This window comes from Sphingomonas psychrotolerans (assembly GCF_002796605.1).
GTDB classification, from domain to species: Bacteria; Pseudomonadota; Alphaproteobacteria; order Sphingomonadales; family Sphingomonadaceae; genus Sphingomonas; species Sphingomonas psychrotolerans.
In genome coordinates this window covers 1,491,899-1,714,768 of sequence record NZ_CP024923.1, presented here as the reverse complement: position 1 = coordinate 1,714,768, position 222,870 = coordinate 1,491,899, and the positions used below count along the sequence as shown (strand labels likewise).

239 protein-coding genes, 2 tRNA genes, 2 other RNA genes and 2 pseudogenes (2 of these 245 only partly in view) are annotated in these 222,870 nt (G+C 65.9%); 137 read left to right on the top strand and 108 right to left on the bottom strand.

Features of this window, described 5'->3' with window-relative positions:
* Positions 1–693, bottom strand: partial view of an LPS export ABC transporter permease LptF gene (gene lptF, locus CVN68_RS07810; RefSeq protein ID WP_199560233.1) — the 5' portion only. The gene continues 513 nt to the left of window position 1, outside the view; only the first 693 of its 1,206 coding nucleotides appear in the window; it begins with the start codon at positions 691–693; its stop codon lies off the left edge, out of view.
* A gap of 155 nt (positions 694–848) precedes the next feature.
* Here lptF and obgE point away from each other — a divergent pair, with 155 nt between their 5' ends.
* From obgE to CVN68_RS07785, 5 genes are all read left to right on the top strand, one after another.
* Positions 849–1,898 carry a GTPase ObgE gene (gene obgE, locus CVN68_RS07805; RefSeq protein ID WP_100281696.1) on the top strand — a complete coding sequence of 350 codons (1,050 nt, stop codon included), beginning with the start codon at positions 849–851 and terminating at the stop codon, positions 1,896–1,898.
* Positions 1,895–2,461, top strand: coding sequence for a hypothetical protein (locus tag CVN68_RS07800; protein WP_100281695.1), 567 nt, complete (start codon positions 1,895–1,897; stop codon positions 2,459–2,461). Before obgE ends, CVN68_RS07800 begins: the two co-directional genes overlap by 4 nt.
* Positions 2,462–2,541: 80 nt before the next feature.
* Positions 2,542–3,648: a glutamate 5-kinase gene (proB, locus tag CVN68_RS07795; protein WP_100281694.1), complete on the top strand. Its 1,107-nt coding sequence runs from the start codon at positions 2,542–2,544 to the stop codon at positions 3,646–3,648.
* A gap of 25 nt (positions 3,649–3,673) precedes the next feature.
* Entirely contained in the window at positions 3,674–4,579 is a 906-nt protein-coding gene (locus tag CVN68_RS07790; protein ID WP_100281693.1) for an NAD-dependent epimerase/dehydratase family protein, read from the top strand.
* Positions 4,580–4,623: 44 nt separating this feature from the next.
* Complete coding sequence (locus CVN68_RS07785) at positions 4,624–6,174, top strand: hypothetical protein (protein ID WP_100284279.1); 1,551 nt, start codon at positions 4,624–4,626, stop codon at positions 6,172–6,174.
* A gap of 22 nt (positions 6,175–6,196) precedes the next feature.
* Here the strand turns inward: CVN68_RS07785 and CVN68_RS07780 are convergent, their stop codons facing one another.
* The 4 genes from CVN68_RS07780 to CVN68_RS07765 all read right to left on the bottom strand — a co-directional run bounded on the left by CVN68_RS07780 (position 6,197) and on the right by CVN68_RS07765 (position 8,714).
* Positions 6,197–7,030: a hypothetical protein gene (locus tag CVN68_RS07780; RefSeq protein ID WP_100281692.1), complete on the bottom strand. Its 834-nt coding sequence runs from the start codon at positions 7,028–7,030 to the stop codon at positions 6,197–6,199.
* Between the two features lie 79 nt (positions 7,031–7,109).
* Positions 7,110–7,622: a hypothetical protein gene (locus tag CVN68_RS07775; RefSeq protein WP_100281691.1), complete on the bottom strand. Its 513-nt coding sequence runs from the start codon at positions 7,620–7,622 to the stop codon at positions 7,110–7,112.
* 105 nt (positions 7,623–7,727) lie between these two features.
* Positions 7,728–8,447 carry a DUF6683 family protein gene (locus tag CVN68_RS07770; RefSeq protein WP_158298785.1) on the bottom strand — a complete coding sequence of 240 codons (720 nt, stop codon included), beginning with the start codon at positions 8,445–8,447 and terminating at the stop codon, positions 7,728–7,730.
* A 30-nt stretch (positions 8,448–8,477) separates the two neighbouring features.
* Entirely contained in the window at positions 8,478–8,714 is a 237-nt protein-coding gene (locus CVN68_RS07765) for a hypothetical protein (RefSeq protein ID WP_158298784.1), read from the bottom strand.
* A gap of 258 nt (positions 8,715–8,972) precedes the next feature.
* Between CVN68_RS07765 and CVN68_RS07760 the strand changes: the two genes are divergently transcribed.
* From CVN68_RS07760 to CVN68_RS07750, 3 genes are all read left to right on the top strand, one after another.
* A complete protein-coding gene (locus CVN68_RS07760; protein ID WP_100281688.1) occupies positions 8,973–9,602 on the top strand; it encodes a hypothetical protein in 630 nt (209 codons plus the stop codon).
* 81 nt (positions 9,603–9,683) lie between these two features.
* Positions 9,684–10,418, top strand: a complete 735-nt coding sequence (locus CVN68_RS07755) for a DUF6683 family protein (protein ID WP_100281687.1) — start codon at positions 9,684–9,686, stop codon at positions 10,416–10,418.
* 141 nt (positions 10,419–10,559) lie between these two features.
* Complete coding sequence (locus CVN68_RS07750; protein WP_158298783.1) at positions 10,560–11,285, top strand: DUF6683 family protein; 726 nt, start codon at positions 10,560–10,562, stop codon at positions 11,283–11,285.
* Between the two features lie 328 nt (positions 11,286–11,613).
* Here the strand turns inward: CVN68_RS07750 and CVN68_RS07740 are convergent, their stop codons facing one another.
* From CVN68_RS07740 to CVN68_RS07710, 7 genes are read right to left on the bottom strand one after another with little or no spacing between them, the layout of a single operon-like run.
* Positions 11,614–11,952: a helix-turn-helix domain-containing protein gene (locus CVN68_RS07740; RefSeq protein WP_100281684.1), complete on the bottom strand. Its 339-nt coding sequence runs from the start codon at positions 11,950–11,952 to the stop codon at positions 11,614–11,616.
* A gap of 26 nt (positions 11,953–11,978) precedes the next feature.
* Positions 11,979–12,755: a type III secretion system export apparatus subunit SctT gene (gene sctT, locus CVN68_RS07735; protein WP_233503628.1), complete on the bottom strand. Its 777-nt coding sequence runs from the start codon at positions 12,753–12,755 to the stop codon at positions 11,979–11,981.
* Positions 12,752–13,021: a type III secretion system export apparatus subunit SctS gene (gene sctS / locus CVN68_RS07730; protein WP_100281683.1), complete on the bottom strand. Its 270-nt coding sequence runs from the start codon at positions 13,019–13,021 to the stop codon at positions 12,752–12,754. The genes sctT and sctS overlap by 4 nt, the downstream gene beginning before the upstream one ends.
* 9 nt (positions 13,022–13,030) lie before the next feature.
* A complete protein-coding gene (sctR, locus tag CVN68_RS07725; protein WP_100281682.1) occupies positions 13,031–13,693 on the bottom strand; it encodes a type III secretion system export apparatus subunit SctR in 663 nt (220 codons plus the stop codon).
* The gene (locus CVN68_RS07720; RefSeq protein ID WP_100281681.1) at positions 13,693–14,679 is read right to left on the bottom strand and encodes a FliM/FliN family flagellar motor switch protein; all 987 of its coding nucleotides are present in this window, start codon (positions 14,677–14,679) and stop codon (positions 13,693–13,695) included. The genes sctR and CVN68_RS07720 overlap by 1 nt, the downstream gene beginning before the upstream one ends.
* Positions 14,676–15,005, bottom strand: a complete 330-nt coding sequence (locus CVN68_RS07715) for a FliO/MopB family protein (RefSeq protein ID WP_100281680.1) — start codon at positions 15,003–15,005, stop codon at positions 14,676–14,678. Before CVN68_RS07715 ends, CVN68_RS07720 begins: the two co-directional genes overlap by 4 nt.
* Positions 15,006–15,018: 13 nt before the next feature.
* Positions 15,019–16,164 (bottom strand): EscU/YscU/HrcU family type III secretion system export apparatus switch protein, encoded by a 1,146-nt coding sequence (locus CVN68_RS07710; protein ID WP_100281679.1) that lies wholly within the window; start codon positions 16,162–16,164, stop codon positions 15,019–15,021.
* A gap of 485 nt (positions 16,165–16,649) precedes the next feature.
* Between CVN68_RS07710 and CVN68_RS07705 the strand changes: the two genes are divergently transcribed.
* Genes CVN68_RS07705 through CVN68_RS07650 form a run of 12 tightly spaced genes read left to right on the top strand, consistent with a single transcriptional unit; the run spans position 16,650 to position 27,378 of the window.
* Complete coding sequence (locus CVN68_RS07705; RefSeq protein WP_100281678.1) at positions 16,650–17,345, top strand: lytic transglycosylase domain-containing protein; 696 nt, start codon at positions 16,650–16,652, stop codon at positions 17,343–17,345.
* A gap of 7 nt (positions 17,346–17,352) precedes the next feature.
* Positions 17,353–19,341 (top strand): flagellar biosynthesis protein FlhA, encoded by a 1,989-nt coding sequence (locus CVN68_RS07700; protein ID WP_100281677.1) that lies wholly within the window; start codon positions 17,353–17,355, stop codon positions 19,339–19,341.
* A gap of 14 nt (positions 19,342–19,355) precedes the next feature.
* Entirely contained in the window at positions 19,356–21,200 is a 1,845-nt protein-coding gene (gene sctC, locus CVN68_RS07695; protein ID WP_100281676.1) for a type III secretion system outer membrane ring subunit SctC, read from the top strand.
* Positions 21,197–22,315 carry a SctD/MshK family protein gene (locus CVN68_RS07690; RefSeq protein WP_100281675.1) on the top strand — a complete coding sequence of 373 codons (1,119 nt, stop codon included), beginning with the start codon at positions 21,197–21,199 and terminating at the stop codon, positions 22,313–22,315. The genes sctC and CVN68_RS07690 overlap by 4 nt, the downstream gene beginning before the upstream one ends.
* A gap of 27 nt (positions 22,316–22,342) precedes the next feature.
* The gene (locus CVN68_RS07685) at positions 22,343–22,654 is read left to right on the top strand and encodes a hypothetical protein (RefSeq protein ID WP_100281674.1); all 312 of its coding nucleotides are present in this window, start codon (positions 22,343–22,345) and stop codon (positions 22,652–22,654) included.
* 11 nt (positions 22,655–22,665) lie between these two features.
* The gene (locus CVN68_RS07680; RefSeq protein WP_100281673.1) at positions 22,666–23,061 is read left to right on the top strand and encodes a hypothetical protein; all 396 of its coding nucleotides are present in this window, start codon (positions 22,666–22,668) and stop codon (positions 23,059–23,061) included.
* 36 nt (positions 23,062–23,097) lie between these two features.
* Complete coding sequence (gene sctJ / locus CVN68_RS07675; protein ID WP_100281672.1) at positions 23,098–23,847, top strand: type III secretion system inner membrane ring lipoprotein SctJ; 750 nt, start codon at positions 23,098–23,100, stop codon at positions 23,845–23,847.
* Entirely contained in the window at positions 23,844–24,362 is a 519-nt protein-coding gene (locus tag CVN68_RS07670) for a hypothetical protein (protein ID WP_100281671.1), read from the top strand. The genes sctJ and CVN68_RS07670 overlap by 4 nt, the downstream gene beginning before the upstream one ends.
* Positions 24,359–24,967, top strand: coding sequence for a FliH/SctL family protein (locus CVN68_RS07665; protein ID WP_100281670.1), 609 nt, complete (start codon positions 24,359–24,361; stop codon positions 24,965–24,967). Before CVN68_RS07670 ends, CVN68_RS07665 begins: the two co-directional genes overlap by 4 nt.
* Positions 24,960–26,285 carry a FliI/YscN family ATPase gene (locus CVN68_RS07660; protein WP_100281669.1) on the top strand — a complete coding sequence of 442 codons (1,326 nt, stop codon included), beginning with the start codon at positions 24,960–24,962 and terminating at the stop codon, positions 26,283–26,285. The genes CVN68_RS07665 and CVN68_RS07660 overlap by 8 nt, the downstream gene beginning before the upstream one ends.
* The gene (locus CVN68_RS07655; protein ID WP_100281668.1) at positions 26,285–26,743 is read left to right on the top strand and encodes a hypothetical protein; all 459 of its coding nucleotides are present in this window, start codon (positions 26,285–26,287) and stop codon (positions 26,741–26,743) included. The genes CVN68_RS07660 and CVN68_RS07655 overlap by 1 nt, the downstream gene beginning before the upstream one ends.
* Entirely contained in the window at positions 26,740–27,378 is a 639-nt protein-coding gene (locus CVN68_RS07650; RefSeq protein ID WP_100281667.1) for a hypothetical protein, read from the top strand. The genes CVN68_RS07655 and CVN68_RS07650 overlap by 4 nt, the downstream gene beginning before the upstream one ends.
* Before the next feature lie 32 nt (positions 27,379–27,410).
* Here CVN68_RS07650 and CVN68_RS07645 read toward each other — a convergent pair whose 3' ends face one another.
* The gene (locus CVN68_RS07645) at positions 27,411–28,295 is read right to left on the bottom strand and encodes an ankyrin repeat domain-containing protein (protein ID WP_100281666.1); all 885 of its coding nucleotides are present in this window, start codon (positions 28,293–28,295) and stop codon (positions 27,411–27,413) included.
* Positions 28,296–28,336: 41 nt separating this feature from the next.
* Positions 28,337–29,497: an alpha/beta hydrolase family protein gene (locus tag CVN68_RS07640; RefSeq protein WP_100281665.1), complete on the bottom strand. Its 1,161-nt coding sequence runs from the start codon at positions 29,495–29,497 to the stop codon at positions 28,337–28,339.
* Positions 29,498–29,565: 68 nt separating this feature from the next.
* Here CVN68_RS07640 and CVN68_RS07635 point away from each other — a divergent pair, with 68 nt between their 5' ends.
* Complete coding sequence (locus tag CVN68_RS07635) at positions 29,566–30,513, top strand: C2 family cysteine protease (RefSeq protein ID WP_100281664.1); 948 nt, start codon at positions 29,566–29,568, stop codon at positions 30,511–30,513.
* Between the two features lie 64 nt (positions 30,514–30,577).
* The gene (locus CVN68_RS07630; RefSeq protein WP_100281663.1) at positions 30,578–30,985 is read left to right on the top strand and encodes a hypothetical protein; all 408 of its coding nucleotides are present in this window, start codon (positions 30,578–30,580) and stop codon (positions 30,983–30,985) included.
* Between the two features lie 6 nt (positions 30,986–30,991).
* Here CVN68_RS07630 and CVN68_RS07625 read toward each other — a convergent pair whose 3' ends face one another.
* From CVN68_RS07625 to CVN68_RS07615, 3 genes are read right to left on the bottom strand one after another with little or no spacing between them, the layout of a single operon-like run.
* Positions 30,992–31,252 carry a DUF5985 family protein gene (locus CVN68_RS07625; protein WP_100281662.1) on the bottom strand — a complete coding sequence of 87 codons (261 nt, stop codon included), beginning with the start codon at positions 31,250–31,252 and terminating at the stop codon, positions 30,992–30,994.
* Positions 31,249–31,524, bottom strand: a complete 276-nt coding sequence (locus CVN68_RS07620; RefSeq protein ID WP_100281661.1) for a DUF5985 family protein — start codon at positions 31,522–31,524, stop codon at positions 31,249–31,251. The genes CVN68_RS07625 and CVN68_RS07620 overlap by 4 nt, the downstream gene beginning before the upstream one ends.
* 1 nt (position 31,525) lies before the next feature.
* Entirely contained in the window at positions 31,526–31,897 is a 372-nt protein-coding gene (locus CVN68_RS07615; RefSeq protein WP_100281660.1) for a hypothetical protein, read from the bottom strand.
* Between the two features lie 199 nt (positions 31,898–32,096).
* On the opposite strand from CVN68_RS07615, the gene CVN68_RS07610 reads away from it, so the two are divergent.
* Together CVN68_RS07610 and CVN68_RS07605 are read left to right on the top strand one after the other, a co-directional pair.
* Positions 32,097–37,481: a HAMP domain-containing protein gene (locus CVN68_RS07610; protein WP_233503627.1), complete on the top strand. Its 5,385-nt coding sequence runs from the start codon at positions 32,097–32,099 to the stop codon at positions 37,479–37,481.
* Positions 37,482–37,488: 7 nt separating this feature from the next.
* Positions 37,489–39,549, top strand: coding sequence for a response regulator (locus CVN68_RS07605; RefSeq protein ID WP_100281658.1), 2,061 nt, complete (start codon positions 37,489–37,491; stop codon positions 39,547–39,549).
* A gap of 152 nt (positions 39,550–39,701) precedes the next feature.
* On the opposite strand, the gene nagA is transcribed toward CVN68_RS07605, so the two are convergent.
* The 3 genes from nagA to CVN68_RS07590 are packed head-to-tail and all read right to left on the bottom strand — an operon-like array spanning position 39,702 to position 42,638.
* Positions 39,702–40,859, bottom strand: coding sequence for an N-acetylglucosamine-6-phosphate deacetylase (nagA, locus tag CVN68_RS07600; protein WP_100281657.1), 1,158 nt, complete (start codon positions 40,857–40,859; stop codon positions 39,702–39,704).
* Positions 40,859–41,890, bottom strand: a complete 1,032-nt coding sequence (locus tag CVN68_RS07595) for an SIS domain-containing protein (RefSeq protein WP_100281656.1) — start codon at positions 41,888–41,890, stop codon at positions 40,859–40,861. The genes nagA and CVN68_RS07595 overlap by 1 nt, the downstream gene beginning before the upstream one ends.
* 4 nt (positions 41,891–41,894) lie before the next feature.
* The gene (locus CVN68_RS07590) at positions 41,895–42,638 is read right to left on the bottom strand and encodes a GntR family transcriptional regulator (protein WP_100284277.1); all 744 of its coding nucleotides are present in this window, start codon (positions 42,636–42,638) and stop codon (positions 41,895–41,897) included.
* 205 nt (positions 42,639–42,843) lie between these two features.
* Between CVN68_RS07590 and CVN68_RS07585 the strand changes: the two genes are divergently transcribed.
* The 4 genes from CVN68_RS07585 to nagE all read left to right on the top strand — a co-directional run bounded on the left by CVN68_RS07585 (position 42,844) and on the right by nagE (position 49,890).
* Positions 42,844–43,413, top strand: coding sequence for a TonB-dependent receptor plug domain-containing protein (locus CVN68_RS07585; RefSeq protein ID WP_100281655.1), 570 nt, complete (start codon positions 42,844–42,846; stop codon positions 43,411–43,413).
* A 122-nt stretch (positions 43,414–43,535) separates the two neighbouring features.
* Positions 43,536–45,677 carry a beta-N-acetylhexosaminidase gene (locus tag CVN68_RS07580; protein WP_233503626.1) on the top strand — a complete coding sequence of 714 codons (2,142 nt, stop codon included), beginning with the start codon at positions 43,536–43,538 and terminating at the stop codon, positions 45,675–45,677.
* An 8-nt stretch (positions 45,678–45,685) separates the two neighbouring features.
* The gene (ptsP, locus tag CVN68_RS07575; RefSeq protein WP_233503625.1) at positions 45,686–48,139 is read left to right on the top strand and encodes a phosphoenolpyruvate--protein phosphotransferase; all 2,454 of its coding nucleotides are present in this window, start codon (positions 45,686–45,688) and stop codon (positions 48,137–48,139) included.
* Positions 48,136–49,890, top strand: coding sequence for an N-acetylglucosamine-specific PTS transporter subunit IIBC (nagE, locus tag CVN68_RS07570; protein ID WP_100281652.1), 1,755 nt, complete (start codon positions 48,136–48,138; stop codon positions 49,888–49,890). Before ptsP ends, nagE begins: the two co-directional genes overlap by 4 nt.
* Here nagE and CVN68_RS07565 read toward each other — a convergent pair.
* Positions 49,883–50,140, bottom strand: a complete 258-nt coding sequence (locus tag CVN68_RS07565; RefSeq protein ID WP_100281651.1) for a hypothetical protein — start codon at positions 50,138–50,140, stop codon at positions 49,883–49,885. The two genes, nagE and CVN68_RS07565, sit on opposite strands and share 8 nt — an antisense overlap.
* Positions 50,141–50,357: 217 nt before the next feature.
* Here CVN68_RS07565 and CVN68_RS07560 point away from each other — a divergent pair, with 217 nt between their 5' ends.
* On the top strand, positions 50,358–51,056 hold the full coding sequence (locus tag CVN68_RS07560) for a FadR/GntR family transcriptional regulator (protein WP_233503624.1): 699 nt from the start codon (positions 50,358–50,360) through the stop codon (positions 51,054–51,056).
* An 8-nt stretch (positions 51,057–51,064) separates the two neighbouring features.
* Here CVN68_RS07560 and CVN68_RS07555 read toward each other — a convergent pair whose 3' ends face one another.
* From CVN68_RS07555 to CVN68_RS07530, 6 genes are all read right to left on the bottom strand, one after another.
* Positions 51,065–52,459, bottom strand: a complete 1,395-nt coding sequence (locus tag CVN68_RS07555; RefSeq protein ID WP_100281649.1) for an efflux transporter outer membrane subunit — start codon at positions 52,457–52,459, stop codon at positions 51,065–51,067.
* Between the two features lie 5 nt (positions 52,460–52,464).
* Positions 52,465–53,568 carry an ABC transporter permease gene (locus CVN68_RS07550; RefSeq protein WP_100281648.1) on the bottom strand — a complete coding sequence of 368 codons (1,104 nt, stop codon included), beginning with the start codon at positions 53,566–53,568 and terminating at the stop codon, positions 52,465–52,467.
* Positions 53,569–54,699, bottom strand: a complete 1,131-nt coding sequence (locus CVN68_RS07545; RefSeq protein ID WP_100281647.1) for an ABC transporter permease — start codon at positions 54,697–54,699, stop codon at positions 53,569–53,571.
* A gap of 130 nt (positions 54,700–54,829) precedes the next feature.
* Positions 54,830–56,551 carry an ATP-binding cassette domain-containing protein gene (locus CVN68_RS07540; RefSeq protein WP_233503623.1) on the bottom strand — a complete coding sequence of 574 codons (1,722 nt, stop codon included), beginning with the start codon at positions 56,549–56,551 and terminating at the stop codon, positions 54,830–54,832.
* Positions 56,552–56,599: 48 nt separating this feature from the next.
* Entirely contained in the window at positions 56,600–57,607 is a 1,008-nt protein-coding gene (locus CVN68_RS07535; protein ID WP_100281646.1) for an HlyD family efflux transporter periplasmic adaptor subunit, read from the bottom strand.
* On the bottom strand, positions 57,604–58,224 hold the full coding sequence (locus CVN68_RS07530) for a CerR family C-terminal domain-containing protein (RefSeq protein ID WP_158298782.1): 621 nt from the start codon (positions 58,222–58,224) through the stop codon (positions 57,604–57,606). The genes CVN68_RS07535 and CVN68_RS07530 overlap by 4 nt, the downstream gene beginning before the upstream one ends.
* 149 nt (positions 58,225–58,373) lie before the next feature.
* Here CVN68_RS07530 and CVN68_RS07525 point away from each other — a divergent pair, with 149 nt between their 5' ends.
* On the top strand, positions 58,374–58,985 hold the full coding sequence (locus tag CVN68_RS07525; RefSeq protein ID WP_100281644.1) for a TetR/AcrR family transcriptional regulator: 612 nt from the start codon (positions 58,374–58,376) through the stop codon (positions 58,983–58,985).
* A 54-nt stretch (positions 58,986–59,039) separates the two neighbouring features.
* Here the strand turns inward: CVN68_RS07525 and CVN68_RS07520 are convergent, their stop codons facing one another.
* The 3 genes from CVN68_RS07520 to CVN68_RS23110 all read right to left on the bottom strand — a co-directional run bounded on the left by CVN68_RS07520 (position 59,040) and on the right by CVN68_RS23110 (position 61,481).
* Positions 59,040–59,441, bottom strand: a complete 402-nt coding sequence (locus CVN68_RS07520; RefSeq protein ID WP_100281643.1) for a response regulator — start codon at positions 59,439–59,441, stop codon at positions 59,040–59,042.
* Positions 59,442–59,454: 13 nt separating this feature from the next.
* On the bottom strand, positions 59,455–61,053 hold the full coding sequence (locus tag CVN68_RS07515; RefSeq protein WP_158298781.1) for a sensor histidine kinase: 1,599 nt from the start codon (positions 61,051–61,053) through the stop codon (positions 59,455–59,457).
* Between the two features lie 251 nt (positions 61,054–61,304).
* Positions 61,305–61,481 (bottom strand): hypothetical protein, encoded by a 177-nt coding sequence (locus CVN68_RS23110; RefSeq protein ID WP_158298780.1) that lies wholly within the window; start codon positions 61,479–61,481, stop codon positions 61,305–61,307.
* Positions 61,482–61,647: 166 nt separating this feature from the next.
* On the opposite strand from CVN68_RS23110, the gene CVN68_RS07510 reads away from it, so the two are divergent.
* From CVN68_RS07510 to CVN68_RS07490, 5 genes are read left to right on the top strand one after another with little or no spacing between them, the layout of a single operon-like run.
* Positions 61,648–61,974, top strand: coding sequence for an ArsR/SmtB family transcription factor (locus CVN68_RS07510; RefSeq protein ID WP_100281641.1), 327 nt, complete (start codon positions 61,648–61,650; stop codon positions 61,972–61,974).
* Positions 61,971–62,402, top strand: a complete 432-nt coding sequence (locus CVN68_RS07505) for an SRPBCC family protein (protein ID WP_100281640.1) — start codon at positions 61,971–61,973, stop codon at positions 62,400–62,402. Before CVN68_RS07510 ends, CVN68_RS07505 begins: the two co-directional genes overlap by 4 nt.
* Before the next feature lie 29 nt (positions 62,403–62,431).
* Positions 62,432–62,647 carry a hypothetical protein gene (locus CVN68_RS07500; RefSeq protein ID WP_100281639.1) on the top strand — a complete coding sequence of 72 codons (216 nt, stop codon included), beginning with the start codon at positions 62,432–62,434 and terminating at the stop codon, positions 62,645–62,647.
* Positions 62,647–63,063 (top strand): DUF1801 domain-containing protein, encoded by a 417-nt coding sequence (locus tag CVN68_RS07495; protein ID WP_100281638.1) that lies wholly within the window; start codon positions 62,647–62,649, stop codon positions 63,061–63,063. Before CVN68_RS07500 ends, CVN68_RS07495 begins: the two co-directional genes overlap by 1 nt.
* Before the next feature lie 19 nt (positions 63,064–63,082).
* Positions 63,083–63,469: a DUF1801 domain-containing protein gene (locus CVN68_RS07490; RefSeq protein WP_100281637.1), complete on the top strand. Its 387-nt coding sequence runs from the start codon at positions 63,083–63,085 to the stop codon at positions 63,467–63,469.
* A gap of 34 nt (positions 63,470–63,503) precedes the next feature.
* Here the strand turns inward: CVN68_RS07490 and CVN68_RS07485 are convergent.
* Positions 63,504–64,333: pseudogene (locus CVN68_RS07485) on the bottom strand (alpha/beta fold hydrolase).
* A 221-nt stretch (positions 64,334–64,554) separates the two neighbouring features.
* Between CVN68_RS07485 and ccmC the strand changes: the two are divergent.
* From ccmC to CVN68_RS07450, 8 genes are all read left to right on the top strand, one after another.
* Positions 64,555–65,274 (top strand): heme ABC transporter permease CcmC, encoded by a 720-nt coding sequence (ccmC, locus tag CVN68_RS07480; RefSeq protein ID WP_199560287.1) that lies wholly within the window; start codon positions 64,555–64,557, stop codon positions 65,272–65,274.
* Positions 65,271–65,402 carry a heme exporter protein CcmD gene (locus CVN68_RS23105; protein ID WP_158298779.1) on the top strand — a complete coding sequence of 44 codons (132 nt, stop codon included), beginning with the start codon at positions 65,271–65,273 and terminating at the stop codon, positions 65,400–65,402. The genes ccmC and CVN68_RS23105 overlap by 4 nt, the downstream gene beginning before the upstream one ends.
* Positions 65,399–65,833: a cytochrome c maturation protein CcmE gene (gene ccmE, locus CVN68_RS07475; RefSeq protein WP_100281636.1), complete on the top strand. Its 435-nt coding sequence runs from the start codon at positions 65,399–65,401 to the stop codon at positions 65,831–65,833. The genes CVN68_RS23105 and ccmE overlap by 4 nt, the downstream gene beginning before the upstream one ends.
* 10 nt (positions 65,834–65,843) lie before the next feature.
* Positions 65,844–67,778, top strand: coding sequence for a heme lyase CcmF/NrfE family subunit (locus tag CVN68_RS07470; RefSeq protein ID WP_100281635.1), 1,935 nt, complete (start codon positions 65,844–65,846; stop codon positions 67,776–67,778).
* A complete protein-coding gene (locus CVN68_RS07465; RefSeq protein WP_100281634.1) occupies positions 67,775–68,299 on the top strand; it encodes a redoxin family protein in 525 nt (174 codons plus the stop codon). The genes CVN68_RS07470 and CVN68_RS07465 overlap by 4 nt, the downstream gene beginning before the upstream one ends.
* An 86-nt stretch (positions 68,300–68,385) precedes the next feature.
* A complete protein-coding gene (locus CVN68_RS07460; protein WP_100281633.1) occupies positions 68,386–68,781 on the top strand; it encodes a cytochrome c-type biogenesis protein in 396 nt (131 codons plus the stop codon).
* Entirely contained in the window at positions 68,778–69,422 is a 645-nt protein-coding gene (locus tag CVN68_RS07455) for a tetratricopeptide repeat protein (protein ID WP_233503622.1), read from the top strand. Before CVN68_RS07460 ends, CVN68_RS07455 begins: the two co-directional genes overlap by 4 nt.
* Positions 69,419–69,631: a hypothetical protein gene (locus CVN68_RS07450; protein WP_199560232.1), complete on the top strand. Its 213-nt coding sequence runs from the start codon at positions 69,419–69,421 to the stop codon at positions 69,629–69,631. Before CVN68_RS07455 ends, CVN68_RS07450 begins: the two co-directional genes overlap by 4 nt.
* A gap of 96 nt (positions 69,632–69,727) precedes the next feature.
* On the opposite strand, the gene ald is transcribed toward CVN68_RS07450, so the two are convergent.
* Positions 69,728–70,834, bottom strand: a complete 1,107-nt coding sequence (gene ald / locus CVN68_RS07445) for an alanine dehydrogenase (RefSeq protein WP_100281632.1) — start codon at positions 70,832–70,834, stop codon at positions 69,728–69,730.
* Between the two features lie 140 nt (positions 70,835–70,974).
* Between ald and CVN68_RS07440 the strand changes: the two genes are divergently transcribed.
* The 4 genes from CVN68_RS07440 (at position 70,975) to CVN68_RS07425 (ending at position 74,177) form a co-directional block, all read left to right on the top strand.
* Positions 70,975–71,442, top strand: a complete 468-nt coding sequence (locus tag CVN68_RS07440; RefSeq protein WP_100281631.1) for an Lrp/AsnC family transcriptional regulator — start codon at positions 70,975–70,977, stop codon at positions 71,440–71,442.
* A gap of 165 nt (positions 71,443–71,607) precedes the next feature.
* Positions 71,608–73,539 (top strand): potassium transporter Kup, encoded by a 1,932-nt coding sequence (locus CVN68_RS07435; protein WP_407695537.1) that lies wholly within the window; start codon positions 71,608–71,610, stop codon positions 73,537–73,539.
* Positions 73,536–74,045, top strand: a complete 510-nt coding sequence (locus CVN68_RS07430) for a 2'-5' RNA ligase family protein (RefSeq protein ID WP_100281629.1) — start codon at positions 73,536–73,538, stop codon at positions 74,043–74,045. Before CVN68_RS07435 ends, CVN68_RS07430 begins: the two co-directional genes overlap by 4 nt.
* A gap of 55 nt (positions 74,046–74,100) precedes the next feature.
* A tRNA-Met gene (locus CVN68_RS07425) sits at positions 74,101–74,177 on the top strand.
* Positions 74,178–74,245: 68 nt separating this feature from the next.
* On the opposite strand, the gene CVN68_RS07420 is transcribed toward CVN68_RS07425, so the two are convergent.
* Positions 74,246–75,775, bottom strand: coding sequence for a glycoside hydrolase family 55 protein (locus CVN68_RS07420; protein ID WP_233503621.1), 1,530 nt, complete (start codon positions 75,773–75,775; stop codon positions 74,246–74,248).
* Between the two features lie 215 nt (positions 75,776–75,990).
* On the opposite strand from CVN68_RS07420, the gene trxB reads away from it, so the two are divergent.
* Positions 75,991–76,962 carry a thioredoxin-disulfide reductase gene (gene trxB, locus CVN68_RS07415; protein WP_100281627.1) on the top strand — a complete coding sequence of 324 codons (972 nt, stop codon included), beginning with the start codon at positions 75,991–75,993 and terminating at the stop codon, positions 76,960–76,962.
* 11 nt (positions 76,963–76,973) lie between these two features.
* Here the strand turns inward: trxB and CVN68_RS07410 are convergent, their stop codons facing one another.
* Genes CVN68_RS07410 through CVN68_RS07400 form a run of 3 tightly spaced genes read right to left on the bottom strand, consistent with a single transcriptional unit; the run spans position 76,974 to position 78,621 of the window.
* Positions 76,974–77,762, bottom strand: coding sequence for a hydrolase 1, exosortase A system-associated (locus CVN68_RS07410; protein WP_100281626.1), 789 nt, complete (start codon positions 77,760–77,762; stop codon positions 76,974–76,976).
* Complete coding sequence (locus tag CVN68_RS07405; RefSeq protein WP_100281625.1) at positions 77,750–78,388, bottom strand: alpha/beta fold hydrolase; 639 nt, start codon at positions 78,386–78,388, stop codon at positions 77,750–77,752. Before CVN68_RS07405 ends, CVN68_RS07410 begins: the two co-directional genes overlap by 13 nt.
* Entirely contained in the window at positions 78,385–78,621 is a 237-nt protein-coding gene (locus CVN68_RS07400; RefSeq protein WP_407695536.1) for a phosphopantetheine-binding protein, read from the bottom strand. The genes CVN68_RS07405 and CVN68_RS07400 overlap by 4 nt, the downstream gene beginning before the upstream one ends.
* Before the next feature lie 110 nt (positions 78,622–78,731).
* Between CVN68_RS07400 and CVN68_RS07395 the strand changes: the two genes are divergently transcribed.
* The 14 genes and pseudogenes from CVN68_RS07395 (at position 78,732) to CVN68_RS07330 (ending at position 95,268) form a co-directional block, all read left to right on the top strand.
* Complete coding sequence (locus CVN68_RS07395) at positions 78,732–80,246, top strand: AMP-binding protein (protein ID WP_100281623.1); 1,515 nt, start codon at positions 78,732–78,734, stop codon at positions 80,244–80,246.
* Positions 80,243–81,442 carry a pyridoxal-dependent decarboxylase, exosortase A system-associated gene (locus CVN68_RS07390; protein ID WP_100281622.1) on the top strand — a complete coding sequence of 400 codons (1,200 nt, stop codon included), beginning with the start codon at positions 80,243–80,245 and terminating at the stop codon, positions 81,440–81,442. Before CVN68_RS07395 ends, CVN68_RS07390 begins: the two co-directional genes overlap by 4 nt.
* A gap of 100 nt (positions 81,443–81,542) precedes the next feature.
* Positions 81,543–82,184, top strand: a complete 642-nt coding sequence (locus tag CVN68_RS07385) for an XrtA/PEP-CTERM system exopolysaccharide export protein (protein WP_100281621.1) — start codon at positions 81,543–81,545, stop codon at positions 82,182–82,184.
* Positions 82,185–82,195: 11 nt separating this feature from the next.
* On the top strand, positions 82,196–83,707 hold the full coding sequence (locus tag CVN68_RS07380; RefSeq protein ID WP_100281620.1) for an XrtA system polysaccharide chain length determinant: 1,512 nt from the start codon (positions 82,196–82,198) through the stop codon (positions 83,705–83,707).
* Between the two features lies 1 nt (position 83,708).
* Complete coding sequence (locus CVN68_RS07375; RefSeq protein WP_100281619.1) at positions 83,709–84,704, top strand: AAA family ATPase; 996 nt, start codon at positions 83,709–83,711, stop codon at positions 84,702–84,704.
* Positions 84,701–86,302 carry a hypothetical protein gene (locus CVN68_RS07370; RefSeq protein ID WP_100281618.1) on the top strand — a complete coding sequence of 534 codons (1,602 nt, stop codon included), beginning with the start codon at positions 84,701–84,703 and terminating at the stop codon, positions 86,300–86,302. The genes CVN68_RS07375 and CVN68_RS07370 overlap by 4 nt, the downstream gene beginning before the upstream one ends.
* Positions 86,303–86,315: 13 nt before the next feature.
* Positions 86,316–87,467, top strand: coding sequence for an AAA family ATPase (locus CVN68_RS07365; protein WP_100281617.1), 1,152 nt, complete (start codon positions 86,316–86,318; stop codon positions 87,465–87,467).
* 4 nt (positions 87,468–87,471) lie between these two features.
* On the top strand, positions 87,472–88,314 hold the full coding sequence (locus CVN68_RS07360) for an XrtA system polysaccharide deacetylase (RefSeq protein ID WP_100281616.1): 843 nt from the start codon (positions 87,472–87,474) through the stop codon (positions 88,312–88,314).
* A complete protein-coding gene (locus CVN68_RS07355) occupies positions 88,311–89,375 on the top strand; it encodes a FemAB family XrtA/PEP-CTERM system-associated protein (protein ID WP_100281615.1) in 1,065 nt (354 codons plus the stop codon). Before CVN68_RS07360 ends, CVN68_RS07355 begins: the two co-directional genes overlap by 4 nt.
* Positions 89,375–90,574 (top strand): TIGR03087 family PEP-CTERM/XrtA system glycosyltransferase, encoded by a 1,200-nt coding sequence (locus CVN68_RS07350; RefSeq protein ID WP_100281614.1) that lies wholly within the window; start codon positions 89,375–89,377, stop codon positions 90,572–90,574. Before CVN68_RS07355 ends, CVN68_RS07350 begins: the two co-directional genes overlap by 1 nt.
* Entirely contained in the window at positions 90,571–92,106 is a 1,536-nt protein-coding gene (gene xrtA / locus CVN68_RS07345) for an exosortase A (RefSeq protein WP_100281613.1), read from the top strand. Before CVN68_RS07350 ends, xrtA begins: the two co-directional genes overlap by 4 nt.
* 3 nt (positions 92,107–92,109) lie before the next feature.
* Positions 92,110–94,001: pseudogene (locus tag CVN68_RS07340) on the top strand (XrtA/PEP-CTERM system amidotransferase).
* 40 nt (positions 94,002–94,041) lie between these two features.
* Positions 94,042–94,875, top strand: a complete 834-nt coding sequence (locus CVN68_RS07335) for a TIGR02587 family membrane protein (protein ID WP_100281612.1) — start codon at positions 94,042–94,044, stop codon at positions 94,873–94,875.
* Positions 94,876–94,884: 9 nt separating this feature from the next.
* Positions 94,885–95,268: a hypothetical protein gene (locus tag CVN68_RS07330; protein WP_100281611.1), complete on the top strand. Its 384-nt coding sequence runs from the start codon at positions 94,885–94,887 to the stop codon at positions 95,266–95,268.
* Positions 95,269–95,281: 13 nt separating this feature from the next.
* Here CVN68_RS07330 and CVN68_RS07325 read toward each other — a convergent pair whose 3' ends face one another.
* The 3 genes from CVN68_RS07325 to CVN68_RS07315 all read right to left on the bottom strand — a co-directional run bounded on the left by CVN68_RS07325 (position 95,282) and on the right by CVN68_RS07315 (position 97,513).
* Positions 95,282–95,710, bottom strand: coding sequence for an MAPEG family protein (locus CVN68_RS07325; RefSeq protein WP_100281610.1), 429 nt, complete (start codon positions 95,708–95,710; stop codon positions 95,282–95,284).
* A 37-nt stretch (positions 95,711–95,747) separates the two neighbouring features.
* Entirely contained in the window at positions 95,748–96,728 is a 981-nt protein-coding gene (locus CVN68_RS07320; protein ID WP_100281609.1) for an alpha/beta hydrolase, read from the bottom strand.
* A 380-nt stretch (positions 96,729–97,108) separates the two neighbouring features.
* Positions 97,109–97,513 carry a winged helix-turn-helix transcriptional regulator gene (locus tag CVN68_RS07315; protein WP_233503620.1) on the bottom strand — a complete coding sequence of 135 codons (405 nt, stop codon included), beginning with the start codon at positions 97,511–97,513 and terminating at the stop codon, positions 97,109–97,111.
* A gap of 104 nt (positions 97,514–97,617) precedes the next feature.
* Between CVN68_RS07315 and CVN68_RS07310 the strand changes: the two genes are divergently transcribed.
* A complete protein-coding gene (locus tag CVN68_RS07310; RefSeq protein ID WP_100281608.1) occupies positions 97,618–98,391 on the top strand; it encodes an SDR family oxidoreductase in 774 nt (257 codons plus the stop codon).
* Positions 98,392–98,571: 180 nt separating this feature from the next.
* Here the strand turns inward: CVN68_RS07310 and CVN68_RS07305 are convergent, their stop codons facing one another.
* Together CVN68_RS07305 and CVN68_RS07300 are read right to left on the bottom strand one after the other, a co-directional pair.
* Positions 98,572–99,651 carry a 1,9-bis(guanidino)-5-aza-nonane synthase gene (locus CVN68_RS07305; protein WP_100281607.1) on the bottom strand — a complete coding sequence of 360 codons (1,080 nt, stop codon included), beginning with the start codon at positions 99,649–99,651 and terminating at the stop codon, positions 98,572–98,574.
* Between the two features lie 172 nt (positions 99,652–99,823).
* Positions 99,824–101,047 carry a type III PLP-dependent enzyme gene (locus CVN68_RS07300; RefSeq protein ID WP_100281606.1) on the bottom strand — a complete coding sequence of 408 codons (1,224 nt, stop codon included), beginning with the start codon at positions 101,045–101,047 and terminating at the stop codon, positions 99,824–99,826.
* Positions 101,048–101,199: 152 nt separating this feature from the next.
* Here CVN68_RS07300 and CVN68_RS07295 point away from each other — a divergent pair, with 152 nt between their 5' ends.
* Genes CVN68_RS07295 through CVN68_RS23635 form a run of 3 tightly spaced genes read left to right on the top strand, consistent with a single transcriptional unit; the run spans position 101,200 to position 102,514 of the window.
* Positions 101,200–102,168 carry a threonine ammonia-lyase gene (locus CVN68_RS07295; RefSeq protein WP_100281605.1) on the top strand — a complete coding sequence of 323 codons (969 nt, stop codon included), beginning with the start codon at positions 101,200–101,202 and terminating at the stop codon, positions 102,166–102,168.
* A complete protein-coding gene (locus CVN68_RS07290) occupies positions 102,168–102,347 on the top strand; it encodes a hypothetical protein (RefSeq protein ID WP_100281604.1) in 180 nt (59 codons plus the stop codon). The genes CVN68_RS07295 and CVN68_RS07290 overlap by 1 nt, the downstream gene beginning before the upstream one ends.
* Positions 102,344–102,514: a hypothetical protein gene (locus CVN68_RS23635; RefSeq protein ID WP_199560231.1), complete on the top strand. Its 171-nt coding sequence runs from the start codon at positions 102,344–102,346 to the stop codon at positions 102,512–102,514. Before CVN68_RS07290 ends, CVN68_RS23635 begins: the two co-directional genes overlap by 4 nt.
* 134 nt (positions 102,515–102,648) lie before the next feature.
* On the opposite strand, the gene CVN68_RS07285 is transcribed toward CVN68_RS23635, so the two are convergent.
* Complete coding sequence (locus CVN68_RS07285; RefSeq protein ID WP_100281603.1) at positions 102,649–103,305, bottom strand: alpha/beta hydrolase; 657 nt, start codon at positions 103,303–103,305, stop codon at positions 102,649–102,651.
* A gap of 92 nt (positions 103,306–103,397) precedes the next feature.
* On the opposite strand from CVN68_RS07285, the gene CVN68_RS07280 reads away from it, so the two are divergent.
* The 10 genes from CVN68_RS07280 (at position 103,398) to CVN68_RS07235 (ending at position 109,883) form a co-directional block, all read left to right on the top strand.
* A complete protein-coding gene (locus CVN68_RS07280; RefSeq protein WP_100281602.1) occupies positions 103,398–104,474 on the top strand; it encodes a cysteine desulfurase family protein in 1,077 nt (358 codons plus the stop codon).
* Positions 104,471–105,562, top strand: a complete 1,092-nt coding sequence (locus CVN68_RS07275) for a cysteine desulfurase family protein (RefSeq protein WP_100281601.1) — start codon at positions 104,471–104,473, stop codon at positions 105,560–105,562. The genes CVN68_RS07280 and CVN68_RS07275 overlap by 4 nt, the downstream gene beginning before the upstream one ends.
* Positions 105,559–105,894, top strand: a complete 336-nt coding sequence (locus tag CVN68_RS07270) for a 2Fe-2S iron-sulfur cluster-binding protein (RefSeq protein WP_100281600.1) — start codon at positions 105,559–105,561, stop codon at positions 105,892–105,894. The genes CVN68_RS07275 and CVN68_RS07270 overlap by 4 nt, the downstream gene beginning before the upstream one ends.
* A gap of 45 nt (positions 105,895–105,939) precedes the next feature.
* The gene (locus tag CVN68_RS07265; protein WP_100281599.1) at positions 105,940–106,431 is read left to right on the top strand and encodes a low affinity iron permease family protein; all 492 of its coding nucleotides are present in this window, start codon (positions 105,940–105,942) and stop codon (positions 106,429–106,431) included.
* A gap of 4 nt (positions 106,432–106,435) precedes the next feature.
* Entirely contained in the window at positions 106,436–106,723 is a 288-nt protein-coding gene (locus CVN68_RS07260; protein ID WP_100281598.1) for a hypothetical protein, read from the top strand.
* A 69-nt stretch (positions 106,724–106,792) separates the two neighbouring features.
* Positions 106,793–106,890, top strand: an RNA gene (gene ffs / locus CVN68_RS07255) — signal recognition particle sRNA small type.
* Positions 106,891–106,939: 49 nt separating this feature from the next.
* Complete coding sequence (locus tag CVN68_RS07250) at positions 106,940–107,575, top strand: hypothetical protein (protein ID WP_100281597.1); 636 nt, start codon at positions 106,940–106,942, stop codon at positions 107,573–107,575.
* A gap of 8 nt (positions 107,576–107,583) precedes the next feature.
* Positions 107,584–109,206, top strand: coding sequence for a DNA polymerase III subunit gamma/tau (locus tag CVN68_RS07245; protein ID WP_100281596.1), 1,623 nt, complete (start codon positions 107,584–107,586; stop codon positions 109,204–109,206).
* Positions 109,203–109,526, top strand: a complete 324-nt coding sequence (locus tag CVN68_RS07240) for a YbaB/EbfC family nucleoid-associated protein (protein ID WP_100281595.1) — start codon at positions 109,203–109,205, stop codon at positions 109,524–109,526. Before CVN68_RS07245 ends, CVN68_RS07240 begins: the two co-directional genes overlap by 4 nt.
* A gap of 69 nt (positions 109,527–109,595) precedes the next feature.
* Complete coding sequence (locus CVN68_RS07235) at positions 109,596–109,883, top strand: hypothetical protein (protein ID WP_100281594.1); 288 nt, start codon at positions 109,596–109,598, stop codon at positions 109,881–109,883.
* Here the strand turns inward: CVN68_RS07235 and mtgA are convergent, their stop codons facing one another.
* The 3 genes from mtgA to CVN68_RS07220 are packed head-to-tail and all read right to left on the bottom strand — an operon-like array spanning position 109,884 to position 112,621.
* Entirely contained in the window at positions 109,884–110,663 is a 780-nt protein-coding gene (mtgA, locus tag CVN68_RS07230) for a monofunctional biosynthetic peptidoglycan transglycosylase (protein ID WP_100281593.1), read from the bottom strand.
* A 47-nt stretch (positions 110,664–110,710) separates the two neighbouring features.
* Positions 110,711–111,616 carry an RNA polymerase sigma factor RpoH gene (rpoH, locus tag CVN68_RS07225; protein WP_100281592.1) on the bottom strand — a complete coding sequence of 302 codons (906 nt, stop codon included), beginning with the start codon at positions 111,614–111,616 and terminating at the stop codon, positions 110,711–110,713.
* Positions 111,617–111,667: 51 nt separating this feature from the next.
* Positions 111,668–112,621 (bottom strand): RluA family pseudouridine synthase, encoded by a 954-nt coding sequence (locus tag CVN68_RS07220; RefSeq protein ID WP_100281591.1) that lies wholly within the window; start codon positions 112,619–112,621, stop codon positions 111,668–111,670.
* 100 nt (positions 112,622–112,721) lie between these two features.
* Here CVN68_RS07220 and CVN68_RS07215 point away from each other — a divergent pair, with 100 nt between their 5' ends.
* Complete coding sequence (locus tag CVN68_RS07215) at positions 112,722–113,051, top strand: M67 family metallopeptidase (RefSeq protein ID WP_324871461.1); 330 nt, start codon at positions 112,722–112,724, stop codon at positions 113,049–113,051.
* Between the two features lie 60 nt (positions 113,052–113,111).
* Here the strand turns inward: CVN68_RS07215 and CVN68_RS07210 are convergent, their stop codons facing one another.
* The gene (locus tag CVN68_RS07210; protein ID WP_100281589.1) at positions 113,112–115,961 is read right to left on the bottom strand and encodes a TonB-dependent receptor domain-containing protein; all 2,850 of its coding nucleotides are present in this window, start codon (positions 115,959–115,961) and stop codon (positions 113,112–113,114) included.
* A 229-nt stretch (positions 115,962–116,190) separates the two neighbouring features.
* Here CVN68_RS07210 and CVN68_RS23100 point away from each other — a divergent pair, with 229 nt between their 5' ends.
* The 12 genes from CVN68_RS23100 (at position 116,191) to CVN68_RS07155 (ending at position 124,823) form a co-directional block, all read left to right on the top strand.
* Positions 116,191–116,337, top strand: a complete 147-nt coding sequence (locus CVN68_RS23100) for a lmo0937 family membrane protein (RefSeq protein ID WP_158298777.1) — start codon at positions 116,191–116,193, stop codon at positions 116,335–116,337.
* A 75-nt stretch (positions 116,338–116,412) separates the two neighbouring features.
* Positions 116,413–117,057, top strand: coding sequence for a histidine phosphotransferase family protein (locus CVN68_RS07205; protein ID WP_100281588.1), 645 nt, complete (start codon positions 116,413–116,415; stop codon positions 117,055–117,057).
* 56 nt (positions 117,058–117,113) lie between these two features.
* Entirely contained in the window at positions 117,114–119,432 is a 2,319-nt protein-coding gene (locus CVN68_RS07200) for a chemotaxis protein CheA (protein WP_100281587.1), read from the top strand.
* Positions 119,429–119,857 carry a chemotaxis protein CheW gene (locus CVN68_RS07195; protein WP_100281586.1) on the top strand — a complete coding sequence of 143 codons (429 nt, stop codon included), beginning with the start codon at positions 119,429–119,431 and terminating at the stop codon, positions 119,855–119,857. Before CVN68_RS07200 ends, CVN68_RS07195 begins: the two co-directional genes overlap by 4 nt.
* Positions 119,858–119,936: 79 nt before the next feature.
* Positions 119,937–120,302 (top strand): response regulator, encoded by a 366-nt coding sequence (locus tag CVN68_RS07190; protein WP_100284271.1) that lies wholly within the window; start codon positions 119,937–119,939, stop codon positions 120,300–120,302.
* A 76-nt stretch (positions 120,303–120,378) separates the two neighbouring features.
* Complete coding sequence (locus tag CVN68_RS07185; protein WP_100281585.1) at positions 120,379–121,389, top strand: chemotaxis protein CheB; 1,011 nt, start codon at positions 120,379–120,381, stop codon at positions 121,387–121,389.
* Positions 121,389–122,252, top strand: coding sequence for a CheR family methyltransferase (locus tag CVN68_RS07180; protein WP_233503619.1), 864 nt, complete (start codon positions 121,389–121,391; stop codon positions 122,250–122,252). The genes CVN68_RS07185 and CVN68_RS07180 overlap by 1 nt, the downstream gene beginning before the upstream one ends.
* A gap of 46 nt (positions 122,253–122,298) precedes the next feature.
* Complete coding sequence (locus CVN68_RS07175; protein WP_100281583.1) at positions 122,299–123,000, top strand: N-acetylmuramoyl-L-alanine amidase; 702 nt, start codon at positions 122,299–122,301, stop codon at positions 122,998–123,000.
* A gap of 100 nt (positions 123,001–123,100) precedes the next feature.
* Positions 123,101–123,430 (top strand): hypothetical protein, encoded by a 330-nt coding sequence (locus CVN68_RS07170; RefSeq protein ID WP_158298776.1) that lies wholly within the window; start codon positions 123,101–123,103, stop codon positions 123,428–123,430.
* A gap of 38 nt (positions 123,431–123,468) precedes the next feature.
* An RNA gene (gene rnpB / locus CVN68_RS07165) (RNase P RNA component class A) lies at positions 123,469–123,851 on the top strand.
* A gap of 85 nt (positions 123,852–123,936) precedes the next feature.
* The gene (locus tag CVN68_RS07160) at positions 123,937–124,473 is read left to right on the top strand and encodes a J domain-containing protein (protein WP_100281581.1); all 537 of its coding nucleotides are present in this window, start codon (positions 123,937–123,939) and stop codon (positions 124,471–124,473) included.
* Positions 124,470–124,823 carry an NADH-quinone oxidoreductase subunit NuoE family protein gene (locus CVN68_RS07155; RefSeq protein WP_100284270.1) on the top strand — a complete coding sequence of 118 codons (354 nt, stop codon included), beginning with the start codon at positions 124,470–124,472 and terminating at the stop codon, positions 124,821–124,823. The genes CVN68_RS07160 and CVN68_RS07155 overlap by 4 nt, the downstream gene beginning before the upstream one ends.
* 26 nt (positions 124,824–124,849) lie before the next feature.
* On the opposite strand, the gene CVN68_RS07150 is transcribed toward CVN68_RS07155, so the two are convergent.
* The 9 genes from CVN68_RS07150 to pspA are packed head-to-tail and all read right to left on the bottom strand — an operon-like array spanning position 124,850 to position 127,999.
* Complete coding sequence (locus CVN68_RS07150; RefSeq protein WP_100281580.1) at positions 124,850–125,257, bottom strand: SufE family protein; 408 nt, start codon at positions 125,255–125,257, stop codon at positions 124,850–124,852.
* Between the two features lie 24 nt (positions 125,258–125,281).
* Positions 125,282–125,533 carry a hypothetical protein gene (locus CVN68_RS07145; protein WP_100281579.1) on the bottom strand — a complete coding sequence of 84 codons (252 nt, stop codon included), beginning with the start codon at positions 125,531–125,533 and terminating at the stop codon, positions 125,282–125,284.
* A 33-nt stretch (positions 125,534–125,566) separates the two neighbouring features.
* Positions 125,567–125,692: a hypothetical protein gene (locus CVN68_RS24170; protein ID WP_267893750.1), complete on the bottom strand. Its 126-nt coding sequence runs from the start codon at positions 125,690–125,692 to the stop codon at positions 125,567–125,569.
* 42 nt (positions 125,693–125,734) lie between these two features.
* Positions 125,735–126,001, bottom strand: coding sequence for a hypothetical protein (locus CVN68_RS07140; RefSeq protein WP_199560230.1), 267 nt, complete (start codon positions 125,999–126,001; stop codon positions 125,735–125,737).
* Positions 126,002–126,011: 10 nt separating this feature from the next.
* On the bottom strand, positions 126,012–126,323 hold the full coding sequence (locus CVN68_RS07135) for a hypothetical protein (protein WP_233503698.1): 312 nt from the start codon (positions 126,321–126,323) through the stop codon (positions 126,012–126,014).
* Positions 126,324–126,354: 31 nt separating this feature from the next.
* Positions 126,355–126,642: a hypothetical protein gene (locus tag CVN68_RS07130; protein ID WP_407695548.1), complete on the bottom strand. Its 288-nt coding sequence runs from the start codon at positions 126,640–126,642 to the stop codon at positions 126,355–126,357.
* 36 nt (positions 126,643–126,678) lie between these two features.
* Entirely contained in the window at positions 126,679–127,053 is a 375-nt protein-coding gene (gene pspC, locus CVN68_RS07125) for an envelope stress response membrane protein PspC (protein WP_100281576.1), read from the bottom strand.
* A 1-nt stretch (position 127,054) separates the two neighbouring features.
* Positions 127,055–127,327, bottom strand: a complete 273-nt coding sequence (gene pspB / locus CVN68_RS07120; RefSeq protein WP_100281575.1) for an envelope stress response membrane protein PspB — start codon at positions 127,325–127,327, stop codon at positions 127,055–127,057.
* Between the two features lie 3 nt (positions 127,328–127,330).
* Positions 127,331–127,999: a phage shock protein PspA gene (pspA, locus tag CVN68_RS07115; RefSeq protein ID WP_100281574.1), complete on the bottom strand. Its 669-nt coding sequence runs from the start codon at positions 127,997–127,999 to the stop codon at positions 127,331–127,333.
* 390 nt (positions 128,000–128,389) lie between these two features.
* Here pspA and pspF point away from each other — a divergent pair, with 390 nt between their 5' ends.
* The gene (gene pspF / locus CVN68_RS07110) at positions 128,390–129,424 is read left to right on the top strand and encodes a phage shock protein operon transcriptional activator (RefSeq protein WP_100281573.1); all 1,035 of its coding nucleotides are present in this window, start codon (positions 128,390–128,392) and stop codon (positions 129,422–129,424) included.
* A gap of 86 nt (positions 129,425–129,510) precedes the next feature.
* On the opposite strand, the gene CVN68_RS07105 is transcribed toward pspF, so the two are convergent.
* Positions 129,511–130,074 carry a urate hydroxylase PuuD gene (locus CVN68_RS07105; protein WP_100281572.1) on the bottom strand — a complete coding sequence of 188 codons (564 nt, stop codon included), beginning with the start codon at positions 130,072–130,074 and terminating at the stop codon, positions 129,511–129,513.
* A 185-nt stretch (positions 130,075–130,259) separates the two neighbouring features.
* Between CVN68_RS07105 and CVN68_RS07100 the strand changes: the two genes are divergently transcribed.
* Positions 130,260–130,880, top strand: coding sequence for a superoxide dismutase (locus tag CVN68_RS07100; RefSeq protein WP_100281571.1), 621 nt, complete (start codon positions 130,260–130,262; stop codon positions 130,878–130,880).
* Positions 130,881–130,931: 51 nt separating this feature from the next.
* Here the strand turns inward: CVN68_RS07100 and CVN68_RS07095 are convergent, their stop codons facing one another.
* The 4 genes from CVN68_RS07095 to mtaB form a co-directional block, all read right to left on the bottom strand.
* A complete protein-coding gene (locus CVN68_RS07095) occupies positions 130,932–131,525 on the bottom strand; it encodes a hypothetical protein (protein ID WP_100281570.1) in 594 nt (197 codons plus the stop codon).
* A 79-nt stretch (positions 131,526–131,604) separates the two neighbouring features.
* On the bottom strand, positions 131,605–132,222 hold the full coding sequence (ispZ, locus tag CVN68_RS07090; protein WP_100281569.1) for a septation protein IspZ: 618 nt from the start codon (positions 132,220–132,222) through the stop codon (positions 131,605–131,607).
* Entirely contained in the window at positions 132,215–133,153 is a 939-nt protein-coding gene (ftsY, locus tag CVN68_RS07085) for a signal recognition particle-docking protein FtsY (RefSeq protein ID WP_100281568.1), read from the bottom strand. The genes ispZ and ftsY overlap by 8 nt, the downstream gene beginning before the upstream one ends.
* Positions 133,150–134,343, bottom strand: a complete 1,194-nt coding sequence (gene mtaB / locus CVN68_RS07080; protein ID WP_407695535.1) for a tRNA (N(6)-L-threonylcarbamoyladenosine(37)-C(2))-methylthiotransferase MtaB — start codon at positions 134,341–134,343, stop codon at positions 133,150–133,152. The genes ftsY and mtaB overlap by 4 nt, the downstream gene beginning before the upstream one ends.
* 29 nt (positions 134,344–134,372) lie before the next feature.
* On the opposite strand from mtaB, the gene CVN68_RS07075 reads away from it, so the two are divergent.
* Positions 134,373–134,948, top strand: coding sequence for a DUF924 family protein (locus tag CVN68_RS07075; protein ID WP_100281566.1), 576 nt, complete (start codon positions 134,373–134,375; stop codon positions 134,946–134,948).
* A 73-nt stretch (positions 134,949–135,021) separates the two neighbouring features.
* On the opposite strand, the gene CVN68_RS07070 is transcribed toward CVN68_RS07075, so the two are convergent.
* Complete coding sequence (locus tag CVN68_RS07070) at positions 135,022–136,647, bottom strand: putative bifunctional diguanylate cyclase/phosphodiesterase (protein ID WP_100281565.1); 1,626 nt, start codon at positions 136,645–136,647, stop codon at positions 135,022–135,024.
* 268 nt (positions 136,648–136,915) lie between these two features.
* Here CVN68_RS07070 and ffh point away from each other — a divergent pair, with 268 nt between their 5' ends.
* From ffh to CVN68_RS07040, 7 genes are all read left to right on the top strand, one after another.
* Complete coding sequence (gene ffh, locus CVN68_RS07065) at positions 136,916–138,400, top strand: signal recognition particle protein (protein WP_100281564.1); 1,485 nt, start codon at positions 136,916–136,918, stop codon at positions 138,398–138,400.
* A gap of 101 nt (positions 138,401–138,501) precedes the next feature.
* Positions 138,502–139,098 (top strand): 30S ribosomal protein S16, encoded by a 597-nt coding sequence (gene rpsP, locus CVN68_RS07060; RefSeq protein ID WP_100281563.1) that lies wholly within the window; start codon positions 138,502–138,504, stop codon positions 139,096–139,098.
* Positions 139,099–139,155: 57 nt separating this feature from the next.
* On the top strand, positions 139,156–139,305 hold the full coding sequence (locus CVN68_RS23095; protein ID WP_158298775.1) for a hypothetical protein: 150 nt from the start codon (positions 139,156–139,158) through the stop codon (positions 139,303–139,305).
* 30 nt (positions 139,306–139,335) lie between these two features.
* Entirely contained in the window at positions 139,336–139,809 is a 474-nt protein-coding gene (gene rimM, locus CVN68_RS07055) for a ribosome maturation factor RimM (RefSeq protein ID WP_100281562.1), read from the top strand.
* The gene (locus CVN68_RS07050) at positions 139,806–140,528 is read left to right on the top strand and encodes a metallophosphoesterase family protein (RefSeq protein WP_100281561.1); all 723 of its coding nucleotides are present in this window, start codon (positions 139,806–139,808) and stop codon (positions 140,526–140,528) included. The genes rimM and CVN68_RS07050 overlap by 4 nt, the downstream gene beginning before the upstream one ends.
* Before the next feature lie 60 nt (positions 140,529–140,588).
* A complete protein-coding gene (locus CVN68_RS07045) occupies positions 140,589–141,167 on the top strand; it encodes a glycine-rich domain-containing protein (RefSeq protein WP_100281560.1) in 579 nt (192 codons plus the stop codon).
* Between the two features lie 5 nt (positions 141,168–141,172).
* Positions 141,173–142,000: a TIGR04222 domain-containing membrane protein gene (locus tag CVN68_RS07040; RefSeq protein ID WP_100281559.1), complete on the top strand. Its 828-nt coding sequence runs from the start codon at positions 141,173–141,175 to the stop codon at positions 141,998–142,000.
* On the opposite strand, the gene CVN68_RS07035 is transcribed toward CVN68_RS07040, so the two are convergent.
* Positions 142,001–142,903: an NAD(P)/FAD-dependent oxidoreductase gene (locus CVN68_RS07035; RefSeq protein WP_100281558.1), complete on the bottom strand. Its 903-nt coding sequence runs from the start codon at positions 142,901–142,903 to the stop codon at positions 142,001–142,003.
* A gap of 6 nt (positions 142,904–142,909) precedes the next feature.
* Complete coding sequence (locus CVN68_RS07030) at positions 142,910–143,491, bottom strand: bifunctional transcriptional activator/DNA repair enzyme AdaA (protein WP_100284268.1); 582 nt, start codon at positions 143,489–143,491, stop codon at positions 142,910–142,912.
* Between the two features lie 128 nt (positions 143,492–143,619).
* On the opposite strand from CVN68_RS07030, the gene CVN68_RS07025 reads away from it, so the two are divergent.
* The 3 genes from CVN68_RS07025 to rplS are packed head-to-tail and all read left to right on the top strand — an operon-like array spanning position 143,620 to position 145,187.
* Positions 143,620–144,024, top strand: a complete 405-nt coding sequence (locus tag CVN68_RS07025) for an SRPBCC family protein (protein WP_100281557.1) — start codon at positions 143,620–143,622, stop codon at positions 144,022–144,024.
* Between the two features lie 39 nt (positions 144,025–144,063).
* Positions 144,064–144,801 carry a tRNA (guanosine(37)-N1)-methyltransferase TrmD gene (gene trmD, locus CVN68_RS07020; RefSeq protein WP_100281556.1) on the top strand — a complete coding sequence of 246 codons (738 nt, stop codon included), beginning with the start codon at positions 144,064–144,066 and terminating at the stop codon, positions 144,799–144,801.
* Complete coding sequence (gene rplS / locus CVN68_RS07015) at positions 144,798–145,187, top strand: 50S ribosomal protein L19 (RefSeq protein ID WP_100281555.1); 390 nt, start codon at positions 144,798–144,800, stop codon at positions 145,185–145,187. Before trmD ends, rplS begins: the two co-directional genes overlap by 4 nt.
* Positions 145,188–145,468: 281 nt before the next feature.
* Here rplS and CVN68_RS23090 read toward each other — a convergent pair whose 3' ends face one another.
* The gene (locus CVN68_RS23090) at positions 145,469–145,648 is read right to left on the bottom strand and encodes a hypothetical protein (protein ID WP_158298774.1); all 180 of its coding nucleotides are present in this window, start codon (positions 145,646–145,648) and stop codon (positions 145,469–145,471) included.
* Positions 145,641–146,018, bottom strand: coding sequence for a VOC family protein (locus CVN68_RS07010; protein WP_100281554.1), 378 nt, complete (start codon positions 146,016–146,018; stop codon positions 145,641–145,643). The genes CVN68_RS23090 and CVN68_RS07010 overlap by 8 nt, the downstream gene beginning before the upstream one ends.
* Before the next feature lie 85 nt (positions 146,019–146,103).
* On the opposite strand from CVN68_RS07010, the gene soxR reads away from it, so the two are divergent.
* Positions 146,104–146,577 (top strand): redox-sensitive transcriptional activator SoxR, encoded by a 474-nt coding sequence (gene soxR / locus CVN68_RS07005; RefSeq protein WP_100281553.1) that lies wholly within the window; start codon positions 146,104–146,106, stop codon positions 146,575–146,577.
* A 78-nt stretch (positions 146,578–146,655) separates the two neighbouring features.
* Positions 146,656–148,887 (top strand): S9 family peptidase, encoded by a 2,232-nt coding sequence (locus CVN68_RS07000; RefSeq protein WP_100281552.1) that lies wholly within the window; start codon positions 146,656–146,658, stop codon positions 148,885–148,887.
* Positions 148,888–148,916: 29 nt separating this feature from the next.
* Here the strand turns inward: CVN68_RS07000 and CVN68_RS06995 are convergent, their stop codons facing one another.
* Both CVN68_RS06995 and CVN68_RS06990 read right to left on the bottom strand, forming a co-directional pair.
* Positions 148,917–149,162, bottom strand: a complete 246-nt coding sequence (locus CVN68_RS06995; protein WP_233503618.1) for a hypothetical protein — start codon at positions 149,160–149,162, stop codon at positions 148,917–148,919.
* Between the two features lie 148 nt (positions 149,163–149,310).
* Positions 149,311–149,387 (bottom strand) — tRNA-Arg (locus CVN68_RS06990).
* 60 nt (positions 149,388–149,447) lie between these two features.
* Between CVN68_RS06990 and CVN68_RS06985 the strand changes: the two genes are divergently transcribed.
* From CVN68_RS06985 to CVN68_RS06965, 5 genes are all read left to right on the top strand, one after another.
* Positions 149,448–150,194: a queuosine precursor transporter gene (locus tag CVN68_RS06985; RefSeq protein WP_158298773.1), complete on the top strand. Its 747-nt coding sequence runs from the start codon at positions 149,448–149,450 to the stop codon at positions 150,192–150,194.
* Positions 150,194–150,523, top strand: a complete 330-nt coding sequence (locus CVN68_RS06980) for a hypothetical protein (protein ID WP_100281550.1) — start codon at positions 150,194–150,196, stop codon at positions 150,521–150,523. The genes CVN68_RS06985 and CVN68_RS06980 overlap by 1 nt, the downstream gene beginning before the upstream one ends.
* Positions 150,524–150,597: 74 nt before the next feature.
* Positions 150,598–151,425 (top strand): alpha/beta hydrolase, encoded by an 828-nt coding sequence (locus tag CVN68_RS06975; RefSeq protein ID WP_100281549.1) that lies wholly within the window; start codon positions 150,598–150,600, stop codon positions 151,423–151,425.
* 586 nt (positions 151,426–152,011) lie between these two features.
* Positions 152,012–152,707, top strand: coding sequence for a helix-turn-helix domain-containing protein (locus CVN68_RS06970; RefSeq protein WP_100281548.1), 696 nt, complete (start codon positions 152,012–152,014; stop codon positions 152,705–152,707).
* An 81-nt stretch (positions 152,708–152,788) separates the two neighbouring features.
* On the top strand, positions 152,789–153,898 hold the full coding sequence (locus CVN68_RS06965) for a serine hydrolase domain-containing protein (protein WP_233503617.1): 1,110 nt from the start codon (positions 152,789–152,791) through the stop codon (positions 153,896–153,898).
* 188 nt (positions 153,899–154,086) lie between these two features.
* Here the strand turns inward: CVN68_RS06965 and purQ are convergent, their stop codons facing one another.
* The 7 genes from purQ to CVN68_RS06935 all read right to left on the bottom strand — a co-directional run bounded on the left by purQ (position 154,087) and on the right by CVN68_RS06935 (position 158,861).
* Complete coding sequence (purQ, locus tag CVN68_RS06960) at positions 154,087–154,752, bottom strand: phosphoribosylformylglycinamidine synthase subunit PurQ (RefSeq protein ID WP_100281546.1); 666 nt, start codon at positions 154,750–154,752, stop codon at positions 154,087–154,089.
* Complete coding sequence (purS, locus tag CVN68_RS06955) at positions 154,749–154,979, bottom strand: phosphoribosylformylglycinamidine synthase subunit PurS (RefSeq protein WP_100281545.1); 231 nt, start codon at positions 154,977–154,979, stop codon at positions 154,749–154,751. Before purS ends, purQ begins: the two co-directional genes overlap by 4 nt.
* A 197-nt stretch (positions 154,980–155,176) precedes the next feature.
* Positions 155,177–155,956 carry a phosphoribosylaminoimidazolesuccinocarboxamide synthase gene (gene purC, locus CVN68_RS06950; protein ID WP_100281544.1) on the bottom strand — a complete coding sequence of 260 codons (780 nt, stop codon included), beginning with the start codon at positions 155,954–155,956 and terminating at the stop codon, positions 155,177–155,179.
* A gap of 109 nt (positions 155,957–156,065) precedes the next feature.
* Entirely contained in the window at positions 156,066–157,052 is a 987-nt protein-coding gene (locus CVN68_RS06945; protein WP_100281543.1) for a DUF4349 domain-containing protein, read from the bottom strand.
* A 158-nt stretch (positions 157,053–157,210) separates the two neighbouring features.
* Positions 157,211–158,146: a DUF4349 domain-containing protein gene (locus CVN68_RS06940; protein ID WP_100281542.1), complete on the bottom strand. Its 936-nt coding sequence runs from the start codon at positions 158,144–158,146 to the stop codon at positions 157,211–157,213.
* A 122-nt stretch (positions 158,147–158,268) separates the two neighbouring features.
* Complete coding sequence (locus tag CVN68_RS23085; RefSeq protein ID WP_158298772.1) at positions 158,269–158,418, bottom strand: hypothetical protein; 150 nt, start codon at positions 158,416–158,418, stop codon at positions 158,269–158,271.
* A 128-nt stretch (positions 158,419–158,546) separates the two neighbouring features.
* A complete protein-coding gene (locus tag CVN68_RS06935; protein ID WP_100281541.1) occupies positions 158,547–158,861 on the bottom strand; it encodes a UrcA family protein in 315 nt (104 codons plus the stop codon).
* A 114-nt stretch (positions 158,862–158,975) separates the two neighbouring features.
* Here CVN68_RS06935 and CVN68_RS06930 point away from each other — a divergent pair, with 114 nt between their 5' ends.
* From CVN68_RS06930 to CVN68_RS06920, 3 genes are all read left to right on the top strand, one after another.
* The gene (locus CVN68_RS06930; RefSeq protein ID WP_100284266.1) at positions 158,976–159,905 is read left to right on the top strand and encodes a LysR substrate-binding domain-containing protein; all 930 of its coding nucleotides are present in this window, start codon (positions 158,976–158,978) and stop codon (positions 159,903–159,905) included.
* 66 nt (positions 159,906–159,971) lie between these two features.
* Complete coding sequence (gene parC / locus CVN68_RS06925) at positions 159,972–162,212, top strand: DNA topoisomerase IV subunit A (protein WP_100281540.1); 2,241 nt, start codon at positions 159,972–159,974, stop codon at positions 162,210–162,212.
* A gap of 157 nt (positions 162,213–162,369) precedes the next feature.
* A complete protein-coding gene (locus CVN68_RS06920; RefSeq protein ID WP_100284265.1) occupies positions 162,370–163,986 on the top strand; it encodes a putative bifunctional diguanylate cyclase/phosphodiesterase in 1,617 nt (538 codons plus the stop codon).
* Here the strand turns inward: CVN68_RS06920 and CVN68_RS06915 are convergent.
* The 4 genes from CVN68_RS06915 to CVN68_RS06900 are packed head-to-tail and all read right to left on the bottom strand — an operon-like array spanning position 163,956 to position 166,840.
* The gene (locus tag CVN68_RS06915) at positions 163,956–165,146 is read right to left on the bottom strand and encodes a CCA tRNA nucleotidyltransferase (RefSeq protein WP_100281539.1); all 1,191 of its coding nucleotides are present in this window, start codon (positions 165,144–165,146) and stop codon (positions 163,956–163,958) included. The two genes, CVN68_RS06920 and CVN68_RS06915, sit on opposite strands and share 31 nt — an antisense overlap.
* Positions 165,134–165,724 (bottom strand): CoA pyrophosphatase, encoded by a 591-nt coding sequence (locus CVN68_RS06910; RefSeq protein ID WP_100281538.1) that lies wholly within the window; start codon positions 165,722–165,724, stop codon positions 165,134–165,136. Before CVN68_RS06910 ends, CVN68_RS06915 begins: the two co-directional genes overlap by 13 nt.
* Positions 165,721–166,287, bottom strand: coding sequence for a DUF1285 domain-containing protein (locus tag CVN68_RS06905; protein WP_100281537.1), 567 nt, complete (start codon positions 166,285–166,287; stop codon positions 165,721–165,723). Before CVN68_RS06905 ends, CVN68_RS06910 begins: the two co-directional genes overlap by 4 nt.
* 31 nt (positions 166,288–166,318) lie before the next feature.
* Positions 166,319–166,840 (bottom strand): GNAT family N-acetyltransferase, encoded by a 522-nt coding sequence (locus CVN68_RS06900; protein ID WP_100281536.1) that lies wholly within the window; start codon positions 166,838–166,840, stop codon positions 166,319–166,321.
* Positions 166,841–166,993: 153 nt separating this feature from the next.
* Here CVN68_RS06900 and CVN68_RS06895 point away from each other — a divergent pair, with 153 nt between their 5' ends.
* Positions 166,994–167,365: a dihydroneopterin aldolase gene (locus CVN68_RS06895; RefSeq protein WP_100281535.1), complete on the top strand. Its 372-nt coding sequence runs from the start codon at positions 166,994–166,996 to the stop codon at positions 167,363–167,365.
* On the opposite strand, the gene CVN68_RS06890 is transcribed toward CVN68_RS06895, so the two are convergent.
* Positions 167,362–168,075 carry a hypothetical protein gene (locus tag CVN68_RS06890; protein WP_100281534.1) on the bottom strand — a complete coding sequence of 238 codons (714 nt, stop codon included), beginning with the start codon at positions 168,073–168,075 and terminating at the stop codon, positions 167,362–167,364. The two genes, CVN68_RS06895 and CVN68_RS06890, sit on opposite strands and share 4 nt — an antisense overlap.
* 346 nt (positions 168,076–168,421) lie before the next feature.
* Between CVN68_RS06890 and CVN68_RS06885 the strand changes: the two genes are divergently transcribed.
* The 5 genes from CVN68_RS06885 (at position 168,422) to CVN68_RS06865 (ending at position 171,506) form a co-directional block, all read left to right on the top strand.
* Positions 168,422–169,099, top strand: a complete 678-nt coding sequence (locus CVN68_RS06885; RefSeq protein ID WP_100281533.1) for an energy transducer TonB — start codon at positions 168,422–168,424, stop codon at positions 169,097–169,099.
* 77 nt (positions 169,100–169,176) lie between these two features.
* On the top strand, positions 169,177–169,962 hold the full coding sequence (locus CVN68_RS06880) for a MotA/TolQ/ExbB proton channel family protein (RefSeq protein ID WP_100281532.1): 786 nt from the start codon (positions 169,177–169,179) through the stop codon (positions 169,960–169,962).
* Positions 169,963–170,051: 89 nt separating this feature from the next.
* The gene (locus CVN68_RS06875; RefSeq protein ID WP_100281531.1) at positions 170,052–170,531 is read left to right on the top strand and encodes an ExbD/TolR family protein; all 480 of its coding nucleotides are present in this window, start codon (positions 170,052–170,054) and stop codon (positions 170,529–170,531) included.
* Between the two features lie 25 nt (positions 170,532–170,556).
* Positions 170,557–170,982, top strand: coding sequence for an ExbD/TolR family protein (locus CVN68_RS06870; RefSeq protein WP_100281530.1), 426 nt, complete (start codon positions 170,557–170,559; stop codon positions 170,980–170,982).
* A gap of 170 nt (positions 170,983–171,152) precedes the next feature.
* Positions 171,153–171,506 (top strand): tetratricopeptide repeat protein, encoded by a 354-nt coding sequence (locus tag CVN68_RS06865; RefSeq protein WP_100281529.1) that lies wholly within the window; start codon positions 171,153–171,155, stop codon positions 171,504–171,506.
* A gap of 204 nt (positions 171,507–171,710) precedes the next feature.
* Here CVN68_RS06865 and dcd read toward each other — a convergent pair whose 3' ends face one another.
* The 5 genes from dcd to CVN68_RS06840 all read right to left on the bottom strand — a co-directional run bounded on the left by dcd (position 171,711) and on the right by CVN68_RS06840 (position 176,027).
* Positions 171,711–172,262, bottom strand: a complete 552-nt coding sequence (dcd, locus tag CVN68_RS06860) for a dCTP deaminase (protein ID WP_100281528.1) — start codon at positions 172,260–172,262, stop codon at positions 171,711–171,713.
* A 59-nt stretch (positions 172,263–172,321) separates the two neighbouring features.
* Complete coding sequence (locus CVN68_RS06855) at positions 172,322–174,280, bottom strand: sialate O-acetylesterase (RefSeq protein WP_199560228.1); 1,959 nt, start codon at positions 174,278–174,280, stop codon at positions 172,322–172,324.
* Positions 174,281–174,337: 57 nt separating this feature from the next.
* Positions 174,338–174,778 (bottom strand): cytidine deaminase, encoded by a 441-nt coding sequence (gene cdd / locus CVN68_RS06850; RefSeq protein WP_100281527.1) that lies wholly within the window; start codon positions 174,776–174,778, stop codon positions 174,338–174,340.
* Positions 174,779–174,851: 73 nt separating this feature from the next.
* A complete protein-coding gene (locus tag CVN68_RS06845) occupies positions 174,852–175,517 on the bottom strand; it encodes a DUF6624 domain-containing protein (protein ID WP_100281526.1) in 666 nt (221 codons plus the stop codon).
* A 27-nt stretch (positions 175,518–175,544) separates the two neighbouring features.
* On the bottom strand, positions 175,545–176,027 hold the full coding sequence (locus CVN68_RS06840; protein WP_100281525.1) for a UPF0262 family protein: 483 nt from the start codon (positions 176,025–176,027) through the stop codon (positions 175,545–175,547).
* Positions 176,028–176,108: 81 nt separating this feature from the next.
* Between CVN68_RS06840 and CVN68_RS06835 the strand changes: the two genes are divergently transcribed.
* From CVN68_RS06835 to CVN68_RS06820, 4 genes are all read left to right on the top strand, one after another.
* Positions 176,109–177,605, top strand: a complete 1,497-nt coding sequence (locus tag CVN68_RS06835) for a replicative DNA helicase (RefSeq protein WP_100281524.1) — start codon at positions 176,109–176,111, stop codon at positions 177,603–177,605.
* A gap of 407 nt (positions 177,606–178,012) precedes the next feature.
* Entirely contained in the window at positions 178,013–180,514 is a 2,502-nt protein-coding gene (locus CVN68_RS06830) for a TonB-dependent receptor domain-containing protein (RefSeq protein WP_100281523.1), read from the top strand.
* A 97-nt stretch (positions 180,515–180,611) separates the two neighbouring features.
* The gene (locus CVN68_RS06825) at positions 180,612–181,889 is read left to right on the top strand and encodes an Hsp70 family protein (protein ID WP_233503616.1); all 1,278 of its coding nucleotides are present in this window, start codon (positions 180,612–180,614) and stop codon (positions 181,887–181,889) included.
* Between the two features lie 123 nt (positions 181,890–182,012).
* The gene (locus CVN68_RS06820; RefSeq protein WP_100281522.1) at positions 182,013–182,972 is read left to right on the top strand and encodes a DUF1521 domain-containing protein; all 960 of its coding nucleotides are present in this window, start codon (positions 182,013–182,015) and stop codon (positions 182,970–182,972) included.
* Positions 182,973–183,077: 105 nt separating this feature from the next.
* Here the strand turns inward: CVN68_RS06820 and CVN68_RS06815 are convergent, their stop codons facing one another.
* From CVN68_RS06815 to CVN68_RS06760, 12 genes are all read right to left on the bottom strand, one after another.
* A complete protein-coding gene (locus CVN68_RS06815; protein WP_100281521.1) occupies positions 183,078–183,857 on the bottom strand; it encodes a phosphoadenylyl-sulfate reductase in 780 nt (259 codons plus the stop codon).
* Complete coding sequence (locus tag CVN68_RS06810; protein WP_100281520.1) at positions 183,850–184,278, bottom strand: DUF934 domain-containing protein; 429 nt, start codon at positions 184,276–184,278, stop codon at positions 183,850–183,852. Before CVN68_RS06810 ends, CVN68_RS06815 begins: the two co-directional genes overlap by 8 nt.
* A gap of 126 nt (positions 184,279–184,404) precedes the next feature.
* On the bottom strand, positions 184,405–186,036 hold the full coding sequence (locus CVN68_RS06805) for a nitrite/sulfite reductase (RefSeq protein ID WP_100281519.1): 1,632 nt from the start codon (positions 186,034–186,036) through the stop codon (positions 184,405–184,407).
* A 1-nt stretch (position 186,037) separates the two neighbouring features.
* Complete coding sequence (locus CVN68_RS06800; RefSeq protein WP_100284262.1) at positions 186,038–186,334, bottom strand: DUF2849 domain-containing protein; 297 nt, start codon at positions 186,332–186,334, stop codon at positions 186,038–186,040.
* Positions 186,331–187,116, bottom strand: coding sequence for a uroporphyrinogen-III C-methyltransferase (gene cobA / locus CVN68_RS06795; protein ID WP_100281518.1), 786 nt, complete (start codon positions 187,114–187,116; stop codon positions 186,331–186,333). The genes CVN68_RS06800 and cobA overlap by 4 nt, the downstream gene beginning before the upstream one ends.
* 200 nt (positions 187,117–187,316) lie before the next feature.
* Positions 187,317–188,660 carry a glycoside hydrolase 5 family protein gene (locus tag CVN68_RS06790; protein ID WP_100281517.1) on the bottom strand — a complete coding sequence of 448 codons (1,344 nt, stop codon included), beginning with the start codon at positions 188,658–188,660 and terminating at the stop codon, positions 187,317–187,319.
* Between the two features lie 116 nt (positions 188,661–188,776).
* Positions 188,777–189,079, bottom strand: a complete 303-nt coding sequence (locus CVN68_RS06785; RefSeq protein ID WP_100281516.1) for a TFIIB-type zinc ribbon-containing protein — start codon at positions 189,077–189,079, stop codon at positions 188,777–188,779.
* Between the two features lie 4 nt (positions 189,080–189,083).
* On the bottom strand, positions 189,084–189,719 hold the full coding sequence (locus CVN68_RS06780; protein ID WP_100284261.1) for a Bax inhibitor-1/YccA family protein: 636 nt from the start codon (positions 189,717–189,719) through the stop codon (positions 189,084–189,086).
* A gap of 90 nt (positions 189,720–189,809) precedes the next feature.
* Complete coding sequence (locus tag CVN68_RS06775) at positions 189,810–190,016, bottom strand: YdcH family protein (protein WP_233503615.1); 207 nt, start codon at positions 190,014–190,016, stop codon at positions 189,810–189,812.
* 255 nt (positions 190,017–190,271) lie between these two features.
* Positions 190,272–190,451 carry a hypothetical protein gene (locus CVN68_RS06770; RefSeq protein ID WP_233503614.1) on the bottom strand — a complete coding sequence of 60 codons (180 nt, stop codon included), beginning with the start codon at positions 190,449–190,451 and terminating at the stop codon, positions 190,272–190,274.
* A 100-nt stretch (positions 190,452–190,551) separates the two neighbouring features.
* Complete coding sequence (gene astD / locus CVN68_RS06765; RefSeq protein ID WP_100281513.1) at positions 190,552–191,967, bottom strand: succinylglutamate-semialdehyde dehydrogenase; 1,416 nt, start codon at positions 191,965–191,967, stop codon at positions 190,552–190,554.
* Positions 191,968–192,034: 67 nt separating this feature from the next.
* Entirely contained in the window at positions 192,035–193,387 is a 1,353-nt protein-coding gene (locus CVN68_RS06760; RefSeq protein ID WP_100281512.1) for a protein adenylyltransferase SelO family protein, read from the bottom strand.
* An 18-nt stretch (positions 193,388–193,405) separates the two neighbouring features.
* On the opposite strand from CVN68_RS06760, the gene CVN68_RS06755 reads away from it, so the two are divergent.
* From CVN68_RS06755 to CVN68_RS06740, 4 genes are all read left to right on the top strand, one after another.
* The gene (locus CVN68_RS06755; protein ID WP_100281511.1) at positions 193,406–194,272 is read left to right on the top strand and encodes an alpha/beta fold hydrolase; all 867 of its coding nucleotides are present in this window, start codon (positions 193,406–193,408) and stop codon (positions 194,270–194,272) included.
* Between the two features lie 105 nt (positions 194,273–194,377).
* The gene (locus CVN68_RS06750; protein ID WP_100281510.1) at positions 194,378–195,511 is read left to right on the top strand and encodes a glycosyltransferase family 4 protein; all 1,134 of its coding nucleotides are present in this window, start codon (positions 194,378–194,380) and stop codon (positions 195,509–195,511) included.
* A gap of 65 nt (positions 195,512–195,576) precedes the next feature.
* Entirely contained in the window at positions 195,577–196,980 is a 1,404-nt protein-coding gene (locus CVN68_RS06745; RefSeq protein ID WP_100284260.1) for an NAD(P)H-dependent flavin oxidoreductase, read from the top strand.
* Positions 196,981–197,083: 103 nt separating this feature from the next.
* A complete protein-coding gene (locus CVN68_RS06740) occupies positions 197,084–197,779 on the top strand; it encodes a glutamine amidotransferase (protein ID WP_100281509.1) in 696 nt (231 codons plus the stop codon).
* A gap of 25 nt (positions 197,780–197,804) precedes the next feature.
* On the opposite strand, the gene CVN68_RS06735 is transcribed toward CVN68_RS06740, so the two are convergent.
* Entirely contained in the window at positions 197,805–198,803 is a 999-nt protein-coding gene (locus CVN68_RS06735) for a 2-hydroxyacid dehydrogenase (protein WP_100281508.1), read from the bottom strand.
* 93 nt (positions 198,804–198,896) lie between these two features.
* Here CVN68_RS06735 and CVN68_RS06730 point away from each other — a divergent pair, with 93 nt between their 5' ends.
* Positions 198,897–199,373: an SH3 domain-containing protein gene (locus CVN68_RS06730; protein ID WP_100281507.1), complete on the top strand. Its 477-nt coding sequence runs from the start codon at positions 198,897–198,899 to the stop codon at positions 199,371–199,373.
* Between the two features lie 17 nt (positions 199,374–199,390).
* Here the strand turns inward: CVN68_RS06730 and CVN68_RS06725 are convergent, their stop codons facing one another.
* Positions 199,391–199,975, bottom strand: a complete 585-nt coding sequence (locus tag CVN68_RS06725; RefSeq protein ID WP_158298771.1) for a hypothetical protein — start codon at positions 199,973–199,975, stop codon at positions 199,391–199,393.
* Complete coding sequence (locus CVN68_RS06720) at positions 199,972–201,159, bottom strand: acetyl-CoA C-acyltransferase (RefSeq protein WP_100281505.1); 1,188 nt, start codon at positions 201,157–201,159, stop codon at positions 199,972–199,974. Before CVN68_RS06720 ends, CVN68_RS06725 begins: the two co-directional genes overlap by 4 nt.
* Positions 201,160–201,245: 86 nt before the next feature.
* On the opposite strand from CVN68_RS06720, the gene CVN68_RS06715 reads away from it, so the two are divergent.
* The 10 genes from CVN68_RS06715 (at position 201,246) to CVN68_RS06670 (ending at position 215,602) form a co-directional block, all read left to right on the top strand.
* Positions 201,246–201,506, top strand: a complete 261-nt coding sequence (locus CVN68_RS06715) for a hypothetical protein (RefSeq protein ID WP_199560227.1) — start codon at positions 201,246–201,248, stop codon at positions 201,504–201,506.
* Positions 201,496–202,248, top strand: a complete 753-nt coding sequence (locus CVN68_RS06710) for a prepilin peptidase (RefSeq protein ID WP_199560226.1) — start codon at positions 201,496–201,498, stop codon at positions 202,246–202,248. The genes CVN68_RS06715 and CVN68_RS06710 overlap by 11 nt, the downstream gene beginning before the upstream one ends.
* A gap of 62 nt (positions 202,249–202,310) precedes the next feature.
* On the top strand, positions 202,311–203,717 hold the full coding sequence (locus CVN68_RS06705) for a coniferyl aldehyde dehydrogenase (protein ID WP_100281504.1): 1,407 nt from the start codon (positions 202,311–202,313) through the stop codon (positions 203,715–203,717).
* Between the two features lie 26 nt (positions 203,718–203,743).
* A complete protein-coding gene (locus tag CVN68_RS06700) occupies positions 203,744–204,124 on the top strand; it encodes a hypothetical protein (protein ID WP_100281503.1) in 381 nt (126 codons plus the stop codon).
* A gap of 220 nt (positions 204,125–204,344) precedes the next feature.
* Entirely contained in the window at positions 204,345–204,800 is a 456-nt protein-coding gene (locus tag CVN68_RS06695) for a MarR family winged helix-turn-helix transcriptional regulator (RefSeq protein ID WP_100281502.1), read from the top strand.
* A gap of 70 nt (positions 204,801–204,870) precedes the next feature.
* A complete protein-coding gene (locus CVN68_RS06690) occupies positions 204,871–206,928 on the top strand; it encodes a malate synthase G (protein WP_100281501.1) in 2,058 nt (685 codons plus the stop codon).
* 99 nt (positions 206,929–207,027) lie between these two features.
* The gene (locus CVN68_RS06685) at positions 207,028–209,175 is read left to right on the top strand and encodes an autotransporter assembly complex protein TamA (protein ID WP_233503613.1); all 2,148 of its coding nucleotides are present in this window, start codon (positions 207,028–207,030) and stop codon (positions 209,173–209,175) included.
* Positions 209,175–213,410: a translocation/assembly module TamB domain-containing protein gene (locus tag CVN68_RS06680; protein ID WP_100281500.1), complete on the top strand. Its 4,236-nt coding sequence runs from the start codon at positions 209,175–209,177 to the stop codon at positions 213,408–213,410. The genes CVN68_RS06685 and CVN68_RS06680 overlap by 1 nt, the downstream gene beginning before the upstream one ends.
* A gap of 142 nt (positions 213,411–213,552) precedes the next feature.
* A complete protein-coding gene (locus CVN68_RS06675) occupies positions 213,553–214,071 on the top strand; it encodes a hypothetical protein (protein WP_100281499.1) in 519 nt (172 codons plus the stop codon).
* Between the two features lie 67 nt (positions 214,072–214,138).
* A complete protein-coding gene (locus CVN68_RS06670) occupies positions 214,139–215,602 on the top strand; it encodes a flavin-containing monooxygenase (protein ID WP_100281498.1) in 1,464 nt (487 codons plus the stop codon).
* Here CVN68_RS06670 and CVN68_RS06665 read toward each other — a convergent pair.
* From CVN68_RS06665 to CVN68_RS06625, 9 genes are all read right to left on the bottom strand, one after another.
* Positions 215,599–216,816 (bottom strand): flavin monoamine oxidase family protein, encoded by a 1,218-nt coding sequence (locus CVN68_RS06665; protein ID WP_100281497.1) that lies wholly within the window; start codon positions 216,814–216,816, stop codon positions 215,599–215,601. The genes CVN68_RS06670 and CVN68_RS06665 overlap by 4 nt on opposite strands.
* A 16-nt stretch (positions 216,817–216,832) precedes the next feature.
* Positions 216,833–217,285: a MaoC family dehydratase gene (locus CVN68_RS06660; protein ID WP_100281496.1), complete on the bottom strand. Its 453-nt coding sequence runs from the start codon at positions 217,283–217,285 to the stop codon at positions 216,833–216,835.
* A complete protein-coding gene (locus CVN68_RS06655; protein WP_100281495.1) occupies positions 217,285–217,746 on the bottom strand; it encodes a GNAT family N-acetyltransferase in 462 nt (153 codons plus the stop codon). Before CVN68_RS06655 ends, CVN68_RS06660 begins: the two co-directional genes overlap by 1 nt.
* 82 nt (positions 217,747–217,828) lie before the next feature.
* Complete coding sequence (locus tag CVN68_RS06650; protein ID WP_100281494.1) at positions 217,829–219,775, bottom strand: acetyl-CoA carboxylase biotin carboxylase subunit; 1,947 nt, start codon at positions 219,773–219,775, stop codon at positions 217,829–217,831.
* A complete protein-coding gene (locus CVN68_RS06645) occupies positions 219,772–220,173 on the bottom strand; it encodes a hypothetical protein (protein ID WP_100281493.1) in 402 nt (133 codons plus the stop codon). Before CVN68_RS06645 ends, CVN68_RS06650 begins: the two co-directional genes overlap by 4 nt.
* Positions 220,170–220,493, bottom strand: a complete 324-nt coding sequence (locus tag CVN68_RS06640; protein ID WP_100281492.1) for a DUF3088 family protein — start codon at positions 220,491–220,493, stop codon at positions 220,170–220,172. The genes CVN68_RS06645 and CVN68_RS06640 overlap by 4 nt, the downstream gene beginning before the upstream one ends.
* The gene (locus CVN68_RS06635) at positions 220,490–220,870 is read right to left on the bottom strand and encodes a nuclear transport factor 2 family protein (RefSeq protein ID WP_233503612.1); all 381 of its coding nucleotides are present in this window, start codon (positions 220,868–220,870) and stop codon (positions 220,490–220,492) included. The genes CVN68_RS06640 and CVN68_RS06635 overlap by 4 nt, the downstream gene beginning before the upstream one ends.
* 141 nt (positions 220,871–221,011) lie before the next feature.
* Positions 221,012–221,785: a hypothetical protein gene (locus tag CVN68_RS06630; RefSeq protein WP_100281491.1), complete on the bottom strand. Its 774-nt coding sequence runs from the start codon at positions 221,783–221,785 to the stop codon at positions 221,012–221,014.
* A 46-nt stretch (positions 221,786–221,831) separates the two neighbouring features.
* Positions 221,832–222,870, bottom strand: the 3' portion of a protein-coding gene (locus CVN68_RS06625) for a carboxyl transferase domain-containing protein (protein ID WP_100281490.1). Its footprint extends 563 nt past the window's final position; 1,039 of the gene's 1,602 nt are visible here — the last part of the coding sequence; its start codon lies beyond the right edge, outside the window — the gene reads right to left on this strand; the stop codon is at positions 221,832–221,834.

The following is a 222,870-nucleotide window of genomic DNA, read 5'->3' as shown; positions in this document are numbered from 1 at the left end:
ATTGTGTGTGTCGAAGGTGAGCACGCGCGGGACCGGCGACCCCTGCGCGCTATGGACGAGCGTGCCCTTGGTCAGCCGGAAGATGATCGTGTTGGGATCGTCGGCGCGGAGGAACTGGCCCTTCTCGGCAGTGACCGCGACCGGGCCTTCCTTGGTCGTCATGCGCACGAAGATGCCCGAAAGGTCGCGGCCTTCATTGGCGCTGCTCTCGATCCGGAGCGTCATCTGGGTGCCGAAATTGGTGAATTCGCCAACCTTGATCGACGCGCCGAGTGCGCCCGAGCGCAGTTCGAAGCGGAGCTGTTCGTAATTGTAGCGCGCGCGCGGCTGGACATAGCCGACGATCACGAGGTTCAGGATCGCCAGTGCGATCGCATACATGAAGGGCACGTACAGCAGGCGCGTATAGCTGATCCCCACTGCGCGCAGCACGTCGAGCTCGGACGAGGTGGCGAGGCGGCGAAAAGCGAGCAGACAGCCGAGCATCAGCCCGATCGGGATGCCGAGGCCGAGATATTCGGGAAGCAGATTGGCGAGCATCCGCCAGACGACGCTGACCGGCCCGCCTTCGGTCGCGACGAAATCGAACAGCCGCAGCATGCGATCGAGCACCAGCAGCATCGCCGAGATCAGCAATGTGGAGATCAGGGGAACAGCGATCAGCCGCGCCATGTAGCGATCGATGGACTTCATGCGTGGGCCGCGTGCCTGCTCCGTCGTGCCGACGCGAGACGCGTCGCTCGGCTAAAGTATGAGCCTATACTCGCGGTTCCAATGGGCGCCACCCCGAAACGACGGATTGGCCGTCATGGGGTGACGGATGGGCGGCAACGTCTATATGACGCCACATGCATTTTCTGGATCAGGCGAAGATTTTCGTGCGCTCGGGCGCCGGTGGACCGGGAGCGGTGAGCTTCCGGCGCGAAAAATTCATGGAATATGGCGGCCCCGACGGCGGCAATGGCGGCAAGGGCGGAGACATCATCTTCGAGGCGGTGGCGGGGCTCAATACGCTGATCGACTTCCGCTACACCCAGCACTTCCGGGCACCGCGCGGCCATGGCGGCTCGGGCGCGAACCGGACGGGCGGGGGCGGCGACGATCTGGTGGTCAAGGTGCCGGTGGGCACCCAGATTCTCGCCGACGACGACGAGAGAACCGTGCTCGCCGACCTCACCAAGGTGGGCGAACGCATCGTCTTCCTGCGTGGCGGCGACGGCGGGCGCGGCAATGCCAGCTACAAGACCTCCACCAACCGCGCGCCGCGCCAGCACGGCACCGGCTGGCCGTATGAGGAGGCTTGGGTGTGGCTGCGGCTCAAGCTGCTCGCCGATGCGGGCCTGGTCGGGCTGCCCAATGCCGGCAAGTCGACCTTCATCAACGCTGTGACCAACGCGCAGGCAAAGGTCGGCGCCTATGCCTTTACGACCACCCGGCCCCAGCTGGGCGTGGTTCGCCACAAGCAGAACGAGTTCGTGGTGGCGGACATTCCCGGGCTGATCGAAGGCGCGGCGGAAGGCGCGGGCATCGGCGATCGCTTCCTCGGGCATATCGAGCGTTGTCGAGTGCTGCTCCATCTTGTCGACGCCAATGACGCCGACGTCGCCGAAAGCTATCGCATTGTCCGCGACGAGCTCGAAAATTACGGCGCCGGGCTCACCGACAAACATATCGTGGTCGCGCTCAACAAGATCGACACGCTCGACGAGGAGCTGATCGCGGCGCTGTCGGCCGAACTCGAAGAGGCGAGCGGCGCGGAGGTGATCCCGATTTCCGGCGTGAGTGGAGTGGGGGTCGACTGGGTGCTCGACAAATTGCTCGAGGCGATCGGACCAGAGCCGGGCACGGTGGCCGCCGATGACGAGGGCGAGGACACGATCGAGTGGTCGCCTGTTTGACGACCCGGCCCGCGCAGATCGGCATTGTCGTGAAGGTGAGCCCTGCCTCGAATGATCATGAGGCGCGTGTCTTGATCGATGGCGTAGACTGGTTGGGCACGGATGCTCTTGGCTTGGACCCGCCCGATCTGGCTGCGGAGCTATTGGGGGTATCACCGCGAATTCGGGTGGGACGTTGTGCCTGCGGCGCCGAGGGGTGCGATGATCGGGTCGTCGATCGATCGGAACTCGGCGAGGTTGTCACCTGGATAGGTACCGGACGGACCCTACTTTTCGATCGCACTCAATATCTGCAAGAGATCGAGCGCTTCGTGAACGATCAGAGCTGGCGCCCGATCGAGCGGCAAGTTGAACAGGCAGCGGAGACCATATTCCGGGGGGCGCTGCTTGAGGACCGGCTGGCCTTCCAATGGGCCTCGGCCCGGATAGCGAAGAACCTCGTCCACCTGTCTTTCCAGGATGGGGACGAGCAGCGTCTGCTAGAGTTCAGCTGGGACGGCAACACAGTGGAAAGCGCGGTAGACCGTGGCAGGGAGTTCTGGCGCGAGCGCTTCGATCACTGATTACGCATAAGAGCGCGGTGGCTGGCGAACCATGCGATCCCATCTGGAAGGAAGGAGCGGTGCGCCATATAGCCGGCCCCATGTATCTTTTTCCGCCCGCTTCCTGCCCGCGCCTCGTCGTCAAGATCGGGTCGGCGCTGCTCGTCGATCCCGATGGCGGCGTGCGGCGGGCATGGCTCGAAGGGATTGCCGCGGACATCGCCGCGCGTGTGGTGGAAGGACAGCAGGTCGCAGTGGTCTCGTCGGGCGCGATCGCGCTCGGCGCGCGACGGCTGGGTTTGAGCAAGGGCGGCCGCGCGAGCCTCGAGGACGCGCAGGCCGCCGCCGCCGTGGGCCAGATCGCGCTCAGTCAGGTCTGGGCGGAGACGCTCGGCGCCAAGGGACTTACCGCCGCGCAGATACTGGTGACGCTCGACGATCTCGAGCATCGGCGGCGCTATCTCAACGCCGCGGCGACGCTCGATCGGCTGCTCGGGCTCGGCGTGGTCCCCGTGCTCAACGAGAATGACAGCGTCGCGACCGAGGAGATCCGCTTCGGCGACAACGATCGGCTCGCGGCCCGGGTGGCGCAGGCGGCGGGCGCGCAGGGGGTAGTCCTGCTCTCCGACGTCGACGGGCTGTACGATCGCAATCCGGCGCTGCCGGGCGCGCAGCACGTCGCCCTGGTCGAGCGGATCGATGCCGCGATCGAGGCGATGGCGGACAGGGGATCTGCCTCGGGCATGGGATCGGGCGGGATGGTCTCGAAGATCGCCGCGGCACGGATCGCCAACGCCGCCGGCGCGCATCTCGCAATCGTATCAGGTCGCGTCGAGCGACCCTTGTCGGCAGCCGCGCGGCACACGCTGTTCGTCGCCGAGAAAGCGGCGCCGGCGCGCAAGGCGTGGCTGGCCGGCGGGCTTACCGCGCGGGGTACGATCCATGTCGATGCGGGCGCAGCCAGAGCGCTCGCGACGGGCAGCAGCCTGCTTGCGGCAGGGGCGACGCGAGTCGAAGGCGATTTCGCCCGCGGCGATCTGGTGGTGATCGCCGGCCCGGACGGGCGGCATCTTGCGCGCGGGCTCGCCGAATATCCAGGCGAGGACGCCGCGCGCATTGCCGGGCATCGCAGCGACGCGCAGGCCGATATCCTAGGCTATGCCCCGCGCTCGGCGCTGGTGCATCGCAACCATATGGCGCTGCTGTGATGATCAGGCTCGAGGAGCACGGATAATGGCCCTTCTCGCCATCACCGGCGGCACCGGCTTCGTCGGATCGCGCCTGATCGCACTGGCGACTGCCGCGGGCCATGAAGTGCGCGCACTCACCCGGCGCGAGCAGGCGGCGCGCGCGCATATCGCGTGGGTGGCTGGAGATCTCGACAACGCGTCGGCGCTGGCACAGCTCTGCGAAGGCGTCGACGCGGTGATCCATGTCGCCGGGGTGGTCAACGCGCCCGATCGCGCCGGCTTCGCCGCCGGCAATGTCCACGGCACCCGGAACATGCTCGCCGCGGCCGAGGGGGCGGGCGTGCAGCGCTTCGTCCATGTTTCGTCGCTCGCCGCGCGCGAGCCCGGCATGTCCGATTATGGCTGGTCCAAGGCCGAGGCCGAGCAACTGGTCGAGCAGTCGCTGCTCGACGCGGTCGTGGTGCGGCCCCCGGCGATCTATGGTCCGGGCGACATGGAGATGCTCGAGCTGTTCAAGCTCGCCAAGAAGGGCATCGCATTGTTGCCGCCGGGCGGGCGGCTCTCGGTGATCGAGGTCGGTGACCTCGGACGGCTGCTGCTCGCATTGGCCAGCAGCGGCAATGGCGGCCGCTCCTACGATTGCGACGACGGGCGCGAACATGGCTGGAGCCACAAGGAGTTCGCACTGGCGATCGGCACCGCGACCGGCAAGCGCGTCGCGGCGATCGCCCTGCCGCGGCCGCTGATGATGGCGGGCGCGCATCTCGATCGGCTGGTGCGTGGCGCCGGCGCCAAGCTGACACCCGATCGGGTCGCCTATTTCTGCCATGAAGACTGGGTGATCGATTCCTCGCGACGCCCATCGGCACGCCTTTGGCAACCGCAGGTCGAGACGCAGGCGGGGCTCGCCGCGACTGCGGCCTGGTATCGCGAACAGGGGCTGCTCTAGCGGTTTCGCACCGCACAAGGGTGCGCACGTCCTACAATAAGGGGATGTGGACCACTCCGATCAAGCTCATCATCTGGGATCTCGACGACACTTTGTGGCGAGGGACCCTCGCCGATGGCGACGCCGTCTCGCTTTATGCACAGCGCGCCGAAATGGTGCGCGCGTTCAACGCCAGGGGTGTGGTCTCGTCGATCTGTTCGAAGAATGATCTTGAGACCGCCCGGGAGACCCTCGTCGGGCTCGGCTTGTGGGACGAATTCGTCTTTCCGCATATTGCTTTCACGCCCAAGCCCGCTGCGATCGAGGCGATCATCGAGGACATGCAGCTTCGTCCCGCTAATGTGCTGTTCGTCGACGACAATGCACTGAACCTCGCCGAGGTCCGCCACTTTCTGCCCGAGATCCAGACGCTCGATATCACCAGAGCAGATGCCGACGATCAGCTCGCCGGCCTGCTTTCGCTCCAGGCCGGCACGCGCAGCCGTGTCGACGACTATCGCATGCTCGAGCGCAAGCGGCGCGATCGGGCCGCGGCGGGACCGCTTTCCAACGAGGATTTCCTGCGGTCATGCGGCATCCGTGCCTGCGCCCCGCACATGATGGACAATCTCGATTTCGCGGATCGCATCGTCGAGCTGATCAACCGATCGAACCAGCTCAACTATACCGGTTCGCGTGCCGCGCAGGGGGATCTCGAGCGCGACATCATCGACCTGGTCGGGTTCGACAGCTGGTCGATCTTCGCCTGGGACAATTACGGTCGCTACGGGCTGGTCGGTTTCGCGATGGTCGATCGCGCCACCGAACGCTTGGCTCATTTCACTTTCTCGTGCCGCGTGATGCACATGGGGCTCGAGGAATATGCGCTCGACAAGGTGCGTGAGAAGTGGCCCGCGATCGACACCAGCGCGTGGGACGGGCGCTTCAGCCGCACCGCGCCGGACTGGATCGAGGATTGCAGCTTCCACGAACCGGAAGTCCGTGCCCAGCTTCTTGCCGAACAGCTGCCGACAGCGGCGCCCGATCCGGCGATCCGGATCATGTTCGATTGCCAATCGGGCGGGATCGCGCATTTCAGCCGTTTCCGGCCGGCGATCGAGTTCGACAACCATCCGCGGCTGTTCGCACTACGGATGATGACCGACGGCAGCCATGAAACGCAGCATTTCCCGCCTCTGCTCGTCTATGGCGCGACCGTGGACTATCTGGACGTGCGCTGGCCCGGCCAATGGCATTTGATCGACATCGGCCTCTACGAGACCTGCGTCATCCGCACCTGCATCTTCCTGCTCGAGCGCGGCCTGCGCATGCTGGTCGTGCTCCCGCCCGAGGATGCCCCCGAGGACAAATGGCGCGTCGGGCTCAACCATACCCCCGAGCGCACGCGCCGGTTCAACGCTTTATGGCGCAAGGCGGCGCGCGAGAATCCCGGCAATATCTGGGTGCTCGACCTCGCGCACCTGATCGAGCGCGACGACGAGATGGCCGACGTGACTCACTATCACGCCGGCCTGCTCAACAAGATCGCCGGGCAGATGGATTGCTGGGTGGAGCAGGTCGCGCTGGGCGGCACGGCCGAGGCCGAAGCCGCCTAACAGGTCGTGAGCACTTCCTCGCCTAGAGCGGGGGATCCAGCGCAATGCGGTAGCGCATCTCGGCGGAGAAGCTGCGTGCTACTGCCTTGAGATTGGCGTCGGTGTCGGGATCGCGCTGGATCGATTCGAGCGCGGCAAAGGCTGCACCGCGGTGGCGCTGGCTGCGGAATAAGGGCGTCGCCAGCTCGGGCACCCGACGCTCGCCGATCGGCCAGCTCGACATGCAGGCTAAATCGGTCACCAACCGCCGCAGTTCGCTCTGGCCCAGATCGACGCGCTTGAGCGTGCCGGTGCGGCGATACGCTTTCGGCCAATCACGCTCGAATGCGTCGAGCGCGCGAGCCTGGTTTGCCGCATCGATTGCGTTCGCCGATTTGCACGCCGAGGCCGCGGGGGCGGTTGGGCCGATGCTGCCAGCACCTTGGGTGAGCGCCGCCGCGGGCCGATGCATGCGGCCGTTGGCATATTGATATCGGACGAGGGGGCCGCCGCTTGCCGAGGCGGGCATGGCGACGGTGAAGACGCCGCGACGCAGCTGAGGCCGCGCCGCCGCGCTGCAGGTGCCGAAGCTCTCGGTGATCTGTGGTTCCTGGCCGGGGCGCGTGACGATCACGGCATAGCGGGCGGGGCATTCCGATCCGGCCTTGGCGCGGATCAGATGCAGCCGCGTGTCGCGCAGCGTATAGCTGCCCACGACCGACAGATGATCGACCAGTTCGGCGCCGAACGGGCGCGAGATCACTGTCTTGCCCAATTTGATCGCCTGCTCGCTGCCGGCCGAGACCACCACCGCCTTCTGATCGGCGGCATGCGCCGCTCCGCCCGCCGACAGCAACAAGGGGGCGGCGAGCAGCATCAACGGCCTTGGCATGGAGGACCTCTCAAGAGCGGGGGTACATGTTGCTAGCACGCGCGAAACCGCGCCAGGTTCCGCCTCAGCTGCGATTTTGCACGGCGAGAGTGGCAGTCGCTGCTTCGAAACGGGCGATGACCCCGTCGAGGCCGGCAGGCGCATCGGCACGCGAAGCACCGTCGAGCGCGGCGCGGACTCCGCTCACCTGCTGATCGCCGCCTGCACCCGACAGGCCCGCGATCTGGACCACTGCCTGACGAGTGAAGTCGTCCAACGCGCGGCGCAGCGCGCCTTCCTGCGCGGGACTGCCGCCGAAGCGCGCCGCGAGGTCGCTGGTCAACTCGCCGAGTCCATAGACATCGCCACGCCGGGCGAGCTCGCCCAGATCGGGCGCGAAGCCGCTGCCGTTGCCGGCGGTCTGGCTCCACGCTTGCGCGCCGCCGCCGTTGCCGCGACTGGCGGTGTCGACCCAGGCAAGTACGCGGTGGCCGATTTCCCCCATCGTCTCGATCGCCGCGCCGCGCGCATCGGCGCCGCCGGCTGGACCGGTGGGGGAGAGAGGCGAGAGCCCGGAAAGGCGATCGATGCTCGTCATGCTTCTAGGTCCAAAATCCTCTTCGGGCGACGACGCCCCCATGACTAGCGCCATGTTCAGGAACCATGTGGCGATCGAAGGCGGCGCAGGCCATAGTCGCAACGACTAGCCCGGGCGCGGCACAAAGCCGCGGTCGGTCAGGTCCATCGCGCCGAGATCGAGGCCCGAGGCGCGTGCGCCCTGGCGCAGCGTGTCCGAGATGCGTTGCAGCTGAGCGGGGTCGTTTTTGGCGTGTTCGAGTGCCGCGCCGATCAGCAGCGACTGGAGCAGATTGGCTTCCGCCATTTCCTGTTTGGCGGCGTCGCTCGCGTTGGCGATCTCCGGGACCGCTGCCATGGCCTCTGCGGCTTGCGCGCGCACTGCGGCGATCTGCCGTATCGGGGGCGTGTCGGTCCGCTTGCGCACGGCGAGCCAGGCGTTGAGCCACCACGCTGCATAGGCATCGCCGACATGGTCGACGCGAAAGCCATATCGCGTGAGTTCGGGTGCCGCTTTCGCGATCAGATCGGACGCGGACAGGTCCTTTTCGAGCGACGCGGCGCCTCGCGGATCCTGCGCACGCGCTTTCGCGACGAACCGCGCGTAATTGGCGCGGCGTCGCTCGAGGGAGGGGCGGTACGTCAGGCTCGTCGTGGCGGCTGGCCTGCGCGCCTCGGTCCGGCGATCGCTGGAGACCGATTCGCGCGCCGCCTCGTCCATCGCTGTGCCATGGGCGATGCCCATCATCAGGCCGCTCCAGTCGACGCCTTCCTGCGCTGCGGCGGGTGTCGCGCAGCCGATCAGCAAGCTGCCGATCGCCAGGCGGATCGCGTTTCGTGCACGCATACTTGTCTTCGGGCCCATTCGCGCGCGGTTCTAGCGCGCCTTGCCAAGGCGATCGAGCGGACTCGGCTGCTGCGCCAGACGATCGAGTGGGCCATCGGCGTCGAGTGCCGGGCTGTGGTGCCGCGACAGGCCGTGCGACAGGCTTTCGGTTGCTGCATCCTGCGCCGCGCAGGCGTCGTCGGTACGACGCTCGCTGGGGCTGGCGATTTCCGCGCCCACGCCGCGCGATCGGGCGCCGCCCACGGATACTCCAACGGATATCGACACGCCGCGCTACTCCTCATCTCATGACTCGGTCATTGGATATCGCCCGTCGGCGCCTGCGGTTCCATAGTCGCTCCGACTACACACGGAGGACGTGGTTCAGCCGCCGGTACGACTAATCCTTTTGATTAGGCGGTCTAATCGAAACGCGGAGCGCGGGGCCTTCGCCTTTCGTGCTTTATGGTCGTCGACGGTGGCCAAGCGGCTCCGCCAGATCGCCACGAAGCCGGATGGCCGGCCAGTCGTAGAGGAGGCAAGACCATGTCGTTCATCAATTCTTTCACCAGCCAGCTCACCAATCCGCTTTCGCTCGCCCAGCTCGCCATGGGACCCGCCGGATGGGCATCGCTCGCCGCGCGCACCTTGATGTCGGCGATCGGCCAGCAGGTCATCCAGCAGCTCGGCGAGAAACTGGGCCTGCCGCAGTCGACGATCGATATGGCGCAGGGTGCCTTCTGCGCCGCGACGGGCGACAAGGCCGGCGTTCGCCAGAATCTCTCCGAAGCAGTCGGCGGTTTTGCCGAAGCATTCAACGCATCGCCGGCGGAGCAGGGCGAGGCGAACCGCGAACTCGACAACGCAATCAACCGCATGGTTTCCCAGATGGCGGATGGCGAAGACGCCAAGGCCGCACGTGCCGGCGGCAAGGGCGGCAAGGCCGGCAGCAGCGGCCAGAGCTGGCTGATGGCGCTCGCCGAAGCGCTCGGCGAGAAGCTCGACAAGATGGCTGGCGAGATGTCCTCGATGGCCGACAAAATCACCGACAAGTCGCCTTCGCTGACTGCGAAATTCGGCGCCAAGTCGCAGGAATTCGGCATCCTGATGAACGCCGCGACCAACGCGATCAAGACCGTCGGCGAAGGCCTCTCCAACTCGGCACGCAAGGGCTGAGCCCCATACCCACTTGATCAAAAGCGAAAGGGGGCTGAGACCATCAGCCCCCTTTATGCGTTGCGGCGGCAGGAGGTGACTATGCCAGTTTCGAAAATTACGCTGCGAAAGGTCGTGCTCGGGGCCGTCGGGGCTCTCCTTCTCGCGCCCGCACCTGCCTGGGCACAGGGCGCGTTCAACATGGGAATGCTCACCAACACGCTCTCCCAAGGGGGCAGTACGCAGTCCGAGAGCGCGCGGGCGAGCAGCTTGCCGGTCTTCCGCTCGCTCAGCCGTACCCCTCGGACGACCGCGATCAACCGCGACGCGATTCACTACAGCCCCAGCATGGCGGTGCGGAAGCGCAACATGGCGCAGTTCGTTAGCCGGCTCCGTCGGGTGGACCCGACCAGTGCCACCGAACTCGAGCGTTCGTTCGCGCGCAGCGATCCCATCGCGGAGATGGGCGGCCTGATGCGTCCGGTGGGACTCAACCCCAACAATGTCGCCGATGCGATGGCTACCTATCTAGTCACCGCTTATTATGGCGTGCGGGGCTCGACCGACGGCGAACCGGCCGAGTTCAAGGCAGTGAGCGCGCAGATGGCGCGGGCGATCAGCGCCAATGGCACCTTTGCCGGGGCCAGCGACGCGCTGAAGCAGGAAATCGCGGAGTCGATGATGATCCAGGCGGTGCTCGCGAACCAGGCGGTGCAGGCGGCCCAGAAGAAGCCATCGGCAATGCCGGCGATCAAGGCGGCGATCGCAAAGGGGTCGCGCGCGGCCTTCGGGTTCGACGTGACGCGGATGCGGCTGGGGCCGAACGGCCTCAGTTGAGGCGGCGGGCTGGACTGGCGCCGATGCTCCTGATCGGCGATCCGAGTGGGTGGTCAAACGTATGGACGTTTGGTCTGGTCGGCGCTGCCATCGGATCGCCACTCTAAGGCTACCAAGCGCCACGCTCTCGGAGAGGTGACCATGTCGGCTTGGAAAATCTTGTTGCCGGGGGCGCTGTCCGGCGTCTTCGCTCTGGCGCCTGTTCCCGCCTCTGCCCAAGGCGTTTTCGATATGGGCATGCTCACCAATTCGCTGTCGCAGGGTGCGCTGATTCAATCGGAAGAGGCGCGCGCGGGCAGCCAGCGGGCGTTCCGGTCGGCGGTTCGCGTTCCCCGCGGCGCGGCCGTAAATCGTGCGGCGATCACCTACCGACCGAACACGGCAGTGCGCCAGCGCAACATGCAGCAGTTCGTCGCTCGGCTGAGGCGGGTGGATCCAGCCGGTGCGGCAGACTTGCAGCGGACGTTCGCGCGCCGTGACCTCGTGGCCGAAATAGGTGGAGCGATGCGCCCGGTCGGGCTCAATCCCGACAATGTTGCCGATGCGATGGCGATGTATCTGGTGGCCGCTTATTACGGCGTGCGCGGCTCCGTCGACAGCAAGCCGTCCGACTATAGGGCAGTGAGCGCCCAGATGGCGCGCGCGATCAGCACGGCTCCCGGCTTTGCGAACGCCAGCGATGCATTGAAGCAGGAAATTGCCGAATCGATGCTCGTCCAGGCGTTGCTCGTCGACCAAGCGGTCCAGGCGGCGCAGAGGCAGCCTTCAGCAATGCCGTCGATCAAGGCGGCGATCGCCAAGGGCGCGCGCGGGGCGTTCGGGTTTGACGTCGCGAAGATGCGATTGGGACCAAACGGCCTCAGTTGAGGCGTTTCCCACGCCAGCAGGGATGGCGATCGATGAAGATTATACTAGTGATGGGTGCGATTCTGTTAGAGCGTTGCTGCGGCACAGGACTATACCGGCAACGTCGACCCTTCCGCCAACAGCCTTCCCACCGTGATGCATTCCGCGATCAGTGCGCGAGCCAGGAGGCCGTCGACGGCACCGCGCGACCGGCTGACGGTCAAAGCCGCGGCGGCCTGCGCACGGCTTCCGGCGACGCGGGCGCGCCTCGGTGCGGGCAACCCGCGAGTCAGGGAAATCGCCCGCCTCTGTCGCAAGGCAGGCTTCATGCGATGAGTGAGGCCTCGCCTCAATCCGAGGGGTAGAATAACAGCCCCGCCAGCGCCGCCAGCTCGCGCATGCCGTCGAGCTCGAGCTTGCGCGCGACGTTGGAGAGATGCACGCGCACGGTGTTCTCCGCCATCAGCAGCAAGGTCGCGATGTCGCCGTTCGAGCGGCCCCAGCCGAGGAAACGGATGCAGGTGATCTCGGTCGGCGTGAGCCGCAGCAGCGCTTCGCGATGCCGCCTGGGCACGCGCGCCGCCTCGATCATGTGCTCACCCAAAGCAACGCGCTCGGGCGCGCCGGGCATCGCATCGGCCTTGCGCAGCAGCTCGGCGATCGCGGCGAGGCGTTCGTCCTCGGTCATCGGGATTGGCGCGGAGGCGGCGGCGGTCAATGGACAAGCCCGCGCAGAATGTTGAGGATCAGATCGGGGCGGCTGAGGATGTCACGGGTGATCGCCTCGATGAACGAGCCTACCAGCAGCAGGACGATCGCCGTGGCGGCGAATGCCTTGATCGACATCGACAAGGTGAAGACGTTGAGCTGCTGGGCGAAGCGGTTGATCAGGCCGAGGCCGAGGTCGATCAGGAACAGCACGGTCAGGACCGGTGCGGCGAACAAGGTAGCGAGCACCATCAGCCGGCCGAACTCGGCCTCGAACAGGCCCAGCCCGCGCGCGTCGAGCGTCGGCATCGGCGCGGCGACCGGCCACAGCGCATAGCTCTCCATCAGGACATGGACGAGCAGCGAGAGCCCGCCCGAGAAGATGAACACGATCCCCGCGAGTCGGCCGAGGAATGCGCCGTTGAGCGAGGTCTGGTGCCCAGATAGCGGATCGACGATCTGCGCCATCGTCGCGCCGACCTTGGTGTCGATGATCTGCCCCGCTGCCTCGAGCGCCCACAGCACCGAGCCGAAGAAGAAACCGATGATCAGCCCGACGAATACTTCCTTGGCGAACATCGCCGCCCATTGACCCGGGCCCATCATCGAAACATCCAGCGACGGCTGGAGCATCAACGAGACGATACCGAGCGACACGAGGATCGAGTTGCGCACCATCGCCGGGATCAGATCGGGCGAGAAGATCGGCATCAGCATGAACGCGACTGCGATCCGCGCAGTCGCGACGCCGAGCAGGAGCAGCGGATCGCTCCAGCCGGTCACCGCCGGATCATCGCCGGGAATTCGCTGAAGATGCGATCGGTGTAGCGATAGAGCGAGGCGCCGATCAGCGACGCGGTGACGAACAGAGTCAGCACGATCGCGAAGAACTTGGCGGTATATTGCAGCGTCTGTTCCTGGATCTGCGTCGCCGCCTGGACGATCGCGACGAGCAAACCCGCCACCGACGCGACGATGATCGGCGGCGCCGACAGGATCAGCACGAGCCAGAGCGCGTCGTTGGTGAGGCTGATGAAGTCGCCGTTCATGGGGCCTCCTCAGGCATAAGACAGCACCAGCCCGTGGCTGAGCTTCACCCAGCCGTCGACCAGCACGAACAGCAGCAGCTTGAAGGGCAGGGATATCGTTGTGGGCGAGAGCATCATCATCCCCATCGCGAGCAATATGTTCGAGATGACGAGATCGATGACGAGGAAGGGCAGGAAGATCAGGAAGCCGATCTGGAAGGCGAGGCTCAATTCCTTCACCACGAAAGCGGGGATGACGATGATCAGGTCGCGGTCGGTCATCTCCTTGGCGTGCTCGGGATTGCCGACGCGCTGCGCGGTTCGCAGGAAGAACGCTCGTTCGTTGGCGTCGCTGTGCTTGATCAGGAACTCGCGGAGCGGCTCCTTGCCGACGTCGATCGCGGTGCTGATCGAAGCGGTGGACTGCATCACGTTGCCCTCCATTTGCCGCGCCGCGATCGCGTCCTGCATCTGCTGGCCGACCGGATACATGACGTAGATCGTCAGGATCAGCGAAAGGCCGTTGAGCACGATGTTGGGCGGCACCTGCTGAAGCCCGAGCGCGTTACGCAGGAGGCTCAACGTGACGACGATCTTGGTGAAGGACGTGACCATCACCGCGACGAATGGCGCCAGCGCCAGTGCGACAACGACGATCAGCGCCGAGCCGGGCGTGAAGCTCGAGAGTTCCATTACGCCTCTCCGTCGGCAGAAACCCCGGTGATCAGCACGCCGAAGCCTTCGCCGACTGCGACGAGCTCGCCCTCGGCGACACATTGCTCGCCGGCGATGACCCGCACCGGCAGCGTTCCGCCGGCAGCGGGGAGGGGAAGCACGCTGCCCTTGCCGAGCGTGGCCAGCTCGGCCGCGGTCATTCCCGAGCCGATGATCTCAATCGTGGTCGGCAGCCGGACATCGCCCCATCCAGCTTCGCCGCCGGCGGGCGCGGGAGCCTCATGCGGTCCGTCCATAGCGGCATCATCCTGCAAAACGAGCACCCCCTCCTTGAACGCGACTCGCGCGCGCGGCGCATCGTTGCGGCCCGGCAATGACAACTTCGCGACCGGTGCGGCGGTTCCCAGCAGCAGCAGGTCGCCCGATGCGACCGCGGCGATGCTCGCTGCGCGGACCGCGGGGCCTTCGAACCGCGCGGTCCAGCGCAGCCTGAGGCCGCCGATCGCCGTCGCGGCGAGCGCGATCTCTGCGAGCGGCTCGACCGCAGTCTCGGGCGGGACCGCGAGGAGCAGCCGGTGCTGGATGACGCCGTTGGCGGTGATCGCGTCGAGCCGCAGCAACACGGGATCGCCGGTGTAGCTCTTGTGCAGCCCCGCGGGCTGAAGCTCGCAGCCGAGCACCAGCTCGAGCGCACCCACCAAAGGCTCGATGCGGCCCAGCGTTGCCGCCGCCGCGGCGGCATCGACGGTGCCCTGCGTTCCCGAGACGCGCGCGAGGGCGCCGTCGACCAGCAACGGAGCGATCTGGACGAGATGCCCGCCACTGCGGAACTGGATCCACGCGATGGCTGCGCGGCGATCGCGCTCGGTGGCCACCCGTACGCTGGTCTGCAAATCGTCGATCAGCCGCCGGTTCAGCGCACCGATCAGCGTGGTCTGCAGCTGCGCGCGGCTCTGATCGATTGCGCGCAAATTGGTCCGGAGCTGTTCGGGACGCGCGTTCACTGGATCGTCTCCGTCAGGGGTATTTCGGTTTCCGTGCGCGGCGCCCCGCTGCCCCAGTTGCGCAGCAGCGAGATCGATCCCGGCGTGACTCCGACGAGCATCAGTTCACCCTCGGCCTCGATCAGTACGAGGCGCTCGCGCTGCCCGACGGGCAACGCGCGGACGAAGCGGATCTGGCGTTCTACCACGCCGTCGCGTCCGCCGAGTCCCCGGTCCTGCCAGCGCCGCAGCGCGCGCAGGCTGACCCAGGCCAGCCCGAGCACCACCGCGAGCGCGATGATCGTTCCGAGCAGCCCAGAAAGCGCAGCGCCGATCGTCGAATCCATCAATGGGGCCCCATCATGTTGTGTGCGTCAGTTCAGGTTCGGTGAGATCGGGCGCGGGCTGGCCGTCGCGGACGCGCTTTGCCCAGAGGATGATCTGGGCGATCGCGTCGAACATGTCGCGTGGGATGAGTTCGTCGGGCGCGCCGTCCTCGTAGAGCTTGCGGGCGACCTGGACGTGGCGGATGATCGGGATTCCGGCCTCCTCGGCCGCGGCGCGCATCGCCGCGGCGAGCGGGCCTTCGCCCTTGGCGGTCATCATCGGGACCGGGCAGCTCTCCTGATCGTAGGCGAGCGCGATCGCGATATGCGTCGGATTGACGACCAGCACGTTGGCGTCGCGGGTTGCAGCAACGGAATTCTGGTTCGCCCATTCCTCATGGAGCTGGCGGCGGTTCGACTTGATGAGCGGGTTGCCTTCGTTCTCTTTGAACTCCTCGCGGATGTCGCGCATGCTCATCCGCAATTTCTTGATGTAGCTGTGCTTCTGCCACGCCATGTCCAGCACCGCGACGAGCAGGAAGACGCCGAAGGTCCACAGCAATGCGGTACGGACCAGCGCGCCGGTGTAGAGCAGGACCGAAGCGGCGGCCGAGCGGCCGTCGGTTTCGGCAACCGGCAGCAGCACCGGCCCGGTGCGCTCGATGATCTCGGCGAGCGAGCCGCGCAGCACCAGCCAGATGACGAACACGATCAGCGCCACCTTGCCGAGGGTCTTGGCCAGCTCGACAAGATTGTCGACGCTGAACATCCGCTTGAAGCCTTCCACCGGATTAAGCTTGTCGAGCGTGGGCTTCATCTTTTCGGTAGTGAACACGCCGCCCGCCTGGAGGAATTCGCTGAGCACGCCGGTGATCGCAGCGGGAATCAGCGCGACTGCGGTGATGCCGAGCAGTGCCCACAGCGCGCTCCAGCCGAGCTGCGACAGCGCAGTGTGGAACGGCGCATTGCTCCCGATCAGCACGAAGCCGTCGTCGAACAAGTCGATGACCTGATTTCCTGCATAGCCGGCACCGAACATCAGCACGATCAGCCAGACGAACAAAGTCGCGGTCGCGGTGATGTCGCGCGATTTGGCGACGTCGCCCTTCTTGCGCGCGTCGGCCAGCCGCTTGGGTGTCGGCTTTTCGGTCTTGTCGCCGTCGTTGTTCTTGTCGGCCAATCGCGCCTCCAGCGATACTCGAGCCTCACCCGAACCATGGGCGAGAGGAGAAGCGCCGGACGCGTTCGCCAACCGCGCCCGGCGAGGCGCGGCAGCAAGGCTTCAAGGTTGGAGCGCAGGACCCTGTTGCGTACCAAACAGGGCTATTTTCCCAAAAGGCATTGTGAAGGTCAACTCATGCAAGTTGTGCGGAGCTGTCACTAAAGCGAAGTAATTTAGTAATTAAACCCCCTCGAATCACTTGGATCAGCACGGCAATCCGCCGACCGTTTCGCAGTCGACACGATCTCGGGGCAGCGGTGAGGCGTCTTTTGGGCGGGATAGATCGGTCAGAATCCGCGACGACTTGACTAAACCGGGGGGTGACCAGCGACGAATGATTGGCGTAGTTTTTATTAGCCGGATCAAAGTCCGGATCGCAGGACCCAGATGCGAACCAAACGATCGTCAGCAACGCCCCGTCCGGGCTTGCAGGGAGGTCGTGTATGCGCATTTCAGGAACTGTCCCGTCGTTCGGCTTCGTGTTGAAGTTCGTTGCGTTCGGAGGCGCGGCCGTGACGGCAATTCCCGCTCAGGCAGGCAATTGCGACGCTGCGGCGATCAGTACGCGTTATGTCGAAGCGCTGCGTTTCTGCGGCCCACCGATGGCAGAGGCTCGGCCGCAGCCCGCTCCGGTCATTCTCCCCGAGCGCAGCTCGGTGAGTGTGAGCATGCCGGGCTTCAAGAAGCGACTCGCCTTGGCGACGCAGGCAGTGCGGAGGCGTGGCGGTGGCGCAAATGATGCGCTGATCACCTCGGTTGCGTATCGCTATCGCATCAATCCGCATCTGCTCGCCTCGATGGTCAACGCCGAATCCGCCGGCCGTCAGCGCGCGGTGTCGCACAAGGGGGCGCTCGGCCTGATGCAAGTGATGCCGGCGACCGCGCGTGGGCTGGGCGTGCGGAACCCGAACGCGCTGCTCGACGATCCCGTGCTCGCGATGCACACCGGCGCCAAATATCTCAAGCAACTGCAGGGGCAGCTCGGCAACAACGTGCCCTTGGTGGTCGCTGCGTACAATGCTGGCCCGGGCGCGGTAATAAAGGCCGGCCGGAAAGTGCCGCGCTACCGCGAGACGCAGGCCTATGTGAAGAAAGTCGTCGGCCGCTATCAGGCCGCGCAGACCGGCCGGGCGCGCTGAGACCGCGATGAGCGTCGAGCGCTACCTCGCCAGCAGCAACGCAGCCAAGCCGCTGCCATTGGCGGCGCGCGTCGCGGACCTGTTCCTGATCGTCGGCGTGATCACGATCGTCGGATTGATGATCCTGCCGCTGCCGACTTTGCTCCTCGACATGCTGGTCGGCATCAACATCACCTTCGGAGTGATGCTGCTGCTGACGACGCTCTACATTCGCGGCCCGCTCGATTTCTCGTCCTTTCCGTCGATCCTGCTGATCTCGACCTTGTTCCGGCTGGCGCTGTCGATCGCGACGACGCGGATGATCCTCGTCGAGGGGCATGCCGGGCACATCATCCAGACCTTCGGCACGATGGTCGCCGGCGGCAACATCGTCGTCGGGCTGGTGGTGTTCCTGATCATCACGATCGTCCAGTTCATCGTCATCGCCAAGGGCGCCGAGCGCGTCGCCGAAGTCGCGGCGCGGTTCAGCCTGGATTCGATGCCGGGCAAGCAGCTGTCGATCGACAGCGACTTGCGCTCGGGGTTGATCGATAAGGACGAGGCGCGCCGCCGTCGTCGCACGCTCGAGCTGGAGAGCAAACTCCACGGCAGCCTCGATGGCGCGATGAAGTTCGTTAAGGGCGACGCGATCGCCTCGGTGGTCATCGTCATCGTCAACCTGATCGGCGGCCTCGCCATCGGGGTGATGCAGCAGGGCATGGAGATCGGCGCGGCGACTTCCAAATATTCGATCCTGACGATCGGCGAGGGCCTCGTCGCGCAGATCCCGGCGCTGCTCGGTGCGATGGCCGCAGGGCTGATGGTAACGCGCTCGACCGATGAGGAAACCGACTCCAACCTCGGCCAGGCGATGCACCGCCAGCTGGTCGCCAATCCGCGGGTGCTGCTCGCGGTGGGTGGAATCTGCTTCCTGATGGCGTTGATCCCGGGCTTCCCCGCCGCGGTGTTCATCGTCCTCGGTTTCGTGTCGATGTTCTCGGGCGCGGCGATGCATCCGCGGCTCAAGCCGCACATGATTCGCCACGCGGGGCCGATGCGCAAGCTACTCACCGGCGGACGCGAAGCGCCGCGACCGGTGACGTTGTTGGCCCAGCCCGAAGCTCCCAAGGCAGTTGTGCCGCTGCTCCTCCAGATCTCCGGGCCGCAGCCACCTGTCGACGAGGAGGCAGCGCTTTCGGCCGGGCTCACCGCGATGCTCGAGCGGCTGCAATATCGCAGCGGCGTGCCCTTGCCGCGACTGGCGATCCATTTCCTTGCGCCGGAAGGTCCGCGTGCGTGGCGGCTGCTCGCCTTCGAGCTTTCGGTCGGGGCGGGCGAGGGGAGCGATCCCGATATAGTGGTGGCAGAGGTCGAGGCGCTGATCCGCCGCAATCTGCCGCGCTTCCTCGGCGTGCAGGAAGCGGTGGGACTGCTCAACCGCGTCGGCGACGATTATCCCGAAGTGGTCAAGGAAGCGGTCCGCGCGGTTCCTGCCGCCCGGATCGCTGACGTGCTGCGCCGGCTGGCCGAGGAAGAGGTGCCCCTGCGCAACATGCGCGACGTTCTCGAAGGGCTTACCGACGCTGCCGGCCAGGAACGAGAGATCGCGCGAATCGCCGATCTCACCCGGATTTCGCTCAAGCGCTATCTACTCGATTCGGTCGCCCAGGGGGCGGGTATCCGCGCGTTGGTGGTAACCCCCGAGCTCGAGACTCTGGTGCGCGAGGCGACGCGTCTCGTCGACGGAGTCGAGCGGCTCGCGGTCAAACCCGAAGTGGCGCGCGAACTGGTCGCGACGATCGGCCGCACCGCGGCGGAGACCGGCGCCAATGCGCTGGTCACCTCCTTCGAAGTGCGGCGCTCGATCCGCAAGCTGATCGAACCCGATCTGTTCGGGCTGCCTGTGCTCGCCTTCAACGAACTCTCGCCGACCACGCCTGTCGAAATGGTTGGTCAGATCGGTCTTCCGCCAGGGGCTTTGACGGAAGACTCGCCTGCCGCGCTCGCGGCCGAATAACAACGGAGGGCTGTTTGAAGCTGAACAAGAACATGTCGATGCTGCTGGCTTTCGCCGCCGCGCTGCCGGTGCCGCTTGCCGCCAGTGCGCAGACGCCGCCGGCACAGAATGCCAACCAGGTCTCGATTGTCGCGCGCGACCAGCCGATCGCAGGGTTCCTGCGCGATCTGTTCGGCAAAGTGGGGCGTCCCGTGGTGCCGAGTGCCAAGCTCACCGGCACGGTCAATGGTGTGTTCCAGGGGAGCGTCGAGAAGATCTACGGCGACATCGCCAAGGCCTTCAATCTGATCTCTTATTATGACGGCGCGGCGGTCTATGTGTACGCGCCCAACGAGCTGGGCGTGCAGACGCTGCAGCTCGACCGCGTCGCCGCCGAGCGTGTCGCGCGGCAGGCACGGGCGCAGCGGCTGCCCGATCGGCGCAATCTGCTGCGCGTCACCACCGACGGGCTCGTGGTCAGCGGAACGCCGCGGTTCATCGAGCAGGTTTCGGGAATGGCACGCGGCGAGGGCTTCGCCGACGGAGCACCGGCCGCACCGGGCGGTGCCCCGGGCGGCGGACGCGGCGGCGGCTATTACGACGCGCCGCGCATTCCGGCGAGCCAGCCGGTCGAGTTCCGCGTGTTCTACCTTCGTTATGCGCGCGCCGAGGATACCGTAGTCACCGCCGGCGGCCGCGAGACACGGGTCCCGGGGCTCGCGACGATCCTGCAAAACCTCGTCCTCGATCAGAAGCCCGGCGGCAGCGCGGTCACCCCGGCGCTGGGTGCGCGGCTGGTGCGGCAAAGCCAGCCGCGGCTGCGCGGGCAGGGGCTCGATGCGGTGCCGCCCGATAATTCGCAGGCCGGCAATTACGCCGCTACGGAAGTGCTGGGCGGCGGCGACATGGGACTGGCCGCGCCGTTGACGGCGGACATCGTCCGGATCGAGCCGAGTTCGTACCTCAACGCGATCATCGTCCGCGACGTGCCCGAGCGCATGGCCGCCTATGACTCGCTGATCCGCGCGCTCGACGTCGAGCCGCAGATCGTCGAGATCGAGGCGACGATCATCGATATCAACGTCGACAAGCTCCAGAAACTCGGCATCAATTGGCGCTTCGGCAGCGGTGGCTTTGGCGCGCTGTTCGGCAACGGCACCTCGGATGACACCCGGCTGCTCCCGATCCCCGGAACCAGCCGCCGCGACAATGTCAGCAACATCACCCCGTCGGGTGCGGGCGGCACGATCTCGACGATCATCGGCAGCCAGCGCGAGTTTCTGGGCCGCGTAACCGCGCTCGAGAACAAGGGCGCGGCACGTATTGTCTCGCGGCCGCAGATCATGACGCTGTCGAACGTCGAGGCGGTGTTCGATCGGACGCGCACCTTCTACGTCCGCGTCGCCGGTCGCGAGGAAGTCGACTTGTTCAACGTCACCGCGGGCACGGTGATGCGAGTCAATCCGCACGTCTTCCGCGATCACGATCAGACGCGAATCCGGGTGCTGGTCAACATTGAGGACGGCAGCATCAGCCCCAATTCTGCAGTGGAGAACATCCCGATCGTGGATCGCGCCAGCGTGGCGACGCAGGGCATGGTGCTGGATGGCGAGAGCCTGCTGCTCGGCGGCATGACGATCGACGCCGATCTCAACGACGAGACCAAGGTGCCGTTGCTCGGCGACATCCCGCTGCTTGGGGAATTGTTCAAGTTCCGCACCAAGCAGCGCGGCCATACCGAGCGGTTGTTCCTGATCACGCCGCGGCTCGTCCCGCTCGCGTCGCGCGCGACCGCGATGGCGCCTGGTGCGCCGCCCCCCGTGGCCAATCAGCCCCCGGTGAAGATCCCGGTCCCGGCCAGCGGAAACCCGACACAATGACTTCGCCTTCCGTTCTTCGCGTGCTCAACGGCCGGCTCGCCGGCACCGAAAAGCAATTGCCGACGAGCGGAACCGTGTCGATCGGTCATCAGTTTTGGCAGGATGTCGTCATCCGCGATCCTGCAACCAAAGGCATCGCCGTCGATCTTCAGGTCGACGGCGAGGTCGGGGCACGGATTACGGTGCTGACCGGGGAGGCGCTGTTGCTCGGCTCGCACGTGGGCGAAGGGCAAACCGCGATCCTCCCGGCCTATGTTCCCTTCTCGATCGGAGGTGTGGCGCTCGCCTGGGGCGATCCGGAGAGCGCGCGCTGGACCGAGGCGAGCGACATCGCCGGCAGCACGCCGTCGCCGTCGCTTCCCCCTCCCTCGCCGCAGGACGAGGCAATCGCATTGCTGGGCAAGGCGGGCGAGCAGGTCAGCGGCTGGGTCACCCGCAAGCGCGCGATCGCGGTAGGTGCAATCGCCACGCTGGTGGCTGGCGCGGCGCTGGCGGTTCCGACGATGGACGCCCTCGGCCTGCGTGGGGATTCGGCGGCGCGCGCGGATCATATCCTCGACACCGCCGGCCTGGCGCCGCTGACTACGGCCAATGATTCGGCCACCGGTGGCGTTATGGTGAGCGGCGTCGTGGCGAACGACGCGGAGCGGCTCAAAGCGCAAGAAGCGCTGCGCGATCACGGGATCGACGCGACGGTCAACGTCCAGACCAGCACCGAACTCGCCCAGGCCGCGGCCGAGGTCGCGCGCATCCACGGGCTGCAGGCGATCGGGCGCCCGATCTCGCGCACCGGCGTCGAGCTGCGTGTCACGCGGATGACCGACGATGAGCGCGGCAAGCTTGCCCAGGCGATCCGCACCGACGTCAGGCAATTGGGGCGGCTGGTGTTCCGCGACGATCTGCCACCCAGGGACGACACCCCCATCCGCACCGTCGCGGACGCGACCAAGAAGGTCTCGACCGTGGTCGCTGGCGACCCGGCCTATATCCAGACCGTCGACGGCGCGCGCTATTTTCCCGGTGCGATCATGCCGAGCGGGCATCGCCTGATCACCATTCAGGGAGACACGGTGTTCTTCGAGAAGAACGGCCGGGAGACGCAATTGAAGTTCTGACCATTTGTAGCGTGAAGGAGCATAGTCATGTCGAATACCGTCACCACCGGGCTTACCAACATCTCGCTTTCGCCGCTGACCGGCAACCGGATGAACAAGGGATCGGCGCCCGGCACCTGGTTCGAGGCACTGGCAGATTCGTGGGGCCAGACTCTCGACAAGCAGGCCACCCGCATCGAGGCGATGTCGAACGAAATCGGCAACAACGGCAGCGACAATCCCTCGCAGATCACCAAGCTCACCGCCGAGTCGATGCGGATGTCGTTCATGGCGAACAGCTCGTCGAGTTCAATCGACAGCGTCGGCAAGGCGCTCGAGACGATGGCCCGCAAGAACTGACGGAGGCGATCATGTCGATCGAAGCCATTGCGGGGGCGGCCGCCAGTGCCGCCGTCGCTCCACCCCCGCCCGACATCGTCCAGGCGGGACCCAACGCGTCGCTCTCCGACATCACCAGCTTCCAAGGCTCGCTCGCGTCGGCGGGCTCGACCGGCGTCGGCGGCGCCGACGCGCTCGGCCCGGCGATGCAGGCGATGTTCTCGCAAATCGAGCGGGTGAACGGCGAAGCCAAAAGCGTGTCCGAATATGCCAAGGCGGCGCAGGCCAGCGGGTCGGAAATGACTCCCGGCGAAGTCGTGGATCTCACGATGAAGTGCCACGAGTTCATGTTCCACTGCCAGCTGACCTCGAACATCGCCAACCGCACATCGGACGGCATCCAGCAGCTGTTCCGGCAGCAATCGTGAGGTCCGTCTTGCCCGGACCGCTTATGGAGAACTGACATGGGCCCGCTTGCCAGAAGAGCGCGCCCGGCGCTGATCGGGCTCTGCCTGTTGCTCGCGGCCTGCGGGCAGGAGGAGCTCTATTCGAAGCTCACCGAGACGCAGGTCAACGAGATGATCGCGGTGCTGCAGAGCGCCGGGATCAGCGCGACCAAGAAAGAGAATGGCGAGGCCGGCTGGACGCTGCAGACCGACAAGGGCGATTTCGGTCGCGCGGTCGAAGTGCTCCACAGCCAAGGCTATCCGCGCGAGGATTTCGCCTCGCTTGGGACGGTGTTCAAGCGCGAGGGGCTGGTCTCCTCGCCCACCGAAGAGAAAGCGCGCCTCGTCTATGGCATGAGCCAGGAGCTGTCGCACACCATCTCCGAGATCGACGGCGTGGTGCAGGCGCGGGTCCATCTGGTGCTGCCCGACAATCAGCCGCTCGCCGAGACCGGGCAGCCGGCGTCGGCATCGGTATTCATCAAATATCGGCCAGGCACCAATATCGAGACGCAGATCGGCAAGGTGAAGGCGCTGATCGTCAATTCGGTGCAGGGCCTCAAATACGAGAATGTCTCGGTCGAGACTTTCCCGGCCCAGCCGCTGCCGACCGTCGCGGCCAAGGGCGGCGAAAAGGTGCTCAACGGCAATCTGGTCGGGATCGCGATCGCGGGATTGCTGCTCCTGATCGTGGCGCTCGGCTATCCCGGCCTGCGGCGGTGGCAGCAGCGGCGTGCCGCGGTCGCGCGGCGGGAGGGTAGTGTATGAAGGCTGCCGAACAGCGCGCGACGCTCGCCGCGATCGGCAACGATCTCGTCGCCGTCGAGGGCGGGCCGGGCCATCGCCGCGCTGCCTTGCTGCTGAAGCATCTGAACGGATGCGAGGATCCAGTCGCTTGTTTCGCCGATCTGCCGAATGCCCCGGGCTGGCTGCGGCTGCCGGCAGCGGCGCAGCGCAAGCTCGCCTTGCGGGTCGCCTTGTTGTGGATGGGGGATGCGCTGGCGGGATCGATCGACGGCGCGTGGCTGGGCGGGCTCGCTGAAGTCGCAGGCGAGGATCTGCTCGACTGGGCGATCGAGACGATCCCCTCGCTGCCGCCCGCACCGGCGCGCCGGCTCGAGGCCGGCGAGCTCGAGATCTACGGCTTCTCGCTGCTGCGCGAGCAACTGCCGATGGCGCTGCGCGGCTATCTGCCGTGGCGTGCCGACCATCTGGCATTGTCGTGCCCGCGCGAGGCGCTTGATGCCTTTGTGGAAGCAGCGGTCGCGGCGGCGCGCGCATGAGTTTCCTCGTGCTCCATGCCGATCGGCTGGCGACGGCGCTCGCAGATGATCCGCTGGTACCGACGGCGGATGTCGGGCGGGTGCAGAACGCGCTCGCCTTGCTCGCTGAAGCCGGCGATCTGGCGCGTGGGGCGGAAGAAGCGCTGCAGGCCGCACGCGAGACCGCGCGGGCAGAGGGCTATGCCGCCGGGCGCGAGGAGGGACTGGCCGCGGCAGAGAGCGAACGCCAGGCTGAGCTCTTCCGCATCGCGCTGCGTGACAGCCAGCTGCAGCGGGAGCGCCAGAAGGACATTGCGCGACTGGCGCTGGAGGTAGTGCGGCGCATCGCCGGCGAGCTCGATAGCGGCACGATGGTGGCGGGACTGGCCGAACGTGCCGCGGCGCAGCTCGCGCCGGACAGCGTGGCGGTGGTCCGCGTGGCGCCCGCCGCGATCGAGGCCGTTCGTGCACGGCTCGACGGCCGAACCGGCTTGAGCGTAGAGGCCGACCCGTTGCTCGAAGGGCAGGATTGCGTGATCGAGACTGCGCTCGGGCGCACCCATGCCGGATTGGAGACCCAACTCGCGCAGATCGAACGGATGTGGGGCGAGACGCTCCATGGCTGAGGGACCCGCCGGCACCGTCGACCAGTTGCTCGCCGGGCTCCAGCGCAGCCCGACGGTCGAGCGCCGCGGGCGACTGGTCGAAATACTCGGTACCACGCTCAAGGTCACCGGAATTGCGCCGCGCATCGGCGATGCGTGCGAAGTGATCGAGCCTTCGACCGGACGAATAGTCCCCGTCGAGGTCGTCGGGATCGCCGGGCAGGCGACAATCCTCACTCCGCTCGCCGATGTCCGCGGGCTCTCGGTTGACGCCGAGGTGATCGTTCGCAGCGGCGAGGAATCGGTGCCGTGGGGCGACGGGCTGCTCGGCCGGGTGCTCGACGGGCGCGGGCGGCCGATCGACGGCAAAGGTGAGCTTCCGGTCGATCTCAAGCGGCGGCCGCTCCACGCGCCCGCGCCGCAGCCGATGGAGCGCGCGCTGATCGATGCGCCGCTGCCGACCGGGGTCCGGGCGATCGATACGCTCCTGACCTTGGGGCGAGGCCAGCGCCTCGGCGTGTTTGCCGCGGCGGGCGGCGGCAAATCGACCTTGCTCGGCATGCTCGCGCGCTTCGCGCAGGCGGATGTCATCGTCATCGCGCTGATCGGCGAGCGTGGCCGCGAAGTGCGCGAATTCATCGAGGATTCGCTCGGCGAAGCGGGGCTGGCGCGCGCGGTCATCGTCTGCGCGACTTCCGATCGCGCGGCGATGGAGCGTGTGCGCGCGGCGCATCATGCCACTGCGATCGCCGAAGGCTTCCGCAGCGAAGGGCTCAACGTGCTGCTGCTGATGGACTCGGTGACGCGCTTCGCCCGTGCGCTGCGCGAGATCGGGCTGGCTGCCGGTGAGCCACCGGTGCGCCGCGGCTTCCCGCCCTCGGTCTTCGCCGAGCTGCCGCGGCTGTTCGAGCGCGCCGGCAACGACGCGATCGGTTCTATCACCGGCATCTACACCGTGCTGCTCGAGGATGAGGAAGGCGACGACCCTATCGGCGAGGAAGTTCGCTCGATCCTCGACGGCCATGTCATCCTGTCGCGCAAGCTGGGTGCGGCGGGTCATTATCCCGCGATCGACGTACTCGCGAGCCTCAGCCGGTTGTTCCCGCGGCTCGCCGAGCCGGCGCACCGCGACGCGGCGACAAGAGTGCGCGCGCTGCTCGCCAAACATGCCGAGATCGAGTTCCTCGTCCAGGTCGGCGAATATCGCACGGGGGCCGATCCGCTCGCCGATCGCGCGATTGCCGCCAAATCCGAGATAGATTCGCTGCTACGGCAGGATGCGAACCGGCCCGAGGACTTCCAGACTTCGCTGATGCTGCTGCGCGGAGTGGCTGGCTGATGCGCGCTAGCGATCAGCGGCGCCAGGCGCAGGCTTTGGTCCGGCTGCGCGCGGTGCGGATGCAGAGCGCGGCGGCCGCGCTGGCCGAGGCACGCGCCGCGACCGCTGCGGCCGAACGCGAGCGGGCCGAAGCCGATGCCGCTGCCGACACGGCGGATGCGGCGATGAAAGCGGCGCACGCCGATCTGGCGACCGACCCGGCCGAGGCGGAGCGCCTGCTCGCGGTTGTCGATCGGAGCCAGTTCCGACGCTCGGTGGCGCGTACCGCACTCAACGATGCGCGGGAGGCAGAACAATTGTGCGGCGATGCGGAGGCCGAACGGCGCAAGGCGATGATCCTCGCCCGCGCCCGCCACGACCGGCTGGCCGAGCATGCCGGACAGGCGGTGCGGCGCTGGGAGCGCCGGCAGGAGGAGCGCACCGCGCTCGACAATATGGAAGCACGGAGGCGACCATGACTCGCATCAACTCCCCCAATGCACAGCCCGCACGCGCGCCATCGCGGGACCCGGCGCCGGGCCGCGCTCAGCCCGCGCCGGCGGACATCCGCGCGATGAACGAGGCCTTTGCCAAGGCGCGGCTGCCCGGCAAGGAGCAGCAGGGCGTCTCGATCCAGCAAAAGGGTTTGAAGGGACTGGTGCAGCCCGACCGCCGCGGCGAGGTGCCGGTCGAGCAGCGCGAGGCTTTCCGCGATTCGCGGGGCACTATTTTGCGCCAGGAGCGCGAGGCACGCGAGCGACAGGACGGGCTGTTCGGCTTTGCCGGTCATGCGCAGCCCCAACCGACTGCGATGCCGGCGATGCCCGCCGCGCATGTCGATCCGGGAGCATTCGCACAGATGCTCGCCGATCTGTGGACGCGCGAGAACGGAAAGGGAACGAAGGAAGTAACCGTCAGCTTCGGCGATCGTGCCTGGCCTGCCACTGGCGCGCGGCTGGTGCGCAATGCGGCCGGCACGCTCGACGTGGCGCTGCTGCTCGGCGATCGGCCGCCGCCTTATGACGGTGTGCTGGGGGAGTTGGAGAAGCAGCTGCAAGGCGCGGGGATCGCGCTGGGCAGCCTCTCGACCGAGCCCGCATCGGGTAGCTTCTAGAATCTAACCGGCCTTCGCCATGCCGTAGAGACTTAGTGCGCTGTCACTGCGTTCGCTTTGATTAGCGCGAGCACTGACGGGGGCACTGCTGGCGCGCCTGCAGCGCGTGCGGCAGCGGGAGGCCAGTTGCCGCTCGCCGCAGCAGCACGCACTTCGCGGGACGAGAGTACGGGCTGCGGCCAGCCCAGCTTCTTCAGACGCTCGGCGAGCCGGCGTTGCGCTTCGGCTTCCTCTGCCGACTCCGTCAGCATCTTTGTGGTCGCGGCGGTGCCGAGATTGGCGCCGCCGCTGTCGATCGCCCAGGCATCGGCGCCCCGCTCGAGCAGCAGTTCGGCGATGCGGAAATGCTCCATGTCGAGTGCGGTGTGGAGCGGGCGGTTGCCCGTCGCCTCCATCACATTCGGATCGGCGCGGAAATCGAGCAGCATGCGCACCGCACCAAGCGAATTGAGCGTGATCGCGGTGCGTAAAGGGCCGCTCGGATTGCCGGCTGGATTGGGATTGGCGCCCGCAGTGAGCAGGCGATGTGCAAAGGCCGGGTCTTTCGCCCGCAGCGCGAGTCGGAGCGGCAGCCCTTTGTCTTCCACTCCGTCGAGTGGGGCACCGCCACGGATGACGAGATCGACGGCATCGGCGCGGCACGTCGAGAGCGCGACCGACAGCATGTCGTAATGTGCGCCGATACGGCGACGTGCGAGCCCCGGATCACCGTGGAGGACCTGGCCGGCGCGCTCGAGATTGCCGTCGAACAGCGCCTCGGCGAAATCGCGCGCGGCGGCGCCGAGCCGCTGATCGGTCAGTGTGTCGCGGCGGGTAGGCAATTCGGTGCCCGGCGCGAAGCAGTCGGCACGCGCGTCGCTTTCGCAGCCCATGGTCATGAGCGCGAGCGCGGGGCTGAACGGGAGGAATCTGCGCACACGCCGCACCCTCTGCCTATTGCAAGCGGTGCGTCAACTGCTCAGCGGCCGGCTTGTGCCGCGGTGCCGGCGAGCACCCAGTCCATGCTGTGGCGGTCAACTGGATTGATCGAATCCCACCAATGCGCGCCTTCGGGGCGGACGTTGGGGAGATTGTGCTGCGCGCCATAGGCTTCGGGCAAGTCGGTCACGGCCGCGCCGACGATTGCCCCGCCGCCGCTGATCAGTCCGCCCAGTCCGGCGCCGATCGCGCGATCACCGCCTTCCTGCAGCGTGGTCAGAATCTCGCCGGGGACGCGGTAATTGTTGATCGACGATGCGCCGCGGTCGTTAGCTTGCGCGATTGCCTGTGCTTTCTCGATCGTGTTCTGGTGGAGGCCCGCCGCGTTGAAGGTGTCGGCCGGGCGGCCCGAGGCGATCGCCGCTTCGGCTGCGAGCCCGCCACCGAGCGAATGGCCGACCAAGGTCACGTCGGCATCGGTGCGCGCGAGCTTCTTCCCGATTTCGAGCGCATTGGCATAGTGCGTCGAGTCGAAGCCGAGGCCCTGCTGGGCGTTGCTCTTCCAGTCGCCGCCGGACTGGCTGCCGCGGAAGACCACGGTATAGCGCTCCTGACCCGCTTCGCCGCTGACATAGACACGGGCGCGGAAGCTGCTTTCGCCAGGTTGCTCGAGCATGTCGGGGGTGAGGCCGAGGCGGGCGAGATCGGCATCACTGGCGGCGCGATAGCCCGCGGGCGGGCTCGGCACGTCGTTATAGACGTCCTTGGCGAGCAACGCGTTGGTGTGAACCTGCTGGAGGTCGGGCGCATCATTGGCGGCGAGGCGTGCCTGCGGCGCCGCGGCCGGGGCGGTGACGGGGGAAAGCGTAGCGAACCGCGCCGGTTGCAGGCCTTGCGCTTCGGGGGAAAACGGGACGACGACCGCATCGCGGTCGTTGCGATCGTTCGCGGCGCGCTGCAGGGGCGAGTCGGCGCCATCGGCTCGGGGGGAGCTGGAGGCCGATGGCGCCGATTGCAGTGCCGGCGTGACTCGCGACGGCTGCCAATCCGGACGATAGGCGTCGGCGCCCTTGGACGATGCGGGGGACGGGGTCGACGGGGTGGTCGACGCCGTGGAAGCTGGGGCTGCCCTGTTTACCTGCATCACGCCATCCTTCGATCGGACGCCTTCCAGATGCAGCGGCTGCGCGCTGCGCGCCATAATCGATCCGATTATCGCGGTGCGCGCGTGAGCGGCGCATAGTCCCGTGAAAGAATGGGAGAGTCGGCATGATCGAGGCCGCAGCTGCAGGCGTCGCAACCCGTTTCAATCTGGACTCGCTGCTCGCGGGTACCTCGGTGGCGATCCCGGCGTTTCGTATCCCGATCGACGGCGGCGGCGCGGCGGGAAAGGCGGCAGAGGTCCGCTTCGATGCTGCCGATCTGTACGGCGCCAAGGGTCCGCAGGCAGCGGACATTCGGCAGGATGCGCTGGGCGACTGCTATTTCGTCGCGACCTTGGGTGCGCTCGCGCAGCAGCAGCCAGACGCCGTCCGCAACATGATCAGCTTTGATGCGAGCACGGGCAATTTCACCGTCCGGCTCCATGACGGCAACGGCAATCCCCAGTCGGTGCAGGTGACCCAGGCCGAACTCGAGGACAATCTTGCGCGGCAGGGCGGTTCGACTGCGGACAATAATGGTCTGGACGGGCCGATCTGGCCTGCGGTCGCCGAGACCGCTTATGCCAAGATCCACGACAGCAATCCCGCGGACGGGCTGACCGAAGGCTATAACGCGATCGCCAATGGCGGCTGGCCGCAGGACGCGATGCAGGCGATCACCGGCGATCGCGGCGACGAGATCCGTTACTCGGAGGGTTTTTTCGAAAGCGAGAATTCGGCGCTCGACCGGATGGCGGGACAAGTCGACGCGGCGCTGTCCAATGGCCGCCCGGTGACGCTCTGGACCGTGCCCGAGGACCGCAGTTTCTGGGATACGATCCGCGGCAACGAAGGGACGCAAGACGGCCTTGTCGACAACCATGTCTATGTTGTCGAGGGCGTCCACAAGAATGCCGACGGCGAATGGATGGCGACGGTGCGCAATCCGTGGGGCACCAACATGAACGTCGGCGAAGGGCACGATACCGAATCCGCGACGATGGAAGTGCCACTGCGCACGCTTGCCGATACCGGCGGTGCCGAGGCGTTCACGGTCGGTCCGGCACCGCGCTGACGCTCGTGCGTTCAAGGTTGAGCTGCTCGCCAAAAGCGGGCAAGTTCGGCACGAAGGACATCCCTTGCTGAAAGCGGCGCTTTTGAGTCTGTTAGCCTTTCTCGGCCTCGTCCGTGGGTTCGATCTCGCATCGCTGCCTGCGCCTGCCGGAGCGCAGGCGGGAGGCGGCGTGGCCGAGCGGCAGGCGCTGCATGCCTTGGCGAGCGACGTTTCCAAGGGCGGCGTGACGATCACCGACGAACGCCTGTTTACCGTGAACAAGGCCGTTCCCTGGGTCGCGATCGCCAAGCGCATCGACAATCTGGCCCGTCAGCGCGGCGCTATTTCGGTGGCGCTGCCTGGCGCCGATCCCGGCAAGAAACTGGCGCAGGCATGGCGTGCTCGCGACGGCAGAGGCGTGCTCGTCGCGATGGTGCCGTCGCCGACCGGCGGCACGGTGGGCTATTTCGCGGTTACCTTCACCCAACGCTGATCGCGATCAACGCGCGCGGTTCTTCCGCAAGATCGCGACGATGATCGTCAGGAACGCGACCAGCCGAACCAGATAGACCCAACTGCGCTGCTCGTCGGGTATCCCGCCGAGCGCGAGTATCGCCTGAGCCACGCCCAGCATCAGGAAGGTTGCCGCGAAGGCGAGGAAAAGCTCGTCGCGCGTGTCTCGCCAGAAGCGCAGGAAGAACAACGCCGCGGTTGCGAAGCCGAGCGTGACTGCGCCGGACAGGAAGGCGAGCAGCGTCATGCCTCGTCCATGTCCCAGATGAAGCCGAAGAGCAGCACCACCACCGCGCCGAGCGAAAGCAACAAGCGGACCAGCCCAAAATCCAAGTCGCGAATCAGCAGCAGATCGACGATGACAAAAAGGTTATTCGCGGCGAGCAGGCCGAAACACAGCGCGCTCCACAACAGCAGCCGCATCCCGCTGCGCCGCCAGGAGCGGCCGAGGAGCACCGCACAGGCGGCGCTGGTGGCGAAACACAGCAGATAGACGATCGCGGGGAACCATGAGGTCATCTCAGTCCCTCCACAGCTTGAAGGCGTCGGCGAAGCTGCTGAGCCCCGGGTTGGCGGGCGCGACGATCATCCGGCGCACGGCGTCGGGTCGGCTGGCATAGAGCGCCTCGGCTGCGCTCGCCAGCTTGTCCACGGCTTCCGAGGTCGGTTGGTAGCGGACCAGCTCGCCGGACTCGATGACGACGAGCCCTGCCGCGAGTAGCGTTTCGACACTCTGCGACACCACCAGTTCGCTGCCCCGCAGCGCAACCACCAGATCGCGTTGCGGCCAAGCCTGATCGCGGTGCTTCTTGACGAAGCAGAGTAACTCGAGCGCCCAGACCGAGCGAAAGGTCGAGCGAATAAAGCTGGAGAGCTCTTGTCTGGCCGGCATCCCGGCCGTCGTCTCCCATCTCCATGTTTCCCCCGAGTTTCGCGGCTCTTCCTAGCTTCCGGAAAAAATGCCGCAACCCATGCCAAACACGTGTACGCGTTCACTTTTCCTACAGCACTGCTGTTGCTATGCAGGTGTCGGCCGGGGGGCCGTGCAGCATTTCTCGACGGGGGTGGGGGATTCTTGCCAGGAGTGCCAGGTGACTGCCGAACCTACCAGCGACACGCTCGATCGCCGTCAACTCGTCGCCGCGCTTCGCAGCTTCCGCCGTGGCGACTTCAGCGTCCGCCTGCCCGATGATCTGCCTGGTACCGATGGCGAAATAGCGTCGCTGTTCAACGAAGTCGTCGCCATGGAAGAGGCGATGACCGCGGAATATGAGCGACTGTCGCGTGTCGTCGGTAAGGAAGGCAAGATCACCCAGCGCGGCCATGTCCGCGGCGCCACGGGCGGCTGGGAAGCCAAGCTTCGTTCGGTCAACGAACTCATCGAGGACATGGTCCAGCCGACTGCCGAAGTCGCCCGCGTCATCGGCGCGGTGGCGAAGGGCGATCTGTCGCAGTCGATGACAGTCGAGATCGACGGCCGCCCATTGCGCGGCGAGTTCTTGCGCATCGGCAAGGTGGTGAACACCATGGTCGAGCAGCTCGCATCGTTCGCGTCCGAAGTGACGCGCGTGGCGCGCGAAGTGGGCACCGAGGGCAAGCTCGGCGGGCAAGCCAAGGTGAAGGGCGTCGCCGGGACGTGGAAGGACCTCACCGACAACGTCAACGCGATGGCGACCAATCTGACGGGTCAGGTGCGCAACATCGCCGAAGTGACCACCGCGGTGGCATCGGGCGATTTGTCCAAGAAGATCACCGTCGAAGTGAAGGGCGAGATTCTCGAGCTTAAGAACACTATCAACACGATGGTCGATCAGCTCAATTCGTTTGCATCGGAAGTGACGCGCGTGGCGCGCGAAGTGGGCACCGAGGGCAAATTGGGCGGGCAGGCGCGCGTGGAAGGTGTCGCCGGCACGTGGAAGGATCTGACCGACAACGTCAATCTGATGGCCGACAATCTGACCGGCCAGGTCCGCAACATCGCCGAAGTGACCACCGCGGTGGCGTCGGGCGATTTGTCCAAGAAGATCACCGTCGACGTGAAAGGGGAAATTCTCGAGCTGAAGAACACCATCAACGTGATGGTCGATCAGCTCAACGGCTTCGCGTCGGAAGTGACGCGCGTGGCACGCGAAGTGGGCACCGAGGGCAAATTGGGCGGCCAGGCGCAGGTGCCGGGGGTCGCGGGCACGTGGAAGGATCTGACCGACAACGTCAATCTGATGGCCGACAACCTCACCGGCCAGGTCCGCAACATCGCCGAGGTGACCACCGCGGTGGCGTCGGGTGATCTTTCCAAGAAGATCACCGTCGACGTGAAGGGCGAGATTTTGGAGCTGAAGAACACGATCAACGTGATGGTGGACCAGCTCAACGGCTTCGCCTCCGAAGTGACGCGCGTGGCCCGCGAAGTCGGCACCGAAGGCAAATTGGGCGGACAGGCACAGGTGCCCGGCGTTGGCGGTACGTGGAAGGATCTGACCGACAACGTCAACCTGATGGCAGCGAACCTCACCGGCCAGGTCCGCAACATCGCCGACGTGACCACCGCGGTGGCGAAGGGCGATCTTTCGAGGAAGATCACCGTCGAAGTGCGCGGCGAGATTCTGGAGCTGAAGAACACCATCAACGTGATGGTCGACCAGCTCAACGGGTTCGCATCGGAAGTGACCCGGGTGGCGCGCGAAGTGGGCTCGGAGGGCAAGCTCGGCGGACAGGCGCAGGTCGAAGGCGTCGCAGGCACGTGGAAGGATCTGACCGACAACGTCAACCTGATGGCCGGCAATCTGACCGGGCAGGTGCGCAACATCGCCGAGGTGACTACCGCAGTGGCGAAGGGCGATCTTTCGAAGAAGATCACCGTCGACGTGAAGGGCGAAATTCTGGAGTTGAAGAACACCATCAACACGATGGTGGACCAGCTCAATTCGTTCGCATCGGAAGTGACCCGGGTGGCGCGCGAAGTGGGTTCGGAAGGCAAGCTGGGCGGACAGGCGAAGGTCGAGGGCGTCGGCGGCACGTGGAAGGATCTGACCGACAACGTCAACGATCTCGCTGCGAACCTCACCGGCCAGGTGCGCAACATCGCCGAAGTGACCACCGCCGTGGCGCTGGGCGATCTTTCGAAGAAGATCACCGTTGACGTGAAGGGTGAGATCCTCGAGCTCAAGAACACGATCAACACGATGGTGGACCAGCTCAACGGCTTCGCCTCGGAAGTGACCCGCGTGGCGCGCGAAGTGGGCACCGAGGGCAAGCTCGGCGGGCAGGCGCAGGTGCGCGGAGTCGCTGGCACCTGGGCCGATCTCACCGACAATGTGAATTTGATGGCGGCGAACCTCACCGGTCAGGTGCGCAACATTGCCGACGTGACGACCGCGGTGGCGAAGGGCGATCTCTCCAAGAAGATCACCGTCGACGTGAAGGGCGAGATTCTAGAGCTCAAGGACACCATCAATACGATGGTCGACCAGCTCAACGGCTTCGCCTCCGAAGTGACCCGGGTGGCGCGCGAGGTCGGCACCGAAGGCAAATTGGGCGGGCAGGCGCAGGTGCCGGGCGTTGGCGGTACGTGGAAGGATCTGACCGACAACGTCAATCTGATGGCGACCAACCTGACCAACCAGGTGCGCGGCATCGCCGACGTCGTCACCGCGGTGGCGCAGGGCAACCTCAAGCGCAAGCTGACGGTGGACGCCAAGGGCGAGATCGCCGCGCTGGCCGAGACGATCAACTTCATGATCGAAACGCTCGCCACCTTCGCCGATCAGGTCACCAACATGGCCCGCGAAGTCGGCATCGAAGGAAAGCTCGGCGGGCAGGCGCGCGTGCCCGGTGCCGCCGGCCTGTGGCGCGATCTAACCGATAACGTCAACCAGCTCGCCGCCAATCTCACCAACCAGGTTCGCTCGATCGCCGATGTGGCGACTGCGGTGACCAAGGGCGATCTTACCCGCTCTATCGCAGTGGAAGCCTCGGGCGAGATGGCCGCGCTCAAGGACAACATCAACGAGATGATCCGCAACCTCAAGGACCAGACCTTGAAGAATGCGGAGCAGGACTGGCTCAAGACCAACCTCGCGCGGTTCAGCCGGATGCTGCAGGGCGAGCGCGATCTCACCACCGTCTCGAACCTGATCATGTCCGAGCTCGCGCCGCTGGTGAACGCGCAATATGGTGTGTTCTATGTCACCACCCGCGAGGGCGACGACACCGTGCTCGAACTGGCGGCGAGCTACGGCGCCGAGAGCAAGGACACGCTCAAGGCCAAGTTCGCGTTGCGCGAGGGGCTGGTCGGGCAGGCCGCGGCGGACAAGCGCGCGATCGTGCTGGAGAATGTTCCCGGCGATTTCCTGCGGATCGGTTCTGGGCTCGGCCATTCGGCGCCGGCCAATGTCGCGATCCTGCCGGCTTTGTTCGAGGACGACGTGAAAGCCGTGATCGAGCTCGCTTCGTTCGGCGAGTTCAACGAGACTCACCAGAGCTTCCTTGACCAGCTGATGGAATCGGTCGGCATCGTGCTCAACACGATCGCCGCGACGATGCGCACCGAGGGGCTGCTCAAGCAGTCGCAGCTCCTGACGCAGGAATTGCAGGCGCGTCAGACCGAGCTGACCACCAAGCAGGAAGAGCTGCACAATACCAACGAGGAGCTGCAGGAGAAAGCGCAGCTGCTCGAGAACGAGAAGAAGCAGGTCGAGGCCAAGAATCTCGAGATCGAGATGGCCCGCCGCGCGCTGGAGGAGAAGGCCGAGCAGCTGGCGCTGACCTCCAAGTACAAGTCTGAGTTCCTCGCCAACATGAGCCATGAGCTGCGCACGCCGCTCAACTCGCTGCTGATCTTGTCGAAGCTGTTGTCGGACAATCCGCAGGGTAACCTGAACGATAAGCAGGTGGAGTTTGCGCGGACGATCAACGGGGCGGGATCCGATCTGCTCAACCTGATCAACGACATTCTCGATCTGTCCAAGATCGAGTCGGGTACCGTTTCGATCGAAATCGGCGAGATGCCCATGGCGGGGCTCAAGCAGCATATGGAGCGCACTTTCCGCCAACTCGCGGCGGACAAAAGCCTCGATTTCATCGTCGAGTTCGATCCCGGCCTTCCGGCGGCGATCCGCACCGACGAGAAAAGGCTTCAGCAGGTCGTGCTCAACCTGCTCTCGAATGCGTTCAAGTTCACTGCGAAGGGCAGCGTCACGCTCGCGCTGCGTGCCGCGACCAAGGGGTGGAGCACCAATCACCCGGTGCTGCGTGGCGTCGATACCGCGATCGAGATCGCCGTTACCGATACCGGCATCGGTATCCCGCAGGACAAGCAGAAGCTGATCTTCGAGGCGTTCCAGCAGGCCGACGGCACCACCAGCCGCAAGTACGGCGGCACTGGTCTCGGCCTGTCGATCAGCCGCGAGATTGCGCGCCTGCTCGGCGGTGAACTGCAAGTCCGTTCGAAGCCGGGCGAGGGCTCGACCTTCACCTTGTTCGTGCCGCTCCAGGCGATCGCGCCTGCGCAGATCGCGCAGACCGGCACGCCCGCGCGTTATGACAATAGCGGCGCCACAGTGCCCAGCGCCTTGCCGGGTCCGTTCGATCTCAGCGACGACCGCGACAATCTCGCCGGCGATCCATTCGTGCTGATCGTCGAGGACGATCCCACCTTCGCCTCGATCCTGCTCGACATCGCGCGCGGCGCCGGGCTCAAGGGCGTCGTTTCCGGCGCGGGGGCCGGGACGCTGGCGATGGTGCGAAAGCTCCAGCCGCATGCGATCACGCTCGATCTTGGTCTGTCCGATATCGACGGCTTCGTCCTGCTCGACTTGCTGAAGCACGATCCGCAGACCCGGCACGTGCCGATCCACGTGATTTCGGGGGCTGACAAGGTCGGCAAGGCGATCGACCTTGGTGCGTTCGGGGTCACCGAGAAGCCTGCCGATCGCAATGCGTTGGTGGCGGTGTTCGAGGATCTGGCCGAGCGTGTGTCGGCCCTGCCCAAGGTCGTGGCACTGGTCCCCGAGCAGACCGACCAGGTGATCCAGGCGGCGCGCGCAGTGCCCGAACTTTCGGATACCAAGATCCTCATCGTCGACGACGACATCCGCAACATCTACTCGCTGACCAGCGTGCTCGAGAGCTACGGCGTCGAAGTGCTCCACGCCGAGGGAGGCAGGGACGGGATCGTGATCTTGGAGCAGACGCCGGGGATCGACATCGCGCTGATCGACATCATGATGCCCGAGATGGACGGCTATGAGACGATGCAGCAAATCCGCAAGCGCCCCGAGCTTGCGGATTTGCCGCTGATCGCAGTGACCGCCAAGGCAATGAAAGGCGATCGGCAGAAGTGCCTCGACGCCGGCGCCTCCGACTATATCGCCAAGCCTGTGGACATCGACTTGCTGCTCGCTTTGCTGCGGGTATGGATAGCCCGGTCGCGCGACGCGGCGGTGAGCGGTGGCTTGATTGTGGCAGAGCGGACCTGAGGTGCGAATGAGCGCGAAGATTCCGCCGACCCGTATCGCAACGATCGCCGAGGCCTCGCTGGTGACGGAACCCGAAGCCGTGGAGGATCGCGCGAAGGTCCTCGTCGTTGATGACGACGAACGCAATCTGCTCGCGATCAAGCATGTGCTCGAGGACGTCGCCGACGTCGTCGTCGCCAATTCGGGCGAAGAGGCGCTGCGCCAGCTCCTCAAGACCGAATTCGCAGTGATCCTGCTCGACGTCTACATGCCCGGCATCGACGGTTACGAGACCGCGCAGATCATCCGCTCGCGCGAACAAACCAAGCGCGTCCCGATCGTCTTCCTTTCGGCGGTCAACAAAGAGAGCCAGCATCTGCTGCGGGGCTATTCGATGGGCGCGGTGGACTATGTGTTCAAGCCGGTAGAGCCGGTGGTCATCCGCTCGAAAGTCGCGGTGTTCGTCGATCTTTTTCTGATGACGCGCGAAATCCAGCGCAAGGCGCGGCAGGAGCAGGCGCTGCTCGATGCCAATCTGCGCGCCAATGCCGAGCGCCTGCGCGTCGAGCAGGAACTGCGCCTCGCCGAGCAGCGCCAGGCGGCGATCATCGAATCGTTGCCGATCATCCTCTATCTTGAGGAGATCGACGCCGATCCGCGCATTCCGAAATTCGTCAGCGGCAATTTCCCGGCGCTGACGGGCTATGCGTTCGAGGACATCCAGCGCTCGCCGAGTCTGTGGGTCGAGCGGCTGCATCCCGAGGACCGCGAGCGCGCGGTTGAGGCGTTGGCTGCCCGCCGCTCCGGCCAGTCGCTGTCGGTCGAATATCGCTGGCAGTGTGCCGACGGCCACTACAAGCATTTCCTCGATCAAGCGGTGTTGCTGTGCGATTCGTTCGGCAATCCGGTCGAGTTCGCCGGGACCCTGCTCGACGTCACCGATCGTAAGGAGCTCGAGAGCCAACTCACCCAGGCACGCAAGATGGACGCGATCGGCCAGCTCACCGGCGGCATCGCGCACGACTTCAACAATCTGCTCGCCGCCGTGTTGGGCGGGTTGGGGATGATCGAGCGTCGCGTGCCGCTGACCGAAGATCAGGCGAAGATCGTCGGCATGACTCGACATGCGGCCGAGCAGGGTGCCGAACTGGTCAAGCATCTGCTGGCCTTCGCGCGCCGCCAGAAGCTCGAGCCGGCCTCGATCCAGATCCCACGTCTGGCGCGGTCGGTGACGAGTCTGCTCGCGCATACGCTGGGCGGTATGGTCGAGCTCAACTGGAATCTCTCGGACAACGTCTCACCGGTCTATGCCGATGCCGCGCAGCTCGAACTCGCAGTGATGAACCTGATCATCAACGCGCGCGATGCGATGCCTGAGGGTGGTGTGGTTACCGTCGTGGCCGAGGATCGCGAGGTTGCCGAGCAAGTAGGACGTACGGGCTTGGCGCCCGGTCACTATGTCGTGATCGGCGTGGGGGATACTGGCTGCGGAATCGCGCCCGAGCTGATCCAGCAAGTCCTCGAACCCTTTTTCACCACCAAGCCGGTGGGCAAGGGCACCGGACTTGGGCTCAGCATGGTCTATGGTTTTGCGCAGCAATCGGGCGGCGAGGTCCGCGTCGAGAGCGAGCTGGGCAAGGGCACCTGTGTCGAAATCTGGCTGCCGCGCGCGCCCGACACCGGCACGGAGGTGGTGCTTGAAATCGTCGATGAATCCGTGGACGCATCCGCCGCTGCGATGAAGATCCTGCTGGTCGATGATCATGACGGCGTCCGCGCGACCACGGCGGCTTTGCTCGAGGATCTGGGACATCGAGTGATCCACTTCACTGAGGGCGCGCATGCGCTCGACCTGTTCAGACAGGATCCCGCGGCATTCGACCTGCTGATCACCGATTATGCCATGCCGCGCATGTCGGGTGCTGAACTGGTGCGACAGGTCCGCGGCGAGCGTGCCGAATTTCCTGCGCTGATCATCACCGGTTACGCCCAGACCGATCTCGACGCAGCCGAAAGCTCCGACGTCCGCTTCCTCACCAAGCCGTTCACGCCCGATCAGCTCAAGGCGGCGCTGCGCGAGCGCCGCTGAGGGCGCGGCGCCGGGGGCTTCCGTAAATCTATAGAGCCACCCCGGCGAAGGCCGGGACCCCGTACCGATGAACAAGCGATGGCATCTCGCCGCCGACGCCCCCTCGCAGCTGGCCCCGGCCTTCGCCGGGGTGAATTAGCTGGGAGTCGTTGCTAGGGCGCGGTTTCGGCAGCCCGGCTGCTGACGCCGGCGATCCACGTCTCGACAACGCCGAACGCCGCATCGACCGCGACCAGATCGGCGCGATAGCCCGGTGCGATCTCGCCCCGACTGTGGGCGAGGCCCAGAAAAGCGGCCGGCGCGTGCGCGGCCATGCGGGCGGCGATCTCGATCGAAGTGCCCAGCATCGTCACGCAATTGGCGAGCGCCGAGACCATGTCGAGATGTGAGCCTGCGATCGTGCCGTCGGCGTCCCGACAGATCCCGTCGACCACGCGGATCGGGCGCCCCTGAAGCAGGAACGCGTCTGAATTGCTGCCGACGGTGGGCATTGCGTCGGTGACCAGCATCAATTGCTCCGGCGCCTTGCAGCGCAGCGCGATGCCGAGCGTGGTCGGGCTGACATGATATCCGTCGACGATGATCCCGCAGATGAGTTCCGTACGCTCGAGCGCGGCGCCGGTCAGGCCCGGCGCGCGCGACGTGAGCGGTGACATCGCATTGAACAAATGGGTGATGCCGGTGACACCGGCCTCGACCGCCACGATCGACTGTTCGTACGTGGCGTTGCTGTGGCCGGCCGCTACGATTACCCCTGCGGCGGTCAGACGGCGGATCGTCGCTGGCGTCGTGCGCTCGGGCGCGAGCGTCACCAGCGTGCGGCCGTGCCTGAGCGAAGTCAGCGCGGCGATCCCTTCGTCGTCGAGCCTGCGGATCTTGTCCGGACGATGGATCCCACGGCGCTCGACATTGAGAAACGGACCTTCGATATGGATGCCTAGCACTCCCGGCACGCCCTGCTCGATTGCGGCATCGACTGCGGCGACCGCATCGCGAATTACTTCGAGATCGTCGCTGATCAAGGTCGGCAGGAAGCCGGTGGTGCCGAAGCGCCGGTGCGCTGCGCCGATCGCCGCGATTCCTTCCACGGTCGGCGAATCGTTGAACAGCACGCCGCCGCCGCCGTTGACCTGCGTATCGATGAAGCCGGGGAGCAGCATCGCGCCCGCGAGATCGTGGCGCGCCGCATCGGCGGGGATTTCTTTCGCCGGAACCACGTCGGCAATGCGATTCCCGTCGAGCAGCACGGCTTCGCCATCGCGGAGAGCGCCCGCGCGAAGAACGCGGCCATTGATCAGAGCAGTGAGCATCAGACGGTTTCGGTGACCTTGGCGAGCAGGGGAGGGCGGTCGGGGTCGAACCCGCGACGCAACGATAGCGCGTTGGCCGCGCGGTAAAATGCCTGGATCTGGAGCATCGGCTCGATCGTCGGATGTGCCGACGGATGCGGAAGCTGGACCGCGCCCGGCACGTCGCCGCCGCTCACCAGCACCTCACCGCCGCGTGCCACCACTTCTGCAACGAGTTCGTCGACGCCATCGGCGGTTTCGTCGCCCTGACGGAAGACGAGCAGGGGGAAATCGGGGCCGACCAGCGCCATCGGCCCGTGGCGGACCTCGGCGGCGCTGAACGCCTCGGCATGGAGCCCGCAGGTTTCCTTGAACTTGAGCGCAGCCTCCTGCGCGATACCGAAGCCAAGGCCTCGGCCGATGACGTACAATCCCTGCGCCCGCTCGAGCCGCTCGACCATCGGCGACCAGTCCGACGCCCATGCTTGCTCAAGCAGCACGGGTGCGTTGTGGAGCGCTTCGAGGAGATCCCCGTCGCCGGCCCATTCGCCGACGAGGTGGAGCAACGCGGCGAGGCTGGCGATGTACGATTTGGTCGCGGCGACGCTTACCTCCGATCCGGCGTGGAGCGGCAGGAAGGTATCGACCTCGTGCGCCAGCGGCGACTCTGCGGTGTTGACCAGCGCTGCTGTGCGGGCGCCGCCTTGCTTCGCCGCGCGCATCGCCGAGAGGATGTCGGGACTCTTGCCCGATTGCGAGATGCCGATGGCCAGCATGCCGGTCAGATTCGCCGAGGCACCATAGACCGACGAGATCGACGGCGCCGCGGACGTGGTGAGCACTCCCAATCGCGTCTCGATCAGATATTTGCCAAAGGTCGCGGCGTGATCGGAGCTGCCACGGGCGCAGGTCATCACCCCGCGGGGCGGCGCGGCGCGAAGGTCTGTGGCGAGGGCCGCCACCGCGGCCTGATTGGCAGTGAGCTGGCGTCGCACGACCGCCGCGGCCTCACCTGCCTCCTGGAACATCTTCGTCACTTCGGGACTCGTCATTGCTTCAGCCTCGCGTATCGAGTTCGGCGACGAAGTCATAGGCGTCACCACGGTACCAGCTCCGCGTCGCCTCGATCACCCGGCCGTCCGCCAGGAATCCGCGACGTTCGATGTAAAGCCCGGGAGCGCCTGCTTCGATCCCGAGCAATGCGGCCTGTTCGGCATTGAACAACACCGCGCGCAGCCGCTGGAGTGCCCGCACTGGACGATTTCCCGTCACTTCGAGCGCGGCATAAAGCGAGGGGCCGACGACGTCCTCGCTGTCGAGGCCAAACCCCGGGATCGTCGAATATTCGATCGCCATCGGAGTTTCGTCGGCAAAGCGGATGCGATTGAAGCGATAGACCGGCGTGCCGGGGCTCAGTCCGAGCGTCAGCGACTCATCGGGCGTGACGGCGCCGGACGAGCGCCCCAGCCATTCGCTGCGTACCGTGCGGCCGCGCGCAGCCATATCCTCCGAGAAGGACGAAAGCTTCGCGAACTGCTTCTCGACGCGCCCCGCGACGAACGTGCCTGCGCCTTGGCGGCGGATCAACAAACCCTCGCTAACCAGCGCGTCGAGCGCCTTGCGCAGCGTGATCCGCGAAACCGACAGATCGGCGGCAAGGTCGCGCTCGGCGGGAAGCGCCTCGTTGGGCTGGAGCACCTGATCGCGCAGCGCATCGCGCAAGGCATCCTCCAGCCGCCGGTAAAGCGGGCCACCACCGGGGCCATCGAGAGGGCGTATCTTTTCGGCCAGCAGCGGCATTTCGGTTCCCACCATTGGGCTTAGGGGCGTTGGACGCAATACTAATACCAATGAGAGACCACAACGCTACCCAGAAAACGTTTGATCTCGTCATATTGGTGAAAGAATCCCCCTTGACGCGCCCATTGGTCTGACGGATGGTTCGGCTAATGGTATTCAAATGGTACAGAAAAATACGTGCCACCGGGAGATTGCCAAAGAGGATATGGGGATTCGGACTCTTCTGATCGACACCGCCAGCGCGATCGCGCTGTTTTCGGGCGCCGCACATGCGGCTGACGGAGTATCGACTGCGGCGGTGGTGCACGATGACGAGAAAATCCTTGTCACCGGCTACCGCGCCGCACTTGCCGCAGCGATTGAAACCAAGCGAAACGCCAATTCGGTCGTCGATTCGGTCTCGATCGAGGACGTCAGAAAATTTCCCAATACCAATGTCGCCGAGGCGCTGATTCCCGTCCCGGGCGTGACGGTCGATCGTCAGTTTGGCCAAGGCGAGAAGGCCTCGCTCCTCAGCAACGAACCGGCGCTCACTCGCACGCTGAACGGCCAGACTGTCGCCTTGGCCGATGGGTTCATCCTAGATTCGCCGGGCCGCACTTTCAATTGTGCGCTGCTAGCGCCGCGGCTGGTCAGCCGGATCGACGTGTTCAAGTCACCCAAGGCGCGGATCGACGAGGGTCCGATCAACGGCACTTGCCCTGCCGCAGCGAGATTGAGCGATTCGCGAAACCGCCTAAGCTTGCTGCTCATCATCGTCGGGAGTCTCGTTTGATCTGTTTTTCTCGAGTGCTGTTAGGGTTAGGCGCGGCGCTGGCTTCCGCACCGGTGGCTGCGCAGGTGCCCAAGCTGCTGCCCTTGCCCGCCGAACTGCACTCCGGGCGAGGCGTGCTTGCCGTGAGCGGGAAGACGGCGCTGGTGATGCCCGCCGCAGACACGGGTGCGCGCATTGCAGCCGAGCGGCTCGCTGCGTTGGTCGCAGAAGCGCGCGGTTTCGAGCTAAAGGTCGGATCGGATGCTTCCACGCCATCGATCCGGTTCGTCCGCGCGGCGACAGGCAAGGCGGAGAGCTATCGTCTCGAAGTCACGCCTAAAGGCGCAACGATCACTGCGGGCGACGACGCCGGACTGCTCTACGGAGCGGTCACCTTGTGGCAAGCGATGACTCAGGCGCCGGGCAGGGGCGCGGTGTCGATTCCGGCCTTCACCGTTGCCGATGCTCCGCGCTTCGGCTGGCGCGGGCTGATGCTCGACAGCGCTCGGCATTTTCAGTCGCCGGCCTATGTTCGGCAACTGATCGACTGGATGGCGGTCAACAAGCTCAATACGCTGCATTGGCATCTGGTCGACGATCAGGGTTGGCGGATCGAGATCAAGAAATATCCCCGGCTCACCCAGGTCTCGGGCTGGCGCCGTCCCGCCACTGCGCCGGGCGCGCCGCAATTGCCGCAGGTCGGTGGTTTCTATTCGCAGGAGGAGATTCGGGCGATCGTTGCCTACGCTGCGCAGCGTAACGTCACGATCATCCCTGAAATCGAGATGCCGGGGCACGCCCTCGCGGCGATCCGGGCTTATCCTGAGCTTGGCACCGGCGTACCGATCCCGCCGGGCACCGAAAGCGACTGGGGTGTCTTCCCGTGGCTCTACAATTTTGACGACAAGACCTTCAGTTTCTTGGAAAATGTTCTCGACGAAGTGATCGCTCTCTTCCCGTCGCGCTACGTCCATGTGGGCGGCGACGAGGCGACGAAGGAGCAGTGGAAGGGCTCGGCCGAGGTCCAGGCGCGGATGAAGGCGCTGGGCGTCAAGGACGAGGCCGCGCTCCAGGCCGCATTCATGCACCGGATCGGCGGGCATCTGACCAAACGCGGGCGCAAGCTGATCGGCTGGGACGAGATCCTCGAAGGCGGCGAGGTGCCGCCCGACGCGACGATCACGTCCTGGCGCGGCGTCGAAGGCGCGATCATCGCCGCGAAGGCGGGACATGACGCGGTGCTCAGCCCGTCACCGATACTCTATTTCGACAATCGCCAGGGCTTTAGCGACAGCGAGCCGCCCGGACGCGGCAATCGGATCGATCTGAAGACCGTCTATGGTTTCGAGCCCGTGCCGTCGGCGATTCCGGCGGCGCAGCAGCATCATATCCTTGGCCTGCAGGCCAATCTGTGGACCGAGCATGTCCGTACCGAAGCGCGCGCGGCATGGATGACCTTTCCGCGCGCTTCGGCAGTGGCGGAGATTGGCTGGTCGGCCAAAGCGGGACGCAGCTATGACGGCTTCGTCGATCGGCTCATCCCGCAATTGGAGCGGATGCGCGCGCTGAAGCTGGAGCCGGCCTCCAGTGCGTTCGCGGTGACGCCGGACTATGCCTATGTGCCCGGCAGCGACAGTGTGACGGTGACGCTGGTCAATCAGTCGGGGCTCGAGATGCACTATACCATCGACGGTAGCCAGGTGACCGCGAAGTCGCCGGTCTATCGCGGTCCGGTCTCGGTGAAGCTCACTTCCCAATTCAAGGCAGCGGCGTTCCACAGTGGCCGCGAATTGCCCGGCGGAGTGAAGCAGACCGTCACCGCGCAGAGCGTCCGCTGGCGCAGCGACGAAATGCTCAAGACCTGCACCAACCGTGTCGTGCTCGCGCTGGAGGACGATTATCCGGCGACGGGCAAAAGGGCGACGTTCGTGAGTGACATCTTCAACCCGTGCTGGCTGTGGGAGAAGGCGCCAGTGGGCGACGCGAAGCAAATCGCTATCACGGTCGGGCAGATTCCGTTCAACTTTCAGATTGGCAAGGACATCGAGACTATCAAATTCGCCGCCCCGGCCACTCCCGAGGGCGAGTTCGAGGTGCGTGCGGGCGGCTGTGAGGGCTCGCGTGTCGCAGTGCTTCCACTCGCTGCAGCGGAGGGCAATCCGGGACTGACGCGGCTGGTCGGCCGGCTCGCACCACGCGCCGGGAACGAGACCTTGTGCATCCGGTACACGGCCAAGGGTGTCGAGCCGATGTGGGCGATCGACGCCGTCGAGCTGATTCCGTGAGCGGCACGATGACCGATACGATAATTCTGATCGCGCCGTTCGCAGGCTGGCTCACGCCGCTCGAGGCCGTCCCCGACGCAGTGTTTGCCGAGCGTATGATGGGCGACGGCTTCGCGATCGATCCGATCGAAGGCCTGCTGCGCGCGCCGGCAGCGGGCGAGATCCTGTCCGTGCCGGCGAGCGCGCACGCAGTCACGCTCCGGCTCGACAACGGGGCGGAATTGTTGCTCCACATCGGACTCGACACCGTCGGGCTCGGCGGCAGGGGCTTCACCGCCAAGGTGACGGCGGGACAGCGGGTTAGGGCGGGCGACCCGCTAATCGCCTTCGATCTAGACGCCGTCGCGGAAGCGGCAAAGGCGCTGATCACCCCGGTGATACTCGCCAGCGAGGGCTATGTCCTGACGCTCGAGGCGACCGGCCGTCTGGTCGAGGCGGGGGCGAACGTCGCCCGGATCGCCCGCGTCGAGCCGCGCGAGACGACCCGTGGCGAGTCGATCGAGCGGTTCGAGCGGGATGTGATCGTCGATGCTGCGCACGGGATTCACGCACGTCCGGCCGCGCGCATCGCTGCGGCGCTTCGACCTTTCGTGGCGGAAGTCGCGATCGTCACCGGCACGGCGCGCGCCAATGCTCGCAGCACCGTGGCATTGCTCGGACTAGGCGTCGGCTCGGGCGCGTCCGTGCAGATCGCCGGAATCGGTACGGACGCACGCGCCGCAGTCGACGCGGTGGCCGCGTTGATCCTTTCGGGGCTCGGCGAGCAAGGCTCCACCGCCCTCACAGCGCCGGCCATCCGTTCGCAAGGGCCGGTTTGCGCATCGCCGGGCTTGGCGATCGGACAAGCGCTGCAGCTGAGGGCGGCGGATCAGGACGTGCCGGAGGACGGGGCGGGTGCCGCAGCAGAACGCGTTGGGCTGGACGCTGCGCTCGCCCAGATCAGCGGCCAACTCGCCGGCGCCCGCGGCGCTGCCGCCGAGATCGCCGAGGCGCATCGCGCGCTGCTCGACGATCCCGAACTTATCCATGCCGCGGGCGAGCAGATCGCCGCGGGGCGCAGCGCCGCCTTCGCCTGGCGTGCTGCGAGCGCGCAGGCCATGACGGCGATCCGCGCAACCGGCGACGCGCTGTTGATGGAGCGTGTCGCGGATCTCAAGGATCTCGAGCGTCAGGTGGTCGCGGCGCTGCTCGGCACGCCCGGTGCGGGCGTCCCAGCGCTGTCCCCGAGTACGGTCCTGATTGCCGAGGATCTGTTGCCTTCGCAATTCCTGGCGCTCGACGCTGCCAACCTCGCCGGGATCTGCACTGCGGCCGGCGGTCCCACTTCGCATGTCGCGATCCTCGCCGCCTCGGCCGGGATTCCGATGCTGGTAGCTGCAGGCGAGGGCGTGCTCGCGATTGTCGACGGGACGCCGCTGATCCTCGATGCCGATGCCGCCGCGCTCATCATCGAGCCCGGCGCCGCGGCACTTTCCGAGGCCAGCGAGCGCCTTTCCGCCACGCGCGACCGTCGCGCGCGCGACGCCGCGGAGGCGCACGAACCCTGCCGCATGGCCGATGGCACGCGGATCGAGATCTTCGCCAATCTGGGCTCGGTGACCGACGCGGCTGCTGCGGTCGCGGCGGGCGCCGAGGGTTGCGGGCTGCTCCGCACCGAATTCCTGTTCCTCGAACGCGAGACTGCGCCCGACGAGGAAGAGCAGCGCGAGACCTATTCGCGGATCGCTGCCACGCTCGGCGATCGTCCGCTGATCGTCCGCACGCTCGACATCGGCGGCGACAAGCCGGTGCCGTATTTGCCGATGGGGGCCGAGGAAAACCCGGCGCTGGGCCTGCGCGGGGTGCGGCTAAGCCTTGCGCGGCCCGATCTGATGCGGCTCCAGCTCCGCGCGATCCTGCGCGGGGTTCCAGCGGCGCAATGCCGGATCATGCTGCCGATGATCGCGGATCTTGGCGATTACCGACCGATTCGGGCGCTGCTCGCCGAAGTGCAGGCCGAATTGGGGATCGCGGATCCGGTGCAGCTCGGCGTGATGATCGAAACCCCCGCAGCGGCGATGCTCGCCGGCCAGGTGGCGCGCGAAGCCGACTTCCTGTCGATCGGGACCAACGATCTCACTCAGTACACGCTTGCCGCCGATCGCGGGAATGCGGCGGTGTCGCAGCGGATCGACGCGCTGCATCCGGCGGTACTGCGCCTGATCCGTCTGGTGGGCGAGGGCGCGCAGCAAGCCGGCCGTTGGGCGGGTGTCTGTGGCGGCCTCGCCTCGGATCCGTTGGCCGCACCGATTTTGATAGGGCTCGGCATCACCGAATTGTCGGCGACTCCGGCCGCCATTCCGGGACTCAAGGCCGCAGTCCGGCGGCTCGATATGAACGCGTGCGTCGCCCTTGCGGGGAAGGCGTGCGACGCCGCGTCTCCTGCAGAGGTGCGCGCACTTGCCCGAGAGGCACTGATATGAGCTTTAGACCCGCAACCCTGCTCGCCAAGGCACAGCCGCTCGGCCGCGCGCTGATGCTGCCGATCGCGGTGCTGCCGATTGCTGCTTTGCTGCTCCGGCTCGGCCAGGCCGACATGCTGGGCATTCCCTTCGTTGCCGCCGCGGGTGAAGCGATCTTCTCCAATCTAGGGCTGTTGTTCGCCGCAGGCGTCGCGGTCGGGCTTGCACGAGAAAACCATGGCGCAGCCTCGCTCGCCGGCGTGGTCGCCTATCTGGTCGCTGTCGAAGGCGCTAAGGTATTGCTGCACCTGCCGCCCGAAATCGTCTCCGCCCCCGCGCTGGAACAGGCGGCTTGGCGCGCCAAGGAGATCGGCAAGCTCAGTGTCGCCGCCGGCATATTATCGGGCATCGTGGCGGGCGTGCTCTACAATCGCTTTTCGGACATCAAGCTGCCCGATTATCTCGCCTTTTTCGCGGGGCGCCGCTTCGTGCCGATCGTCGCGGGCCTCGCCGGGCTCGCGGGTGCCGTGCTGTTCGGGCTGGGCTTCCCGTGGTTCGAGGCAGGGGTCGACACGCTCAGCCGCTGGGTGCTCGGCGCGGGACCGATCGGGCTGTTCCTGTTCGGGCTGCTCAACCGGCTGCTGCTGATCACCGGGCTGCATCACATCCTCAACAACATCCCATGGTTTCTGCTCGGCGACTTCAACGGGGCGACCGGCGACATCAAGCGCTTCTTCGCCGGTGATCCGAGCGCCGGCGCGTTCATGGCGGGCTTCTTCCCGGTGATGATGTTCGGGCTGCCTGCGGCGTGCCTGGCGATGTACCGCAATGCGCTGCCCGGGCGTCGCAAGGCCGTGGGCGGACTGTTGCTCAGCCTCGCGCTCACGTCGTTCCTCACCGGCGTCACCGAGCCGATCGAGTTCACCTTCATGTTCCTCGCGCCGGTGCTCTACGTGGTCCACGCGGTGCTGACCGGCATTTCGATGGTGCTGATGGACGCGCTGGGGGTGAAGCTCGGTTTTGGCTTCTCGGCCGGGCTGATCGACTATGTGCTCAACTTCGGGCTTGCCACCAAGCCGTTGCTGCTGCTGCCGGTCGGTGCCGCGTATTTCTGGATCTATTACGCCGCGTTCAGCTGGTGCATCCGACGCTTCGATCTCAAGACTCCCGGCCGCGACGCTGAAGTGCCACCGGCTGCGCAGGAAGCGGCTGCCGGCGCGCGCGGACCCGCGGTGCTCGCGGCGCTAGGCGGCACTGCCAATATCCGCAGTGTCGACGCGTGCACCACCCGGCTGCGCCTGGTGATGGCCGATTTCGCCGCGATCGATGAAGCTGCGCTGCGTGCGCTCGGCGCACGGGGCGTGCTCAAGCTTGACAATGGCGCGCTGCAGGTGGTGTTCGGGCCGATCGCCGACCAGATCGCGGGCGAAGTGCGCGCGGCGATGGCGGCAGGACCCGTAGCCGTGCCGGCGGCGCCTGTCGCCATGGCAGCGGCGATTACCGCAAGAGCGCCGGTCGCCGCAGCGGCGGCGCCGGTCTTCGACGCGGGGATCATCGCGCGGGCGTTGGGGGAAGGAAATATCTGCGCCGTCCGCGCCCGGGGTACCCGGTTGCTCGTCGAACTGACGGATATCTCGAAGATCGACCGTTCGGCACTCGAGCGCGGCGGGGTCCTCGCGATGTTGATACCCGGCGATGCCGCACGGCCGCTCCACCTCGTCACCGGCGACGCGACGATTGCGCTCGCGGAAGCGCTTCAGCCGGTCAGGTAGCGCGCTGGATCAGCCCGGCGCGGTCGGCCTCGACGACATCGGCATAGGAGACCCGGCCGGTCGCGCTCTCGATCCAGCATTCGGCATCGCCATAGCCGCCCTGGCGTACCAGCACGAAGGCGCAATCGCCGAACGGGCCGAACAACGCAGTGACCGGTCCACCATGTGCGGTGGGCCGATTCACATAGACTTCGGCAAAGGCGCTCATCGGCGGCAGAGTCACGGCAGCAGTGCCGTACATCGTGTCCATAACCCCTCCAGGTCCCGTCCGTTTCTTCCAATCCCCGCGGCTTCTGTGGCCGAGTCCTGAATCGGTTGGACAGGTTCAAAGTATGCCGCGCCGTTTCGGCACGTCAATCGGCAAATCAGCGCCGAAATCGTATAATCTGTCTAACCAATATGTCTTACATGGGGTTGGCAACACCGCTGCCTTGAAGCTAGTTTCAGCGAGGGAAGGGGAGGGCCGATTGGCACACGGAGTTGCGCATGCGGGCGAGGGGCGGCTGGCCGATCGCGCCTATTCGCAGATCGTCGAGATCATCAACGCCAAGGATCTCCAGATCGGCGACCGGTTGCCGTCGGAGCCGCGGCTCGCCGAGATGTTCGGCATGTCGCGAACGGTGGTGCGCGAAGCTTTGGTCCGACTCGCCGCCGACGGGATCACCGAGGCGCGACGCGGCGCCGGTTCCTATGTCATGCGGCGGCCCTCCGAACGGCTGGGTGCGCATATGCCGATGGCCGAGCTCTCGGCGACGCTCGGCACCTATGAAGTCCGCTTCGTGCTCGAGGCCGAGGCCTGCCGGCTCGCGGCGCTGCGCCGCTCTCCCGAGCAGATGGAGACGATCCAGCGAGCGATGGAAGCGCTGCGCGGCGCCTTGCACTCGAACGGTCCGGCGCATGAAGAGGATTGGGTGCTCCACCGCTCGATCTTCGAGGCGACTGCCAACCCCGCTTTCGTCGCGGCGTTCGATCATCTCGAAGAGGGCATCTACCGAATCCTGCGCGCCGGCGTGGACATTTCGCGCGCCCGCCCGCCTGAGGCGATCGGGGCGATGATCACTGAGCACGAGATGGTGGTCGAGGCGATTCGCGCACAGGACGCCGATGCTGCCGCGCTGGCGATGCGCTGGCATTTGTCGCAGGGGCGCAAGCGGTTGATGCCTTGACGGAGTAGCTAGCGCCAGCCGCCGCCCAGCGCCTTGTACAGCGCCACCGCGGCCTGACCCTTCGCCGCCCGGGCCTGATCGGCTCGCCGTTCGGTCGAGAGCAGCAACTGGCGCGCGCGGAGCAAGGTCAGCCGGTCGTCCTCGCCGCTGGTGGCCCTGCGCTCCGCTAACCCATAAGCCGACCGCTCGCGCTCCAGCGCCGCGCCAGCCTCGACCTCGCCCACTCGCGCATTGAGGAAGCGGTTGATCGCCGCTTCGCTGTCGGAAAGCGCGCCGAGCACGGCCTTTTCATAGCGCGCCGCAGCCCCCTGCGCCCGCGCATCGGCCGCGCGGATTTGCGCGCGGATCGTGCCGCCCGAGAAGACCGGCCACGAGAAGCTCGGGCCGATCTGTAGCCGGGTGCTCTCCCCGGAGAAGAGGCCGCCGGGAGTGCGGGCCTGCTGACCAAGGCTGCCGATCAGGCTGAAGCGCGGAAACAGGTCGGCGGTGGCGACGCCGATATCGGCAGTTGCGGCGGCGAGCTCACGCTCGGCGCGGCGGATGTCGGGGCGGCGCTCGAGCAGTTCGGAACGCACCCCCACGAGGATCCGATCGGGGCTGACGGGCAGCGGCGCCGGCTTGCGCAACTCGGGCGCGATCTCCTCGGGCGCTGCGCCGGCCAGCGCCGCGATCCGGTACGCCCCCGCTGCCGCGCGCGCCTGGGTGTCGGGTATGGCGGCTGCGCTGGTTCGCGCCGCCCCCTCGGCGCGCTCGACTTCGAGCCGCGATGCCTCGCCGGCAGTGAAGCGCAATTGCGTCAGCCGCGCGAGTTCGGCATCCGAGCCGGCGAGCGCCCGCGCATTTGCGGCATCGGCCTGCGCCGCGCGCAAGTCGAAATAGCTGCGCGCGACTTCGGCGATCAGGGTCAGCATCACGTCGCGCTGACCGAACAGCGCCGCCTCGGCGCGCGCGTTCGCCGCTTCGGTCTGGCGGGTGCGCCGACCCCAGAAGTCGAGCTCCCAACTCGCATCGAAGCCGAGGTCGAACAGCCGGAACTCGCGGTCGAAGCCGGGGATGTTGCCGATCGGCAGCTGGCCGTTCTCGCTCAACCGGTTCTCGGTGGCCGAGCCCCTCGCCTCGACATTGGGAAGCCGCCCGCCGGCCACCGCATCACGATTTGCGCGCGCTTCGGCAAGCCGCGCCTCGGCTTCCTTGAGATCGGGCGCGCTCGCCAGCGCGCGGGTGACCAGCGCCGAAAGCTGCGGATCGCCGAAGCTGTCCCACCAGGCGAGATCGATGGCGCCGGGCGCGCCGGGTTCGAGCCACGACGCCTGCGTCGAGGCGGTCGGCGCGGGGCGCTGGTAATCGGGTCCGACGGTGCAGCCGGCCAGAGCGAGAAGGGCGAGGAAAGGCAGGCGAGGCATCGGGGTCACTCCATGCGCGCGCGGAACAGCCAAGCCGATGCGGAGAGCGTCGCGCAGGCGATCAGCGCGAGCGGCCAGAGCTGGTGGAACACGGCGGCGGCCGGCATCGCCTTGAGGAACAATCCCTGGACGATGACGAGGAAATAGCGGGCGGGGTCGAGATAGGTCACCAGCTGGAGCCAGCCGGGCATGTTGTCGATCGGGCTGGCATAGCCCGAGAGCAGAATCAGCGGCGTGGTGATCAGGAAAACGCCGAGGAACGCCTGTTGCTGCGTCTTGGCGATCGCCGAGACGAGCATGCCGAGCCCGATCAGCGCGAGCATGTACATGGCGAGGCTGAGGAAGAAGAGCACAAGCGACCCGGTGAACGGCACGCCGAACACGAGGGGCGCGATGATCAGATACACGCTGCCGTTGATCATCCCGATGATGAAGGGCGGGACCATCTTGCCGATGAGGATCTCGTGGATGCGCAGCGGCGAGACCATCAACTGGTCGAATGTCCCCAGCTCGCGCTCGCGCGCCACCGATTGCGACGTGATCGCGAGGCCCGCGACCGAGGTGATGATCGCCACCAGCGAGGGCAAAGTGAACCAGATATAATCGAGCGACGGGTTGTACCAGTTGGTGATCACGCTCCCCGGCGGTTGCGCGGGCCCCGGTCGCGGATCGAGGTCGGCGCCGACGCTGCCGACGATCTGGGTGAGATAGCCGTTGACGATCTGCGCCGCGTTCGAGCGCCGCCCGTCGAGTACCACGCCCACTATCGCCGGCTTGCCCGCGGCGATGCGGCGATCGAAATCCTCGTCGATCACGAGCGCGGCGATCACCTTCTGGTTGTCGATCGCGTCGCGCAGCTCGTGCGGACTGCGCAGCGGCAGTATCTTGCGGAAATTGGGGCTGCCTGCGATCCGGCTGACGATCTCCGCCGAATGGACGCCCGAGCTGCGATCGAGGATCGCGACGTCGACATTCTTGACGTCGAGCGTGGTCGCGAAGGTGAAGATGAAGAGCTGCATCAACGGCGGCACGAACAACACGATCCGCGACTTGGGATCGCGCAGCACCGCCCACATCTCCTTGACGATCATGGCGACCAACCGGCGCATCTAGTCGAGGCTCCGCCGCGTGACGCGGAACGAGAGCAGGAAGAAGAGCACGCCGAAGCCGAGCATGATGGCGATATTGGGAAGCAGCAGCGCCCATTGGTCGCCCGCGAGGAACACCGACTGGAGGCTGGGGATCAGATAGCGCGCGGGTACCAGATAGGTCAGCGCCTGGATCGGCCACGGCATCGAGCTGATCTCGTAGATGAAGCCCGAGAGCAAGAAGGTCGGCAGGAACGCCGAGAGCAAGGCGATCTGGCTCGCGACGAACTGGTTCTTGGTGGCCGAGGAGATGAACAGCCCGAGCCCCAGCGCGGGCATCAGGAATGCCGACCCGACGACGAACAGCGCGAACACCGATCCGCGGAACGGCACCCCGAACACGAACACCCCGATCACCGTGCACAAAGCCATCGAGGCGAGCGCGAGCAGATAATAAGGGATGACCTTGCTTGCGATGAATTCGGCCATCGAGATCGGCGTGGCCATCATCGCTTCCATCGTCCCACGCTCCCATTCGCGCGCGACGACGAGTGCGGTGAGCAGGGTGCCGATCATCGTCATCACGTTGGCGATCGAGCCGGGGACGAGGAAATAGCGGCTCTTGAGCTCGGGATTATACCAGAAGCGCGCCGAGATGCTCACCGGCGGCCCGGCCGCGCCGGGATTGCGCTCGAGGCCCTCGGTCGCGGCCCATTGTGCGCGCACGCCCTCGCCATAAGCGGCGGCGAAATTGGCGGTATTGGGCTGCGATCCGTCGGCGATGATCTGGATCGCCGGCGCGCGGCCCTGCTTCACGCCCTCGCCGAAATCCTGCGGAATGACGATGATCGCACGCAGGTCGCCGGCCACCATCGCCTCGCGCATCGGCTGGATCGTGCGCGCCATCGTCACGTCGAAATAGCGCGAGGTCTGATAGGCTTGCGCCAGCCGCAGCGCGGGGGCGCTCGAATCCTGCAGCACCACCCCGATCCGCGTGCGGCTGCTGTCGAGCGACACCGCATAGCCGAACAGGAACAGCAGGATCATCGGCAGCACGAAGGCGATCAGGAAGGTCGAAGGGTCACGCAGGATCTGCGCGCCTTCCTTGCGGACCAGCGCGGCGAGGCGGCGGAAGGAGAAGCGGGGGGTCATTAAAGCCCCACGTCATCCCCGCGAAAGCGGGGACCCATCTCGTGCAGATGCCGGAAATGACAACGGCGGTTGTGGCGCTGGCGAAGGCAGGAGATGGGCCCCTGCGTTCGCGGGGGTGACGGACAGGGTCTCACGCCGCCTCCCTCTCGCCACGTTGCCGGTCGAACTGCTCGATCAGCGCGATGAAGGCGTCCTCCATCGTCGGGTCGTCGAGGCCTGCCAGCTTGCCCGCCTGCGCCTTCAGCTCATCGGGGGTGCCGGTGGCGATCTGCTCGGCGCGGTAGATCAGGGTGACGCGGTCGCAATATTCGGCCTCGTCCATGAAGTGCGTGGTGACGAGCACGGTCACGCCCTTTTCGACCAGCCCGTTGATATGCGTCCAGAATTCGCGCCGCGTCACCGGATCGACCCCCGAGGTCGGCTCGTCGAGGAAGAGGACCGGCGGCTCGTGCATCACCGCGCAGGCCAGTGCGAGCCGCTGCTTGAACCCGAGCGGCAATGTCCCGGCGTTGACGTCGAGCTTTTCCTCGAGCTCGAAAATCTCGATCATCGCCTCGATCGCGTGTTTCGCCGCTGCCCGGTCGAGATCATAGGCGCCGGCGAAGAAATCCAGATTCTGGCGGACGCTCAGATCGCCATAAAGCGAGAATTTCTGCGCCATATAGCCTAGCGACGCGCGCGCATCGGCGCGCGAGCGGCGCAGATCGTGCCCTGCCACCGCGCCGCTGCCGCTTGTCGGCGTGAGCAGTCCGCACAGCATCTTGAAGGTGGTCGATTTGCCCGCGCCGTTGGGCCCGAGCAGCCCAAAGATCTGCCCGCGCGGGATTGCGAAATGCATGTCGCTCGCCGCGACGAAATCGCCGAAGCGTTTGGTCAGCCCTTTGGCCTCGATCGCATAGCCTTCGCTCTCGGGGATTTCGCGATAGCGTTCGGCGAGCGCGCTGGTCCCCTTGGGCCCGCCGCCGAGCCGCTCGATGAACCCGTCCTCGAAGCGGGGTGGGGCGGGCTCGACCGCGCCGCCCTCGGCGTCGAGCGATTGCGGGGTCGGGGCAGCGGCGCGCTCGGCCATCAGCAGCCGCACCGATCGGCCCTGGATCGTCCCGTCGATCACTTCGTCGCGATCCAGCGTGCGAGTGAGGAAGTGGCGGCGGCGATCCTTGAACCCGGTGACGCGAAACACGCGGTCGGCGACCTTGCCCGTCAGTTTGGCGGGCGGGCCGTCGAACAGCAACTGGCCTTGATTGAGCAGATAGACGCTGTCGCACTTCTCGGCCTCGTCGAGATAGGCGGTCGACCACAAAACCCCGATCCCCTGATCGGTCAGATCGCCGACCATCGCCCAGAGTTCGCGCCGCGAGATCGGATCGACCCCGACGCCCGGCTCGTCGAGCAACAACAGCTTCGGCGTCTTTACCAGCGCGCAGGCGAGCCCGAGCTTCTGCTTCATGCCCCCCGAGAGCTTGCCCGCGAGCCGCTCCTGGAAGCGCGCGAGATCGGTGAAGTGGAGCAGCCGGTCGAAGCTTGCCTTGTGCTCATCCTTGGGGAGGCCGCGCACCTCGGCATAGAGATTGAGGTTCTCGATCACCGTCAGGTCTTCGTACAGCCCGAAGCGCTGCGGCATGTAGCCGAGATCGTCGAGCCTTTTTCCGGGCAGCGCGCCCAGCACTTCGACCGCGCCGGCAGTCGGCGCCATCAGCCCGGCGAGGATGCGGATCAAGGTGGTCTTGCCCGCGCCGTCGGGCCCGACGAGCCCGGTGACCTTGCCAGGCGCGATCGTCATCGAGACGCCGTCGAGCGCAGTGAGCGCGTCGAAGCGCTTCACCAGATCGGTGGTGCGGGCGACGGCTTCCACTAGCAAAACCCCTCCCTCCCTTGCAGGGAGGGGAGCAGAAGACCGGTCTCAATCCGCATGCCGCGGCCTCGCGCCGACGACGCGGATCGTCACCGGCTGACCTTGTCGCAATGCCTCGTCCGGATCGTCGACGATCACCCGGACCTGATAAACGAGGTCGGTCCGCAGGTTTTCGGTCTCGACTGACTTGGGCGTGAACTCCGCGCGGGGGGCGATATAGCCGATCGTTCCGCGATAGGTCTTGGGATTGCCGTCGGCAGTGACCTGCACCTTCATCCCCGGGCTCACCCGGCTGAGATCGGTCTCGGCGACATAGGCGCGCACGCGCATTGGGCGGTCGATCGACAGCGTCAGCACAATCTCGCCCGGCTGGACGATCGCGCCGGGCTCGCGCGCGCGGGTGACGACGGTGCCGGCGGTCGCGGCGACGAGGCGCGTGTCCGAACGATCGGTCGCGACGCCCGCGCGCGTCGCCTGTGCCGATCGCATCTCGGCGGCGGCGGCGGCGAGGTCCTCGGGCCGGCTGCCCGCCTGCAGCAGCGAAAGTCCCTGCCTCGCCTCGGCGAGCTGCGCTGCCGCGCGGTCGCGCTCGGTGCGGGTCTGCTCCCAGATGTCGCGGCTGATCGCGCCCGGCTCGACCAGCGGCTGGCGCCTTGCGTAATCGCGCCGGGCATTGTCATAGACCGCCTGCGCCGCGGCGACCCGCGCGCGCGCCTGGCCGACATCCTGCGCCCGCGCGCCGTTGCGCGCCTTGTCGTAATTGGCCTGCGCCTGCGCCACGCGCGCATCCGATTCGGCGATGCGGCTGTCGAGCGTCGCAGTGTCGAGCGTCGCGAGCAATTGGCCCTGCTTCACCCGCGCACCCTCCTCGACGCCGATCCCGGCGATCCGCCCGCCGACGCGGAACCCCATATCGACCTCGCGGATGTCGACATTGCCGTAGAGCGCGAGCTCGGTATCGGGCCGGCCGGGCAGCAGCCCGAAGCCGCGCGTGGCGAATCCCGCCACGGCAAGCAGCGCCACCACGACAAGCACGATCAGGCGGCGTCGGTTCATTGCGGCTTCTCCGAAAGGATGCAGAGCGTGTTGGCGCGCAGCCGGGCGCGCAGCAGCAGCGCGGTTTCGTCGTCGATCTGTTCGACTTGCAATGCGCGGCACACTGCGGCGCGGCCCGCGCGCAGCACCATAGCCTGCCCGAACAACAGGATCGCCATCGCCACCGCCTCGCGCTGGCCAAGGTCCGGGCGCGCGCGGCTGATCAGTTCGATAAATGCGTTGAGGATCGGCTGCATCGCCTTGGCGAAGAGCACGTCGAACGCCTCAGTCGGGAATTGCTGCTCTCGGATGATGAAGCGCGACCAGGCTTCGGTCTCGGGCCGCAGCATCATCTGGGCGAGGCTGTCGAGAATGGCGGCGAGCGCTTCGGTCGCCGCAATACTCGATTGCTGCCCTGCCGCCACGGCCCGTGCTACCGCCTCGCCTTGCAAATTGCGGATCGAGGCGGCGATATGCTCGGCAGCGGCTAGATAAAGCCCCTGTTTCCCGCCGAAATGATAGGTGATCGAAGACATGGCCGTGCCGGAGGCGCGGGCGATCTCGCGGGTGCTGGCGCCTTCGAACCCGAGCCTGCCGAACTGGTCGATCGCCGTGTCGAGGAGAGTCGCAGAGACCATATCCGCCTTCGTTCGTTCGAACGAACAGTTCATATGCTTGCATCTTCGAGGGAGCAAGGCCCTTGTACGCCAGTGGCTTGCACCCGATTGACCGGCTACGCGTTAATACTAGTGTATTTTCCACACTTTGCGATTATGTACCGATCATTATGAAACTTGCCATCTGTTCCGCTACCAAAGGGCGCCCGCGCGAATTCTGCGTCGACGAGGCGCTCGCCCAGGCGCTCCGCGTCTTCTGGAGCAAGGGTTATGAAGGTGCGTCGCTCACCGATCTGACCGATGCGATGGGAATCACGCGGCCCAGCCTCTATGCCGCGTTCGGCAACAAGGAAGCACTGTTCCGCAAGGCGCTCGACCTCTACGAGCGCGAGAAGCTTTGCTACATGTCGCAGGCGCTCGATGCGGCCACGGCCCGCGGCGTCGCCGAACGGCTGCTGCGCGGGGCGCTGGAAATGCAGGCGAGCGATTGCGAGCCCCGCGGCTGCCTGCGCGTGATCAGCTCGGTCGCGTGCGGAGTAGAAGCCGAATCGATCCGCGAGGAAGTCATTGCCCGGCGCAAATCCTCATCCGATGCACTGATCGCGCGCTTTGAAAAGGCCGAAGCGGCGGGCGAACTCCCCGAGCACATGAACGCCGAGGCGCTCTCCGGTTATCTCATCGCTCTGCTCCAGGGGCTTGCACTGCAGGCCGGGGCAGGGGCCAGCCGCGAAGAGCTCGAACGTCTCGTCGAAACCAGCCTCGCGGTGTGGCCGACGAAGTAGGGGTGATCCAATCTGAAGGAGGAAGCGTAGACCCTCGCGGGCGCACGCTTCGCTTCAGAGTCCCCGGCCCATCTTTCGATTATTCTCCAGCCGCATGATGCACCCGCTGATCTTGGCCATCAGCAGGTCGAGGTCCACCGGCTTGGTCAAATAGTCGTCGGCGCCGCCATGCAGACCAGCCAGCATATTCTCGCGGTCGGTCATGGCGGTCAGCATGATGATCGGCGTGTTCGAGAATTCCGGATGGTTCAGCTGAATTTCCGCCAGCATCTCATGCCCGGTCATCACCGGCATCGACACATCGCAGATCACGATGTCCGGCCAGGTGGTCAGGATCTTATCCAGACCCTCGCGGCCGTTGCAGGCCTCGATCGTTTCGAGGCCGGCATCGTGCAGTTCCTCGACCAGAAGGCTCCGGATCTCGGCTTCGTCATCAATACATAGAACTTTGATCACACTATCTTCCTAACTATGCTGCTTCGCGGATATCGGGATTTTGGTGGCGCAACGGCAGGTTCACCGTGAATGTCGAGCCTTTGCCGACCTCGCTGGCGACGGAGATAGTTCCGCCATGCATATCAACGATTTCCCGCACGATATTGAGGCCGATACCGGTGCCGGCGATTCCCGCGGCACTCTGCGCTCTGAAATACGGCTCGAACAGGCGCGACAGATCTTCCTCGTCTATTCCGACGCCAGTATCGCGCACACTGATGTGGATGATCTCGTGCTCCATCCACCCCCGCACGTAGATGTCAGGCGCGCGGGGCGCATATTTCACGGCGTTCGACAGGAGATTGCCGAATACGCGCTCCATCGCCTGCGCATCGACCTGCATTTCCGTGGGGAGGCCGGACAAGTCGGCATGAATTTGGTGCGTGGAGCAGATTTCCTGCCGATGATGTACGCAAGAGCCGACGATGTCCGCCAATGAGCAGAGCTTCTTGTTTATCTCGATGACGCCGGTTTGAAGCCTGCCCGCGGCGAGGATGCTTTCCATCAGTTCGACCATCCGTGACACACTGCCTTTGATCTGCACCGACTTCTCGGCGAGGTAGGCGAGCGTCGGCACTTCCTTCACGCGCGCGAGACGCTGGGCAGCGGCGTCGATGATCGTGAGCGGCGTACGGAATTCGTGCGAGACCATCGCCACGAAACGGCGCTGCAATGCGTTCACCTCGCGCTCTTGCTCCAGCAACCGGGCGAGCTCGGAGTTCTTTTCCTTCACCTCCGCGGTTCGCGTCTCGACGATCTTCTCGAGGTCGTCGCGGTGCTGCCGGAGATGGCGCTCGCTCGTGATCAAGGCTTCGAATGCGGTTTGTCGATCGTGGACATCCTCTAGGAGACCATACCACCGGCTGACTTCGCCCGAGGCGTGAATGCGCGGAGCGGCTCTGCAGCGATACCATCGATAATCGCCATCGCCGTTCAGAAGCCTGTACTCGATGTCGAGGCGAGTCCTGGTCCGCACCGCTTCGGCCCAACTGCTGGTCACCTGAGCGAGATCATCGGGGTGCACCGAATCAGCCCAGCCATGGCCGCGGGCCGCGGCAATCGAACGGCCGGAGACCTGTTCCCATTCGGGTCCGATCTCGATCACTTCACCGCGCGCGTTGGCGACCCAAGGGGTTTGCGGGTGAAGTTCGATCAGCGAGCGGTGATGCTCCTCGCTCGCGCGCAAGACGTTCTCGGCATTGCGAAGCTCGGTCACGTCGTCGATTTCGACGACAACCAGGTTGGTCAGGCGGCCTCCGAGCGAAACCGTCACACGACGCTTGTGAGTGACCAGCGTGTGAAGCGAGCCATCCTGGCTGGTAATTTCTTCCTCGAAGAGCCGCTCCGCGCCTGTCTCGAGGATATGTTTGTCCATCGCCCGAACTGAATCGGCCTCCGTCTGGGGAAGGAAGTCATAGTCCGTTTTTCCGATGAGCTCTTCGAACGGAACCCCGGTGAGCTTGCATGCCTGATCGCTGAGGAAGACGTAGCTATAGTCCTCTCCCTTGATGAAGACAGGGTGGCGCGCGCCTTTGTACATAGTCGCGATCAGGTCATAGCCGTATTCAGGCATCGTTGAGCCACCCTCACTACGCCTCCGCATCTTGTGTCCGGACAGTCGTCTAGGCGTGCGCCTAGGCACGACGTTGCTGTCCGAGGGCGGGGGCCCACATTTATCCTCTCATTGTAGAGGTGTGTGTGCTTCGCGTCGCGCTGGCGGGCTACGGTTTTTCCCGTAGTGCCCACGAAACGACTGGCCCGCCGCATATTGGAAGCATGAGGCGTATCGCGGAGCCGGAAGTGCAGCGATCGACCGGTCCGGGCTTATTGCGGGTTCGCGGGCGACGCGGCTTCGGCGGCGTCGAGCTGGGCGCAGATCAGTCCGGCCTGCACGCGCTGGAGCTGTCCGCGCACCTGCTCGATCGTCGCGAGTAGCTCGGCGAGATCGAGCGACATCGCAGTGATCGCTGCGGCGGAGCGTGGGTCCTGGCCTTGGATCATGTCGCGATACTCCTCACTGCAGGTCACGATACAACGCGCCTGCCGCTACGCTGGATGCATGCGATCACGCTGTCCAGCCGGGTTGGGCCGATTAACTCTCTTCCCGTGCTTGACTCATGCATAACTGGCTGGTTATGAGAAATGCATAGCCAATGAGTTATGAGTTGTGACGCCACTTGGTCCCGATCTGCTGTTCAAGACGCTTGCCGATCCGACGCGGCGCGCGCTGTTCGAGCGGCTTTGCCGCGAGGGCGAGCAGACGGTGGGCGCACTGACGGCGCGCGCCGGAGTGTCGCAGCCGGCGGTTTCGAAGCATCTCGGTGTGCTGCGCGATGCTGGCCTCGTCTGCGACCGGCATGAGGGCCGGCAAACGCATTACCGCGCGCTGCCCGGTGCGCTGGCGCCGCTGCTCGACTGGACCAGCCAGATGGCGGGCTTCTGGGAGCGGCGGTTCGACGATCTCGAGGACCTGCTCAAAAGGATGGACCAGTGACCGATATCGATACCGAGAAGCGCATAGTCGTCGTCGAGCGCGAGATCGCGTACCCGCCTGAGCGGCTTTGGCGCGCGCTGACCCAGCCGCATCTGATGGAAGAATGGCTGATGAAGAACGACTTCGCGCCAATCGTTGGCCACCAGTTCAAGCTAAGGGGCGAATGGGGCGGAGTGCTCGACTGCGAAGTACTCGAAGTCGAGCCGCAGCGGATGCTCTCTTACACCTGGGATTTCGCGAGCGACGATCCGGCGTTCGCGCTGGAGAGCGTGGTGACCTTTACGCTGACGCCGACCGCTTCGGGCACGCATCTGCGGATGGAACAAGCGGGCTTCGGGCCCGCGCAGAAGCAGGCTTACGGCGGCGCGTATGCTGGCTGGAAGCAGTTCCTCGACAAGCTCGAGCAGGTGTCGGCGCAGATCGACTGAGCGGCAAACCGCTTTGAGGGGAGAGTGAGATGAGCGCGAATATGTGGGTGCGACAGGGGCATCGCTGGCTGGCGATCGCCTTCACTTTGGGCGTGATCACTTACATCGTAGTGATGAGCCAAGGCGGGCAGCCGCCTATGTGGGTGGGGATGCTGGCGCTGGTGCCACTGATTCTCCTGTTGGGTACCGGACTATATCTTTTTGCGCTGCCGTATTTTGGCAAGCGGCGCGGCGCGCGCATGTGATGGCTGCGAAGAAAGAGCCGGTGCTGCTCTCAGGCGGCAATCCGCAGGTCGCCAAGGGCGACGGCGATGCGCCAGTGCAGGTCTATATCGCTGCGATGCCGGGTTGGAAAAGCGAGGTCGGGCAGCGGCTCGACGCGCTGATCGAGCGCACGCTTCCCGGGGTGCGCAAGGCAGTCAAATGGAACTCGCCGCTCTATGGCGTGGACGGCAAAAGCTGGTTCCTCGGAATGCACTGCTTCAACAAGTACATCAAGCTGGCCTTCTTCAACGGCGCGGGGCTGGAGCCGCTGCCCCCGATCGATGCGAAGGACCCGAACACGCGCTATTTCCACGTACACGAGGGCGAGGCGCTCGACGAGGCACAGCTTGCCGACTGGATCCGGCAGGCGGTGGCGCTGCCGGGGTGGGTGCCGTGAGAGAGGAAAGGAGAGGGCTATGAGCGAAGTGCAGGCCAAATCGCCGTCCGAGCTGATCGACGCGCGGATCGAGGAGCTAGGCGACTGGCGCGGCGAGACGCTCGCCCGTATCCGCGCGCTGATCAAGGAAGTCGACCCTGAGGTGACCGAGGAATGGAAGTGGCGCGGGGTGCCAACGTGGTATCACGCGGGCATGCTGTTCACCGGCGAGACCTACAAGAAGGCAGTCAAGATGACCTTCGCCAAGGGCGCTGCGCTTGACGATGCGAAAGGGCTGTTCACGTCGAGCCTCGACGGTAATGTCCGGCGCGCGATCGATTTCCACGAAGGAGCCGCGATCGACGAGGCGGCGCTCAAGGAGCTGATCCGTGCGGCGGTGGGCCACAACCTCTCGGGCGCGGGCTGAAACCCCTCCCGGCGAACCGGGAGGGGCGTGTCGCTCAGCTGCGAATGAAGGCGAGCAGGTCGGCGTTGATGACGTCGGCATGCGTTGTCGCCATGCCATGCGGGAAGCCCGGGTAGGTCTTGATCGAGCCGTGCTTGAGCAGCTTGATCCCGATCAGCGCCGCATCGGCGATCGGAACGATCTGGTCATCCTCGCCGTGGAGCAACAGCACCGGGACGTCGATTTTCTTGAGATCTTCGGTGAAGTCCGTCTCGGAAAAGGCTTTAACGCAATCATAGTGCGCCTTGATTCCACCCATCATGCCCTGCCGCCACCAATTGTCGATCACACCCTGTTTCACTTCGGCGCCCTCGCGGTTGAAACCGTAAAAGGGGCCGGTTGGCAGATCGATGTAAAATTGCGCACGATTGTTGGCGACGCCCGCGCGGATTCCGTCGAACACTTCGATCGGCAGGCCGCCGGGATTGGCTTCGGTTTTGAGCATGATCGGGGGACCGCGCCGATCAGCACCGCCTTGGCGACGCGGCCAGCTTCGGCGCGCGAGACATAATGCGCCACTTCGCCGCCGCCGGTCGAGTGACCGATATGGACGGCGTCCTTGAGATCGAGCGCCGCGGCGAGTTCGATCACATCGGCGGCATAGGTGTCCATCTCGTTGCCTGTGTCGGTCTGGGTCGAGCGACCATGTCCGCGGCGATCATGTGCGATCACACGATAGCCTTCGCCGAGGAAGAACATCAGCTGGGCGTCCCAATCGTCCGCGGAGAGCGGCCAGCCGTGGTGGAAGACGATCGGCTGCGCGGTCTTGGGACCCCAGTCCTTATAGAAAATTTCGGTTCCATCGCTGGTGGTTATGAAAGGCATGGGCCTGATCCTTGTAATATGGGTGCAGCCGGGGAAGGCTGGCGTGTGTCCGCGTTGCGCACTCTCCCGGAATGCGGCCGCGCCCTGTCCTTACGGTCCCGTGACGAAAGCATGATGACAGCAGTGATGGCGCGCAAGTGCGAAGATCGCAGGCCGCCGCTATCCGCAAACAACCCGACGTAGATTCCGCCGGCGAAGGCGGCTATTGGCGGGCCAGTACCGTGATCCATGCACTCGCCAATCCCACGCGCTTCCTGAAGCTCGCGCGCCCGCTGACGCCGGTCCTGTTCTGGGCGGGGGTGGCGCTGGCGTTGTTCGGCGCGTGGGGCGGGCTGACCCAGACCCCGGCGGACTATCTCCAGAAGGAGAGCGTGCGGATCCTCTATATCCATGTTCCCGCCGCATGGCTGGGAATGGGGGGCTGGACCGCGGTGGCCGCGGCCAGCCTCGGTTATCTGATCTGGCGGCACCCGCTTGCGCACATCGCCGCACGCGCGATCGCGCCGGCGGGGGCGATGTTCGCCGCGCTGTGCCTGGTCACCGGCGCGATCTGGGGCCGACCGACCTGGGGCACCTGGTGGGAGTGGGACGGGCGGCTGACCAGCATGCTGCTGCTGTTCTTCGTCTACATCGCGTACATTGCATTGGCCCGGGCTGATGCTGATCGCGGCGGGGACGGGCGGGTGGCGGCGTTGTTCGGAGTATCGGGCTCGGTGTTGTTGCCGATCGTGCGGTACTCGGTGGTGTGGTGGAATACGCTGCACCAGGGGCAGAGCATCGGGCTGACCAGTTCGTCGATCGATTCGTCGATGCTGTGGCCGTTATTCTTCACGATCGGCGGATTCACGTTGCTGTTCGCCGGGGTAGTGCTGATGCGGATGCGGGCGATGCTCGCGACGCAGAAGGTCGAAGCGCGGATGCGGCGGATGGCGGCGCAGTGAATCATTGGGCGTTCGTCTATTCGGCTTATGCCGTGACGTTGCTCGGCACCGGCGGTTTGGCGGCCTGGGCATGGCTGTCGATGCGGCGGGCTGAGGCGGCGGCGGAATCGCTTAGGCGCGAACGATGAAGCCCAAGCATCAGCGGCTCGTGCTCGGGCTGCTCGCATTGGGCGCAGTGGCCGGCGCAGCGGGACTCGCGCTCTCGGCGCTCCAGGACCAGGCGGCGTTCTTCTATGCCCCGGGCGACATGGCCGGCAAGCCGCTGCCGCTCGGCAAGGCAGTGCGGCTGGGCGGAATGGTCGAAGCGGGATCGCTGGTGCGCCAGCCCGACGGCATCTCGATCGCCTTCGTGGTGACCGACGGCAAGGCCAGGGTGCCGGTGGCGTTTCGCGGCGTCGCGCCCGATCTGTTCAAGGAAGGCTCGGGCGTGGTCGCCGAAGGCAAGTTCAACCCCGATGGCAGCTTCACGGCGGACAATCTGCTCGCCAAGCATGACGAACGCTACATGCCGCCGCAAGTCGCCGGCAAGATGCACAAGACCGAGACTCTCGACAAATGACCGGCTCCAAATGATCGCCGAGGCCGGGCTCGCCGCCTTGTGGCTCGCGGCGGCATTCGCGCTCGTCCAGCTGATGCTGGCGTGGGGCGCGGCGAAGCAGGGAGAAAATCCGAACGTCGGCCTGATGATGACCGCGCTGCGCCGCACCGCTTTGGTGCAAGGGCTGCTGGCGCTCCTGTCGTTCGCGCTGCTGATCGCCCTTTTCGTGCGCAGCGACATGTCGGTGGTGCTGGTCGCGACCAACAGTCATTCGCTCAAGCCGCTGATCTACAAGGTCGCGGGCGCATGGGGGAACCATGAGGGCTCGATGTTGCTCTGGGTCACCGTGCTCGCCACCGCGGGCGCGGGCGTGGCGGCGTTCGAGCGGCGGCTGGCCAGCGCGACGCTGGCGGCGACCCTCGGCGCGCAGGCGGCGATCGGGCTGGGTTTCTATGCCTTTCTCGCCTTCGCCTCGAACCCGTTCGTGCGGCTCGATCCGCCGGCACCGGACGGGCAGGGGCTCAACCCGCTGCTGCAGGACCCGGGTTTGGCCTTCCACCCGCCGACGCTCTATCTCGGCTATGTCGGACTGTCCGTGGCGTTCAGCTTCGCCGTCGGCGCGTTGCTGACGCGCGACGTAGGACCGGCCTTCGCGAAAGCGATGCGGCCATGGGTGCTGGGCGCATGGATCTTCCTGACGATCGGGATCACCGCAGGCTCTTATTGGGCCTATTACGAGCTCGGCTGGGGCGGCTGGTGGTTCTGGGACCCGGTCGAGAACGCGTCGCTGATGCCGTGGCTGGCGGCGACTGCCTTGCTCCATTCGGTGACCGTGCTCGCGACCCGCGACGGGCTGCGCGCCTGGACGCTGATGCTCGCGTTGGTCGCCTTTGCGATGTCGATGCTCGGCACCTTCCTCGTGCGATCGGGGATTCTGGTCAGCGTTCACGCCTTTGCGGTGGATCCGACGCGCGGGACCTTCATCCTCGCGCTGCTCGGCATCTATATCGGCGGGGCGCTGGCGCTGTTCGGAGCGCGGGTTGGTACGATCACGCAGGGATCGACCTTCCAGCTGGTCAGCCGCGAAGGCGCGCTGGTGCTCAACAATCTGCTGCTCTCGGTGATCCTCGGCGTGGTGTTCATCGGCACGCTCTATCCGCTCGCGGCGCAGGCGGCCGGCGTGCAGCTCTCGATCGGTGCGCCCTTCTTCAACAAGGCATTGGTGCCGGTGGCGCTGGCGCTGATGATCGCGACTGCGGCGGGGCCGTTGCTGCGCTGGCGGCGCGATAATATGAACGCGCTGGCGAAGCGCGCGCTGGTGCCGACCGCGGCGGCGGGAGTGGCGTTCGCATTGCTCTTCGCATTGACGGGCGGCGCGCATTTCGTGTCGGTGCTCGGCATCGCCCTGGCGATCGGACTCGGTGTGGCGAGCGTGGCGCCGGTGGCGCGACGTAACCTGCGCCGCACGCCGCTGCATGTCTGGGGAATGGTGATCGCGCATCTCGGCGTCGCGGTGAGCATCGCCGGGATGGCTGCGGACAGCGCGTTCAAGACCGAACGGCTTGCCGCGATCCAGGTGGGGCAGAACGTCACCGTAGGCCCCTTCCGGGTGACCCTGGCCGACGTGCGCCCTACAGTGGGGCCGAACTGGTCGGCGCTCGAGGCCCGGCTGCAGGTGCGGCGCGGCGACGGCGCGATGTTCGAATTGTTCCCCCAGCAGCGCTTCTTCAGCACCCCGCCAACCAACACCAACGAGGCGGCGATCACCACCCTGCTCGACGGGCAGCTCTATACCGTGCTGGGCCAGGGCGACGATAAGGGGCGCTGGCAGCTGCGGCTGTGGTGGAAGCCATTCGTGACGTTGATCTGGCTGGGCGGTGGACTGATCGCGCTGGGCGGGCTGATCGCACTGATCGGGCGGGTGCGGCGCGAGCGGCGGGTCGCGGAAGCGGAATCGTGGGCATGAGGCGGGTGCTGATCTGGGCGCCCCTGGTGCTGTTCGCGGCCGTATTCGGGCTCGTCGCCAGCGGTCTGATCAAGCCGGGCGATCGGACGATCCATTCGGCGATGGTGGGCAAGCCGCTGCCCGTGCTGGCGCTGCCGGCACTGCTGCCCGGCAAGCCGGGGATCGCCTCCGCCGAATTGAAGGGCAAGCCGCGGCTGCTCAATGTCTTTGCGAGCTGGTGCATCCCGTGCATCGCCGAAGCGCCGCAGCTGATGAAGCTCAAACAAGCCGGCGTGGAGATCGACGCGATCGCGATCCGCGACACCCCCGCGGCAGTGCAGGCATTTCTGGCGCGCAACGGCGACCCCTATGCGCGGATCGGCGATGACAAAGCGAGCCGGGCGCAGCTGGCGCTGGGTTCGTCGGGCGTGCCCGAGACGTTCGTGATCGATGCCGCGGGGCGGATCGCGTATCAGCATATCGGCGATGTGCGCGAAGACGACGTGCCGCTGTTGCTGGCCGAGCTGGAGAAGGCGAAGTGATCCGCCGTGCTTGTCACCCCGGCGAAGGCCGGGGTCTCGTGCGACGTGCGGTGCGCTTGCGGCCTGAGGTCCCGGCTTTCGCCGGGATGACGATCGGGCTGCTGCTGGCGCTGGCGCCCGCTCATGCCGATTCGAACCTGCCCCCCGCCGATCTTGCCTATACCCAGCTTGCCGATCCGGCGCAGGAGGCGAAGGCCAAGGCGCTGATGGACACGCTCAGGTGCCTCGTCTGCCAGGGCCAGTCGATTGCCGACAGCGATGCCGATATGGCCGGCGACATGCGCGCGCTGGTGCGCCAGCAGATCGCCGCAGGGGAATCTCCGGGCGAAGTGCGCAAATGGCTGGTCCAGCGTTATGGCGACTATGTCACTTATGATCCGCCGTTGAGCTGGGTCACTGCGCCGCTGTGGCTGGCGCCGCTGGTGCTGCTCGGGCTCGGCATCGTCATTGCGCGGCGGAATTTCGCGAGGCGAAAGCCGTGACCGGCTGGTTGATCCTCCTGGTGATGGCCATCGGCACGGGCCTGTTGCTGTGGCTGACGGGCTTCCCGCGCAAGCTGTGGACGGTGGCTGCGACCGCACTGATGCTCGGCGCCGCCGGTTATGCCTGGCAGGGCAGCCCGGCTCTGGCGGGAAAGCCAGTGATCGCGAAGGCCCAGAAAGGCGAGATCGATCCCGAGGTCGTGGCGATCCGCGACGCGATGTTCGGCCGGTTCAACTTCACCTGGGGCTCGTTCATGCGGGCCGATGCGATGACTCGCGCGGGGGCGCCTGATACCGCGGTGCGCGCAATGATCCTGACGATCCGGCAGGCGCCGGGCGACGCGGGCGCATGGGCGTGGCTGGGCATCAAGCTTGCCGAGAATGACGGCAACCAGATCTCGCCGGCGGCGAAATTCGCGTTTGAGCGGGCGATCCAGCTGGCGCCGCAGCATCCCGGGCCGCCCTTTTTCTATGGGCTGGCCTTGATCCGCGAGGGCAAGTTCGCCGAGGCGCGGCCCTATTGGGCGAAGGCAGTAGAGCTGGCCCCGGCCAAAGCGAGCTATCGCGATCAATTGCTGGTGCGGTTGTTTTTGCTGGATCGGTTCCTCGCGGCGAAGGCGGCGGAGGAGAAGGGGCGGTGAGTTGGTTTAAGCGCCCGCCGGAGATCACGCCGCTACCGGGTGAGCACGCCGAGGCGAAAAATCACCCCGGCGGTCACGTCTATCGTATCAAAGGGGAATATGGCCCGGACGACGCCGTGCCCCCAGAGGCGATAGCGGGAGCTTGGAAGGTCGACACAGACGGTCATATCGAAGGGGATTTTATCCCAAACCCAAACTTTCGCCCGTGACGAGTTTGCAAACTATATAATCGCTGAAAGAAAGGCCGAGCGCCGGCCCGACCTTCTCTTACCCACCCTTGGCCCCTCCCCAAGAGGGAGGGATTTTTAGCCCGTCCATGCCTCATAGGGCAGGTCGAGATCGTCGGCGACGGCCTTGAACGCGATCTTGCCCTTGTAGACGTTGAGGCCGTTGGCGAGGTGCCGGTCGGCCTTCATCGCGCCTTCGGCGCCGTGATTGGCGAGTTTCAGCACGAACGGCAGGGTCGCGTTGTTGAGCGCGAAGGCCGAGGTGCGCGCGACAGCGCCGGGCATGTTGGCGACGCAATAATGGATCACGCCGTCGACTTCGTAGACGGGGTCGTCGTGGGTAGTCGCCTTCGAAGTCTCGAAACAGCCGCCCTGATCGATCGCAATATCGACCAGCACCGAACCACGCATCATCGTCTTGAGCATGTCGCGGGTGACCAGCTTGGGCGCCGCGGCACCGGGAACGAGCACCGCGCCGATCACCACCTGCGAGCGGGCGACCGCCTCGGCGATAGCGGCCTTGCTGGCGTATGCCGTTTTGATCTGGCTTCCAAAATGCATGTCGAGCTCGGCAAGGCGCTCATTGTTGATGTCGTAGATCGTCACGTCGGCGCGCTGGCCGACGGCCATCTGCGCGGCGTTGATGCCCGAGACGCCGCCGCCGAGGATCGCGATCTTGCATGGCGCGACACCGGGGACGCCGCCGAGCAATTCGCCGCGGCCGCCTTGTTCCTTCTCCAGATAATGCGAAGCCACCTGGATCGACATGCGCCCCGCGACTTCGGACATGGGCTTGAGCAGGGGAAGCGCGCCGGAGTTCGAAGTCACCGTCTCATAGGCGATGCAGGTCGCGCCCGACGCCATCAGACCTTCGGCCTGCGGCTTGTCGGCGGCGAGGTGGAGATAGGTGAACAAGGTATGGCGCGGCTCGAGCAGCGCGATTTCCTGCTTCTGGGGCTCCTTGACCTTCACGATCATGTCGCTCCCGGCGAACACCGCGGCCGCATCGGGGGCGATCCTCGCGCCGACCTTGGTGTAGGCCTCGTCGGCGAAGTCGATGCCCATTCCGGCCTGCGTTTCGACCAGCACTTCGTGACCGGCAGCGACCAGCTCGGCTACCGATGCGGGAGTCAGTCCGACGCGATACTCGTGGTTCTTGATTTCCTTTGGCACACCAATGCGCATGGCATCTCTCCAGTGAGTCGGAATGTGGCGCGATAGTATCGCAAGTTACGGCTGCGAATCTCTGCAAATTTCAGCACGAAAAGTTGGCTTACGCGCATGAATATGCGGTATAGCTGGCGATGATTGGAGATTTATGCGCCATGGACCGGATCGACACCAAGATTCTCAAGTTACTCGCGGCGGACGCGCGGGCGCCGGTGAGCCAGATCGCCGCCGATGCGGGGCTGTCGCAATCGGCGTGCACGCGGCGGATCCAGGCGCTCGAAGCCTCGGGTCATATCACCGGCTATGGTGCCAGACTGGGACACAGGCGTCTCGGCTTCCGGATCACCGCGCTGGTGGACATCACCCTGGGTACCCAGATCGAGGAGGATCTGGCGCGGTTCGAGCGGGCGGTGGCGGAGATCCATGGGGTCGTTGAATGCGCGCTGGTTTCGGGCGGGCAGGACTATCGGCTCAAGATTCTCGCGCAGGATCTCGATGATTATGAACGACTTCACCGCGAGCATCTGGGGCGGCTGCCCGGGGTAGTGACGATCAACTCGAGCTTCGTGCTGCGTACGGTACCCACGCGCAGCGAGGCCGATGCGTTGTTCGCCAGCGGCTGACGGGGAACCGCGACGCCTCTTGCGCGTCTCCGCTGCCATAACCATCTGTGCGGGTCCGGCCGTTGCCAGCCAATGCTGCACGTGCTAACGGCCCGCCACTTTTCAAGACGAGAACGCAGGTCGCATGACCAGGTCCGTTGCCTCCCTACCGCGATCGCCGCGACAGTGAACATCTCCGCAAGCGGGCAGGCCGAGAGCCTCCCGCCTTCAGACGATCCGCACGGGGCGCACGGCCATGCCGCGGACGCCACGTGGAAGCTTGCCCTCGGTGCGATCGGCATCGTGTTCGGGGACATCGGCACCAGCCCGCTCTACGCGTTTCGCGAGACCTTTGCCGGGCACCACAAGCTCGACCTCGACACCGTCCACATCATGGGCGTGATCAGCCTGATGTTCTGGTCGATGATGATCGTCGTGACGCTCAAATACGTCACCGTGATCATGCGCGCCGACAATAAGGGCGAGGGCGGCAGCCTCGCGCTGCTCGCCCTGATTTCGCGCAGTGCCAACCAGAAGCGTTGGACGCAGGGGATCGTGCTGCTCGGCGTGTTCGCCACTGCGCTTTTCTATGGCGATTCGATGATCACGCCGGCGGTTTCGGTGCTCTCCGCGGTCGAGGGCATTGCGATCGCGGCGCCGGGGTTCGCCAGCCTCGTGGTCCCGATCGCCGTGGTGATCCTCGTGATGCTGTTCTCGATCCAGCGGACCGGAACGGCGCGCGTCGGGGCGTTCTTCGGGCCGATCATGATGCTCTATTTCTTCGTCATCGCGACCTTGGGGGTGCTGAGCTTCGTGCGGACCCCGGAGATCCTGTGGGCGCTCTCGCCGACTTATGCCGTGGCGTTCTTCGCGATCGACCCGCTCGCCGCGTTCCTTGCGCTGGGTTCGGTGGTGCTCGCAGTGACGGGGGCCGAGGCGCTCTATGCCGATATGGGCCATTTCGGGCGCAAGCCGATCCGCGTCTCGTGGCTGTGGTTCGTGCTGCCGGCGCTGATCCTCAATTATATGGGGCAGGGCGCGCTGCTGATGCGTGAGGGCGCAAGCGCGCTGACCAGTCCCTTCTACATGCTCGCACCGGCCGGGCTGCAATTGCCATTGGTGATCCTCGCGACGATGGCGGCGATCATCGCCTCGCAGGCAGTGATCTCAGGCGCCTTCTCGGTGACTCAGCAGGCGATCCAGCTCGGCTTCGTGCCGCGGCTCAAGATCGAGCATACCAGCGCGTCGACCGCGGGGCAGATCTACATCCCGACGATCAACTGGGCGTTGATGATCATGGTCATCCTGCTGGTGTTGTCGTTCAAGACCTCGTCGAACCTGACCGCGGCCTATGGCATCGCAGTCACCGGCGCGATGCTGATCGACAATTGTCTGCTCGCCGTGGTGCTGTTCGGGCTGTGGAACTGGAAGAAGCGCTATGCGCTGCCGCTGCTCGCGCTGTTCTTTACCGTGGACCTCGCTTATTTCGCCGCGAACATGACCAAGGTGCCCGATGGCGGCTGGTTCCCGCTACTGGTCGGCTTCGTCGTCTTCACCTTGCTCACCACCTGGGCGAAGGGGCGCAAGCTGATGATCGAGCGGCTGCGCGAGAGTGCAATGCCGATCAAGATCTTCATCGAATCGGCGGCGATCGCCGCGGCGCGAGTGCCGGGCACTGCGGTGTTCATGACCTCGACGCCCGACGGCGTGCCGCACGCGCTGCTCCACAATCTCAAGCACAACAAGGTGCTCCACGAGCGCGTGATCCTGCTCACCGTCAAGATCGCCGACGTGCCCTATGTGCCCGACGAAAAGCGCATGAAGATCGACGATCTCGGCAAGGGCTTCCACCGCATGATCCTGTTCTACGGCTTCATGCAGGAGGCCGATGTGCCCGCCGCGCTGAAGCAGGTCAGCGCCTGCGGCGCCGAGTTCAGGATGATGGACACCAGCTTCTTCCTCGCGCGGCAGACGTTGCTGCCTTCGTCCAAGCCGGGGATGATGGTGTGGCGCGAGAAGCTCTTCGCGTGGATGCTGCGCAACGCCGAAAGCGCGATGGAGTTCTTCCGCTTGCCGACCAACCGCGTGGTCGAGCTGGGGAGCCAGGTCGAGATTTGACCGGCGCCGCGCCGATCATCGTGACGGCGCTGTTCGGGCGGCAGGACCAGGCGTGGTTCGACGTGCTGCGGCGCGAACATTATCCGCCCGAGCGCAACATGCTTCCCGCGCATCTGACGCTGTTCCATCATTTGCCGCCCGGCGTCGCCGAGGAGCTGAAACAGCGTCTGTCGAGCGAAACCCGCGGCGTGCGGGCGCCGCGGGCCAAGGTGACGGGGCTGGTGTCGCTGGGCGGCGGAGTCGCCTATCGGATCGAGGCGCCCGAGCTCAGTGCAATTCGCGCCGGCCTGTGCGAAGCCTTTTCGGGCATGCTGATGCCGCAGGACGCCGGGCGCTGGTGGCCGCATGTGACGGTGCAGAACAAGGTGACGCCGTCGCTCGCCATGGTGGTTCTGGGCGCATTGTCGCGCGATTTCCGGCCGCGTGAGGTCGAGATCGCGGGGCTGGCGAGCTGGTGGTATCGCGGTGGCCCGTGGGAGCCGCATTCGCGGCACATGTTCGCTTGACCGCCGCGCAGGCCCGACTTATGTCGCGCCCTCGCTTCACGGCGAGGCCCGGTAGGGCGGAGTAGCTCAGTTGGTTAGAGCACGGGAATCATAATCCTGGGGTCGGGGGTTCAAGTCCCTCCTCCGCTACCATTCACAGTCCGATGACGGCGCGGCCAGATGGGGAAGGGCGCAGCCCTCCCCCTGATGCGGACCTGCGACTAGGCTGCGATCGGTCCGAAGCTTTTCCACGTGCCCGGCGAACCCGAGGCGACGCAGATCCAGCCGGCATTCCCGCCTGCCACCGGAACGCTGTTCTCGATCACATCGCCCTGCAGCCACGCTCCTGTCGCCGGCGCGGCAGAGCCGATGGCGCGGAAAGCGCCGCCGAGAAAATGGCCGTTCGGGAAGTCGGCTGCGAACTTGCGCGGGTTGGCGAGCGAGGCGCCGGTCGGAAAACGCAGCACCGTGAAGGGAGTGCCGCCGCCCTGATACTGGAAGTCCCACCATTTGGAGGTCGTGTTGTACTGGATCTGCCAGTCGGCCTGATTTGCCGCACCGATCGTGTCGTTGCTCGATCCCCAGCCGATCGCGCCATAATTGGGCTGCAGCGACCCGACGATGCCGACGACGCTGGGACTGGCGCGCCGATTCAGGTGCCGATACGGCGCGGCAACCGACAGGCCGGCAGTCATCACGAAAGCACGGCTCGCCGCGGCATTCGAGGCGCTTTGTCCGGCCAGATCCCCGATGACCGTGGTGCCGTTGCCAAAATCGGCGTTGTCGCCCGTCGTATCCATTTCGATATAATCGCCGATGACCGTGTTCGGCGCAGTATCGCTCGTCCTGAACGCGCCGAGCGTGTTGCCCGCCTGGTGGCAGGCGACGTAGGTGTTTCCGATCAGGCTTTCGTCGAGGATGCCCCACCCGCCGTTCACGGTGCAGTCGACTCGCGTGGCGACGCCGGCGTTGGCGTCGTTGCTCTTGACGTGCAGGCCATGGCCGCCGTTCTCGATCAGGTTCACATTTGTCAGCATCCAGAGATTGGCGTTGCCCTTGACCGGATTGCTCGATGAGACGGATGCTTCGATCCGCAAGCCGCGGCCGGAGAATCCGCGAATAGTGACATTCTCTAGCGTGGATGTCGCGCGCATCCACACGCCGTCGACGTTGCTGCCACCTCCGTTCGAACGGATATACAAATCGCGAAGCGCCGACCCCGCGCCATTTGGATAGGTACCGTCAGGCGCTGTCCCGGAGCCGTCGGTGTTGGAGGCGTTGATGATGCATGCGGAAACGCCGGCGTCGATCAGGAGAACCGATCCCTGGGCATTGGTGGTGAAGCTTCCGATCGTCCGATTGGAAACGCCTGCGCTGTTGCCTTCACCCTGCCAGATGATCGCGCAATGCTGATTGATCGCGCTGGAAAGGCGATAAAAGCCCTTGGGAATTACGATCGTGCCGCCGTCCGGCATAAGCGCGTCATGCGCCGCCATGAAAGCGGCATGGTCGTTGGTGACGCCGTCGCCGACCGCACCGAACCATTGGACGTTGAGGGGCAGTGGGTCGATGCGGAGCCAGCGGCCACCGCCCGTCGCAGAGAAAATCGTTCCATCGTTCACGGTTGCAGTGGAGGCCGATGCCCAGCGAAACAGGCCGCCGCGCTTGAGATCGCTGACGTTTGCGGCCTGTCCGTCCGCGAGCCCGGAGGTGGCGAAAGACGTCATGTCGGGGATGGTGGAAAAACTCAACGAATCTACCATTTTGGACTGTCCTATATCGTTTCAATCGCCCGATTCTTGTCGGGAACAAATATAGAACGAACGAAATCCTACATTGCAAGCGGAGGCGCTAGATCGGGCCGCCGAAGGCCGCTGTTCACAGCATTGTTCGCCTGCCATGCGCGTGCATGTTGATGCGGGAACCTTGTCGACCTAGATGCAGCCTTCAGCCTTCGGAAGACACCATGACTGCCACGCACTCGACTCGCATGCTCATCCTCGGTTCGGGCCCTGCCGGGCTCTCCGCCGCCATCTATGGCGCGCGCGCCGGGCTCGCGCCGATCGTGGTGCAGGGTATCCAGCCCGGCGGCCAGCTGATGACCACCACCGATGTCGAGAATTATCCCGGCTTCCGCGAAGTGATCCAGGGCCCGTGGCTGATGCAGGAGATGCAGGCGCAGGCTGAGCACGTCGGCGCCCAGATGCTGTGGGACACGATCGTCGAAGTCGACGTCAGCCAGCGGCCGTTCCGCATGGTGGGCGACAGCGGCACCGTCTATGTCGGCGACACCCTGGTGATCGCCACCGGTGCGCAGGCGCGCTGGCTGGGGCTCGATTCGGAGGAATTGCTGAAGGGTAAGGGCGTCAGTGCCTGCGCGACCTGCGACGGATTCTTCTTCCGTGGCAAGAAGGTGGCGGTGATCGGCGGCGGCAACACCGCGGTCGAGGAAGCGCTCTACCTCACCAACCACAGCCATGACGTGACTCTGATCCACCGCCGCGACAGCCTGCGCGCCGAGAAGATCCTTCAGCAGCGGCTGTTCGCCAACGACAAGATCACCACGCTGTGGAACAAGAAAGTCGAACGCTTCATCGACGGCGGCGGCGTTGCCGGGCTGGTCGGCATCGAGCTTAAGGACATGGTGACCGGCGAGCTTTCGACGCTCGAAGTCGATGGCGGCTTCGTTGCGATAGGGCACCATCCGGCGACCGAATTGTTCCGCGGGCACATCGCGCTCGACCAGGACAATTATATCACCGTCGATAAGGGCACGACGCGGACCAGTGTCCCCGGCGTATTCGCGTGCGGCGACGTGATGGACAAACATTACCGCCAGGCGATCACCGCGGCGGGGACAGGCTGCATGGCCGCGCTCGACGCCGAGCGCTTCCTGGCCGAGGCGGATTTCGAGCAGGTCGCCGAAGCGGCGGAATAAGCCTTTGGAGGTCAGAGAGCGGCGAGCACCTGCTCGTACAGCCATTGCTTGTCCGCCGCCGAGGCGAAGCTGTGACTCGCGCTGTCCAGTTCTGTGATCATGACCCTGGCGCGTGCGGTTTCGAACGCGGCGCCACGCCAAGCGTCGTGGAAGGCGATTGCGGTGTTGTCGCCCTTCGCTAGCAGGACGGTTATCGGGATGTCGCCGTGCCCCAGAGCAGATCCCAGTCGGGCCGGCAGGCCGTCCGCTTGCTGAGATTGCTTGCGAGAGGCCTTTGCCAATCCACTGATCAATTTCGAAATGTTCACGCCACCACGTAGCAGGCGGAGCCATTCGCGCGGGTCGCGGAGCCGTTCGGCATAGCGCGCGCGGATCGCGGCGGCGGGAGGCAGATCGTCGGTCGGCTCGATCACCCAAGGGTTGGCGAGAATCAGTGCGTCGATCCCCGCACGGGCGTGGAAGAAAGCGAGCGCGGTTGCGGCGTCGCAATTGCCCAACGCCACGATCCGGGTAACGCCGCTTTCGGCGCGAAAGGAACTGGCGGCAACGGCGATATCGTCGGCGCTGCTTTCGAAGCCGCCATTGTCGCCGGTCGAATCGCCGATGCCGCGGCGATCGAAACGGAACACCGGGTGGCCGGCCTCGGCGATGCGCTGGGCGAGCAGCGCCATGCCGCGATGCGTGCCGATGCGTATCTCGTTGCCGCCAGAGACGATCAGCAGGCCGGTGGGGCCGGGTGCCTCGTCGAGCGTACCTAGCAGGGTCTCGCCGGCGCAGAGAAAGGCGATCAGCTTTCGCATGAACGCACCCAAGCGGCGATGTCATCGGCGAGGAGGGCGGCGAGCGCAGGATCGTTGTCGGGCTCGCTGCGGCGCCAAAGAGGGGCGCCGGGCACGTGGCGATCGGCGGGGCGGGCGTCGCTCTCGAGCCGGATCGTGCGGCTCTGCGCGGCGCCGGCAGTGGGGAGTTCGCCGAGCAGCACCGGCGATATGAGGTTGCCGCCATATTCATCGCCGCCGCCGGCCCGGCGCAGGCGTTCGAGTTCGCGGAGCAGTTCGGCGCCGGTGCTCGGCGCGAAATGCCAGCGTCCACCGAGCATGGCGGCAGAGTCGAGCAACGCGCCGCTGCGGATGCCGAGGGCATAAGCAGGGCGGCCCGCGTGGCGTGTCGCAGCGGCGAAAGCGTCGCGCAGGTGTGCAAGACGCACCGCATCGGTGGGAACGAGGCTCTCGCCCTGTCCGGGTAGATCCGGCAGCGCGCCGGCGACTCCGCGTTCCGCCAACGCGCGCAGCATCGTCACGGCGAATGCGTGGGTGCGGTTGGCTTCCTCGAACAGCGGTAGCGCCACGACGACGACCGGGCCGGTATCGGGGCCGAAGCGAAGCATCGCTTCGCGGCCGCCGGCCCAGTCGTAATAGTCGATCAAGCCAGCGCCTTGTCGGCGGCGAAGCGGGTGAGGGCGCCGAAGCTCTCGAGCATCTCGCCGTCGACTTCGTCATCCTCGATCAGGATGCCGAGGCGATCCTCGATCTCGGTGAGCACGCCCGCTACCGCCAGCGAATCGAGTTCGGGCAGCGCGCCGAACAGCGGCGTGTCCTCGTGGAACGCGGCGGCGCGTTCCTCGCTCAATCCCAGCACGTCGCGGAGTACTCCGCGCACGGCGTTTTCAACGTCTGCGAACCCTTCGCGCTGCAATGCCGATCCCCTGCCAGCGATTTTTCGCCTCCGTAAGGGTTGGCGGGTGCGCTGCCAAGGCTAAGGTCGGCGCGATGACAGATCTCGATCCCGTTCCGAAACCGATCGACACACTGCCGTTGCGGGGCGCGGCCGATGCCGTGGCACTGGAGGACCGGGCGGGTACGCTCAGTTTCGCCGGGCTGGAGGCGGGCGTCGGCGGGATCGCACATTGGCTTTCGAGACAGGGTCTGGGTGGAGGCGAGCGCGTGGCGACGTGGCTGCCCAAGACGCGGACGGCGTGCCTGATGCCGCTGGCGGTGCCACGCGCGGGTTTCGTCCACGTGCCGATCAATCCGGTGCTCAAGCGCGCGCAGGTGGCGCATATCCTCGCCGACAGCGGCGCGCGGGTGCTGGTGACGCAAGGTGCGCGGATCGCCGCACTGGAGCCGGGTGACGTGCCTGTGGGGTGTAGGATCATCACCGAGGACGAGTTTGGCGCGGGTGATATGCTGCCGCCCTCGGCTGCCGATCCAGATACGCTGGCGGCGATTCTCTATACCTCGGGTTCGACCGGGCGGCCCAAGGGCGTGATGCTCAGCCACGCCAATTTATGGCTCGGAGCCATCAGCGTGGCGCACTATCTTCATATTAGTTCTGAAGATCGGGTGCTCGGGGTGCTGCCGTTTAGCTTCGATTATGGGCAGAACCAGCTTTTCTCGACCTGGGCCGCGGGCGGGCGCGTGATTCCGCTCGACTATCTCACCGCGCGCGACGTGGTGAAGGCAGTCGAGCGTCATGGTGTCACCAGCCTTGCCGGGGTGCCTCCGCTTTGGGTGCAGTTACTTGAGGCCGACTGGCCGGCAGAGACCGCGGCGCGGCTGCGGCGGCTGACCAATTCTGGCGGGGCGTTGACGCCGCGGCTGGTGCGCGGGCTGCGCGAACGCTTTCCCGAGACCGAACTCTATCCGATGTACGGGCTGACCGAGGCGTTCCGCTCGACCTTCCTCTCGCCGGCATTGGTCGATGCGCATCCCGAGTCGATCGGGCGGGCGATCCCCTTTGCCGAGATATTGGTGGTGCGTTCCGACGGCAGCCGTGCGGCGCCAGGCGAGGCGGGCGAGCTGGTCCATGCGGGCCCCTTGGTGGCGCAGGGCTATTGGCAAGATGCCGCGCGTAGCGCGCAGCGCTTCCGTCCGGCGCCCGAATTCGCCACAAGCGAGGGCATGGCGGTGTGGTCGGGGGACAAGGTGGTCGAGGATGCGGACGGATTGCTCCGCTTCGTCGGACGCGACGATGAGATGATCAAGAGCGCCGGCAACCGGATCAGCCCGACCGAGATCGAGGACGTGGTGTTGAGCGGCGGCGAAGTGGCCGAGGCGGCGGCGTTCGGGGTGGCGGACGAGCGGCTGGGGCAGGCGATCGTGGTGGTCGCGCGCGGCGATGGTTCGCGCGAGCAGGACCTGCGCGACCGGTTGCGGCGCGAATTGCCGAGCTTCATGCAGCCGATGCGGTATGACTGGCGGGCGGAATTGCCGCGGAACGCCAACGGGAAGCTGGATCGGGCGGCGTTGAAGGCGGAACTTCTCGATGGGGTGCTGAAGCTATGAACCCCAAAGCCTTCGGCCCGATTCCGCCCGAATTCAGAACCCTCGACACGCTGCCGTGGCTGGCGGAGGCGACGCCGGCTTATGTCTACGACTTCGGCATCGTCGCCACCCGGATCGCGCGGTTGCGCGCCGCGCTGCCGCGCCAGGTGGCGGTGCATTATGCGATCAAGGCCAATCCCTTGCCCGCGCTTCTCAAGGCGATCGCGCCGCTGGTCGACGGGCTCGACGTCGCTTCCGCCGGCGAGATGGACAAGGCGCTCGACGTCATGGCGGCAGGCGCGATAAGCTTTGCCGGGCCGGGCAAGCGCGATGCCGAGATCGAGCTGGCGATCCGTGCCGGCGTGACGCTCAACGTCGAGTCGGAGAGCGAGGGACAGCGCGCGCTGGCGATCGCCGGGATGCTGGGGATGCGCCCGAAGCTCGCGGTGCGGGTGAACCCCGATTTCGAGCTGCGCGGGTCGGGAATGAAGATGGGCGGCCGCGCCTCGCCCTTCGGAGTCGAGGCACAGCACGTCGCCGGGCTGGTCAAGCGGCTGATCATCGGCGGCGCCGAGTGGCGCGGGCTGCATATCTTCGCCGGATCGCAGTCGCTCGACACGCAGGCAGTGATCGAGACGCAGGCGGCGACGGTGGCACTGGCTGCACGGATCGCCGAGGAGGCACGGCGCGCGCCGCCGCTCGTCAATCTGGGCGGCGGGTTCGGCATCCCCTATTTCCCGGGCGACGTGGCACTCGATGTCGAGGCGATCGGCGCGGCGCTGGCGGGCGAGCTCGGCAAGCTCGACACCAAATATGCCATCGAATTGGGGCGCTGGCTGGTCGGCGAGGCGGGCGTGTATCTCGCGCGGGTGATCGACCGCAAGGTGAGCCAGGGGGAGACTTTCCTGATTCTGGATGGCGGGCTCAATCATCATCTCGCCGCGACTGGCAATTTCGGCACGGTGGTCCGTCGCAACTATCCGGTCGCGGTCGCGCACCGGATGCAGGACCCGGCCGAAGAGGTGGTGACGATCGTCGGACCCTTGTGCACCCCGCTCGACCGGCTGGCCGACCGGGTGTCGCTTCCCAGGGCCAATGTGGGTGACGTCATCGCGATCTTCGCCTCGGGGGCGTATGGCGCCAGTGCCAGCCCTTCCGGATTCCTCGGCCATCCGCCGGCGCGCGAGCTGCTGATCGGCCGTTCCGACCACGCCTAACGCTATCTTTACCTCTGAAGACCATAGCTGACCCCGATCCAGGCGGGGGAGCGGCCGAGACGTTGGCCGCGCTCGACTCCGCTGGGGAGGGAGCTCGAATATGGTTTTCAAGTCGTTTGGCAGGGTTTTGGCAGGGGCTGGCGTCATCGCCACCTTGCTGTCGGGGTGCTCCGGGGGGAGCCGGCCCGAACTGCCGCCCGCCGGCAGCGTCGCGACGCGCGAAGCGCCGAGCGATGAATATGTCATCGGCCCGATGGACCAGCTCAACGTCTTCGTGTGGCGCAATCCCGAGCTGTCGGCCAAGGTGCAGGTGCGCCCCGACGGCCGGATCACCACGCCGCTGATCAGCGACATGCCGGCGGTGGGCAAGACCCCCGCGATGCTCGCTGACGATCTGAAATATGCGCTCGGTGAATATATCAAGGACCCGATCGTCTCGGTGATCGTCGAGAATTTTTCGGGCACCTACAGCCAGCAGATCCGTGTCGTCGGCGCGACCGAGAAGCCGGCGTCGATCCCGTACCGCGCCAATATGACCGCGCTCGACGCGATGATCGCCGTGGGCGGCCTGAGCGAATTCGCCTCGGGCAACCGCGCGCGGCTGGTCCGCTACGACAAGGCGACCGGCAAGCAGCGCGAGTATAAGGTCCGCCTCGGCGATTTGCTCAAGAACGGCGACATCTCGGCGAACGTCCGCCTCGAACCGGGTGATGTGCTGATCATCCCCGAGAGCATGTTCTGAGGACGGCGGGCATGGGAAGTCTCTTCGACGAAGCACGCGCGGCGCTGCACGCGATCTGGATGCGGCGCTGGATCGCGCTGGCGGTAGCCTGGGGGCTGTGCCTCGCGGGCTGGCTGGTTGTGTCGCAGATGCCGAACAGCTATGAATCGCGGGCGCGGATCTTCGTGCAATTGCGCCAGATCCTGCCGACCGACGGCGCCGCCTCGGCCGCGCAGCAGCAGCGCGACATCGACCGGGTGCGCCAGACGCTGACCTCGGCGGTCAATCTCGAGAAGGTGGTGCGCGGCACCGACATGGCGAAGTCCGTGTCGACCGACCGCGATGTCGCCGACCGGATCGCCGGACTGCAAAAGGCGATCAAGCTCACCGCGCAGCAGGACAATCTGTTCGAGATCACCGTGACCGCGGCGAGCGGCAAGATGGCGCAGCAGATCACGCAGAAATTGATCGATATCTTCGTCGAGGAGAATCTCGCCGACGGGCGTGACGCCAGCGGGCAATCTTTGCGCTTCCTCGACCAACAGCTCGAGGTGCGCCAGAAGGCGCTGCAGGAAGCCGAGGCGAAGAAGGCCGACTTCCAGGCGCGCTATCTCGGCTCGCTGCCGGGCACCGGATCGCTCAACGATCGCATCGGTGCGGCGCGGACCCAGCTGGCACAGGTCCAGTCGGACCTCGCGGCGGCGCAGAGCGGGCTGAGCGCCGTCAACGGCCAGATGGCGGGAACCCCGACCAACGTGGCCGGGCAGGGCGGTGCGGTCACCGGACCCGCACGCGCGCGGCTCGCGGCTATCCAGGGCCAGCTTGCCGAAGGGCGCAGCCGCGGCTGGACCGACAGCCATCCCGACATGATCGCGCTGCGCAGCCAGCTCGCCGCGGCGCAGTCCGCCGCGCGTGCCGAGCCGGTGGCGAGTAGTGCGGCGGGGGCCAGCAATCCGCTTTACCTGAGCCTCCAGTCGATGCGGGCCGACAAGGCCTCGACCGTCGCGGCGCTGACCCAGCGCAAGGACCAGATCGAGGACGACCTTGCCCAGTTCGAGGGCAAGATGGCGCAGGCCCCCGGCCTCGCCGCCGAGCAGGGCCAGATCGACCGCGAATATCAGGTCCTCAAGGATCAATATGACAAATTGCTCTCGGACCGCGAGCAGGTGCGCATTCGCAGCCAGGCGCAGACCGAGACCGACGCCGTCAAATTCAACGTCGTCGACCCGCCGACGCTGCCACGCGCGCCGACCAAGCCCAACCGGCCGCTGCTGCTGATCGCAGTGCTGATCGCGGGACTCGGCGCGGGCGTTGCCGCGGCGTTCGGCCTCGACAAATTGACCACGACCTTCCCGACCGCGGCGAGGCTGGAGAAGGCCAGCGGCATGCCGGTGATCGGATCGATCGCCGAAGTGCTGAGCGCGGCGCAGATCGAGATGCGGCGGCGCAAGCTGCGGCTGTTCGCGGGGGCCGCGGCAGGGCTGGCAATGGCGTTCGTCGGGCTGCTCGGGCTCGAATTCGTCCAGCGCGGAATGGGTGCCTGACATGAACGACGAAACCCCCCGCCGCTATCGCGGCTCGCTGCTCGAACGGGCAGCCGAGCAATATGGCTATATGCGGCCGGCCGCGCCGGCGCCCGAGCGCCTCATCGTGCCGGAAGAAGCGCCGCTGACGCTGACGGTCCGCGCGCCTGCCGCGCCCGCGCCAGAGCCCGAAACGGTAGCCGAAGTCGTGCCTGCGCCGCAGCCGGTTTCCCATGCCGAGCCCAAGCCGCACGTTGCGCCGCGTACCGCCCGGCGTCAGGCACCGATCGACCGGATCGCGCTGCGCGAGGGCGGTATGCTCGTGCCCGGCGCGCAGATCACCGCGATGGCGGAGGAATTCCGCATGGTGAAGCGCCAGTTGCTGCTCACCGCGCGGGCAGTGGCGGCGAAGGACAGCGCCAAGGCGGCCGATCACGCGCGGATGATCCTCGTCTGCTCGGCCCAGCCCGACGAAGGCAAGACCTTTTGCGCGATCAATCTCGCGCTCTCGATGGCGGCCGAGAAGGACATGGAGATCCTGCTCGTCGATGCCGATTTCGCCAAGCCCGATATCCTCGCGCGGCTGGGCCTGCCCGAGGGGCCGGGCCTGCTCGACGCGCTTGCCGGTGCAGTGAGCGATGTCGAGGAATGCATCATCGATACCGATGTGCCGCAGCTTTCGGTGCTTCCCGCGGGGACCCGCACCAACGGCGATACCGAGCTCCTGGCGAGCGACCGTGCCCGCAAGATCCTCGACGGGCTGGCCAAGGCCAATCCGCGCCGCATCGTGATCATGGATTCGCCGCCCGCGCTCGCGGCCTCGCCGGCGGCGGTGCTGGCGATGCATGCGGGGCAAGTGATGCTCGTCGTCCGCGCCGACCGCACCAGCGAGAGCGATCTGCGCGAGGCAGTGGCCGTCCTCGACGGCTGCGAACACATCCAGCTGCTGCTCAATTCGGTTTCTTTCCAACCCGGCGGCCGCCGGTTCGGAAATTATTATGGGGAGGCGGGCGAATGACCCGGCTTGTTCTCACTGCCGCAGTCGCGCTCGTCTGCGCCACCGCGCCGGCGCATGCCCAGCGCACGCGCGTGACGCCATATATCGAAGCGAGCCAGGTGCTCGTATCGGATCTCAACAACGGCGGCGATCTGCTGACCTATTCGACGGTCGGCGTGGGCGTCGACGCGCAGGTGACCGGCCGCCGCGTCGAGGTACAGGTCAGCTATCAGTACCAGCACCGCTTTTCCTACGACAAGGATCTGGCGGACGATTCGATGCACAGCGGCCTCGTTCAGGCGCGTGCCAAGATCACACCCGAACTGACGATGGAAGCCGGCGCCATCGCGGCGCGCAGCCGCGCCGACATTCGCGGCGATGCACTGGCAACGTCGCAGGGCAATGTCGGCAACAGCAGCCAGGTCTTCGCCGGCTATGTTGGGCCTAGCCTCGCGACTCATATCGGGCCGGCCTTCGCCAACGCCGCCTATCGTTTCGGCTACACCAAGGTCGAGGCGCCCAATGGCGGCACCGGGGTTCCCGCGGGCGCCTCGCCGCTCGACCGTTACGACGATTCGAAGGTCCATGTCGCGACCGCCAGTGTCGGCGTGAAATCGGGCAAGGGCCTGCCGGTCGGCGTCACCGTCAGCGGTTCGTATACCCGTGAAGATGCCGGGCAGCTCGACCAGCGCTTCGAGGGCAAGTTCGCCCGTGGCGACGTGGTGCTTCCGGTCGGCCGCGGTGTCGCGCTGACGGCCGGAATCGGCTATGAAAAGATCGAAGTCAGCCAGCGCGACGCGCTGATGAACGGCGGCCGCCCGGTGATCGATCGCAATGGCCGCTTCGTCACCGATCCGTCCTCACCGCGCCGGATCGCCTACAATTTCGACGGCACCTTCTGGGATGCCGGCGTGATCTGGCGTCCGAGCCGCCGCACCTTCCTCGAGGCGCGTGCCGGCCGTCGCTATGGCTCGATGACCTATACCGGCTCGGCGAGCTATCAGATCGGCCCCGGCAGCGGCGTGCAGATCGGCGTCTACGACAGCGTCGAAACCTTTGGGCAGGAATTGAACGGTCAGCTGACCAAGCTGCCGACGGCATTCCTCACCACGACCGATCCGTTCGGCAACCAGTTCGGCGGCTGCATCTACGGCACCACCGGCGCTGCGGCCGGCGGCTGCCTCAACCAGGTGTTCGCATCGACCGTCACTTCGGCCTATCGCGCCCGCGGCGTGACCGGCGTGGCGGTGCTCAACCGCGGGGGCACGCGGATCGGCGTGGGCGGCGGCTATGCGCGGCGGACCTTCCTGACGCCGCAGAGCGTCGGCGGCGTGAGCATCGACGGCACATCGGACGAGAGCGTCTATGCGCAGCTGTTCGCGTCGAGCGATGTCGGCCGCAACGGATCGATCAGCACCAGCGTGTTCGGCAGCTATTACGACAGCGACCTAGCCGATGCCCAAGGCATTCTCGGCTACGGCGCGAACACGGCTTACACGCATATGTTCGGACCGCTCAGCGCGACGGCGTCGCTCGGGCTGTTCGGTTTCGACAGGGAAGGCGATTCCAATGCTACCGCCCAGGCGCAGGCACTGGTCGGCCTTCGCTACGGATTCTGAGGGACGCAAGCAGATGCATGACGATCACTATGGACTGAGCGGCCGGCCGTTCCAGCTTACGCCGGACCCGCGCTTCTGGTTCGACACGGCGACTCACCGCAAGGCGATGGCCTATCTCGGCTATGGGCTGAGCCAGGGCGAGGGCTTTGTGGTGATCACTGGCGATCCCGGCGTGGGCAAGACCACTTTGATGGGGCATTTGCTCGGCGAGATCGACGAGCAGCGCCTGAACGTCATCAAGATCGTCTCGACCCAGCTGCGCCCGGAGGATCTGCTCCAGACGGTGTGCGCTGGGCTCGAGATCGACGCGAACGGCGCAAGCAAGTCCGCGATGCTCGCCGCGATCGAGCACGGGTTGCATGCGGTGGCGCGCGACGGCCGCCGTACCTTGCTGATCATCGACGAGGCGCAGGCACTGCCGGCGGAGAGCCTGGAGGAGCTGCGCATGCTCTCCAATTTCCAGGCGGGCGGCTATCCGCTGCTCCAGATCTTCCTGCTCGGCCAGCCCGAATTCCGGCTGACGCTGCAGGACGGCAAGCTCGAACAGTTGCGCCAGCGCGTGATCGCGATGCACCATCTCGCCCCGATGGATGCCAATGAAGTCGAGCCCTATCTGCTCCACCGCCTGTCGCTGGTCGGCTGGCGCGGCAAGCCGCGCTTCACCAACGATGCGCTGGCGGCGATGCATCGCTGGTCGGGGGGTATCCCGCGCCGGGTCAACCAACTCGCCGGCCGGGTGCTGCTGTTCGGCGCGATCGAGCATCTCGACACATTCGGTGCGCCCGAGGTTGCCGCAGTGATCGACGATCTCGACAAGGACTCGGGGCCGATCGCCAAGCGCAGCCCCACGTTGGTCGAGCCGCTCGAGCTGCGCGATATCGCGCCGATGGCGATGGGTACGCCGACTCCGTCAGCACCGGCCGAGCCACGGCCGCTTCGCGCCGAGCCGCTCGTCGAGAGCCCGGCTCCGACCCCTACACTCGTCGAACCCGCCGCGCCGGTTGCGGAAGCGCCGATCGATCGGCGTATCGCCGACCTCGAGAAGCAGCTGCAGGAGCAGGATGCGGCGTTGCGCCGGGTGCTGACTCTGCTCGTCGACTGGGTCGAGAGCGGCGACGGTGAACGGCGGCCGGACCTGTCGAGCCTGCGCGGGCACGCGGCCTGAGGGAATGCTGGTCAACGGCCTCTCGGTAGATGTCGAGGACTGGTTTCAGGTCGGTGCGTTCGAGAAGACGATCGCACGCGACGACTGGGACGGGCTCGAGCATCGCGTCGAGGCGAACACCGATCGGGTGCTGGCATTGTTCGGCGCAGCGGGGGTGCATGCCACCTTCTTCACGCTTGGCTGGGTGGCGAAGCGCTATCCGGCGCTGATCCGCCGTATCGCCGAGGCAGGCCACGAGGTCGCCAGCCATGGCTGGGCGCATCAGCGCGTCTTCACGATGGATGCGAAGGCGTTCCGCGCCGATCTGGCCGATGCCCGCGCGGCGCTGGAGGATGCCAGCGGCACCAGGGTGACCGGCTATCGCGCGCCGAGCTTCTCGATCGATCGGCGCACGCCCTGGGCGCATGCCGAACTCGCCGAGGCGGGGTATCTCTATTCGTCGAGCATCGCGCCGATCCGGCATGACCATTATGGCTGGCCCGAGGCGCCGCGTGCCGCTTTTCGGCCGATCGCGGATGCCGGGCTGGTCGAGCTGCCGATCACCATCGCGAAGGTGGCGGGACGTGAGATCACTGCGGGGGGCGGCTTCTTCCGGCTGCTGCCGAACGGCGTGACCGATCGTGCGGTGCGCCGTGCCAATGCGGAAGGCACATCGGCGATCTTCTATTTTCATCCCTGGGAAGTCGATCCCGGCCAGCCGCGGATGGCCAATGCGCCGCTCAAGTCGAGACTTCGGCATTATGCCCGGCTCGGCGCGATGGCGGGGAAGCTCGAGCGGCTGATCGCGACCCATGCGTGGGGGCGGATCGACGCGATCGCCGCGCGCGAGGCGGAGCGGCTGCAATGAACGCGCCGCTGCTGGCGCGGCCGATCGGGCTGCGCATTGCCGACCCGGGAGATGCGATCGAGCGAGCGCGGATCAGCGCGTGGCTGCAGGATCACCCGCAGGGAACGCCGTTTCATTTGCCGGAGTGGAGCGTCGCGGTAGCGCGCGGCTGCCGGCAGAAGAGCCATTATCTCGTCGCCGAGCGCGGCAACGGCATCGGCGGCGTGCTGCCGTTGACCGAAGTGCATTCGCCGTTGTTCGGGCGAGCGCTGGTCTCGGCCGGGTTCGGCGTGGGCGGGGGCGTCCTTGCGGACGATGCGGCGACCGCGGCTGAACTGGCCGAAGCGGCGTGGGCGCTGGCGGGACGGCTGAGTTGCCCGACGGTGGAATTGCGCGGTGGCGCGCTTCCGGGCGAGGGGTGGCAGATGGACGACACCACCTATCTAGGCTTCGCGCGCGATCTGGCCGCGGATGACGAGGCGGAATTGCTTGCCATCCCGCGCAAGCAGCGCGCCGAGGTGCGGCGGTCGCTGGGCAACGATCTCGAGATCGTTGCCGGCAGCGCGGACGCGGCAGCGCATTACGCGGTCTATGCGGAATCGGTGCGCAATCTGGGGACGCCGGTTTTCCCGCGCGCGTTGTTCGCCGAGGTACTGCGCGCATTCGGGGATGCGGCCGACATATTGACCGTGCGGCATCGCGGCGTGGCGGTGGCGAGTGTGTTGAGCCTCTATTGGAAAGGTATCGTCTATCCCTATTGGGGCGGCGGGACGGCCGCAGCGCGTGGGCTGCGTGCCAACGATGCGATGTATTTCGCGCTGATGCGCCATGCGCGCGAACGCGGCTGCACACGTTTCGATTTCGGACGGTCCAAGGCAGGGACCGGCGCGGCGGCGTTCAAGAAGAATTGGGGGTTCGAGCCCGAAATACTGCGCTATTTCACGCGATCGCCCGAGGGCGTGGCGCCGCGCAAGGTCAATCCGCTTGATCCGAAATACAGCCTGCAGGTCCGGGCGTGGAGCCGGATGCCGCTCTGGGCGGCGAACCGGCTGGGTCCGTGGATAGCGCGGGGACTGGGCTGATGGGGGATATTCTTTTCCTCGCGCACCGCGTGCCCTATCCGCCGGATCGCGGCGACAAGATCCGCAGCTTCCACATGCTCCGGCATCTGGCGGCGCAGCGGCCCGTGCATCTCGCTGCCTTTGCCGACGATCCGCGCGACATGGACCGGCCCGAACTGGCTGACTGCACCGCCAGCCGTGCGATCGTGCGGCGGGGCAAATCGCAGGCAGTGGCCGGGATTCAGGCATTGGCGTCGGGGCGGCCGCTGTCGCTGACCGCATTCGACGATTGGGCGATGCGCCGGGCGGTCGAGGCAGTGCTGGCGCGCGAGAATATCGACACGATCTTCGTCTTCTCGAGCCAGATGGCGCAATATCTTCCGGCCGAGGGCGGGCAGCGCGTGATCATGGATTTCGTCGACATGGATTCGGCGAAGTTCGCTGCCTATGCGCAGGCGGCGAAGGGGCCGATGCGCTGGATCTATGCCCGCGAGGCACGGCTGCTGGTGGCTGCCGAGACCGCGGTTGCTGCGCGCGCCGACGCGAGCCTGTTCGTGAGCGAAGCCGAAGCGGGGCTGTTCCGCCGGACCACCGGCGCCGAACGCGTGCACGCGATCGAGAACGGCATCGACACCGGCTTTTTCGATCCGTCGGCACGGTTCGAGCGTGTGGAGGCCGGGCCTGCGCTGATCGTCTTCACCGGGCAGATGGACTATCGGCCGAATGTCGAGGCGGTGATGTGGTTTGCCGAGGACATATTGCCGCAAATCCGCGTGGCGCGCCCCGATGCACGGTTCGCGATCGTCGGCCGTAACCCCACCGATGCGGTTCGGGCGCTGGCGAGGCAGGAGGGCGTGATCGTGACCGGCGAAGTAAACGACGTGCGCGGCTGGCTCGCCGCGGCGGCCCTGGTGGTGGCGCCGCTCAAGCTGGCGCGCGGGATCCAGAACAAGGTGCTCGAGGCGATGGCAATGGCGCGCCCGGTGGTCGCCTCGGCCGCGGCGGCGGAAGGGGTGGATCACAATGGCACGATCGCGGTCGCGGAGACCGCGGGGGGCATGATGGAGGCAGTGACGCTCTTGCTCCGCGACCCACAAAACGCCGTCGAGCTTGGACGCGATGCCCGGGCGCGCGTGATTGCACGCTATGGCTGGGATGCGCGGCTGGCGCCGCTCGATGCGCTGGTCGGGCTGCGGGCCCGTCTGGGAGAGGCGGCATGACCGTCGCGGTGCCTCAAGGTGATTTCGCCCGGGTCGAAGCGAAGTTCGACGCCGGCTGGAAGCTGCACGCGGGCATCCTCGCCGGCGCGTGGCTCGCATTGCTGCTGCTGTTCCGGCGCGACGCGCTCGATCTCGCTACGATCTATTGGACCAATACCACTTTCGGGCATTGCCTGTTCATCGCGCCGGTGATCGCCTGGCTGGTCTGGCAGCGGCGCAGCGGGCTGGCGCTGGTGCGCCCGCAAGGCTGGTGGCCCGGGCTCGTTTTGGTAGCGGCGGGCGGGCTGGGCTGGCTGCTCGGCGACGCTGCGGGCGTTGCGCTGTTCCGCCATGCCGGGCTGGTGCTGATGCTGCAGGGGGCGGCGGTGAGCGTGCTCGGGCTCAATGTGAGCCGCGCCTTGCTCTTCCCGATCGCCTATATGGGCTTCCTCGTGCCCTTCGGCGATTTTCTCGAAGGGCCGTTGCAGTCGATCACCGTGGCGATGGTGATGCCAATGCTCCATCTGTTCGGTGTCCCGGCCACGGTCGATGGCGTGCTGATCACCACCTCGAACGGTTATTTCGAAGTCGCCGAGGCCTGCTCGGGCGCCAAGTTCGTCATCGCGATGATCGCGTTCGGCGTGCTCGTCGCCAATGTCTGTTATGTCTCGTGGCCCCGCCGCGCCGCGTTTCTCGCCATGGCACTGGTGGTGCCGGTGATCGCCAACGGCTTGCGCGCGTTCGGGACGATCTACGCCGCCTGGTGGACCTCGGTCGAGGCGGCGACGGGGATGGACCATATCGTCTATGGCTGGTTCTTCTTCGCAGCGGTGATGGCGGTGGTGCTGGCGATCGGCTGGAAATGGTTCGATCGCGATCCCGACGCGGCGTGGTTCGATCCGCTGCGGCTGCAGGCGCCGGTGGCGGCGCGTGCGCAGGCGGCGGTGACGGCTTTGCTGGCGCTGACGGTTGCGAGCCTGTTCCTCGGCTGGTCGAGCTGGATCGCCGCGCGTGCGTCGCCGCTTCCTACGCAATTCGAGCTACCGCAAATCCCGGGCTGGCAGCGTGTCGGGCCGAGCACCATCGCTCCCTGGTCGCCCAATTACCCCGGCGCGGACCATCTGCTGATCGGGCATTATGCCGATCCACAGGGTCGAAGCGTGGACCTCGCGGTCGCAGTCTATGGCAGCCAGCACGAGGGCAAGGAACTGGTCGGCTTCGGCATCGGCGCGATCCGCGAGAATGACCGCTGGGTGCGCATCGCGGACCTGCCCGAGCTTTCAGGCGGTCACGCGCTGCGCATGACCGGTCCCGGGCGGGTGGAACGCGTGACGGTTAGTTGGTACCGCGTCGGCGAAACGCTGACCGGGAGCGACAAACGCGTGAAATTCGAGACGCTGAAGACCAAGTTGCTGGGAGGAGATCAGGCCGCTGTGGCCGTTCTGGTGTCGGCCGAGCAGGGGCGGGACGAGAGCGCACAGACGGCGATCGGGGACTTCCTGAACGCGCTCGGGCCCGTGGATGCGTTCGCCGACCGCATGGCCGGTCGCTAGACGATGTGCGGAATCGCGGGGCTCTATTACCCCGCCATAGCAAAACCCGTCGATCCCGCGCGCATCGTCCAGATGCGCGACGCGCTCGCGCACCGCGGACCCGATGGGGCGGGGGTGTGGACCGCGCCCGGGGTAGGGCTCGGGCATCGCCGGCTGTCGATCATCGATCTCGAAGGTGGCGTGCAGCCGATGGCGACGCCCGATCAGAGCGTGGTCGTCACCTACAATGGCGAGATCTACAATTTCCGCGAGGTGCGCGCCGAGCTGGAGGCGAAGGGCGCGCGGTTCCAGACCGAAAGCGATACCGAGGTGCTGCTCCACGGATGGCACCACTGGGGGCCGGGGATGCTCGAAAAGCTCAACGGCATGTTCGCCTTCGCGCTGTACGATGCGGAGAAGCAGAGCCTGTTCCTCGCGCGCGACCGCTTCGGGGTGAAGCCGCTGGTCTATACCAAGCTGGCCGATGGGGGGTGGCGTTCGCGTCGGAGATCAAGGGCTTGCTCGCGCATCCCCTGTTCCGGCGGCGGCCCGATTTCCGCGCGGTCGAGGATTATATGGGGCTCGGCTATGTCCCCGACGACGCCTCGCTGCTGGTGGGGGTCAAGAAGCTGCCTGCGGGGCATTTCCTGCTGCTCCAGCGGGGCAAGCGCATGCCGCAGCCGGTGCGCTGGTGGGATGTGGATTTCTCGAACCGGGCGACCGGCAAGGTCCGCGATCTCGAGGCCGAGCTGATCGATCGGATGCGGGCCGCGGTGCGCGCGCGGATGATCGCCGACGTGCCTTTGGGCGCCTTCCTCTCGGGCGGGGTCGACAGCAGCGCGGTGGTCGCGCTGATGGCCGAGGCGAGCAAGGCGGCGGTAAAGACCTGCACGATCGGCTTCGACGAAGCGGGGCTTGACGAGACCAGCCATGCCGCGCTGATCGCCGAGCGATTCGCCACCAACCACCGCACCCGGCGAGTGGGGGCCGACGACTTCGCCTTGATCGACACCTTGGCCACGGCATTCGACGAGCCCTTCGCCGATGCCTCGGCGCTGCCGACCTATCGGGTATGCGAACTGGCGCGCGAGACCGTCACCGTCGCGCTTTCCGGCGACGGAGCGGACGAGGCATTTGCCGGCTATCGCCGCTACAAATTCTTCGCTGCCGAGGAACGCATGCGCGCGCTGCTCCCCGAGAAATTCCGCGCCAATCTGTTCGGGACGCTGGGGCGGATCTACCCCAAGGCGGACTGGGCGCCGCGGGCGTTCCGCGCGAAGACGACGTTGCTCGCGCTCGCCGAGAATGGCGAGTTCGCTTACCCAAGAGCGGTCGGCGTAACCACGCCCGAGCTGCGCGGCCGGCTCTATACCAGCGCCGCGAAGCACATCCTCGCCGGGCACAGCGCCGAGCAGCGCTATGTCGACGCGATGCGCCGGGCGCCGGCGCGCGACGGGCTCGACCGCGCGCAATATGCCGATATCCAGCACTGGCTGCCGGGCGACATCCTGACCAAGGTCGATCGTACCAGCATGGCCGTCAGCCTCGAAGCGCGCGAGCCGTTGCTCGACTACAAGCTGGTCGAGTTTGCCGCGACCTTGCCCCCGTCGCTCCGGATCAAGGCCGGGCAGGGCAAATGGCTGATGAAGAAGGCGCTCGAACCGTATCTTCCCAAGGAGATACTCTATCGCCCCAAAATGGGGTTCGTGACTCCGATCAGCGCGTGGTTCCGCGGGGCGCTGGCCGACGAGGCCGCCAGCCTGTCGCGATCGCGCGTGCTGGCGGGAACCGGCTGGTTCGAGCCTGCGGCGATCGAGAAGCTCGCGGCCGATCATAAAGCCGGGCGCGCCGAGCACGGCCGGACTTTGTGGCAGCTGCTGATGCTGGAGCGGAGCCTGGAGCGGCTGTTCGGCTAGCGATTGCAGCCGGAGCCCCGGCGTGGAAGAGTGAGGCCAGATGACGAAGCCCCGCCCCAATTACGATTATGCCTATAGCCTCGCGCGGGCGTTCGGCGGCGCGATCATCTTCGCGCTGCCGTTGCTGATGACGATGGAGATGTGGTCGATCGGCACCTCTGTCCATCCGCTGCGGCTGTTGTTGTTTATCGCGGCCAATTTCGTGGTGCTGGTCTTCCTGTCGCGTTTCGGCGGGTTCGAGCGCACCGCCAATATGCGCGAGGACGTGCTCGACGCGCTGGCCGCCTATACCGTGGGCACGCTCGCGGCGGGGGCGATCCTTTGGCTGTTCGGACTGCTTTCGATGGCGGTGGCGTTCGACGAGCTGGTGGGGATGGTTGCGATTCAGGCGGTGCCCGCGAGCTTCGGCGCGATGATCGCCCGCAAGCAGCTCACCGCGGGCGACCCCGAGGAAGACGGGAATGAAGAGAAAGCGGCGCGATCGGCGGGGTATCCCGGTCAGCTGTTCCTGATGCTGGCGGGCGCACTGTTCCTTGCGTTCAACGTCGCGCCGACCGAGGAGATGATTCTGATCTCCTACAAGATGACGCCCGGGCACAGCCTGATGCTGATGCTGGCATCATTGGCTTTGCTCCATATCCTCGTGTTCGCAGTGGGCTTCGCGGGGCAGGAAGAGCCCGAAGGTTTCGGAATCGTGCGGCGCTTCCTGCTGTTCACCGTGCCCGGCTATGCGATCGCACTGACAGTGAGCCTGTATGTGTTGTGGACCTTCGGCCGGGTGGACGGCGCTGCGCTCGCCACCGTCGCGGGGACGGTGGTGGTGCTGGGGTTCCCGGCGGCGATCGGCGCCGCGATTGCGCGGCTGGTGGTTTAGGAGACGGGGATGGCATCGGACAAGAAGACGCCTTCGACGTCGGCGCTCGAATGGATCGCGGCGGGGCTGGGGCTGCTGGCGATCCTGTTCGTCGGCGCTGTCATCGGCCGCGAGGCGCTGACGGCCGAGGCCACCCAGCTTCCCGTGCTGGAGGTGCGCGCCACTCGCATCGTTCCCAACGCCACCGGCTTCGTGGTGGAGTTCGAAGTAATCAACCAGGCGAGCGGCACTGCGGCGGCGGTGGAGGTCGAGGGGCAGCTCGGGGCAGAGACCAGCAGCGCGACACTCGATTACGTCGCGGGCAATGCCAACACGAAGGGCGGGCTGTTTTTTCGGCAAGACCCGCGCGGGCAGAAGCTCGAACTCAGGGCGCTGGGGTTCCAGACGCCCTGAGCCGATCTCGGCATCAGTGCAGCAGCACGATGCCCGCATGCAGGGTCAGCGCCACCAGCGCGAGCGTCGACAGAACGAACAGGCCAAAGCGGACCGCCACCTTGTTGAAAGTCGCCTGGACGAGGCTGTGGAGCACGCGCAGCGCGACATAGCCCCAGGCGATCCACGCATTGATCCCGTCGCCGGCGCCGAGCAGCGCGAGGGCGAGGGCGATCGCGTAGAACAATGTCGGCTGTTCCATCAGATGGATGTAATTGTGCGCCGGCCACTGCGCGCGTTCCTCGACCATGCCGTCGAGGATGCCGGGGCGCCCGCCGCGCGCCTTCGACATGTCGATCCCGGCCTTTTTGAGCGCGGGCAAGCGGATCGCCATCATCCAGACGAGCATAACGAGCGACCAGGCGACGAGCGCCACCACGGGCGCGAGAATCTGGCTGTGCATTTCGGGGTCCCCTCCGATTGTGCCGCCAGCTAGGGAATCAGCGCCTTGCGGTCCAGCGGGCGAAGACATCGGTCCACAGGCGCCCGGGGGAGTCGGCGGGCAAATGGAGCGCGCCGAAGCCGTGGCCGCCCTTTTCGAGGATATGCGCTTCCACCGGGACATTCGCAGCGCGGCACTTCTCGATCGTCAGCAGGCTCTGTGCAACCGGCACCGTGCCGTCGTCGATGGCGTGGACGAGGAAGATCGGCGGGGTATCGGCGGTGATCCGGTCGCTGGCGGCGTAGCGCGCGAGGAGCACGGGGTCCTGGCTGTCGCCGAGCAACATGCCGGCGGAACGGCTGTTGAGACCCGCGGTGTTGAACGACACCACCGGATACACCAATCCGGCGAAATCGGGGCGGGCACTTTGACGGTCGGCGGGATCGACCGGGGCATAGACCGGATCGGCGTGCCCGACCGCGAGCGACGCGCCGAGATGGCCGCCGGCCGAGAAGCCGCATATGCCGAGCTTCGCTGGATCCACGCCGAATTTGTCGGCCTGCGCGCGGATCAGCCGCATCGCGCGCTGCGCGTCCTGCAGTGGCACGTCGGCGCGATTGGCCCAGCCTTCGCCGGGCAGGCGATAGGCGAGGACGAAGACGGTGATCCCGTGCGGGGTCAGCGCTTTGGCGACGTCGACGCCCTCATTCTCGACCGAGATGAAGCCATAGCCGCCGCCGGGGATCGAAAGCACGGCGCGGCCATCGGGTTTGGCCGGACGATAGACTCCGACCATCGGCTCGGAGACGCCGCGCAGCCACAGCTCGCGGAAGCTGCCGTTGACTGTGAAATTGTTGGTGGGAAGCGGCGAGGGCGCACCGGGGGGCGTGCCCGGCCAGAGCTTGAAATGCTCGCGCGGCGGCCATGCCGCGGTGCCGGTGCCGAGGACATAGGGAGTGGGCGCGTTTTGCGCTTTGGCCGCCGTAGCGAGGGTGAGGCCCATGGCACCGCCAATCAAGGTGCGGCGATCGATCGGCATGGCATCCTCCCCAATTCAGTCTGGCGCTTATCCTGCAACCCTGTTGGATTCGCGCGGTCAATTTTCACTGTTTGCACGGTGGATGTGCAATTTGTTTCGTCTGCGGGAAACTTTATGTCGCCAGAGAGGGGATTCGATTTCCTACAAACCCGTCAAACATGCGGTGAACATAGCGAGTTCAAGCCTTGTAGGACAGCCACGTTACGCGGCGGCGGCCAACGACTTGAGGTTGGGTTGCCGTACCTCACCGTCACCCCGGACTTGTTCCAGGGTCCACCAAGCGTCTGAGCGATGTGATAGAGGCGCCTAACCCAAGCTTGCGGCGCGGTGGACCCGGAACGAGTCCGGATGACGATAAGAAGCCTGGAAGTCGATACGATCTAGGGCGTTGCGCGTCCGTCGAAGGCGCCGCGGGCGCTTTCGATCCGCCCGAGATTTGCCTCGGCCCATTGCCACACACCGCAAAAGGCGGCGGCGAGGCTCGTGCCGAGATCGGTCAGGCGATAATCGACTCGCGGCGGGATTACCGGGTGGACAGTTCGATCGACCAGCCCATCGCGTTCCATCTGGCGCAGCGTCTGGGTGAGCATCTTCTGGCTGATCCCGGGCACCAGCCTCCCGACCTGGGTGAAGCGTAGATGCTCGTGCCCCGCGAGTTCCTCGAGGATCAGCATCGTCCATTTGTCGGCGACGCGGCCGATCACGTCGTTGACGAGGGCGTCGACCCGCGGATCGGCTTCGGGCCATGGCTTTCCGCGCGTCGGCGGGAGGATTGGCTTGGCCAAGATACACTCTCCAAAAGGTGCGTATAAATCTTTTCGGTGCCTTCTTACGAGTGGAGAGTAAGGCTCTAGATTAGCTGCAGCAACCCATCGAAGGAGAAATCGCGATGAAGACGAGCGGCAACACCATTCTCATTTCCGGCGGCGGTTCGGGTATCGGCGCGGCGCTTGCGCAGCGCTTCCACGCGCAGGGCAATCGCGTGATCGTCGCCGGGCGGCGGCGGGAGGCGCTCGACGCCGTGATCGGGGGCCGCGAAGGTATGTTCGCGATGACGCTCGACGTGGAAAGCGCCGAGGCGATCGAGGATTTCGCCCTGCGCGTGATCGCCGAGCATCCTTCGCTCAACGTGCTGATCAACAATGCCGGGATCATGCGTTTCGAGGCGCTGGATACGCGGCGCGACCTTGCCGATGCCGAGGCGACGATCACCACCAATCTGCTTGGGCCGATCCGGCTGACCAATGCGTTGATCGAGCACCTCGCCGCGCGGGGGGATGCGGCGATCGTCAACGTGACGTCGGGCCTTGCCTTCGTGCCGTTGGTCGATACGCCGACCTACAACGCGACCAAGGCCGCGATCCACAGCTATACCGTGTCGCTGCGCGAGGCGCTGAAGGGCAAGGTCGAAGTGATCGAGCTGGCCCCGCCGGCGGTCCAGACCGGGCTGACGCCGGGGCAGGAGAGCCGTCCAGGCTATCAGCCGCTCGACGAATTCATCGACGAAGTGATGGCGCTGTTAGGGCAGCAGCCGACGCCGGGCGAGATCCTGGTCGAGCGGGTGAAGGGGCTGCGTTTCGCCGAGCGCGAGGGGCGCTTCGATACGGCTCTGGCGCAGATGGGCGAGATGGCTCGCAAGGCGCGCGAGGGACAGGAGGCCTGATCAATCTTCGTCACCCCGGCCTTGTGCCGGGGGCCACTCGTCCGCGGGCCAGCAGCGAGAGGCGCAAGCGGCTCTCCAGTCGCGCGGTGGACCTTGGCACAAGGCCGGGTGACGAGTAGATGTGAAAACGGCGGCGGGATCGTTCCCGCCGCCGTTTCGCTTTTCACGCTTTGAAGCGGATCAGGCGAACAGCTTCGCCCAACCGCGCTTGGCACGGTCCTTCCAGTGGCCGCGATGGTAGGCGTCGGAGGCGAGGAGCGGCATCACCGAGCCGGCTTCGGCGAAGACCATCTGCTCGATGCCGGTGTTGACCTTGCCCCACGACGCGGCCTCCTGCAGCGTCGAGGACGAGCAGGCGCCGTCGCGGACGTCGGCGACAGTGATCTGGACCGCATATTTGTGTACGGCGACGTCCTCGTGGCCGAGAATCTCGGCGCAGACGACGGTGTCCTGGATGAAGTTCTTGGGGACGCCGCCGCCGATCATCAGCAAGCCGGTGGTGCCCGCGGCGATCTTGATCTCGGTGAGCTCGCGGAAATCCGCGACCGCGTCGATCATCAGATACGGGCGGCCTTCCTTGGCGGCATCGACCTGGTGCTTGACGAGGCCGAAGCCTGCCGAGCTGTCGATGAACGCCGGGCAGAAGATCGGCACGTCATGCTCGTAGGCGAGCTTGACGAGGCTGTTGTCCTTCTTGCCGTGCTCGACGAGATACTTGCCCATTTCGCGGATGAACGCGCGGCTCGAATAGGCTTTCGGCTCGAGCGATTCCGCGATCTCGAAGATCGTGTGGTCGACGTTCTGGAGATCCGTTTCGTCGATATAGGTGTCGTAGATGCGATCGATGTAGAGCGAGCGCAGGGTGTCGTCGTCGGGGATTTCGAGCGCCTGATAATGCTTGTGGCCGAGGCCCTCGAAGAAATCCATGTCGACGATGGTCGCGCCGGTCGCGACGATGCCGTCGACCATGTTGTTGCGCACCAGCTCGGCATAGAGATCCATGCAGCCGCCCGCCGAGGTCGAGCCGGCGATCACGAGGAAGATCGTGCAATCCTTGTCGGCCAGCATCTGGTTGTAGATGTTGGTCGCGCGGCCGAGGTCGCGGCTGGTGAAGCTCATATCGGCCATCGCATCGACGATCGGGCGAGCGTCGAAGCTGGTGATGTCGATATGCTTGACCTGCTTCGAGAGCAGCTCGGCCTTGCGGGTGTCGTTGATCGGCGGGTTGGCCGCCGCGGTCTTGGTCAGGGTGTCGGTCATGAGTCTCTCAATCTTCACAAGAACCGCTGTCGTTGAAGGGGACGCGGAAACCCGTGCGTTCCCCTCCTGCTTGCGGGAGGGGCGAGGGGAGGGGCTGTCCCTCCCGATTTTCAAGCCCTCCCCCACCCCTCCCGCAAGCGGGAGGGGAGCGAAGGTGACTAGCGTTCAGCCGTTACAGCTTGACGACGTTGTTCGCCACGGCAGGTTCTTCAACCTCGGTGTAGAGCGACACCATCGGTTCATCGCCGACGATCACCGTCTGGTCCGATCCGAAGCCGTTGAACGCGGTCCGCATCGCTGAGCCATAGGCGCCGAGCATGCCGATCTCTATATAGTCGCCGGCACGGATGTCGGCGGGAAGCAGGAACGGGCCTGCCATGTGATCGAGATCGTCGCAGGTCGGGCCGTAGAAGCTGAACTCCATATCGCGGGCGTTCGAATCGGGCTCGCGCAGCAGATTCACCGGGAAACGCCAGCCAACATGCGCCGCATCGAACAGCGCGCCATAAGCGCCGTCGTTGATGTACAGCTCCGAACCGCGGCGCTTTTCGACGCGGACGATCAGCGAGCTGTACTCGGCGCACAGCGCACGGCCGGGCTCGCACCACAGCTCCGACGAATAGCTGACCGGCAGCGATTCGAACGCGCGGTGGATCGTCGCGAAATAGCGCTCGAGCGGCGGCGGCTCCATGCCGGGATAGGACGACGGGAACCCGCCGCCGACGTCGATCACGTCGACGGTGACCGCCGCCTCGACGATCGCCGCGCGAACGCGCTCCATCGCATTGGCATAGGCTTCGGGCGACATCGCTTGGCTGCCGACATGGAAGCAGATGCCCAAGGCATCGGCGACCTGACGGGCGGCCATCAGCAATTCCTTCGACTCGCCGGGACCCGCGCCGAATTTGGAGGCGAGGCTGAGCTTCGAATGGTCCGACGAGACGCGAAGGCGCACGCAAAGCGTCAAATCCTCGGCGCCCTTGGTGGCGACGACGATCTTGTCGAGCTCTTCGATGCTGTCGAGGCTGAAGACGCGGACGCCATGGGTGAAATACGCCTCTGCAATCGCTTCCTCGGCCTTGACCGGGTGCATGAAGCAGAGCGTGGCGCCCGGCAGCGTCGACGCGACGAGGCGAACCTCGGCGATCGAGGCGACATCGTAATGCGTTACGCCGCTATCCCACAGGATCTGCAGCAGATCCGGCGAGGGATTGGCTTTCACGGCATACATCGAGCGACCCGGAAACTTCTCGACGAAGAAGCGGGCGGCGCGCGATGCGGCGTGCGGACGAGTCAGCGTTACCGGTTGAACCGGACGCTGGGCGACAATGTCGATACCGCGAACTACGGTCGAACGGGGAGACGCTAACCCCAGCGCGCTATGATGCTTGTGCAATTCAAGGGACCTCCAAATGCCTCGCGGCAAACATTGACCAAAAGCTGCCTTGCGGTTGGAAGTCCCATGGGGCAGCGGAAGGCGGCATTTAGGGACGAGGTCCCCCCATGTAAAGCGATTCGATATCCGGAAATGTACAGCGGGGGTGAAGTGTGACGATTGTGCGACAGCCTACCCGGGCAGGGGTACGAGACGCTGCGGCGAAGATCGCAGCAATTTTGCCGCAAACCCCTCTGCTGACAGTGGAAATTCGCGGAGTGCCGGTGTGTTTCAAGGCGGAATCACTGCAGCCGATCGGCGCATTCAAGATCCGCGGCGCGTGGCATCGGCTCACTGCGCTCGACGCGGCGGCGCGGGAGCGCGGCGTCGTTGCCTTCTCGTCGGGGAATCATGCGCAGGGAATCGCCTGGGCGGCGAGGAAGCTCGGCATCCCCGCGGTGGTCGTGATGCCGTCCGACGCACCGAGAGTGAAGCTCGACGCGACGCTGGCGATGGGCGCCGAGGTAGTGAAATACGACCGCGCGGCCGAAAGCCGCGAGAAGATCGCCGCGCACCTCGCCCACGCGCGGGGCGCGGCCCTGGTGCCGAGCTTTGACGATCCGTGGATCATCGAGGGGCAGGGCAGCGCCGGGATCGAGGCGATGACCCAGATGATCGAGATGAAGCTCCCCGATCCGACGAATGTAGTCGTGCCGTGCGGGGGCGGCGGGCTCGCGGCGGGGCTGGCGCTCGCGCTGCCCGAGGCCGAGATCACCTTGGTCGAGCCCGAGGGCTGGGACGATATGCGACGCAGTCTCGAGGCCGGATGGATCGAGCCGGTGGGCGACAATCCGCCGCCCACCGCCTGCGACGCGTTGCAGACGAAGGAAGTCTCGCAACTGACCTTCGACGTACTCAGCCGGCGCGACGCCAAGGGGATCGCAGTGAGCGAGCGCGAGATACGAGATGCCCAGCGCTGGGCCGCGGCGACGCTGCGGCTGGTGCTGGAGCCGGGCGGTTCAGCTGCGCTCGCGGCATTGCTTGCCGGCAAGGTCGAAGTGACGCCGGGATTGCTCGTGATCCTCTCAGGCGGCAATGCCGATCCGGACGCCTATGCGGCGGTGCTGGGATCGAGGGATTGATGAAGGAGACGCAATTCGGCGTGGTGATCGCCAACGTACTCAGCGTGGCGACGCGCGGGGTCGGGCTGTTCCTGTGGTATTTCCTCCGGCTGATCTATCGCGGCGAACCGAAGGTGATTGCGGGCTTTGTCGGCGTGGGGCTGGCCATCGTTCTGCTGATCTGGCTGATCGTGCGATGACGGATCCGGCGCTCAATCCGTTGCTGCTCAGCATCGCAGTGGTGGCGATGTTCGCGCTCGTATGGGGCGGGGTGCGGACCTGGCGCGGCGGCGAGCGGCAGAAAGGCCTGCTGATGGGGATCTGCGCGCTGGTATTGCTCGGGAATCTGCTGATCTGGAGCGTGTGACGAAACATCACCCCGGCCTGGCGCCGGCGTCCACTGTGCCACCCTCGATACCGTGAAACTTGATGGTCTCCCTCGCCGGCCGGTGGACCCCGGCCCAAGGCCGGGGTGACGGTAAAGGGCGTCGGTATCGGGCCTCAGCGAATCGGTGAGTTGGGGTCGAGCCGCATATCGAGATAGCTGTCCACCGAGCCCATCAGCTGCTCCATTTCGTCCTGGAAGAAATGATTCGCGCCAGGGATCGTGTCGTGGTGGATCGTGATGTGCTTCTGGGTGCGCAATTTGTCGACCAGCTTTTGGGTCGCGACCGGAGTCGCGACTTCGTCGCTCTCGCCCTGGATGATGATGCCCGAGGAGGGGCAGGGCGCGAGGAAGCTGAAATCATACATGTTCGCCGGGGGCGCGACCGAGATGAAGCCGCGGATCTCGGGGCGCCGCATCAGCAGCTGCATGCCGATCCACGCGCCGAAGCTGACTCCGGCGATCCACGTGGTCGAGGCTTCGGGGTGGAAGCTCTGCACCCAATCGAGCGCCGAGGCGGCGTCCGAGAGCTCGCCGATGCCGTTGTCGAACGTGCCCTGGCTCTTGCCGACGCCGCGGAAATTGAAGCGCAGGGTGGCGAAGCCGCGGCGCTGGAAGGTCTTGTAGAGCTCCTGGACGATGCGGTTGTTCATCGTGCCACCCGCATTGGGATGCGGATGAAGGATCATCGCGACGGGCGCGCGCGGCTTGGGAGCGGGGGCGAAACGCCCTTCGAGGCGGCCTTCGGGACCGGGAAAGATGACTTCGGGCAATGTAAGCCTGCCTTGAAAAGGGGGCGCGCAGTGTAGCGCGGGGAATTGGGCGCTATATAGGCAGCGCCTGCCCTTGCGCAATTGGAACGAACTTGGCCGACCGTATCTATCTGGATCACGCCGCGACGACGCCGATGACGGAGGCCGCCATGGCCGCCGTGATCGAGGGCATGGCGCGCTGGGCTAATCCGTCTTCGCCACATGCCGAGGGGCGCGCGGCGCGGGCGGCGCTGGAGGGCGCGCGAGCGCGGATCGCCGCCGCTTATGGCTGGGCGCACGCGCTGGTGCTGACCTCGGGGGCGAGCGAATCGCTGCATCTCGCGCTCGTGCGGTCGATGGCGGAGCGGAGGCTGATCACTGCGGTGGAGCACGATTCGGTGCTGCGGCATTCCGAGGGGGCGAAGGTGCTGCCAGTGACTCGCGACGGGATCCTTGATCTCGATGCGTTGCGCGGCGCGCTGGAGGGCGAGGGCCGCGCCCTGCTCTGCGTGCAATGGGCGAATAGCGAGACCGGCGTGCGCCAGCCGATCGCGGCGATCGCCGCGATCGTCCACGCGGCGGGCGGCATTCTGCTCGTTGACGCCGCGCAGATGCCGGCGCGGGCGGACGAGGCGGTGCTGCGTCATGCCGATCTGGTCGCGATCTCCGCGCACAAGCGCGGCGGGCCGCCGGGGATCGGCGCGCTGCTGGTGCGCGATTTCGGCGTGCTGCTGCCGATGGGCGGGCAGGAGAAGGGGTATCGTGCGGGGACCGAGAATCTTCCGGGCGCGCTCGGCTATGCGGTGGCGGTTGGCGAGCCTGAGGATCTGACGCGGGTGACGCAGCTGCGCGGCGGCCTGGAGGCGGCGATTCGCAGTGCCGGGGGCGAAGTGGTCGGCGAGGGCAGTCCGCGCAGCCCGACGATCGGGGCGTATCGCATGCCGGGCGTCTCGTCGGCGGCGCAGCTGATTCGGTTCGATCTGGGCGGGATTTCGGTTTCCGCCGGCAGCGCCTGCTCGTCGGGGAGCCTGCGGCCAAGCCATGTGCTGGCCGCGATGGGCTGGCACGAGCCCGAACTGCGCGAGGTGGTGCGGGTGAGTTTCGGGCGGACCACGACCGAGGCGGAGGTGCACCGCTTCGCCGAGGTCTGGCGCGGGATTGCCGATGAAGCGCGGGCGCGCGCGGCATGACCTATCTCGATTATCAGGCGACCACGCCGCTCGCGTCGGAAGCGCTCGCCGCGATGCTGCCCTGGCTCGAAAGCCAGCATGCCAATCCGCACTCCGCCCATGCGGCGGGGCGAGCGGCAAAGGCAGTGGTGGAAGTGGCGCGCGATGAGATCGCGGGGCTGATGCCCGAGGGCGGCCGCGTGAGCTTCACCAGCGGCGCGACCGAGGCTCTCAACTGGGCAATCAAGGGCAGCACCGGCGCAATCGTTACCCTCGTGACCGAGCATGCGGCGGTGCTCGACACCGTGACGGCCGAGGCGCGCAAGGGGCGCGAGGTGACGGTATTGCCGGTGGGCAGCGATGGCCTAGTCGATCTCGCGGCGGCGCGGGCGGCGATCGGAACGGGAACCGGACTGGTCGCCGCGATGCTGGTCAACAACGAGATCGGCGTGGTTCAGCCGATCGAGCAATTGGCCGAGCTGGCCAGGGCGGCGGGTGCGCTGTTCCTGTGCGACGCGGTGCAAGGCTATGGGCGCGTGCTGATTCCGGAGAGCTGCGACCTCGTCGCGGTATCGGCGCACAAGATCCATGGGCCCAAGGGCGTCGGCGCCTTGTGGATCCGCGACGGAGTGACACTCGAGCCGCTGCTCCACGGCGGCGGACAGGAGCCGGGCGGGCGATCGGGGACGCTGTCGCCGGCTTTGTGCGCGGGCTTCGGCGCGGCGGCGCGGCTGGCCAAGCAACGCTTCGGGGCCGACCACGCCCATGGCGAGCAGCTGTTCCGTGCCGCGCTGGCGCATGTCGGCGCGGACTGGACGCTCAACGGCTCGCAGGGCGAGCGTTACCACGGCAATCTCAACCTGCGCCGCGCCGGGCTCGATGTCGCGCGGCTGATGTCGGACCTGCGTGACATCGCCTTTTCAGCAGGCTCGGCGTGCGCGAGCGGATCGGGCCGGCCGAGCCATGTGCTGCGCGCGATCGGACTGAGCGACGCCGAGGCGCGCGCGAGCATCCGGGTCGGCTTCGGGCGCTACACCAGCGAGGAAGCGCTGATCGAGGCGCTCGGGCGCATCGATACCGCAGCGCGCGCCCAGAAGGTGGCGGCGTGATCCGGGTCCGCTTCGTCGGCGCCGACCAGCGCGAGACGCGCGACGTGGAGGTCGCCGAAGGTGCGATACTGCTCGAGGTCGCACAGAATGCCGGCCAGCCGCTGGAGGGCACGTGCGAGGGGCAGATGTCCTGCTCCACCTGCCATGTCATCGTCGATGCCGAGGATTTCGCCCGCCTGCCGCGCGCGAGCGAAGAGGAAGAAGACATGCTCGACCTCGCGGTCGGCGCGACGCGGACCAGCCGACTCGCCTGCCAGATCGTGCTCGACGCAGCGCTGGACGGGATCACCGTGCGAATGCCTTCCGAGCACCGCGACATGCAGGGGCGCTGATTAACCCAGGTTGGAACGGCGTGGACGCGGTGTCGTTTGAGCACGATGCCGAAGCAGACGATCCGCCAAGCCTTCTACGTGATCGGCGGCCGTATCTCCGACGCTGGCGCTAACCTTGCCGGGCATCCGATAGCGCAGATCGGGCTCGTATTGTTCTGCCTCGCCTGGTTCACGCTGCCGCTGGGTCGGGATGCGACCGCGGTGCTGTCGGTGCTGGCGATCACGCTAACCCAGATGGTGCTCAACCAGCAGAAACGGCACGAGGCCGCGCTGCATTTCAAGATTGATGAACTGATCCACGCGATCAAGGGCGCCCGCGACGAAGTCATGGGAATCGAAAGCAAGAGCGAGGCCGAACTCGAGGCGCTGCGTCTCACCGGCGACAAGGCCGAGGAGGAACTGGCGCAGCGGCGCGGAAAGAAAGAAAGCGCTCACCACCGATCCCGAAGGGCGGGCGCATTGAGCCGGGGCGGAACCAATGCCGCTGTTTCGGGATTGCAGCGGACGCGGGGATCGATCCCCGCATCGGGAGAGTAAGGCCATGAAGATTCTGACGCTTATCGCCGCCGCCGCCGCGGCGGTGCTGGCGGTGCCCGCCGCGTCTGCGACGACGGTTGCGGCGCCTGCCACCATCACCGCCGCAGCCTTTGCCGCGAGCGCCACTGCGCTTCCGCAGGACGGGCGGCGGTGGGAACGCACCGAACGGCGCACCGAGCGCCGTACTGTTCGCCGTTCGCATCGCCGCGCCCATACGCGGACCGTCTGCACGCGCAAATGGCGAGGCGGTCACCGGGTCCGCGTCTGCCGTAAGGTGCGCTACTACCGCTGACGTTCCGGCGGGAGCGCCCAATCGGGCGCTCCCGCCCTTGCCTCGCGACCACACATCGCCCATATGCGCCGCGGGAGTCGGGCGGACGATGCCGTCGCCAACCCGGTCAGATCCGGAAGGAAGCAGCCGTAACGATTTCGTGTCGGGTCGTTCCGGCTCCCACCTCCTCGCTTTTCGAAACGCGCTGAATCTGCCACATCCTCAGCGGGGGTCGGCATGAGCGAGTTCGAATTCTTCTTCATTGTGTTCGGGCTGCTGCTCGGCCTGACATTGGCCGAGATCGCCCGCAAGTTCACCGATGCGGTCGTCGCGCGCGACACCGTAAAGCTCGGCGTACTGACGCCGATGCTCGCAGCGTTCGTGCTGCTCGACCTCGCCAGTTACTGGCTATGGATCTGGTCGGTGCGCGACCTGATCCGCATCGACTGGCCGACGGTGCTCGGTGGGCTGATCGTCGCGCTTGCTTACTTCTTCGCCGCGGCCAGCGTATTTCCGCGCCGCGAAGGTGCTTGGCCCGTGCTCGACGACTATTATTTCAAGCAGAAGGGGCTGGTGATCGGGGGCGTCATTCTCGCGAATATTCCCGGACTGTTGCTCCAGCTTTCGATTCAGCTTCCGGCGCGCGACGACGTGTGGTTCTTCGTGTGGCAGGGGATGTACTGGACTCCGCTGTTGCTGTTGCTCTTCGTTCGGTCGCGCCGCGCGAACATCTTTTTGCTCGTAATCCTGCTGCTACAATATCTGCTCGTCGCGACCAATGCCTTGCCCAATTCCGAGTGGGGTAATTCGTTCGGCCCGAACGGCGAAGCCGCACGCGCGGCTTCGACAAAGGCCGTCGGCGCGCCTAGATAGTTCGCATAATGTCCGATTCCCTCCTTGGCCTCGACGAACCGCCCCAGCCCAGGCAGGAGGCGTATCGCGTGCTTGCGCGCAAATACCGGCCGCAGACCTTTTCCGAGCTGATCGGGCAGGATGCGATGGTCCAGACTTTGGGCAACGCGATCAAGCGCGACCGGCTGGCGCATGCCTTTCTGCTCACCGGGGTACGCGGGGTCGGCAAGACCTCGACCGCGCGGCTGATCGCCAAGGCGCTCAATTGCATCGGCCCGGACGGGCAGGGTGGTCCGACGATCGATCCGTGCGGGGTGTGCGAACCGTGCCGCGCGATCGCCGAGGGGCGCCATATCGATGTGATCGAGATGGACGCGGCGTCGCATACCGGCATCGATGACATTCGTGAGATCATCGAGGCGTCGCGTTATTCGGCGGTCTCGGCGCGCTACAAGATCTACATCATCGACGAAGTTCATATGCTGTCCAAGGCCGCGTTCAACGGCCTGCTCAAGACGCTCGAGGAGCCGCCGGCGCATGTGAAGTTCCTGTTCGCCACGACCGAAGTGAACAAGGTGCCGGTGACGGTGCTGTCGCGCTGCCAGCGGTTCGATCTGCGGCGGATCCCGGCGGAGATGCTCGCGGGGCATTTCGCGCGGGTGTCCGCGGCCGAAGGAGTCGAGGCAGAGCCCGAGGCGCTGGCATCGATCGCACGCGCGGCCGAGGGATCGGCGCGCGACGGTCTCTCGATCCTCGATCAGGCGATTGCGCATGCAGGGCTGGAAGGCGGCGGAGTGCGCGCCGAGGCTGTGCGCCAGATGCTCGGCCTGTCCGACCGGGGGGCGATCCGTTCGCTGTTCGGGCTGTTGCTCGCCGGTGACGCGCTGGGGGCGCTGGCGGCGCTCCGGGGGCAATATGATCTCGGCGTCGATCCGCAGGCGGTGCTGCGTACCTTGCTCGAGACCGTCCACGGCGTGACCCTGGCGAAGCTCGGCAGCGATGCGACCTCCGGGCAATCGGCTGAGGAAATGAAGGCGCTGGAGGATTGGGCGGCCGGTCTCTCCTTCCCGGCGCTGCATCGGCTGTGGCAATTGCTGCTGCGCGGGCATGATGAAGTCGCCAAGGCGGCGCTGCCGATCGAGGCGTGCGAAATGGCGCTGCTGCGGGTGATCCACGCCTCGCAACTGCCCGATCCGGGCGAGCTGGCGCGCCAGCTGGCGAACGGCAGCGTGAGTGTGTCGGCTGCTGCTGCGCCGGCGAGCACGCCCGCCGAACCGGCGACGCCGGCCAGCATGGCCGAGCTGGTCACCCATCTCGAGACCAACAAGCGTTTCCAGCTGGCGCAGCAAGTGCGGGACTATCTGCGGCCGGTGCGGTTCGACGGCTCCGAATTCGAGTTCGGGGCTGCTCGCGAGCTGCCGCACGACTTCATCAAGGAACTCGGCGCTGCGCTGCGCGAATCGACCGGGGTCAATTGGCGACTCAAATGCGTTGAGGAGGCGGGCGCTCTCACGCTACGCGAGCAGCAGGCGGCGAGCGAGGCAGCCGAGCGCGACGCGGTGCTGGCCTCGCCAGTGGTCGCCGCTGCGATCGAAGCCTTTCCCGATGCCGAGCTGATCGGCTGGACAAATTCACGGAGTAATCAGGCATGAAGAGCCTCGAAGACATCATGGCCATGGCGCAGAACGTCCAGGCCGAGCTCACCAAGGCGCAGGCGACGCTGGACACGATCGAAGTCGAGGGTGCGTCGGGCGGCGGGCTGGTCAAGGTAAGGGCGAGCGCCAAGGGCCGGATCATCGGCGTCGACATCGACGAATCGCTGCTCGCACCGTCCGAAAAGGGCATGCTCGAGGATCTGGTCGCGGCGGCGTTCAACGATGCGCGTGCCAAGGCCGATGCGGCGTCTGCCACGGAAATGTCCAAGATGAGCAGCGGCTTGCCGCTGCCGCCGGGTTTCAAATTGCCCTTCTGATCGGTCGCAAACGGAACAATCGGTCTGGTCTCTCGGTTCGTGCGGTCACGTAACGAGGGAGAGAGTGTGATGGCCGATCGAATCGTAGAGCGAACCGACGGTGTGACTGCCGAGCGGGTTACCGAAACCGATAGCGGACCCAGCACGGTGGTCGTCGAGCGGCGCGGCAGCGGCGCGGGCCTGCTGATCGGGCTTGCGGTGCTGATCCTCGTCGTGGTCGGCGCGCTGTATCTGGTCAACCAGAACAGCCGCGAGAATATCAAGACCGATGCTGTGACCGATGCCGCGAAGAGCGTCGGCGATGCGGCGAAGGACGTCGGCGGCGCCGCGAAGGATGCCGCCAAGAAGGTCGAATAATCAGCGCAGGCAGGCGTCGAGCCCGTCTCCGCGCACGACGGTGATCCGTCGATTGATCGAATTGCCGTAGCGCCGCGTGAAGCCCCGAGGGTCGATCGCGGCGCGTTTTTTTGGCAGCGGCAGCACTGCGGCGATCAAGGCGGCTTCGCGCTGGCTGAGGCGCGAGGCGTCGTGCTTGAAATAGCGCATCGCGCCGGCGTTGACTCCGTAGGTGCCGATCCCGGTCTCGGCGACGTTGAGATAGACCTCCATGATCCGCCGCTTGCTCCAGATATTCTCGATGAGCAGCGTGAAATACGCCTCGAGGCCTTTGCGAAAATAGCCGCCACCCTGCCACAGGAAGACGTTCTTCGCGGTCTGCTGGCTGATCGTCGAGCCGCCGCGGATCCGCTTTTTGCCGGTGGCGTTGCGGGCGGCGGCGGCGGCGATGGCTTTATAGTCGAAGCCGTTGTGCTGGCAGAAGCGCGAATCCTCCGCGGCGATCGCAGCGCGGGCCATGCTCGGGTCGATGCGGTCGAGGCTCATCCAGTGCTTGCTGACCCCGTGGCCGCCGATCACGTCGCCGATCATCGTGAAGGTGATCGGCGGATTGATGAACCGCAAGGCAGCGACCCAGAGCAGCGAGCCAAGGAAGAAGGCCAGGATTACTGTGACGATCCAGCCCAGCACGCGGCGCCTGAGCGATTTGCGCGGGCGCGGCGGCGCGGGTTCGGGCGCGTCGATGCGCGTCGTTACCTGCGGCGCCGTTTCCCGGATCGGATCATGACGTTCATCGCCCATAGAGCGACGATTGGCGGCACGAAAGGATCAACGCAACCGCTTCGTCGTCAATAGGCTGCGAGGAGGCGCTTCTCGCCGGCGAGGCGCATCATCGCCTTTTGCAGCTTCTCGAAGGCGCGGACCTCGATCTGGCGGACGCGCTCGCGCGACACGCCGTAGACCTGCGAGAGCTCCTCGAGCGTCTTGGGATCGTCGGTCAGGCGGCGCTCGGTGAGGATGTGCTTCTCACGCTCGTTGAGATCTTCCATCGCATCCACGAGCATCTCGTGGCGGACGTCGGCCTCCTGCGCCTCGGCAACCGCTTCGTCCTGAAGCTGGCTGTCGTCCTGCAGCCAATCCTGCCACTGGCCGTCGCCATCCTCGCGCATCGGCACGTTGAGCGAAGTGTCTCCGCCCATCGCCATGCGGCGGTTCATCGAAGTGACTTCTTCCTCGGTCACGCCCAGATCGGTGGCGATCTTGGCGAGATGCTCGGGAGACAGATCGCCATCCTCGAACGCATCGAGTTTTGCCTTCATCCGCCTGAGATTGAAGAATAACTTCTTCTGCGCCGCGGTGGTGCCCATCTTGACGAGCGACCAGCTGCGCAGAATGAACTCCTGGATCGAGGCGCGAATCCACCACATGGCGTAGGTCGCCAGGCGGAAGCCGCGATCGGCCTCGAACTTCTTCACGCCCTGCATCAGGCCGATATTGCCCTCCGAAATCAGCTCAGAGACGGGCAGGCCATAGCCGCGATAGCCCATGGCGATCTTGGCCACGAGTCGCAGATGCGAGGTGACCAGCTGCGCCGCCGCATCGGGGTCGCCATGCTCCTCGAAGCGCTTGGCGAGCATATATTCCTGCTCGGGCGCGAGGATCGGAAACTTCTTGATCTCGGACAGATAGCGGTTGAGGCTCGCCTCTCCGCCGAGCGCAGGAATCGTCGCGGGGACGTTGCTGCCATTTGCCATGATCAATCTCCCTTCACTGGGCGCAGTACCGCAAGGTCAGCGCCACGAAAATCATACGATGAGCTTATTGAACAGTTCCTGCATATCCGCAGGTATTTCGCTATCGAATGCCAAAGCGTGGCTTTTCACGGGGTGAATGAACCCGAGATGCGCCGCATGCAAGGCCTGTCGCCGGAAATTCAAGGTTGCCAAAAGTGCACGATGCACCGGCCGCGTGCTGCCATAGACCGGATCGCCGAGCAGAGGATGGCCGATCGATGCCATGTGCACGCGGACCTGATGTGTGCGCCCGGTTTCGAGACGGCATTCGACCAGGGTGGCATCGCGAAGTTGACGAAGTTGACTCCAATGCGTGACTGCGTGCTTTCCCGAACCTTCGCGGACGACTGCCATTTTCTTGCGGTTCGTGGACGATCGCCCCAGCGACGCGCACACTGTACCCGCCGAAGTTGACACTTTCCCGGCGACGATTGCGCGATAGCGCCTGTCGATCGAATGCGCCTTGAATTGCGCGGCGAGTCCGACATGTGCGCGATCGGTCTTGGCAGCAATCATCAGCCCCGACGTGTCCTTGTCGATCCGGTGGACGATACCCGGCCGGGCGACGCCGCCGATCCCCGAGAGCTGCCCGGCGCAATGGTGGAGCAACGCGTTGACCAGAGTGCCGTCGAGATTGCCCGCGGCGGGATGGACGACGAGACCCGCGGGCTTGTCGATCACGATCAGATGCTCGTCTTCGAACGCTACGTTGAGCGCGATGTCCTGCGCTTCATTGTGCGCCGGGGTGGGATCGGGCACCGCAATGCTGAACAATGCGCCGCCGGGCGCCTTTTTTGCGGGATCGCGGGCAAGGCCGTCGGGGCCGGTCACCGCGCCGCTCGCGATCAGCGCTTTCAGCCGTTCGCGCGAAAGCGTCGGAATCGCGTCGGCAAGCGCACGGTCGAGCCGCCAGCCATGCGCGGCCTCCGCAATCCGCGCTTCAAGTGTAGTAACCCCCCGTTCCATTCTGTACGCCTAGATGGGAATGGCGATACGCGTTTCAAGATCTGTACTGATCGGTACACGGCAGATTTCCGCCGATCTGGCACCGCGCGAGGCGTGCGGATTGCTGTTCGGTAGCGCCGAGGCGATCACCGCGATGCAAGCGGTTGAGAATGTGGCCGAAGACCCGACAACGCGCTTCGAGATCGATCCGGCGGCGCTGTTCGCGGCGCTGCGGGCCGAGCGGGCGGGCGGGCCGCGGATCGTGGGTTACTGGCATTCGCATCCGAGCGGTGATGCGACGCCTTCCGCGACCGATGCGGCGATGGCGGCACCGGACGGCAAGCTGTGGCTGATCGTGGCGGGCGAGGCAGTGACGCTGTGGCAAGCGGAGGAGGCCGGCGCGGTGCATGGGCGGTTCGATGCAGTGGCGATCGACCTACATCACGAATAAGGGCATCACGAATAAGGGCCCGGCTGTAACCAGCCGGACCCTTATTCGTTTCGTTCGGCCTCAGAAGCCGTAGGAAAGGCGCAGATAGCCGAACTGCCCGGGAGTGTCGTACGTCGTCGGGTCGTAATTCGCGCTGTCGCACGTGAAGCATTGCGGCGGATCGCGATCGAAGATGTTGTTCACCCCGGCAGTGAGCCGCAGCCGGTGATCCATCCAGCCCGGCGACAGATAGAGCTGGACGTCGCCATAGAACACGCTGCCCATCCGGTGCACCCCGTCACGCTCATCGATGCCGTTGATGTAGCGCCCGGTGAACGAAATCCCGTACGCCGGTGTCGACCAGTCGATCGTGCCGTTGAGCTTGAACTTGGGGTAGGCCTGATCGGGGCTGCCGCGCTCCGTCCCGGCATATTCCTGTGTCGGCGCGTTGAGGTCCGACGGCGGCACGATATTGTACTTGATCAGATGCGCCGCATTGACCGCGAGCCCGACCGTTCCGCCGGCGAACTCGGTCGAGCGGAAATTGACCGTCCAGTCGATTCCCGAAGTCTCGATCGCATTGAGGTTGAGCAGCCGCGCGTTGATTGACGCGACCTGGCCGTTGGCCGTGCGGCGGATCGCCGCGCAGCTCACTGGATCGGCGCTGAAGGCGCAGCGCGACAGGGTGAGCGTCGCCGGCACCGAGTCGATCGCGTTGGTCAGCTTGATGCTGTACCAATTGACTTCGAGGCTCAGCGCACTGGCGAAGCTGCCGGTCGCCCAGCTCGGGCTGTAGACGCCACCGGCGGTCCAGGTCTCCGCGGTCTCGGGCTTGAGCGTGGTGTTGCCCTGCGAGAACACCCCGAGCTGGCCGCCGGTCGGCTCGGCATAGCTGCCATTCGCCGGAACCCCGTTGGCGATGCAATTGGCGCGCACCGTCGCATTGGTCTGGAACGAGCCGCCCGGCGCGCTGGTGCATGGATCGTCGATCGTCGCGTCGAAGCGCGACGGCCCGGCATAGAGCTCGCCGATGCTCGGCGCGCGCAGGCTCTCGGCATAGCCGCCGCGGAACAGCAAGTCGGGCACCGGCTTCCACAGCCCGGAGACAGTGAAGGTGGTGTTGCTGCCGAACGACGAATAATTCGAGTGGCGCGCGGCGCCGTCGAGTTCGAGCAAGTGGAAGAATCCGGTGTTGGCGAGGATCGGCAGGCGGACCTCGCCATACCATTCGTCGACGTTGAACCCGCCGCGCGCCGGGCTGGTCGGCACGTCGGCGCCGAGCCCCGCGACGATCAGCGGATCCGGATCGTAGCTCGCATGCTGGTCGCGATGCTCATAGCCGACCGCGACGCCGATCGGGCCGCCCGGCAAGTCGAACAGTTCGCCCGAAAGGTTGGCCGTGAAGTCCCACAGCCGCTGGCTGCTCTTGTCCCGTTCGTCGAAGGTCACGTAATCGAGCATCGGCTGAGTGATCGAACCGGCGCCGCCGAAGATGTTGAACGGCACGCACGCTCCGGTGCAGTTCGCCACCGGCCCGAGCGCGCGGGCGAGGTTTGCGGCATTGAGGTTGCCGGTGAACACCTGGTGTGCGTCGTTGATCCCGTAGACGCCGTTGATGTCCCAATACCAATTGCGGCTGCCCACAGCGAACGAGCCGTCGAGCGTCACCGTCGCCGACAGCGTGTCGACATCCTGAGTGAACACGCGCTGCCCCCCTTCGACGAAGCGCCGGCGCACCGTCGAATAATTGGCCGGTGTGCCGTCGGCACCCGACGACAAGGTCACCCCGAACGGATTATACGGATTGGTCGCGTCGATCGAAATGGTGTCGAGCAGATTGCCGTTGCCGGCATCGGGCCCGACGAACAGCGGCAGGAACGCCGCCCGGGTTTGCGAATGGCGATGGTTGGCGACCAGCCTGGTGCGTAAATTTACGTTGTCGCTCAGCTCCTGCTTGAAGTTGACGAACGCGCCGTAACGCTCCGACGGAGTCAGCAGATAATTGAGCGGTGCGAAATTGAACGAGTCGGTGGCAGACGAATAATTGCGGTAATCGGCCAGCACCGGCCGCCGCCCGATAACCGGCGCGCGCAGGGTCAGGCTTTGGCCGAGTACGTCATAGCGCCCGTTCGGCGTCGCGCTGGAGCAGCCGCCTGCGGCGCAACTGGTTGCGCCCGGCGTCGGGAATAAGGAGATCGATCGGTCGGCGGTGCTGACGCCTTCCTGCCTGGTGTAATAGCCACCGAACACCAGCGAACTCCCTGTATCGGGCGACTGGATGCCATAGCTCGCTTCGTAATTCTGGGTATGCCCGTCGCCCTCGCGGAACGTGCCGAACTGCGCCGAGGCGCGCAGCCCGACCTGCTTCTGCTTGGTGATGATGTTGACCACCCCGGCGACCGCGTCGGTGCCGTAGAGCGGCGACGCGCCCGACTGGAGCACTTCGACACGCTCGATCATGCTGGTCGGCAGCGCGTTGAGATCGACCGAGGCGGGAATGCCGCCCGCCGCCGAACCGTTGACGTAGCGCAGTCCGTCGACCAGCACGAGCGTGCGCTTTGCGGCGAGATAGCGCAGGTCAATTTCCGCTGATCCCGAGCTGACGCCGGTGCCGTCGGGCGGGCCGCCGATATTGCCGGCGTTGTTGACCTTGGTGTTGAGCCCGCCGCCGGCACTGGGCAGGCGCTGGAGGACGTCGGCGATCGAGCTGAGGCCGGTGCGGGCGATCGACGCTTCGTCGACCGTGACCACGGGCTTATCCTGATCCAGCGGGTTCCGCCGGATGCGCGATCCGGTGACGACAATGTCTTCGGTGGCGGTTTGCCGGTCGGTTTCCGGCTCCGACTGGGCTTGCGCCGGCATCGCGGCCAAAGCCGCGGCGAGCGCCGCTGTCGCTACACCGACATTCTTCCACAAAGTGAATTCTCGCATTGATCGATCCTCCATTGGGGCCGGCCGCGACATCCTCTTTTCGTTTTATGTAACAGTAGAGAAACAAACGTGCGGCGCTTGCGCAATGGGGACGGCGAGCGGTGCGCACGATCCCGGCGGCGGTGTGGCTTTGGAGTTACAAAGATCTGGAGCGCCGAAGACGAGGAGGCACACGGAACGTTTCGCCCCTGCGCCACGTTTGCGTTCCATAACAAAGGGAGTGCTTGTGATGCTCTGGACTATCGCCGTTATCCTGATCATCCTGTGGCTGCTCGGCTTCGCTTTCCATATCGGCAGCGGACTGATCCACATTCTACTGGTCGTCGCTATCATCGTCGGGCTGATCCAGCTCTTCTCGGGCCGCCGCGTCGTTTAGCTACGGGGCAGGGCGCAGCTTGCAGCGGCCTCGCGGCTGCGCCAAAGAGGCGCTGGGGTAACCGGAGCCACATCTTTGAACATCAGCCCGACCGATTTCGCGAGCCTATTATGTTCAAGGCTTTGCCACGACCTGTTGAGCCCGGTTGGCGCGCTCAACAACGGGCTGGAGCTGCTTGCCGACGAGCATGACCCCGAGATGCGCGCGCGGTGCCTCGAACTGCTCAGCGAAAGCGCCAAGGCGAGCGCCAACAAGCTGAAGTTCTTCCGTCTCGCTTTCGGCGCGGCAGGAGGCTTTGGCGAGACCGTGGACACGCGCGAGGCGCAGGCGGCGCTCGAAGGGCTGTTCGGCGACAATCACCGGGTCAAGATCGGCTGGATGGTCGAGGATCCGGTGCTGCCCAAGCATGCGATCAAGGTGTTGCTCAACCTTGCGCTGATCGGCGGCGACGCGTTGATACGTGGCGGCCAGCTCGATATCGGCGCCGAGATCGTCGATGGCTCGATCGAGATCGTGGTGCGCGCCGACGGGCCGCGGATCGTGCTCGATTCCGAGCTGCGCGCTGCCTTGGCGGGCGGGCAGGAAGACATGCCGGTCACGCCGCGCGCCGCGGCGGCTTTCCTCGCGCATGCGCTGGTGGCGCAGGGCGAGGGGACGCTGCAGGTTTCGCCGCCGGATTCAGGCGTGCTGCTGTTCGGCGCGAGCTTCCGGGTCAGCTAAACGCCCTTTTAACCACCGCGCGCGCAGAACGGCCCCGCAATTTGCTCCGGGGCCCCATGGACGACCTGATTCAGGAATTCATCGCCGAGACGCGCGAGACGCTCGAGGCGCTCTCGGGCGAGATCGTCGCGTGGGAAGCGCAGCCCGACGATCGGGCGCGGCTCGATGCGATCTTCCGCTTCGTCCATACCGTCAAAGGCAGCTGCGGCTTTCTCGATCTGCCGCGGCTCGGCCGGCTGAGCCATGCCGCCGAGGATGTGCTGGCGCAGGTCCGCGAGGGCGCGCGCAGCCCGGACCGGCTCTTGGTCAACGCGGTTCTCGCGATCGTCGACCGGATCGGCGAACTGGTCGAGGCGATCGATTCGGGGGCGAGTCTGCCCGATCAAGGCGACGAACTGCTGATCGCGGCGCTGGCCGAGGGTGCCGAGGAAGTCGCGCAGGCGAATGTGCCTGGGCTCCAGCGCGCGCCGGCGCGCAGCGTGCGTTTGAACGTGGATCTGCTCGACCGGATGATGTCGGGGATGTCCGACATGGTGCTGGCGCGCAACGAACTGGCGCGGCGGCTGCGCGGTGGCGACATCGATCCGACGATCGAGGCGGCGCTCGAACGGCTGTCGCTCACCGTCGGCGAGATGCGCGACACCGTCACCCGCACTCGCATGCAGAAGGTCGACGCCTTGTTCTCGGCGTTGCCGCGGATGGTGCGCGATACCGCGGCCGGGCTCGGCAAATCGGTGTCGCTCCACGTCGAGGGTTCGGACGTCGAGCTCGACCGCGAAATGATCGAGATGATGCGCGACCCTTTGGTCCACATCATCCGCAATTCGATCGACCACGGGATCGAATCGCCGGTCGAGCGCCGCGCGGCGGGCAAGCGTGAAAATGGCCGGCTGGTCGTCTCGGCGCGCCAGTCGGGCAACCAGATCATCATCGAGATCACCGACGACGGGCGCGGGATCGACACCGAAAAATTGATCCGCAAGCTCGTGGCCAACGGCCGCGACGAGGCGAAGCTGCGCACATTGTCCGAGCGGGCGAAGCTCGATCTGGTCTTCGAGGCCGGCCTGTCGAGCAAGGACGTGGTCAGCGAAGTCTCGGGCCGCGGGGTGGGGATGGACATCGTCCGCGCCTCGATCGAGCAGATCGGCGGGCGAGTCGACCTCGACAGCGTTCCGGGCAAGGGGCTGCGGCTGGCGATCCATGTGCCGCTGACCCTGTCGATCATCTCGGCGATCGTCGTCGGCGCCGGCGGGCAGCGCTTCGCGATCTCGCGCCAGGCGATCGAGGAGATCGTCACCGACCATGGCGACGCCGTCCGGATCGACACGATCGGTGGCGCGCAAGTGCTCAGCGTACGCGGGCGGCGGATGCCGTTGCTCAACCTGTGCGAAGTGCTCGGCCTGGCCCGTGCCGCGCATAACGGTCCGCGGATGATCTCGATCGTCAATATCGGCGAAGGCAGCTATGCGCTCGCCGCCGACATGGTTCTCGACAACGAGGAACTGGTGATCAAGCCGGCATCGCCGGCGGTGATGTCGACCGGGGTCTATGCCGGGCAGACCTTGCCCGATTCGGGTCTGCCGATGCTGTTGCTCGACTGTGCCGGGATCGCCAATGTCGCGGGGCTTGATTTCAGCCGCGACGATCAGGTCGTGGAGGAAGAGGAAGCGGCCGACGCGGAAACCGGCATTCCGGCGCTGTTGTTCATCGATCTCGATGGCGCACGCCGCGCCGTGCCGCTGGTGGCGGTCGACCGGGTCGAGCAGGTCGACGGCGACAGCGTGCGCTTCGCCGCGGGCCGCTATCGGGTGACGATCGACGGACGCATCCTGCCGCTTGCCGCGCAGGGCGATATCACGGGGCGCAGCAGGCTCAACGTGCTGCGCCTGAAGGACGGGGCGAACGAAGTCAGCTATGCGATCGACGAGGCGCTCGACATCATCACGCTTCCCGAGGAACTGGTCCCCGCCCGCGCGCCGGGACCGATCGCGGGAGTCGCGCTGATCGACGGCGAGCAAGTCGAATTGCTCGATATCCTATGGGTGTTCGACGAGCATGCCGATCGCGAAAGCGAGGCGCACGCGCCGCTCTGTCTGATCGCGGGCGACAAAGACGGCTGGATGGCATCGTTCGTGCGGCCGCTGCTCGAGACCGCGGGCTACCGCGTCGCGACGCAGCTTTCGGCCGGCGAGACGCCTGCGGTGGTTCTCTCGGCCGACGAGGCGCCCGTCGAGATGGCTCCGAAGGCGCCGGTGGTGCGGCTGCGCAACCGCCGCGTGGCGGCCGGCGCGGGCGACGACAGCGTCTATCGCTATGACCGCGCGGGGTTGCTCTCCGCGCTCGAGGCCCGTGTGGCCGGGAAGGGCAGCCGATGACCCATTTGTATCTCATCGCCCAGCTGGCCGGTCGTACCGTCGCGATCGATTCCGACCAGGTCGAATCGGTGGTCGACATCGGTGAGGTCACCCAGGTGCCGCTCGCCTCGCAGCATGTCCGCGGATTGGCGGCGCTGCGCAGCCGGGTGGTGACCGTGGTCGACACCCACACCGCATTGGGGCTCGACAGCTCGAGCGAGGCGCGCCGCGCCGTGATCACGCATGTCGAGGGGCATCATTACGCGCTGCTGGTCGATGCGCTCGACGACGTCGCGCCCTTCGACCTGCTGCCGCTGGCCGGCGGCTTTGCGCTCGACACGGCCTGGCAGCGCGCGGGGCGGGGGATCGTCGAGCGCGACGGCGAGCCGATCCTCGCGATCGATCTGGCGGCCCTTGTGCCCGGCTATTCGACGGCACTGAACTGATTTTGGCCGATTAACGCGGTCCTCACATCTCTGCCGCACTATGATGAAGCAGACGCCTGGCTATCGGGGAACGGGGAACATGAAGACTTGTCTTGTCGTCGACGACTCCAAGGTGATCCGCAAGGTCGCGCGGCACATCCTCGAGACGCTCGACTTTGAAGTGCGCGAGGCCGGCGACGGCCGTGAGGCGCTCGATTCGTGCCTGGCGACGCCGCCCGACGTGATCCTGCTCGACTGGAACATGCCGGTGATGAGCGGGATGGACTTCCTGCGCGCGCTCAAGGATTCGGGGCTCGCCCAGCGCCCCAAGGTGGTGTTCTGCACCACCGAGAACGGTATGGCCTATATCCGCGCCGCGATCGAGGCCGGGGCCGACGAATATGTCATGAAGCCGTTCGATCGCGAGACGCTGGAAAGCAAGCTGCAGATCGTCGGCGTCGCCTGAGCGCGGAGAGCCCGACGTGTCCGTTGCACTGAGTTCCATCCTGCCGGATTCGCGTGGCGCCGCGCCCGCGGCACGGGTGCTGATCGTCGACGATTCGGTCGTCGCGCGGTCGGTGCTCGGACGGATGGTGGACGGCACGAGGCGCTTCCGCGTGGTGGCGGCGCTGAGCGACGTGCGCGCGGCACTCGACTATCTCCAGACCCATCATGTCGACATCGTCCTGCTCGACATCGACATGCCCGGGATCGACGGTCTGACCGCGCTCCCCGACGTCATAGCCGCCGGCAAGGGCGCCAAGGTTCTGATCGTTTCCTCTTCCGCGGACGAAGGCGCCGCAGTGACGGTGCAGGCGCTCGCGCTCGGCGCCGCCGACACCCTGGTCAAACCCGGAATCGGGACTTTTGGGGGCCGTTTCGCCGAAGTGCTCGAGGATCGGCTGTCGAAGTTGATGGACGGGCATGCCGAGCCTTTGCCGCACGCCGCGCCGCGCGCCGGCCCGGTGGCCGCTCCGCATGATTTCGATCTGGTCGCGATTGGTGCCTCGACCGGCGGCATCCATGCGCTGAGCCAGCTCCTGCGTGCGATCCCCGCCAGTTTCCAGATCCCGATTCTCGTCACCCAGCATCTGCCGATCTCGTTCATGGGCTATTTCGCCGCGCAGCTGGCGGTGCTTGGCGGGCGGCCGTGCGAAGTGGCGAGCGAGCGCATGCGCGTGCGGCCGGGCCGGATCATCGTCGCACCCGGCGACGCGCACATGCGCGTAGTGAAGATGTCCGAGGGCTGGTCGATCCGGTTGAGCGACGAGAAGTCGCTGAGCGGCTGCATGCCCTCGGTCGACCCGATGTTCGAATCGATCGCCGAAGTGTTCGGCAAGCGCGCGCTCGGCGTGGTGCTCAGCGGGATGGGCCGCGACGGCGCCGAAGGCGCGCGGCACCTGGTCGAAGCGGGCGGGCGCATTCTCGTGCAGGATCGCGAGAGCTCGACGATCTGGGGGATGCCCGGCGCGGTGGCCAATGCCGGCCATGCCAGCGCGATCCTGCCGCCCGACGAGATCGGCCGGCTGGTCGCGTGGCAGGGGAGGGCATGATGCACTTTCCGGGAACGACACCGGCGGCTTCGTCGAGCGCGATGAACATCATATCGGCGCTGCTCGAACAGCGCACCGGGCAGCAGATCGCCGCGAATCGGGCGTGGCGCATCGAGACGGCGCTCAAGCCGCTGCTGCGCGAAAAGGGACTCGCGTCGCTCGATCAGCTGGTTGCCCAGCTCGTCGCGACGCGGACAGGGGAGTTGGGGGATCAGGTCGTGGATGCGCTGTTGAACCAGGAGACGAGCTTCTTCCGCGATGCGGCAGTGCTCGACATGATTGCGGACGCCACCAAGGCGATGCAGGCCGAGATGGGTGGACGCAAAGTCCGCATCTGGTCTTCGGGCTGCTCGACCGGGCAGGAACCGCTGAGCCTCGCGATGCTGTTCGATGAGCGCGGCATGGGCGAAGGCGCGAGCGCGCCCGAGATCGTCGCGACCGACGTTTCCCCGGCCGCGCTGACTCGCGCCCGTGCCGGCCATTTTTCGCAGTTCGAGATCCAGCGCGGGCTTCCGGTCCGACGGATGATGACGTGGTTCGACGGCAATGGCGGCGATTGGGCCGCCAAACCCGAGCTGCTGCGCCGGATTCAGTTCCGCCAGCACAACCTCACTGCCGACGCGCCGCCGCCGGGCAAGTTCGACGTCGTGCTGTGCCGCAACGTGATGCTCTATTTCTCGCAGGACGTGCGTCGCGATGTGTTCGCGATCCTCGCCGCCGGGATCCGGCCCGGCGGGCTGCTGGTGCTGGGTGCCGGCGAGACAGTGATCGGGCTGACCGACCGGTTCCGCCCGTGCGATCAGTTTCGCGGCGCTTATCGCGCCGTCGAACCGATACCGGCCAAGCGCGCGGCTTTCGGCTGATCGGGCTCTTGCCGGGGGTGCGCTTGCGCTCGTACGGTCGCCCGCGATGACCACTGGCCTCCAGATCACCGACGCACCGTCGCCCAATTTCGACGCGCGCGAGCTGCCCATTTCGATGATCGTGCTGCATTATACCGGCATGGAGAGCGCGCAGGCGGCGATCGACCGGCTGCGCGATCCCGAAGCCAAGGTATCGGCGCATTATCTGGTCGACGAGGATGGCAGTATCCTGCGGCTGGTCGACGAGCGCCATCGCGCGTGGCACGCCGGACGTTCGCATTGGCGGGGGGTGACCGACGTCAATTCGGCGTCGATCGGGATCGAGATCGTCAATCCGGGGCACGAATTCGGCTATCGGCCCTTCACCGCGGCGCAGATGGGGTCGCTGATCCCGCTGGTTGCCGAGATCAAGGAGCGCCACGGCATCACGCGCGGCAACGTCGTCGGCCATTCGGACGTGGCACCGACGCGCAAGCAGGATCCGGGTGAATTGTTCAACTGGCATGCGCTGGCCCGGCTGCGGCTCGCGCTGCCGCGGCCGACGAAGGGCCTCGTCGATCCCGGCTGGCCCGATGCCGGGTTCATGCTCGCGCTCGAGCGCTTCGGCTATGATGTGACCGACCGCGAGGCCGCAGTGACCGCGTTCCAGCGGCGCTTCCGGCCCGAATTGGTCGATGGCGAGATCGACATGGAATGCCGCTGCATCCTGCTGGCGCTGCTGCTGCCCAAGCCGCAGGGGGACGATTGAGTTAGCTGCACGAAAAAGAAGGTGTGCGGCGGATTCACTCTTTCCGGCAATTCCGCGGCAGCGACCAGGTCGCTACGGTGCAAGATCGGAGACAGATTCAATGCTCAATGGTAGCGGAATGGCCCGGATGGGCCCGGTGCAGGTGCGGCTCAGCGGCGTGGTGAAGGTCGACGAGAACGATCACGAAGTGCCGTCGGTCAATGCGCCGACCGTCGCTGAGGCGACGGCGTTGCTCGATCGTACTGCAAGGGTGAATGGCGCGGACGGGGTGATCCAGGTCGGCTCGGACTATCACCGCATCACGATCGGGCGCGGGCCGCTTTCGACGCAGACACTGATCGCAGTGCAGGCCTGGGGCACGGCGGTGAAGGCGGCCGAGGCCGTGGCGGAGGAGCCCGAGGCTCCGGCCGAGGAGCCAGACGCGGCATAAGCCTTGCGCGGCGACCGCAGGGCGCTAGAGCGGTTGGGCCAGAGGGTCGGGCGGCCGCGTCGATGCGCAAGCATCGCCGAGGAAAGTCCGGGCTCCACGGAACCACGGTGCCGGGTAACGCCCGGCGGGCCAGCTTGCTGGTTTAGGGAAAGTGCCACAGAGAGCAGACCGCCCACTGGTCTTTCGAGACTAAGGGCAAGGGTGAAAGGGTGCGGCAAGAGCGCACCGCGCGACCGGCAACGGAAGCGGCACGGCAAACCCCACCGGGAGCAAGACCGAATAGGGGCGGCATATGGGCCTGGTTCCGGCCCGTCGCCCGGGTTGGTTGCTTGAGCGGCGGAGCAATCCGTCGCCTAGAGGAATGGTCGCACATCGCGTTTCGGCGCGAGGACAGAACCCGGCTTATAGACCCTCTGGCAAATTTTGAGCGCAGTGCTCCTGCTTTCGCGGGAGCACTGCGGCTTTGACGGGTAGCCTTTGCGGCTCGGCCATCCTATCTGCCCCACATGGCACGCGCGACACGATCTTCCGATTGGGGCTTCCCGCGCTGGCGCGCTTATGGCGCCGAGCGCGAGGCCGTGAAGGTACGGTTGTGCGATCGTCACGGCTGCGAGGCGCCCGGCGACCGACCCGCGCCCAAATCGCCCAACAGCCCCGAGCGCTGGTATTTCTGCGAGACGCATGCGGGCGAATATAATCGCAACTGGAATTACTTCGAAGGCCTGACCGCGGAGGAAGCCGCGCAGCGCGAATCCGACGAACGGCGCGATGCGGGCGACTTTTCGGAATCGAAACACAATAGCTGGGCCGGGCCGGGGGACGGCACCCGCTCGCGCGACGAGATCCGCGCGCTCGAATTGCTCGATCTCGAGGTGGATTCGGATTTCGAGGCGGTGCGGATGGCGTGGCGCCGGCTCGCCAAGTCGAATCATCCCGATGTGAAGCCCGGCGACGCAGACGCTGCCAAGCGCTTCCAGGCGATCCAGGCGGCGTATGACGTGCTCAAGACCGCCGAAGAGCGGCGGACGTGGAAGCCCGATTGAAGGCGAGCGTTCGCTCCAGCTGGTCCAATGCCGTTCTGGTCTGCGCGAAATGTTCGAAGAAGCTGGAAGGCGGCTTCGGGCCCAGGGGCAAGACGCCGCTCGCCAAGGCCCTGCGGAAGCATCTCGGGCTGAAAAAGGGCCGCAAGGGCGCGGCGGGGATCGTCGAGGTCAAGTGCCTCGGGGTTTGCCCACGCGGCGCGGTGACGGTGGTCAATGGCTCGGCGTCGCGTGAATGGTTGCTGGTGCCCGAGGGGGCCGATCTGGATGTGGTGGCGGGGGAGCTGGGGCTTCTTCCCGATCGTCATCCCGACGAATGCCGGGATCTCGTGCCGAATTGCGCCTCCGCCTGAGATCCCGGCTTTCGCCGGGATGACGATTATGTCGCGTACCGGCCGGCCGTCTCACGGATCAGCGCGATCATGTTGGGGATGCCCTGCGTGCGGTTCGAGCTGAGCTGATTGCGCAGGTCGAACGGGGCGAGCGCGGCTTCGACGTCGGTGGCGAGGATCTCGGCCGGGCTGCGGTCCTGCACGGCCAACAATACCAGGGCGATGATGCCCTTGGTGATCGCCGCATTCGAGTCCGCGAGGAAGTGGAGCGTGCCGTCGTCGCGGCTTGTGGGATAGACCCAGACTGCGGCCGAGCAGCCGCGGACGAGAGTTGCGTCGGTCTTGAGCGGCTCGGGCATCGGCTCGAGCGACCGGCCCAGATCGATCAGCAGGCGGTAGCGATCGTCGGCGTCGAGGAATTCATATTCGTCCTGGAGGTCGGCGAGGCTGGGCATGCCGACCCGCTAGCCGGGTGGACCCTAGAGGTCCACCCCGGCGGCGATCGCTTCGAGCTTGCGGATGCGTTCCTTGAGGTCTGCGATCTCGATGCGCGAGGCGGCGGAGGGCATGGCCAGTTCGGCCTGCGCCCCGGCCCCACGGTACTCGGCGAGTTCCTGGCGCTTGAGCGCCAGCCAGCCGCGCCAGCCCGAGAGGCCCGCTGCGGTCACCATCGCTACGCCGGCGAGGCCAGAGACCGAGAGGGTGATGTAGAGATTGGGGTCGACGGTCATTGCTTGCCTCCCTGATCTGGAGTTTGCGGCGCCTCAGGCGCCCTGTTGCTGCTGGCGGGCCAGCTTTTCCGCGCGGCGGACGGGGCGGTCCCGGGCTTCGGCGAGGGCCATAGCTCCCCCGCACAGTGCGGTCAGCACTGCGAACACGACGATGATCATTTTACTGGTCCTTGGATGTAGCCGCGCGTCGCGCAGCGGGGCTTAATTGAGCGGCGCGTCGCGCAGCTGTTCGATTTCATCCGCGAGCTCGATGCCGCGGTCGGTGACGATCCGTTCCAGAACCCGGACCCTTTGCTCGAGCCGCTCGGTCTGGGCGGCATATTGGGCGGCCTTTTCGGCGACCATGTGCGCCTCGATCTCCATCTGGCGCTCCTTGAGCTTGAACCAGGGCTTGATGAACACCCCGCCGAGAATGGCGAGCAGGCCGCACGAAATACCCAGGATCGGGATAAGCAGGGGGTTGATCATCAAAGCCTCCTCAGTTGCTCTTGGTGCGTAGCTGCTCGATCTCGCGGTCGAGGCTGTGGGCGCTATCGGTGACGATGCGCTCGACATTGGCCAGGCGGTCCTTGACCGAGCCGAGCTCGGCGCGGAGCTGGGCATTCTCCTGGCTGATCAGCCGGATGCGTTCGACCATCTCGTCGTTCTTCTGCGGGTAGATCGCCTTGCCCCAGCTGTTTTCGAGCGGGTAGCCGTTCTTGATCCTGAGCCATGTGGTGAAGATCCACCCGACGATCCCGAAGGCGCCGAGCAGCATGGCGCCGCCGATCAGGCCGGGAAGGTTCTGCATGAGTAGTGCCTGGTCCATTTGCGGTTCCTTCTCAGCGCAGGGAGTCGATTTCGCGAGCGACGCGCTCCGCGGGGTCAGTGGCGATCCGTTCGAGGACGGCGATCCGTTCCTCGAGCCGGCTGACCTGGCCGGTCAGGCGCTCATTCTCGGTGGAGAGCAGAGCGATCTTGCGGTCAGCGTCGAGATCGCCTGCTGGCTGGCCGCGGCGGTGCCGGCGGCTTTCCTCCATCGGGTATCCGTGCTTGGCGCGAACCCAGGTCTGGAAGGCCTTGGATGCCATGACCGCCGCAACGATCAGCACCGGTACCAGCCAACTCAGTTCCTTCATTGTCTTGCTCCCTTTTGACGGCCGCGCTCAGCGCAGGCTGTCGATCTCGTCGGCGAGCCGGGTGTTGCGGCTCGTATAGTACATCTCGATGTCGGCCAGCCGGCGGTCGATGTCGCGGAAGGTCGAGCGGACCTGCGCGGTCGAGCGGCTCGGGTTCGAGCGGACGCCCTGCCAGAACTTCTCTTCCTCGGGACCCTGATAGAGGCCGGCCGGCTTGTTGGGCGCGAGCCAGGCGATCAGAAAGTAAAAGAGGATCGAGGTGCCGCTGGTCGCGAAGGCCAAGAAGACCATGCCCAGGCGGAGCCAGATCGTCTCGATGCCAGTGTAGTCGGCGAGGCCCGAGCAGACCCCGAGAACCTTGGCATTCTGCTTGTCGAGATAGAATTTGGTGCGGACGGACATCTCAGTTCCTCCTCGAGATATCGAAGGGGCTCGGTTCCTGGCGCGATGCCGAGACCGGGCGGAAATCGGGGTTGTCGGCGGCGATGATGCGTTCGACGGTGAGCAGGCGTTCCTCGAGCTGGCGCGCGGTGAAGTAGAGCTCGTCGAGGAGCTTCTCGTCCTCGCCGGTGATCGTCGCCGCCGTCTTCCACCGAGTGATGTAGTGCATGATCACCCAGGGGAGACCGATAAACAGCATCCCGACGATGACGATGGGGAGCAGGACTTCTTCCATCGCTTACGCTCCCTTGTTCAGGCGGGCCTTCAGTGCCTCGAGCTCGGCATCGACCTTCTCGGACGAGCGCAGCTCGGCGATCTCTTCCTCGAGGCTCTTGGGGACGCTGCCCAGACCCGCCGCCTCGGCGCGGCCCTCGGCGAAGTCGACCCGGCGTTCAAGGACATCGAAGCGCGAAAACGCATCGTGCATCTTCGAGCCGTTGGTCATCTCGCGCAGGCGGGTGCGGTTGTTCGCGCTCTCCAGCCGGGCGACGATCGAGTTCTGACGGACCCGCGCCTCGCGCAGCTTGTTCTGGAGCTTGGTGATGTCCTCTTCCGAAGCCTTGAGGGCTTCGTCGAGCACGCCGATCTCGGTCGAGAGCTGCTCGCACATATCGGCGGCCTTCTGCTTTTCGACGAGCGCGGCCTTGGCGAGATCCTCGCGACCCTTGGACAGCGCCAGTTCGGCCTTCTCGGTCCAGCTCTCCTGGAGCTTCTCGAGCTTGGCGATGTGGCGGCGCATTTCCTTCTGATCGGCAATGGTGCGCGCGGCGGAGGCGCGAACCTCGACCAAGGTCTCTTCCATCTCGAGGATGATCATGCGGATCATCTTGGCCGGGTCCTCGGCCTTGTCGAGCAGGTCGGTGACGTTGGCGGCGATGATATCGCGGGTTCGCGAGAAGATACCCATGCTGACACTCCTTCGTTTTTCGGGGTCCGCCGGGAGAGACTAGGGGGTGCCTCTCCCGGCGGGTTTCCGCTCACCGGGGCAGGTGAGCGGAGCGACCTTGTTTGCTTCAGGCGATCGCCGGGCCAACCGCGCCGGCCATCAGGATGGCGCTGGCGAAGAAGGCGACGGTGACGGCGAAGAAGGCGTTGCGGACATTCTTTGCTTCGTAGGTCATGATCTCGTTCCCTGAACCTGTTGTTTGGTGCGCCCGTTGGCGGGCTTGCCGACAGCTTTGCAGGAGGCGTGCCAAATGGCGAAAACCGCAGAGATCAGCCATTTTCACTGTTCATCTGACATTCAGTGACCAGATAAGGCTTGCCAAGAGTTGGGAAAATTCGCCAAAGGTTCGGCATGGAGCGCGCAACCCAGGTTATCGGCCAATCCGGAGCTTTTCTCGACGCGCTCGAACGCGCCAGCCGCGCTGCCGCGCTCGACCGCCCGGTGCTGGTGATCGGCGAGCGGGGCACGGGCAAGGAACTCGTCGCCGAGCGCCTCCACCGCCTCTCGCCGCGCTGGGACCAGCCGCTGGTGATCATGAATTGCGCGGCGCTTCCCGAGACGCTGATCGAGGCCGAATTGTTCGGGCACGAGGCGGGCGCGTTCACTGGCGCCACCAAGGCGCGCGTGGGGCGGTTCGAAGAGGCGCATCGCGGCACCTTGTTCCTCGACGAGCTCGGTACGCTGTCGATGGCGGCGCAGGAGCGGCTGCTGCGCGCGGTAGAATATGGCGAATTGACGCGGATCGGCTCGTCGCGGCCGCTCCATGTCGACGTTCGCATCGTCGCGGCGACCAACGAGCATCTGCCCGACAAGGTCGACAAGGGGACGTTCCGCGCCGACTTGCTCGACCGGCTGTCGTTCGAAGTAGTGACCTTGCCGCCGCTCCGCGCGCGGCGCGGCGACATCGAAGTGCTGGCGGACTTTTTCGGGCGGCGGATGGCATCCGAGATTGGGCTGGCCGACTGGCCGGGCTGGGGGCCGAATGCGCTCGACGCGCTGATGACCTATGACTGGCCGGGCAATGTCCGCGAACTGCGCAACGTCGTCGAGCGCGCAGTGTATCGCTGGGAGCGCGAAGGGCCGGTGGATTCGATCGAGATCGATCCGTTCAAGTCGCCGTTTCGGCCGCGGACCGCCAACTCGCCGCAGGCGGCGACGCCGGCCGTGCCAGCCCCCGCGTCGGCGGTAGAAGCCGAGCCGGCGGCGGCGTTCGACGGCGGCACCGACTTCAAATCGCGGGTGAACGCGTTCGAGCGGCAAGTGCTGTCGCGGGCGTTGGCCGAGCATCGCTACAACCAGCGCTCGACTGCCGAGGCGCTGGGATTGACCTATGACCAGCTTCGCCATGCCTTGAAGCGGCACGAGCTGCTGGGGGCGGGGGGCTGAACCCCGGGCTCCTGCGGAAGCAAGAGTCCAGGGTATCGAACTCGCCGCCTGGCTCTGGGCTCCTGCTTTCGCAGGAGCACGGGAACTCAATGATAGTTGGTCATCGCCAGCAGCATCGGCAGCGAGAGCAATACGTTGAGGCGGGAGGCGATCATCGCAGTCTTGCCCGCTTTCGCCTTGGTGGCGTCATCGGCCTCGACCAGACCGAGTGCTTTCTTCTGGTTGGGCCAGATGACGAACCAGACATTGGCCGCCATGAACAATGCGAGCCACATGCCGATGCCGATCAGCCGTGCGCTCTCGCGCAGCAGCAATGCATCCTCGAGCTCGTTGTAGAGCCAGGCGAGGATCAGGCCGGTGACTACGGTGAGCAATGCCGCCCAGCGGAAGAAGAACAGAGCTTTCGGCGCGATGAACTTCGACACGCCCGGCTTCAGTTCGGCGGGGATATTGGGCATGGTCGGGATCTGGACGAAGTTGAAATAGTAAAGCAGCCCGATCCACGTGATGCCGAAGAAGACGTGGAGCCACTGGAATACGCCGTTCCACAGGCCCAGCGGCGGCGCGAAATACGGCGCGAACATCAGCCCGATCGCCAGCACGAGGCTGACTCCCAGCACCGCGTGCAGATTGCCGAAAAACTTGTCCATGCGATTGCTCCCCTCCATTTGCGGCGCCGATTGCCCCCGGCGCGTGCAGGTCGCAGCTTAAGATCGGAATTTTCGTTTGTCACACGCAACGAAATTTGCGGGACACGAGCCGTTTTTCGGAGCTAGGGGAGGACCGCTTCCCGCCGCGGATCGTTGGGCGGGTGAACCGAACACGGAGTATCCCCATGGCTTTCGAACTTCCCGCGCTGCCCTATGACAAGGGTGCGCTCGCTCCGCACATGTCGGCGGAGACGCTCGAATTCCACCACGGCAAGCACCACAAGGCCTATGTCGACAAGACCAACGGCTTCGTGGTCGAGAAGGGCCTAGAGGGCCTGAAGCTGTCCGAAGTCATCGCGAAGGCCAAGGAAACCGGCGACAAGGGCCTGTTCAACAACTCCGCGCAGGTGTGGAACCACAGCTTCTTCTGGCAGTGCCTTAGCCCCGAAAAGCAGGCGCCGACCGGCAAGCTCGCCGATCTGATCAACGAGGGCTTCGGCTCGGCCGAGGCGCTGGTGAAGCAGCTGGTGACCGAATCGACCAACCATTTCGCCAGCGGCTGGGGCTGGCTGGTGCTCGACGGCGGCAACCTCAAGGTGACTTCGCTGCACGATGCCGACACGCCGGTGGTCTATGACGGCATGCAGCCGCTGCTGACGATTGACGTGTGGGAGCACGCTTATTACGTCGATTACCGCAATGCGCGTCCGGCCTATCTCGACGCGGTTTCGGCGAACCTGATCAACTGGGAATTCGTCGCGCAGAATCTCGATGGCGCCGGCGTCTCGCGGGCCGATCAGGGCTGATCGCTTCCCGCTCCCTTCCGTTCGGCGGAAGGGGGCGGGTCCCCCGCCGGGTCAGCGTTCGAGGTGGAAGCCCCATTCGGCCATGCCATTACCGCATTTGCCATCGATCGCTTTGGCGTCCGCAGCGAGGCGGCCCGTGCAGGTCCCTGAATCGGCCGTCGCTTCGTTGCGATATTTATAGTTGAGCCGATTGCCGGTGATCGTTCCTTCGCCCGAGCTCGTGCGCTGGCCGTCGAGCGTCGATATGTAGCTGAAGGCGGCGGCGTTTTGCTGGACGGCGTATCGATAGCCATCGGAATCGCGCCACGCGCCTGAAATGTCGCCAATGCCCTGCGGGCTCGGCGAAGTCGCGGCGGGAGCCAGATTCGCCTCGGGTACCGGCGGCGTCGGGTCCGGGGCCGGGCTGGCATTTGGCTTCGCAACCGCCTCGGCGGCGGCCCCCGTGGGACCCGCCATCATCACCGACGCGCCGAAGCCGAACGCGCCGAGGAACATCAGGCCGAAAGCGACCAGCTTAACCTTGTCGCCGGATTTCTGGAAAAATCGCCAGGCCAGAAAGGCGAGCACGAGAACAAGCAGCGAAAGCACGCCGAGATTGCTCGTCGCCGCGGCTTCGATGATCTTTGGAACATCAATGTTTTCCATGCCCGCTGCCCCTTTGCGCGGCGATTCGACACGACGAAGCTATGCCTGATCGGCGCGCGAGCCAATGCGGGACTTGCGTTCAGCCCTCCGGCGGCAGCGGCGTGTCTTCGGGTTTGTCGAGTTGGAGGCCGTGCTTGAGCAGCATCGGGATGTTGAGCATCGCGAAGACCAGCGTGAGCGGGATCACCGTCCACGTCTTGAAGGTGACCCATTGATCCCAGCTGAGCACGTTGCGCATGACTTCGTTGAGCACTGCCATCGCGAGGAAGAAGCCGGTCCAGTTGATCGTCAGCAGCCGCCAGCCCTTGGCCGAAAGCCCGGGATAGGCGGTTTCCAGCAGCAACTGGAGCAGAGGCTTCTTCGCGATCAGACCGTAGCCGAGGATCACTGCGAACATCGTGTAGACGATCGTCGGCTTGATCTGGATGAAGGTCTGATCGTGGAAGTAGATGGTCAGCCCGCCGAAGGGCAGCACCAATGCTGCGGTGATCCACAGCATCGGTGAAATGTGCTTCGCCTTCCACCATGACAGCAGCATCGCGGCGACCATGGCGATCATGAACGCAGCGGTGGCGGCGACGATGCGCTGGATCTGCAGCCCGGGCGCGTAGCTGTTGACGACGAAGAACACCGCCAGCGGACCGAAATCGATCAGCATGCGCAGGCCCGGCGAGAGGGGAGTGCGGGTTTCAGCCATTGGTGAGTGCTTCCACGCCGGCGATGATGCGGGCGACTTCGTTGGCGTCGAACGGGCGCAGGTCGTCGACCTTCTCGCCTACGCCGATCGCGTGGATGGGGAGACCGTATTTCTCGGCCGCGGCGACGAGGACGCCGCCGCGCGCGGTGCCGTCGAGCTTGGTCATGACGAGGCCGGTGACGCCGGCGACTTCCTTGAACACTTCGATCTGGTTGAGCGCGTTCTGGCCGGTAGTGGCGTCGAGGACGAGTACCACATCGTGCGGGGCCGCGGGATTTAGCCGGCCGAGCACGCGGCGGATCTTGGCGAGCTCGTCCATCAACTCGCGCTTGTTCTGGAGCCGGCCGGCGGTGTCGACGATCAGGACGTCGATGCCGGTGGCGGTAGCCTGCTTGACGGCTTCGTAGACGATCCCGGCGGCGTCGCCGCCTTCGGGGCCAGTGACGATCGGCACGCCGATCCGTTCGGCCCAGGTCTTGAGCTGGCCGATCGCGGCGGCGCGGAAGGTGTCGCCCGCGGCGAGCATCACGCCGTAATCCTGCTCGACGAGCAAATTGGCGAGCTTGGCGATCGTCGTGGTCTTGCCGCTGCCGTTCACCCCGATGACGAGGATCACCTGCGGGCGCGGAAACGCCTCGATCTCGAGATGCTTCGCGACCGGCGCGAGCGCTCTCTCGATCTCCTCGGCGACGACGAGGCGGATGCCGAGTTCCTCCATGTTGCGCTCATATTGCCCTTCGGCGAGGCGGGCGCGGACCTTGGCGGCGGTGCCGGGACCAAGGTCCGAGGCGATCAGCGCCTCCTCGATATCGTCGAGCGTGGTGTCGTCGAGCCGCGCGCCGGAAAGGCCGGCGAGGTTGCCGAGCAGTCGGTCGGAGGTCTTTTTGAAGCCGCCGAGCAGCTTCTCATGCCATGCGGGATTGGTGCTCATGCGATCAGCTTCCCGTCCTCGACGGTCTTGATGGTCACGGTCACGATGTCTCCAACTTGGGCGGGGGCGAGCCGCACCTCGGCGAAATTGCCGGCATGGCCGCGGTCGCCGGGGCGCTCTACCAGCACTTGCTGCTCGCTGCCTATCAGGCTTTGCAGCCAGCGCGAACGACGCGCGCCAGCCGCGTCGCGCAGGCGGGCGGCGCGGGCCTTGACGACTTCGGGCGCGACTTGCGGCATCCGCGCGGCGGGGGTGCCGGCGCGGGGGCTGTAGGGGAAGATGTGGGGATGGACCACGTCGCAATCGTCGAGCAACGCGAGGGTGTTGGCGAACATCGCTTCGGTCTCGGTGGGGAAGCCGGCGATCAGATCGGTGCCGATCGCGATGCCGGGGCGGGCGGCCTTGAGGCGCTCGACGAGGGCGACGCTATCGGCGCGGCTATGGCGGCGCTTCATCCGCTTGAGCACCATGTCGTCGCCGGCCTGGAGCGAGAGATGGACGTGCGGCTGGAGGCGGGGCTCCCGTGTGAGCAATGCGAACAGGCGGTCGTCGATCTCGACGCCGTCGAGCGAGGAGAGCCGCAGGCGGCGGAGCCGGGGCACGTGAACGAGGATGCGCTCGACCAATTGGCCGAGGCTGGGGGCGCCGGGAAGGTCGGGGCCGTAGCTGGTCAGATCGACTCCGGTGAGCACGATCTCGGCGTGGCTTTCGGCGAGTGCGGTGATGCGGTCGATCACTGCGCCGGCGGGAACCGAGCGGCTGTTGCCGCGACCATAGGGTATCGCGCAGAAGGTGCAGCGATGATCGCAGCCATTCTGGACCTCGACAAAGGCGCGGGCGTGCGTCGAGAAGCTCGCGGCGAGATGCGGCGCGGTCTCGCGCACCGCCATGATGTCCTGGACGAGGATCGCCTCGCTGGTTTCCCAGGCTTGCGCTCTGAGCTTCTCGGCATTGCCGATGACGCGGTCGACTTCGGGCATCGCCGCGAAGCTGGCGGGGTCGATCTGCGCCGCGCAGCCGGTGACGACCAGCTCGGCCCCGGGCTGCTCGCGGCGGGCGCGGCGGATCGCCTGACGGGTCTGCTTGACTGCCTCGTTGGTGACGGCGCAGCTGTTCACCACGATCGTGTCGCGCCCCGCCAGCAGCGCACGGATCGACTCACCCTCGGCAAGGTTGAGGCGGCAACCCATGTTTATGATCCGGGGAGAGGAGGTCGGCATTGGCGAGCGATCTAGGGACGGCGGCGTCGGAAGTCCACGCGGGGGCTGAGGAAGTCCTTGCGTTCTGGTTCGAGGGGCTGATGCCCGAGCAATGGTTTGCGAAGTCCGACGGGCTCGATCGGGAGATCGGCGAACGGTTCGAGGCGCTGCGGCTGGAGGTGCTGGACAGCAAGGCCGCGGGGTGGCGTGACGGTCCACGGACATTGCTCGCCGCGGTGATCCTGCTCGATCAGTTCAGCCGCAACGTCCATCGTGGCACGGCGCAGGCATTCGCCGCCGATCCGGTCGCGCAGGAACTGGCGAGCCTCGCGGTCGAGCGCGGCTGGGACCGCGACATGACGCACGAGCAGCGCCAGTTTCTCTATCTGCCCTTCGAACATGCCGAGAGTCCCGAGCTGCAGGCAGTGAGTCTGCGTTGCTTCGAGGCACTTGGGGGCGAGGTGTTCGAGTTTGCCCGTCAGCATGCCGAAGTGATCGCGCGGTTTGGCCGGTATCCGAGCCGAAATGCGGCGCTGGGACGCGCATCTACGCCCGAGGAAGAGGAATATCTCGCGCAGCCGGGGGCGGGGTGGTGACTCATCTCATCGTCACCCCCGGCGAAGGCCGGGGTCTTGCCGCCTGAGGTCCCGGCGTTCGCCGGGATGACGGTTAGCCGGCGAGGCGCCGGGCGGGGACTGCGGTTGGCACTTCGACCGCCGCGGCATTGCGCAGCAGGCGGCGTTCGGCGAGCAGGCGGCGGACGCCGGCGACGGAGAGCGGCTTGCTGTAATGCCAGCCCTGCGCCTTGGCGCAGCCGAGCGCGCGCAGCCGCGCCTCGATCTCGGCGTCCTCGACGCCCTCGGCGGTGATCGGCAGATTCAGGCTTTCGCCGAGGCTGATGATCGCGTTGACGATCGCGGCCGAATCGGCGCTTTCATTCAGGGACATGATGAAGCTCTTGTCGATCTTGATCCGGTCGAACGGCAAAGCGCGCAAATGGGCGAGCGACGAATAGCCGGTGCCGAAATCGTCGAGCGCGAGCTGGACACCCTGGTTCTTGAGGCTGCCGACGATCGATTGCGCCAGCGCGAGATTGTCGAACAATGCGCTCTCGGTGATCTCTACCTCAAGCCGGTTGGCGGGGAAGCCGGTCTCGGTGAGCACCTTGATGATCTTCTGGGCGAGCCATGCGTCGCGCAGCTGCCACGGCGAGATGTTGATCGAGATACTGAGCGAGGGATCCCAGTCGCGCGCGGCGAGAAGGGCCTGGCGCATGATCGACAGCGAGAGATCGCCGATCATGCCGGTTTCCTCGGCGATTGGGATGAACAATTCGGGGCTGATCGTGCCGCGCGTCGGATGCTCCCAGCGCGCAAGCACTTCGAAGCCATGGAGGCGTCCAGTGGCGAGATCGATCTGCTGCTCGAAATAGGGAACGACTTCCTGGCGCGGAATCGCGAGGCGCAGGCCCGATTCGAGATCGTTGCGGGTCTGGAGGTCGCGCTCCATCGACTGGTCGAACCAGGCGAAGCGGTTGCGCCCCGATTTCTTTGCCTGGTACATCGCGATGTCGGCGGCGCGCATCAGCCCGTCGATGCCGGCGCAGTCGAAGTCCGAGCGGGCGATGCCGAGCGAGCAGCTGATGTGAAGGCGAAGCCCCTCGGCCTCGAACGGTTGTGCCATGCGGCTGACCAGTTTTTCGGCGATCCGCTCGACGGTGGAAGGTTCGGCGGGATCGAACAGGAAGCCGCAGGCGAATTCGTCGCCGCCCAGCCGCGCGGTGAGCGCGATCGGCGGCATGAAATGCGCGATCTCGCTGGCGACCGCGCGGAGCAAGGCATCGCCCACCGCGTGGCCATGCATGTCGTTGATCGTCTTGAAGTGATCGAGGTCGAGCATCACCAGCGCCATGCCCTTGCGGCGGCGCTGGGCGCGGACGAACATCGCGGCACCCTCCTCGGCGAGGCTGCGGCGGTTGAGGAAACCGGTGAGCGGATCGCGGCTGGCGAGCTGCTGCGCGCGCTCCTCGGCGGCGGCGCGGATCTGAAGTTCGTGGCTGAGCGACGCATGGCGACGCCACCCAAGGAGGATCAGAGCGACGTTGAGCAAGAGCGCGATGACGAGCGGCTGGCTGGCGGGCTCGCCGCCCTGAAAATAATATTGCACCGATTTCGACAGCACCGCGCTGCCGATGCCGACGAAGAGCAGGATGGCGGAGACGCTGATCGCGCCGGTGAGCAGGCTTGGGCGCGAAGCCCGATACTGCATCGTGTCTTCTTCGAGATCCAGCGGCATTGCCGGTGTTCGCCCCCTGAACAATAAGGCGTGAAACTGCCACGACAGGGTGTAGATGGAGTTAAGTGGCGCGCTTTCCGAAAGGTTACCGACACCCGAGGTGCGAGGTTGCGCTTGTCGCCATCTGCCGCTATGTGCGCCTCCGACCGTTCCCGTGGAACGCGAAATCTGTGCGCCCCAAGGGGTGACGCCGGCCGACGAGGTTTCGTCCGCCGGCGTGTTTTGCGTTTGGCGGATCGGTTCGTGAATTTGGAGTGATCTTGGTCCCATGTTCGACAGTCTGAGCGATCGGCTAGGCGGCGTTTTCGAGCGTCTGCGCGGGCGTGGTGCGCTGAGCGAGGCCGATGTCCGCACCGCGATGCGCGAAGTGCGGATCGCGCTGCTGGAGGCCGATGTCGCGCTTCCCGTCGCGCGCGACTTCGTCGAGAAGGTGACCGAGCAGGCGGTCGGCCAGAACGTGTTGCGCTCGGTCACGCCGGGCCAGCAGGTCGTCAAGATCGTCCATGACGCGCTGATCGACATGCTCGGCAGCGACACTGCAGAGCTGGAGCTGGGCGTCACGCCGCCCGCCGTCATCATGCTCGTCGGTTTGCAGGGCTCGGGCAAGACGACGACGACTGCCAAGCTGGCGAAGCTGCTGACCAAATCGCAGGGCAAGAAGGTGATGATGGCGTCGCTCGACGTCAATCGCCCGGCCGCGCAGGAGCAGCTCGCGGTGCTCGGCACGCAGACCGAAGTCGCGACCTTGCCGATCGTCGCGGGCCAGACCCCGGTCGAGATCGCCCGGCGCGCGCTGAGCTCGGCGAAGCTGCAGGGCTTCGACGTGCTGATGCTCGACACTGCGGGCCGCCTCCACGTCGATCAGGCGCTGATGGACGAGATGAAGGCAGTCGCCGACATCGCCACCCCGGCCGAGATATTGCTCGTCGTCGACAGCCTGACCGGCCAGGACGCGGTCAACGTCGCTTCGAGCTTCTCCGAGCAGGTGCCGCTGACCGGCGTGATCCTGACCCGGATGGACGGCGATGCGCGCGGCGGCGCCGCGCTGTCGATGCGCGCGGTCACCGGCAAGCCGATCAAGTTCGCGGGCATGGGCGAGAAGCTCGACGCGATCGAGCCCTTCCATCCCAAGCGCGTCGCCGGCCGGATCCTCGGCATGGGCGACGTGGTGTCGCTGGTCGAGCGCGCCGCCGAGTCGATCCAGCAGGAAGACGCCGAGCGGATGGCGAGCCGGCTCGCCAAGGGCCAGTTCGACATGAACGACCTGCGCAGCCAGCTGGCGCAGATGCGCCGGATGGGCGGCATCGGCGCGCTGGCGGGCATGATCCCGGGAATGAAGAAGGCGCAGGCCGCTGCGGAGAATGCGGGCGGCGACAAGGTGCTGCTGCGCTTCGACGCGATGATCACGTCGATGACGCCCAAAGAGCGCGCGAAACCCGAATTGCTCAACGCCAAGCGCAAGATCCGCGTCGCCAAGGGCAGCGGCACCACCGTTCAGGACGTCAACAAGCTGCTCAAGATGCATCAGGAGATGCAGACGGCGATGAAGCGGCTCAAGAAGATGGGCGGCCTTAAAGGTATGCTAGGCATGCTCGGCAAGGGCGGCCCTGGCGGCGGCATGGGCGGCGTCGGCAATGCGCTCGGCGGGCCCGAAATGGGCGAGATGATGGGCAAGATGGGCGGCAGCCTGCCTGGTCTCCCGGGCGGCGCCAATCTGCCTCCGGGCTTCGAGAATTTTTTGAAGAAGAAATGACGCTTTACGGCATCCCGGCGCAGGCCGGGATCTCGTGAGGCAAGGATCAACAACTAAAAGATCCCGGTGTTCGCCGGGATGACGATGAAGGAAGATTTGTAATGGCACTCTCTATGCGTCTTTCGCGCGGCGGTTCGAAGAAGCGTCCGTATTACCGGATCGTGATCGCCGATGCGCGCAGCCCGCGTGACGGCAAGTTCATCGAGAAGATCGGCACCTACAATCCGCTGCTCGCCAAGGACGACGAGAAGCGCGTCGTGCTCGACGGCGACCGGGCCAAGCATTGGCTGAGCGTCGGCGCGCAGCCGACCGACCGCGTCGCCCGCTTCCTCGACGTCACCGGCGTCAAGGAGCGTACCGCGAAGAACAACCCGAACAAGGGCAAGCCGGGCGAGAAGGCCGTCGAGCGCGCCGAGGAGCGCGCCGAGAAGATCAAGGCTGCCGAGGAAGCCGCTGCCGAGGCAGCCGCAGCTCCGGCGCCTGAGCCGACCCCCGAGCCCGCCGCTGAGGAAGCTCCGGCCGAGGCAGTGACCGAAGCCGCTCCGGCTGCCGAAGAAGCGCCTGCAGAAGTGGCCGAAGCAGCTCCTGCCGCCGAGGAAGCCCCGGCCGCCGAAGCGACTGCCGAAGCAGCACCGACCGAGGAAGCGGCAGCCGAGGCGTCCGCCGCCGAAGCCGCCGAAGAAAAGTCGGAAGGCTGAGGCGCTTGCCGGCCATCGTGCGTTTTGATGGACGAGTAACGTCCCAAGGAGCGCAGGATGGCCAGCAAACCCGAAACAGGTCCGGACACCGAGGATCGTGAGAGCCCGGGCAGCACCCAGACCAACCCCGCAGGCGCGTCGACCGATGCGCCTGCGGAGGGCGGTGACGATGCGCCGCCGCAGCAGCCCGGTTCGCCTGAGGGCTGAGATCCCGGGCTTTGCCGGGATGACGCCACGATGAGCGACCGCCCCATCACGCTCGCCGCGATCATCGGCGCGCATGGTATTGCCGGCGAGGTCCGTCTCAAGGTCTTCGCCGACGATTTCGCCAGCTACAAGAGCTTCAACAACGGCGCGCTGACGCTCAAGAGCGTGCGGACCGGCTCGAACGGCGCAATCGCGCGCTTCGCCGAGGTGGCAGACCGCAATGCCGCCGAGGCACTGCGCGGCACTCAGCTCACCGTCCCGCGCTCGGCGCTGCCGCCGCTCGAGGAGGGCGAATATTATCATGTCGACTTGCTCGGACTTCCCGCGGTGTCCGAGGCCGGCGACGCGCTGGGCAAGGTGATCGCGATCGACAATTACGGGGCGGGGGACGTGATCGAGGTCGAGCGGCCCGACGGCAAGCGCTTCATGGTGCCGATGCGGCCTGAGGCAGTCCCCGAATGGAATGACCAACGGTTGGTGATCCACGCCGGCTATGCCGAATGAGCCGCATCGCGGTTCTTTCCGACATCCATGGCAATTTGCCCGCGCTCGAGGCGGTTGTCGCCGATGCCGCGGCGCGGGGGTGCAAGCGCTTCCTAAATCTGGGCGATATCCTGTCGGGACCGCTGTGGCCGATCGAGACGGCGGATTTTCTGATGGCGCGCGACTGGCCGACGATCGCGGGGAATCACGAGCGGCAGCTTCTCCACCTCGCACCCGAGCGGATGAATGCATCCGACGCGTTCACCCGGTCCTTGCTGTCCGACGCGCAGCTCCGCTGGATGGCGGGTCTGCCGGCGACGCTGGCGCTCGACGATCTGTTCCTCTGCCATGGGACTCCGGCGAGCGACGTCGAGCATTTCCTCGAGACGATCGAGCCGACGGGGCTGCGCCGGGCGACCGAAGCCGAAGTGCGCGCGCGGCTGGGGGATCGGCCCGAAAGTCTGACGCTGTGCGGGCATTCGCACATGCCCGATGTGCAGCGGCTCGCCGACGGGCGCAGCGTCGCCAATCCCGGCAGCGTGGGACTGCAGGCGTTTCACGATGACCAGCCCTGGCCTTACAGCGTCGCAGCGGGCGACCCCGACGCGCGCTATGCCATCCTCGATGGCACCGAGCCTACCTTTCACACAGTGCCCTATGATCATGTGGCCGCCGTAGCCAAAGCGGAGCGCGAGGGGCGGCACGATTGGGCCAAGGGGCTGGCCACCGGCAGGCCCTGAGGCGGCGCGGCAGACCTGATTCTTGACATTTAACGCCCATCATGGTAATGGGATTTATAGATGAGCAAGGCCTCCGGTCTCTCTCGCACCCCTGCCGACCACCCGGTCTGGAACAGTCTCTCCCATTACGATTTCGGTCCCGACGGTGCGGCTTTGCCCTTTGTGGGGCGACTGGCGCGCGAGAATGGCTGGAGCCGGGCCGAGGCCGAGCGGGCGATCGAGGAATATAAGCGCTTCTGCTTCCTCGCCGTCACAGCAGGGCATCCGGTAACGCCGTCGGATCAGGTCGATCAGGTCTGGCACCTGCACCTCACCTATACCCGCGACTATTGGGAGCGCTTCTGCCCCCAGGTGCTTGGGCGTTCGCTGCACCATGGCCCCACCGCCGGCGGCAGCGACGAGCAGCACCGCTATTTCACGCAATATGCCGAGACGCTCAGAAGCTATGAAAGCGTCTTCGGCTCCCCGCCCGCGGATTTGTGGCCCGACGCGGCGCGGCGGCTGAACGAGGACCCGAAAGCGCGCCGCGTGCATCCGCGCGACGCGATCATCGTGCCCCGAAAGGCGATCCGGGCCGCATTGCTGTTTGCGGCGATGCTGGCCGTGCTCGCGCTCGGGGTGCTCTTGCTGAGGAGCTAGACTTTATGTCACTCGGACCCTTCGATCTCACCGGTGGGCCGTTTCTCCTGCTCTACGGCGTGCTGCTGGTCTTCACCATCATCGTGGGGATCGCCATTCCGCGTTGGCTCAGGCCCGAGGGCAGGGTGCCGCGCAACCCCGATATCGATCATCTCGCCTTCCTTGCCGGCGGTGCCTCGCGGCTCGCCGAGGCGGTCACCGCACGGCTGCTCGCGACCAAGCAGCTCGCGATAGACGGGAAGAAGTTTCTTGCGGGCGGGCTCGGTGGCACCACGGCCGCCGAACGCAGCGTGCTCGCGCTGCCTCAACCGGCTAACTGGGGCCAAATCGCGGGCGCGGTGAAGCGCCACGCCGATCCGATCCGCGAGCGACTGATCGCGGACGGGCAACTGATGGATGGTTGGGCCGCGCTCCAGCTGCGCTTCTGGCAGACCTCGCCTTACTTCCTGCTGTTCGCCTTCGGCTGGACCAAGCTCCAGATCGGCGAGGCGCGCGGGAAGCCCGTCGGCTTCCTCATCTCGCTGCTGGTGATCACTGCTATCCTCGCGGTGATCCGCTTCGCCGCGCTCGACCGGCGGACGCGCGCGGGGCAGGAAGTGCTCGGCGAGGCGCGCGAGCGATCGGAACGGCTTCGCCGTGCGCCGGCGGAGGGCGAGGCAGGCCTCGCAGTGGCGCTCTTCGGCACGGTGGTGCTGGTCGGCTCGACATTTGGCGACTTCCACCGGATGCGGACGAGCAACGACGGCGCGGGCGGCGGCGACAGCGGCAGCAGCGGTGGCGGCGATGGGGGAGGCTGTGGCGGCGGCGGTTGCGGCGGCTGCGGCGGCGGCTGATCAGCGCCGCAGCGGGCGCTGTTCGGCGAGCATGTTGCGGATCGTCGTCGCGGCGACCCCGGCTTCGCCCATCGCGTGGCTGATCTGGTCGAGCCCCTTGGCGACGTCTCCCGCGGCGAACAGTCCGGGTACCGAAGTACGCTGGTGATCGTCGACTTCGAGGCACCCGTCCTCCGCAGCACGCGCGCCAGCCTGGATCGCCAGCCCTGAGCGAATACGCGAGCCTAGCGCAGGGTAGATGCTGTCGAACGACAGCCGGCCCTCCGCAGTGTCGAGGGCGATCCGGTCGCCTTCGATGGCATAGGCGCCGCACGGCCCCTCGACCCGCACGATCCCGGCGGCATCGAGCTCGGCGGCACGACCTTCGGGCAGATCGTGGCTCTCGGGGGCGATCAGCGTCACGTCGGCCGAATAGCCGCGCAGGAACAGTGCCTCGTTGGTACCGCGATCGCCGGTGCCGATTACGCCCACGCGCTTGTCGGTGACTTCATAGCCGTCACAGATCGGGCAATAGCGCAGCAGCCCACGTTGGAGCGCCTCGGCGTGGAGCGCTTCATCCATCTCCGGACGGTGATTGACCACGCCGGTCGCGAGCAGGATCGAGCGCGCCGGACAGTCGCGCTCGCCGACCCGGGCGATGAAGCCGGTTTCGGAGGTGCGCAGCCCGGTGACCTCGGCGAACTCGCGGACCGCGCCGTATTTCTCCGCCTGTTCGGCCATCCGCGCGAGGAGTTCCTTGCCCGAGATGCCGTCGGGGTAGCCGGCATGATTGCGTGTGCACGGGATCAGCGCGGCCCGGCTCGACCCGCAGTCGAACAGGCGGATCTTGAGGTGGAAGCGGGCGAGGTAGATGGCGGCGGTGAGCCCGGCAGGGCCGGCGCCGATGATGATGCAGTCGTCCATCGCGCCCTAACGCACGTCGCGCCGTTTCAGCGCACTCGGTGGGCGACGATAGACCTGACGGAAGGTAGCGTTGAAGGATCGCACGCTGCCAAACCCCGCCGCCAGCGCGATTTCGGTCATGCCGAGGTCGGTGGTGTCGAGCATGCGCTTGGCGCGCTGGACCCTCGCTGTACGCGCTGCCGCCAGGGGCGTAGTGCCGAGATACTGCTGGAACAGCCGCGACAGATGCCGGGCGCCGATGCCGAGCTGGGTGGCGAGCGCCTCGACCCGGGCATCGTCGAGCGCGCCCTGCTCGATCAGCCGCAGCGCACGATCGACCGTGGCGCGCGTGCCCTTCCACGCCGGCGAATGCGGCGCTGCCTCGGGCCGACAGCGCAGGCACGGGCGCAGCCCTGCCGCTTCGGCCGCAGCGGCGCTCGCGAAATAGCGGACGTTGCGCGATAAGGGCTGTCGGACCGGGCAGATCGGGCGACAGTAGATGCCGGTCGATTTTACGCCGATGAAGATCACCCCGTCGAACGCGGGATCGCGCGCATAGCGGACCCGCTCGCACAAGGCGAAGTCGAGTTCCAGGGCGTCGGAGGGCATCATCGGGGCGGTTCTAGCGGCGCGCACGGCTTCTGTCCTCCCCGGAGCCGGTGACCAGGTCCGAATGCTGCCAGCGGACCGCGCTCGGCCGCGCTAGCCTTGCGCAACGCCGACAAAGGAGACGCACCATGGCATCGATCCATCACGACATCTTCATCGCCGCATCGCCCGAATCCATCTGGAGCGCTGTCCGCGCGGTCGAACGGCTGCATGACCTGCTCGTTCCCGGCTTCGTCGCTGCCACCGAGATGCTGGACGGGGACGGCGCGCCGGTACGCCGCGTTACCTTCGCCAAAGGCCACGTCGTCGACGAGGCGATCGTGTCGGTCGATGACGATCGCCGCCGTCTGGTCTGGACCGTCACGCAGTTCGAGCATCACAATGGCGTACTGACGGTAACCGAGGCGGAAGGTGGTGCCAGCGTCAGCTGGACCGCCGATCTGCTGCCCGATGCGCTCGCCGGGCAGGTCTCGCCGATGATGGCGCAGGGCCTCGCGATCATGAAGGCGCATCTCGAGGGTGCCAAAGCCTGAGCGCTTGCCAAGCCCAAGCGGTGCGGGCCATGGAACCGCATGCCATTCACCGCCACCGTCCTCACGCTCTATCCCGAGATGTTTCCCGGGCCGCTCGGCGTCTCGCTGGCCGGACGGGCGTTGCGCGAGGGACTGTGGAGCCTCGAGCCGGTGCAGATCCGCGACTTCGCGACCGACAAGCATCGCTCGGTGGACCATACGCCCGCCGGGGGCGGAGCGGGGATGGTGATGCGTGCCGACGTCATTGCCGCCGCACTCGACAGCGTGCCGTCCGGACGTCCGGTGTTGGCGATGACGCCGCGTGGCGCACCGCTGACGCAAGAGCGGGTGCGGGCGCTCGCGGCGGGCGAAGGCGTCACGATCCTGTGCGGTCGCTTCGAGGGGATCGACGAGCGATTGTTCGAGGGTCGCGAGATCGAACAGGTGTCGATCGGCGACTATATATTGTCGGGCGGTGAGATGGCGGCGCTCACCCTGCTCGACGCTTGCATTCGGCTGCTTCCCGGCGTAATGGGCGCGGCTTCCAGCGGCATGGACGAGAGCTTCGAAACGGGGCTGCTCGAATATCCGCAATATACCCGACCTGCGATATGGGAAGGGCGCACGATCCCCGAAGTGCTGCGATCGGGGGATCATGCGAGGATCGAAGCTTGGCGACGTGCCCAGGCCGAGACCGACACACGGCTAAGGAGGCCGGACCTTTGGGAGCGCCATGAGGGCGCTCGGGTTCATTCTCCCTCTGGCGCGCAGCGACGAAACAGGAACGACAAGTCATGAACGTCATCCAGACGCTCGAAGCCGAGCAGATCGCCAAGTTCAACGAGACCAAGAAGATTCCGGAATTCCGCCCGGGCGACACGCTCCGCGTCGGCGTGAAGGTCGTCGAAGGCGAGCGCACCCGTGTGCAGAATTACGAAGGCGTGTGCATCGCCCGTGCCAATCGCGGCATGGGTTCGAGCTTCACTGTCCGCAAGATCAGCTTCGGCGAGGGCGTCGAGCGCGTCTTCCCGCTTTATTCGCCGAACATCGATGCAATCGAAGTCGTCCGCCGCGGCGTCGTGCGTCGCGCGAAGCTCTATTATCTGCGTGGCCGCACCGGCAAGTCGGCGCGTATCGCCGAGCGCCGCGACGTGCGCCCGACCGAGGTTGCGGCAGCCGAATAACGGCTCCGTCTTTTCGAGACAGAGAAGGGGTGCGGTGGCGATGGCTACCGCGCCCCTTTTCGCGTCTGATGGCCAGAACACGGAACGCGTCCGGATCTGCGCGGAACGGAGCGGGGCAGGGGAGGAGCCTGGGGTCGTGTGGGGGCAGGGCAGCCATGCTGGTCTGCGATTTAGCCCGCAGCGTTCAAAGAATTGCCGCGCGATTCACCCGCATCCGTAATTGCACCTATAATGGTAAATAAGATGCTAACGAAAGGCGAGCCGTGTTCGACGCGACGATGTTACAGCCCCGGACTCTCGACGAGCGCCACGCCCTGGCGATTCCGCTGCGCAGTGAACTTGCCCATTTCGAGCTCTGTCCCATGTGCGGCCAGGCAGTCGATCGGCGCGACATCCATGCAGTGATGCATCACCTGCCGGTGGGGCATCAACCCGTGCCCTGCCACTGAGATTCTACGCATAGCTGACGATTTCGAACTCGGTGCCGTCATGGTCGAAGAAGTAGAAGCGCCGACCCGGATCGTAATCGGCATGCGCGAAAGGGACGAGCCCCGCGGCGACCACGCGGCGCTCGATATCGTCGAGATCGTCGACGAGAATGCCGACATGGTTGAGCGGACGTCCCTTCTCGAAGATCGCATCGTCGGGGGCGTCGTGCGGGGAATAGACCGCGAGATAGGTGCGCTCGTCGCCGACATGGATCGTGCGGCCATTGTCGCGCGCCGGGCCTTCCCAGCGAACGTGCCAATCGAACAGATCGGCAAGCAGTTGCGCAGTCCGCTCGGGGCTGCGGACGGTGAGGTTGACGTGCTCGATATAGGGAGCCGGCATGGATTTCCTTTCCGGTTTGGAGGCCATGCCGCAAGCAGCTACAACCTCAACCTAAGTTGAGGTCAAGCACAAAATCGGAGATGGAATGAACCGCGGCAACGAACTGCTGACGATCGGCGAGCTGGCGGCGCGCACCGGGCTCTCGGTGTCGGCGGTGCGCTTTTACGAGCGCAAGGGGCTGGTCCATCCGATCCGCACCGGCGGCAATCAGCGGCGCTTCCTGCGCGCCGACATCCGCCGCGTCTCGTTCGCGCTGATCGCCCAGCAATTGGGCTTCACGCTGCCGCAGATCGCCGCCGAACTCGGCAAGCTGCCCGAGGGGACGGCGCCGAGCGCGGCCGATTGGAAACGGATCAGCCGTGGCTTTCGGCAAGTGATCGAGACGCGCGTCGCCCAGCTCCAGCGCACCCTCGACGATCTCGACGGCTGCATCGGCTGCGGCTGCCTGAGCCTGCGCAAATGCGCGCTATACAATCCCGAGGATCGCGCCGCGCAGAACGGCGCCGGGCCGCGCTTCATCCTCGTCTCGCGCAAGGTGGCGATGGGGCTGGGCGACTAAGCCTTTACCGGAGAGCCGGTCGCCGCAATAAGACGCGTTCGCCTGCGCTCGCGGGGCGCGATCTCCGGAGAGACGGGAATGCGGGAATGGTTGTTGGGATTGGCTTTGGTTGCGCTGGGAGCACCGCTGATGACCGGTGAGGCGGCAGCACAGGGCAAGGACCTGACCCTCGAGCGTCTCTATGCCAGCCCCGATCTCGCCGGCACCACGCCCCGGAAACTGACGCTGTCGCCCGACGGCAAGTTCGTCACGCTGCTGCGCAACCGCTCCGACGAGAAAGAACGCTTCGATCTTTGGGCGATGGACACGCGCACCGGCCAGTGGCGGATGTTGGTCGATTCGAAGAAGCTAGGTACCGGGGCCGAACTCTCGGAGGCCGAGAAGATGCAGCGCGAGCGGGCGCGGATCGGCGGGACCAAGGGCATCGTCTCCTATGACTGGTCGGCCGACTCGCAGTCCGTCCTCGTCCCGCTGGAGGGCGAGCTCTATCTCGCCCGGCTGGACGGGCAGGTGCACAAGCTCGCCGCGGCGGCGGGACCCAAGCTCAACGCCGTGATCAGCCCGTCGGGCCGCTTCGCCAGCTATGTCCAGGATCAGAATCTGGTGGTTATGGACCTCGCCAGCGGGGCGCCGAAGCGCGTGACGGAGGATGGCACGGGCACCGTCCATTGGGGCGAGGCCGAGTTCGTCGCGCAGGAAGAAATGGACCGCTCGACCGGCTATTGGTGGGCGCGCGACGACAGCCGCGTCGCCGTCGAGCGCTTCGACGAGGCGCCGGTCGGCATCGTCACCCGCGCGGCGATCGGCGCCGAGGGGACCAATATCTACCAGCAACGCTATCCCAAGGCAGGCACGGCGAACGCCTTGGTCGAACTCTATGTGATGCGGCCCGACGGCAGTGCGAAGGTCAAGGTCGATCTCGGCCAGGAGACAGACATCTATCTCGCGCGGGTCGACTGGTCGCGCGACGGCAAGGCGCTCTATGTCCAGCGCCAGAATAGGGATCAGACCGTGCTCGATGTGCTCGCAGTCGACCCCGCGACGGGCAAGTCGAGCGTGCTGTTCAGCGAGAAATCGGGTGCGAAGAGCTGGGTGAACCTGTCCAATGCGCTGACGCCGCTCGACGACGGCAGCCTGATCTGGTGGTCAGAGCGCGACGGGCACGGGCATCTCTATCGCTTCGCCAAGGGCAAATGGACCCAACTCACCAAGGGCGAGTGGGAAGTCACTCCCGACGTGGTCGGCGTCGATCAGGCGGCGGGCCGGGTATTCTTCCTCGGCAACAAGGATGGGGTGCTCGAACGGCACCTTTACATGGCGAGCTATCACAAGGCAGGCAGCGTGGCGCGGCTGACCGAAGCGGGCTGGTGGAACAGCGCAGTGATGGATCCGGCTGGAACGCGCGCGATCGTCACCCGGTCGAGCCCCGATCAACCGTCGCAGGTCTATCTCGCCGAGGCGTCGGGCAAGCGGATCGCGTGGGTGAACGAGAACGCAGTCACCGCGGCCGATCATCCCTACAACCCCTATCTCGCCAGCCACCGTGAGCGAAGCTTCGGCACCATCAAGGGGCCGGACGGGACCGAACTCCACTGGGAGATGGTCAGCCCGAAACGCGAACCGGGCAAGCGTTACCCCGTGTTCTTCCAGCATTATGGCGGGCCGCATGCGCAAACGGTCAGCAAGGCGTGGGGCGGGGCGCTGCAGCAATATATCGTCGATCGCGGCTATGTCTGGTTCCAGATCGACAATCGCGGCTCGGCCAATCGCGGCAAGGCATATGAGGATGCGATCTGGCACGCGATGGGATCGGTCGAGGTCGAGGATCAGATCGCCGGCGCGAACTATCTCAAGACGCTCGATTTCGTCGATCCGGCGAAGATCGTCACCTATGGCTGGTCGTACGGCGGATACATGACGCTCAAGATGCTCGAGGCGGCGCCGGGCGTTTTCGCGGCGGGTGTGGCGGGCGCGCCGGTAAGCAAATGGGAACTCTACGACACCCATTATACCGAGCGTTACATGGGCGATCCGACCAAGGTGGCCGGAGCGTATAAAAGCTCCGATACGATCACCGATGCCGCGAAGATCAAGGATCCGTTGCTGATCATCCACGGCATGGCCGACGACAATGTCGTGCTCGAACACAGCACGGCGATGGCGGCGACGCTGCAGCAGCAAAAGGTGCCGTTCGAGATGATGCTCTATCCGGGCCACACCCATAAGGTCGGCGGACCGGGAGTCAGCGAGCATTTGTGGGCGACCATCCTCGGCTTCCTCGATCGGCAGACCGGGACGGCAAAGCGCTGAGGCGCACGCTGTTCGGGCCCTTGCGTCCCTCAAGCGGTCGAGGGGGTAGCCTCGGCGCCCCGCAGGGCAGCGTGCGCCGCGCGCAGCAGATAGCGTTCCGCTGCGTTGTCCGTGGCCGATATGCCCCAGGCGAAGACCGGCCCCATGCCGCTGTCGCGCCCGATACGCTCGGCGACCGCGTAAAGCTCCTGAGTGGTGGGCTCGCGGTCCTCGGCCACGCACTCGATGACCTCCGCCGCGAATAGCGAACTGGAACTGCCCGTCACCTTCCACACCCTCTCGGTCGTTTTTACCCATGTGGTGCGGACTTGCGCAGGGAGAAGGGGGAGGCCGCGGATAGTTGCGCCAGGACGCACCGCAGCGGCCTCGAAGCGTGTCATCGCCTGACGGCTGAGCCGGGGGCGGGGCGGGCTATGGAAAAGCTGGCGCGCCCGGCTGGATTCGAACCAGCGACCACAGGCTTAGAAGGCATGTGCTCTATCCAGCTGAGCTACGGGCGCGCGCGGCGACTGCCTCTGCCACGGATTGCGCGTCAGCGAAACCGGCATCATAAACATGCGATGATCGAGGGGGCACAGGGGCCGGCGCAGGTTGCCGCGCGCGACGTGAGCGGCGGGCATTTCCGCTATTATGATTTCATCATGGCAGCGTTCGTTGCGATTCTGCTGCTGTCGAACGTGCTCGGCGCGGGCAAGGTCGCGCAGGTCTGGTTGCCCGGCATCGGTTTCTGGCCGTTCGGCGCGGGCATCCTGTTTTTCCCGCTCTCCTACGTGATCGGCGACGTGCTGACCGAGGTCTATGGCTATGCGCGCGCCCGGCGGGTGATCTGGGCGGGCACCGGCGCGGTGCTGTTCATGGCATTCATGTCGTGGGTGGTGGTGATGCTGCCGCCGGCGCCGAGCTGGGGCAACCAGGGTGCCTATGAGACGATCTTCGGGCAGGTGCCGCGGATCGTCCTCGCTTCGGTCTGCGCCTTCTGGGCGGGCGAGTTCGTCAATTCCTATGTGCTCGCGCGGATGAAATTGTGGACGCAGGGCCGAATGCTGTGGGCACGCACGATCGGATCCACCTTTGCCGGGCAGGCAATCGACAGCCTGATCTTCTATCCGCTCGCCTTTCTCGGCGCCGTGGGCTGGACGACCGAGCTCGTCCTCCAGGTGCTGTTCACCCAATGGGCGCTCAAGGTCGGCTGGGAAGTGCTGCTGACTCCGGCCACCTATGCGATCGTCGGCTTCCTCAAGCGCCGTGAAGGCGTTGACGTCTATGACGAGGGAACCGACTTCACGCCCTTCGCCACGCGGGTTTGATGAGCCCGCTCCAGGCGATCAAATTCTGGCTGATCCAGCATCTCGGTCTCGCCAAGGATGCGCTGCACGTTCATGTCGGGTTGCTGCTCTTCGTCGGCAGCGCGTTGCTGTTCCGATGGCCGCTCCGCAGTTGGAAGCCCTGGGCCGTGGCGCTGGCCGCCACGCTGCTGGGCGAGGCTTGGGATCTGCGCGACAGCCTGGTCTATCATACGCGCATCGACCTCTGGGGAAATTTGCACGACGTGTGGAACACGATGCTGTGGCCGAGCCTGTTCGTCGTGCTGGCGCGGACCACACGGCTTTTCGGAGGGCAGGCGGCCCGCCGCTAGGCATGCAAACTGCGCACTTGCACATTGTTGCAGCATCGGAACAATCTCGGTCGCGAGACTGAGAGGAGCGTGCCATGACTGCCGAGGAAGCGACGTTCACGAGCGCGGGCGAGCTCGATATCTTCTATCGCGTGTGGCAGCCGGCGGCGGCGCCGCGCGCAGTGGTGGTCATCTGCCACGGCGTCAATTCGCATGGCGGGCAGCATGCATGGGCGGCGGAACGGTTCGTCGAGAGCGGCTATGTCGTGCTTGCGCTCGATCTGCGCGGGCGCGGCCGTTCGGCGGGCGAGCGCTTCTATGTCGAGGACATTGCGGACTATGTCGCGGACGTTGCGGGCACGATCGGCATCGCCAAAGCGCGCTATCCGGGGCTGAAGCTGTTCCTGCTCGGCCACAGCGCCGGCGGAGTGACCTCGGCGAGCTATGTGCTCGACCACCAGGCCGAGATCGACGGCTTCATCTGCGAGAGTTTCGCCTTTCAGGTCCCCGCGCCGGGCTTCGCGCTCGCCGCGATCAAGGGGCTGAGCCACATCGCCCCCCGGCTGGGCGTGCTCAAGCTCAAGAACGAGGACTTCTCACGCGATCCTGAATGGGTCGCGGCGCTCAATGCCGATCCGCTGATCGAGAACGAGACCCAACCGGCGGCGACGGTGGCGGCATTGGTCCGCGCCGATGAGCGGCTGCGCGAGGAATTCCCGACGATCACCTTGCCGGTGCTGATCCTGCACGGCACCGCCGACAAGGCGACGGTGTGCGAGGGCAGCGTGTTCTTTCACGAGACCGCCGGATCGGCCGACAAGACGCTCAAGCTGTACAAGGATCATTATCACGACCTGCTCGCGGATGTGGGCAAGGAAGAAGTGATGGCGGACATCAAGGCGTGGCTGGAGGCGCATCTGTAAGGCGGGCTGGCGGCCGGGTAAGTTGACACCAGGTTGACACCTGGCGGGTCTCTCGCGCGACGCGCCGCTGAAGCTATTGCGATGCGCCGGGGAGGCGGCAGGGACGCGACAGTGGCGCGCCCGTCACGCGCCACATACGCGGCGCTCACGCGCCCGGTACGCTACACGCATGCGCCAGCTACGCGACACCTGCGTGCCGGCAAATCGATTGAGGGGGATGGCGCCGGAGAGATACAGGCGATGCTGTTGATCCGACAATGTCAAAGAGCGCCGGCAACGCCGGCCGCCCAAGGCAAGCAGACGAAATCCTACATTGCAAGCGCCAGAAGAAATGTCGGCTGCCGTTGGAAAGCGGTCGTAGCGCGCTCGCGCCGCGGTCTGCAGCTTTGCGCCCGCCTGCCGCCATTCTGTCGAGCATGGCCGAATTCCAGAAGCCGCCCCGCGTTCTCGTCCAGCCCGCCTGACGTTCTCGGCGGGAAGTTGTACGATCCGGGAATGGCACTACGGCTCTCAGGCTCCTTTCTGGGCACCGCTTCCTTCGGAACGCGAGTGCGAGGGGTTCAAGGTCGCGCTACGCCGCGCAACCGTGCCGCCGGACGCCGTTCCCGATCACGCGTACGAAACCACCCACCTGATCCTCGCGGTCGAGGATGGCTATGTCAGCGGCGCCGTCCGTGCGCGGTCGTGGCGAGGTCCATCCATGCTGGTGTACAATCCACCCGGTACCCTGCATCGTGACCCGATACACACGACTGGCGGGCGGTTCGTGTCCATTGATCTGCCTGCGGGCGCAGAGCCGAAGGGTGTGGCTGATGCGATGGTCGTCCGAGCCGGTGAGGCGAGATCGGCGACGAACCTGGTTGTGGCCGCCATAATGGCAGGCTCCACGTATCTTGAGCTCGAGGATTCACTGCCTGGCCAGTCGGTTGCACTGGCGGCCAGCAAGGATCGTACGCAAGCGCGCCCTCCCTGGCTGCAGATCGCCACAGAGGCGCTGGCCGATCTTGCGGACGTGCCGGAATTGAGAGTGCGTGACCTGGCCCGGATTGCAGGCGTCCACCCGGTGCACCTCGCGCGCGTCTTCAGGGAGCATTTCGGCTGCTCGCCTGGTACGGCCATAAGACGCACCAGGATCGAGCGGGTCGCGGCAGCGCTGTCCAGGAGACGCTCGATTGCGGCCCTCGCTGCGGAGCACGGCTTCGCCGACCATGCGCATCTGACGCGCTGCTTCCGCGCGGCCTATGGCGTGACCCCCTCGGCCTTTCGAGCCGCTTTCGATTGACGGGCGACGATGTTGCACGCGTTCAAGACGAGAGCCCGTCATCAGGATAGGCGCTGTCCATCAACAGAGGCGAGACGTTCCATGACGCGATGGTTGCCGACCTCCATGATGTTAGCAGCGGCGGTAATCTGGTCCTGCACGCCCGTACGGGCTCAAGTCGCGCCACCGCCCGCCGCTCGGCCCGTCACGCCGCTGGCTGCAATGGATGCGGCGGTGCGCGCGGGAGAGTTCAAGCGCATCACCAGCATCCTCGTCGCCAGACAGGGGCGCACGATGCACGAAACCTATTTCGACGAAGGCGGACCCGAAACGTTGCGCAACACGCGCTCGGTGACCAAGACCGTGACTGCAATGCTGGTAGGTGCCGCCATTCAGCAGCAGCTCCTGCGGGGCGTGAATGCACGCGTGATGCCCTTCTTTGCCGATATGGGACCGTTTGCGAACCCCGATCCGCGCAAGGATGCAATCACTATCGAAGATTTTCTCACCATGAGTTCGCTGCTGGAGTGCGATGACGAGAACCGGTTCTCGGGCGGCAATGAAGAGCGGATGTACCTGATCGAAGACTGGGTCCGCTTCACGCTGGATCTGCCGGTTAAGGGTTTTGCACCCTGGCTGACCAAGCCCGTCGACAGCCCGTACGGCCGCGCCTTCAGCTACTGCACGGCCGGCGCGACCACGCTGGGGGCGATGCTGGAACGTGTCACGGGGCAAAGGCTGGACGCATTCGCACAACGTACGTTGTTCGGCCCGCTCGGCATTCGTGGAGAGCGCTGGCAGCATGCGCCTACCGGCTTTGCGCAGGGCGGGGGCGGGCTTGAACTCAGGAGCCGGGACCTGCTGACCTTGGGGCAACTGATCCTGCACGGCGGTCGTCATGGAGCCACGCAGGTCCTTCCCGCTGCGTGGGTAACTGCTATGACAACGCCGCACGCTCATGTGGACGACAGCCGCGGTGACTATGGCTATCTCACCTGGCTGCCCAACTTTACCGTCCGGGGTCGGAATTTCCCGGCCATCGCTATGTCCGGCACCGGCGGCAACAAGGTGATTGTGGTCCCCGCGCTGGACGTGGTGGCTGTCATCACCACGATTAACTACGGCGTGCCCAACTCACATGCTCTGTCCGAACGGCTGCTCACCGAATACATAATTCCGGCCGCGCTCCTCGATGATGTGGCGGCAGACTGAATACGGCCTTGGCAGCTGGGGACTCAAAACGAGGAAGCTCAGCGCCGCATTAAAAACGCCCATGAAGTCTCAAGCGGTTCGTTCAGCGGACGGGCCGACGGCCAAATGTCGGTCATGCGATGGGTTTGGGGCTGCAATTCCGCTATCGGGTCGACAACAGTCGCTCGTGCCGGCCTGGCAGCCGCCCCTCAGGCAACCGCTTCGAGCAGACCCTCGAAAAGCCGGCGGCCGTCGGTGCCGCCGTGCGCGGCTTCGATGCGGCGTTCGGGGTGCGGCATCATGCCGAGCACATTGCCGGCCGGATTGAGCAAGCCGGCGATGTTGCGCGCGGAGCCGTTGACGTCCTCGGCATAGCGGAAGGCGATGCGGCCTTCGCCTTCGAGGCGGTCGAGCGTCTCGGCGTCAGCGAAGTAATTGCCGTCGTGATGCGCGACGGGGACAGTGATCGTCTCGCCGGTTTCGTAGCCGCTGGTGAAGATCGACTGGCCATTGTCGACCGTCAGCGCGACGTTGCGGCAGACGAAGTTGAGCCCCGAATTGCGCATCAGCGCGCCGGGAAGCAGCCCGGCCTCGGTGAGGATCTGGAAGCCATTGCAGATGCCGATCACCGGCATCCCGCGCTCGGCTGCCTCGACCACCGCGCGAACCACCGGCGATCGCGCCGAGATCGCGCCGCAGCGCAGATAATCGCCGTAAGAGAAGCCGCCGGGGAGGGCGATCAGGCCGACGCCCGAAGGCAGTTCGCTTTCGCCATGCCACACCATGTGCGGGGCGATCCCGGTCACGTCTTCCAGCGCGGTCGCGATGTCGCGATCGCAATTGGAGCCGGGGAAGACGATGACCGCGGTCTTCATGCCCGCTCGATCCGGTAATTCTCGATCACGGTGTTGGCGAGCAGCTTGCGGCACATCTCGTCGACCGCGGCGTCGCTGGTGCCGTCGGCCAGTTCGAGTTCGAAGATCTTGCCGGCGCGAACATCGTCGACGCCGTCAAAGCCGAGGCCGGCGAGGGCGTGCTGGATGGCCTTGCCCTGGGGGTCGAGCACGCCGTTCTTCAGGGTGACGATGATGCGGAGTTTCATGGCCGCGCCTATGGCGTCCCACGCGTCGCGCTGCAACCCGAAAGCGCGGCGCGGGCACCAGCATTGCGTGTTGCGGTTCCCGGGCGAGGCCGGGTGCAGCTTCGACACAGCCAATCGGGTCGAGGGAGCCTCTCGAACGCCATCGCAACTGGACCCCGGCCTTCGCCGGGGAACAGCCTGGCTATTGGCCGATGTGTTTACTTGCCGCGGCGCTTGCGGTGGCTTTCGAGGTCGAGGACCGCCGAATCGGCGCCCTCGGGGAACAGCCCGAGCCGGCGCGCGACTTCCTGATAGGCTTCGACTTCGCCGCCGAGATCGCGGCGGAAGCGATCCTTGTCGAGCTTTTCGTTGGTCACCATGTCCCACAGCCGGCAGCCGTCGGGACTGATCTCGTCGGCGAGGATGATCCGGGCATAGTCATTGTCCCAGATCCGGCCGAATTCGAGCTTGAAGTCGACCAGCCGGATGCCGATCCCGGCGAACAGCCCCGAGAGGAAGTCGTTCACCCGGATCGCCATGTCGGCCATGTCGTGCAGCTCTTCCTGCGCGGCCCAGCCGAAGGCGAGGATATGCTCGTCGGTGACCATCGGATCGCCGAGTGCGTCGTCCTTGTAATAATATTCGACGATCGTGCGCGGCAGCGGAGTGCCTTCTTCGATGCCGAGGCGCTTGGCGAGGCTGCCGGCGACCACGTTGCGCACCACCACTTCGATCGGGACGATCTCGACCTGGCGGATCAATTGCTCGCGCATGTTGAGGCGGCGAATGAAGTGGGTGGGGATGCCGATCCCGGCGAGCAGGGTGAAGATGTGCTCGGAAATACGGTTGTTGAGCACGCCCTTGCCGCTGATCGTGCCCTTTTTCTGCGCGTTGAACGCAGTGGCGTCGTCCTTGAAATACTGGATCAGCGTGCCCGGTTCGGGACCCTCGTAGAGGATCTTGGCCTTGCCTTCGTAGATCTGCCGGCGGCGTGCCATGTCGGCTCTTACCCCTGAAAAGCGTTGCCCCGGCGGCGCGGAAAAGGACCGCACGGCAGCCGGGGCTGTGGAAGCCCGGCGCTATACGGGATGCGGTGTTGCGGTGCAATCAGGCTTCGGCGGGGGTGACCGGTCGAAGCTTGTACCAGCGCCGGACCAGCAGGGTTCCCGCCAGCGCGATCAACACCCAGGGGGTGAGGAAGATCAGCAGGATCAGCAAGTTGCGCCCGATCGCGAACACCATTCCCGCCGATGCGACGACTGCGTCGCCGAGCCGCCCCGACTGCGCGCGCGGCGAAGGCTCGACCGCGACCGCGGGGACATAGTTGATCGTGAATTGCGACAAGGCGACGCGGGTGCGCAGCTGGCGTAGCCACCCTTTCGCCTGATCGAGCTCCTCCTGCGCCGTCGCGACGCTGCGTTCCGCCTCGACCAATTCGGCGACGCGGCCCTGGCGATTGCGCAGCATGTCGGTGAGCCGGGACACGAGGATCTCGCGTTGACGGATTCGGGCCTCGGTATCGACGAGGTCCTTCGAGACGTCTTCGGCAGTGATGTTGGTCTCGGCCGCCCGGCCGCCCGAAGCGGCGATGGCTTTGGTGAGGTCGGTGCGAAAATTCTGGGCGATGCCGCTCGCAACGCGAAGCTGGAGATTGGCGTTGGCATAGCCTTCGTCCGAGCTGCCGTGGCGCATCGACACCAATTGGCATCGGGTGGGACCGAGATTCTGGCAGAGCGCGAGATGCGCCTGCTGGGCATCGGTGATCCGCGGACCGGGCAAACGATAGCCAAGGACATAGGCGTATGCGAGCTGGGGTACGCTGACCTGGATCGGATCGGCCGAGGGCGCCGCTTCGCCCGAGGATTCCGCCGGAGAGGACGGTTCGGACACCGTCAGGCCCGGTGCGCTCGCGACCAGTCTCGAACTGCCGGAAGCGGCGGGCGGCGGCGCCATCTCCGACATCGCCACCGACTGGAGGTCGGCGGATTTCGAAACGCGCCGGAATTCGCTGGACTGGATCAGCAGCAGGCACATTGCCAGAACCGTCAGCCCCGCGAAACCGGCCGAAGTGATTATGATGAGCCGCTTGCGCATTCCATCCTCCTTCACGTTAGTGATGATATAACATCATATATGCGTGCGCGGCACAATGGGAGGATTTGTGTTGGCAGTCGCGCGAAGGGGACAGAAGCGTTTCGGCGGGCCTGGTGATCCAGTCTCCGCGGCGGGCGGCCGCGGAGACTGGTGTTGTTTCAGGCCTGGATCGCCGTGCGCCGCTTGCGAAGGGCACGCAGCGCGAGCACCGGCAGGCCGAGCAGCGCGAGCCATGGCAGCAGATAGATGGCCAGCGACAGGAGGGCGCGCAATCCGACCTGGAACACCGCGCCGGATCCCTGGGCCGCTTCACCGAGATAGGTGCCGAGAGTCTGCGAAGAAGCCGAGGGGGCGATCGCGGCATAGCGGATCTCGAACTCGGACATCGCCACGCGGCCTTTGAGTTCACCGAGCCAGCCGCGCGCCTGATCGAGCTCTTCCTGCGCCTGCGTGACGCTACGTTCGGCCTCGAGCAGGTCCGACACCCGCCCGTTGCGCTTGCGCAGCAGCTCGGTGAGCCGGGCGACGAGGAGTTCGCGCTGGCGGATGCGCGCCTCGGTGTCGACGATCTGTTTGGAGACTTCGTCAGTGGCGACCTTGGCGTTTTCCGGGCGACCGCCGGCCTCGCTCACTTCATGGTCGAGCAAAACTTGAAAGCGGCGAGCGTCGGCCGTGGCGACGCGGAGCTTGAGCTCGGCGTTATTGGACTGCTCTTCACCGACTCCGCGTTCGAGGGCGAGCAATTGACAGCGCGCGGGTCCCATTTCCTCGCACAGGTTGCGATGGGCGTCTTGGGCGGCGGCGATCTTGTCACCGGGCAGGAGGTAGGAGAGGGCGTAGGCGTAGGTCAGTTTGGGAAGCGAGACCGGCAGTTTTGGTGGCGTATCGGGGCCCCGGGCGGTGGGCGCGGCGACTTCCGCCAGCCGGGCAGACCCCGCGGTATCGGACGCCGTCTCCGTCGGGACCTCGGTGACGATCGATTCGGCGGCGGGCTGTCCGCCTTTGCTGGAGTCACCGGCTTCATTAGCGGAGCAAGCGGCGAGCGTCGCGGCGGCGGCGGCCGCGACGAGATGCTTAGGAGCAACGATACGCATGGCAAATCTCCTGCGAAGGGGATGATATGCCATCACATGCGTAGGAAAGCGTCAAGCCACAATTTGGCCATAATCAGGGCCAAATTGTGGCGAAGCAGGCTTTTCTATTATAACGCAAGTGTTTAGCACCGATCGCGTTCCCATGGCGCGTCATATTCGATGGCATTGAGCCGTTCGAATGCGTGTGCGAGTTGGTGAAACAGAAGCGCGAGGCCGGCGCTCAAAGCGTGGTGGCGATCGGCCCATTCGGCGCTTTCATAGTCGTTTGACATGATGGTTCGTCCTCAATGATCCAGGGTGTTTCATCAGCAGGGCTTGTGAAAAAGGCGAGCGGCAGTGCGCCGCTCGCAAGGCACCGCCGAGCGAGGTTATCGGGAGCTGGCGGGTAATCTGGACCGGGTCACCGGCCGGTGCTCGACACCTCGACCGGGGCAGCGGCCTGCGCCACCGCCCGGCTGCGCTGGGGTGCGACGCGCGCCTCGGTCTCGGCGCGGCAGCGCAGGCCGGCCAGTGAACGCGTGGCCTCGCCAATCTGTCTCGTGGGGCAGACCTTCTCGACCGCTCGTGCGATCCTGCGGTCGAATTCGGCGCGGTCGGCGGGGCGCGACAGATCGAGATCCGAATGGCGGACGTGCCGCGTCGCGGGGCTCTCGGGTGCGGCCGCTTGCGGGACAGGGGTGGCGAGAAGTGCGAGGAATGTCAGGAGGTTCAGCATGGCTCGTTTCCTTATGTCGTGCCATCTGCGGCAGCCCCGGTGATTTGGGCCTCCTTTAGCCGCGACGCCAACAAATCGTTGGACTCGTGTAATAAGCAGTACTTATAGATGCGCATGCGCAAGATTCCGCCGCTCGCTGCCGTCCGGGTGTTCGAAGCCGCCGCCCGCCACGCCAATTTCACCCGCGCCGCCGAAGAGCTGGGGATGACCCAGGCTGCGGTCAGCTATCAGATCAAGCTGCTCGAGGAGCGGCTCGGCGCGGCGCTCTTCGCGCGCAACGGCCGCGCAGTGGTGCTCAGCGATCTCGGTCGCCGGATCGCACCGCAGATCACCGGGGCGTTCGACGCGCTGGGCGAGGCCTTCGCATCGGTGCGGGTCGAATCCGAGAGCGTGATGACCATCTCGGCGCCGCGCACGCTCGCCACCAACTGGCTGGCCGGCCGGCTGGGCTCGTTCCAGATCCTGCGCCCCGAACTGGCAGTGCGGCTGCTGGTCAGCGACGAGATGGTCGATCTTCAGGCGGGCGACGCCGATGTCGCCCTGCGCGGGGCAGCCGGGCCGATGCCCGGGCTCTGCGCGCATTTCCTGATGCGGATGCCGGTTACGCCGCTGGCGAGCCCGGGCTTTCTGGCGAAACACCCCCCGGTCGCCAGGCCCGCCGATCTGTTGCGACTGCCGCGCATCACCCCGGCGGACGATTGGTGGGACCTGTGGTTCGGCGCCGCGCTGGGCGACGAAATCGATCGCGGACAGGCTTCGGGGATTCGCTTCGATTCGCAGGTGCTGGACGGAAGCGCCGCGATCGCCGGGCACGGTGTCGCGATCCTCAGCCCGCCGATGTGGCAGTCGGCAATCGACTCGGGACTGCTGGTCCAGGCGCATCCGCACGTCGCCATCTACCGCAACAATTTCTGGCTGATGTACCCCGAGAGCAAGCGCAATCTCCCCAAGATCCGGGCTTTTCGCGACTGGTTGCTCGCCGAGCTCGCCGGCGCGGCGCATCACGATCCGTTCGGCGCGTTGATTTCACCGGAAACCGTCTGACCGGGAGGAACGCCTTGTGAACACCGGCTTGGCGTCGCGGGGTCCGGCCTGCTATCCGTCGTGGCGATGACTCTCGATACCGACTCCGTCGTTCCCTCCGGCCCAACCGACGTCCCGTTCGACAGCGCGCTGTCGGAGCGGTATCTCGTCTATGCGCTGTCGACGATCACCGCGCGCTCGCTGCCCGACGTCCGCGACGGGCTGAAGCCGGTGCATCGCCGGCTGCTGTGGGCGATGCGGCTGCTGAAGCTCGATCCCGCAAGCGGCTACAAGAAATGCGCGCGCGTCGTCGGCGACGTGATCGGTAAATACCATCCGCACGGCGACCAGTCGGTCTATGACGCGATGGTCCGCCTCGCGCAGACCTTCGCGCTCCGATATCCGCTGGTCGACGGGCAAGGCAATTTCGGCAACATCGACGGCGATAACGCCGCAGCCTATCGCTATACCGAGGCGCGGCTGACCCAGGTCGCAATGGACCTGATGGCCGGGCTCGACGAGAATGCCGTCGATTTCCGCGCGACCTATAATGGCGAGGAAGAGGAGCCCGAGCTCTTCCCCGGGCTGTTCCCCAATCTGCTCGCCAATGGCGCCGCGGGCATCGCGGTGGGGATGGCGACCTCGATTCCGCCGCACAATGCCGCCGAGCTGATGAACGCCGCGGTGGCGCTGATCGACAATCCGGCCGCCAACGTGCTCGATTATGTCCGCGGCCCCGATTTCCCGACCGGCGGCGTGGTGGTCGACAGCCCCGCCGCGATCGCCGAAAGCTATGCGACCGGACGCGGCGGCTTCCGGGTGCGCGCGAAGATCGAGCGCGTGAACGAGAAGGGCGGGGGCTGGCACCTCGTCGTCACCGAGATCCCCTACGGCGTCCAGAAGGGCAAGTTGATCGAAGGCATCGCCGAGCTGATCAACGAGAAGAAGCTGCCGATCCTGGGAGACGTGCGCGACGAATCGGCGGAGGACATCCGCATCGTGCTCGAGCCGCGCAGCCGCACGGTCAGCTCGGAGGATCTGATCCACAGCCTCTATCGGCTATCGGATCTCGAAGTGCGCGTGCCGCTCAACCTCAACGTGCTCGACAAAAACCGCACCCCGCGGGTGATGAGCCTCGGCGAGGCGATCGCAGCATGGGTCGAGCACCAGTTCGTCGTGCTGCGCCGCCGCTCCGAGCATCGGCTGAGCAAGATCGCCGACCGGCTCGAACTGGTCGGCGGCTACATCATCACTTTCCTCAACCTCGACCGGGTGATCGAGATCATCCGCGGCGAGGACGAGCCCAAGCCGGTGATGATCGCCGAATTCGGGCTGACCGACCGCCAGGCCGAGGCGATCCTCAACATGCGGTTGCGCAGCTTGCGCCGGCTCGAGGAGATGGAGCTCAAGCGCGAGCAGGATGCGTTGCTCAAGGAGCAGGGCGAGCTGGAGACCTTGCTCTCGTCCGACGCGCGCCAGCGGACCCGGATGAAGCGCGATCTGGGCAAGATGATCGAGCGCTACGGACTGGAGACTCCGCTCGGGGCGCGGCGCACGCGGATCGAGGAAGCGGGCGCGGCGCGCGAAATCCCGCTCGAGGCGATGATCGAGCGCGAGCCGATCACCGTGATCCTGTCGCAGCGCGGCTGGATCCGGGCGATGCGCGGGCATGTCGATCTGGTCTCGGCCGAGACGCTGAAGTTCAAGGAAGGCGACGGGCCACTGTTCGCCTTCCACGCGCAGACCACCGACAAATTGCTGCTCGCCGCCGACAATGGCCGGTTCTACACGCTGGGCGGCGACAAATTGCCGGGCGGTCGCGGCTTTGGCGAGCCGGTGCGGCTGATGGTCGACCTCGACGGCGAGCGCCAGATCATCGCATTGCTGCCGGCGAGTTCGGCGAGCAAGCTGCTGGTGGCGGCGAGCGACGGGCGCGGCTTCCTGGTCAACGTCGCCGATGTGATCGCCGAGACCCGGAAGGGCAAGCAAGTGGTGACGCCGCGCGCCGGTGCGCAGCTCAAGCTGGTGCGGCCGGTTCCGTCGGACGACGACGCCGTCGCGGTGATCGGCGACAATCGCAAGCTGCTGGTCTTTCCGCTCACCGAGGTTGCCGAGCTTGCGCGCGGGCAGGGAGTCCAGCTCCAGCGCTATCGCGACGGGGGCCTTTCGGACGTACGCACTTTCAAGATGGCCGAAGGGCTCAGCTGGGCGATGGGCGGGGAGACCGGCCGGACGCGCAGCGAGAGCGACCTTTCACCATGGCGCGCGGCACGCGGTGCGGCGGGGCGGATGCCGCCGACCGGCTTTCCACGGGACAACCGATTCTGAGCCGCGGGCTCCTCGTTACTTCAGCGGGGTTTAACCATTTGTGGCTAACCCGGAGCCAATGGCATTCGGGAAGCTCAGGTCCAGCTCGGCCGCGCTCGCGGAAATTGCGCCGCGCGGCGTAGGGAGCTGCGCGCCCGATCCGTTCGAGACCGGACTGATGCTCGACCTGCTGCCGGTGCCCGCGGTCGCAGTGGCGCTCGAAGACGGCAAGTTCCATTTTCGCGCGCACAACCGCCCGTTCCGCATGGCGGGGCTCGGCACCGTGGCGGCCGAATCGCCGCTGGTCCGGCTGCTCGGCACCCAGCTTCGTCGCTTCATCGAATCGGACGAGACGCAGCAGGAAATCGCGTGGCAGTTCGGCGAGGAAGTCGATTGCCGCTATTTCCGCGTGTCGTTCGCGCGCCGCGAATCGCAGCGGGGCACCGGGTGCTGCCTCGTGACCCTGGTCGACCAGACTTCCGAATTGCGCACCGAGCACAGCCTGCGCCGTGAGATGGCGACCGACAGTCTCACCGGCCTGCCCAACCGCGCCGGGTTCAGCGACCAGCTCGAGAATCTGATCAGCGCCGACAATGCCGAAAGCTATGCGGTATTGGTGGTCAATCTCGACCGGTTCAGCCGGGTCAACGCCTGCATGGGCGGGCTGGCCGGCGACGAGCTGCTGATCTCGGTCGCACGACGACTCAAGGGCGCGTTGCGCGGCCGCGACATCCTCGCGCGGATGGGCGGCGACGAGTTTGGCGTGCTGCTGACGCTCGATGACGGGCCGGGCGACGCGCTGCATGTCGCCAAGCGAGTCCAGGCTGCGCTCGCCACGCCGTTCCGGCTTTCGGACTTCGAGATCCGGGTCGAATGCTCGATCGGCATTGCGCTGGGCGCCGACGATCTGGGCGAGCCCGAGGATCTGATTCGCCACGCCCAATTCGCGGTGAAGCGCGCCAAGACCAGCGGACGCACCGAACTCTACCATACCCGCGCCTTCGACATCGCGCGCGAGCAGTTCAGCGTCGAGACCGAGCTGCGCCGCGCGGTCGAGAATGGCGAAATGACGCTCAGCTATCAGCCGATCTGGGACCTCGGCTCGGGCCGCATAGTCTCGTTCGAGGCGTTGGCGCGCTGGACCAACGAGCGCGGCGTGGCGCTCTCGCCCAACGACTTCATTCCCGTCGCCGAGGAATCGGGCCTGATCGTGCCGCTCGGCCGCTGGGCGATGGAAGAGGCGGCGCGAACGCTGGCGGCATGGGATCGCAGGGCAGGGGGCGATTGCGGCGTCAAGGTCGCAGTCAATTTGTCGGCGATCCAGCTCCAGCGCGACCGGATCCCCGAGATGGTCCAGGCCGCACTCGAACAGGCCGGGATTGCGGGATCGCGGCTCACGCTCGAGCTCACCGAGAGCGCGATCGTCAGCGATCCCGATCGAATCAGCCGGACGATGATGGCGCTCAAGGATCTGGGTGCGACGCTGGCGATGGACGATTTCGGCACCGGCTATTCGAACCTCGCCTATCTCCAGAAACTGCCGATCGACTTGCTCAAGATCGATCGCAGCTTCATCTCGGGCATGCTCGCCGATCGCGACAAGATCGCGATCGTCCGCGCGGTGCTCAGCCTCGCCCAGGCGCTGGGCATGCAGACCACTGCCGAAGGGATCGAGACCAACGAGCTCGCCCAGACGCTGGCGGCGCTCGGTTGCACCTATGGGCAGGGCTATCTCTATGCCCGGCCGCTCGTCGAGGCAGAGGCTTACGCCTTCCTGGCCGCGCGTAGCGCCTGAGCGACGGCTTCGTCGGCGAGCGCGGCGACGCGCTCCGCGGCGGGGAACCCTTCCGAGATCCAGCGATCTTCGACTGCCCGAAGCGCACGCGCGACATCGGGACCCTTGGCGAGGCCGAGCTCGACCAGCGCGCCACCGGTGAGCGGAAGCCGGGGCGGCTGCCAGGACTTAACCTCAAAGATCTGGGCGACCTCACCGTCCGAGAGGATCAGGATGTCCACCGCGCTTTCCACGCCCAGTCGATAGGCGAGCGGCTTCGGCGCCCCATCGGGCGGCGATACCGCGGTGACGAGGCGTTTGCGTTCGGCATTGGAAAGCTTGAGCCGGGCGCCGAGCTGGTCGGCGGCGACGGGATCCTGGGGGAGCAATGCGGCGAGCCGGCGAATCGGGTTTGGCGCGACGCCGGCCGCCTCCTCCCGCGCGGCGACATGAGCCAGTAATGCGGCCGACCTGATTTCGGGCAGGACGGGCTCGAATATGCCGCGGCCGAGCATCAACTCGACCACGCCGACGGCATCCTTCGCGACCAGCAGCTTGAGCAGTTCGTCGCGGATGCGCTCGCGCGACAGCGCCATCAGGTCCTTCGCGCGCGCGGTGCAGGCGTCGAGCCCTTCCGGGTCGGCATGGTCACCGAATCGCGCGAGGAAGCGGAAGAAGCGCAGGATGCGCAGGTGATCTTCGGCGATACGCTGAAGCGGATCGCCGATGAAGCGGACATGGCGTGCCTCGAGATCGGCGACGCCGTGGAAATAGTCGAAGATCTCGCCGGTTGCCGGATCGGCGTAGAGCGCGTTCATCGTGAAGTCGCGGCGGGCGGCGTCCTCGCGCCAGTCGTCGGTGAAGGCGACGGTGGCGCGGCGGCCGTCGGTCGAGACATCGCGGCGCAAGGTGGTGACTTCGACCGGGCCGCTCGGCAGCACCGCGGTGATCGTGCCGTGGGCGAGGCCGGTGGGGACGGCGCGGATCTGCGCTTCCTTGAGCAGTTCGACCACGCGTTGGGGCGGCAGCGCGGTGGCGAGATCGACGTCCGAGACGGGGATCCCGAGCAAGGTATCGCGGACCGAGCCGCCGACGAATCGCGCATCGCCGAGCACTTCGACCAGCCGATCGAGGCCTTCGCGGTGGCGCCATTCGGCAGCGGGCAGAGTCAGGCCGTCCAACGAAGCCTCCGCGAAAGATTGACGATCATCGCCGCCGTGGCGCCCCAGATTCGCCGCTCGCCCCAGAGAATCTCGTAATAATGCCGCTCCCTGCCCTGATAGTGCGCGGTGGCTTCAACATGATTGGCGCTGTCGAGCAGGAAGGCGAGGGGGACTTCGAACACCGCCGCCACTTCCGCCTCGGCAGGAACCAAAGCGAGATCGGGCGGGACCACGCCGACCACCGGAGTGACTTCATAACCGGTGACGGTGCGATAGCGATCGGCAGTGCCGATCACGTCGACCATCCACGTCGGCAGGGCGATTTCCTCCTCGGCCTCACGCAGTGCTGCGCCGACCGGGCCGTCATCCTCGGGATCGATCCGGCCGCCGGGAAAGGCCACCTGTCCGGGGTGGCGGCGCAAGGTCTCGGTACGCTGGGTGAGGATCACGCCCGGCTCGGCGCGATCGGTGACTGCGACCAGAACCGCCGCGGGGTTGCCCGCGATCGCCGGGTCGAAATCGAAATGATCGCCGGCGAGCAGGATGGTTTCATGCGGGCTGGCGAGCGCGATGCGCAGCCGCTCGGCGAGATTCATGCCTGCGGCTCCAGCGCGAAGAAGGCGCCGTTGCTCCACACCCCGGGCGGCGCGCTGCCATTTGTGAGCGCGATCTCGGCAAGCTCGTAATAGACCGGCCGGGCGATCAGCGCCTCGAGCCCGCGGCGGACATGAAGATAGGGGCGGGGGCCATCCTCGCGCTCCTCGAAGCGCAGCGCGTGTCCCGGGCCGGCGGTGAGCAGATCGCCGGTGTTGAGGCGGAAGGCGAGCTTCATCGCCTCGCCTTCGCCCTCGGCCTTCATCTCCACGGCTGTGAACGGGGCGTCCTCGACTTCGATGTCGAGCTTCTCGACCGGAGTGACGAGGACGAATCGCCCGTCGGGTTCGCGGCGCAGGATCGTCGAGAACAGGCGGACCATCGGCGCGCGGCCGATCGGCGAGCCCTGATGATACCAAATGCCGTCGCGGGCGATTCGCATCTCGCTGTCGCCGCAATGCGCGGGGTTCCAGCTTTCGACAGGCGGCAGCCGGTCCTCTTCGGCGAGGCGCGCGATCTCGGCGAGCGACAGGCTGGCGAGATCAGGGGGCGGCGGCGCGGGCATCAGGACTCGTTAGGCGAGGGCGCGCGCGCCCTCAAGCTGCCTGCCGCACGCGCGGGCCGAGCACCCCCGCGCAATCGGGCACCGAATCGCCACGTGCGAGCAGACGGCGCGGCTCGAACGGGCCGGGCAGCCGCCACCCGCTGGTGCGTTCGGCGGTGAAGCCGAAGAAACGGCCATAATATTCGGGATCGCCGATCAGCATGAGCGCGCCGCAGCCCGGCGCGGTGCAGTCGGGGACCGCATCGAGCATGCGCTCCATCAGCGCACGGCCGATGCCGCCTTGCTGACGTTCGGGCTCGACGGCGACCGGGCCGACCATCACCAGCGGCGCGGCGTCGCCGCCGTCGCAAGCGAGCGCGACCGGCCAGCACTGGATCGTGCCCAGCAGCTTTTCGGCGGAATCGAGCGCGGCGAAGCTCAGCTCGGGGACCGGCAGGGTGCCGCCGCGAATGCGATAGGCGGTGCGCGTGCGTCGCTCGGGGCCGAAGGCGCGATCGAGCAGCGCCTCCACGGCCTCGGGGTCGACAGCAGCCAGCGGCACCAACGCGATCACCTGTTCGATATCCTCGCAAACGTCCGGCGCGGTGCCGGGGCGCGCGCTTTAGCGCCGATGCGCCGTGACGCAAGGATTAATGGGGGCAGGGCCGCGCACTTCCCAGCCTTGCGGCTTCTGCTAAGGGGGCCGGAACCCACGAAAGGCGATTAATTGCGCGACTTGCTCCAGCTCCAGGTGCACGACCTCGAAGTCGAGGTGCTGACCGGGATCTATTCCGAAGAGACCCATCTGCCGCAGCCGTTGCGAATCTCGGTGACTGCCGACATCGACATGCCCGAGCGCTTTGCGCCGGATACGCCGCTGAGCGCGTCAAAAAGCTATATCGACCTCAAGCACGCGGCCACCACCGGATTGCCCAGGGACGTGCACTTCACGTTGATCGAAGCGGTGGCCGAGCATGTCTGCGAGACGGTGTTCGTGTCGGACAAGCGCGTCCGCCGCGTCGAGGTGCGAATCGTCAAGCTGGCGATCGCCGAAAATAGCGAATCGATCGGCATCACGATGGTGCGCCACCGGCGCTAGGCGCAGGGACCGAGCGCGCGAAGCACCAGCGTATAATCTTCGCGCGCCGTAGCGGCGGTGGCGGGGTCGGCCGATTCGAGGCTCTCCGGCGGCAGCGTCCGCGGAAGACCGCAGGCGAGGCGATACCAGAGCAGCGTGTTCGCCCGGGGCGGACCTGCCGATTCGTCGACAATGTCCCCCAATGAGACAGCCCAGCGCGGCTGTTCGCCCGGCCGCCGCAGGATCTGGAGCGAAACCGGCGCGCCGTTCGCGGTCTGGAGGAAAACCTGAGTCTCACCTTCGCCGGGCAGCGATCCCGGCACATGAAACGCATTGACCACGCCGGTTATCGCCGGGGGTGCGTCCGCGGCGATCGTCTCGCGCACGAGTCCGCGGACGAGCGCATCGAGTTCAGGAGCCCAGGTGCGTTGGCCGTCGAGGCCGGCCAGCTGGATCTGATCGGATCGCCCGGCAACCGGACGCGCGAAGAGCAGCACGCGCTGCTTCTTGAGTTTGGGCTCGCGACCGCGCTCGTTCAACGGCAGATCGGCGACGTAGCCGATTCTCGTCGAAACCGCGTTCGAGCCACGAATCAGGGCGGTAACATCGGCCTCGACATAGAATCGGGCGCGGCCGGCGGCGACATTCGCGGCTTCGGCACCTTTTATCCTGACGGCGCTGCGAATGCGCGCATCGAGGATCAGCGGCGCACCAAGAACTTGTCCTGCCATAGTGGCATAGCTTGGTAATACAGCTGCCTGAGAAGCTTGGTTTTGCGTGGTTTGCGGGGCGGACTGCGCAGGTGTCGTTAACGATACTGCGCAACAAAACGCTATCATGGGTACGCGGATCATGCGGTTGCGTTACCGGATTGCTCGCTTCTTATACAGAAATAATTCCGTCATCAGGCGCCGGTAGGCACAGTTTGTCCGACAAAGCGTTTGCGTAGCCAGAGAGCCCACGATAGAGACTCGGCGCTCTGCCGCACCGACGCAACCAAGCGAACGGCGGACGGGCTTGTGCGCGGAGCATTCTGGCGCCCAGGGTCGCACAGGATTAGAGGAGTGACGTTGCCGAATGGCTTACGCTGACCGGAATGTAAGTGGCAGCCGGTTCGTTGCGATCGTAATCGTCGCAATTATCGTGGCTGGCTTGGGTTATGCCTTCGTCACGGGCTTGGCATACCAATATATCAAAAAGAAAGCGGAAGAGCTGAAGACCTTCGAGGTCGAAGAGCCGCCGCCCCCGCCCGAGGAGGTTCCGCCGCCGCCGCCGCCGCCAGACAGCCCTGTACCGCCGCCGCCGACACAGATCGTGACGCCGCCGGCTCAGGTGCAGGTCCAGGTGCCGTCGCCGCCGATGCAGACCACCACGACCATCCCACCCCAACCGCCGATCACGCCGCCGGCTCCACCTGCGCCTGTGGCTCCGCCGCAGCCGCCGGCGCCGCCGCGTATCGCAAAGCCGCTCAAGCCCCGCACGCCTCCGGGCAGCTGGGTGACCAATGACGACTATCCGGCAGCCGCGATTCGCGCCGAGCAGCAGGGAACCACTGGTTTCCGTCTCTCGGTCGATGCGAGCGGCAAGGTCACCGATTGCCAGGTGACGTCGTCGAGCGGTTCATCGGTTCTCGACAGTACTGCCTGTTCGCTGCTGCGGCGCCGTGCGCGCTTCACTCCGGCCGAGGATGCAGGAGGGAACAAGATCCCTGCGCCTTTCTCCAGCCGCTTCCGCTGGGAACTGCCGAAGAACTGATTGAGTGGCCGGCGCGCCGCCCCCCGGCGCGCCGGAGTGTGGAACCAGCGCTATCTATTTAGAGGAAAGAACCGACAATGTTCATGACCATTCTCGCCGCTGCGGCGCCCAAGGGCGACAATCCGTACGGCCTCGAAGCCGCTCTCCGCGAGGGCGGAATCATCGCGCAGTCCGTGTTCGGAATTCTGGTGCTGATGCTCTTCGTCTCGCTCTACATCCTGTTCACCAAGCTGTTCGAGCAGCAGAAGATCATCAATCAGTTCAAGCGCGTCCGCACCGGCTTCTGGTCTTCGAACAGCCTCAAGGAAGGCGCTGCGAAGCTCGAGAAGAATTCGGCCTATCGCCAGATCGTCGATGACGGCGTCCAGGCGCAGGAGCAGTATAAGGAACTCACCGATCCGATCGAGGCGCATGACTGGCTGCATGGTTCGCTCGCGCGTTCGGAAGCGTCGATCAACTCGCAGCTCAACGGCGGGCTCGCGTTCCTCGCGACGACCGGCGCCACCGCGCCGTTCATCGGTCTGTTCGGCACCGTGGTCGGCATCTATCGCGCGCTGATCAAGATCGGTTCGCAAGGTCAGGCGTCGATCGACGCCGTCGCTGGCCCGGTCGGTGAAGCACTCATCATGACCGCTCTGGGTCTCGTCGTCGCGGTTCCGGCCGTGCTGGCGTACAACTTCCTGCAGCGCCGCAACAAGGCGATCGCCGAGAACCTCAACGCGTTCTCGAACGACGTGCTCGGCTATCTCGCTTCGGACGGCCGCGTGCGTCCGAAGGTGGCGGCGTCGGCAAAGGCCGCTGTCAAGCCGGTCGGCACCACTACCACCGCCGGTCAGGCGGGTGGCGTGCAGACTCGCGCGTAACCAGTAGGATCGGAGGCCGCATGCTCTGGCGTGCGGCCTCCCCCCGTGGCAAGTTCCCCCGGGGGCAAATAAGGATAGGATAACGCCCAATGGCGATGAGCGTAGGCGACAGCGGCGACGACGCACCGATGTCGGACATCAACACCACGCCCCTCGTGGACGTGATGCTGGTGCTCCTGATCATCTTCCTGATCGCCATTCCCGTGGTGATCCAGAATATCGATCTGTCGCTGCCCAAGGTTCAGTTCGAACCGACCACTACCAAGCCCGAGAATGTGGCGCTTTCGATCACGGGTGCCGGCGGCCAGTGCCAGGTGTATTGGGGCATGACCCCGGTCACGAGCAAGGAACTGCTCGACAAGGGCGTGGAGAAGCTGAGGACGGAAATCGATCGCCAGGGCGGCCCCAACGCTGCCGGCCTCGAGCTTCCCGAAGTGCATATCCGCGGCGACGTGAGTACCCCGTACCGCTGCATCGGCGGCACCATCTACACCATGCAGATGGCAGGTTTCGTGAAGGTCGGCTTCATCTCCGAGCCCGAAGCCGGTTCTGCCGTCACGCGCATGTGACGCGCCCGTTTAAGGAGTTTTCGAAATGGCAATGAGCGCTGGCCGTGACGATGGCGAGCCGATGATGGAAATGAACACGACGCCGTTGATCGACGTCATGCTCGTGCTCCTCATCATGTTCATCATCACCATTCCCATCCAGACCCATGCGGTGAAGGTGGATCTGCCGCAGAACAGCAACAATCCGGCTCCCGTCGTGGAGCCGCAGAAGAACAAGCTGTATATCGACGCGAACGGCACTTTGTTCTGGAACAGCGTGCAGATCGACGACCTGACGCTGCGTCAGTATCTCGACGCGTCGCTTCAGCAGGATCCGGAGCCCGAACTGCACTTCCAGCCCGATCCCAATGCCCGCTACGAGGTAGTCGACCGGGTGCTCGCGATCGTGAAGCGGGCAAACGTGACCAAGCTCGGCTTCGTCGGCAACGAGCAATATCGCAACGACTTCTGACCCCGGCGGCGCGCAAGCGCGGCCGCAGTAAATCAGGCAAGGCGGTCCCGGCGGGGCCGCCTTTCTTTTTTGCGTCAAATTCGCTTGCTCCGATGCAACGAAAGTGTCACACAAGAGTCATTAAGATGTCACGGAAGAGTCACCGTGATGCAATGATTCAGGAGGGTGCCATGCGTATCGGGTTCGTTCTCGTCGCCGCCGCGTCGTTCGTCGCGGCAGTTCCAGCGCAGGCGCAGGACAGCGCCGTCGCCAGCACACAGATCGCGCAGGGCGACTTTGCCCAGGCCGAATCGAAGCTCATGGCCGAACTGCGCGTCCATCCCGGCCGCCCCGAGCTGCTGCTCAACCTTGCCGCGGTCTATGCGAAGACTGGCCGCACCAGCGAGGCGCGCAGCCTCTACACCAAGGTGCTCGGCCAGAATGACGTGTTGATGGATATCAGCGCCGAACAAACCGCCGGCTCGCACGCACTTGCGCAGCGTGGCCTGCGCCGGCTCGACACGGTCCAGTTCAGCGCGCGCTGATTTCGCGGGGAGCGCCGGCCGTCTTGTGGGCAAGGAATTCGGCGCCTGCACATATAAACATCGTCACCCCGGCCTTGGGCCGGGGTCCACGGTGCCGCATCGGCGGCCCTCTCATCTCCAGGCTATTGTGTGCCTCCCGGTGGATCCCGGCCCTGGGCCGGGATGACGATCGGGTGGAGCGAGGACCTTAAAATCGAACTCGCATCACAGCCGCGGCAGCGTCACGCCGCGCTGGCCCATATATTTGCCCGCGCGATCGGCATAGCTCGTCTCGCAGGGCTGATCGCCCTTGAGAAACAGGAACTGGCACGCGCCTTCATTGGCGTAGATCTTGGCGGGCAACGGCGTGGTGTTCGAGAATTCGAGCGTGACATGGCCTTCCCATTCGGGCTCGAGCGGAGTCACGTTGACGATGATCCCGCAGCGCGCATAGGTCGATTTGCCGAGGCAGATCACGAGAACGTCGCGTGGGATGCGGAAATATTCGACTGTGCGGGCCAGCGCGAAACTGTTGGGCGGGATGATGCAGACGTCGGTCTTGCGATCGACGAAGCTGTTCGAGTCGAAGTTCTTGGGATCGACGACCGAACTGTCGATATTGGTGAAAATCTTGAACTCGTCGGCGACGCGCGCGTCATAGCCGTAAGAGGACAGACCGTAGCTGATGCATCCTTCGCGGCGCTGCGCCTCGACGAACGGCTCGATCATGTTGGTGGCAAGGGCCTGTTCGCGAATCCAGCGGTCGGAAAGGATCATTCGGGGCTCCGGACGAGTGTGGCCCCTCGTTTCGCGGGAAGCGCGACGCTCCGCAAGGGCTAACGGACCGGCAACTCGAACGGCGTCGCGGGAAGGCCGGTGCCGTCGTAGAGATTGCAGATCGGGCTGTCCCCCCAGCAGAAGCGCACGCGATCGGTGGGGCCGGCGCCGGTGGCGACCAGCACGTCGGTGCCTGCGAGCCTTGCGGTGGCGAAGCGGCAACTGCCGGGGACGACGCCGCAAAGCTCGAAGCCGATCGGCCGGGCGGCGCTGTAGGGGATCAGGCCCTTGTCCGCGCCGGTGAAACGGATGCGGATATTTGCGCCCTCACGCCGCGCCTCGACCGGCCATGGACCGGAGGGCGAGGCCTTGCCGCCATACGTCAACGCCTCGGCGCCGCGCGCGAGGCGGTGGCCGACGTCCTGCTTGTTGGCCGGATGGATATCGACGACGTCGCCGAGATCGATCGTCACGGCGAGCGCGGCATGCGGATCGGCGGCCACGGCCCGGCGCTGCTCGTCGCGGATCTGCGAGAAGCCGCTTTCGACCGGTTTGGAGACGCGCGGACCCCAACTCGACAGTTGGGCGACGAGGAAGGGCAGGTTGCTCTGGCCGAATTGGCTGCGCCATGCCGCCATCATGCTGGCGAGCTTGCGCGCATAACCGTCGGGCGATCCGGCATTGGCTTCCCCCTGATACCAGGCCACACCGCGCAATCCGTAGCCGCCGATCGGGGCGATCATCGCATTGTAGATGCCGGAGAAACCGGCGATCGCCTCCCACGGCGCGTGCGGCGGATCGCCGACGCCTGCCGGTGCTTTACGCCAGCGCCAGCCTGAGGGGCCGGCGAGCGGCACGCTGGTGCCGTCGGCAAAGCTGATCGCGCGTTGGTCGGCGGTGCCGAGCAGCCCGCCTTCGCCCCAGGTGTCGAGCACCCCGACTGCGATGACATTTTTGCCCGCCTTGAGCGTGCCGGGCGCCAGCGCGTAGCGCCGGGGCACGCCCCACGCATAAGTGACGCCCACCGGCACGCCGTTGACGAAGCTCGCGTCCATGTCGTCGGCGGGGCCCAGCGCGAGGGTTCCGGCCTTCGCCGCCTGTTCGGCGGTGAGCGTGACCTCGCTACGATACCAGAGCATCCCGTTATACTGCGCCAACTCGGCAACGCTCCACTTCTCCCAGGGGTCGAACGAAGGCAGCGGGCGCCAATCACCGGGCGGGTTCGGCTGCCACGGCTCGATGCCGAGGGTGTCGCCCGATTTGCTGCGATACCAGGCCGCCCAGCGTTCGCCGAAGAGCGCACTCGCCTTGGCGGGATCGGTTCGATAGGTGCGGAGCAACGCAAGGTCGGCACCTGCCGCGGGATCCTTGACGAGTGCGGATTCGGGGCGCCAGGCGTCGATCGCCGTGCCGCCCCACGAGGCATCGATCAGCCCCATCGGCACCTTCTGCGAGGCGCGCAGATCGCGCGCCATGAAATAGCAGGCGGCGGAGAAATCGGCGACCGTCTTCGGGGTTACCGGTTGCCATTGGACGGGGGTGGGGAAGTGGCGCTCGGGAATGAGGCTGGTCTTTTTCTCGACCGTCATCAGCCGCATCTCGGGATCGTTCGCCTTGCCGATCTCGCCCGCGGCACCGAGCACGCCGCTGACCGGATATTCCATGTTCGACTGGCCCGAGCATAACCAGACGTCGCCGACCAGCAGGTCTTCGGCACGCTGGCTGTTGCCGCCGCGAGTGACGACGCTGAGCGCATAGGGGCCGCCGGCCGGCATTGGCGGAAGCTCGACCTGCCAGTGCCCCACCTTGTCGGCGCGGGCCTGTATTTTCTTGTCCCCGAACGTGACTTCCAGGCTCTCGCCGGCCGGTGCATCGCCCCAGATCGCGATCGGCCGGTCGCGCTGTAGCACGCCGTGATCCTGAAACATCGGATGGAGCAAAGGCGTCGCCTCCTGCGCGGACGCGGGCGCGGCGAGCAGGATCGGCAGCGCGAGCGCGCTCCGGCACGGCATCTTCATGGCATCTCCTCCGTTAGCGCTAACAGAGCACGACGGCGGAGGCATTGGCAAGCCGGCTCAGGCGATCCCGAGATCGGCGGGCCCGAAGGCGTGAGGGAGGAGTTCGGAGAGCGCGTACGTCGCGATTTCGTCGCCTTCCGCACCCGCGCAATAGACGGGCAAGTCGCGCCCGCCGACCTGCGCCGCTTCGTTGATGATCTGCCGGCAGCGCCCGCACGGGCTGACCGGCGCGGTGTCGGCATGGCCGATCCGCCCGCCGATCACACCGATCGCCACCACCTCGCGGAAGCGCCCCTGTGCGTTGACCGTCGCCAGTGCCACCGTCTCGGCGCAGAGCGACAGGCCGTAGCTGGCATTCTCGAAATTGGCCCCGGTGACGACGCTGCCGTCGCTGAGCAGCACCGCCGCGCCGACGGCGAAGTTCGAATAGGGGGCATAAGCGTTCTTCGCCGCCAGCCTTGCCGCGTCGATCAATGCGCGGGCGGTGTCGTCGTTCATCCCATCAATCCTTCATGCCGTCGCCGCGACTGCCACATCGCTCCGCGAGGGGCCAGAGGCTGCGGATCGTCCGCTATGCGTTGCAGGGCTTCCCGATCTCGAGATCGCCACGGGTTTCCTCAAGCGTCTGCGCCCATCCTATCGATTCTCGGTGCGAATTGACTGCCGCTTCATTCTCGATCGGTTGCAGAACCAGGCGCCCCTCGAAACATCGGGCCTGGCTGCCATATCGCTGTGGCAAGCCCTTTCGCACCTGCACACGGTCGAAGGTCAGCGCATAATCCCGCGCTTCTACGTCTCCCGATCGCAGCAAGACGAACATCTTGCCGAGGGCATATTCCCGCAAACCGTTATCGGGCGAATGCTGGGCAATCAGCCACGCCCCATGCGTGACCTGCCTGCCGTGCCGGCGATTGGTGAACCAGCCGGACTTTGGAAGGAGCTTCTTGAGTTCATCGGTGTTTCGGGCGTCTAGCTCAACGAGCGATGCGCCGAGCGTTTCCTCTACGATACGCCTCTGCTCCAGATTGAGTGTCGGGTCCTCGATCATCCAGAGATTTTGGCGCGTCACTTCGTCTAGCCGAATGAGATGGTGCATCCTGACGCGCAGATTGGCGCCGGAGATCGGCCGTTGTCGTTCCACTTCCTGAATCGCGCCACACCAACGCCCAAGGATATCCGCGACCTTCGGGTCGGCATGGCTGCAGGATGCCGTCAGCGCGAGGAACAGTCCGATCATCCACTACTCCGATGCGGGGCGGCTCGCTCACCCCTTGATGTGCAGCACGCAGATCAGCGTGAACAGCCTGCGCGCCGTATCGAAATCCACCTCGATCTTCCCTTCGAGCCGCTCCTGGAGCAGCTCGGCGGCCTGATTGTGTACCCCGCGCCGGGCCATGTCGATCGTCTCGATCTGCGCGGGGGAGGCGTTGCGGATCGCCTGGTAATAGCTGTCGCAGATCGCGAAATAGTCCCGGATCGGGCGCCGGAAACGGGCGAGGCCGAGCACCAGAGTCTCGAGGTGCGAATCGTCGGCGCGGTGGATCTCGAGCGCGAGCCGGCCTTCCTCGACTCGCAAATGGAGCTTGTAGGGGCCGGCATAACCGTCGGGATGCTTGCGCTGGGGAGCGAAGCGATTTTCCTCGAGCAGATCGAAGATCGCGATCCGGCGTTCCTGCTCGATATCGGCCGAGCGCCACAGGATCGTGCGCTCGTCGAGCGTTACGTCTATGATGCGCGCATCGGCCATTGCTGGCTCCTATCCGCTCATGCACGTTATCCACAAGCGTGACGGTTGAAGCCGGACGCCGCGTGGGCGACTGGAGGCGAGATGGCGCAACCGATTCCCTTTCCCGCTCCCGAGACTCCCGAAGGCGTCAGCCTGCCGGCGAACGTCGAGGCCGAGGCCGCATTGCTCGGCGCGATGATGATCGACAACCGCGTCGCCGAGGACGTCCTCCAGAAACTGCGCCCCGAGCATTTCTTCGAACCGCTGCACGGGCGGATCTACGACACGATCGCGACGATGGTCGGCGACAATCGGCTCGCCACCCCGGTGACGCTGCGTCCGCTGTTCGCCGCCGATCCGGCGATGAAGGAATTGGGCGGCCCGGCCTATCTGGCGCAGCTCACCGGGAATCCGGCGAGCCTGATCGGCGCGCGCTCGTTCGCCGACCAGATCTACGACCTTGCGATGCTGCGCGCGCTGGTGACGGTGGGGCGCGACCTCGTCGACGGCGCGCTCGACACGAGCCAGGACATCAACCCGGCCAAGCAGATCGAACAGGCCGAGATGAAGCTCTACGAAGTCGCCGAGAAGGGTGATTCGGACAGCGGATTGAAGTCGTTCACGCGTGCGGCGACGCTGGCCGTGCGGCAGGCCGAGAAGGCGATGAATTCGGGCGGCGGCATCTCCGGCGTCACCACGGGGCTTACCGACCTCAATGCCTCGACCGGCGGGTTCAACCGATCCGACCTGCTGATCCTCGCCGGGCGTCCGGGCATGGGCAAGACCTCGCTCGCGACCAACATCGCGTTCAATGCGGCTAAAAGATATGCCGACGATATCGAGGGCGGCATCCCCGAAGAGAAGTCGATCGGCGCGCCGGTGGCGTTCTTCAGCCTCGAAATGTCGGCCGATCAGCTGGCGATGCGTATCCTTTCCGAACAGGCCGAAGTCGTCTCGGAGAAACTGCGCACCGGGCAGATCAGCCATGCCGAATTCCAGAAGTTCGCGCGCGCGGCGGGCGATCTCGAGCGGCTGCCCTTGTTCATCGACGATACGCCAGGCTTGACCATCGCGGCGTTGCGCACCCGCGCGCGGCGGATGAAGCGCCAGCACAAGATCGGCATGGTGATCGTCGACTACCTCCAGCTGCTGACCGGCAGCGCCAAGGCATCGGGCGACGGCCGCGTGCAGGAAATCTCGGAGATCAGCCGCGGATTGAAGACGCTCGCCAAGGAACTCAACGTGCCGGTGCTCGCGCTATCGCAGCTCAGCCGTGCGGTCGAAAGCCGCGAGGACAAGAGGCCGCAGCTTTCGGATCTTCGTGAGTCGGGTTCGATCGAGCAGGACGCCGACATCGTTTTATTCGTCTATCGCGACGAATATTATCACGACTTCAAGGCGCCGACCAAGACGCCCGACGGCACCGAGACCGCCGAGGAGCGGATGGCGTACGAGGCGTGGCAGGCCAAGCAGCTCGAAGTATCGGGCAAGGCCACGGTGATCATCGCCAAGCAGCGCCACGGCGCGACGGGATCGGTGCACATGCGCTTCGATCGCCAGTTCACCAAGTTCAGCGATCTCGCGCACGAGGATTATTGAGCGGCGAATCGCACGAGCGATCTTGTCGTATATCGGATGTCTGGCGACGCATTTTCATGCGAATTCGCCATCAATTCTCGCAGTCAGGAAATAACACGGCGCGAAGACGTGCGCCGGCGGGCGTCGAAGAGCGGGAACGGCACAGGCCGATCCGGCGCTCATGGGAGCAGGCATAGCTATGTTCAAATGGTGGCGAATCACACCCGGCGGCCCCACCGGCATCATACGATGTAAGTATATATACTAGTCTTAGGCGGAACGATTTTGCTGTCGTGCCAATTGGCAACGTTGACAGTTGTCATATAGCCACTTGTTTCGAAAATGTTTCAGCTGAAGTCCGTGGGCTGGCGAGTTTCACCTATAAATCAAGGCAGACCAAGTTTCCAAATAGACCTGAGGGGTTTATCGTGAAAGTACGCTGTCTTCTGCTTGCATTTACATCGAGCGTTATTGCCCATCCCTGTTACGCGCAAGCAAGCGGCGACGTTGCGGGCGCAACAACCCAAAGCGATGCGCCCGAGCCCGATGCGAAGCCTGCGGCCAAACAGGCGGCGGCGCAGGACGTCTTTTCAACCGGCGTCGCGAAGGGCCGCGATCGTCTCGACAGCGCGACCTCGACCAGCGCGCTGAAGGGCAGCGAGGCCGCGAAGCTCGGACCGCGTCCGCTCGGCGATATTCTGCGCGCGATGCCTGGCCTGCGCGTCGAATCCGGGATCGGCGAAGGTAACGCCAACTACACCGTGCGCGGGCTCCCGCTTGCCGCTGGCGGTTCGAAGTACATGCTGTTTCAGGAGGACGGACTTCCCGTGCTCGAGTTCGGCGACATCTTCAACGTTGGCTCCGACGTGTTCCTGCGCGCCGATTTCAACACCGCGCAGATCGAATCGATCCGCGGCGGTTCGGGATCGACCTTCTCGTCCAATGCGCCCGGCGGCGTGATCAACATCATCTCCAAGACCGGCGATGTCGAAGGCGGCGCGGTGCAGTTCACCACCGGGCTGGATTATGGCGAGAAGCGCATCGACATGGATTACGGCCGCAAGCTCAGCGATACGCTGCGCTTCCACGTCGGCGGCTATTATCGCTCGGGCGAAGGGCCGCGCGACATTGGTTATACCGGCTATAAGGGCGGGCAGATCAAGGCGAACATCACCCGGCAGTTCGACAACGGCTATGTGCGCATCCACGCCAAGTATCTCAACGATCGCTCGCCGACCTTCGCGCCTTATTACATCAAGATCACCGGCACGAACGACAAGCCGATCTTCACCAACTTCGCCAATTTCGACGTCCGCAGCGATTCGATACTGTCGCCCAATGTTGGCCCGGTGACGACGCTGGACGGCGACAACAAGCTGCGCCGCTTTGGAACCGATACCGGCCAGCACGCGACCTCCAAGATGATCGGGCTCGAGGCGCAGTTCGATTTCGGTGACTGGACAGTGAGCGAGCGCGCGCGCTTTTCGGCCAATTCGGGCGAATTCCAGCGCGCTTTCCCCTCGGCGGTGAACACCGTGGCGGCGATCGCGGCGTCGCAGGCGGGTGCCGGCGCGACGGCGCGCTATGCCAACGGCCCGAATGCGGGCCAGCTCGTCCCGGCGAATGCCAACGGCAACGGCCTGCTCTCGTTCAACTATATCTCGCATTCGCGGGCGCGCTCACTCGACTATTTCACCAACGACTTGCGCGCCACGCGGGTGTGGAAAGCGGGCGGCGGCAATCTGACGGTCACCGGCGGCATCTACAAGGCGATCCAGGACCTCAACGCCGAATGGCTGCACTCGGCGATCGACACCGATGTGGCGGGCAATGGCGAGACCGCGATGGTCAATGTGACCAGCGCCGCGGGTGTGGCCCAGACGCAGGACGGCTTTTACGCGTTCAGCCGCAACGGCAGCAAGTTCCGCCGCATCTTCGACGTCAAATACGACATCACCGCGCCTTACGGCTCGTTCAACTACCATATCGGCAAGATCGCAGTGGGCGGCAGCGTGCGTTATGATTTCGGCAAGGTGCGCGGTTCGCTGACCGGTGCCGATCTGGGGGATGGCCGCGTCGGGCTGATCTCGTACGACGTCAACGGCGACGGCGTAATCTCCGCCCCCGAAAGGCGCGTCGCGTTTCTGCCGCTCGATCGGCCGGCGCCGGTCGACTATAATTACGGCTATCTCAGCTATTCGACCGGGATCAATTTTCGCGTCGCCGAGCCCTTCTCGCTCTTCGGGCGGTATAGCCGCGGCGCGCGCGCCAATGCCGACAAGATCCTGTTCACGCCGGCGGTGAGCGTGGTCGATGGCAGCGTGCCGATCGCGAGCGACAAATATGACGAAGTCCGCCAGCTCGAAGGCGGGTTCAAGTTCCGCCAGGCCGGCGCGACGCTCAACGTCACTGCGTTCCTCGCCAATGCCGACGATCACAATGTGCTGAATGGCGCCGCGACCGCGACGATTCGGGCCTATCGCGCGAAGGGCGTCGAGATGGAGGGCAGCTTCCGCCGGGGTCCGTTCAGCATCATGGCGGGCGCCACCTGGACCACGGCGAAGATCACCGAGGACAAGCTCGATGCGAACCTGACCGGCAAGGAGCCGCGGCATCAGCCGGCATGGACCTTGCAGGCCACGCCGCAGATCGAGCTGGAGAGCGCCACCTTCGGCGCGAACGTGGTCACGGTGACCAGCAGCTATGCGCAGGACAGTAATTTGCTCAAGATGCCCGGGTTTACGGTGGTGAATGCGTTCCTCCAGGTCCGCCCGATCGATCGCGTCCAGCTGAGCCTCAACGCCAACAATCTGTTCAATACCTTGGGCTTCTTCGAGATCAACCAGAGCGAGGTTCCGGCCAACGGGATCGGCTGGGGACGCGCGATCAACGGGCGGACCGTCTCGGCATCCTTGCGGTACGATTTCTGACCCACAGCGGGGGCGTCCGCCACTCGGTCCTTGCGAAGCGTGGTTCCACTCGGCCATAGGCGCCGTCCGTTCGCAGCTTCAGATTGGACCGCGCCGCGTGACCGCCTCCGCCCTCGGGCTCGATTTCGGAACGACCAACAGCGTCGTCGCGCTCGCGCAAGCGGGCGAGGGGCCCGAGATGGTCGAATTCGCGGGTCCCGATGCGGTCAGCGCGGTGTTTCGCTCGGCCTTGTGCTTCTGGGAAGATGCTGGGGTGCAGGTCGAGGCCGGCCCCTGGGCGATCGCCGAATATCTCGAATATCCGGAAGGGAGCCGCTTCCTCCAGTCGTTCAAGTCGGTCGCGGCGAGCGCTGCGTTCGAGCATGCGTCGGTGTTCGACAAGAGGTTACGGTTCGAGGATCTCGGGCGGACCTTTCTCGACAAGCTGGCAGGGCATGCGGGCGGCAAGCTCGACAGCCGGCCCGAGCGGATCGTGGTGGGCAGGCCGATCGAATATGCCGGCAGCCGGCCCGATCCGAAGCTGGCGCGCGCGCGCTATGACGCGATGTTCGCCGGGTTCGGGGGCGAGATCCATTATGTCTACGAGCCGATCGGCGCGGCATTCAGCTATGCCCGGCGGCTGAGCGATCCCACGACGCTTCTCGTCGCCGATTTCGGCGGGGGCACCAGTGACTTTTCGGTGATGCGGGTCGAGGCGCCGGGCGCCGCGCGGCGCTGTACCGCGCTCGGGCATGCGGGCATCGGAGTCGCGGGCGACCGCTTCGACTATCGGATCATCGACCAATTGGTGCTGCCGCTGCTCGGCAAGGGCGGCAGCTATCGCTCGTTCGACAAAATGCTCGAGATCCCCGGCGGCTATTTCGCCGATTTCGGCGATTGGTCGCGCCTCGCCTTGATGCGCAATCGGCGCACGCTCGAGGCGCTGCACAAGCTGCAGCGCACGGCGGAGGACCCGGCGGCGATCGGGCGGATGGTCGCGATCATCGAGAATGAGCTGGGCTATCGGCTGTACGATTCGGTCGGCAAGCTGAAACGCGCGCTGTCGAGCGTGGCGCAGGCCGAGTTCCGCTTCGAAGGCGGCGGGGTGAAGCTAGCCACCGAGGTGCGGCGGGAGGAATTCGAGGCGTGGATCGCACCCGATCTCGCGCGGATCGAGGCGACGGTGGACCGGGCGCTGGCCGCTTCGGGGGTAAGCGAGGCCGCGATCGATCGGGTGTTCCTGACCGGCGGCTCGTCTCTCATCCCGGCAGTGCGCGACATCTTCGTCCGGCGCTTCGACGAGGACCGGATCGGCAGCGGCGGCGAACTCACTTCGATCGCACACGGGTTGGCGATGGTGGCGCAAGAAGAAGACGTCGCCGCCTGGGCGAGCTGAGCGGCGGGCCGAGGCGCCTGCACGACTAGTCGAAGCGACTAGCGGCTCTAGTCGGAATGCGGAGCGCGCCGATCCATCCGGCAGCGTAACGTCCCTGTGTTCACCATCCACAGGGGACGCGAGATGACCATGATCGCTGCGAACAGCACTGCATCCTTCGGCGCATTCCAGGCGCTGGCCGCCGGCTCGGCCTCGGCTAATTTCGTGCTCGCGGCGGGGATCGCGGGCAAATTGCTCAATCCTTTGGGCGCGGGGCCATTCGCCTCGAGCTGCTTTCCGCACGGCTGGAATGTCGACGCGCGCTGCGGCGGCGAGACCCAGGCGAGCTGGACGGTCAAAACCGGCAGCGAGGGCAAGGCCTCGATCGATCTCGGCGACGGCTACAGTCTGCAGCTCAACGAGAATAACAGCGAGATGACGATCACCAACGCCAATACCGGCGAGACCACCCGGATCTGGGGCGATCCGCATGTCGATGTGAACGGCAAGCACGTCTATGATTTCTGGGGAACGACCACCTTCACGCTCGACAACGGTACCAAGATCACGATCAACACCGAGCAGGGCAAGGGCAATCCCGACGTCTATTTCGCCAGCTCGGTGGCAATCACCAAGGGGAACCAGGCGATCGAGGTGACGGGGCTGAGCCAGCAGGATCTGGGCGATCTCTCGATCACGATGGGAAGCAACGGCCACGCGCTCGACCGGGCGAATGACGACGGTTTCGTGCTCCACGAGAATGCCAGCGGCGCGGGCTGGCGCTCGGCTTATACCGGTGAAGTCGCAACCCAAGCCGATCTCAACCTGACCAAGCCGGGGCAGATCTTCGGGCCGGGTTCGTCGGAGGGCGAGACGCTGGTGGGGCTGAGCTTCCTGCTGGGGGCATTCCTCGGCGGAGCGGCGCTGTTCGGCAGCCTTGGGGTCGAGGCGCGGGGGATAATGGCCGCGGCCAGGCGTTGCCGCGGTTGCCGGTGCTTTTCTGAGACGGACCCGACCGACCCTTACCCCATAACGTCACCCCGGCCTTGTGCCGGGGTCCACACCTCCGCTGGCGAGAATCTCACGATCGTTGTTGAGGCGTAGCCGCAAACCCGCCAGCCGATCCCGATCTTGTCCCGATCTTGCCCGGTGGACCCCGGCACAAGGCCGGGGTGACGATGGTTTGTTGTAGCGCGCTTCTCGCTCTTCTCAGAACGAAGGCTGGTTGGGGTCGCCGTCCGGGATCGGAGTGTGGATGCCGCACTCGGTCTTGTCCCAGCCGCGCCAGCGGCCTGCGCGCGGGTCTTCGCCCGGCTTGACCACGCTGGTGCACGGCGCACAGCCGATCGAGAGATAGCCCTGCGCGACCAGCGGATGCACCGGCAAATCATGCGCGGCGAAATACGCGTCGAGATCGGCCTTGGTCCAGTCGGCGAGCGGGTTGACCTTGAGTCGACCCGACGCGTCCGAAGTGTCGATCTCGAAGCGCGGCAGCGCGTTGCGGGTGCTCGCCTGGAACGCCTTGCGGCCAGTGATCGTGGCGTCGAAGCCGGCGAGCGCATTGGCCAGCGGCACGACCTTGCGGATCTCGCAGCAGCCGTCGGGGTCGAACGACCAGCGCAATTGATTGGCGTCGCGCGCGGCGACCACCTCCGCGTCGGGCTGGAGGTTGCGGAAATCCTTCAGGCCGAGCCGCGCGACGAGCTGATCGCGATAGGCGAGCGTTTCGGGGAAATGCCGGCCGGTATCGAGGAACAGCACCGGCACCGAAGGATCGATCGACGCGACGAGATGGAGCAGGGCGGCGGATTCGGCGCCGAACGACGAGACGATCGCGACATCGCCGATCATGTGCTCGCCGAGCACATTGCGCAGCATCTCGTCGGTCGAGCTGCCGCGGAACATGTTGTTGAGCCGGATCGCGTCCTGCTCGCTGAAGCGCGGAGACACGTCCAGCCGGTCGATAGTCCGCGCCGCGAGATTAGCCATGACGGAGCTTCCACACTGGCACGTGCGCGTCGGCGGCTGGCTGATAGACATCCGCATAGCGCGCCAGACTGGCTTCGAGCACCGCAGCGTCGACCGGCGCCTCAGGCGCGAAACTGTCGAACCCGCAGCGGCGCATCAGCGGGATCTGGTCGACCAGCACGTCGCCTTGCGCGCGCAATTCGCCCGTATAGCCCGCCTCGCGGAGGATCCGCCCGGTCGAATAGCCGCGGCCGTCGCGGTATTTGGGGAAGCTCACCTCGACGAGCGCGAGACGCTCGAGATGGGGGAGCAGGACGCGCGCATCCTCTCCCGATTCGATGCGAACCGCAGTGGCGTTGGACTGGCCTAGAAACGAATCGAGCGTGACCGCGGGCTCTTCGTGGAGCTCATCGTCGCGAAAGCGGAGAAGTGTGTCGGTCATTTGTTCCCCTTCCGCTTGCGGGAGGGGATAGGGGAGGGGCTGGCCGCTAGCGCCATGCCCTCCATTTCAGGCCCTCCCCCGACCCCTCCCGCAAGCGGAGCGATGGCGGCAAGCGCCGGATACAGATCAACCATAGAGCGCCTCCTTGAACGGCTCCATGCCGATGCGGCGATAGGTGTCGAGGAAGCGCTCGCCCTCAGTGCGCTCGCGCAGATAGACGTTGGTCGCAGTCTCGACCGCGTCGACGATGCCGTCCTCGGAGAAGCCGGGGCCGGTGATCTTGGCGAGGCTGACGTCTTCCGCGCCCGATCCGCCGAGCAGCAGCTGGTAGTTCTCGGTGCCTTTACGATCGACGCCGAGAATGCCGATATGGCCGGCATGGTGGTGGCCGCAGGCGTTGATGCAGCCGCTGATCTTGAGCTTCAATTCGCCCAGCTCGCGTTGGCGTCCGAGATCGGCGAAGCGGGCATGAATCTTCTGCGCCACCGGGATCGAGCGGGCATTGGCGAGGCTGCAATAATCGAGACCGGGGCAGGCGATGATGTCGCTGATCAGGTCGAGATTGGCCTCGGCCAGGCCTGCCTCGCGAAGCTGCTCCCACAATGCGTAGAGATCGGCCTTGCGGACATGCGGCAGGACGATGTTCTGCGCATGGGTGACCCGAAGCTCGTCGAAGCTGAGGCGCTCGGCAAGATCGGCCATCAGGTCGATCTGATCGGCCGAGGCGTCGCCTGGGATGCCGCCGGCTGGCTTGAGGCTGATCGTGACGACAGCATAGCCCGGTGCCTTGTGTGCCGAGACGTTCTGATCGAGCCAGACCGCGAAATCGGGGTCGCTGCGGTCGATCGTGTCGGCGAGACCGGACTCCCATGCGGGCGGCGCAAAATAGGCGGCGATGCGGTCGAACTCGGCCTTTGGTGGATCGATGCCCAGCGCCTTCACCGCGACGAACTCCTCCTCGACCTGGCGGCGATATTCGTCGGCACCGATCTCGTGGACGAGGATCTTGATCCGCGCCTTGTAGATGTTGTCGCGGCGGCCGTAGCGATTGTAGACGCGCAGGCAGGCCTCGACATAGCTGAGCAGGTCCTCGAGCCGCACGAAATCCTTGATCTCGGGCGCGACCATCGGGGTGCGACCCATACCGCCGCCGACGAAGATCTTCGCGCCGTTAACGCCATGCTTCTCGACGATCTGGATGCCGATATCGTGGAGCCGCATCGCCGCGCGGTCCTCGTCCGCGGCGATCACCGCGATCTTGAACTTGCGCGGCAGATAAGTGAATTCGGGGTGGAAAGTGCTCCACTGGCGGAGCAATTCTGCCCAGGGACGCGGATCGACGAGCTCGTCGGCTGCGGCACCGGCGAACTGGTCGCTGCTGATGTTGCGGATGCAGTTTCCGCTGGTCTGGATCGCGTGCATCTCGACCGTGGCGAGGTCCGCCAGGATATCGGGCGCCTCGTCGAGCTTGATCCAGTTATACTGGATGTTCTGACGCGTAGTGAAATGGCCATAGCCGCGGTCGTACTTGCGCGCGATCGTCGCCAGCATTCGCATCTGGCGGCTGTCGAGCGTGCCATAGGGTACCGCGACGCGCAGCATATAGGCGTGGAGCTGGAGATAGAGTCCGTTCATCAGCCGCAGCGGCTTGAACTGGTCCTCGGTGATCTGGCCGGCGAGGCGGCGGTTCACCTGATCGCGGAATTCCTCGACGCGGCTCGCGACGATCGAGTGATCATATTGGTCGTATTTGTACATGTCAGATCACCCAGCTCCCCGCGTTCGGATCGGCGGGCTTCAGCGTGAGATCGGCCCGGACGGTGGGGCCAAGCGCGCGGATACGGTCCTTGATGTGTGCGGGGCGCGGGCCATCGGGGGTCTCGGTGGCGTCGATCACATAGGGCGCGTTGACTCGTCGGGCGCCTTCCTCGGCATGCGCGATCGCCTCGCCCTGATCGCCGACATCGACGGCCGCCTCGATATGGCGCGACCAGCCTTCGCCGGTCCACCATGTGACGTCGCCTGCGGCGAGATCGTTTCCGGTCAGGATCTTCATTGCGCCGCCTCCGCCATCCGCGCCCATTGGATCAGCTTGTCCTCGGCGTCCGAGAGGCGAACGACTTCGCCGACCACGATGATCGCGGGGCTCTTCACCTTCTCGCGCTCGACCAGATCGCCGAGATCGGCGAGCAGGGTGCGGATCGCGCGGTGCCCTTCGAGCGTGGCGCGTTCGAGCACCGCCACCGGCATGTCGGGCGCGACGCCGTCGGCCATCAATTTGTCGGCGATCGCGGGGCAATTGGCGACGCCCATGTAGATAACGAGGGTGCGGCCCTTGCCGGCAAGTCCCGACCAGTCCTGATCCGACAGGCCTTTGCACTGGCCGGCGACGAAGCTGACCGCGCTCGACCAGTCGCGATGGGTGAGCGGCAGCATCGCCTCGGCGGCGGCGCCGAGTGCCGCGGAGACGCCGGGGATGACTTCGACCGGCAGGCCGGCGGCGCGCACCGCTTCCACTTCCTCGCCGCCGCGGCCGAAGATGAACGGGTCGCCGCCCTTGAGCCGGACGACGATGGCGCCGGTCTTCACATGCGCGATGATCAGTGCGTTGATCGCGTCCTGCGACAATGTGTGGCGGGCGCGCTGCTTGGCGACCGAAATGCGGTGCGCCTGCGGAGCGAGATCGAGCACGCGCGAGTCGACGAGGCCGTCATGGACGAGGACGTCGGCCTCGCGCAACGCCTCGACGGCGCGGACGGTGAGCAGGCCCGGATCGCCGGGGCCGGCGCCGACGAGAATCACGCGGCCACGCGCGGAAGGATCGAGCAGGGATGCCATGGTGAGGCAGATGGGCTTCTGACGCGCGAGGGGCAACGGAGGCTTGTTTGGGGGGACGGAAGGTGAAGTTTGTTCTGCCTCTAATCGTCACCCCGGCCTTGTGCCGGGGGCCATTGTGCCCCGCCCGACGCGTTCTCGTCTCGAAGGGGCTCGCTTGTCTCCCGGTGGACCCCGGCACAAGGCCGGGGTGACAGTTGTTGTTATGTCGCGATCGCCTCTCCGACCGTAGCCAGCGCGTCGGCATGCGCCTTGATCACCGCCCGCGTGCTCGCGTCGCTGTCGAACACGCCGTACCAGCCCTGCGGTTCGTGCGGGGGATCACCCAGCCAGGCGGTGTCGCCAGGCTTGAAGCGATGATCGCCATGGACCGCGCGGCCTTCGCCGTTCCACGCCCAGAAGTTCGAGCCGACGACCGGTCCGCCGGTGCGCGCACTGGTGAGCACGGCATCGTAGATCTGCTGGTAATAGAGGTCTTTGAAGCGCGTACTTCCTTGCGGATCGTAACCGCCGCCGTCGCGCGGATAGCCGAATTCCTCGATCACCAGCGGCTTGCCGATCTCCTTCGCCAGCGCCTGATGCTGCTGGAGATATTCGGCGACCTTGGCGGTCGCGGCGGCGTGGGTGCCGACTATGTCTTTCGCGTCGACCCAGCTCCAGTTGAGCGGCCAGATATGCGCGGTGAGATAGTCGATCTCCGCAAAGGCGTGTGCGGTCCGGTATATGTCGGCGCTCTCGACACTGCCTTTGAGGCCTTCGCTGCCGGTCGAGACGAGATGGTTCGAGTCGAGCGACTTGATCAGCTTCGCAGTGCCCTGGATCCACGCATAATAAGCGGGCAGCAAAGGCGTGGCGGTGGCGATTTCGCCGGCGGGGCGGGGCTCGTTGGCGAGCTGCCAGGCCATGATCGTCGGGTCGTCGCGATAGGCGGTGCCGGTGATCGCGTTGGTGCGGCCGACGATGCGCCGGACCCATGCGTGATTGAGCGCGACCGCCTTGGGATTGGCATAGAATTGCGCGGTGGCGTTGGGGAAGGCCGGCCATGGATGTGCCGGATCGTTGACGTCCATGTACTTGCCGGTGACATAATAGAGATAGGTCATCATCCCGCCCGACCATTCCCAGAAATTGGTCAGGTAGATCACTGCCTTCATGCCGCGTTTGCGCATCTCGGCGAGGCAGAAATCGAGCCCGTCGAGCAATGCCGGATCGGCGGAGTCGAGTGCCGCGCCATGGAAGGCCGGCTTGACCGAATTCTTGAGCGGCGAATCCTCGGCCGAGGCGAGGATGCGCAGGTTGGTCACTCCCGTCGCGGCGAGCATGTCGAGTTCGCGGGTGAGGCGCGCGCGATCGCCGAACGGCGCGGTGGCGCCGAGCCAGGCCGCGTGCCACAGGTTCGCGCCTGCGAAACGATAGGGCCGGCCGCCGAGCAGAAGCCGCGTGCCTTCGCGCCGCACGAAGGCGGGTGCCGCGGCGGCGTGAAGGGGGAGGGCCAAAGTCGCCGCGACTGCAGCTGAAGTGCCGATGAGCGACCTGCGCGTGACCATGTGTTGCTTTCCCGGACCGTTGCCGCACGACGATAGCGGCCGCGACCGGGCAAAGAAAAGCCCGCCGCCGAGCGATCGGCGACGGGCAGGTTGGAACTGTTCGGGGGTAAGGGGGCTTAGTCGAACAGCTCTTCGAGGAAGGACTTGCGCTTCTTGTGCGGATACTGCCCGCCATGATGGCGCTGGCGATCGTCATAATGCGGTCGCTGCTCCGGCCACGGCGCGGCTTGGGGCGCCGGCCGCGATTGTTGGGGGAGCTCCGGCGCCACAGAGACGGCGCTCCGCTCGATGATCTTGTCGAGCTCGCCGCGATCGAGCCAGACGCCGCGGCAGCTGGGGCAATGATCGATCTCAATGCCCGAGCGCTCCATCGGCACCAATTTGGTGCCGTCGACGGGGCAGGTGAAGTTGCCGGTCATGCGATTACTCCCGTTCGCCCATCAGCCCCAGCAGCAGCTGGAACATGTTGATCAGGTTGAGGTACAGCGACAGTGCGCCCATGATCGCCATCTTCTCGATCGCCTGGCTGTTGGCATAAACGAGATACTCGCTCTTCAGCCGCTGCGTGTCCCACGCCGTGAGGCCGGCGAAGACGATCACCCCGACGACCGACAGCGCCATCTGGAGCAGGCTCGATCCGAGGAACAGATTGACGAGGCTGGCGCCGATCACGGCGATCAGGCCAACCATCAGGAAGGTGCCCATTCCGGTGAGGTCGCGGTTGGTGGTGTAGCCCCAGAGACTGAGGCCGGCGAACATCGCCGAAGCGGTGAAGAACGCCATCGCGATGCTGGTGCCGGTGAAGACGAGGAAGATGCTCGCCATCGAGACGCCCATCACCGCCGCGAAGGCGAAGAAGGTCGCGCGGGCGGTCGCCGTGGTCATCCGCTCGATGCGGAAGGTGAAGAAGAACACGAAGGCGAGCGGCGCCAGCATCGCCACCCATTTGAGCGGGGTGCCGAAGATCAATGCGACGAGCGCGGGCGTGCTGGCGACCGCGAGCGCGACCAGCCCGGTGATGGCGAGGCCGATCCCCATGTTGCGATAGATGCCGAGCATGTGCCGGCGCAGGCCCTCATCGTAGCGGACCTGCGCCGAAGCGGCGGCGCTGCGGTTGAAGGCGGAAAGATTGTCCACTGGTGGTTTCTCCTAGGCGTGGCGGGCGCGGCGCAGGGCGTCGCGCGCGATGCGGCGCATCTCGGCCGCATCGGGGAAATGACGGAAGAGCCGGTCCTTGATCGCGAGCCGCTCCTTCTTGAGCTGCGTCAAGCGGAGGCGATCTGGCACGCGGCGAGCAAGCTCGGCGCGAATTTCGCGGTTCCGGACACGGTGCGCGGCGATCAGCCGCTCGATCAAATTACTCACACGCCACTCCCATCGATGTTGCATCGATCGAGCCGGTTTCTCGGTGAGGGGTGGTGGCGGACAGCCGCCAAACCTGCACCGAGCTAGCTCGATGCGGTCCGACATCACGGCGCTTCAGATGAAGCCACCGCCAGAGGGGCCCGGTCCCGCAAGACCAATTTAGGGGGACGGGGTTAAGGATTCAATGCGCAGCGCGGCGGCAATCGTAACGAAATATTGCTGGCGCTGGACTGCGGCGTCGGCCGGTTATTTCTTGGGCGTGACCCAAACCGAAACCGGCACGACGACCTTGCCCGGCGCAGGCTTGCCGACATCGACGCGGTCGGCGGTGACGAGCTCGCCGCTTTCGAGGGTGAACGAGGCCCAGGGCTTGGGCATGCGGCCGAAGGTCAGCTTCTGTATCGGCTGGCCGGTGGTGGAATTCATGATGGTGGCTGTGACTGGCATCGGAGGGCGATAGCGAGCAGGTCGGCGAGATGTCCAGCGTGCTATTCTAATCCTCCCCCGCTTCGCGACGGAGGATTTTTCAGGCGTCCCTTAGTCCCAGCCCGATCGCCGCGCGCGCCTGTTCGGATTCCGAGGAGACCACAGGGTAGGCGCAATAGTCCGCGGCGTAATAGGCGCTGGGCCGGTGATTGCCCGACCAGCCGACCCCGCCGAACGGCGCGGCCGACGACGCGCCGTTGGTCGGGCGGTTCCAGTTGACGATGCCGGCGCGGATATTGGCCCAGAACTGATCGTAGAGCCGCGGATTCTGGCTGACCAACGACGCCGACAGGCCGTAGCGCGTGTCATTGGCCTCGGCGATCGCCTCTTCGAAGGTCGCCTTGCGGTAGATTTGCAGCACCGGGCCGAACAATTCGACATCGGGCTTGTCATTGGCCTGGGTCATGTCGATCAGCCCGGGGGTGATGAACGGCCGGCCCTCGATCGGGCGCTCCATGTGGCGCAAGGGGCGGCCACCCATCGTCGAGAGCGCGAGAAAGCTCTCGGTGAGCATGTCGGCGCTGTCATTGTCGATCACCGGACCCATGAACGGCGCGGGATCGGCGTGCGGCTCGCCGATGATCAGCCGGCTGATCAGCTTGTTCACTTCCTCCATCAGCGGATCGTAGAGATTCTGGTCGACGATCAGCCGTCGCGCGGCGGTGCAGCGCTGGCCCGCGGTGGTGAAGGCCGACTGGATGACCAGCACCGCGGCCGAATAGAGATCGGGGGTGTCCCATACCACGATCGGATTGTTGCCGCCCATTTCGAGCGCGAGGATCTTCTCGGGCCGCGTCGCGAACTGGCGGTTGAGCGCGATGCCGGTATTGGCCGAGCCGGTGAACAACAGCCCGTCGATATCGGGATGGCCGGCGAGCGCCTTGCCCTCCTCGGGGCCGCCGATCAGCAGGCGGATACAGCCTTCGGGGATGCCCGCGGCGTGGAAGCAATCCACCAGAAACGCACCGCTCGCGGGGGTCTTTTCCGAAGGCTTGAACACCACGGCGTTGCCGGCGAGCAAGGCGGGCACGATGTGGCCGTTAGGCAAATGCGCGGGGAAATTATACGGGCCGAGCACCGCGAGCACGCCGTGCGGCTTGTGGCGCAGCGCGAGCCGGGTGTTCATCGGCGCCTCGATCCGGCGCTGGCCGGTGCGTTCCGAATAAGCAGTGATCGAGATGTCGACCTTGCCGATCACCGTCTCGACTTCGGTTCGCGCTTCCCACAACGGCTTGCCGGTCTCGCGGGCGAGCAGGTCGGTGAAGGCGTCGGCCTTTTGCCGGACGACATTGGCGAAGCGGCGCAGCGCCTCGATTCGGTAGGTCAGTGGGCGCGCGGCCCATTCGGCCCAGCTGCGCCGCGCATGCGCGACCTCGGCGTCGACGTCGCCGATCTTCTGACGCCAGAGCACGGCACCCGTAGCCGGCTCGGTGGAGATGATTTCCGTTCCCGGCATTATGCTGTGCTTAGATCCCCGGAATGATGGCTAGCTCTTGCCCGAAACACGCGAGGCTTGCCAACCCCTAGCCGAGCGCCTCGCCCATTCTGCGGATCGCGGCGATCTTGGCATGCAGCAGGGTCCAGTCGTCGCCCTGCGCGATCCGCGCCCAGATCGCCTCGACTTCGTCGATTAGCATCGCGCAGGGTTCCGGATCGGACCAATAAGGGCGATCGCGCGGCTTGCGGGGCGCGTACTGCGCGAGTTGCGCGCGAACCTCGGCAAACGGCTCGCCGTAATCGGCCGGAAGCGTGCCGCCAAAGCCATCGAAGAAGAAGCGGTCGATCGAGGCGCGGCTCGCGGCCAGCGCCGCTTCGATCGCGCCGACCAGCGGCCGATCCTGTTCGGCGCCGCGTGGCACGACGCCGAGCCGCCACAGCATCGCCTCGGCCACTTCACGCTGAAAGGTCTCGGGAAACACCTCCATCGCCTCGATCAGCGGCTCCTCCTCGACGATCAGCCGGAGCGAACTGGCGAGCTGCATCAGGTCCCAATAGATCGCCTCGGGCTGGCGGCCGAAGGCATAAAGTCCGGTCTGATCGAAATAGGCGGCAGTGAAGCCCGGCGCCCAGCTCGGCGCGAAGCGCCACGGGCCGTAATCGAAGCTCTCGCCGGTGACGTTGATATTGTCGCTGTTGAGCACGCCATGGACGAAGCCTGCCGCCATGAAGCGGCCGGCCATCCGCGCGGTGCGCGCGGCGACATGGCCGAGCAGCCGTTGCGGTGCATCGTTGCCGGGCTCTTCCCCGTAATAATGGCGGAGCACATAGGCAGCGAGCCGCGCGATATTCTCGACGTCGTGCGCATGGGCGAGGCGCTGGAAGGTGCCGATGCGGATATGGCCGTGATTGAGCCGGACGAGCACGGCCGAGCGGGTAGGCGAGGGCTCATCGCCGCGCTGGAGCTCCTCGCCGGTCTCGATCAGCGAGAAGGTGCGCGAGGTCTCGACGCCCAGCGCCTCGAGCATTTCGGTGGCGAGGATTTCGCGTACGCCGCCTTTAAGGGTGAGGCGACCATCGCCGAAGCGGCTCCATGGCGTCTGGCCCGAGCCCTTGGTGCCAAGGTCCATCAGACGGCCGCGGGCGTCGGTCATCTGCGCGAACAGGAAGCCGCGGCCATCGCCGATCTCGGGATTGTACACGCGGAACTGATGGCCGTGATAGCGCAGCGCCAGCGGCTGCTGGAGGCCGCCGGGGAGCGGCTCGAACCGGCCGAAATGGGCGATCCATTGCGGATCGCTCAGCCCGTCCAGCCCGACTTCCGTTGCTGCGCGATCGTTGCGGAAGCGCAGGATCGTCTTCGGGAAGCGTGCCGCGGTGACGGGATCATAGAAGGCGTCGCCGAGTTCGAGGATCGCCTGTTGCGGAGTGAAAGCCATCCGGCGATATGGGGAGCGATGGGTGAGCGGCGCAACTACAGCGATGGCTATTGGTGGTCGAAAGACGGCCTGCGGCTGCATTACCGCGATTATGGCGGGGCGGACGACAAGCCCCCGGTGATCTGCTTTCCGGGACTGACCCGCAATGCGCGCGACTATGCGGAGCTCGCCACCCGGCTGGCCGGTGCACGCCGGGTGCTGCTGGTCGAGTTCCGCGGGCGCGGCGACAGCGCCTATGCCAAGGACCCGATGTCCTATGTCCCGCTGACCTATTTGCAGGATGTCGAGGCACTGCTCGGCGAATTGGGGATCGAGCGCTTCGTCGCGGTGGGCACCTCGCTGGGCGGCATCGTCACCATGCTGCTCGCGGCGACCGACGGGGCGAAGCTGGCCGGCGCGGTGCTCAACGATGTCGGCCCCGAGCTCGAGCCCGGCGGGCTGGCGCGGATTCGCACCTATGTCGGCAAGGCGGTGTGGCACCCGACCTGGATCCACGCCGCCCGGGCGATCGCCGAGAACAATGCCGAGGTCTATCCGGATTATGGCATCGAGGACTGGCTGCGCATGGCCAAGCGGCTCTATCGGGTGAACAGCTCGGGGCGGATCGTGCTCGATTACGACATGAAGATCGCCGAGCCGTTCCGCGTTCCGGGCAACGAGGCCGGACCGGACATGTGGCCGACGATCGACGCGCTGAAAGACAAGCCGGCGCTGGTGATACGCGGCGAGCGCTCGGACATATTGAGCGCCGCGACCGCGGAGAAAATGATCGCGCGACTGCCCAAAGGCGAACTGGTGACGGTGGCGGGCGTTGGGCACGCACCGACGCTGGACGAGCCCGAGGCTGTCGCGGCGATCGAGCGGTTGTTGGCGAAGGTGAAATAGCCGTCATCCCGGCGGACGCCGGGATCTCGTGCCGCAAGCTGGGCTCTCCCTCCTGAGATCCCGGCTTTCGCCGGGATGACGAGAAGGCTAAGCACCGCCTCCGACATGCCCATCCACATCCTTCACCTCCACTCGACCTTCAACCATGGCGGCAAGGAAGCGCGTGCCGTGCGACTGATGAATGCGTTCGGGGAGCGCGCGCGGCATACCATCGTCTCGGCGATGCCCGAGCAACTCGGTGCGCGCGATGCGATCGCCACGGGCATCAAATACGAGATCGCGCAGAACCCGCCGCCGCTCTCCGGCAAGCCGTCGGTCAAACGCTATGAGGAGATTGCGCGGTTCATGCGGCGCTTCGATCTGGTGCTGACCTATAATTGGGGCGCGATCGACGGGGTGATGGCGGCGCGGGTGTTCGGCAAGGGGCTGCCGCCGATCGTCCACCACGAGGACGGCTTCAACCAGGACGAGGCCGAGCGGCTCAATCCGGTGCGCAACATGTATCGCCGGATCGCGCTGCCCGCGGCCAACGCGCTGATCGTGCCCAGCGCGGTGCTCGAGAGGGTAGCGTTGAAGCATTGGCGCCAGCCGGCGGAGCGGGTTCATCGTATCGCAAACGGGGTGCCGACCGCGCTCTATGCGAACAAGCCGGACGCGAAGTTGATTCCGCAGCTGCAGAACCGCCGGGAAGGCGAGGTGTTCATCGGCTGCGTCGCGGGCCTCAGGCCGGTGAAGGATTTGCCGATGCTGGTGCGCGCCGTCGCCGGCGTCAATGCACGCTTCAAGCTGGTGATTCTCGGGGAAGGACCCGAACGCCAGAACATCCTCGATCAGGCCGAGGCCATGGCGATCGAGGATCAGGTGATTCTCCCCGGCTTCCTGCCCGAGCCGCATCGCTATATGGGACTGTTCGACATCTATGCGATGTCGTCGAAGAGCGAGCAGGCGCCGATCTCGGTGCTGGAGGCAATGGCGGCGGGACTGCCGGTGGTGTCGACGCGGGTCGGCGACATTCCGGTGATGGTTTCGCCCGAGAATGTGCCGTTCCTCGCGCCACGCCACCACGAAGTCGACCTGCGCGATCGGATCGACACGCTGGCGCGCAATCCGGATTCTATGCGTTATATCGGCCAACAGAACCGCGCGCGTGCTTGTGCGTTATTCGATGAAGCGCAGATGGTCGCCTCGTACGCGCGGCTATATGGCGAAGCGATGGGACGGCCGGGTGTGTTAGGGTAACAAATGCTACTCGCGTCCCGTGCAGGTTGCGTATAGCGTCGCTCAAATTTTTTCCGGAGGTCATTTTGTTCAAGGGTCTGACACCTATCAACTATAACGGCCGCGAAGTCTGGCCGCTGGTCGAGGGTGGCAAGGGTGTGGCGGCCACGAATCACGCCAGCGCTGGCGCCTGGGCGGCGGCGGGCGGCATCGGCACGGTGAGCGCAGTCAACGCCGACAGCTATGACGCCGAAGGCAAGATCATTCCGCAAATCTATCGCGCGCTGACCCGGCGCGAGCGCCACGAGGAACTGGTCGAGTACGCGATCGAAGGCGCCGTCACCCAGGTCAAAAAGGCGTTCGAAATTGCTGGCGGTAAAGGCGCGGTCAACATCAACGTGCTGTGGGAAATGGGCGGTGCGCAGCGGATCCTGCACGGCGTGCTGGAGCGTACGCGCGGAATGGTCGCGGGCGTGACCTGCGGCGCGGGAATGCCCTACAAGCTCAGCGAGATTACGGCGTCTTACGGCGTGAGCTATCTGCCGATCGTCAGTTCGGGCCGCGCCTTCCGGGCGCTGTGGAAGCGGGCCTATTCCAAGGCTTCGGAATGGCTGGCGGCGGTGGTCTATGAGGATCCATGGCTCGCCGGCGGGCATAACGGTCTGTCCAATGCCGAGGACCCGCTGGTCCCGCAGGATCCCTATCCGCGGGTTCGCGACCTGCGCGCGACGATGCGCGAGGGCGGCATCTCGGACGACGTGCCGATCGTGATGGCCGGCGGCGTCTGGTATCTGCGCGACTGGAGCGACTGGATCGACAATCCCGAGCTCGGCAAGATAGCCTTCCAGTTCGGGACGCGGCCGTTGCTTACCAAGGAAAGCCCGATTCCCGAGGGCTGGAAGAACGAGCTGATGAAGCTGGAGGAGGGCGACATCCTGCTTCACCGCTTCTCGCCGACCGGCTTCTATTCGTCGGCGGTGCGCAATCCGTTCCTGCGCAGTCTCGAGGCGCGATCGGAGCGCCAGATCGCCTATTCGACCGAGCATGCGGGGGATCATATTTTCCAGCTCGACGTTGGTGTGAAGGGCAAGAATTTCTGGGTGACGCGCAACGATCTGCTGCGCGCGCGCGAATGGTTCGGGCTGGGCTTCACCTCGGCGCTCAAGACCCCCGACAACACCCTCGTCTTCGTCAGCGAGGAAGAGAAAGGCGTCATCCGCAAGGATCAGGCCGATTGCATGGGCTGCCTCAGCCAGTGCCAGTTTTCAGCCTGGGCCGACTCGGAGACCAATTCGACCGGCCGGCTCGCAGATCCGCGCAGCTTCTGCATCCAGAAGACACTGCAGGACATCGCACATGGCGGACCGGTCGAGCAGAATCTGATGTTCGCGGGGCACGGCGCGTATCAGTTCAAACGCGACCCGTTTTATTCGAACGGGTTCGTGCCGACGGTGAAGCAGCTGGTCGACCGGATTCTGACGGGGGATTGATCCGGTTGTTCAACCCGGGCTGACCGGTCCGGGATGGGTCGGCTTGCACGCTGGCAAGAAAACCTGGCCTGGCGCTCGGAGCCGGCCGGGCTAGGGTGGTGGCATGAAGACCGGTCTCATCATCCGCCACACTCCCTTTGAGGGCATTGCCGGGTTCCGCGAGCCGATCGAGGCTGCGGGCTATGTCCTCGATCGCGTCGACGTCACCGATCCGGGTTTTTCGGGCCTCGACTTCAACGCACCCGACCTGCTGCTGATGATGGGCGGGCCGATGGGCGTCTATGAGCGTGAGGCGCATCCGTGGATCGCGCATGAGCTCGAGCGGCTCGCCGAGCGAATCGAGCGCGGGCTGCCCACCTTGGGCGTGTGCCTCGGCGCGCAGATGATCGCGGCGGCGATGGGCGCGGAAGTGCGGCCGGGAGCGGTGAAGGAGATCGGCTTTTCGCCGGTGACGCTCAACGATCCAGGTGCGGTGTCTCCCCTCCGACACGTCGCCGAGGTGCCGATGCTGCATTGGCACGGCGACACGTTCGATTTGCCGGAGCGCGTCGAGCTTCTCGCCTCGACGCCGGCTTACCCGCACCAGGCGTTTCGCCGCGGACCCGAACTGCTCGCGCTCCAGTTCCACGCCGAGATGGGCGAGGACCCGCGCTTCGAGGCATGGATCGAGAATGGCCCTGCCTTCATCGCTGAGGCCGGCACTTCGCCCGAGCGTCTGCGTGACGAGCACAACGCGCATGGGGCCGCGGCGGTGGCTGCGGGGCAGGCGATGATCGGCGAGTGGCTCCGCGGCCTCTGACGGCGCTCATGTGGCCTGACGGCGGCTAGAGCCAGCCGTCGAGGACCTGATCGGGCGGGCGATGGCCGTCGACCCATGAGCGGATATTGGCGATCACCTTGCGCCCCATCGCCTCGCGTCCCTCGAAGGTGGCGGAGCCGAGATGGGGGAGCAGCACGACATTGTCGAGCGCGATCAGCCGCGGATCGACCGCGGGTTCGTTCACATAGACGTCGAGCCCGGCGCCGGCGATGCGGCCCTCGGTCAGCGCCGCGACCAATGCCTCGGGATCGATGATCTCACCGCGCGCGGTGTTGATCAGCCACCCGGTCGGGCCGAGCAGATCGAGCCGTTGCGCATCGACCAGCCCGGCGGTGCTTGCGGTGTGCGGAGTATGGATGGTCAGGATGTCGACCGCGTCCAGCATCGCATCGAGATCGGCATGGAAGATCGCGCCGAGCTGTGCCTCCGCGACTTCGGGAATGCGGTGGCGGTTATGATAATGGATCTGGAGACCGAAGGCGCGCGCGCGCTGCGCCACCGCCTGGCCGATCCGGCCCATGCCGAGGATGCCGAGCTTCTTGCCGCCGATGCGGTGTCCGCGCATGCCGGTCGGCCGCCAGCCGGTCCATTCGCCGGAGCGGACCAGTTTGTCGCCTTCGATCAGCCGGCGCGGCGCGGCGAGGATCAGCGCCATCGCCATGTCGGCGGTATCCTCGGTCAGCACGCCCGGGGTGTTGGTGACGGCGATGCCGCGATCGCGCGCGGCCTTGAGGTCGATATGGCCCACGCCGGTGCCGTAATTGGCGATCAGCCGCAGCCGTGCGGGCGCCGCGGCTAGCAGCTCGGCGTCGATCCGGTCGGTGACGGTGGGGACGAAGACATCGACATCGGCCATCGCGGCGGCCAGCGCTGCGCGGTCCATCGGTCGGTCGTCCGCATTGGGCGCGAGATCGAATAATTCGGCCATCCGTGCCTCGATCGCCTCCGGAAGCGTCCGGGTGACGGCCACTCGGGGGCGGGAAGGGCGCGCGGTTTGTGCCATTCAGGGCGGATTGGCGCTCGCGGGCGCCGCAGTCAACGGGTTGAAGCGCAGGGCACCGCCGCAGTATCAGCGGAAACGACGAAAGGGGTTCGAATGCGGCTGGCGGGTTGGATATTGCCGGGGATCGTGGCGCTGGGGCTGACCGTGCCTGCGCTCGCGCAGCGCAAGCCGCCTTATTGGGTGTCGATCGATGTCGACAAGGCCCATCTGCGCACCGGACCCGGGCGCAACTATCCGGCGAGCTGGCTCTACAAGCGGCGCGAACTGCCGCTCAAGGTGCTCGACATCTATGGCGAGTGGCGCAAGGTCGAGGATCCCGGCGGCACCCAGGGCTGGATGCTGCGCAACTTCCTCGACGAGCGCCGCACGGCTATCGTCGTCGGCGCCGTGACCGAACTGCGCGCCACGCCGCAGCTCGCCGCGCACATCAACTGGCGAGTCGCGCCAGGCGTGGTCGGCCGGATCAGCAAATGCGCGAGCAACTGGTGTCGCTTCGACGTCGGCGGCCGCGCCGGCTATATCGAGCAGTCGCACCTTTGGGGTGTCGAGCCGGGCGAAGTGCTGAACTAGGCACTCGTCTCGCGGCTTCAGCACCCGTCGATCGAGGGCAGCCCGTCATAGCTTTTGGTCAGCGGAAAGCCCAATTCGGTCTTCAGCGCCATGTCCGCATGGCAATAGAGCCGCTCGGGAGTCACCTTCGCGACCTTGGTGAAGATATAGGGCGTGCCGAGCCCGCCGGTATTCCTTTCGAGCGCGTAGAGCGTGATCGTGGTGACGGCGGGGTCGGGCACACTCTCGGCTACTTCGCGATGGGAGACGAGCGCGAAGGTGGTCGTGCGGCCGCGATGCGTGCCGCGCGCGAAGCGGACCGAGGCGATCACGTCTTCGCCGGTGTGCGGGCTGTCCGTGAAGCGGTCCTTGCCGTCGACCGTGGCGATCGATCCTTTCACCTTCACGGTGAAGATGTCGTAGCTCCACGCATTGCCATTGTCGCGCCAGTCGAGCCTGATGGTGCCGGGCTTCCCGTCACCTGCGATGTCAACGATCTTGTTGACGCCGGCGTGCAGGCGAATCGGCGTGAGATCGGGCCAATCGGCCGGGCCAGCCGATGCGGGTGCGGCTATGCAGACGGCGGCCGCGGCGAACCAGTATCCCGACGGCACCACACTCAATCGAGCAACTCCACTGCCATCGCGGTCGCCTCGCCGCCGCCGATGCATAGCGAAGCAAGCCCGCGCTTCTGGCCGTGCGTCTCAAGCGCGGAGAGCAGGGTGGCGAGCACCCGCGCGCCGCTCGCACCGATCGGATGGCCGAGCGCGCAGGCGCCGCCATGGACGTTGAGGACGTCGTGCGCGATGCCGAGATCGCGCATCGCGATCATCGCGACGCAGGCAAAGGCCTCGTTTACTTCGAACAGATCGACGTCGCCGATCTGCCAGCCGGCTTTCTCCAGCGCCTTGCGCATCGCAAATACCGGCGCGGTGGCGAAGCGGGCGGGGGCATGGGCATGCCCGGCATGCGCCACGACGCGCGCCACAGGGGTGAGCCCGAGTCTGTCCGCGACACTCATCCGTGTCATCACCAGTGCCGCGGCGCCGTCCGAGATCGACGAGGCATTGGCCGCAGTGATCGTGCCCTCCTTCGAGAAGGCCGGCTTGAGGGTCGGGATCTTCGCGATATCCCCCTTGGCCGGCTGCTCGTCCAAAGTGATCGTGGTGATGCCCTTGCGGCCCTTGACCTCGACCGGGACGATCTCGCGGTCGAACCCGCCCGATCGCTGCGCCTTCTGCGCACGCTCCAGCGACGCGATCGCGAAGTCGTCCTGCGCCTGACGCGTGAACTGGTACTCCTGCGCCGTCTCCTCGGCGAAGCTGCCCATCAGCCGGCCGGGTTCATAGGCGTCCTCGAGCCCGTCGAGGTACATATGGTCCTTGAGCACGTCATGCCCGATCCGCGCGCCCGAACGGTGGCGCAGCGAGAGATAGGGCGCGTTGGTCATGCTCTCCATGCCCCCGGCGACGAGCAGATCGACCGAGCCCGCGGCCAGTGCCTCGGCCGCCATGATCGCCGCCTGCATCCCCGATCCGCACATCTTGTTGATCGTCGTCGCTTCGATATGATTGGGCAGGCCGGCGTTGAGTGCTGCCTGGCGCGCCGGCGCCTGGCCGAGCCCGGCGGGCAGCACGCAGCCCATGTAGATCCGCTCGATCGCGTCGCCCTTGAGCCCGGCACGCTCGACCGCCGCGCCCACCGCCGTCGCGCCGAGATCGGTCGCGCTGGCATCGGTCAGGCAGCCCTGGAAGCTGCCCATCGGGGTGCGCGCATAGGAAGCGATGACGATATCGTCGGCGGACATTGTTTTCCTCTCGATTGTTGGGGTCGATCTAGTGACCCGCGCGGCCGTTTGCAAAAGCCGCCGCCCAGCCCCAAGGGAGCATAAGCATGGCGCTCGTCGACATCCTCAAATGGGCAGCCTCGATCAGCGGCATTGTCGCCTGCTTCATGGTGTCGCTCGATCTCGGCCGGCGTATCACCGGCTGGGGATTCGCCTTGTTCGTGGCGTCGAGCATTTGCTGGATCAGCGGGGCATTGATGTCCGGCGACGAGGCGCTGTGGACGCAGAATATCGTGCTGTTCGGGATCAACGTGTTCGGAGTCTACCGCTATCTGATCCGCAAGCGGCCGCCGCACGATGCGGATTGAGCCGTGGCTGTGGCCGCTGCTGCTCGGGGTGCTCGGCCTCGTCTTCGGCAGCTTCATCGCCACCGTCGCGATCCGTTGGCCGGACGGGCGTTCGCCGCTGCGGGGACGATCGCAGTGCGATGGGTGCGGCAAGGAGCTGACTGCGCGCGAACTGGTGCCGGTGATTAGCTTCGTGCTCCAGCGCGGGCGTTGCCGGGGCTGCGACGCGCCGATCCATCCCGGCCACCTCGTGACCGAACTGACCGGCATGGCGATCGGTGTGGTCGCCGGATTGCTCGTGCCGGGCATCGGCGGCGTCGCCGGAGCGGTGTTCGGCTGGCTGTTACTCACGCTGGCGGCACTCGACCTCGCTGCCTTCTGGCTGCCCAATCTGCTCACCGGCGCGCTTGCCGCGGCGGGCCTGGCGACCGGACTGCTCGGCATCGCACCCCCGATGGATGCCCGGCTGATCGGCGGAATCGGCGGCTTCGCGGCACTGGCGGCGGTCGCGGCGGGCTATCGGGTGGTGCGCGGACGACAGGGGCTGGGCGGGGGCGATCCCAAGCTGTTCGGGGCGATCGGCTGCTGGCTCGGCTGGCACGCGCTGCCTCTGGTGCTGCTCGCCGCCGCGTTGATCGGGATCGCGGCCGTGCTTGGTTTTATGAGCGCGGGGCACAAGGTGACCGGGACTGATCGGCTGCCGTTCGGCGTGATGCTGGCTGCCGCTGCCTGGGCGGTGTGGCTGGGTCAGGCACTGGCCTAGCCACATCCGGGCAAATCCGGGCGCCTGCTTGCGCAGCAGCGCGGTTCGGATCACAAAGTCCCATGCACAATATCCTCGATCGCCAACGCGCCGCATTCATGGGCGAACTGCCGGTGTCACTTGCAACGCGCAAGGACCGGCTCGAGCGTGCGATCGCGATGATTTCCGAGAATGCTACGCGCTTCTGCGATGCGCTCTCCGAGGATTTCGGGCATCGCAGCCGCGAGCAATCGATGATCGCCGATATCGCCGCGTCGATCGGGCCGCTCCGCCACGCGCGCAAGCATGTCGGGCGCTGGTCGAAAAGCGAGCGCAAGCCGGTGATGTTCCCGCTCGGGCTGCTCGGCGGGCGGGCATGGATCGAATATCAGCCCAAGGGCGTGGTGGGGGTCATCGCGCCGTGGAATTTCCCGGTGAACCTCGTGATGAGCCCGCTTGCCGGCGTGCTCGCCGCGGGCAATCGCGCTATGGTCAAGACCAGCGAGTTCACGCCGGTGATAGCCGCGTTGTTCGAGGAACTCGCGCCGCGCTATTTCGCGCCGGAGGAAGTGGCGTTCGTCAGCGGCGGCCCCGAGATCGGCAAGGCGTTCGCCGAACTCCCCTTCGATCATCTGCTGTTCACCGGCGCGACGGGGATCGCGAAGCACATCCTGCATGCCGCCGCGGACAATCTCACTCCCGTCACGCTGGAGCTCGGCGGCAAATCCCCGGTGGTGGTCGGTCGCTCGGCGGACATTGTGCAGGCGACCGAGCGGGTCGCGATGGGCAAGATGCTCAACGCCGGGCAGATCTGCCTCGCGCCCGATTACATGCTGGTGCCCGCGGAGAAGGAAGAAGAGGTGGTCGCCGGCCTGACCCGCGCCGCCTCCGCGATGTATCCGACCTTGCTCGTCAATTCCGATTATACCGCGGTCATCAACGACCGCCATCATGCCCGCCTGAGTGCCTGGATCGAGGATGCGCGCGCCAAGGGCGCCGAGGTGATTGCAGTCAATCCGGCGAACGAGGATTTCGCCGCCTCGAATTCGCGCAAGATGCCGCTCCACATCATCCGCGGCGCTACCGACGAGATGACGGTAATGCAGGAAGAGATTTTCGGCCCCATCCTGCCGGTGCGCAGCTATGTCCATATCGACGACGCGATCGCCGAAGTGAACCGGCGCGATCGGCCGCTGGCGCTCTATTATTTCGGCAGCGACGGCGGTGAGCGGCGACAGGTGCTCGACCGAACAATCTCGGGCGGGGTGACGCTCGACGACGTGATCTTCCATGTCAGCCAGGAAGATCTGCCCTTCGGCGGCATCGGCCCCTCGGGCACCGGCGCCTATCATGGCGAAGCGGGCTTCCGCACCTTCAGCCATGTGCGCAGCATCTACCGGCAGCCGCGGCTCGACGTGGCGAAGCTGGCGGGGATGAAGCCACCTTACGGCAAGGCCACCTGGGCGACGATCAAGCGGCAGATGAAGTAATCGGATTTGGCTCGGTCATAGGGGGAATGACGATGAGTACCGGTCTTTTGTTGGCGTTGGCGCTCCAGACGATTTCATACGATCCGGCGGTTCGGCAGCATATCCAGTGCATTCGGCTCGAATCGCGCGAATCGGATCGCCCGGGGGAGCCTCGCGAGCAGATGCCCCTTAGGACTGGGCCTTCGCCTGTGATCGTCGAATATGGCAGCGTGATCCAATTTTGCCATCGCGAGCGAGCGCGTGCGATTTCCGCACTTCATTCCATCATCAAGGCCCGCCATCCGGATTGGAAGGACGTGGAAGCGGCCTGCGTCGCCGAGCGCGTACTGAGCCGGGAGGAGCTCGAGATCCTTCACCGTGGACTAGCGCGCACGTCGACGGCGCATGGGCCGCTGGATGATTCTTAGATTTTGCGGAAGCGCATAGCTTCTCCGCGACGTGACAAAAAAAGGCCGCCCCGGAGGGCGGCCGTTTGAAAGTTTTAGGAGAGGATGCCTGAAAGGCCTGATCCTTCTGCAGCGCGGCGGGATATGCTGCAAGTGCGAAATGATACCGATACCATTGCAGAAAATGCAACCGTACAACGCTGTCACTTGCGCGGCGAGCATGTTGGCAGCACGGTGAGGCATGCCGAAGACGCTAAAACTCGACGAATTTTTGCCCTATCGACTCTCGATCGCATCCAACACGGTGTCGGATGCGGTTGCCAGCGCCTATCGGACGCTCTTCGGTCTGCGCATCCCCGAGTGGCGGCTGGTGGCGGTGCTGGCCGAAGGCGGGGCGATGAGCCAGCAGGCTTTATGTGGGCGCACGCGGATGGACAAGGTGACGGTTAGCCGCGCCGCGATCGCGCTGGCCGAGCGCGGGCTGATCCAGCGCGGCGCCAATCCCGACGATCAACGCTCGCACCTGCTGACCTTGTCGCAACAAGGCTGGGCGCTCTACGAGCAGGTCGCGCCCAAGGCGCTCGAGTTCGAGCAGCGCATCTTCGATACGCTGTCCGACACGGAGCGGACCCAGCTGCGTGCGATGCTCGAACGGATCGAGGTCGCGGCGATCGCGCTCGATCGCGGGGTTGATTAGCGGCGCTTCGCCCGATAGGTCGCGCATGCCCTCCCCAGGCACGTTAGTGATGTTGCCAGGAGGAGTTTGCATGTCCGCTACTGTCGATCGCGCCGGCCTGAAGGTTGCCGATATTCTCGCGCGCTTCGTCGAGACTCGCGTGCTGCCGGAGCTGGCGATCGAGGCGGGGGCCTTCTGGGCGGGCGCGGCGGATATCTTCGCGCGCTTCGCACCCGAGAACCGCGCATTGCTGGCGAAGCGCGACGTGCTCCAAACCAAGATCGACGCATGGTGCGAAGCCGATCCGCGCGGCGCGGCCGATCCCGCGGCGCAAGAGGCGTTCCTGCGCGAGATCGGCTATCTCGTCCTTGAGCCGGCGCCCTTCACGATCGGCACGACCAATGTCGACGACGAGATCGCGCGGATGGCCGGCCCCCAGCTGGTGGTGCCCGCGCTCAATGCCCGCTTCGTGCTCAACGCTGCCAATGCGCGCTGGGGCAGCCTCTACGACGCGCTCTACGGCACCGACGCGCTGCCGGGCGCAGCGAAGTCGGGTGGCTATGATCGCGAGCGCGGCGCGCGGGTGATTGCGCGGGCCAGGGCGTTTCTCGACGAAGCGGTGCCACTCGCCGAGGGGAGCTGGACAGATCTGAGCGACACGCCGGTGCTTCGCGATCCGGCGCAGCAGATCGCGCCGTGGCTCTATCGCCACCATGGACTGCACATCGAAGTGGTGGTCGACCGCACGCACCCGATCGGGCGGGACGATCCGGCCGGGATCGCCGATGTGCGGCTCGAGGCGGCGCTCACCACCATCGTCGATCTTGAGGATTCGATCGCCGCGGTCGATGCCGAGGACAAGGTCGCGGCTTATACCAACTGGCTCGGTCTGATGCGTGGCGATCTCGAGGAGCGGTTCGACAAGGGCGGCCAGACCGTCACTCGGAAGCTCAATCCCGATCGTGGCGATCTGGCCGGGCGCGCGCTGCTGTTCGTGCGCAATGTCGGCCACCTGATGACCACTCCGGCAATGCTGCTCGCTGACGGACAGGAGGCGCCGGAGGGCATTCTCGACGCGATCGTCACCAGTCTGATTGCGCTGTATGACCTGCGCGGGCTGGGCAGGCATCGCAACAGCCGTGCCGGATCGATCTACATCGTCAAACCCAAGATGCACGGCCCCGAGGAATGCGGGTTCACCGATCGGCTGTTCGACGCGGTCGAGGATCTGCTCGGCCTCGCGCGGCACACAATCAAGGTCGGCGTGATGGATGAGGAGCGGCGCACCTCGGCCAATCTCGCGGCGTGCATCCACGCAGTGAAGGACCGCATCGCCTTCATCAACACCGGCTTCCTGGATCGCACCGGCGACGAGATCCACACCAGCATGCGCGCCGGCCCGATGGTCCCCAAGAGCGAGATGAAGGCGTCCAGCTGGATCAAGGCCTATGAGGACCGCAACGTCCGCATCGGTCTCGCCTGCGGGCTGACGGGCAAGGCGCAGATCGGCAAGGGCATGTGGGCCGCGCCCGACCGGATGGCCGACATGCTCGCGCAGAAGGGCGCGCACCCGGAGTCAGGCGCTAACACCGCCTGGGTGCCGTCGCCGACTGCCGCGACGCTCCACGCGCTCCACTATCACCAGACCGACGTGTTCGCCCGCCAGCGCGAAATCGCGGCCGAGGCCGTGCCCGGGTTGGCGCCGCTGCTGACGATTCCGGTGGCACAGGGGCGCAATTGGTCGCCCGAGGAGATCGCCCGCGAGCTCGACAACAACGCGCAGGGCATTCTCGGCTATGTCGTGCGCTGGATCGATCAGGGCGTCGGCTGCTCGAAGGTCCCCGATATCCACGATGTGGGACTGATGGAGGATCGCGCGACCTTGCGCATCTCGTCGCAGCATATCGGCAATTGGCTGCTCCACGGCGTGGCACGCGAGGTCGATGTCGAGGCGGCGCTGCGGCGGATGGCGGCCAAGGTCGACGCGCAGAACCAGGGCGATCCGCACTACCGGCCGATGGCGGGCCGCGAGCAGGAGAGTCTCGCCTTTCAGGCGGCGCGCGCGCTGGTCTTCGAAGGCGCGGCACAACCGGCCGGCTATACCGAACCGCTGCTCCATCGCTTCCGGGCGCGCGCAAAACTCGGCTAGCCGCTGATTTTGCTGGCGAATCGCACCCAAGGGGAGCCAAAGGGTCAATGGGTCGTTACGGAAGCGAGAGGGCCGGCGTTCGCGGCTCCGAGGAGGCGCGTGCGCAAAGGGGTGAAAGCGGTCTGGATTGCCGCGCTGGCGGGGAGTGCATTCCTGCCGGGCGTGGCGTGCGCGCAGGTATCTGATCCGAAGCCGGGGCAGGGCGCGCCGGTATCACTGCCCAACCCAGAGCCGGTGCAGACCGCGCCGCAGGACGATGCGATCGTCCCCGATGCCGAATTCGAGGCGGCGATCCCCAAATTGAGCGACGACATCAACGCGCCGCTGGAGCCGATGCAGGACTTCGGCAAGCCGCAGGTGACCCAGCCCGCCACCCCGGGCGCGGTGGCCGATCAGATCGAGAGTTTCCCGCCGCCTGCCGCCGAGGATCCGGCTCTCGCCGAGCCGCTGATCCCGCTCGCCCAGTTCAAGGTCGAGCCGGTCTTGATCGAGGGAGTAGACGACGAGAAGATCGCCTCGATCCGTTACACCACAACAGTGGAAGGGCTCGACAAGATCGGACTCGAAGGCCGGTTCCGTGCTCTCTCGGCGCTCGAGGACGGCGACGGCAAGGCGGCCAATGCGACGATGGTCGCGGCGCGGGCGCGGGAGGACGAACGTCTCGCGCTCCGGCTGATGCAGTCGCTCGGCTATTATGACGGCACCGCGCTCTCCACGCTCGAGCAGAGCCCGAAGAATTCCGGCAATGTCCGCGCGACGATCACCGCAACGCCCGGCCCGCTCTACCGGCTGGGCGAGGTCAGGATCGTTGGCGATCCCACCGTCCCGGCCGGGCTGCTCGACAAGGAACTCAACCTCAACCCCGGCGATCCGATCCAGGCCGAACGCATCCAGGGCGCCGAGGCCAATGTCAGCCTGCGGCTCCCGCAACAGGGCTATCCCTTCATCAAGCTCGGCGAGCGCGACATCCTGCTCGACGAAGAGACCCAGCGCGGCGATTACACCCTGCCGGTCGATCTGGGACCGCGCTCCTCGTTCGGCGCGATCGTCACCGAGGGGCGCCGCCCGGTGTTCGAAGTCGACCACCTCGAACTCCTTCGCCGCTACAAGCCCGGCCAGATCTACGACACCCGCAAGGTCGACGATCTGCGCGAGGCGCTGATCGCCACCAGCCTGTTCTCCACCGTCTCGGTCGAGCCGGTGCGTACCGGCCAGCCCGGCCCAAACGGCACCGAAGTGGTGAATCTGCTCGTCCGCCAGAATCGCGGGCGCCCGCGCACGCTCGCCGGCGAGATCGGCTACAGCACCGGGCAGGGCTTCCGCGCCGAGGGCACATGGACCCACCGCAACCTGTTCCCGCCCGAAGGCGCGCTGATCGCCAGCGCCGTGCTGGGCACGCAGGAGCAAGGCGTCTCGGGCACCTTCCGCCGCTCGAACGCGGGCCAGCGCGACCGCACCTTCCAGGTTCAGGCCGCAGTCAACCATTCGGATTATGCCGCGTTCGAATCCTATACCGGCACGCTCGCGGTGCGCTGGTCGCGCGATTCGACGCCGATCTGGCAGAAGCGCTGGACCTATTTCTACGGGGCCGAACTCGTCGGGTCGAACGAGGACCAGTATAATTTCAACAAGGGCGCGCGCGATCGCGGTACGTGGCTGATTGCAGCGCTGCCGGGCTTCGTCGGCTATGATGCGTCGGACAATCTGCTCAATCCGACGCGCGGCTTCCGGATCAAGGCCAATGCCAGTCCCGAGACTTCGGTGCGCGGCCGGGCGCGGCCTTATGCGCGGCTGATGCTCGAAGGCACGGCTTATTATCCGGCCTCTTCCAGCATCGTCGTCGCCGGCCGTGCGCGGATCGGCTCGATCCCCGGCATCGCGCGCAACGATCTTCCCCCGTCGCGGCGTTATTATGCCGGCGGCGGCGGATCGGTGCGCGGCTTCGGCTACCAAGAGCTCGGCCCGCGCTCGCCCGACGGCCGCCCGGTTGGGGGACGCAGCCTCAACGAGTTCGCTATCGAGGCGCGCTATCGCTTCGGCAATTATGGAATCGTGCCGTTCATCGATGCCGGGCAGGTCTATGAAGGGCTCTACCCAACCGGCAAGAACATGCGCTTCGGCGCCGGGATCGGCGGACGGCTCTATACCAATTTCGGGCCGTTGCGGGTCGACGTGGCCACCCCGATTGCGCGCAAGCCGGGTGAATCCAAGGTCGCGCTCTACATCTCGATCGGACAGGCATTCTGATGGCGTCCGATCTTCCCGAGACCGAAATCACAGACGAAGGCCAGGCCCCGGTGACGCACGTCGTCTACCGGCCGCCTGTGTGGCAGCGCATCGTCAAATGGGGCGCGATCGCGATCGGTACGCTCGCATTGCTCGCCGGGCTGTTGGTGATCGGGATCAATACGCAGCCGGGCCGCAATTTCGTCGCCCAGCAGCTGAACAAGTTGACGCTCGCCTCGGGGCTCAACTTCCGGGTCGGGCGGATCGAGGGTTCGCTCTACGGGGCGTTGATCCTGCGTGATGTCGAAGTGCGTGACACGCAGGGTATTTTCGCGACCTCGAAGGAAGTCGCGCTCGACTGGCGGCCGCTCGCCTATCTGCGCAACCATGTCGACATCCGCAGCCTGACCAGCCCTGAGGTGCGGCTTCTGCGGCTGCCGGCGCTCAAGCCTTCCACCGATCCCAGCGGGCCGCTGCTTCCTGATCTCGACATCGACATCGCCCGGCTCGACGTGGCGCGGATCGACATCTCTCCGTCGATCGACGGCCAGCGGCACATCGGCCAGTTGCGGGGCACTGCGCATATCGCCGGCGGGCGCGCGCAACTGGTGCTGAACGGGGGGACGATCTCGGCTCCGGGCGTGCCTGGGGGAGATGCCCTCGCGCTCAAGCTCGACGCGGTGCCCGAGCAGAACAAGCTCGACATCGATTTGCGGGTCAACGCTCCGGTCAACGGCTTCGTCACCGGCGTTGCCGGGCTCGATCGTCCGCTGGCGGTCACCGTGGGCGGGCGCGGCAGTTGGCAGAGCTGGCGCGGACAGGCGATCGGCACTTTGGGCGGCCGGCGCATTGCCGATCTGGCGGTGACTGCGCAGAATGGCCGCTTCCAGCTGCGCGGACCGACCTGGCCCGGCGTCTATATGACTGGCCCGGTCGAGCGGCTGGCGTCGCCGCAGCTCGACGTCGCGCTCGATGCGGTCTGGCGCGATCGTGCCGCGAACGGTGAGCTCAAGCTGCATTCGAAAGCGCTGTCGGTCGAGGCCAAGGGGATCGTTGACCTCGGTCAGAACCGCTTCCGCAATCTCAATGTGGACGCGATTTTGCTCACCCCCGGCGCGATTGCCCCCAATCTCAACGGACGTTCGGTGCGCGCTGCGCTCGCGCTCGACGGGCCATTCAACGCGCCGGTGGTCGACTACAAGATCAGGGCAGCGTCGCTCGGCTTCGGCGAGACCGTCGTCGAGAATCTGTACGCCGAAGGCCGTGCGCGGGTCGACGCCGATCGCATTCTGATTCCCGTGCGCGCCCGGGCGGCGCGCGTGAGCGGGCTCAATGCCGCCGCAGGCGGGCTCGTGACCAACCTGACCGTTGCCGGCGATCTCGCAATCTCGGGCGCGCAGATCCTGTCCGACAATCTCCGCCTGCGTTCGGACCGCGTCGACGCGACTGCGATCATCGCCGCCGATATGAGTACCGGTCGTTATACCGGCGCGATCAAGGGCCGGATCAACGATTACGCGATCAACGGCGTCGGCGTGGTCGATCTCAAGACCGACGCCGAATTGTTCGCCGCGCCCGGCGGCGGCTGGGGCATTCGCGGGCACGTCGCCGCCGAGACGCGCAAACTGAGCAACGAGAGCGTGCGCGACTTCCTCGGCGGCAATGCGGTGGCCTCGGCGCGGGTCACGCTCGATCCCAAAGGCATCGTCGCGTTCAACGATATCCGCATGCGCGCACCGCAATTCCGCGTGCTGCGCGGCTCCGGGCGTTATGATCCAGCCGGCCCGATCCTGATCAACGCCGATGCGATCTCCACGCTTTACGGCCCGCTCAGCGCGCGGGTGACCGGCACGATGACTGCGCCCCAAGTGCTGCTGCGCGCGGCGCGGCCGGGGTTGGGCGTGGGACTGGTCAATCTCGAGGCGCGGGTGCGCGGGCGCGGCAACGCTTATGCGATCCTCGCCAGCGGCGGCTCCGATTATGGTCCATTCACTGCCGACGTCCTCGTCCGCAATGGCGCCACGCTCGCGGTGGACATCAACACCGCGCGCTTCGCCGGGATGGATATCGCCGGCAAGCTTCAACAGACGCGCGCCGGCCCGTTCGCGGGAACGTTGCGCTTCGAAGGCTCGGGCGTGGTGGGCAGCGCCGAGGTTGCCGCGCAAGGCAGGTTCCAGCGCGCCGATTTGCGGGCGCGGGCGTTCAACGCCACGATTCCCGGCGATGCGGGGCTGACCATCGGCCGGGGATTGATCTCGGCGAGCATCGTGCTCACCGAAACGCCACAGATTATCGCCGACGCCCAGATCGCCAATCTGCGCAGCGGTCAGTTCGTGCTCAAGACGGCGCGGGCGAAGATCGACTATCAAGGCGGCAGCGGCACCGCCCAGGCGGTCGCCACCGGATCGTCGGGCGTGCCGTTCCAGATCGCCGCCAATGCCCGGCTCTCGCCGAAGCAATGGCTGGTCGCGCTGCAGGGGCAGGGGAGCGGAATTCGCTTTCACAGCGTCAATCCGGCGCGGATCGACATCGCGAAGGGCGTTTACCGGCTGCAGCCCACCCAGATCGACTTCGATCAGGGCAGTGCGCGGATCGCCGGCAGCTATGGCAATGGCATCGCGCTGCAGGCGCGGCTCGACAAGCTCGACCTTGCCGTGGTCAACGGCTTCATGCCGGGGATCGGTGTGGGCGGGACGGCCACCGGCAGCCTCGATTTCGCTCAGCCCAATCCGGGCGCCTTCCCGAGCGCCGACGCCCGGCTCGAGATCGACGACTTCACCCGCTCGAGCCTTGCGACGGTGTCGACTCCGGTCGATGTCAGCTTCGTCGGCAAATTGCTCCCCGATGGCGGCGACGCGCGGGCGCTGATCAAGCGCGGCACGACCACGATCGGCCGGGTCGTCGCCACGATGCGACCGCTCGGGCCGGGCGCCGGCACGTGGACCGCGCGGCTGATGGGCGCGCCGCTCTCCGGCGGTATCCGCTATAATGGCCCGGCCGCGGTGCCTTTCTCGCTCGCGGGCCTGTCGAACCAGCATCTGGCGGGGCCGATCGGCATCGCCGCCGACTTCTCCGGCCGAGTCAACGATCCGCGGCTGGTCGGCGTCGTCCGCGGCGAGAATTTGACTTATGGCAACGAGACCTATGGCACCCAGATCACCAATCTGAAGATCGATGGCCGTTTCTCCGACAATGAGCTGATCCTCGAACAGGCGAGCGGACGCGCGGGCGAGGGGACAGTCACGGCGCAAGGGCGCATCGGCCTGTCGGCGGTCAACGGCTATCCGATGAGCCTGACCGCCGATTTCAACAATGCTCGGCTCGCGCGCAGCGACGCGCTGGGCGCCACCGCTACCGGCAAGATCACCATCACCAAGAACCCGCAGGTCTCGAAGATCGAGGGTCGGCTGACGATCCCAGAAGCCAAATACGAGATCATCCGCCAGGGCGCGGCCGAGATCCCCGAACTCACCGGCATCCGCCGCAAGAGCCAGCTTGTCGATAATGCACAGGCCGCGGCAAAACCGGCACGTGCGATGGGGTTGTTCGATCTCGATCTGCGTCTCGTTGCCGACAACCGGATCTTCTTGTCCGGCATGGGGCTCGAATCCGAATGGAGCGCGCGCATCACCGTGCGCGGCACGACCGCCGCGCCTGAGGTCCGCGGGACTATGGAGATCGAGCGCGGTACCTACAGCTTCGCCAGCCGTCGCTTCGAGATCACCCGGGGGACGATCCGCTTCCAGGGAAGTCAGATCTCCAATCCGACGATCGACATCGCGGCAACGACGACGGCTGAAGGAGTCACCGCGATCCTCAACGTGTCGGGAACCGCGCTGCGCCCGCAGATCGCGTTCACTTCGAACCCCAGCCTGCCGCAGGAGGAAGTGCTGGCGCGGCTGTTCTTCGGCACCAACGTGACCAATTTGTCCGCGACCGAGGCGATCCAGCTCGCCGCGGCGGTCAATTCACTGAGCGCATCGGGCGGCGGGCTCAATCCGCTCGGCAAGCTCAAATCGGCAACGGGCATCGATCGGCTGCGCATCCTCGGCGCTGACGATGCCAGCGGCCGCGGCACTTCGCTCGCCGCGGGCAAATACATCACCGACGACATCTATATCGAGATCATCACCGATGCCCGCGGCTTCACTGCCACCCAGCTCGAGATCGCTCTCACCCGCGCGCTGAGCCTGCTTTCGCAGACCGGCTCGTTCGGCGGATCGAGCGTCAGCCTGCGCTATTCGCGCGACTATTGAGGGTGGTAGATTAGTCGAATCCTCAAAGCAGTCAGCGCAATTCCCGACGATCAGAATTCGGATTGGGAAGATATCGACGCTATCCGGTTGCAATAGGCTTGGTAGTGCGGCATCTTCTGCCTTTGAAGGCGGGGGGTATAGCATGCCTTTTCTTCAGGATATAAAGCAGTTCATCTGGCCTTCCGCTGTTACGCTCAATGACGATCAGCGTAAGCACGTATCGCATACAGAGTGGTCGCTAAGTCAAGAACGCGAGTTCATGGAAGGTCTCGTCTACAAGCGGCTGACATTGTTCCTCACTGTCGCGGGTGCGTTGATAACCGGAGCGATAAGCCTGCGCGACAGTCCTGGGATTGCCACGGCACTGCTGCTTGTCGGGACGATCCTCTGCTGGGTTTTGCAGCAAACGGTGCATCGGGCACAGTTGAAGCTGGATATCATCCTGCAGATCCTGTTCGCCGATGACACGCACCCGACGGGCAGAGTAAACACTATCTACACCGACAAGAATCGTGTGCGCCTGATCGGAGTCGCCGTGCCCTCCGCCATCTGTCTGCTCCTGACCGTGTTGACGACAGCAGGGGCGGCGGTCACAGCGGACTGGATCGACCTGCCGTCTGCGGAGGAGCCGCGACCCGGATGCCGATCCGGAAAGACCTGAAGAACAGCGTCTGAAAAAGCTTGGTCCGCCTATTTACATTGGTGTAAGCAGGCGTCCGGAGGGCCTGATGAGCGAGCATTTCGATGTCGTGGTGGTGGGGGCCGGGATCTCCGGCATCGGCGCGGGATATCACCTGCAGGCGAACAGCCCGACACGCAGCTATGTGATCCTCGAGCGCCGCGACCGGCTGGGCGGAACGTGGGATTTGTTTCGCTATCCCGGCATCCGCTCGGATTCGGACATGTACACGCTCGGCTTCTCGTTCAAGCCGTGGACCGAGGCCAAGGCGATCGCCGACGGCCCGGCGATCCTGCGCTATCTGGACGAGACCGCGCGCGAATATGGCGTCGATCGCCACATCCGCTATCGCCATGGCGTAAAGCGCGCCGACTGGTCGAGCGCCGATGCGCGCTGGACGGTGGTGGCGGACCGCGACGGCGCGGAAGTCACCTTCACCTGCGCGTTCCTGTTCATGTGCAGCGGCTATTATAACTACGCGCGTGCCTACACACCCGACTTCCCCGGGATCGAGGATTTCCAGGGCCGCATCGTCCATCCGCAATTCTGGAGCGACGACGTGGACTATGCCGGCAAAAACGTCGTCGTGATCGGCAGCGGCGCGACTGCAGTGACCTTGGTGCCCGAACTCGCCAAAGCGGCGGCGTCGGTGGCGATGCTGCAGCGCTCGCCTACCTATATCGTCGCGCGGCCATCGGAGGATGGCATCGCCAACTGGCTGCGCAGCAAGCTGCCGGCGAAGACCGCTTACGGTCTGACGCGCTGGAAGAATGTGCTGCTTCAGCAATATTTCTTTCGGGCGATGCGCAAGCATCCCGACAAGGCGAAGAAGGCGCTGGTCGACATGGTGCGCAAGGAGTTGCCCGGGCACGACGTCGATACCCACTTCACGCCGCGCTACAATCCGTGGGACCAGCGGCTCTGCCTCGTACCCGATGCGGATCTGTTCGCCTCGATCCGCGAAGGAAAGGCGAGCGTCGTCACCGACACGATCGATCGCTTCACCGGGACCGGGATCCGGCTTGCCTCGGGCAAGGAGCTCGAGGCGGATCTGGTGGTGACGGCCACGGGCCTGGAGATCCAGCTGCTTAGCGGCATGCCGATCACCGTCGACGGCAAGCTGTTCGAGCCGGCGAAGCACATGACCTACAAGGGCATGATGTTCTCCGACGTGCCCAATTTCGCGATCTCGTTCGGCTATACCAACGCCAGCTGGACGCTGAAGGCGGATCTGACGGCCAAATATATAACCCGATTGCTCAACGCGATGCACAAGCGCGGAATGCGCCAGGTGACGCCGCGGCTGGCCGCGCCGGTCGAGGAGGCGCCGTTCCTCGAATTCACTTCGGGCTATGTCCAGCGCGCCGCCGCGCAATTGCCGCGCCAAGGTTCGCGAAAGCCGTGGCGAGTGCATCAGAATTACACGCTCGATCTGATGGCGCTCAAATATGGCGGGATCGATCAGGAGATGGAATTCTCCAACCCCGAACCGGGCGCACGCCGCGCGGCCTAGGCGAGCAACGCCCGCGCGGCGGCGACGCCGGTCTTGTACGCGCCGTGCACCGTCGAGAATTCGGCCGGTGAGCACGCCTCGCCGGCGAAGCGAATGCGCGGATCGACCGGCTCCGCGAGCACATGCCGCGCGTCGGCATGGCCCGGCAGCGCGTGGCTGTAGCCGCCGAGGATATGATCAGCGCGTCCCCAGGCCGAGCCGGCGATCAGCCGGAGCCGCTTGCGCCAGTCGTTCCCGAGCAGCGCGCAGAGCTCGCCGATCGCGAAGTGCGCGACACCGTCGAGGCCTTCCGCCTCCGCCACCGTCGCGCCTTCGCCGCCGAACATCGCCTCGATCACGGGACGTCCGAACGGGCGCAGCGTGTAGGTGCCGGTGACTGCCGTGCGCGGATTGCCGAGCAGGTGTCCGTTCTCCGGAAGCTCCGCGCCGTCGTCGAGCGCGAGGAACAACTTGTCGGCAAGCCCCAGCGGCAGGCATGTGGCCGCGTGCAGCACGGGATCGAGCGCTGCATCGAACCGGATCGCGCCGCGCGCCAACACGTTGGTCGAGACGGTGACGATCGCCGAGCGCGCTTGCAGCGTGCCGCCCGATGTAGCGATGCGGAGCAGCGCATCGCCGCCCTCGATCGCCGTCACCGGAGTCGAAAGCGCCACCCGCAGCCCGGCGCCATGTGCGGAGACCAATGCGCCATAGCCGTCGCGTACTCGCCAGTCGGTCTCGGTCGCCGCGTCGTCATAAGCGAGGAAATCGCGGACCGAGACTTCGGCATTGCTCGCGCCGTTGATGTAGCCGCTCAGCGCGTCGAGATAGCCGTTCCACTCGCAGTCCGGCAACAGCGCGTCGGCGGCGCGATCGCTTGCGGGCGGATTGTCGCGCATGCGGCGGACGAATGCCGCGAACGCCGCGCCTGCCGCCTGCTGCTCGGCCACGGCGAAGCCGAGCGCGCGCCATTGCTCGCGCCAGCGCGGCAGCGTGCGATCGACGGTAAAGCCGCTCGCTTCGGCGATCGCGACCCACGGATTATGTTCGGCCGAATGCAGCCAGCCGGCGCCGAGATCGAGCGGCAGGCCTGCCAGATGGACCGTCTGCGCGCGTCCACCAAGCCGGTCGCTCGCCTCGAGGATCAGGGTCTCCACACCGGTGTCGGCAAGCGTGCGGGCGGCAGCGACCCCCGCCGCACCGCCGCCGATGACTGCAACTTCCACTTCGCGCATCGCCGCTCAACGCGCTTCAGTCGCCGCGGCTCCGCAGCAATGCCGAGCGCAGACATTCGCAGACCAGTTCGCCGCGCTGATTGTGCATCTGGTGCCGCCAGGTGACGATCCCCTGGCCCGGCCGCGATTTGCTCGCGCGCATCTCGGTCACTTCCGAAGAGGCGCGCAACGTGTCGCCGAGGAAAACCGGCCTGGGCATCACGAGCTTGTCATAGCCGAGATTGGCGACGAGCGTCCCCGCGGTGGTGTCGCCGACGGTGATCCCCACCATCAGGCTGAAGGTGAAGGTGCCATTGACGAGGATCTGCCCGAACTCGCTCGCGCGCGCCGCCTCTGCGTCGATGTGGAGCGGCTGGGTGTTATGGGTCAGCGTGGAGAACAGCAGATTGTCGGTCTCGGTGACCGTGCGGCGCAGGCTGTGCTCGACTCGGTCGCCGACTTGCCATTCGTCGTAGAAACGTCCGGCCATCACTGCGACTCCCGTAGCTTGAGCTTGAAGCCGACATGGCTCTTTGCCCAGCCAAGTCGTTCGTAGAAGCGATGCGCGTCGGTGCGCGTACTGGACGAAGTGAGCTGGACCAGCAGACAATCGCGCTCGCGGCAGCGCGCCACCGCCCAGGCGATGAGTTGCTCGCCATAGCCGCGTCCGCGCAGATCGCGGGCGATGCGCACCGCCTCGATCTGGCCGCGCCACGCGCCGCGGAACGACAGACCGGGGAGGAAGTATAGCTGCAGCGTCCCAACCACCCGCCCTTCCAGCTCGGCCGCGACGAGCAATTGGTCGGGGTCAGCGGCGATCGCGTCGAAGGCAGCGCGATAGCGCGGATCGGCGGGGCCGGTCTCGCGACCGGCTGGAAGGGTGTCATCGGCGAGCATCGCGAGGATCGCCGGCAGATCGTCGAGGCGGGCAGGGCGGATGGTCAGCGTCATTCCTGCGCGCGTTCTTGAGACTTGTGGTGCACCGTTCCTGTAACCTTCTTTTTCGTCATCCCGGCGTTCGCCGGGATGACGGCTAGCGTTCGGCCTTGTCCACTTTTACCAGCAGCGCGCCTTCGCTGACTTGTGCGCCGATTTCGGCATTGAGTTCGGTCACGGTCCCGTCGAACGGCGCGGTGAGGCTGTGCTCCATCTTCATCGCTTCTAGCGTGACGAGGCGCTGGCCTTGGGTGACGGTGTCGCCGGGGGCGACTTCGACCGCGGTGATGCGGCCCGGCATCGGGGCGAGGATGGCGCCGTTGGCGGCAACGGCGCCGCCGTGCGCGCCCGTCGAGGCGGGGAAGGAAAAGAGATGCGGCGCGAGGCCATCCTCCGCCTGAACCCAGACACTGTCGTGTTCGATATCGTAGCGGTCCGGTTCGACCGGGCCGGTGGCATCGAGGTCGATGTCCAGGGTTTCACCATCGACCGCGAGCCTGACGGTGCGATTGGGCGCGGCGTTCAGGCGGAAGCCGAACAGCGGGTTCCAGGCCGTGGAAGGGGACGCCACCCATTCGCGATCCCCGTTGCTCGAAAGGACCGGCTGTTCGGCGATCGGCTTGTCCGGATGTGCGAGAAGCAGCACGGCTCCGGCGGAAAGCACGCGGGCGTCGGGCACTTCGCGCTCGACCAGATTGTCGAGCTTGCGCTCGATCAGCCCGGTATCGACGTCGCCGGCGGCGAATTCCCGAGCTGCCAGCAGCCGCGCCATGAACTCGGCATTGGTGCGGACCGGCTGAATTCGGACCTCCCGGCACGCATCGAAGAGCTTTACGCGCGCCTCCTCGCGGTCGCTCCCGTGCACGACGAGCTTGGCGATCATCGGATCGTAGAAGGAACTGACTGTGCCGCCTTCGATGACGCCGGTCTCGATGCGGATGCCAAAGGGAAGCATGAAATGATTGAGCCGCCCGATGCTCGGGAGAAAGCCCTTGGCCGGATCCTCGGCATAGAGCCGCGCTTCCATGGCGTGGCCGTGGATCCAAAGGTCCTCCTGCTGTCTCGGCAACGGCTCGCCGCTCGCCACGCGCAGCTGCCACTCGACCAGATCCTGCCCGGTGATCTCTTCGGTTACCGGATGCTCGACCTGCAGCCTTGTGTTCATCTCCATGAACCAGATGCGGTCGGCGCGCAGGCCTTCGCTGGCATCGGCGATGAACTCGATCGTGCCGGCGCCGACATAATCGACCGCCTTGGCCGCCCGCACCGCGGCGGCGCAGATCGCCTCGCGCGTCGCCTCGTCCATGCCGGGGGCGGGGGCTTCCTCGATTACCTTCTGGTGCCGGCGCTGGAGCGAGCAGTCGCGCTCGAACAGATGGACGACGTTGCCATGGCTGTCGCCGAACACCTGCACTTCGATGTGGCGCGGCGACAGGATGTATTTCTCGATCAGCACGCGATCGTCGCCGAACGAGGAGGCGGCCTCGCGCTTGCACGACTGCAGCATTTCGGAAAATTGCTGCGCAGCATCGACGCGCCGCATGCCCTTGCCGCCGCCGCCCGCGACTGCCTTGATCAGCACCGGATAGCCGATCGCGTCGGCCTCGTTTGCGAGCCGTTCGGGCGACTGGTCTTCGCCGAGATAGCCGGGCGTGACCGGCACGCCGGCGGCGATCATTCGCGCCTTGGCGGCGTCCTTGAGGCCCATCGCGCGGATGCTGTCGGGGCTAGGGCCTACCCAGATCAGCCCGGCGTCGATCACAGCCTGCGCGAAGTCGGCGTTCTCGGAGAGGAAGCCATAGCCGGGATGGATCGCTTGCGCGCCAGTCGCCTTCGCGGCGGCGATGATCTTGTCGCCGACCAGATAGCTCTCGCGCGCCGGGGAGGGGCCGATGTGCACCGCCTCGTCCGCCTGCCGCACGTGCAGCGCCTTCGCGTCGGCATCCGAATAGACCGCGACCGTGCGGATGCCCATTTCCCGCGCGGTGCGGATGATGCGGCAGGCGATCTCGCCGCGATTGGCGATGAGCAGCGATTCGATCATTGCGGAAGCCCCAGCGTGGAGTTCATCGAGCGCCATTGCACGAAAATCGGAAACGCCCGGCCCGCCAGGAATGTGGCAAAAAGCTCCGCGGCCTGTTTCAGGAGAAGCCATTCATCCGCCCGAAGCGCGATCTCACCGGCACCCGACCGGATCTTCGCGCCGTCCTCATAAGGGCGGCGGCCCGATTCTGTGTGCGCACGCCAATGGCGGAGCGGCGAAACCTCGCGCCTTTCCACTACGCACCACGGACGGCCTCCGGCGACCTGGAGGTAATTGCCCGCTTCATCGGTGAGCGAAGCGAAACCGGGTTTGGGCGACGCAAGCGAAGTGACAAGATCGCGAACCTGCGCCTCGCTCGGCCGCGCGATCGGAGCCATGCCTTCGCCCTCGAGGATCATAGATGCCGCTCCGGAAAGCCGTGACGCTCGGCAAGCGCGGCGAGCAGTGCTTCGATTTCGTTGACGAAACCAGAGCTTCCGTCCTTCTTTGGCCAGACGAGTGCGGGCAGGTTCTGGTTAGCCTCGCCGATCGCCGCAACGACTGCCGCGCGCGGCCGAGGCCAGGGCACGCGGACTATTTCGATAGCGGCGGCGCGCTCGGGGAAAGTCGCGAGCAGGCCCTCGATCGTCATGCAATCCTTGCAATAGAAGACACGTTCGCCGCCCAGTGCGGGATCGGCGAATTCGTGCTCGAGCAGAAAGAGCGTGTCGCGGCTCATTGCGCCGGGCAGCCCGTGGTGCGCGAGGTCCAGGCGAGGTTGGCGATCTTCCACTGGCCGTCGACGCGGACGAGGCTGAAATGGTCGACCCCGCAATGGCTGGGTTTGCCATCGAGCAGGAAGACATAGTCGCCCCACACCATCGCGATGTCGCCGTCGATCTCGATCGCCGGGGCGGGCATGCGCTCCTCGTAACGCTCGGGGCCGGGCTTGATGCCCGCGGTCCAGTCGGCGAATTTCTGCTGGCGGATCGTCTTGTTGCCGTCGGGTTTGTCGACGGCGACGGTGATCCCGCCCTCGCCGTACAAGGTCGCCGCCATCGCCGCGCCATCGCGCTGCGCGAGACCAGCAAACAGCGCATTGATCGGGGCGAGCACGGCGGCTTCCTCGGTGCCGGGCGGGGGAGGGCGGTGCCCTTGACGATGGGGGCGACCGGGGTGGTCTGCGCGAGCGCGGGCAGCGGGGTGAGGAGGGCCAAGGCGAGGAGGAGGGGACGCATGGAATTCTCCGTCATTTGCTCAGCAGGGATAGGCTGTGCGGAGTGGGTCAAGAATGGTCATCGCGGGCGGGTTTTGCCATTTGGTCGATTTCTCCCGGAGATGCGTGACGACCTTGTTCAACAGCTCTATCTCGGCCCTTGTAAGCTGTCCGCTGCCGTTCGTTAGACCAGTGTTGCAAGCCTCACGCGATCGCATCAGGTCATTCGCTCCCGCAAAGATCAGTCCGCCAAGTTCCTGAGCGCCTTTGACTTCAGTTTGGCTCGGCTCGATGGGCCAGAGCAGGATTCCCTTGACGAAGCCCCCGCGTCGGGAACTCGACCAGTCGTCATAGCGCATGACCTTAGCAAGCGCGTCGGCGCGTTGTGCGATGCCAGCGCGGGTTTCCAAGGGCGCGCTGACTGGGGTGACGTTGTAGAGACGTAAGCCAAAATAGCCGACCGTGACAATCGCGGCGGCGATGAAGGGTGTGAAGTGTCTAGCCGTCCGTTGCCAAGGCCTTTTGCCGGCATCGCGATCGAGTTGGGCGAGAATATCGCCGCGGATCTCTTCGTAGACCGGTTGCCAACCGGCGTCAGAAAGTGCGGCAATATTATTGATTTCCTCCGAGACAAGTCTCGCGGATTCTTCAGGCGAATGCCCTTCCTTCAGCAGGCGATAGACGAAGGTCCGCGTTGCGCTGTTATATTTGGTCGTAAGGTCATTGCGTTCCTTCAAGCCCTGCGTATCCAGATACCCGCCATATTGGCCCAGCTCGACGGCCAGATTGATCAGGGTATGATAGTCCCTCTGCATTTTCCCACTTCCCCCCCGAAGATTCGCTGAACCTATGTTCCGAGACTCACATCCGAAACACCCCGAACGCCGGGCGTTCGGGGATCGGGGCGTTGAGCGTCGCTGCAAACGCCAGCCCCAACACATCGCGCGTCTGCGCCGGATCGATGATCCCGTCGTCCCAGAGCCGCGCGGTGGCGTGCCACGGATTGCCTTCGTCCTCGTAGCGCTGGCGGATCGGGGCCTTGAACGCCTCGGCCTCCTCGGGAGTCCATTTTTCGGCATCGCGGTGGACCGTCGCCAGTACGCTCGCCGCCTGCTCGCCGCCCATCACCGAGATCCGGCTGTTGGGCCAGCTGAACAGGAAGCGCGGCGAATAGGCCCGTCCGCACATCCCGTAGTTGCCCGCACCGAAGCTGCCGCCGATCAGAACGGTGATCTTGGGCACCGTCGCGGTGGCGACCGCCGTGACCAGCTTCGCACCATGTTTCGCAATGCCTTCGGCCTCGTACTTGCCGCCCACCATGAACCCCGAAATGTTCTGGAGGAACAGCAAGGGAATGCGCCGCTGGCAGGCGAGTTCGATGAAGTGCGCGCCCTTTTGCGCGCTCTCCGAGAACAGGATGCCGTTATTGGCGATGATCCCGACCGGCATGCCCCAGATATGCGCGAAACCGCAGACCAGCGAGGTGCCGTAGAGCGCCTTGAACTCGTGGAATTCGCTGCCATCGACCAGCCGCGCGATCACTTCGTGGACATCATAGGGCGCACGAACATCCTCGGGGACGATTCCATACAGCTCTTCGGGCGCATATTTCGGCGGACGCGGGTCGAGTAGCGCGATGTCGGGCGTGCGGTCAGCGGGCAGGTGGCTTACGATATCGCGGACGATGGTCAGCGCGTGCTCGTCATTCTCGGCGACGTGATCGACCACGCCGGACTTGCGGCCGTGCAGGTCGCCGCCGCCGAGATCCTCGGCGGTGATCACTTCGCCGGTCGCGGCTTTCACCAGCGGCGGGCCGGCGAGGAAGATCGTGCCCTGGTTTCGGACGATGACGCTCTCGTCGCTCATCGCGGGGACGTAGGCGCCACCCGCGGTGCAACTG

Coding starts and splice junctions, on each gene's coding strand:
- CVN68_RS07740 (WP_100281684.1), bottom strand. CDS start 11,952: ATGACCGAGGACGAACGCCTCGCCGCGATCGCCGAGCTGCTGCGCAAG.
- CVN68_RS07550 (WP_100281648.1), bottom strand. CDS start 53,568: ATGCGCCGGTTGGTCGCCATGATCGTCAAGGAGATGTGGGCGGTGCTG.
- soxR (WP_100281553.1), top strand. CDS start 146,104: ATGAACCGCGGCAACGAACTGCTGACGATCGGCGAGCTGGCGGCGCGC.
- CVN68_RS06785 (WP_100281516.1), bottom strand. CDS start 189,079: ATGACCGGCAACTTCACCTGCCCCGTCGACGGCACCAAATTGGTGCCG.
- CVN68_RS07030 (WP_100284268.1), bottom strand. CDS start 143,491: ATGCCCTCCGACGCCCTGGAACTCGACTTCGCCTTGTGCGAGCGGGTC.
- pspB (WP_100281575.1), bottom strand. CDS start 127,327: ATGGAAGAAGTCCTGCTCCCCATCGTCATCGTCGGGATGCTGTTTATC.
- CVN68_RS06835 (WP_100281524.1), top strand. CDS start 176,109: ATGGCGCAACCGATTCCCTTTCCCGCTCCCGAGACTCCCGAAGGCGTC.
- CVN68_RS07160 (WP_100281581.1), top strand. CDS start 123,937: ATGGCACGCGCGACACGATCTTCCGATTGGGGCTTCCCGCGCTGGCGC.
- CVN68_RS07615 (WP_100281660.1), bottom strand. CDS start 31,897: ATGCCGGCCAGACAAGAGCTCTCCAGCTTTATTCGCTCGACCTTTCGC.
- CVN68_RS06770 (WP_233503614.1), bottom strand. CDS start 190,451: ATGAATTCCACCACCGGCCAGCCGATACAGAAGCTGACCTTCGGCCGC.
- CVN68_RS07565 (WP_100281651.1), bottom strand. CDS start 50,140: ATGGACACGATGTACGGCACTGCTGCCGTGACTCTGCCGCCGATGAGC.
- CVN68_RS06640 (WP_100281492.1), bottom strand. CDS start 220,493: ATGAGCCGCGACACGCTCTTTCTGCTCGAGCACGAATTCGCCGATCCC.
- CVN68_RS07105 (WP_100281572.1), bottom strand. CDS start 130,074: ATGGACAAGTTTTTCGGCAATCTGCACGCGGTGCTGGGAGTCAGCCTC.
- CVN68_RS06710 (WP_199560226.1), top strand. CDS start 201,496: ATGCGGATTGAGCCGTGGCTGTGGCCGCTGCTGCTCGGGGTGCTCGGC.
- ccmE (WP_100281636.1), top strand. CDS start 65,399: ATGAAGCCCAAGCATCAGCGGCTCGTGCTCGGGCTGCTCGCATTGGGC.
- CVN68_RS07325 (WP_100281610.1), bottom strand. CDS start 95,710: ATGCACAGCCAGATTCTCGCGCCCGTGGTGGCGCTCGTCGCCTGGTCG.
- CVN68_RS07625 (WP_100281662.1), bottom strand. CDS start 31,252: ATGACGCTGCTCGCCTTCCTGTCCGGCGCAGTCACGCTCGGCTTCGCA.
- CVN68_RS07650 (WP_100281667.1), top strand. CDS start 26,740: ATGACTCGCATCAACTCCCCCAATGCACAGCCCGCACGCGCGCCATCG.
- rplS (WP_100281555.1), top strand. CDS start 144,798: ATGAACGTCATCCAGACGCTCGAAGCCGAGCAGATCGCCAAGTTCAAC.
- CVN68_RS07320 (WP_100281609.1), bottom strand. CDS start 96,728: ATGCCGATCGATCGCCGCACCTTGATTGGCGGTGCCATGGGCCTCACC.
- nagE (WP_100281652.1), top strand. CDS start 48,136: ATGAGCTTTAGACCCGCAACCCTGCTCGCCAAGGCACAGCCGCTCGGC.
- CVN68_RS07135 (WP_233503698.1), bottom strand. CDS start 126,323: ATGCAGAACCTTCCCGGCCTGATCGGCGGCGCCATGCTGCTCGGCGCC.
- CVN68_RS07145 (WP_100281579.1), bottom strand. CDS start 125,533: ATGACCGTCGACCCCAATCTCTACATCACCCTCTCGGTCTCTGGCCTC.
- CVN68_RS07660 (WP_100281669.1), top strand. CDS start 24,960: ATGGCTGAGGGACCCGCCGGCACCGTCGACCAGTTGCTCGCCGGGCTC.
- CVN68_RS07050 (WP_100281561.1), top strand. CDS start 139,806: ATGAGCCGCATCGCGGTTCTTTCCGACATCCATGGCAATTTGCCCGCG.
- CVN68_RS07670 (WP_100281671.1), top strand. CDS start 23,844: ATGAAGGCTGCCGAACAGCGCGCGACGCTCGCCGCGATCGGCAACGAT.
- CVN68_RS07335 (WP_100281612.1), top strand. CDS start 94,042: ATGACGAAGCCCCGCCCCAATTACGATTATGCCTATAGCCTCGCGCGG.
- CVN68_RS06780 (WP_100284261.1), bottom strand. CDS start 189,719: ATGCTCGGCATCTATCGCAACATGGGGATCGGCCTCGCCATCACCGGG.
- CVN68_RS07500 (WP_100281639.1), top strand. CDS start 62,432: ATGAGCGCGAATATGTGGGTGCGACAGGGGCATCGCTGGCTGGCGATC.
- purS (WP_100281545.1), bottom strand. CDS start 154,979: ATGAAACTCCGCATCATCGTCACCCTGAAGAACGGCGTGCTCGACCCC.
- CVN68_RS07395 (WP_100281623.1), top strand. CDS start 78,732: ATGACAGATCTCGATCCCGTTCCGAAACCGATCGACACACTGCCGTTG.
- CVN68_RS07200 (WP_100281587.1), top strand. CDS start 117,114: ATGGACGACCTGATTCAGGAATTCATCGCCGAGACGCGCGAGACGCTC.
- CVN68_RS07655 (WP_100281668.1), top strand. CDS start 26,285: ATGCGCGCTAGCGATCAGCGGCGCCAGGCGCAGGCTTTGGTCCGGCTG.
- CVN68_RS07310 (WP_100281608.1), top strand. CDS start 97,618: ATGAAGACGAGCGGCAACACCATTCTCATTTCCGGCGGCGGTTCGGGT.
- CVN68_RS07595 (WP_100281656.1), bottom strand. CDS start 41,890: ATGACGAGTCCCGAAGTGACGAAGATGTTCCAGGAGGCAGGTGAGGCC.
- trxB (WP_100281627.1), top strand. CDS start 75,991: ATGACTGCCACGCACTCGACTCGCATGCTCATCCTCGGTTCGGGCCCT.
- CVN68_RS23095 (WP_158298775.1), top strand. CDS start 139,156: ATGGCCAGCAAACCCGAAACAGGTCCGGACACCGAGGATCGTGAGAGC.
- CVN68_RS07275 (WP_100281601.1), top strand. CDS start 104,471: ATGACCTATCTCGATTATCAGGCGACCACGCCGCTCGCGTCGGAAGCG.
- CVN68_RS06755 (WP_100281511.1), top strand. CDS start 193,406: ATGGGTGAGCGGCGCAACTACAGCGATGGCTATTGGTGGTCGAAAGAC.
- CVN68_RS07010 (WP_100281554.1), bottom strand. CDS start 146,018: ATGCCGGCTCCCTATATCGAGCACGTCAACCTCACCGTCCGCAGCCCC.
- CVN68_RS07780 (WP_100281692.1), bottom strand. CDS start 7,030: ATGCTGCTCGCCGCCCCCTTGTTGCTGTCGGCGGGCGGAGCGGCGCAT.
- CVN68_RS07620 (WP_100281661.1), bottom strand. CDS start 31,524: ATGACCTCATGGTTCCCCGCGATCGTCTATCTGCTGTGTTTCGCCACC.
- CVN68_RS06815 (WP_100281521.1), bottom strand. CDS start 183,857: ATGGCTAATCTCGCGGCGCGGACTATCGACCGGCTGGACGTGTCTCCG.
- CVN68_RS07025 (WP_100281557.1), top strand. CDS start 143,620: ATGGCATCGATCCATCACGACATCTTCATCGCCGCATCGCCCGAATCC.
- CVN68_RS07680 (WP_100281673.1), top strand. CDS start 22,666: ATGTCGATCGAAGCCATTGCGGGGGCGGCCGCCAGTGCCGCCGTCGCT.
- CVN68_RS07195 (WP_100281586.1), top strand. CDS start 119,429: ATGACCCATTTGTATCTCATCGCCCAGCTGGCCGGTCGTACCGTCGCG.
- CVN68_RS07150 (WP_100281580.1), bottom strand. CDS start 125,257: ATGCCCAGCCTCGCCGACCTCCAGGACGAATATGAATTCCTCGACGCC.
- astD (WP_100281513.1), bottom strand. CDS start 191,967: ATGCCGGGAACGGAAATCATCTCCACCGAGCCGGCTACGGGTGCCGTG.
- pspC (WP_100281576.1), bottom strand. CDS start 127,053: ATGTCCGTCCGCACCAAATTCTATCTCGACAAGCAGAATGCCAAGGTT.
- CVN68_RS07370 (WP_100281618.1), top strand. CDS start 84,701: ATGACCCGGCTTGTTCTCACTGCCGCAGTCGCGCTCGTCTGCGCCACC.
- CVN68_RS06875 (WP_100281531.1), top strand. CDS start 170,052: ATGGCGATGAGCGTAGGCGACAGCGGCGACGACGCACCGATGTCGGAC.
- CVN68_RS07785 (WP_100284279.1), top strand. CDS start 4,624: ATGTGGACCACTCCGATCAAGCTCATCATCTGGGATCTCGACGACACT.
- CVN68_RS07525 (WP_100281644.1), top strand. CDS start 58,374: ATGAAACTTGCCATCTGTTCCGCTACCAAAGGGCGCCCGCGCGAATTC.
- CVN68_RS07555 (WP_100281649.1), bottom strand. CDS start 52,459: ATGCCTCGCCTGCCTTTCCTCGCCCTTCTCGCTCTGGCCGGCTGCACC.
- CVN68_RS07385 (WP_100281621.1), top strand. CDS start 81,543: ATGGTTTTCAAGTCGTTTGGCAGGGTTTTGGCAGGGGCTGGCGTCATC.
- CVN68_RS23110 (WP_158298780.1), bottom strand. CDS start 61,481: ATGATCCAAGGCCAGGACCCACGCTCCGCCGCAGCGATCACTGCGATG.
- CVN68_RS07605 (WP_100281658.1), top strand. CDS start 37,489: ATGAGCGCGAAGATTCCGCCGACCCGTATCGCAACGATCGCCGAGGCC.
- CVN68_RS07685 (WP_100281674.1), top strand. CDS start 22,343: ATGTCGAATACCGTCACCACCGGGCTTACCAACATCTCGCTTTCGCCG.
- CVN68_RS06695 (WP_100281502.1), top strand. CDS start 204,345: ATGCCGAAGACGCTAAAACTCGACGAATTTTTGCCCTATCGACTCTCG.
- CVN68_RS07665 (WP_100281670.1), top strand. CDS start 24,359: ATGAGTTTCCTCGTGCTCCATGCCGATCGGCTGGCGACGGCGCTCGCA.
- CVN68_RS07460 (WP_100281633.1), top strand. CDS start 68,386: ATGACGATCGGGCTGCTGCTGGCGCTGGCGCCCGCTCATGCCGATTCG.
- CVN68_RS07490 (WP_100281637.1), top strand. CDS start 63,083: ATGAGCGAAGTGCAGGCCAAATCGCCGTCCGAGCTGATCGACGCGCGG.
- CVN68_RS06665 (WP_100281497.1), bottom strand. CDS start 216,816: ATGCGCGAAGTGGAAGTTGCAGTCATCGGCGGCGGTGCGGCGGGGGTC.
- CVN68_RS07760 (WP_100281688.1), top strand. CDS start 8,973: ATGTCGTTCATCAATTCTTTCACCAGCCAGCTCACCAATCCGCTTTCG.
- rimM (WP_100281562.1), top strand. CDS start 139,336: ATGAGCGACCGCCCCATCACGCTCGCCGCGATCATCGGCGCGCATGGT.
- ald (WP_100281632.1), bottom strand. CDS start 70,834: ATGCGCATTGGTGTGCCAAAGGAAATCAAGAACCACGAGTATCGCGTC.
- CVN68_RS07380 (WP_100281620.1), top strand. CDS start 82,196: ATGGGAAGTCTCTTCGACGAAGCACGCGCGGCGCTGCACGCGATCTGG.
- CVN68_RS06655 (WP_100281495.1), bottom strand. CDS start 217,746: ATGACGCTGACCATCCGCCCTGCCCGCCTCGACGATCTGCCGGCGATC.
- pspA (WP_100281574.1), bottom strand. CDS start 127,999: ATGGGTATCTTCTCGCGAACCCGCGATATCATCGCCGCCAACGTCACC.
- CVN68_RS07070 (WP_100281565.1), bottom strand. CDS start 136,647: ATGCCGCTGGATCTCGAAGAAGACACGATGCAGTATCGGGCTTCGCGC.
- CVN68_RS07515 (WP_158298781.1), bottom strand. CDS start 61,053: ATGCCTGAATACGGCTATGACCTGATCGCGACTATGTACAAAGGCGCG.
- CVN68_RS06905 (WP_100281537.1), bottom strand. CDS start 166,287: ATGCCCGCGCCGCCGCCCCCTGATCTCGCCAGCCTGTCGCTCGCCGAG.
- CVN68_RS06910 (WP_100281538.1), bottom strand. CDS start 165,724: ATGAATCTCGCCGAGCGGCTGCGCATCGCGCTCGCCAGCCCGCATGAA.
- CVN68_RS06940 (WP_100281542.1), bottom strand. CDS start 158,146: ATGCGTATCGTTGCTCCTAAGCATCTCGTCGCGGCCGCCGCCGCCGCG.
- CVN68_RS06965 (WP_233503617.1), top strand. CDS start 152,789: ATGACGCGATGGTTGCCGACCTCCATGATGTTAGCAGCGGCGGTAATC.
- CVN68_RS06890 (WP_100281534.1), bottom strand. CDS start 168,075: ATGGCAGGACAAGTTCTTGGTGCGCCGCTGATCCTCGATGCGCGCATT.
- CVN68_RS06740 (WP_100281509.1), top strand. CDS start 197,084: ATGAAGACCGGTCTCATCATCCGCCACACTCCCTTTGAGGGCATTGCC.
- proB (WP_100281694.1), top strand. CDS start 2,542: ATGTATCTTTTTCCGCCCGCTTCCTGCCCGCGCCTCGTCGTCAAGATC.
- CVN68_RS06870 (WP_100281530.1), top strand. CDS start 170,557: ATGGCAATGAGCGCTGGCCGTGACGATGGCGAGCCGATGATGGAAATG.
- CVN68_RS06935 (WP_100281541.1), bottom strand. CDS start 158,861: ATGCTGAACCTCCTGACATTCCTCGCACTTCTCGCCACCCCTGTCCCG.
- CVN68_RS07140 (WP_199560230.1), bottom strand. CDS start 126,001: ATGATCAACCCCCTGCTTATCCCGATCCTGGGTATTTCGTGCGGCCTG.
- CVN68_RS07705 (WP_100281678.1), top strand. CDS start 16,650: ATGCGCATTTCAGGAACTGTCCCGTCGTTCGGCTTCGTGTTGAAGTTC.
- CVN68_RS23090 (WP_158298774.1), bottom strand. CDS start 145,648: ATGCGTAGAATCTCAGTGGCAGGGCACGGGTTGATGCCCCACCGGCAG.
- CVN68_RS07375 (WP_100281619.1), top strand. CDS start 83,709: ATGAACGACGAAACCCCCCGCCGCTATCGCGGCTCGCTGCTCGAACGG.
- CVN68_RS07170 (WP_158298776.1), top strand. CDS start 123,101: ATGCTCAATGGTAGCGGAATGGCCCGGATGGGCCCGGTGCAGGTGCGG.
- CVN68_RS06790 (WP_100281517.1), bottom strand. CDS start 188,660: ATGGTCACGCGCAGGTCGCTCATCGGCACTTCAGCTGCAGTCGCGGCG.
- ptsP (WP_233503625.1), top strand. CDS start 45,686: ATGACCGATACGATAATTCTGATCGCGCCGTTCGCAGGCTGGCTCACG.
- CVN68_RS07305 (WP_100281607.1), bottom strand. CDS start 99,651: ATGACCGACACCCTGACCAAGACCGCGGCGGCCAACCCGCCGATCAAC.
- CVN68_RS06645 (WP_100281493.1), bottom strand. CDS start 220,173: ATGATCCTCGAGGGCGAAGGCATGGCTCCGATCGCGCGGCCGAGCGAG.
- CVN68_RS06760 (WP_100281512.1), bottom strand. CDS start 193,387: ATGGCTTTCACTCCGCAACAGGCGATCCTCGAACTCGGCGACGCCTTC.
- dcd (WP_100281528.1), bottom strand. CDS start 172,262: ATGATCCTTTCCGACCGCTGGATTCGCGAACAGGCCCTTGCCACCAAC.
- CVN68_RS07390 (WP_100281622.1), top strand. CDS start 80,243: ATGAACCCCAAAGCCTTCGGCCCGATTCCGCCCGAATTCAGAACCCTC.
- CVN68_RS23085 (WP_158298772.1), bottom strand. CDS start 158,418: ATGTCAAACGACTATGAAAGCGCCGAATGGGCCGATCGCCACCACGCT.
- CVN68_RS07000 (WP_100281552.1), top strand. CDS start 146,656: ATGCGGGAATGGTTGTTGGGATTGGCTTTGGTTGCGCTGGGAGCACCG.
- cdd (WP_100281527.1), bottom strand. CDS start 174,778: ATGAACGACGACACCGCCCGCGCATTGATCGACGCGGCAAGGCTGGCG.
- CVN68_RS07700 (WP_100281677.1), top strand. CDS start 17,353: ATGAGCGTCGAGCGCTACCTCGCCAGCAGCAACGCAGCCAAGCCGCTG.
- CVN68_RS06840 (WP_100281525.1), bottom strand. CDS start 176,027: ATGGCCGATGCGCGCATCATAGACGTAACGCTCGACGAGCGCACGATC.
- ffh (WP_100281564.1), top strand. CDS start 136,916: ATGTTCGACAGTCTGAGCGATCGGCTAGGCGGCGTTTTCGAGCGTCTG.
- CVN68_RS06945 (WP_100281543.1), bottom strand. CDS start 157,052: ATGCGCAAGCGGCTCATCATAATCACTTCGGCCGGTTTCGCGGGGCTG.
- CVN68_RS06660 (WP_100281496.1), bottom strand. CDS start 217,285: ATGGCCGGACGTTTCTACGACGAATGGCAAGTCGGCGACCGAGTCGAG.
- sctJ (WP_100281672.1), top strand. CDS start 23,098: ATGGGCCCGCTTGCCAGAAGAGCGCGCCCGGCGCTGATCGGGCTCTGC.
- CVN68_RS07790 (WP_100281693.1), top strand. CDS start 3,674: ATGGCCCTTCTCGCCATCACCGGCGGCACCGGCTTCGTCGGATCGCGC.
- CVN68_RS07470 (WP_100281635.1), top strand. CDS start 65,844: ATGATCGCCGAGGCCGGGCTCGCCGCCTTGTGGCTCGCGGCGGCATTC.
- CVN68_RS07440 (WP_100281631.1), top strand. CDS start 70,975: ATGGACCGGATCGACACCAAGATTCTCAAGTTACTCGCGGCGGACGCG.
- CVN68_RS06700 (WP_100281503.1), top strand. CDS start 203,744: ATGACGATGAGTACCGGTCTTTTGTTGGCGTTGGCGCTCCAGACGATT.
- CVN68_RS06690 (WP_100281501.1), top strand. CDS start 204,871: ATGTCCGCTACTGTCGATCGCGCCGGCCTGAAGGTTGCCGATATTCTC.
- CVN68_RS06855 (WP_199560228.1), bottom strand. CDS start 174,280: ATGAAGATGCCGTGCCGGAGCGCGCTCGCGCTGCCGATCCTGCTCGCC.
- CVN68_RS06845 (WP_100281526.1), bottom strand. CDS start 175,517: ATGATCGGACTGTTCCTCGCGCTGACGGCATCCTGCAGCCATGCCGAC.
- CVN68_RS07755 (WP_100281687.1), top strand. CDS start 9,684: ATGCCAGTTTCGAAAATTACGCTGCGAAAGGTCGTGCTCGGGGCCGTC.
- CVN68_RS23100 (WP_158298777.1), top strand. CDS start 116,191: ATGCTCTGGACTATCGCCGTTATCCTGATCATCCTGTGGCTGCTCGGC.
- CVN68_RS07495 (WP_100281638.1), top strand. CDS start 62,647: ATGGCTGCGAAGAAAGAGCCGGTGCTGCTCTCAGGCGGCAATCCGCAG.
- CVN68_RS06975 (WP_100281549.1), top strand. CDS start 150,598: ATGACTGCCGAGGAAGCGACGTTCACGAGCGCGGGCGAGCTCGATATC.
- CVN68_RS07775 (WP_100281691.1), bottom strand. CDS start 7,622: ATGACGAGCATCGATCGCCTTTCCGGGCTCTCGCCTCTCTCCCCCACC.
- CVN68_RS07220 (WP_100281591.1), bottom strand. CDS start 112,621: ATGGAACGGGGGGTTACTACACTTGAAGCGCGGATTGCGGAGGCCGCG.
- pspF (WP_100281573.1), top strand. CDS start 128,390: ATGGAGCGCGCAACCCAGGTTATCGGCCAATCCGGAGCTTTTCTCGAC.
- CVN68_RS07180 (WP_233503619.1), top strand. CDS start 121,389: ATGCACTTTCCGGGAACGACACCGGCGGCTTCGTCGAGCGCGATGAAC.
- CVN68_RS07590 (WP_100284277.1), bottom strand. CDS start 42,638: ATGCCGCTGCTGGCCGAAAAGATACGCCCTCTCGATGGCCCCGGTGGT.
- CVN68_RS07235 (WP_100281594.1), top strand. CDS start 109,596: ATGGCCGATCGAATCGTAGAGCGAACCGACGGTGTGACTGCCGAGCGG.
- mtgA (WP_100281593.1), bottom strand. CDS start 110,663: ATGGGCGATGAACGTCATGATCCGATCCGGGAAACGGCGCCGCAGGTA.
- CVN68_RS06735 (WP_100281508.1), bottom strand. CDS start 198,803: ATGGCACAAACCGCGCGCCCTTCCCGCCCCCGAGTGGCCGTCACCCGG.
- ftsY (WP_100281568.1), bottom strand. CDS start 133,153: ATGAGCACCAATCCCGCATGGCATGAGAAGCTGCTCGGCGGCTTCAAA.
- CVN68_RS07635 (WP_100281664.1), top strand. CDS start 29,566: ATGATCGAGGCCGCAGCTGCAGGCGTCGCAACCCGTTTCAATCTGGAC.
- CVN68_RS07530 (WP_158298782.1), bottom strand. CDS start 58,224: ATGGTCTCTGCGACTCTCCTCGACACGGCGATCGACCAGTTCGGCAGG.
- CVN68_RS06920 (WP_100284265.1), top strand. CDS start 162,370: ATGCTCGACCTGCTGCCGGTGCCCGCGGTCGCAGTGGCGCTCGAAGAC.
- CVN68_RS07095 (WP_100281570.1), bottom strand. CDS start 131,525: ATGGAAAACATTGATGTTCCAAAGATCATCGAAGCCGCGGCGACGAGC.
- xrtA (WP_100281613.1), top strand. CDS start 90,571: ATGACCGTCGCGGTGCCTCAAGGTGATTTCGCCCGGGTCGAAGCGAAG.
- CVN68_RS07330 (WP_100281611.1), top strand. CDS start 94,885: ATGGCATCGGACAAGAAGACGCCTTCGACGTCGGCGCTCGAATGGATC.
- CVN68_RS07690 (WP_100281675.1), top strand. CDS start 21,197: ATGACTTCGCCTTCCGTTCTTCGCGTGCTCAACGGCCGGCTCGCCGGC.
- sctR (WP_100281682.1), bottom strand. CDS start 13,693: ATGGAACTCTCGAGCTTCACGCCCGGCTCGGCGCTGATCGTCGTTGTC.
- CVN68_RS06810 (WP_100281520.1), bottom strand. CDS start 184,278: ATGACCGACACACTTCTCCGCTTTCGCGACGATGAGCTCCACGAAGAG.
- CVN68_RS06670 (WP_100281498.1), top strand. CDS start 214,139: ATGAGCGAGCATTTCGATGTCGTGGTGGTGGGGGCCGGGATCTCCGGC.
- CVN68_RS07035 (WP_100281558.1), bottom strand. CDS start 142,903: ATGGACGACTGCATCATCATCGGCGCCGGCCCTGCCGGGCTCACCGCC.
- CVN68_RS06885 (WP_100281533.1), top strand. CDS start 168,422: ATGGCTTACGCTGACCGGAATGTAAGTGGCAGCCGGTTCGTTGCGATC.
- CVN68_RS06805 (WP_100281519.1), bottom strand. CDS start 186,036: ATGTACAAATACGACCAATATGATCACTCGATCGTCGCGAGCCGCGTC.
- CVN68_RS07465 (WP_100281634.1), top strand. CDS start 67,775: ATGAGGCGGGTGCTGATCTGGGCGCCCCTGGTGCTGTTCGCGGCCGTA.
- parC (WP_100281540.1), top strand. CDS start 159,972: ATGACTCTCGATACCGACTCCGTCGTTCCCTCCGGCCCAACCGACGTC.
- trmD (WP_100281556.1), top strand. CDS start 144,064: ATGCCATTCACCGCCACCGTCCTCACGCTCTATCCCGAGATGTTTCCC.
- CVN68_RS06675 (WP_100281499.1), top strand. CDS start 213,553: ATGCCTTTTCTTCAGGATATAAAGCAGTTCATCTGGCCTTCCGCTGTT.
- CVN68_RS07640 (WP_100281665.1), bottom strand. CDS start 29,497: ATGGCGCGCAGCGCGCAGCCGCTGCATCTGGAAGGCGTCCGATCGAAG.
- CVN68_RS06820 (WP_100281522.1), top strand. CDS start 182,013: ATGACCATGATCGCTGCGAACAGCACTGCATCCTTCGGCGCATTCCAG.
- CVN68_RS07750 (WP_158298783.1), top strand. CDS start 10,560: ATGTCGGCTTGGAAAATCTTGTTGCCGGGGGCGCTGTCCGGCGTCTTC.
- CVN68_RS07190 (WP_100284271.1), top strand. CDS start 119,937: ATGAAGACTTGTCTTGTCGTCGACGACTCCAAGGTGATCCGCAAGGTC.
- CVN68_RS07545 (WP_100281647.1), bottom strand. CDS start 54,699: ATGACCCCCCGCTTCTCCTTCCGCCGCCTCGCCGCGCTGGTCCGCAAG.
- CVN68_RS07175 (WP_100281583.1), top strand. CDS start 122,299: ATGACCACTGGCCTCCAGATCACCGACGCACCGTCGCCCAATTTCGAC.
- CVN68_RS07355 (WP_100281615.1), top strand. CDS start 88,311: ATGAACGCGCCGCTGCTGGCGCGGCCGATCGGGCTGCGCATTGCCGAC.
- nagA (WP_100281657.1), bottom strand. CDS start 40,859: ATGCTCACTGCTCTGATCAATGGCCGCGTTCTTCGCGCGGGCGCTCTC.
- CVN68_RS06680 (WP_100281500.1), top strand. CDS start 209,175: ATGGCGTCCGATCTTCCCGAGACCGAAATCACAGACGAAGGCCAGGCC.
- CVN68_RS07350 (WP_100281614.1), top strand. CDS start 89,375: ATGGGGGATATTCTTTTCCTCGCGCACCGCGTGCCCTATCCGCCGGAT.
- CVN68_RS06715 (WP_199560227.1), top strand. CDS start 201,246: ATGGCGCTCGTCGACATCCTCAAATGGGCAGCCTCGATCAGCGGCATT.
- mtaB (WP_407695535.1), bottom strand. CDS start 134,343: ATGGGTTGCCGCCTCAACCTTGCCGAGGGTGAGTCGATCCGTGCGCTG.
- CVN68_RS07040 (WP_100281559.1), top strand. CDS start 141,173: ATGTCACTCGGACCCTTCGATCTCACCGGTGGGCCGTTTCTCCTGCTC.
- CVN68_RS07045 (WP_100281560.1), top strand. CDS start 140,589: ATGAGCAAGGCCTCCGGTCTCTCTCGCACCCCTGCCGACCACCCGGTC.
- rpsP (WP_100281563.1), top strand. CDS start 138,502: ATGGCACTCTCTATGCGTCTTTCGCGCGGCGGTTCGAAGAAGCGTCCG.
- CVN68_RS06730 (WP_100281507.1), top strand. CDS start 198,897: ATGCGGCTGGCGGGTTGGATATTGCCGGGGATCGTGGCGCTGGGGCTG.
- CVN68_RS07100 (WP_100281571.1), top strand. CDS start 130,260: ATGGCTTTCGAACTTCCCGCGCTGCCCTATGACAAGGGTGCGCTCGCT.
- purC (WP_100281544.1), bottom strand. CDS start 155,956: ATGGCACGCCGCCGGCAGATCTACGAAGGCAAGGCCAAGATCCTCTAC.
- CVN68_RS07210 (WP_100281589.1), bottom strand. CDS start 115,961: ATGCGAGAATTCACTTTGTGGAAGAATGTCGGTGTAGCGACAGCGGCG.
- CVN68_RS07290 (WP_100281604.1), top strand. CDS start 102,168: ATGAAGGAGACGCAATTCGGCGTGGTGATCGCCAACGTACTCAGCGTG.
- cobA (WP_100281518.1), bottom strand. CDS start 187,116: ATGGCATCCCTGCTCGATCCTTCCGCGCGTGGCCGCGTGATTCTCGTC.
- CVN68_RS06800 (WP_100284262.1), bottom strand. CDS start 186,334: ATGAAGATCCTGACCGGAAACGATCTCGCCGCAGGCGACGTCACATGG.
- CVN68_RS06865 (WP_100281529.1), top strand. CDS start 171,153: ATGCGTATCGGGTTCGTTCTCGTCGCCGCCGCGTCGTTCGTCGCGGCA.
- sctS (WP_100281683.1), bottom strand. CDS start 13,021: ATGAACGGCGACTTCATCAGCCTCACCAACGACGCGCTCTGGCTCGTG.
- CVN68_RS06880 (WP_100281532.1), top strand. CDS start 169,177: ATGTTCATGACCATTCTCGCCGCTGCGGCGCCCAAGGGCGACAATCCG.
- CVN68_RS07260 (WP_100281598.1), top strand. CDS start 106,436: ATGAAGATTCTGACGCTTATCGCCGCCGCCGCCGCGGCGGTGCTGGCG.
- CVN68_RS06705 (WP_100281504.1), top strand. CDS start 202,311: ATGCACAATATCCTCGATCGCCAACGCGCCGCATTCATGGGCGAACTG.
- CVN68_RS07535 (WP_100281646.1), bottom strand. CDS start 57,607: ATGAACCGACGCCGCCTGATCGTGCTTGTCGTGGTGGCGCTGCTTGCC.
- CVN68_RS07265 (WP_100281599.1), top strand. CDS start 105,940: ATGCCGAAGCAGACGATCCGCCAAGCCTTCTACGTGATCGGCGGCCGT.
- CVN68_RS06630 (WP_100281491.1), bottom strand. CDS start 221,785: ATGCAGAGGGACTATCATACCCTGATCAATCTGGCCGTCGAGCTGGGC.
- CVN68_RS07715 (WP_100281680.1), bottom strand. CDS start 15,005: ATGGATTCGACGATCGGCGCTGCGCTTTCTGGGCTGCTCGGAACGATC.
- CVN68_RS06650 (WP_100281494.1), bottom strand. CDS start 219,775: ATGATCGAATCGCTGCTCATCGCCAATCGCGGCGAGATCGCCTGCCGC.
- CVN68_RS06980 (WP_100281550.1), top strand. CDS start 150,194: ATGAGCCCGCTCCAGGCGATCAAATTCTGGCTGATCCAGCATCTCGGT.
- CVN68_RS06930 (WP_100284266.1), top strand. CDS start 158,976: ATGCGCAAGATTCCGCCGCTCGCTGCCGTCCGGGTGTTCGAAGCCGCC.
- rpoH (WP_100281592.1), bottom strand. CDS start 111,616: ATGGCAAATGGCAGCAACGTCCCCGCGACGATTCCTGCGCTCGGCGGA.
- CVN68_RS06720 (WP_100281505.1), bottom strand. CDS start 201,159: ATGTCCGCCGACGATATCGTCATCGCTTCCTATGCGCGCACCCCGATG.
- CVN68_RS23635 (WP_199560231.1), top strand. CDS start 102,344: ATGACGGATCCGGCGCTCAATCCGTTGCTGCTCAGCATCGCAGTGGTG.
- CVN68_RS07245 (WP_100281596.1), top strand. CDS start 107,584: ATGTCCGATTCCCTCCTTGGCCTCGACGAACCGCCCCAGCCCAGGCAG.
- ispZ (WP_100281569.1), bottom strand. CDS start 132,222: ATGGCTGAAACCCGCACTCCCCTCTCGCCGGGCCTGCGCATGCTGATC.
- CVN68_RS07365 (WP_100281617.1), top strand. CDS start 86,316: ATGCATGACGATCACTATGGACTGAGCGGCCGGCCGTTCCAGCTTACG.
- CVN68_RS07360 (WP_100281616.1), top strand. CDS start 87,472: ATGCTGGTCAACGGCCTCTCGGTAGATGTCGAGGACTGGTTTCAGGTC.
- CVN68_RS24170 (WP_267893750.1), bottom strand. CDS start 125,692: ATGATCATCGTCGTGTTCGCAGTGCTGACCGCACTGTGCGGGGGAGCT.
- CVN68_RS07240 (WP_100281595.1), top strand. CDS start 109,203: ATGAAGAGCCTCGAAGACATCATGGCCATGGCGCAGAACGTCCAGGCC.
- CVN68_RS07410 (WP_100281626.1), bottom strand. CDS start 77,762: ATGCGAAAGCTGATCGCCTTTCTCTGCGCCGGCGAGACCCTGCTAGGT.
- CVN68_RS06750 (WP_100281510.1), top strand. CDS start 194,378: ATGCCCATCCACATCCTTCACCTCCACTCGACCTTCAACCATGGCGGC.
- obgE (WP_100281696.1), top strand. CDS start 849: ATGCATTTTCTGGATCAGGCGAAGATTTTCGTGCGCTCGGGCGCCGGT.
- CVN68_RS07770 (WP_158298785.1), bottom strand. CDS start 8,447: ATGCGTGCACGAAACGCGATCCGCCTGGCGATCGGCAGCTTGCTGATC.
- CVN68_RS07250 (WP_100281597.1), top strand. CDS start 106,940: ATGAGCGAGTTCGAATTCTTCTTCATTGTGTTCGGGCTGCTGCTCGGC.
- CVN68_RS07585 (WP_100281655.1), top strand. CDS start 42,844: ATGGGGATTCGGACTCTTCTGATCGACACCGCCAGCGCGATCGCGCTG.
- CVN68_RS06985 (WP_158298773.1), top strand. CDS start 149,448: ATGATCGAGGGGGCACAGGGGCCGGCGCAGGTTGCCGCGCGCGACGTG.
- purQ (WP_100281546.1), bottom strand. CDS start 154,752: ATGAAGACCGCGGTCATCGTCTTCCCCGGCTCCAATTGCGATCGCGAC.